The organism is Ralstonia soli (assembly GCF_023955655.1).
Taxonomy (GTDB): domain Bacteria; phylum Pseudomonadota; class Gammaproteobacteria; order Burkholderiales; family Burkholderiaceae; genus Ralstonia; species Ralstonia soli.
The window spans coordinates 288,037-514,842 of sequence record NZ_JAMXHT010000001.1; the positions used below are offsets into that span (position 1 = coordinate 288,037).

The following is a 226,806-nucleotide window of genomic DNA, read 5'->3' on the forward strand; positions in this document are numbered from 1 at the left end:
CGCCGCACAGCGGCACGCCCTACCCCGGCGACCGGTACGAGGGCTGCTACATCAACTACCCCGACGTCGACATGCTCGCCTACCCGTTCTGGCCGCAGCTCTATTACGGCAATGGCGACCTGTACGCGTTCTTGCAGCGCGTGAAGCGTCGGTATGATCCGAACAACATCTTCCACCACGCGATGTCCGTGCGTGCTTGATGGAGCCTCCCATGACCAATCGCCTTCGTCGGACTCTCATGCAGTGGACCGGTAGCCTGCCCTTGCTGGGCGCTCTTCCCAATATCGCCATGGCCCAGGCGGGTGACCACCCTGCCGCTTCGGGCTCGCAACCCGCCAGCGCCGCGCGGCCACCGCGCTTTGCTTACGTGGGCACCTACACGTTCAACGCGCCAGGCGGCACTGCCGGCGGTCCGGCCGCGCGCGGCATCTACGTGCTCGCCCCGCGCGGCGATGCGTGGGCGCAGGTACAGGTGGTGGAGAGCGCCAACCCGTCGTTTTTGGCCGTGCACCCGAATCAGCGCTTTCTGTACGCCATCAACGAGCTCGAGGTCTACGAAGGCCGCCCGAACGGCAGCGCAGAGGCCTACGCCGTCGACCCGCACGACGGCAAGCTCACGCTGCTGAATCGGCAACCGCTGTCGCTGTCGGGCACCAACCCGGCGCACGTGGTGGTGTCGCCGGATGGGCGGTACCTGTGCGTGTCGATCTACAGCGGCGGCGCATACAACCTCCTGCCGATCGGCGACGACGGCAAGCTTGGCCCCGTGTCCGGCATCTTCAAGGACACCGGCTCCGGCCCCAAGCCCGAGCAGGAGGCGGCCCACGCGCACATGATGCTGTTCGACACCACCGGCGGCCACGTGATCGGCGCCGATCTGGGTACCGATCGCCTCAACGTGTTCGCCATTGAGAACGGCAAGCTCGCCCCGCGTGATCGCGCGCAGCTCAAGCCCGGCAGCGGCCCGCGCCATTTGGCGCTGCATCCGCAGGGCAAGCTGCTCTACGTCATCAATGAGCTCGACGGCTCCGTCGCCTGCCACGGGTATGACGCTGCCACCGGCCACGTGTCGGACGAGCGCCAGCGCATCTCCACCACCCCCGCCGACTACACCGGCCAGAAGAGCGGCGCCGAGCTGTTGATGCATCCGTCCGGGCGTTTCCTGTACGCGAGCAACCGCAGGCTCAAGTCGGACCACCCGCTGGCCGACAGCGTGGCCGCCTTCAGCATCGATGCCTCGGGCAAGCTGGCACCGCTTCAGTATTGGAGCGAAGGTGTGCATTTCCCGCGCGCGATGACGATGGCGCCCGACGGCAGCCAGCTCTATGTGCTTAACCAGAAGGGCGACACGATCCTGCGGCTGCGCATCGATGGGCAGAGCGGCAAGTTGGATCAGCCCGTGGTAGTGGCGAAGATGCCGACGCCGGTGTGTTTGGTGTGGGCTGCATAAGCCGATAAAAAGCCCCTGGGCGGTGTGAGGCTGTCTAATTGCAACTCAATTGCAGCAACCCGCGCCCCGTGGGACAATCCGCGCATGAGCACACACGCCACGCGCGACGATCTCGCCACTCAGCAACCCGATGCGCCCGATGCGGCGGCCCGCACGCGCCTGCGCGGCCTCGGCAGCCGCGTGACCGAGCCGCGGGTGCGCGTGCTCGCCGCGCTGATGCAAGGCGCCGAGCCACTCTCGCATCAGGCCGTGTGCGACGCGCTGCCGGAGGACGCCGGCATCGACCGCGTGACGGTCTACCGCGTGCTCGACTGGCTGGTGGCCGGCGGGGTCGTCCACAAGACGGCCGGCGCCGATCGCGTCTTCCGCTTCAGCCTGGCCGAACACGATGCCGCACGCGAGGCGGCGCACCGCTCACACAGCCACTTCCATTGCACGCACTGCGGGCGCGATTTCTGCCTGGAGGCCGCTGAACCGCCCGCCATGCCCAAGGCCGCCCTGCCCGCCGGTTTCGCGGCCGATCACGCTGAACTCACCATCAAGGGCTGCTGCGCCGATTGCGGCGCCGGCTCGCAACAAGGAAACGCACCATGTCCAAAATGATCCCGGTCACCATCCTGACGGGCTTTCTCGGCGCGGGGAAGACCACGCTCCTCAAGCGCATCCTGACCGAGCAGCACGGCATGAAGATCGCCGTGATCGAAAACGAGTTCGGCGAAGAGAACATCGACAACGACATCCTTGTGCAGGACGGCAACGAGCAGATCGTGCAGATGAGCAACGGCTGTATCTGCTGCACCATCCGCGGCGACCTGGTGAAGGGCTTGTCCGACCTGCTCACGCGCCGCGACAACGGCCAGATCCAGTTCGACCGCGTGGTCATCGAGACCACCGGCGTCGCCAACCCCGGCCCGGTCGCACAGACCTTCTTCATGGACGACGAGATCGCCAGCCGATACCTGCTGGACGCCGTCATCACGCTGGTCGACGCCAAGCACGGCAACATGCAGCTCGACAAGCAGGAAGAGGCGCAGCGCCAGGTGGGTTTTGCCGACGCCATATTCATCACCAAGAGTGATCTGGTGTCGGCCGAGGAGGTGGACGCGCTGCGCCACCGCCTGCTGCACATGAACCCGCGCGCCCCGATCCGCACCGCCAACTTTGGCGAAACGCCGATCGACACCATCTTCGACCTGCGCGGCTTCAACCTGAACGCCAAGCTGGAGATCGACCCCGATTTCCTGCGCGAAGATGGCCATGACCACAATCACGATCACGACCATGCGTGCTCAGCCGATTGCGATCATGACCATGACCACGATCATGGTCACGGCCATCACCACCATCATCATGGCCATGCGCACCACACGGATCGCATCGCTTCGTTCGTCTTCCGCAGCGATCGGCCGTTCAACTACACCAAGCTGGAAGAATTCCTCTCGGGCGTGCTGAACATCTACGGCGAGAAGCTGCTGCGCTACAAGGGCGTGCTCTATATGGAAGGCGTCGACCGCAAGGTGGTGTTCCAGGGCGTGCACCAGCTCATGGGCAGCGACGTGGGTGGCAAATGGGACGGCGAGACCCCTTCCAACCGCATGGTGTTCATCGGCGTGGACCTGCCGCGCGAAACGATTCTGAAAGGATTGGAGAACTGCCTGGCCTGATTCGGTCGGTGTACTCCTCCATTCGGGTGGCTCTGCGGCAGGCTTTCAGGCAGAATCCGGGCCGGATTTTCTGTCCGTGTTTCTCCGATAGTTCAGGTAATATCGTTCAGCTACAATAGGTCGATTTAGAAGCACGTCGTCCGAAGCACGTCCGATAGGAGGAGCAGGCGATGGTGACTAAGACCAAGGATGGACGCGGCGCCTACGGTGGTGCTGGACGGTCCGAAACGGAGTCGGCAGCAGCCCAGGCTGCGCCAGCCACCCGGAAAAGAGCGGCAGGGGGCGCCGCTGCGGGAGAGGCAAGAGGAGGCGCGCGGGGCGGCAAGTCCGCCGCCAGCCAGAACGAGTCCGGCGCATCCCCGCGCAAGGACGACGCGACAGCCAAAACGGCGCGCGATTTACCAGGATCATCTGCAGCAACCATGAGCAGCAAGAAACTACTCACCGAAGCCGAAATCCTGAAGATGGGCGACAAGGATTACATGAACGAGGCGCAGCTCGCCTTCTTCAAAGACCGGCTTGTAAAAATGCGGGACGACATTCTCAAGAATGCGGACCAGACCGTCAGCGACCTGCGCGAGACCGTGATCGTGCCGGACCCGGCCGACCGCGCCACCATCGAGGAAGAGCATGCGCTGGAGCTGCGCACGCGCGACCGTGAGCGCAAGCTGCTCAAGAAGGTGGAGCAGTCCATCGCCCGCATTGACGCCGGTGACTACGGCTACTGCGACGAAACCGGCGAGCCGATCGGCATTCCGCGCTTGCTTGCACGCCCCACCGCCAATCTGTCGCTGGAGGCGCAGGAGCGCCGCGAGAAGCGTCAGAAGTTGATGGGTGACTGACGCGCCCGGCTCATCTGCCCGCGCATCTGTTTGAATCTGCAGCCCGGTCACGCACCGGGCTGTTTGCTTTGTTTGGCTACAAATCAGGGTCTCCGACCATGTCCCGTCCGCTTCCCGTTACCGTGCTGTCCGGCTTTCTGGGCGCCGGCAAGACCACGCTGCTCAATCACGTGCTCGCCAACCGCGAGGGCAAGCGCGTGGCCGTGATCGTCAACGACTTGTCGGACGTGAACATCGACGCGCAGCTCGTCGGCGACGGCACGGCCACCAGTGCACAGCTTTCGCGCACGGACGAGCGCATGGTCGAACTGTCCAACGGCTGCATCTGCTGCACGCTGCGCGAAGACCTGCTCGACGAGATCGCCCGCCTCGCCCGCGAAGACCGCTTCGACTACCTGCTGATCGAATCGACAGGCGTGGCCGAGCCGCTGCCGATTGCCGAGACCTTCACGTTTGAAGATGCGCACGGCGACGTGCTGTCCGACCTCGCGCGCCTGGACACGATGGTCACGGTGGTCGACGCCCAGCACTTCCTGGCTGACTACGATGCGGCGGATTTCCTCTCCGACCGCGGTCAGGCCCGGGACGAAGACGACGACCGCACCGTGGTCGATCTGCTGATTGAACAGGTCGAGTTCTGCGACGTGATCGTGCTCAACAAGATTGACCTGGTAAGCGAGGCCGAGCGTGCGCGCCTGGCGGGCATCCTGCATTCGCTGAACCCGCGTGCGCGCATCGTGCCGGCGTCGTTCGGCAAGGTGCCGCTGGACGAGATTCTGAACACGCACCGCTTCGACTTCGATGCGGCATCTGCGGCGCCTGCCTGGCTGGCCGAATTGCGCGGCGAACACGTGCCCGAGACGGAAGCGCTCGGCATCCGCAGCTTCGTCTACCGCCGCCGCGTGCCGTTCCACCCGCAGCGCCTGTGGGATCTGATGCATACCGAATGGCTGCGCGAGCACGGCCGCGTGCTGCGATCCAAGGGCTATTTCTGGCTGGCGTCGCGCATGGACACGGCCGGCAGCTGGGGCCAGGCCGGCGGCGTGATGCGCCACGGCGGTGCCGGCGCGTGGTGGGCTGCAGTCGATGAGGCCGAATGGCCGGACGAGGAAGAGGCGCGCGCAGACATTGTCGACAAGATGCAAGACAACGGCGCGCCTGCACCCTGGGGCGACCGTCGCCAGGAACTCGTCTTCATCGGCACTGATCTGGACGAGGCGGCGCTCGTCGCCCAACTCGACGCCTGCCTGCTGACGGATGCCGAGATGGCCGCCGGTCCCGAGGCGTGGGCGGCGCTGCCCGATCCGTTCCCGGCCTGGGCCTTCGACGATCACGACGAAGACTGGGACGACGAACACGATCACGGCGACGACTGCGACTGCGGCCACCATCACTGACCACACCCGGCGCGCACCCCCCGCTTAATCGACGTTGACACCGGTGTCATCCGGTCCGGACAATCGGCCAACGTTTGTTTTCGCCACGAACCCACGGGGAGTCGTCATGCCGGTCCTGCGTCTGCTGCGCGCTGCCAGCCTGGTTGCCGCGCTGTCTTCTGTCACGGCGCTCACGGCGCTGACACCGGGCGCGGTGCATGCCCAGCCTGCGTCGACACTGGTGGTCGGCCTCTCGGGCGACATTACCTCGCTCGATCCGCATTTCCATAACGTCACGCCCAACGCGAACGTCGCCGAGCATATGTTCGAGACGCTGATCGCCAAGGACGAGAAGATGCGCCTCAAGCCCGGCCTCGCCACATCATGGAAGGCCGTGAGCGACACGGTGTGGGAGGTCAAGCTGCGCCCCGGCGTGCATTTCCATGATGGCAGCGAGTTCACCTCGGCGGATGTCGTCTACTCGCTGGCGCGCCCGGCCACCATCAAGAACAGCCCGTCGCCATACACGATCTACACGCGCGGCTTCAAGGAGGTGACGGCGCTCGACAAGCAGACCGTGCGCATCACGACCAACGGCCCGTACCCGTTGGTGCCGAACGATCTGTCGACCATCTACATGGTGTCGAAAAAGGCCGTCGAAAAAGCCGGCGCGGACGACTTCAACAACGGCCGCGCGATGATCGGCACGGGGCCGTACAAATTTGTCTCGTTCACCCGCGGCGATCGCCTGGAACTGACGCGCTTTGACGGCTACTGGGGCAAGCGGCCGCAATGGCAGCACGTGACGCTGCGCATCCTGACGGCCGACGCCCCGCGCGTGGCCGCGCTGCTGGCCGGCGACGTGCAGGTGATCGAGAACGTGCCGAGCACGGACATCAAGAAACTGTCGGCCGATCCGGCGGTGTCGGTGTTCAAGATGCCGGTGTTCCGCATGATGTACCTGCACATGGATTCGAACCGCGATGTCTCGCCGTTCGTGACTGACAAGGCCGGCAAGCCGCTGCCGAAGAACCCGCTCAAGGATGCGCGCGTGCGCGAGGCGATCTCGCTGGCGATCTCGCGCCAAGCCATCGTCGATCGCGTGATGGAGGGCACGGCCGAGCCTACCGGCCAACTCGTCAACAGCGCGCTGTTCGGCCACGTGCCGGGCCTCAAGGCGCCTGTCGCCGACCCCGCCGCCGCCAAGAAGCTGCTTGCCCAGGCGGGCTATCCCGACGGTTTCGCCATCACGCTGCACGCCACCAACAACCGCTATGCGAATGATGATCGCGTCGCGCAAGTGATTGCTTCGATGCTTTCGCGCGTGGGCATTGCGACGAAGGTCGAGACCATGCCGTCGGCGACGTTCTTCACGCGGGCGAACAAGCTGGACTTTTCGTTCTTGCAGGCGGGCTGGGGTGCGGATACCGGTGAGGCCAGTTCCAGCCTGAAGGCGCTGCTGGCGACCTACGACCCGGCGCGCGGCTGGGGCGCGTCAAACCGGGGGCGCTATTCCAACCCGGCGCTGGACGCCAAGCTGGCCGAGGCCCTGCAGACCATCGACGATGCCAAGCGCGAGCGGTTGCTGCAAGAGGCCACGGAAATCGGCATGCGCGATTTCGGCGTGATCCCGCTCTACTTCAACATCAACGTGTGGGCGACGCGCAAGGGTTACACGATGGTGCCGCGTCTGGACGAGCGCACCTACGCGTTCGATGTGACGCACTGAAAAGGCACTGAAACAGTGAGAAGCGATTTCCGATACACAAAAAGTGCGCGCTGTAACGGAAATCAGGCTTGAAATCCTGGGGGCTGGCGTCAAGTATGAAACTCTTTGGCCGGCCCGCTGGGGGCCGCGCCAAGCCGGACCCCTAGGAACAAGCGCATGGAACAGTATCACGGCACCACCATCGTCAGCGTGCGGCGCGGCAACCAAGTCGCACTTGGCGGCGACGGCCAGGTCACGCTGGGCAACATCGTGATGAAAGGCACCGCCCGCAAGGTGCGCGCCATCTACGACGGCAAGGTGCTTGTCGGCTTTGCCGGCGCCACCGCCGACGCCTTTTCCCTGCTCGACCGTTTCGAGGCCAAGCTGCAGAAGCACCAGGGCAACCTGCTGCGCTCCGCCGTGGACCTCGCCAAGGACTGGCGCACCGACCGCGCCCTGCGCCATCTCGAAGCGATGCTGATCGTCGCCGACCGCGAAGCCACCCTCATCATCACCGGCAACGGCGATGTGCTTGACCCGGAAGGCGGCATCGCTGCCATCGGTTCGGGCGGTTCGTACGCCCAATCGGCCGCCAAGGCACTGATGGAGAACACCGACCTCGGCCCCCGCGAGGTGGTGGAGAAATCGCTGAAGATTGCCGGCGAGCTCTGCATCTACACCAACACCAATTTCGTGATCGAGACGCTCGAATAAACGCGCCGTCTCTCGCAAACTCGCCTCGACAGGATTCCCATGTCCGAAACCATGACGCCGTCGGAGATCGTCTCCGAACTCGACAAGCACATCATCGGCCAGCAGAAGGCCAAGAAGGCCGTGGCCGTGGCGCTGCGCAACCGCTGGCGCCGCCAGCAGGTGGGCGACCCGCTGCGCCAGGAAATCACCCCCAAGAACATTCTCATGATCGGCCCGACCGGCGTGGGCAAGACCGAGATCGCCCGCCGCCTGGCCAAGCTGGCCGATGCGCCGTTCATCAAGATCGAGGCGACCAAGTTCACGGAAGTCGGCTACGTCGGCCGCGACGTCGACACCATCGTGCGCGACCTGGCCGAGATGGCCGTCAAGCAGACGCGCGAGTCCGAGATGAAGAAGGTGCGCGCCAAAGCGGAAGACGCTGCCGAGGATCGCATCCTCGACGTGCTGATCCCGCCGCCGCGCGACATCGGCTTTGCGCAGCCCGAAGAGAAGGATTCGACCGCGCGCCAGGCTTTCCGCAAGAAGCTGCGCGAAGGCCAGCTCGACGACAAGGAAATCGAACTGGAAGTGTCGGCCGGCACGCCGAGCATGGACATCATGGGCCCGCCCGGCATGGAAGACATGACCGAGCAGATTCGTTCGATGTTCGCGGGCCTGGGCCAGGGCAAGAAGAACCGCCGCAAGATGAAGGTGGCCGAGGCGTTCAAGCTGCTGATCGACGAAGAGGCCGCCAAGCTCGTGAACGAAGACGAGCTCAAGCAGAAGGCGGTGGCCAACGTCGAGCAGAACGGCATCGTGTTCCTGGACGAAATCGACAAGATCGCCAGCCGCAGCGAGTACGGCGGCGGCGAGGTGTCGCGCCAGGGCGTGCAGCGCGACCTGCTGCCGCTGGTGGAGGGCACGACCGTCAACACCAAGTACGGGATGATCAAGACCGATCACATCCTGTTCATTGCGTCGGGTGCGTTCCATCTGTCCAAGCCGAGCGACCTGATTCCGGAGTTGCAGGGCCGCTTCCCGATTCGGGTGGAGCTGGATTCGCTGTCGGTGGACGACTTCCGCGCGATTCTCACGCAAACGGACGCAAGCCTCACCAAGCAGTACCAGGCGCTGATGAAGACGGAGGGCGTGGACCTCGTGTTTGCCGACGATGGCATCCGGCGCCTGGCCGAGATTGCGTGCGCGGTGAACGAGAAGGTCGAGAACATCGGCGCGCGCCGTCTGTACACGGTGATGGAGCGCCTGCTGGAGGATCTGTCGTTCCACGCGCACAAATCGTCGGGCGAGACGGTGACGGTGGATGCCGCGTACGTGGACGAACGCCTGAACGAGCTGTCGGGCAACGAAGACCTGTCGCGCTACGTGCTGTAGACATGACCGTGTAAGCAACACATTCCACACGCCCTGCGGGCCGCATCGGAGACGATGCGGCCCGTTTCGTTTATGTGCTGCCAAGCCAGCACCGGCAAGGGTTTATGCCGAATCAGGTGCGCTCGGGTCCGTTATCTGCTGAGGAGGTGGTGCCGCAACGACAACGCGCGCCGTGCACTTTTTTGCGTGCGCGATCCCAACTAAGACAAGGAGAGAAGCGTATGAAACCGATTCAACGCCTGGCCCTATGCTGCGTACTCGCCTGCGCCCCGTTGGGCATCGCCCACGCGCAGCTCACGCCCGCGCCAACCGGGCCTACCTCAGCGTCCGCGCCCAGCGATGCCAAGCGCGCGGCGTACGACAGTGCCGTCAAGCAGGCCGATGCCAACTACAAGGTCGCCAAGGACAAGTGCGACGCCATGAAGGGCAACGACCGCGACGTCTGTCGCGCGCAAGCCAAGGCCGACCACAACCTCGCCAAGGCCAACGCCAAGGCGGAGCGTGATGGCACCGAAGCTGCCCGCGACAGCGCTGCCAAGGAAAAGGCCGAAGGCGAGTATGACGTCGCGAAGACCAAGTGCGATGCGCTCAAGGGCAATGACAAGGACACCTGTGTGAAGGACGCCAAGGCCGCCTACACGCGTGCCAAGGGTGGTGAGGAAGTCAGCCATGCCAAGGCAACCGGCAGCGCCAAGGATGTCAGCGAAGCGCGTCGCGATGCCGTCAAGGACACCAACGACGCCAACTTCAAGGCCGCCAAGGAGCGCTGCGACGCCATGTCGGGCGACGCCAAGACGAAGTGCCAGAACGACGTGGCCGCCAAGTACAAAAAGTAAGCCGCACCGAAGTTTTTACACGGGCGGCCTGCGGGTCGCCCATGCTTTGTCTCACTGCAACGGAGGACGTATGAACTGGGATCAGATCGAAGGCAAATGGGATCAGGCCAAGGGCAAGGTCAAGGAGAAGTGGGGGCAACTCACCGACGATGACCTGACCATGATCCGCGGCAAGCGCGACCAGCTTGCCGGCAAGATCCAGGAGCGCTACGGCTACACGAAGGAGCGCGCCGAAGACGAACTCAAGGCGTGGGAACGCGATACACGCTGGTGATGCCCCGGAGATAAGGCATCGCGCGCGGCCGGTACCGCCTACTTGGCGACCGGCCGCTTGCCCAGCTTGCGCTGCAGCGTGCGCCGATGCATGTTGAGCGCACGCGCGGTGGCAGAGATGTTGCCACCATGCTCGGCGAGCACACGCTGGATGTGTTCCCACTCCAGCCGCGCTACCGACAGCGGCGCCGGGTTTTCCATCGTCTGCTCCGCCACGGCTTCGGACACGCCCACCTGCAGCGCCAGCAGGATCGAATCAACATTGGCCGGCTTGGCCAGGTATTCATCGGCCCCCAGCTTCACTGCCTGCACGGCCGTGGCGATGCTCGCATAGCCGGTCAGGATCAGCATGCGCGCGTCGGGCAGCGCCTGGCGCAGCGGGGCGATCCAGTGCAGGCCGGAATCCGTGCCGCCATGGGGCATCAGGCCCTTGTCGCTGGCGGCCAGGTGCAGATCGACTGTCACGTAAGAGAAACGCGTCTGGCGTGCCAGGGCCAGGGCTTCACCGCCGGTGTGGGCGATCTGCGGCGCAAAACCGCGGCGCGTGAGCGCGCGCGCCAGCGTCTGCGCAAAGACGTCGTCGTCGTCGAGGATCAGGAAGGGGGCGGGCTGCTGCATGGCGTTTCTCCGGGCCGTACGCGCGATTGGGGACGCGCGTCAGGCGGTCCTGTTATGTGAAGAGGGTGGGCGCGCCGATGATGGGCGCCGCCGCGTGTTCCTTCGGACCGCCAACCGGCAGCCGGAGTTCGGCAATGGCGCCTTGCGGCGGGTTGGGGCGCAGCACCACGGTGCCGCCCAGACGGCGCGCCGTGGTGGAGGCCAGATACAGGCCGATACCGTGCCCGCCATGCCGGCTCGGCACCGGCGTGCGGCCCAGCGAGGTGCGCAAGTCTTCGGGCAGACCCAAGCCAGTATCGACGATGGACAGCACGATCTGCGGGGGCATATCGCGCAGCACGTCGGGACTGGCGTCAATCTTGGCCGTCAGCAGCAGCGGGACGAGGTCGCGCCCCGCGTGCTGCTGGCTGCGCGCCGCGTTGTCGAGCAGGATGGTGAGGATCTGGCCGACGTTCACCGCGTCCAGCGCCACCGCCTGCGCCGTCGGCGACATTTCGGTGTGCAGGCGGATGTCGGGATGGCGCAGTTGCCACGTCTGCGTGAATTCCGGCAGCCACTGGCCGAGCGGCTCGGGTGCGCCGTCGTTCGGTTTGCGCTGCAGGCGCGCCAGCGCGGCGCGGCACAGTTCGAGCTGTTGTTCGATGGCGCGCAGGTCTTCGCGGTACGGGCCGAGGGGCGAGTTCGGTTGCTTTGCATCGTGCTGCAGCTCGCCGGCGATGACGGCCACGGTGGACAGCGGCGTGCCCATTTCGTGCGCCACGCTGGCGCCCTGCGACATCAACGCTTCGATACGTTGCTCGCGCATGAGCCGCTCGCGCGCTTCGGTCAGCTGCGATTCGCTCTCGCGCAGCGCGGCGGACAGGCGCGCCGTAAAGCCCGCGATCATCGCGCTGCTGGCCACGAAATCGATCCACATGCCGGCCAGGTGGTAGGCCACCGCGTCGGCGGGGTTCGCCAGTTTCAGCGGGATGTAGTTGCCGAGCATCATGCTGTACGCGGCCAGCGCATACAGCGTGAGGCCCACCACATGGGCGATCGGCAGCATGGCGGCGGCAATCGCCAGCGCCGGCAGGTAGAACGAGACGAACGGGTTGGTCGCGCCGCCCGTGAAGTACAGCAGCGCCGACAGGGCGCTCAAGTCCACCAGCAGTTGCACCGTGATCTCGATGTGCTGCACGGGCCGATTGCGCCGCACGCGCCATCCGGTGAGCAGGTTGAACAGCGCATGCAGGCCCATCACGCTCAGGAGCGGCACCACCGGCAACTGCACGCCAAACACGAGCGGCGCCAGCAGCATGAGGATCAGCTGCGTGGCCAGCAGGCTCCATCGCAGCCAGAAGAGGCGGCGTAGACTGGACGCATCCAGCAGCGGGGCGGCAAGGGACAGGGTGGAAAGCATGGCGGCAAGTGTAAACGTGCGCACCCCGCGGTTCTGCGCGCGGCGATGCGTCAATCAGCCGCACAATTGTGCACGCAACCGATCTCCCCACAGGTGCTGTGCTTTAATGCGCAGCACGTTTGTCCCCGACAGGAGCCTTTGATGATGACGTCCCGATCGATCCGTTCTTCCGCCCACATGGCTGTGCTGATTGCCGGCCTGACTACGGGCCTGCTCGCCAGCGCAGCCGCGTTCGCGCAGGTCACGGTGCAGGACGCCTGGGTGCGCGGCACGGTGCCGGGCCAGACGTCCAGCGGCGCATTCATGACGCTGCAATCGGCCGACGGCGCCAAGGTGGTGGGCGTGTCCACGCCGGTGGCGGGCACGGCCGAGATCCACGAGATGAAGATGGAAGGCAACGTGATGCGCATGCGCGCCGTGCCCGCGCTCGATCTGCCCAAGGGCCAGGCCGTGCAACTGAAGCCGGGTGGCTACCACGTGATGCTGATGGACGTGAAGCAGCCGCTGGTGAAGGACGCCACGGTGCCTCTCACGCTCAAGGTGGAACTCGCCGACAAACGCGTCGTCGAGCAGAAGGTCGAAGCCCGCGTGCGCGACCTGACCGCCGGCAACATGCCCGCCATGCACCACGACCACGGCGGCGAACACAAACATTGATGGCTGGCGACGGGTGTCGTCGGCCACGTAAGGGCGGCAATCCTATGGCAAACAAGACGCTCGGCACCCGCCAGAAACTGACGTTCCGTATCGAGCCTTCGACGAGGGCCGGCACGGCGCGTCCGCGTAACTTCCTCGTGCCGCTCGCCCGTGGCCGCAAGGCCGGCGCCCACACCGAGGGCGGCCACGCTGAACGCCAGCGCGGCCGGGCCGACGTCCGCCGCGCACTGCGCACGCTGGACGACGACAGCAAGGACAAAGATTAATCAGTCGGATTCAGAAGCTGCCCGCGCGTGCGCAATCGCCTCGCGCAGGCAACGCTGACACCGGCAGCCCTGACCCGGGCGCCGCGCGCTGGCAGGCAGCGCGTCTTCGGCCATGCACCAGCACGTTGCGTCGGGTTGCGTGCCATCGCCGATGGCGCCGCAGCGCAACGCCGCCCCGCAGATCGCGCACACCGTGTTGGCCGCCGGCGCGGTCATGGGTGGCCGCTCCCGTCGTCGTCTTGACCCAGCTTGTGCATCGCCTCGCGCAGAAACCCCATCTGGTGCGAGAACCGCGTGCACGCATCGCACGCCAGCAGATGCACGCGCAGGCGCAGGCGTTCTCCCGTGGACAACTCGCGGTCCATCTTCGACACCAGCATGCGGTGCGCTTCCTTGCAGGTGGGCAGTCCCCAACGGTTCGGCATGGTCTTTCTCGGTGGTGCGGCAAATATGCGACTCAGGCGGCGTTCGGCTGATGGCCGAACCAGTGCAGATCGAGGCACTCGCGCAGGCGCATGCGGGCACGGTAGAGCAGTGCCCAGGCATTGGTCGCGGTGATCTCCAATTCCTGACAGATTTCGTCCGTCTCCAGCTCCAGCCACTCGCGCATCATGAACACGCGGCCCACGCGCGCTGGCAGACGGTCGACGCACATCTGCAGCACGTCGAAGAACTCGCGCCGCGACAGCGCCGCATCGGGATTGCCCCAGTCGGAAGGCGGGCTGACGTAATGGCCATCGGCGGCGAACAGGCTGTCGAAGACGGCCTCGTCGGAACGCTGGTCGGCGTCATCGGATTCACCGCCTGCGAGTAGCGAAACGCGCACTTCGCGCCGCCCCGAGCGGATCGCGTCGACGATCTTGTGTTTGAGGATGCCGATCACGTATGTCTTGAGCGAGGCGTTGCCCGCGAAGCGCTCCGGGTGTTCGAGAACGGCCAGGATGGCGTCGGCGACGGTGTCTTCGGCCAGCGCCGTATCGCGCAGTTGCAGCTGGGCGAAGCGCAAGAGATGCGGGCGCAGGGCGTCGAGTTGCTCGGGTGCGATGGCCATGGTTCCCCAGGGTGTTCTTTACTTGCAACGGTTTGGCGGGCATGCAAGCTGCGGCCAAGACCGGGCCGGCTTTTCTTGTAAAATCGCGCCTGCCGAAAAACGGCTGCCTCATTTTTGTGCAGTACGCGACCTTCGGTGTTCCATCATACCTGCCTCAATTCGTCTAATTCGCTCAACTCCCCGGACGTCACCGTCATGACCGCTTCTGCTGCCGCCCCCGACCCTGCTGGCCTCGATCCTGAACTCGCGCACATTGCGCCGCCGGTGAAGGCCGAGATTCTGGCCCAGGCACTGCCGTATATCCGCAAGTTCCACGGCAAGACCATCGTCATCAAGTACGGCGGCAACGCCATGACGGAAGAGAAGCTCAAGCACGGCTTCGCGCGCGACGTGATCCTGCTCAAGCTGGTCGGCATGAACCCGGTGGTGGTGCACGGTGGCGGCCCGCAGATCGACGAAGCGCTGAAGAAGGTCGGCAAGCAAGGCACCTTCATCCAGGGCATGCGCGTGACCGACGAAGAGACCATGGAAGTGGTCGAGTGGGTGCTCGGCGGTGAAGTCCAGCAGGACATCGTCATGCTGATCAACCAGTACGGCGGCCAGGCGGTCGGCCTGACCGGCAAGGATGGTGGTCTGATCCGCGCCAAGAAGCTGAAGATGCCGGACCGTGAGAACCCCGGCCAGTTCATCGACATCGGCTTCGTGGGCGACATCGAAACCATCAACCCGGCCGTGGTGAAGGCGCTGCAGGACGACGCGTTCATCCCCGTCATCTCGCCGATCGGCTTCTCTGACGAAGGTCAGGCCTACAACATCAACGCGGATGTGGTGGCCGGCAAGATGGCCGAGATCCTGAAGGCCGAGAAGCTGGTCATGATGACCAACATCCCGGGCGTGATGGACAAGCAGGGCAACCTGCTGACCGACCTGTCGGCGCGCGAGATCGACGAGCTGTTTGCCGACGGCACGATCTCGGGCGGCATGCTGCCGAAGATCTCGTCGGCGCTGGATGCGGCCAAGAGCGGCGTGAATTCGGTGCACATCGTCGATGGCCGTATCGAGCACTCGCTGCTGCTGGAAATCCTGACCGAACAGGCGTTCGGCACAATGATCCGCTCGCATTGATGCGACATACCCGAGCGGCCCGGGTGCGCCATGCTGCGCGCACCTGGCCGCGCGAGGTGGCGGCGCCCACGCCGCCTAAGCAACAGCCGGTCTGGCTGTTCGACCTCGACAACACCCTCCACCACGCCTCGCACGCGATCTTTCCGCAGATCAACCGGCTGATGACGGCCTACATGGCGCGCGTGCTCGGCACAGATGAGGCCACGGCGAGCCAAGTGCGCGTTGATTACTGGCGACGCTATGGCGCAACGCTGCTTGGTCTCGTGCGCCATCACGGTGTGGACCCGGCTGACTTCCTCGCGCACGCACATACCTTTGATGACCTGCGCGCCATGGTGCGTGCGGAACGCGGCCTCGCCCAACTGCTGCGGGCACTGCCCGGGCGCAAGATCCTGCTGACCAACGCCCCTGTCGCCTATGCGCGCGAAGTGTTGCGGCTCATCGGCCTGAAGCGCGCGTTCATGCGCGAGATCGCTGTCGAGCACATGTGGGTGCACCGGCGTCTGCGCCCGAAGCCCGATCCGCTGATGCTGCGCCGGCTGCTGGCGCGCGAGCGGATTGCGCCATCACGGGCCATCCTGGTGGAAGATACGCTGTCGCACCTCAAGCGCTATCGGCGGCTGGGGATCAACACCGTGTGGGTGACTGGCTATCTTCGGCGTGTCGCACCCGGGGTGCCGCCCACTTCCGCCGCCGATGCATTGCATCCAATGCAATCCGCTGCGCTCGGCGCGCGTGCAAATTCGCCACATCAACCGGCCGCCGCACCGATTTTGTTCGCCAACCGGCCCGGCTATGTGAGCGTGAAAGTAAAATCAGTGCTTCAACTAAAACGACGGCTTGTTCGACGCGGCTAGGCAGGGGTAACTCCGCGTTCAGGACGGGAGAGGGGCCAGGAAGTCATGAGCAACGCGCAAACGGAGTTTCCGACCGCCGGGCCGGTCGCAGACATCGCGATAGAAGCACCGCCTGTACGCAAGCGCCCCCGCCCGGGCGAGCGCCGCGTGCAGATCCTGCAAACGCTTGCGGGCATGCTCGAGCATCCGCGTGGAGAAAAGATCACGACGGCGGGGCTGGCTGCCCGGCTGGATGTATCGGAAGCGGCGCTCTATCGACATTTCGCCAGCAAGGCGCAGATGTATGAAGGGTTGATCGAGTTCATCGAGCAGACCGTCTTCGGCCTCATCAACCAGATCACGCTGCGTGAAGAACACGGCCTGCGTCAGGCGCACGCCATTGCCCATATGCTGCTGTCGTTTGCCGACAAGAACCCGGGCATGACGCGTGTGCTGTTGGGCGAAGCGCTGGTCGGCGAAGACGAGCGCCTGCCCGAGCGCATGGCGCAGTGCCTCGATCGTATCGAGGCATCGTTCAAGCAGAGCCTGCGCGTGGCGGTGACGCAGGGCGCCTGGCCGGCCGACAGCGACATCGCTTCGCGGGCCAACCTGATCGTATGTGCGGTGCTGGGGCGCTGGCACCGGTATGCCAAGAGCGGTTTTCGCAAGTCGCCGGTGGAAGGCGCGGATGCGCAGCTGCGGGTATTGCTGGCCTGAGCCCGCATCGCGCAAAGACACGCCCCGCAGTGCGGGGCTTTTTTGTGGGCGCCGACGCCTCTAGCCGACCGCGCGCACGGCGTTGGCCAGCGTATGGAAGCGTGCGGCGATGTGTTCCGTTTCCACATGCCCGTAGCCCAGCAGCAGCCCCGGCTCGCGGCGGGTCTCGTCCTGGTAATAGCGTGACAGCGGGCGTGTGACGACGTCATTGGCGAGCGCCCGATTGGCCACGGCCACGTCATCGGTGCCGGCGGGCAGGCCGAGCACGAGATGCAGGCCCGATGCGCCGTCATGCACGGGCAGTGCCTCGCCGAATTCGTTCGCGATGGAGGCCAGCAGCGCCTCGCGCCGCTGCGCATACACGCCGCGCATGCGCCGGATGTGCGAGACGAAATGGCCCTCCGCAATGAAGTCCGCCAGCACCGCCTGCGTGAGGATCTGCCCGCCGCGGAACATCTCTGAGAGCCCTGTCGCAAAGGCATCGGCCAGCGCGGGTGGCACGACCAGGTAGCCGATCCGCAGGCTCGGGAACAGCACCTTTGAGAATGTGCCCATGTAGAGCACACGTCCGCCCTCATCCAGGCCCTGCAGCGAGGGGAGCGGGCGGCTGCCGTAACGGAATTCGCTGTCGTAGTCGTCTTCGACGATCCACGCATCGGTGGCCTGCGCGGTGGCCAGCAGCGCGCGGCGACGCGCCAGGCTCATCACCGAACCGAGCGGATATTGGTGCGATGGCGACACCACCATCAGCTTGGGTGGCGCGGCCGGCTGGCCGCGGCGCTGGCGCCCGCGCGTGGGGGCGGACATGGGCACTTCAAAGCGCATGCCTTCGTCGTCCACCGGCAGGGGGACGGTGCGCACGCCCGCAGCGGTGAGTACGCTGCGCACGCCCCAGTAGCCGGGGTCCTCAATCCATGCGCTGTCGCCGGCATCGCACAGTAGCTGCGCGATGAGTTGCAAAGACGGATGGATGCCCGCCGTGATGATGATCTGCTCCGGTTCGCAGCGCACGCCGCGCGCAGTGCGCAGGTAGTCGGCCAGCGCGGTGCGCAGCGGCAGGTAGCCGGCACCCACGGGATACGTCAGCAGCGCGGGCGAGGGCTTGCGCAGCAGCCGGTTGTGCAGCCGCGACCAGATGCGCGCAGGAAACATCCGCACCTCGGGCACGCCGGGCATGAAGGCGCCCCACTGGCGCGAACTGGCCCCCGCATCGCGCACCAGCGCCCGGCCGCGCGTAGAGAGCATCGGCGCGGAAGGCGTGGCCGCTTCGGTGATCGGTGCAGCCACGGGGAGGCTAGGCGGTGGCGTTGCGTCGAGACGGTCCGGCGCGGTGTCGGCGACAAACGTGCCGCTGCCCACGCCCGCCGAGACGTAGCCCTCCACGCCCAGTTGCTCATACACGTGGATCACCGTGTTGCGCGCGATGCCCAGTTCCGACGCCAGCTGGCGCGACGAGGGCAGCCGTGTGCCGGGCTGCAGCTCGTCGCGCAGGATGCCTTCCTGCAGCACACGGTACAGGCGGCGGTGGTCGGGCTCGCCGGCGGCGTCGGCGCGGTCGAGGCGGTCAAAGCGACGCTGCAGATAGTCGACCAGCATGCTGGCGCGGTGGGTGGGGGAATGGTCGGCCATGGCAGGCGGCGGAGCCTAAGTGGCTCCATCAGAAAAATACGATTGGGTCTTATTGTACAGAGCCATTGGCGCCACACTGGCTCGCATCGCATCTTTCTTGACCCAACGCTCCCACGCCATGAACGCCCGAGATTCGCAACAAGCGCCGCAACAGAACGCCAACGCCCAATGGAACGCCCGCCGCCTGGCCGCTACGCCGCGCGGTGTTGGCGTGATGACCGACCGCTACGCCGAGCGCGCCGAGAACGCCGAGTTCTGGGACGTGGAGGGGCGCCGCTACATCGACTTTGCCGCCGGTATTGCCGTGGTCAACACGGGGCACCGCCACCCGCGCCTGGTGCAGGCCGTGCGCGAGCAGCTCGACCGCTTTACGCACACGGCCTTCCAGATCGTGCCGTATGCGTCGGTTGTTGAACTGGCCGAGCGCCTGAATGCGGCCACGCCCGGCACGCACGCCAAGAAGACCACGTTCTTCACCACCGGCGCGGAAGCCGTGGAAAACGCCATCAAGATCGCCCGTGCGCACACCGGCCGCCCGGGTGTGATTGCGCTCACAGGCGCCTTCCACGGTCGCACGTTCATGGGCATGTCGCTCACCGGCAAGGTGGTGCCGTACAAGACGGGCTTCGGTCCGTTCCCAGGCAGCATTTACCACGTGCCGGCACCGGTGGCGCTGCATGGTGTGAGCACGCAGGATGCGCTGGATGCGATTGGCCGCCTGTTCAAGGCTGACATCGACCCGAAGCAGGTGGCGGCCATCATCTTTGAACCCGTGCAGGGCGAGGGCGGTTTTTACCAGATGCCCGCCGATTTCGTGCGCGCCGTGCGTGCGCTGTGCGATGAGCACGGCATCGTGATGATCGCCGACGAAGTGCAGACCGGCTTTGCCCGCACCGGCAAGCTGTTCGCCATGGAGCACACGGGCGTGCTGCCCGACCTGATGACGATGGCCAAGGGCCTGGCCGGCGGCCTGCCGCTGTCGGCTGTCACGGGCCGCGCCGAGATCATGGATGCCCCCGCCCCCGGCGGCCTGGGCGGTACTTACGCCGGCAACCCGCTGGCCGTGGCTGCCGCGCTCGCGGTGCTCGACATCATCGCCGACGAGAAGCTGTGCGAGCGCTCCGCTGCGCTGGGCGCGCGGCTTGTCGATGCACTCAACGCTGCCAAGGCCAAGCAACCGCGCATCGCCGAAGTGCGCGGCGTGGGCGCGATGGTTGCTGTGGAATTCAATACGCCGGATGGCAAGCCCGACGCCGAGTTCACCAAGCTCGTGCAGCAACGTGCGCTCGACGCCGGCCTGCTCCTGCTGTCGTGCGGCGTGTACGGCAACGTGATCCGCTTCCTGTTCCCGCTCACGATTGAAGACGCGGTGTTCGAAGAGGGCCTTGCCATCCTGCAACGCGCACTGGAGGCCTGACACCATGACCCGCACCGATTCGTCGAGCGCACCTATTGCGTTGAAAGACGCCGGCCTATGGCGCACACAGGCGTTCGTCGCCGGCGCGTGGGCCGATGCGGATGACGGCGCCACACGCGATGTGACCGACCCCGCCACCGGCCGCACCATCGGCACCGTGCCCGGCATGGGCGCCGCTGAAACCCGCCGCGCCATCGACGCCGCGCAGGTCGCGCAGCGCGCCTGGCGCAAGGTCAGCGCGCGCGACCGCGCCAAAATTCTGCGCAAGCTGGCCGACCTGATGATGGAGCATCAGCAGGACCTCGCCGCCATCCTCACCGCCGAGCAGGGCAAGCCGCTGCCCGAAGCTGCGGGCGAGATCGCCTATGCCGCCTCGTTCATCGAATGGTTTGCCGAAGAGGCGCGCCGCATTTATGGCGACACGATCCCCTCGCCGCAGGGCGATCGCCGCATCGTCGTCACCAAGGAACCGATTGGTGTGACGGCGGCCATCACGCCGTGGAATTTCCCCATTGCGATGATGACGCGCAAGGTCGGGCCAGCGCTGGCCGCCGGCTGCTCAATGGTCGTCAAGCCTGCGCTGGAGACGCCCTACTCGGCGCTCGCGTTTGCCGAACTGGCGGCGCGCGCTGGCGTGCCGGCGGGGCTGCTCTCTGTCGTTACCGGTGATTCGCAGCCGATCGGCGGCGAGCTGACCTCCAACCCGATCGTGCGCAAGCTCAGCTTCACGGGGTCCACTGCGGTCGGTCGCCTGCTGATGCGTCAGTGCGCGGACGACATCAAGAAGCTCTCGCTCGAGCTGGGCGGCAACGCGCCCTTCATTGTGTTTGACGATGCGGATGTCGATGCGGCCGTGGAAGGTGCGATGGTGGCCAAGTACCGCAACGCTGGCCAGACGTGCGTGTGCGCCAACCGCTTCTACGTGCAGCGCGGCATCTACGACACGTTTGCCGCCAAGCTGTCGGACGCCGTGCGTGCGCTGCGCGTGGGCAATGGCACCGAAGCCGGTGTGCAGCAGGGTCCGTTGATCCACATGCGCGCGATGGACAAGGTGCAGCAGCATCTGGATGATGCCGTGCGCCAAGGCGCGCGCGTGCTGGTGGGCGGCAAGCCGCATGCGCTGTCCGCGCAGGGCGGCGCATTCTTCGAGCCGACCGTGGTGGTGGATGCCAAGCCCGGCATGCTCGTCGCGCATGAGGAAACCTTCGGCCCGCTGGCCGCGCTCATCCCGTTCGATACGGAAGAGCAAGCCGTGGCGGCCGCCAACGACACCGAGTTCGGCCTGGCCGCGTACTTCTACACGCGTGACCTGGGCCGTGCGTGGCGCGTGTCGGAAGCGCTGGAGTCGGGCATGGTCGGCGTCAATACCGGGCTGATCTCGACGGCCGAGGCGCCGTTCGGCGGCGTCAAGCAGTCGGGCCTGGGCCGCGAGGGCTCGAAGTACGGCATCGATGAGTACCTGGAGATCAAGTACATCAACATGGCCGGGCTCGGTTAAAGATCGGTACGCCAGACATCGGACGACAGGCCGGACACTAGAATCCGGCCATCTTCGTATTGGCCGTGGCTCACGCCGCCACGGTCCCCAAGCAGAAACAAGGAAGAGACATGACAGGATCAAAGACGGGCCTCAGTTCGGGCCTGAAGCCGCGCCACGTGACCATGCTGTCGATCGCGGGCGTGATCGGCGCGGGGTTGTTCGTCGGCTCCGGCCATGCGATTGCCAAGGCTGGCCCGGCCGCCATCATTGCGTATGGCATTGCGGGTTTGCTGGTCGTGCTGGTGATGCGCATGCTGGGCGAGATGGCCGTGGCGCACCCGGATACCGGTTCGTTTTCCACCTACGCCGACCGTGCCATCGGGCACTGGGCCGGCTTCACCATCGGTTGGCTGTACTGGTGGTTCTGGGTGCTGGTGATTCCGATTGAGGCTACCGCCGCGGCGTTGATTCTCAACACGTGGTTTCCGGACGTCGCCACGTGGGTCTGGGCGTTGGGCGTCACGTTCGTGCTCACGCTCACCAACCTGTTCTCGGTCAAGAACTACGGCGAGTTCGAATTCTGGTTCGCGCTCATCAAGGTGGTGGCCATCGTCATCTTCCTGGCGGTGGGCGGTGCGGCGGTACTTGGGTGGCTGCCGGGTTCGGGCGTGTCGGGCGCGGCGCGGCTGGTGGGCGACGGCGGCTTTATGCCCAACGGTTTCGGCGCCGTGCTGGCGGCGCTGCTCACCACCATGTTCACCTTCCTGGGCACCGAGATCGTCACCATCGCAGCGGCAGAATCGGCGGACCCGTCCAAGCAGATCGTGCGTGCCACGCGCTCCGTCATCTGGCGCATCTGCCTGTTCTATCTGGGCTCGATCTTTGTGGTGACGGCGCTGGTGTCGTGGAACGATCCGCTGCTCGCCGCGCACGGCTCGTACCAGCGCACGCTGGAGCTGATCGGCGTGCCGCACGCCAAGGCCATCGTCGACGTGATCGTGCTGGTGTCGGTGGCGAGCTGCCTGAACTCCGCGCTGTACACCGCGTCGCGCATGCTGTTCTCGCTGTCGGTGCGCGGCGATGCGCCCGCCGCCCTGCGCCGCACGGACGCCAACGGCACGCCGCGCGCGGCCGTGCTGGCATCCACGGCGTTCGGCTTTCTCACCGTCATTGCCAACTACGTCATGCCGGAGCAGGTGTTTGCGTTTCTGCTCGCCACGTCGGGGGCGATCGCGCTGTTGGTGTACCTGGCGATTGCCATCTCGCAATTGCGCATGCGCGCATCGCTGGATGCGTCGGGGGTAAGCACACCGCTGCGCATGTGGCTGTTCCCGTGGCTGACGTGGGCGGTCATCCTGTTCATCTGCGGTGTGCTGCTGGCGATGTTGATCCTGCCGGGCCTGCGCACCGAGGTGATTGCCACGGCGATTCTCGCCGGGCTGGTGCTGGCCGCCGCGTGGCTGAATGCACGCAAGCGTGCGGTGTTGGGCGCTCAACTGGCACGGGCGTGAGCGAGGGGAAACCGCAGGCGGCATGTTGGCCCGCATGTTGGCCCATGTCGTCGCCGCCTGATCTATAATCTCCCACTTCTAGCGCGCCGATTTGACGACTGGCTTGCGGGCGCGCGGGACTCTGGCATGTGGTGCCGGGCTCTCATTACAAATGCGGCTAAAGAGGTTCGGTCAGAACGTGGAGTCCGGAAGCATCACCGCCCCACGTGTGCCACCCAGAACCCGATTGGTTGCGTGAACAGCGTTGCCGGTCGGGTTTTTTCTTTGGCGCCATGACAGACATTCAGGCTGATCCAGCCGTCGCCGCCGACGCTGCGGCCTCGGTCAGTACCGATATCCGGCCTTCTTCCCGGGCACAGAAAGACAAGCCAGCCAACGCCCTCGGCCTGGTGGTGCCCGAGCGCATGCACTTTGCCGAGCCGCTGCCACTGCGCAACGGCTCCCAGATCGCCGGCTACGACCTGATGGTCGAGACCTACGGCACGCTCAATGCGGATCGCTCCAACGCCGTGCTCATCTGCCACGCGCTCAATGCTTCGCACCACGTGGCCGGCGTGCATGCCGAGGGCGAAGTCGGCTGGTGGGACAACATGGTGGGCCCCGGCAAACCAGTCGACACCAACCGCTTCTTCGTCATCGGGGTGAACAATCTCGGCTCGTGTTTCGGCTCGACCGGCCCGATGAGCCCGCACCCGGAGACGGGCGTCCCGTACGGCGCGCGCTTTCCCGTGGTGACGGTGGAAGATTGGGTCAACGCCCAGGCGCGGGTGGCCGACCGGTTTGGCATCCAGCAATTCGCGGCGGTGATGGGCGGCAGCCTCGGCGGCATGCAGGCGCTGGCGTGGAGCCTGATGTACCCCGATCGACTGCGGCACTGCGTGGTGGTGGCCTCCACGCCCAAGCTGTCGGCGCAGAACATCGCCTTTAACGAGGTGGCGCGCAGCGCGATCCTCTCCGACCCCGACTTCCACGGTGGCGACTACTACGCGCACAACGTCAAGCCCAAGCGCGGCTTGCGCGTGGCGCGCATGATCGGTCACATCACGTATCTGTCGGATGAGGACATGGCCGCCAAGTTCGGCCGCGAGCTCAAGGCCGAAGACATCCGCTTCTCGTTCGACGTCGAGTTCCAGGTGGAGAGCTACCTGCGCTATCAGGGTGACAAGTTTGCGGAGTACTTCGACGCGAACACCTATCTGCTCATCACACGCGCACTCGATTACTTCGACCCCGCATTGGCGTACGGCGGCGATTTGACCAAGGCAGTTGCACACACCAAGGCCAGCTACCTCGTCGTCAGCTTCATGACCGACTGGCGCTTCGCCCCGGCGCGCAGCCGCGAGCTGGTCAAGGCGCTGCTCGACAACAAGCGGCCTGTCACCTACGGCGAGATCGACGCGCCGCACGGCCACGACGCCTTCCTGCTGGAAGACCCGCGCTACCACGCGCTGGTACGCGCCTATTACGAACGCATCGCCCAGGAGATCGGCGTATGACGACACAAACGCTGAACGCCATCGCCGCACCCGCCTCTGCGTCGGCGGTGCCCAATATCCTGGCGGACCGGGCGGACTTTCGCGCCATCGCGCGCTGGATCGAACCGCGCTCCACGGTGCTCGACCTCGGCTGCGGCGATGGCAGCCTGCTGCGCGTGCTGCAGGATGAACTCGACGTGCTGGCCTATGGCATCGAGATCGACGATGCAGGTGTGCTGGCCTCCACGCAAAAGGGCGTGCACGTCATCCAGCAGAACATGGAAGGCGGGTTGGCGCTGTTCGAAGACAAGAGCTTCGATACCGTCATCCTCTCGCAGACCTTGCAGACCATCCACAACACCGCGCAAGTGCTGCGCGAGATGCTGCGCGTGGGCCGCGAGTGCATCGTGTCGTTCCCGAACTTTGGTTATTGGCCGCACCGGTTGTCGATCTTCCGCGGGCGCATGCCGGTGTCCAAATCGCTGCCGTACGAGTGGTACAACACGCCTAACGTGCGCGTACTGACCATCCGCGACTTTGAAGCGCTGGCACCCAAAGTGGGGTTGGTGATCCTCGACCGCGTGGTGCTGCATGATGGCAGCGTGGTGCGCTGGGGCGCCAACTGGCGCGGCAGTGTGGCGGTGTACCGGGTGCGCGCGGGCTGATTGCCTCGGCATGCATGCGCCCTGCTTGTGTGCTGGCTTGGGCGCCCCGACGTGCATCAGGCCGGCGCGCTACACTGGGCCATCTTCCGGTGAGGAGCGCGCGATGAGCACACAGATCAGGCGCACAGGCCCGCGCATGCTGCAGGCAATGTTGGCGGTTGCGATAAGCGCGGCAATCTCGCTTGCGCTCGCCGCGCCGTCACCGAAGGACGCGCAGGGCGATGCCGCCGCCCTCACCCAGATCGCCATCGCGCACTACGAGCACAACGACTTCGGCCACGCCTTCGACGAATTTGCCGAAGCCGCACAACGCGGCAACCGCCTCGCGCAATTCAACTACGCGATGATGCTGATGCGCGGCGAGGGCACCGTCGCCCGGCCCGAGGAGGCCGTCAAATGGCTGCGCCGCGCCGCCGACAACCAGATGACGCACGCGCAGTTCGCCTACGGCGAATTGTTCGAACGCGGTGAGCTGGTACCGCGCTCGCTGGAAGAGGCCAACAAGTGGTACGAGCGCGCCGCCACCGGCGGCCACGTCGAGGCGCAGCGCGCTCTGGCCACCAACTACTTCACCGGCCGTGGCCTGCCGCGCGACTACAAGCGCGCCTTCACCTGGTACAAGAAGGCCGCCGAGGGCGGTGACGGGCCATCGCAGTACATCGTCGGCAGCTACTACGAGCGCGGCGAGCCTGGCGTCGTGCCGCAGGATATCGAGCAGGCGAAGAACTGGTACGGACGCGCCGCCGCCCAGGGCGATGTGGGCGCACTGGCCAAGCTGCGCGAGCTGGTGGAGAAGACCTACCGCGCCAAGCACGGCGATCCGCCGACGGCGGCGCGCCCGTCCATGTAGCCGCGTACGCATGAAAAAAACCGCCGGGCATGGTTTCCATGCACCGGCGGTTTTGTTTTTCGCGATCAACCGCTCGTCAACAGCAGCGGCCCACCCGGCCTTTGTAGCGCGCGTCCTGGCGTTCGCGGAAGAACGCTTCGTACGTCATGACCGGCTGATCCGGGTGGGTCTCCTGCATGTGGCGCACGTAGGTGTCGTAATCCGGCACGCCGACCATCAGTCGCAGGGTCTGGCCCAGGTAGCGGCCGAAGGTTTCGAGCTCTTCGCGCATGATGGTGCTCAGGCGCCCAGCGCTTCGTACGGCGTCTCGTTGACGGTCGGGCGGTTGGATGCGCGCGCCTTGATCACCGTCTTCACGCCGTACCAGGCGATGCTCACCACCACCAGCACGAACAGGCCGCACAGGAAGGCGTCGATGCGGTCGTTTAGCACGACCTGCTGCATCTGCGCCATCGACTTGGCGGGGGCCAGCAGCTTGCCGGCAGCGATCGCGTCGGCGTACTTGTTGGCGTGGGCCAGGAAGCCGATCTTCGGGTCCGGATCGAACAGCTTTTGCCAGCCGGCCGTGAGCGTGCAGATCAGCAGCCACGCGGTCGGCAGCAGCGTCACCCACACATAGCGCTCACGCTTCATCTTGACCAGCACGCAGGTGCCGAGCGTCAGCGCAATTGCGGCGAGCATCTGGTTGGAGATGCCGAACAGCGGCCACAGCGTGTTGATGCCGCCCAGCGGATCCACCACACCCTGATACAGGAAGTAGCCCCACAGCGCCACCGTTGCGGCCGTGGCGATCAGGTTGGCGACCAGCGAATCCGTGCGCTTGAGCGCCGGCACGAAGGTGCCCAGCAAGTCCTGCAGCATGAAGCGGCCGGCACGCGTGCCCGCGTCCACCGCGGTGAGGATGAACAGCGCCTCGAACAGGATCGCGAAGTGGTACCAGAAGGCCATCATGGCCTGGCCGCCCACCACCTGGTGCAGGATGTGCGCCATGCCGACAGCCAGCGTCGGCGCGCCGCCTGCACGGGCGAGGATGGTGTTCTCGCCGACGTCCTTGGCAGTCTGGATCAGCACGTCCGGCGTGATGACGAAGCCCCAGGTGGACAGCGTCTGCGCCACTGCGTCAGGCGTTGCGCCCACCAGTGCCGCCGGGCTGTTCATCGCAAAGTACACGCCTGGGTTGATGACCGAGGCGGCCACCAGCGCCATGATGGCGACGAACGATTCCATCAGCATCGCGCCGTAGCCAATGAAGCGCGCTTGCGTTTCGTTCTCCAGCAGCTTGGGCGTGGTGCCCGACGAGATGAGCGAGTGGAAGCCTGACACCGCCCCGCACGCAATCGTGATGAACAGGAACGGGAACAGGTTGCCCGACCACACCGGGCCACCGCCCGCAGCAAACTGCGTGAGTTGCGGCATCTGCATCTGCGGCGCCACGATCAGGATGCCGATGGCCAGCGCCAGGATCGTGCCGATCTTCAGGAAGGTCGACAGGTAGTCGCGCGGGGCCAGCAGCAGCCACACCGGCAGCACCGAGGCGACAAAGCCGTAGCCGATCAGCATCCACGTGAGGGCCTTGCCGTCGAAGGTGAACAGCGGTGCCAAGGCAGCGCTTTCATGCACGGCTTGGCCCCCGATGATGGCCAGCATCAGCAGCACGAAGCCGATGATGGAGATCTCGCCAATGCGGCCCGGGCGGATGTAGCGCACGTAGATGCCCATGAACAGCGCGATGGGGATCGTCGCGGCCACCGTGAAGGTGCCCCACGGCGAGCCGACCAGCGCCTTCACGACGATCAGCGCCAGCACCGCCAGGATGATGATCATGATGAGGAAGGCGCCAAACAGCGCGATCACGCCGGGCACCGTGCCCATCTCGCTCTTCACCAGGTCGCCCAGCGAGCGGCCGTCGCGGCGCGTGGAGATGAACAGCACGATGAAGTCCTGCACCGCGCCGGCAAACACCACGCCGGCCAGGATCCACAGCATGCCCGGCAGATAGCCCATCTGTGCGGCCAGTACGGGGCCCACCAGCGGGCCGGCACCGGCAATGGCCGCGAAGTGGTGGCCGAACAGCACGTGCTTGTTGGTCGGGACGTAGTCGAGCCCGTCGTTATGACGCCAGGCGGGCGTCTTGCGGGTGCCGTCCAGGCCGAGCACCTTGTCGGCAATGAAGCGGCTGTAGTAGCGGTAGGCGATCAGGTAGATGCATACGGCGGCCACCACCACCCAGAGCGCGCTGACTGCCTCGCCGCGCGCAAGCGCAACGGTGGCAAAGGCAAACGCGCCCAGAATGGCGACAACCAGCCAGATCAGGTGTTGCCTGACGAAGCTCATGTCGGTCTCCTCGAACCTTGGTCGATGTTGCTGGAAATCCATGCGGGATGTGGGTTCATCCCTGCGGTTTAGCCCCTGCCCCGTTGCAGGGTTGCGCGCCGTCCATTGGCAGGGCGGCGAGGGCGTGTAGTATTTTCCAGCCCGAGCGCCCGCCACAAGCGGAGGACTACGCAGCACGTATCAGTAGTACTACGCAGGCGATGTCATTTCCAATCGAATTTGCACCGGCGGCTTGCGATGTTGCAACGCAAGCCGCGGTGCCCCGCCATGAAGCTCCGCCAGAAGATCCTGCTGCTTGCTGTTGCGCCGCTGACCATCGCCATGCTGGCGATCATGCTGACCGTGCGGCATCAGTCGATTGCGCTGGCGCGGCACGAGCGGCAACTGGTCGAATCGGCCTACCTGCAGGCCAAGGAAACCGAGCTGCGCTCGTACGTGAAGCTCGCGCAGAGCGCCATCGCCCCCCTACTCGCGGCGGGGCGCAACGATGACGCCACGCGCGACGAGGCCATGCGCACCCTCGCCCGCCTCGACTTCGGCACCGACGGCTATTTCTTCCTCTATGACATGCGCGGGCGCAACCTCATGCACCCGCGCCAGCCCGAACTCGTCGGGCGCGACCTGTGGGACCTGACCGACGCCGGCGGCCAGCCCACCATCCAGAAACTCGTGGCAGCCGCACAGGCCGGCGGCGGCTTCGTGCGCTACATGTGGGACAAGCCCTCGACGCACCAGAGCGTGCCCAAGCTCGGCTATGTCGAACCGATTCCGCGATGGGGTTGGATGGTCGGCACGGGCTTGTACCTGGACGACATCGAACAGACCCTGCGCGAGATCGACCGGCGCGCGCAGACCAACATCGACCAGACGCTGGCCTGGGTGGTGGGCATTGCCGCGATCAGCATCCTGCTGGTGGCCGGCAGCGGCCTGGCCCTGAACGTGAGCGACCACCGCCAGGCCGACGCCAAGCTGCGGCAGCTCGCGCAGCAGGTGGTGAAGTCTCAGGAAGACGAGCGGGCGCGCGTGTCGCGCGAGCTGCACGACGGCATCAGCCAGGTGCTCGTGTCGACCAAGCTGCTGCTGGAAACGGCGCACGGTCATCTCGAAACGGCACCGGCCCAGGCGTCGTCGATCGAACGGGCGGCCAGCATGCTGCGGCGCGCGCTCGATCGCCTGAACGGCGCGCTGGGCGAGGTGCGGCGCGTGTCGCACAACCTGCGCCCGGCGCTGCTCGATGATCTGGGTCTGGCGGCCGCGTTGGAGCTGCTCGTGCGCGAAACGCGCGAGGCGCATGAAGATCGCCAGCCCGGTTTTGCGATTGCGCTCGAACTTGTTGGCCCGCCCGTGCAGTTGCCGGACGAGTGCAACACCGCGCTGTTCCGCATCGCGCAGGAAGCCATCTCCAACATCGAGCGCCACGCCACACAGGCCACGCGCATCGGCGTGCTGCTGGAGAACGATCTCGATGCCGTGCGCCTGTCTATCCGCGACGACGGCCCCGGCTTCGATGTGGAATCCGTGCAGGTGGACCCGCAACACGGCATCGGCCTGCGCAACATGCGCGAACGCATGGCCGCACTGGGCGGCACCTGTACCATCGCATCCGGCCCGCACGGCACCGAAGTGTGCGCCGTGCTGCCGCATCTCGTGATCGCTCAACTGGCTTCCGCCCCAGCCTCCTTGCCCGTATGAACATGCAGACACCCGCGCCCGTCAAACTGCTCCTCGTCGACGATCACCCGCTGGTGCGCGATGGTGTGCGCGTGCGGCTGGAGGCCGTGCCGCATTTCGAAGTCGTGGGCGAAGCCGGCGACGCCGATGCCGCCCTGCAGGCCGCGCGCACGTTGTCGCCCGATCTCGCGTTGATGGACATCGGCATGCGCGGCATGAACGGCATCGCGCTCACCGAAAAGTTTGCCGCGGAGTTTCCCGAGATTGCCGTGCTGGTGCTGTCGATGCACGACAACCTGGAATACGTGCGGCAGGTGATCCGCGCTGGTGCGCGTGGCTACGTGCTGAAAGACGCGCCGGCCAGCGAGCTGGTCGAGGCCATCGACGCCGTGCTGGCCGGGCGGCCGTTCTACAGCGCCCAACTGGCGATGCGCATGGCCGAGCAGGCCGTCATGCCCACGCCCATGGAAGCGCTCACGCCGCGCGAACGCGACATCCTCGACGGCATCGCCAAGGGCTATGCCAACAAGCGCATCGCCGATGAGCTGGGCTTGTCCGTGCGCACGGTCGAATCGCATCGCCTGAACCTCAAGCGCAAGCTCGGCATCGAGGGCCAGGCGGAACTGGTGAAGTTTGCGGTGGAGCTGGGGAAAGGACGTTAGGCGCCCGCCATGCCTTCCACGTAGTCGCGCACCATGGCTTCGAACGAGGTGTCGCGGCCGAAGCCCATCGCATCGGCGCGAGCGGTGTCGAAGCGCGCCGGCCAGCTTTGCACGATGGCCTTGATGCGCGCGTCCGGCTCCCAGCGGATGCGTTCGACCGGCGCGTCGCCGGCCACCTTGCGCAGCGCCTCGACCATCTCGCCCACCCGCACGGTGATGCCCGGCAGGTTCAGCGAACGGCGGTTGCCCCACGCCGACGCCGGCAGCGTGTACGCATGCAGCAGCGAGGCCACCACCTGGCGCGGTGAGGCGAGCCACAGCTCGGTCTCGGCCTCCACCGGGCAGATCGCCTCCTCACCCGCCAGCGGCTCGCGGATGATGCCGGATGCAAAGCTCGACGCCGCGCCATTCGGCTTGCCCGGGCGCACGGATACGGTCGGGATGCGCACCGCGCGGCCGTCGATGTAGCCCTTGCGCGCGTACTCGCCCACCAGGAATTCGCCCATCAGCTTCTGCACGCCGTAGGACGCCTGCGGCGTGGCCGCCGTGTCGTCGGTGACGACGGCCGGCAGTTGGCCGCCGAACACCGCCACCGAGCTGGCGAACAGTACACGCGGCGCGCGGCCCGTCTTGGCCTGCTGCGCGCGCAGCGCGTCGAGCAGCGCGCGCGTGCCGTCCAGGTTCACGCGCATGCCGAGGTCGAAATCAGCCTCGGCCGTGCCGCTCACCACGGCGGCCAGGTGGAACACGCCGCCCACGTTTTCGTCGATCACCTGGGCGATCAGTGCGGGGTCCGATGCATCGCCCGTCACATAACGCACGCGCGGGTCGGCAATCTGGCCGGCCACCTGATCGAGCACGATGAAGGTGTCGACCGGCTGCACGGTGCCATCCGGGCCGGGCAGGCCGGGTTGCTGGAGCAATGCCGCCAGCACGCGCTGGCCGAGGAAACCGGCGCCGCCGGTGATGACGATGTTCATGGTGTCTCCTGGTTTCGGATGCCCGCCCGGCATGCGCGCCTGACGAGATTTGATGAATACCCTCGGGTAAACGTGGATGAAGCGCTCCGTTTCAACTTGTATGATGACACGACGAATTTACGGTTGCCAAGCCACACACGCACCATGTTTGAACGACTCGACGCCGCGCCCTCCCTGTCCGACCGCGTGGCCCAGACCCTGATGGACAAGATCGATGCCGGCGAGCTGCGCCGCGGCGAACGCATGCCGTCCGAAACCGTGCTTGGGCAGGAATTCGGCGTCAGCCGCACGGTGATCCGCGAGGCCATCTCGCGCCTGCGCCACGAAGGCGTGGTCGAGGCGCGCCAGGGCAGCGGCGTGTACGTCACGCAGCAGGCTGGGCTCAAGCCGCTGCGCATCGACGCGGCGCAGGCCGGGTCGATCGACGCCGTGCTGCACATCATCGAGCTGCGCCGCGCGCTGGAAGCCGAAGGCGCCGCGCTGGCCGCCCAGCGCCGAACCGACGCGCAGATGATCGAGATCAACACGGCGCTCGACAGCATCGACGCCGCCGTGGCGGCCGGTGGTGACGGTGTGACCGAAGACCTGCGCTTTCACCACGCCATCGCAGCGGCCAGCGGCAACCCGTTCCTGGTGCAGGCGCTCGGCTTCTTCAGCCAATACCTGGAAGAGGCGATTGGCGTGACGCGCAGCAACGAAGCGCGCCGCGAAGACTTCGCCCGCCAGGTGCGCGACGAGCACCGCGCGATGGTCGAGGCCATTCGCGCCCGTGACGCGCTTGCCGCGCGCAATGCTGCGCAGACCCACATGTTCAATGCCGCACGTCGCCTGGCCGAAGGCCGCAGCGAGGTGACGAAATAAGCGGCGCAAAACTGATTTCAGGAGTTTCCACATGACGCAATCCACGGCTGGCCGAACGGTCGGCGTGATCGGCCTGGGCGCAATGGGCCTGGGCATCGCCAAGACCCTGCGCCACAACGGCTATACCGTCTACGCCTGCGATGCGCGCCCCGGCGCGGCGGCGGAGTTCGCCAAGGAAGGCGGCGTGGCCTGCGCCTCGCCCGCCGAGGTGGCTACCCACGCTGATGTGGTGGTCTCGGTGGTCGTCAATGCCGCGCAGACCGAGTCGGTGCTGTTTGGCGAGAACGGCGCGGCGGCTGCCATGAAGCCGGGCAGCGCGTTCGTGATGTGTTCCACGGTGGACCCGAACTGGTCGATCGCGCTGGAAGCGCGCCTGGCGCAAGGCGGCATCCTGTACGTGGACGGCCCGATCTCGGGCGGTGCGGCCAAGGCCGCTTCGGGCCAGATGACGATGATGACTTCGGCCACGCCGGCAGCCTACGCCGCTGCAGGCGATGTGCTCGACGCGATGGCCGGCAAGGTCTACCGCCTGGGTGACAAGGCCGGTGCGGGCAGCAAGGTCAAGATCATCAACCAGTTGCTGGCTGGCGTGCACATCGCCGCTGCGGCTGAAGCGATGGCGCTGGGCCTGCGCGAAGGCGTGGCGGCGGATGCGCTGTACGAAGTCATCACGAACAGCGCGGGCAACAGCTGGATGTTCGAGAACCGCATGGCCCACGTGCTGGCCGGCGATTACACGCCGCTTTCTGCCGTCGACATCTTCGTCAAGGACTTGGGCCTCGTGCTCGATACAGCGCGCGCGACCAAGTTCCCGCTGCCGCTGGCGGCCACCGCGCACCAGATGTTCATGCAGGCGTCCACCGCCGGGTATGCGAGGGAAGACGACGCCGCCGTCATCAAGATCTTCCCGGGCATCACGCTGCCGGAGAAAAAGGCATGAACGCCGCCATCAAGCTCGGCTGCATTGCCGACGACTTTACCGGCGCCACAGACCTTGCCAACAACCTCGTGCGCGCGGGCATGCGCGTGGTGCAGACGATCGGCGTGCCGCAGGGGCCGCTCGACGTGGAGGCCGATGCGGTGGTCGTCGCGCTCAAGTCGCGCACGATTCCGGTGGCCGACGCCGTGGCGCAATCGCTGCACGCGCTGGAGTGGCTGAAGGCGCAGGGCGCGCAGCAGATCTACTTCAAGTACTGCTCCACCTTCGACAGCACGCCGCAAGGCAACATCGGCCCCGTGACGGATGCGCTGATGGACGCGCTGGGCACCGACTTCACCATCGCCACGCCGGCGTTTCCGGACAACAAGCGCACGGTATTCAAGGGCTACCTGTTTGCGGGCGACGTGCTGCTCAACGAGAGCGGCATGCAGAACCACCCGCTCACGCCCATGACCGACCCCAACCTCGTGCGCGTGCTGCAAGCGCAGACGCGCCGCAAGGTGGGGCTGATCGACTACGCCACTGTCGCGCAGGGTGCGGCCGCGATCCGCGTGCGCATTGACGCGCTCAAGGCCGAGGGTGTGGGCATGGCCATCGTCGATGCGGTGTCCAACGAAGATTTGCTGCGCTTGGGGCCGGCGCTGGCCGACCTGCCGCTCGTCACCGCCGGTTCCGGCGTGGCGATTGCGCTGCCGGCCAACTTTGGCTTGCAGCCGACCAGCACGGCCGCTGCCCTGCCCGCCCCGGCGGGTTTGCAGGCGGTGGTGTCGGGCAGTTGCTCTGTGGCGACGAACCGGCAGGTGATGCACTTCATTGAAACGGGCCGCCCGGCGCTGGCCATCGACCCGCTGCGCATTGCCGCTGGCGTTGACGTGCGCGCCGAAGCGCTGGCCTGGGCCAAGGACAAACTTGCGCAAGGTCCGGTGCTGATCTATTCGACCGCCGAACCGGCTGCCGTCAAGGCGATTCAAGGCCAGCTCGGCGTGGACAGGGCGGGCGAGATGGTGGAGCACACCATCGCCGGCATCGCACGCGGGCTGGTCGAGCTGGGCGTGCGCCAGCTCGTGGTGGCCGGCGGCGAGACCTCTGGCGCGTGCGTGCAGGCGCTGGAGATCGAACAGATGCGCATCGGCGGCCAGATCGACCCCGGCGTGCCGTGGTGCCATGCCGCATCGCCTGCCGCGAAGGATGGCGATGGGCTGCACATCACGCTCAAGTCGGGCAACTTCGGTACGGTCGATTTCTTCGAGAAGGCATTCGCGCAACTGAAGGACGCGGCAGCATGAGCGCGGCTGACATCGCCAACGAGAACGCCCTGCGCGAAGAGATCGCGCGCGTGGGCCAGAGCCTCTATGCGCGTGGCTACACCGTCGGCACGGCCGGCAACATCAGCGCACGGCTGCCGGATGGCTGGTTGATCACGCCCACCGACGCATGCCTCGGCACGCTGGACCCGGCGCGCATCGCCAAGGTCAGCACGGCGGGCGAATGGGTCAGCGGCGACAAGCCCTCGAAGACGCTCGCCCTGCATCGCGGCATCTACGATCGCAACGCCGACGCGCACGCCGTGGTGCATACGCATTCGACGCATCTGGTGGCACTCACGCTGGCCGGCGTCTGGCGCGAAGCCGACGTGCTGCCGCCCATCACGCCGTACTACGTGATGAAGGTCGGCCATGTGCCGCTCATCACGTATCAACGACCGGGGCATCCGGATGTGGCGGCGCAGATTGCCGCGTTGGCCACTGACGTGCGCGCCGTGCTGCTTGACCGACTGGGCCCCGTGGTGTGGCACAGCTCGGCCTCGAACGCGGCTTATGCGCTGGAAGAACTGGAAGAAACCGCCAAGCTTTGGCTGATGACGGAGCCGAAGCCCGCACCGCTGTCCGATACGCAGATCGACGAGCTGCGACAGACGTTCGGGGCCCGCTGGTAGCGCCTGCTGCACGGCCCATATAAAACCTAGATTGGAGACCACATGAATACCTCCACCGCCACCACGGCGGCGTTGCACACGCACGCCGTTTCAAAGGAAGACAGCGTCTACGCGCGCGTGTCACGCCGCATCGTTCCACTCATCATGCTGTGCTACGTGGTTGCGTATCTCGACCGCGTGAACGTCGGCTTTGCCAAGCTGCAGATGTCGCAGGCGTTGAATTTTTCCGAGACGGTGTACGGCCTGGGTGCCGGCATCTTTTTCATTGGCTACTTCCTCTTCGAGGTGCCGAGCAACCTGCTGATGAACAAGATCGGCGCGCGCATCTGGATCGCGCGGATCATGATCACCTGGGGCCTGATCTCGGCGGCCTTTGCGTGGGTGCAGACGCCGACGCAGTTCTACGTGATGCGCTTCCTGCTCGGCCTGGCCGAAGCCGGCTTCTATCCGGGCATCATCCTGTACCTCACGTACTGGTATCCGTCGCACCGCCGCGCGCGCATCGTGGCGATGTTCATGGCGGCCATTCCCATCTCGGGCATCTTCGGCAACCCGCTCTCGGGCTGGATCATGAGCGCGTTTCACGATAGCGGCAGCTGGCAAGGCTGGCAGTGGATGTTCGTGATCGAAGCGATTCCCGCCGTGCTGGTCGGCCTGCTGGTGCTGTGGAAATTCGATGACAGCATCCGCAAGGCGAAGTGGTTGAACGAGGAGGAGAAGCAGATCCTCGAAGCCAACATTGCCGCAGACAACAAGGGCAAGACCGAGCACACAGGCATTGGCAAGGTGTTCTCCGACCCGCGCGTGTGGATGATGAGCCTGATCTACTTCGCCTTCGTGATGGGCCAGTACGGGCTGACGTTCTGGATGCCGACGTTGGTGAAGAATGCCGGCGTGAAGGACACGTTGATGGTGGGCGTACTTTCTGCGATTCCGTACGTCTGCGCGGCGATCACCATGGTGCTGATCGGCCGCAGCGCCGATGCACGCCGCGAGCGCCGCTGGCATCTGGTCGTGCCGGCGATGATGGGCGCGGTGGGGTTTGCGGTGGTGGCAACGGCGGGCAACAACGTGGCGTTGTCGATCGTGTTCCTGTCACTCGCGGCTTCCGGTGTGCTGACCTGCGCGCCGCTGTTCTGGTCGCTGCCGACGGCCTTCCTGCAAGGTACGGCCGCTGCTGCCGGCATTGCCGCCATCAACTCGGTGGGCAACTTGGCCGGCTTCGTCAGCCCCTATATGATCGGTGCGCTCAAGGACATGACCGGCAGCACCGCCGCCGGGATGTACGCGCTGGCCGGCGTGCTGGTGCTCGGCTGCATCGCCGTGTTGCGTACGCCAGCCAAGTTGGTCAATAAATAAGCAATCGTATTTCGAGGTCTGTTATGCCGCGCTTTGCCGCCAACCTGTCCATGATGTATCAGGAGCACGCGTTCCTCGACCGCTTTGCCGCTGCGGCAAAGGACGGCTTCGAGGGCGTGGAGTTCCTCTTCCCCTACGATTTCGACAAGGCCGAGATTCGCGCCCGCCTTGACGGTGCGGGCCTCAAGCAGGCGCTGTTCAACGCCCCGCCCGGCGACTGGGCGGGCGGCGAGCGCGGCATTGCATCGCTGCCGGGCCGTGAAGAGGAATTCAAGCGCGGCATTGCCACTGCGCTGGAGTACGCACAGGTGCTCGGCAATACACGCCTGCACGTGATGGCCGGCCTGCTGCCCGCCGGCGCAGACCGCGCACGCCATCAGGCCACCTACGTGAGCAACGTCGCATACGCCGCACGTGAAGCCGCCGGCGCGGGCATCACCATCGTGCTCGAGCCGATCAACACGCGCGACATGCCGGGCTTCTTCCTCACGCACCAGGCGCAGGCGCACGCGGTGTGCAAGGAGATCGGCGCGCCCAACCTGAAGGTGCAGTTCGACCTGTACCACGCGCAGATCATGGAGGGCGATCTGTCGGTCAAGCTCAAGCAGTACGTGGGCGAGGGCGGTGTCGGTCATGTGCAGATTGCCGGCGTGCCCGATCGCCACGAGCCGGACGAGGGCGAGCTGAACTACCCGCACCTGTTTGCGCTGATGGATACGCTGGGCTACGACGGCTGGGTCGGCTGCGAGTACCGTCCGCGTGCCGGCACGAGCGAAGGGCTGGGGTGGCTCAAGCGTTGGCGCGAGAGCCAGCGCTGATTCGGCATCGGGCCAACGTGAAACGGCCGGAGCTGCGTGGGCAGCCCGGCCGTTTTTCCCTGGTCGATGCGTGACCCGTTCAACCGGGGTGGCACTGTGCTTGCGCGCGCAGCGCGTCACGGGTCGCCACGCAGGATTGGGCCACACCGACGATAGCGGGGCCGCCGCGCACGACCAGACGCGGTCGCAAGGGCGTGCCGATGCCACCAAGGCCTATCTGGTGGGCGCCGGTATTGCGGCGGATCGGTTGACGGCCCTGGCGTTTGGCGCGACCAAGCCGCTGGCGCCGAACGACTCCGAAACCCACCGCGCACAGACTCGGCGGGTGCAGATCATCAAGCGTTAAGCCAACGTGGCGTGCTGGTTCGCCCCACGCGCTGCACGGCCCAGGTGCGGCGTCTCATACGCCAGATGTCGCGCATTACCGCCGATGACTGCAGTGCCGAGCGTGGCGGCCAGCGTGACTGGTTCGCTGGCGTCGTGCTGGGGCATGAGCCGATAGCCCGCACCGCGTACGGTCTGGATCAGCCCAGCGCACGGGGTGCCTTCCAGCGCCACACGCAGCTTGCGGATATGGACGTCGACAGTGCGTTCGCCCACGAACACGTTGTTGCCCCAGACGCGGTCGAGCAATTGGGTGCGCGAATGCACGCGCTGCGGATGCATCGCCAGGAAATGCAGCAGACGGAACTCAAGCGGGCTGAGCGCGATCGGCTGCGAACCGTGCGCGGTTTGGACTTCCACGCCCAGCGTCAGCGGGTCCAGGCGCAGGCCGTGGGCGCGGACCACGTCGTCGGTTGGCGGTGTCTGTTGGCGGCGCAGCACGGCGCGGATGCGCGCGAGCAGCTCGCCCGTATCGCACGGGCTGACCACGTAGTCGTCTGCACCGGCATCGAGCGCGGCGATTTTGGAAAGCGCATCGGCCTGGTGTGACATCACGATCACGGGCAGCTTGCTCGTGCGCACGTCGGCACGCAGCGCCATCAGCCATGCTTGTTGTTGCGCCTGCCAGCCTGCGCCCAGCACCAGGTCGGGCAACACGGTTTGCATCAAGTCCTGCGCCTGTGCCAATCCGGTCGCACGCAGTACGTGGTGGCCGCCGTCATGCAGCAACAGCGATAGCTGTTCGCGCTGTGACTGGTCCTGATCGACCAGCAAAATCTGATGACCCATTCCAACCTCCCGTTTGATCTACCCACTCCGTTAGCAAGCCAGCGTGCTTGCATGGGTCGCCCGTTGATGGGTTCTAGGTTGCATGCAGGCGCCGCGGCCGTGGCGAACGCGTGCGTCATCTCAGCAATCGATTGCGGCGCTTTCGTTTTTATTGATGGCACTGTGGCTGCGCGCGCAGTGCGTCGCGGGTTGCCGCGCAGGATTGGGCCAGACCATCCTTGTTCGGATTGGCTCGCCAGCGGGCGCGGACTCCCTCCATTTCCTTGGGAAGCGCATCACGCAGTCGCTGGGCGGCTGCGGACTGGCCCGCGCGTTCAATGTTCGCAGCCATGGTTTCCGTGCAAACGCGGTGAGCCTGTTCCGCTTCAATACATTCCTTGGGCAGATCATTGTCCTTACCCACCGCAGGGACGGTGACATCACGGTTGGCGACGTCTTCTTTCTTGGTGCAGGCACCCAGCAGCGCCACCAGGGCAAGCGACAGGCATACAGATCGCAAGCGGTTGGAATCCATTGTTTCTCCTTGGGTGTTTGTCTGATGTTGAATCAATGCAGGCTCGCCGCGTACGTGCGAAGGTTCCGAGCCGCGGGTGGGGCGTCGCTCGCTCCTGGGTGCGGAGCCGTCAGCCATTCGGTGCGTACCTTACGTGCAGCGCGCTCATGTGATGGGCTTGCCTCGTCCCGCTGCTGATATCGGCGATACAGCGATAGCACGCGCGGGACGTAATCCTGCGTCTCAGCGTACGGCGGAATGCGCATCCCATGGCGTTCGACGGCGCCTTCCCCGGCGTTGTAGGCCGCCAGTGCCAACGATATATCGCCATAGCGGCCGAGCAGATAGCGCAGGTGTGCCGCTCCGGCCTGTACGTTCCGGCGCGGATCGCGCAGATCACCGTTGCCGTAGCGGCTGGCGGTGGTCGGCATCAGTTGCATCAACCCGATCGCCCCTTTAGGGGAGAGAGCCTGAGGGTTGAATCCGGACTCGGCGTGAATGACAGCGAGCAGCAGGGCGGGGTCAAGGCGATTGTCTTCGGCCGCTTGTTCGACGACCGGTAGCACCGGTGCCATGTCGGACAAGGAGCGTGGTCGATCGCCAAGGCCGGGTGTCGCTCCGCGGCGGAACGCCACCAGCGAGCCAGGAAGGCCGATGAACGGTACCGCGGGAGCCTCGCCTGCAGCGTCGTGTGGCTGCGCCACCGCGAGCTCGGACGTGCCGCTGGCCGCGCCGGCTGCCATGCTGGCGTCGTTGATGGGACGCGTGTTCGGACGCTTGTAGAGGGCGCCTGACGACGGCTGCAGATTGGCTCGTCCGAGCCCTTGCGATGTGCCGGCTGTCGACGCGCCGCCGCTGAGCCATAGCACACCGCCTGCACGGACCGTTTCCACGCCGGCCTGCACGCCGGATGTGCCGCATGCGAGGCAGATCCCCAGGACCGCCAGACCGGTAAAGCGCGGTGGCACGGCGAACGCCTTGATCATTGGCGCGCGACCTCCACGCGCCGGTTCTGTGCGCGGCCGGCCGGCGTGGTGTTGGGAGCCACCGGGCGGCTAGCGCCAAAGCCCTGTGCAGTCAGACGATCGCCCGGGATACCCGCATTGATCAGGTACTGGCGCACGCTGGCAGCGCGACGTTGCGAGAGATCCTGGTTGTGCGCGTCGCCGCCGGAGTTGTCGGTATGACCTTCAATCGTGAGCTTCCAGTCGGGGTGTGCCTTGGCGGCCTTGACCACATTGTCCAGAGCGGGGTGGCTGTCGGTGCGCAGGGTATCGGCATCGAGATCGAAGTTCACGCCGTAAAGCGTGATGTGCTTGTCCTGTTCCAGCGCTTTGCCCACCGGGTCTGAATCCAGGCCCGGGCAGGTGCCCTGATAGGCGGCCGTTTTCCAGCCCACGCTGGACACGGCATTCCTGAACACTGTCGTTTGTGCCGTAGCGGTGGCGGGAAACTCGAGCACTGCCGCACGATCGCCTTCGGGGTTGAAGCTCACCACGCCGCGCCATGATTGCTTGCCGCCGTCACGAAGGTAGCGCAGATAGCCGTTCGGTTCCACGCCGCCTTCAAAGGTGCCGCTGATGTTACGCACCTTCAGCTTGCCGTGGCTGACGTCACCGTCGCCATAGCAGCCGCGCACCGTGGCGCCGTCCTGCTTCATCGCCACGAACCCGCTCACGTCGAAACCGTTACCGAACTGGTAAACACCCGTCACATCGCGAGCCTTGGGTTCCGCCTGAGCGGGTTCAGCCAGCGCCGCAAACTGCTGCAGGCTGACGGTGCCGCCGGCTCCGCCCGAGATCACCAGGCGGATCCAGTGTGCGCCGGCGGGTTTGTCGAGCTTGACCGTATTGGAGACGTTCTTGTCCCCGCTGATCGGCGGCAAGTCGGCGTCATACACGGTCTGCCATGGGCCGCTCTGGCCTTGCTCGGAAAACTGCACCTGTGCGTGGCGGGCTGACGAGGCTTCACCCAGCCGGTCGAAGCGCAGTTGCTGGATCGTGGCCGGTGCGGCCAGAGCGATGACGGCCTCGTAACTATCGCCGTTGGATACGACGCCGACAGAGTCCGGGATTTCGTTCAGCATGGGAACCCAGGCTGAGCTGTCACGCGGCTTGTTGATGACGAAGGCGCCCTGAGACAGCCCAGCGACGTTCACCAGTTGATGCTCCGAGGCTGGTGCTGAAGCGGGCTGCGTGGATGCGGGGACTGATGCGGAAGTAGGGGCTGAGGCCTCTGCAACAGGCGCCGGCGCGCTGGCCTCAGCCGCAGGTTGCTGGGGCGTCTTGCGCTTGCAGCCAGTTACGCTCGCTGTGACGAGCACCACGGCGGTCAGTGCGATGACGGTGCGGGAAAAAGTCGGGCGGGAGGTGGACAACGACAGACTCCTTGATTGATGCACGCAGCACATCCAGGTTCGATGTCCTGCGGTATTTCTGGGGGGCTACGGCTGTGGTGCGCGCGTGTTGCGCACCAGCACGTCAATTTGGTCCAGCGTGCGGCTGATGGCCTCTTCCAGTGGGGCCAGCTTCTCGGGCGGTGTTTCCTCGAGCAGCGCACGATTGTATGCGGCGATCTGATCCTGCAACACCGCCTCGGTCACACGTAGCCGCTTGCGAACAGGGGTGGCTCCATCCTTGGGAATGCCGTCGCCGCCGGCATCCTCTGCTGCGTCCGGCAGAATCGAGACGTTGTCGCGTATAGGAAGACGGCCATCCTCCGCGCTCGCTTTTTCCTGCAGCGGACGCAAGGGCTCCGTGCCCGCCGATCTGGCTGTTTGTTGATCCGGGCGCGCATTGACCGGCGCAGTGGCGCGAGTCGCCTTGCTCGGGCCGCTTCCGGCAGTATCTGATGTACGGGCAAGCGGTGGCACAGTCTTGGCCTGTCGCCCAGTGATCATCTCGACGCCCTCACTGTGTCGCACGTCCACGGCAGCGTGCGCAGCCGCCTGCGCGATCGCGCCAGCAGCGGCAAGGAGAATCACCCGCAACATCTTCAGCCTCCTTGGTACGGCGTCTGCATCCGCACGATCGCCTCGGATTCGAGCGGAATTCGCCACGTACCTTCAACGGCCGACAGCGCGTAGCACGCGTTGGGCGCCAGCGGAATCTCGGTGCCGGGCGCGCCGGTGCTATAGATGTCGTTGATCTTGTTCATCAGCGAGAAGATGGTGCGGTTGGCAAACGGCACATACATCTCATAGCAGTACGTCACGCGAATCTTGAGCAGGTTGGCATCCTGGATGGTCAGCCCCGAGCTCGCTCCAACCGAGGTGTTGCGAAACATCAGCGTGTCATTGGGAATCTGCTGCACGTTGGCGCCGGCATATTCACCGGTGCGGCCGAAATCCTGCATTGCCGCGCTGGTCGGGTTGATGACGTCGATCTGGTACGACCCGGGCTTCATGAGGTCGAGGTTGCTCGCCAGCAGAGCCTGCTGCTGGCCGACCAGGCTGGATGTGCGCGCATACAGCGGCGCCAGCCCGCGTGCCAGGCCGGATTTCATGGCGTTGCTCTTGCCGTTGTTGAGCGCACCGGCACGCGCGGCCTGCAGCGCGGCGTAGTCGAGCGTGGACTTCGCCTGATACAGCAGGCCGAACTGCAGGATGCCCAGGCACAGCAGCAGCAGGATCGGTAGCACGATGATGAATTCCACCATGCTGGCGCCAGCTGTGTGACGCTTGCAGACCAGTGCGCGATGAGCGATCGCAGGCATCATTGCCCCCCTTCGAATCGGAGCTGTTGTCCCGGCTGCAGGCCAAGGCCAACAGCCCGGCCCGCACGCAGCTCCACCACAGCGGCGGCGCGCCAGTGCAGGCGGAAGCGGTTGGGCCGGACCGTGTCGTGCACGGACAGCACCGTGCCGTTGCTGGACAGGAATACGACGTCGATCGGCATGCGCATCCCAACAGTGTGCACGGCGTTGCACGGCGCAATCCACAGCGCCTGCTGCGCGCTTAGCCCATCGCGCCCGAGCAGGCCGCGCATGCGCTCCAGCGGGCGGTCTGCCAGCTCGGCGTCGGCACACAGCGGCTCGCGCTCGCGCAGCAGGATTCCGCGCTTCACAGCAGGCCCTCCTGCATGAACTTCATGACGATCGGGAAACCCAGCACGATGAACGTCACCGGAAAGATGAACACCACCAGCGGGAAGATCAGCTTGACCGGCGCTTCCATGGCCTGCTTTTCGGCGCGCTGGAAACGTTCGGTGCGGCGCTGCTCGGACTGAAAACGCAGCGTCGCTGCCAGGCCGGAGCCCATGCGCTCGGCCTGGATCACGGCGCCGACGAAGTTGGTGATTTCCTTCATGCGCAGACGGTCGTCCATTCGGCGCAGGGCTTCGGATCGGTTCAGGCCCGCTTTCAAGTCGCGCAGCACGTGCTCGAACTCGCGACGCAATGTGCCGTCGGGCCCCTTTTCCACCGCATGCGTCATGGCGCCGTTGATGTTCAGACCCGCTTCCACGCTGAGTGTGAGGAAGTCCAGGAAGACCGGCAACTGCTTGATGACCTGCACCATGGTGCGACGACGCACATCACGCAGCCACAGGCGCGGGTAGAAAAAGCCGCCAAGCATCGCCAGCAGCAGCGTGGGCAACGAGAACATGTCCAGGCCGAGCATCATCAGGAACAGCAGCACCCCGAACAGCAGGGCCGACACGATGCTGAGCGCGATGAACTGTCGCGCCGACATCAGGAACGACATGCCGGTCAGCCGCAACTGTTCCTGCGAACGAGAAAGAACAGGCTTCGGAACCGCCCACAGGAAGTGATGTTCGACAAACTGCACCGCCGGCCACAGCGTGCGCAGCGATTTGGGCAATGGGTCGAGGTAGTCCCGGTTCTCGTTGGGCACGGCACGCGTCAGGCGCGTCGTGGAATAGATCAACAGACCCACCATCAGCACCGTGGCCAGACAGATCACGAAGATCACTAACACCTGCATGTTCTCACCCGTTCCTTCTTACACGTCGATGTGGGTAATCTTCTTGATCGCCTGGTAGCCTATGAATTCCATCACGCCGATGACCAGCAGCACTCCCCAGCCGATGGCTGAGTCGAATAGCGGGGCCATGGCTTTGGGTTCCATGTGACGCAGCACGAAGATCAGGAAGATCGGCAGCCCCGTCATCACCCAGCCTTGCATCTTGCCCTGCGCGGTGAGCGAGCGGATCTTGCCTTCCATCTGCTGCTTTTCGCGCAGCGTTCGGGCTACCGATTCCAACGTTTCCGCCAGGTTGCCGCCCACTTCGCGCGAGATGGAGATGGCCGCCGTCACCATCAGGAAATCCGAGACCGGGATGCGGCGCTCCATGTTGCGCAGCGCCACCGGCAGATCCACGCCCAGGCGGATCTCGCGCAGGAGCAGGTCGAACTCCTGCGAGATTGGCGGGCGCGATTCCTGCGCGACGCTTTCCAGCGCGATCGGGAAGCTCGCGCCGGCGCGCAGCGCGCCCGACATCATCAACAGCGCATCGGGCAACTGGCTTTCGATGTCGTGCAGACGCTTGGTGCGCATGCGGCCCACCCATAGGCGCGGCAACATGAAGGCCAGCGGCACCGACACGGCGGTAAACAGCACGTTCTGCGAGATCAGGTAGACCACCAGCGGCAGCACGAACACCGCCAGTGCGCTCAAGCCCGCAACCTGCTGCGTATTGATGAAGATGAAGAGGTCGGCCAGGTTGGACTCCACCTCGGTGGCCACCCGCTGCGTACGCTTCATGAACCACGTCTTGCCGTGGAACAGCGCGCCCCACGCCAGGAAGATCATGACGGCAAACACCAGCACCAACACAACGATGATTTCCATCGCCCGCTCCTACGGCTGCTCGCCAAAGATGCTGGTATCCACCGGAATGCCGCGGCGGATCAGGTCTTGGTAGAAGTCGGGGATGTAACTGGTCGATACGAACCGGCCCTTCACGCGGCCGTCGCTGCCATAGCCCTCTTCCTTGAACACGAACACATCCTGCAACTGCACCACACCGGTTTCCATGCCGCTGACTTCGGTGATGTACGTCACACGGCGCGAGCCGCATGAGAAGCGCGTCTGCTGCACGATGATGTCCACTGCCGAGCACACCTGTTCGCGGATGGCCTGCACCGGCAGGTCCAGGCCCGCCATCAGCGTCATCACCTCCAGACGGGACAAGCAATCACGCGGCGAGTTGGCGTGCGCCGTCGTGAGCGAGCCGTCGTGGCCGGTGTTCATGGCCTGCAGCATGTCGAGTGCTTCGCCGCCGCGGCACTCGCCCACCACGATGCGGTCGGGGCGCATCCGCAAGCAGTTCTTCACCAGATCGCGGATGGTCACGGCGCCCTTGCCTTCCATGTTGGGTGGCCGCGCTTCCAGCGAGACGAGGTTGGGCTGCGCGAGCTGCAGTTCCGCCGCGTCTTCCACCGTGACGATGCGTTCGTCTTCGGGAATGAAGTTCGACAGCACGTTGAGCAGTGTCGTCTTGCCCGAACCCGTACCACCCGAGATCACGATGTTGGCGCGGCGTTCCACGGCCACGCGCAGGAACTCCACCATCTGCGGCGACAGCGAGCCGAATTGCACTAGGTCGCTGCCCTGCAGCTTGCGCTTGGAGAACTTCCGGATCGTAATGTTGGGGCCCTTGAGTGCCAGCGGCGGGATCACCGCGTTGACCCGCGAGCCGTCCTTCAGACGCGCGTCGACCATCGGCGACGATTCGTCGATGCGTCGTCCTAGCGGCGCAACGATGCGCTCGATGGCGCCCAGCACTGCGCGGTCGTCGGTAAAGATCACCGACGACTGCGCAAGGCGGCCGCTGCGCTCGATGAAGATCTCGTCATGCCGGTTCACCATGATTTCGGTGACGGCTTCGTCTTCCAGCAACTCTTCGAGCGGCCCCAAACCGATCACTTCGTCGAAGACGCTCTTCTTGAGCACGTCGCGCGGAATCGTCGGCGTGTTGTAGCGGGCGTCTGCCGCGAGGATTTCGTCGAGCAGGCCGCCCACGATCTTGCGCAGCTCGTCTTCTTCCATGCGTGCCACGTTGACGCGGCGCAAGTCCATGGCGTTGATGAGCGCCTGGTGCGCGGCCTTGCGCAGCTCGATGCCGTGCGGGCTGTTGATCGGGGAGAGCACCTCCTCGCGGGTGGCCTTGTGCGTGTCGCGCGCGGGCGGGGACGACACGGCGGGCGCAGGGGCTGGCGTCGGTGCCGGGGGGCGGGCTGCAACGGGCGCCGCATGGCTCACTGGCTGCGCTACTGGAACTGGCGTGGCTTGGGCTGGCGGCACCTGGCGTACCGGGGCCGGTGCAGCCGCGCTCGGTGCATGCGCCATGGCGTTGACGTACGCCTGCGCACTGCCGGCAACGGAGGCATGACTTGTGCTGCCGTTGTTCAGGCCATTCAGGCCGTTCGCACCGTGTACACCATTGACGTCAGGCACACCGTTGCCCGGCGGGACGATGTCGGCCCGCTGGCCCTGCTCCTGCATGACCGACAGCAGATAACTGCCGATCTCGATCTTGTCGGAAGGCGTCAGCGGACCATAGGACGTGACCGGGTTGCCGTTGATCAGCGTGGACGCGATGCCACCTTCGTCCTCCAGGTAGTAGCGCCCTTCACGGTTGAGGATCTTGGCGTGCAGCTTGCCGATCAAGAACCCCTTGAGCACGATGTCGCAGCTCGGGTCCTTGCCGATGGTGCAGGCTTGGCCGATCTGGCGGACTTCGCTGCTGCCGTCCCGTCCGGTGATGGTGAGTCTCAGCATGACAAGTCCTTCAGCCGCCCTGATAGGCGTCGCTCTTTACGCTGTTGGGCGACGGCTGCAGCAGACGCTCGTGGTTTTCGCGGCGGTCAACTTCCTTCTCGCGGCGGCTGTCGATCTCGGGCAACGGGCTCGGATCGCCGTTTTCGTAGCGGTAGTTGCGATTGATGCTTTCCGCTCGGTCCATCAGGTTGTTGGTGGGCGGCGTATTCGGGTCATAGATCATCGGCGTGACGAAGATGACCAGATCGCTCTTGTTGTTACGGAAGTTGGTCGACTTGAACAGCTGCCCCAGCACCGGGATCTCGCCCAGCAGCGGCACCTTGTCGATGGCGTTGCTGGCCTGCGAAGACACCAGCCCCGAAATGGCGATGGTCTCGCCGGGGCGCAGCGTCAGTTCCGACGAGGTGCGGCGCGTCAGGAATGCCGGGTAGCCGCCAAACGACACCGACGGATCGATCTGGCTGATCTCAGTGCCCAGGGACGTGGTGATGACGTTGTCGCCGTCCACCGCCGGTTTGACCTCGAGCTTGATGCCGTACTGCTTGTAGATGACCGTCTGCGAGCCGAACGCGCCGGCGATCGGGATTGGCACTTCACCACCGGCCAGGAAGTCGGCCTTGCCGCCGCTGCGCGTGTTCAGCTCGGGGGCCGCCAGCACGTAGGCCTCGCCCTTGCTCACAGCGAGGTTGATCTTGGAGAAGATTGACGTGGCGATCCCCACGAAGAATCCGCTGCCGGCACCATTGACTGTTCCGGGTGTGCTGTCGAAGGGGCTGCCGATCAGGGGCGGCAGCGTGCCGTAGCGGCCCGTCCGAGCCAAGCTGTTGGCGAAGGAGGCCTGCGGGCCATTGATTTGCTGGTCCCAGGCGATGCCGATGTTCTCCAGCCCCGTCTTGGTGATTTCCATGATCTGCACCTTGAAGTGCACGGCCTTCTTGAGGGGGCCGCCGTCTTCTGAGCGGATCAGATTGGTGACCATCTGGTAGCGGTCCGTGACCTGCTTGAGGTCTGCAGCCCGATCCGGATGAATGAACCCGTTGAGCACGATCGTGTTGCCGCGCTGCGTGACTTCCAGCTTGCGCACGAAAGGCGAGAGCGTGCTGCGCAGTTGTTCTGCCGTATCGCTCAAATCCTGATCCGTCACACGCAGGCGTACGTTCATCGCGATGCCCGCTTCATTCCAGATCACCATGTTCGTGACGCCCGCTTTCTCCGCCAGCAGGATCAACTTCTTGTCGGCCACGGTACTGCTGACCAGTGCGCCATCGCCCACGGCTACACGCTTGATGGTGCCGGGCACGTCGATGATGCGGACCTCCCCCTTGAAGAGGACGAGTTCATAGACTGATTTGCCTGTGACCGAAATGGACGCGGGCTTGGTGCCGGGAATGCCGCGCACCACCCCCGTTGGATCGGGGGCGCCGTGGTCTGCCGTGGTGGCCGACCCAGCCGCGGGCGCCAGCGCGATGCCGGATGCCAGCACAAGAACCCTACCCTGTTTGGCCGCTCGGGCGGCGGCTCTTTGATCAGTGGACATGCAATCGCTCTGCAATCGAAGAATCGGTTGAGGAAGAGAGCGCCGTGAGTCGCTGGCCTGAAAACGAACGCCTTGGCCCCGCTTCACTGCGATCTGTGAGGGGCTCAGTTACCTTGCTGTTGGACCGTGCCGGCCCCAACCAGCGCGCTCGTCAATCGGTCCATGCTGGCTTGCTGCGCGGCTGCGAGCTTTTGCGAGGCGGCCAGCGCAGCATCTGTGCGGATGTTGGCCGCAGCATTGCCGTTTGCCATCGGGAGTTCCGGCGCATTCGGCAGCGAGGAAATCAGCTTGCCGTGGGTATTGCCCACGATGTACTGAACGACATCGCTATCGACATCATCCGAAAACAGCGATCGCTCTTGAACCGCAATCTGAGGCGTCGCTCGCTTGTCCGCAGCATTGCGTAGCACCGCACGCAGATTGCCGACCTTCTGGGCCAGCGAGATGCGCGCTGCCTGCTCGGGCGTCACGCTCAGCGTGAGGCTGTCGTAGGTGGCTTGATCCTCAGGCTGCCCGGCTTGTACGTTTGCGCGCCGGCGCTCATAGGCTTCGCCGAGGTCTCGTGCGCGAACGTCCTGGCCAGTAGCGATCACAGTCAAGTCGGACAGGAGCAGGCGCGCTGCCTTGCCTGCCGATTTGGTGTCATCTGCGCCAGCCGCGTTACCACTTGCCGCAGTGATGAGGTACAGGTCGATGTGGTTGCCCGGCTTGAGCATCTTGTCGGCCGAGTTCACGGCGTCGATTTCGATGGTTAGCGCCCGCTTGCCGACTTCGAGCATGTCGGAGAAGTCGCGCGCATGCAGCGCTTCCAGATCGGCGCGTCGCACTGGGCGACCGCGGCTAACAGAGCGCACCAGCTTCAGGTTGGTCACGGCATCGAAGTCGCTCGCGCGGATCACATCTTCGAACACAAGGTCGGCCGGCACGTCGCGCGCGGCGAAGTTGTTGTTGTCGACCACTGTGCCCACCGCAGCATCGCGCACCGGCACCAATACCGACACGTGCTTCTGCCGGCTCAGCTCCGCTGCAAGCTTGGCCTTCATGGCCGCTTCGCGGCTATCAAGAAAGCGATATACCCAGTACGTCAGCAGTGCGGCCGCTGCCACGGCGACGACAAGCATGACCCACGGGTTGCTTGCCAGCGAGCGGACTTTGATCTTCTTCAGCATGAATGGTCGACGTCAAATAAGGAGAGAAACAGGGCGCGCAAGCCGTTGGCTCGGTGCTTACGGCACTGCAATGGCGTAGCTGTACGACTGGTAAAACGACTTGAACGCAGCGATGAGCTGGTTAATAGGCGAGTTGTCGCCCCCGGTTATCAACAGCAGGATGACGACCACCAGGATCACGACGTATTCGGCGTAGGCCTGGCCTCGCATCGACGCGCGTGCTGCCGTGGTGATGCGGGTGGCGTGCTGGCGCCGCCGCCCCAGTCGGTTGGAAGCCTTCACAGCTGCCTCGACAGGTTCAGTACGGCTTGCGTGGAGGCGCCGTTGGGCACAAACGCCGCATCGAGCTTGTAGCCTTCCTTTTGCAGTGCCATGCCATAGCCACGGCCGCTGGCACTGCCGCCCTTGCCCAGTGCCTTGGTGTTGGTGAGAACGCGCCATCCAGCAGCCTGCAAGTTGGCAACATAGACGTCGCGGGCGCGCGCCGCGCTGCCGCTCAACTGGACAACCACTGTCCGCCCCACGGCCATCGGGTCGCGGCTGACCACATCGGAGAGGACCTTGCCGCCGAGCGGTAACGGCAACGCAGCCGAGCCGACGTCGGCGGGTGCATCGGCATGCCGCAGGCGCATTGCGCTGTACACGCCGGATGCCATCCCGCGAGGGTCGGGCTGTGTGGGCATCTGCAGGACGTAGCTGCACTCGCCGTCGGTGGCCGTGATGATCCAGCCCTTTTTGTTGCGCAGACCGCGCGAGGGGATGCCGGCATCGTCCCAGTAGGCTTTGTAGCGACGGACCACTTCGGTGGGCGTGCCACGGTAGCTGACGGTCATCACGGCCAGCGGCATGCCGTCGACCACAGTGTCCTGGCTGACCCAAGCACCGGCGTCGGGTCGTGCCGGCATACGGGCGCATTGGGTCGCTGCGCTGCTTGCTGCGTGCGCGGTGTTGGCGGCGCTCAGGCCGGCGACGGCGGTCAGCAATGCAGTCCGGGCCGCATGGGCGAGTAGCGTGTTTGTCATGCTATTGCCCCAGCCGGTCTGCGGGCACCACGTCGGGTGCGATCTTGCCGAGGTCGAGACCCAGGATATCGGGCGCGAACCAGGCCAGCACATCCAACGCGACACCGCCCATGAGTCCGGCCTTTTTGACCGGGGTGGCATTGCTGACCTGTGCCAGCGTGCCGCTGGAGCCGTCAGGCGTCCAGCCGTTGGTCAGCAGGACATGCTTATCGCTGGCGGTGAACCCGTTCCAGCCTGGCCATAGTTGCCGCAGGGTGTCGCTGGAATTTGCGACGCTCAGGCTCACCAGCGCAGTCTGCTGGTTGTTCGTCGGCAGGTCGAACCCGACGCCGACTGAGCCGCCGGCATCGAGTGCGGCGACCGCCGTGTCGAGCGGGGTGCCGGTGTTGCTGCGGCTCGTGCTAAGCGTGATGTCGTTGTAGCTCGCCAGCAGGTTTGCGCCGGCAATGTCGTGCCACATGGGCACGCCACCCGCTGGCAGCGCGGCACGGGTGCCGTCGTCTGCGTGCAGCCGGGGATCGTCGTGGCCGAGCACGCGTTGCACCATTTCGCTGCGGATCGCTTCAGGCTGTTTGGTGCGGGACGTGCCGTATTGGTTCCAGGCGGCATCGTCCAGGTACACCGTGCGCTCCCACGCGGCGTAGCGCCCGGCCATGAGTGTCTTGCTGCGGACGTCGCTCAGGCGACCCACCATCGCCATGGTCAGGAATAGCAGCACCAGTACACCACCGGCGACTGCGGCCAGCTCGACGATCGCTTGGCCGCGCTGGCGGCGTAACACTGCCGCGGCCCTGTTGCAGAGAATCAGTGGATCCATCACGGGGCTCCTGCGGCTTGTGCCACGGCGGCCGCCTCGAGGTCAGTGGCGGACGTATCGACCAACGACGGCTGCCAGTACGGGTTGAACAGGCTCGGGTATTCGAAGCGGTTGTCGCCACGGCGCCAAGCCGCCGCATTTAGCAGGCCGCCGGGGCCGCCGGTGCTGCGCGGGCGGATGAAGTAGGCACTGGCGCTCGACAGCGCGCGCAACTCGCTGGAGGGGGCCGCTTCGTCCAGTTGGGTCCGCCCGACGCCAACCTGCATGGTCTTGGTGGTGCGGGTAGTGTCGACGTTGCGTTTGACCTGCAGCGTGATGGTGGGCGCGCGGTTGAAATTTTCGGTACCCGTGCCGGGCGCGGCCTTGTTTGGATCGCTCAAGTCATAGTAGGGCTGCAGGCCGGCGCGGCTGGAGTTGTCGAGCGATGAGCCAGGGCCTGTCTCGTACTGCATGAATGTTGCGACAGTGGCAGCGCTGACAATCGCGTCGCCGATATGCCCGGTGTTGTTGTAACCGCTCCGGCCGGAATAGCTGCCGCCGGGTCCGTTTGCTGCACCACCGCGCCCCAGCGACTCGATAATCGGAAAGGTGAACCCAACAGGTCCGACAGGGGTGGCCCAGATGCAAGTCAGATCGCCAATTGCTGCCGTACCGTCGAGGGCTTCCCAGCCGCCTAGATCGGGCCGCAATTGCGTCGCACCCGAGTGTGGCTCGCCTACGGCCATGAAGCTGAAAACTGCACCAACGCAGCCTTTCTCAGCCGTACTGGCCACGGTTGGCGTGCGAATTTTTCCGCGCTCGGGCACGAAATTGTCGAGCGTGTCCTTGTCCGTGACCACGTCGGCAAAACGATCCGAACCGCCGCCGCCGCTCGCCTGTTGCTTCGGATCGGTGCGTGTGACGTAGTTTTTCCAGGCGAGTAGCTTGGGCGCCCCGAGGGTCGCCATGTAGCCTTCGTCGGCGGTGGTGTTGGGCTCGTTGGCCTGTGCGACCTCCTTCGCTACCAGCGGATAGGAGAGCATGGTCGTCAGGTGATAGGCCTGCTGTGCTTCGGAGAGCGACCAGTTCAGGATGTCCAGACCTTTCACCACCGTGGGCGCGAGTGAATCGATGGTCGACTTGAGCGGCGAGATGATGGGGCGGGCGGTCTGCTTGGGCAGATTCCACTCGACCTCACCCAGGTCGGCAAAGATGTCGATCAACGTGTCAGTCACGTGATCCGACTGCGCGGTTTCACTGACTTCGTCGATCCACGATTTCAGGCTGAGCACCTGAGCCACCGCTGCCTGGTTGGCCACCATGGCACGGTTGGTATAGGCGGCGAAGTTGTAGTCGCGTGCCTGCAGCACGGCCACGCTGTAAGCGGTTGCGTCTGCGGTGTTCTGGAGTTTTGTCTTCGCGCTGCTCAGCTGCGAAGCATTGAATGCCGTGAAAAGAGCGAGTGCCCCCACGACGAGAAAGATGAGGGCAAAGGCCAGCGCCTGCCCCCGCTGCCGGGCAAGCGCGGCCTTGCCGCGAAGGCAAGGCGTGCGCATGGTGTCGGCACAGGTGGGCTTAGTTGCCCGTGTCGTTGCCGACGTTGAAGTTGTTCAGGCCCTTGCCTTGGTTGGCCTTGTTGGTGGCTTGGCCGGAGTCCTGCCCTGCGCGGTTGATGTTGTTCTGGGACTCGCTGGTCTTGCCCGACATTTCCGATGCCAGGGCAGCGGTCTGGTGGCGGATCGTCTGGCCAAACATGGCGTACACGCCAATGGCCGACACGGCGATCAGGGCAACGATGATGATGTATTCCGTCATGCCTTGGCCCTTCTGGCGGGCGCGGCTGCGCAGCTTTGCGAATGTCATAACAACTCCTTCCGTTGGAATGGGCGAATAAGGTCGCGCCTATAGAAAGGCCGTGCGGCCCGAATAAGCTGGCCATGCAAACGGCCCAGGTGGTCAGCGGCGAGAATGGTAGCAGCGGAACTAATCAGTCAGAAGGGAAATAGTTTTGACGTTTTAATGATTATTGAAATGACGTCGGCGCGGTTGTAATTTAATATCCGGCGCATTACCCTCCGCACGGAACGTGCGTTATATCGCACAACCTTACATAAATGTCACGGAAAGGTTGGCGGCGGAGGCATGCTGCGCAACGACAGAAGGGGGGCGCAATTTGCTGCCTAGCGGGGAGGCGAGGCAGTGGGCGGCGGCTGGCGGGTTGCAGGTTATGTGTTGTACTTCATAAGAAGCAGAAGATGAGCCGATTCGATATCAAAAGCGCCGCCGAAATACTGGGTGCTTTAGCACATGAAAACAGACTGCGAATATTTCTTCTGTTGGCCGACGCAGGGCCGGATGGAATTTCTGCTGGAGTTATTTCTGCGTCTTCCGATTTAACGCCTTCCTCCGTGACATTTCATTTGAAGGAGTTATCGAGAACAGGTTTGGTAAAAAGCCGGCAGCAAGGGCGATTTGTTATTTATTCCGCTACTTGCGAATATATTGCGCCGGTGCTGGAATTTCTACACAGCAAATGCACACCCCTGAGCGCTGACACCTGAGATCTCGCCCGCAATCTGCGATGCTGCCTAGGCTGGCGGGCAGTGCATCGCGCAGCATCCCCCTCCCAAAGTGGGGCGCACCTTTCTTCCCTTGTTGAATCCCTGGATTTGGTACCCCCCAGCTGGAGGGGTCTGTAAGGCATTTGTTAGCTTCTGCCGAGGCAGATATCAAAGTCAGGAATCTGGCGGCTTTTATGGAGAACGTTTGCTTAAGAACTTGGTGAACTTTTTATTTTCTCCACAACCTCGTTCTTTCCGTCGCTCTTGTTATGTTTTGTTACGCGACGAACCCACCCTAAAACGACTATCGGCGGCCCGTCTGAAAACTGAAATGCCCGCTTGAGATTTTGGCGGAAGGCGCTTCCAGCCATGCTTTCCAGACGGTTCCAAGCCCAGGCAATGTGCTTCTCATGCCGCTTCCGTTGGGGGCGGCCGCGGACTTCACTGGCGGGTCGGGGTGCCTTGGGATTGCTATGTTGCGGTGCCAGAGTTCCGGCACGCGTTATGTTCTTGTGGACACAACGGAGCCGGCTGTTGCCGTACCGCTGTTGCGGATGACGCAAAAAGAGGTCTATTCGTCTGCCAGACCGGCATGTTCATTGGAACTAGTCTTTAAGTTCTAATTTCTGTTGCGTGATGGGCCAGGGATAAAAACCCGCGACCAGCGCGGGTTTTTCCATGGCGACGAGGCCGGTATCAACCTTCCAAGCGTCCCTCCAGGCGTGCCTTCGCATCCGGCAACGCCTGCGGCAGGCCATGCGCCAGCTTCGTGAACAGCTCGTCGTGCAGCGCCAGCTCCTGCTTCCAGGCGTCCGCGTCGAGCGAAATCACCTTGGCGAACTGCTCGGCCGTGAAGTTCAGGCCGTCCCAGCGCAGTTCTTCGTAGCGCGGCGACACGCCAAACACGTGCTCATCGCCCTGCGCCTGGCCTTCGATACGGTCGATCATCCACTTCAGCACGCGCATGTTCTCGCCGAAGCCCGGCCACACGAACTTGCCGTTTTCGTCCTTGCGGAACCAGTTCACGCAGAAGATCTTCGGCAGCGTGGCGCCGCTCGTTGCCAGCTGCTCGCCGAGCTTGAGCCAGTGCGCGAAGTAATCCGCCATGTTGTAGCCGCAGAACGGCAGCATCGCGAAGGGGTCGCGGCGCACCACGCCTTGCTGGCCGGCGGCCGCGGCGGTGGTCTCCGAGCCCATCGTGGCAGCCATGTACACGCCTTCGGTCCAGTTGCGGGCTTCGGTGACGAGCGGCACGGTGGTCGAACGGCGGCCACCGAAGATGAACGCATCAATCGACACGCCGGCCGGGTTGTCCCACTCCGGGTCAATCGACGGGCACTGCGCAGCCGGTGCCGTGAAACGGGCGTTCGGATGCGCGGCCTTGCGGCCCGTTTCCTTGGCCGATTCCGGCGTCCAGTCCTGGCCCTGCCAGTCCATCAGATGGGCGGGCGGCGTGTCGGTCATGCCTTCCCACCACACGTCGCCGTCGTCCGTCAGCGCCACGTTGGTGAAGATGACGTTTTCCTTGAGCGTGGCCATCGCGTTGAAGTTGGTCTTCTCGCTCGTGCCCGGGGCCACGCCGAAGTAGCCGGCTTCCGGGTTGATGGCGTACAGGCGGGTCTGGCCGTCGGCGTCCTTGCGGGGTTTGATCCAGGCGATGTCGTCGCCGATGGTCGTCACCTTCCAGCCGTTGAAGCCGGTCGGCGGAATCAGCATCGCAAAGTTGGTCTTGCCACACGCCGACGGGAAGGCCGCCGCCACGTGGTAGGTCTTTCCTTCCGGCGAGGTCACGCCCAGGATCAGCATGTGCTCGGCCAGCCAGCCCTGGTCGCGGCCCATGGTGGAGGCGATGCGCAGCGCGAAGCACTTCTTGCCTAGCAGCGCGTTGCCGCCGTAGCCCGAACCAAACGACCAGATCTCGCGCGATTCCGGAAAGTGCACGATGTACTTGGTCGGGTTGCACGGCCACGGCACGTCTTTCTCGCCGGCGGCCAGCGGTTTGCCGACGGTGTGCACGCACGGCACGAAGTCGCCGTCGGTGCCGAGCACGTCGTACACCGCGCGCCCCATGCGGGTCATGATGCGCATGTTGACGGCCACGTACGGGCTGTCCGACAGCTCCACGCCGATGTGCGCGATCGGCGAGCCCAGCGGGCCCATCGAGAACGGCACCACATATAGCGTGCGGCCGCGCATGCTGCCGTCAAACAGGCCATTCAGCGTCTGGCGCATCTCGGCCGGGGCGACCCAGTTGTTGGTGGGACCGGCGTCTTCCTTTTTCTGCGAGCAGATGAACGTGCGGTCTTCCACGCGCGCCACGTCCGACGGGTCCGACAGCGCCAGGAACGAGTTCTTGCGCTTGGCCGGGTTGAGCTGCTTCATCGTGCCGGCGGCCACCATCTCGGCGCACAGGCGGTCGTACTCCTCTTGCGAACCATCGCACCAGACGATGCGATCCGGCTTGGTGAGCGCGGCCACCTCGCCCACCCACGCGATCAGGCGCGGGTGTTTCACGTAATCGGGCACGTTCAATGCGGGTACGCCCTGCATCACGGGTTGATTCATGACCAAAACTCCAATGGAAGTGAAAAAGAAATCGGCGGCAGATCAGTACGGCGGCGGCGCGCTGCGGCGGGGTGGAAAGCGATCGACGGCGCATCAAAAGCAGGCCGGATCAGCGATTTCCAGAGGGAGGGGCAACGCAGGCGGAGGGACAGTGGCCGTGCTGATTTCACATTCGGTTACAAAGCGGTGCGCTGACGGAACGTGGGTTTTTCCGGGCAGCGGGTGCCGCGTGCGCTAAAGTGGCGGGACCGAGGTCAACAGACCCTAGAACAAGGACTCGTCACCAGCGAGGCGGCGCAAATTGCGTGCCCGCGGCGGGCAACTCCAAACGTCGCCGCGGATTGTCGTGCGACGAGGGATGGGAAGAATACCACCGCGAGGGATCGCTGTTTTTTGCTGCGCACCATTGTTCGAAGTGAGATGTCGATGAAGATTGCCGTACTGGACGACTACCAAGACGCCGTTCGCAAGCTGGAGTGCTTCAGCCTGCTGCAAGACCACGAAGTCAAAGTGTTCAACAACACCGTCAAAGGCGTGGGTCAATTGGCCGCACGTGTGGCGGACGTGGAAGCCATCGTGCTGATCCGGGAGCGCACGCGTGTGACGCGTCAGCTGCTCGACCGGCTGCCCAAGCTCAAGATCATCAGCCAGACCGGCCGTGTATCGCGCGATGCCGGCGGCCACATCGATCTGGATGCCTGTACCGACAAGGGCGTGGTCGTGCTGGAGGGCAAGGGCTCGCCGGTGGCGCCGGCCGAGCTGACCTGGGCGCTGGTGATGGCCGCGCAGCGCCGCATTCCGCAATACGTCGCGAGCCTCAAGCACGGCGCGTGGCAGCAATCGGGGCTCAAGTCGACCACGATGCCGCCCAACTTCGGCATCGGCCGCGTGCTGAAGGGCCAGACGCTCGGCATCTTCGGCTACGGCAAGATCGGCCAGCTGGTGGCCGGCTACGGCCGCGCATTCGGCATGAACGTGCTGGTGTGGGGCCGCGAGGGTTCGCAAGAGCGCGCGCGTGCTGACGGCTACGCCGTAGCGGAATCGAAGGAGGCGTTGTTTGAGCAGTCCGACGTGCTGTCCGTCCACCTGCGCCTGAACGACGAGACGCGCGGCATCGTGACGGTGGCCGACCTCACGCGCATGAAGCCGACCGCCCTCTTCGTCAACACCAGCCGCGCCGAGCTGGTGGAAGAAAACGGCCTGGTGACGTCGCTCAATCGCGGCCGCCCCGGCATGGCCGCCATCGATGTGTTTGAAACGGAGCCCATCCTGCAGGGCCACACCCTGCTGCGCATGGAAAACTGCATCTGCACACCGCACATCGGCTATGTCGAGCGCGACAGCTACGAGATGTACTTCCGCGCGGCATTCCAGAACATCCTCGATGTCTTGCAGGGCAACGTCGACAGCGTGGTCAACCCGACGGCACTGGCGCCGGCGCTGATCCGCGCCTGACGCGCGCCGGTGGCTTCCATGCAATCAGGCCGCGGCGCGTAGCGGCGGCTGATTGGCGCCCGCGCCATCAAAGCGGAAGCTGTCCATCGCCAGAGAACCATAGGTGACCGTGTCGACCACGTGCTGCGCCTGCACGCCGCCAGGCGTGGCCTGGCTTGGCTGACCCATCGCGGCGCCCAGTGCTACATACAGCGGCATCAGGTGCTCGTCGGTCGGGTGGGCGTGCGCGGCGTTCGGGGCTTGCGCGCGGTAGTCGCAGAACTGGGTGAAGTCGCCGCTGCGGATGCCTGACGTCATCGCTTCCAGCATCCATTCGCGGAACGCATCCACCCACGGCTCGACCGGCACGCCGTGCTGCGCCATACCGGGGCCGCGCATCAGCGCACGCAGGTTGTGTGTGAAGCTGCCTGAGCCGATGACCAGCACGCCTTCGTTGCGCAGCGTCGCGAGCGTGCGCCCCATCGCCATCTGGCATGCGGGCGAGAGGCCCGGCATGAGCGAGACCTGCACCACAGGGATGTTTGCCTCGGGAAACATCAGCATGAGCGGCACCCACGCACCGTGATCCAGCGGCTGGCGCGGGTCGAGCACCGTGGAGGCCTGTTCTTCGAGACCCGGGACGACGTTGCCGTCGATCAGCGTGCGGATGCGCTCGGCCAAATCCGGCGCGCCAGGCGGTGCGTATTCCAGCGCGTAGAGCTGCGGCGGGAAGCCGCCGAAGTCATGCCAGGCCTCCTGCTGGGCGCGCGCGGTGACGGCCGGGCGGCGCGTCATCCAGTGCGGCGAAACCACGACGATGGCGCGCGGCTTGAGCGCGGCCATCTCCTGCCCAAGCGCCGACAGCATCTTGCCGACAGGGCCCGGATCGGCCGCCAGCATGGGCGAGCCATGAGACACATAGAGCACGGGGAGCATGTCAAATTTCCTGAAGAATATGCATACCATTCTGCGCGTCTGCCGTCTTTGCAGCGAGCACGGATTTGCAGGCAGGAATCAGAAAATTTGAACAAGTGCGCTCATATGCTCAGCAACGCCTGCGCTGCGGTCGGGTGCAACCCGACGGTGGTGCGCAGATGCTTGAGCCGCACGCCCATGCGCACCGCCACGGCCAACGCCTGGATGATCTCGGGCGCCGCGTTGTCGACGATGTGCGCGCCGAGCACGCGCCCACTGCGCGCGTTGCACACCAGCTTGATCAAGGATTCCATGCCCGTGCCGGCAAAGCGCTGTTCCAGCGAGACGAAGCGGCGGACCACCACGTCGATGCAGTCGGCGGGGGCGCGTTTGTCGTCGCCTGTTTCGAGTCGGGGGCGCTTGCCCAAATCGGGTCGGCGTGAGCGCGCGTCGGCCTCGGTCAGGCCCACGCTGGCGATGGCCGGGTCGCAAAACACCGCCATCGGTACGGCGCTCATGTCGGGCAGCTTGATGCCTTTGCCGAACAGGCGTTCGGCCACGTAATGGCCCTGCGCGGCGGCGACGGGCGTCAGTTGCCGCGGGCTCGCACCACACATGTCGCCCACCGCATGCACGCCCCGGGCGCGCGTGCGGAAATGGCGGTCGATGGCAACGTGCCCGCGCGCGTCCAGTTTCACGCCGGCCGCGTGCAGCCCCAGGCCTACGGTGTTCGGTGCGCGGCCGATTGCGCTCAACACGTGCTGGGCGCGCAGCACACGGGGGATGTCGTTGCCCGGCGTGCTCGCATAGACGGTCACGCCGCCGCCGTTCACGGCATCGTGTTCCACGCGCGCGATGTCGGCGTTCAGGATCACGTCGACGCCGCAACTGGCCAGCGCCTGTGTCGCGGCTTCCGATAACGCGGCATCGAATTCGGGCAGCACACACGCATCGCGCGTCAGCAAGGTCACCCGCACGCCAAAGCGCGCCAGCGTCGACGCCATCTCCACGGCGATCACCCCACCGCCCACGATGATGAGCGACGCGGGCAGCGTGTCCCAGCCGAACACGTCGTCAGAGGTGCAGGCCAGTTCGGCGCCCGGCACGGGAAGCGGTACGGGGTGGGCGCCGGCGGCCAGCACGATCTGGCGCGCGCGCAAGGTGGTCTTGCCGGCGTCGGTCTGCACCCGGACGATGCCCCGGCCGCGCAGCGAAGCTGTGCCGCAGAGCCACTGCACGCCGGCATTGGCCAGTTGCGTGAAATGCGTATCGTGCAGCCGCGTCACTTCTGCGCGGGTGCGCGCGATGGCGTCGGCCCAGGCATCGGCGGCGTACGCTGTGCGCAGGCAGCGCGTCACGGTGTGCGACCAGGCTGCGCCGTAGCCGAGCAGCGTCTTCGGGGCGCAGCCGCGGTTGACGCAGGTGCCGCCCACCTGCGCACGGTCGATCAGCAGCGTGCGCGCGCCCAGTTGCGCGGCTCGGCCCGCAGCCGCGAGTCCGGCCGAGCCTGCGCCGATCACAATCAGGTCAAACGCATGTGCGGGGTTTGCGGGCATGGGGTGTCCGTCGAAGCAAGATCGGCCGGACGACCGGGATGGCGCGCCGGCGGGCGAGCCATGTGCGGCCAGCGGCGCGCCCGCCGCCTGCCATGGGGCGGTGGCTACGCAGCCAACGCCGTGGCGAACCCGCGTGGAAGTTCGCGCAGGAAGGTTTCGCCGTCATGACGGCCGAGCGCGTAGGCGTCGCGCATGGCGTCCGGGCGGGTGTAGTCCCAGCTCGAGATCGGCACCTTGCGCGAGGGCTGCACATAGAAGCGGCGCTGTACGCCGCCCGACACCGGCACGTCCACACGGAAATACGTCGGTCGCGGGTACAGGCGCGTGACCAGCACCAGCGCGTCGCCGGGCGCGGCATCCAGCGCGTACACCGGCACGTTGTCGACCATGCCGCCGTCGAGCACCGGCCGCCCCGCGCGCCGCAGCACCGGCGTGAACGGCGGTGTGGACGCCGATTGCAACAGCAGATCGGCCAGGTCTTCGGGCGTGGCGCAATCCTGCGCACGCACGATCTCCGGTGTGAAACCCAGGCGCTTGCCCAGCGTCGGGTGCAGCGTCTTGCGGACGTGCTTTTCGATGTTGTAGGCAATCAGCCCGGCCGCCACCGCCGTGCGCGCGCCCATCCAGCGCGGGATATGCGCTACGCCGATGCGGATCTCGGGCGCCTGCGCCAGCCGCCCGAAGCGGCCCTCACCGAACACCGTGAGCAGCGCCGTGCGGTACATGCCGTAGTGCGGAAACACGCGCTCGCCGCGCAACAGGTTGCCCCAGTGGGCGTTGCGGGTGTTGTGGCGCAGGGCTTCGCCGTAGTAGTCCATCAGCTCGGCGGAATTCCAGGCATGCAGCATGCACGCCGTCGATGCGCCCGCCGAGATGCCGGCAATCACGCGCGGCGCCAGGCCAAGCTCGGGCTGCACGACGTCCCACCAGCCGGCTTGCCACCAGCACCGGTTGCCGCCGCCGGCAAACACGACCTGCTCGAACACGGGTGTGCTCATGCGGATGCCCCGGTTGCCGCCACCGCCGGCGCAAGCCGCAGCGCGGGCGAATACTTCAGGGTGTCGATGCACGCCTCGAACAGGCGCTCGCGGTTGGCGGCGAGGCTGGAGGCATCCGGGTAGAACAGGTAGTCGCCCATGATGCCGTTGAACGTGGCATGGAAGTGCGACACGGCCAGCGGGACGTCAAGGTCCGCCGGCAACTGCCCGCGCCGCGTCGCCTGCTCGATGATGCCGGTCAGGCGCGCCATGCCTTCCTCGAACGATTCCTGCTGGCGCTTGAGGATCGGGCTCGTGTCTTCCACGAACTCGCACTTGTTGAACATGATCTCGAAGATCTTGCGCCAGTGCGCGTCTTCCACTAGTTGGCGCAGCAGGAAGTTGCCCACCGTGCGCAGTTCGCCCACCGGGTCGTCGGCTTCCACGCCCAGCGGCGTACACATGGTCTCCATCGGCAGCTTCACGCGCTCGCACATGGCGGAAAACACGTCGGTCTTGTTGCGGAAGTGCCAGTAGATCGCGCCGCGCGTCACGCCCGCAGCCTGGGCGATATCCGAGAGGGATGTGCGCGCCACGCCGCGCGCATAGAACACGTCTTCCGCCGCATCGAGGATGCGGTTGCGTGTTTCGAGGGCTTCTTCCTTGGTTCGTCTAACCATGATGTTCCAGAGGAACGCCGGCGGCGGACCCTTGCCCACCGGCGTTCTTTCGATTGGCTTTTGTGCGACGCACAAATCCAGGCAACGCACCATTGCGCTTCACACAACGCGGCGACAGGTTCGCTGGCTGACAATGCTTGTCGCAGCGCGGTATACGCTGCATCTTCGCGTAATTGCCGCCATGGCAATGAATTCCGGAAAAGTGTCAACGGAACCCATATTCCTCTGCGGCGCGACTTACATACATACGCGAACGTATCTATAATAGCGCGCACTCCGTCGCTTGCCCATCGTCGTATGCGCCACATTGTGGCTGGGCAGCGCTTAGGATCCGACGCCGTGTCGTCGGCCCTCCCGAGGTTCGGAGATCGATTGCCGATCGCTCCCGCTTCTTTGCATTCTGGCCCCAGTTGTTGCGAGTTCGTCGCACAGGCCATATCGCATGCCGTCAGATACGGCTAGCATCGGACGTTTTCGTTTTTGTGTTTTTTGGTTTCGCTGACGGTTTGCCGGCGCCGCACTCGTTTGCGCTGCTTGGTATCTGGTATCCGCCGGCATCCGCTTATCGCCACATGGGGTCATCTATGACGAACACCCGCCGTTATCACCAACTCGCTGCCGCCGCATTCGTGGTGGTGGCACTTGCAGCCTGCGGCAACAAGCAGGCACAAGGGCCGGGCGGCGCCGGCATGCCTCCGACCGAAGTCGGCGTTGTGACCGTGCAGCCGCACGCCGTTGGCCTGACCAGCGAACTGCCGGGCCGCCTCGAAGCCACGCGTGTGGCGCAGGTGCGTGCGCGGGTCGCGGGCATCGTGCTCAAGCGCACCTACGCGGAAGGCAGCGACGTCAAGGCCGGCCAGCAGCTCTTCCAGATCGATCCGGCGCAGTACAAGGCATCGCTCGACAGCGCGAAGGCGCAACTGGCGCGCTCGGAAGCCACGCAGGCCCAGGCGCAGATCAAGGCCGACCGCTACAAGCCACTGGTGGCGACCAATGCCATCAGCAAGCAGGACTTTGACGACGCGACCGCCGCCGCCAAGCAAGCCAGCGCCGATGTAGCCGCTGCGCGCGCCGCCGTGGAGACCGCCAAGCTCAACCTGGGCTATGCCAGCGTGACCTCGCCGATCTCGGGCCGTGCCGGCCTGGCGCAGATCACCGAAGGCGCGCTGGTCGGCCAGGGTGAGGCCACGCTGCTGACCACCGTGCAGCAGATCGACCCGATCTACCTGACCTTCACGCAGTCGAGCACCGAAGTGATGCGCCTGCAGGAAGCGCTCAAGGCCGGCAAGCTGGCCAAGGCCGGTGGCGATGCCGCCAAGGTGACGCTCGTCACTGAAGACGGCCGTGCCTACGCACAAACCGGCAAGCTGTACTTCTCGGACCTGACGGTGGACCCGGCCACGGGCACGATCACGCTGCGCGCGATTGTCCCGAACCCCGAGCGCACCCTGCTGCCGGGCATGTATGTGCGAGCCCGCCTGGAGCAGGCCGTGGACGAGCAAGCCATCACGGTGCCGCAACAGGCCGTGACGCGCAGCCCGGACGGCGCTTCGGTCATGGTGGTCGACGAGAAGGGCCAGGCCGCCGTCCGCCCAGTCAAGGCCGATCGTTCGGTCGGCACCGAGTGGATCGTATCGAGCGGCCTGAAGGCTGGCGACAAGGTCATCGTCGACGGCTTGCAGAAGGTCCACCCCGGCGGACCGGTCAAGGCCGTGCCGTGGCAGCCGGGTGCGGCGTCGGGCCAAGACAAGGCAGCACAAGGTGGTGCCGGCGCAGCGCCGGCGGCCAGCGCCCCTGCAGCAAGCACTCCCGCTGCCAGCGCACCGGCAGCCAAGCAGTAAACAAGGAGCCATCGCATGGCAAAGTTTTTTATCGATCGCCCAGTCTTTGCCTGGGTGCTCGCGCTGTTCATCATCATCGGCGGGGCGATTTCGATCACCCAGTTGCCGATCTCGCAGTACCCGACCATTGCGCCGCCGGCTGTCATCATCACGGCCACGTATCCGGGTGCGAGCGCGAAGACGCTGGACGAATCCGTCACCAGCATCATCGAGCAGGAAATGAACGGCGCGGACGGCCTGCTCTACATGGAGTCGGTCAGCCAGGGCGGTAACGGCCAGGCGCAGATCACCGTGACGTTCAAGGCCGGCACCGACCCGGCGCTGGCGCAGGTGGACGTGCAGAACCGCCTCAAGCGCGTGGAAGCACGCCTGCCGTCGGCCGTGACGCAGCAGGGCGTGCAGGTCGACAAGGCCCGCTCGAACTTCCTGCTGTTCGCCACGCTCAGCTCCACCGACGGCAAGATGGATCCGGTGGCGCTGGGTGACTACATCTCGCGCAACGTCCTCAACGAAATCAAGCGCATACCCGGTGTCGGCCAGGCCATCCTGTTCGGTACGGAACGCGCGATGCGCATCTGGATCGACCCGGCCAAGCTCGTCGGCTACAAGCTGACCCCGAGCGACGTCTACAACGCGATCCGCGCACAGAACTCGCTGGTTTCGGCCGGTACGATCGGCGATCTGCCCTCGACCTCCGACCAGCCGATCGCGGCGACTGTCGTGGTGGAAGGCCAGCTCACGACCACCGAGCAGTTCGGCAACATCGTGCTGGTGTCCAAGCCGGACGGTTCGCAGGTGCGCGTGAAGGACGTGGCGCGCCTGGAACTGGGTGGCCAGACCTACTCGACGTCGGCCCGCATCAATGGCCAGCCGATCTCCGCCATTGGTGTGCAGCTCTCGCCCACCGGTAACGCGCTGGGTACCGCCAAGGCCGTGAAGGCCAAGCTCGAAGAGCTCTCGAAGTACTTCCCGGCGGGCGTGGAATACAAGGTGCCGTACGACACCTCCAAGTTCGTCCAGATCTCGATCGAGGAAGTGGTCAAGACGCTGTTCGAGGCCATGGTGCTGGTGTTCCTGGTGATGCTGCTGTTCCTGCAGAACATCCGCTACACGCTGGTGCCGTCGATCGTGGTGCCGATCTCGCTGCTGGGCGCGTTCGCCACCATGAATGTGCTGGGCTTCTCGATCAACGTGCTGACCATGTTCGGGTTGGTGCTGGCGATCGGTATCCTGGTTGACGATGCCATCGTGGTGGTGGAAAACGTCGAGCGGATCATGGCCGAAGAGGGGCTGCCCCCGCGTGAAGCGACCCGCAAGGCCATGGGCCAGATCACGGGCGCCATCATCGGTATCACGCTGGTGCTGATGGCGGTGTTCATCCCGATGGCGTTCTTCGCGGGCTCGGTGGGCGCGATCTATCGCCAGTTCTCGCTGTCGATGGTGTCGTCGATCTTCTTCTCGGCCCTCATGGCGCTGACGCTCACGCCTGCACTGTGCGCGACGCTGCTCAAGCCGATCGAGAAGGGTTCGCACCACGAGAAGAAGGGCTTCTTCGGCTGGTTCAACCGCATGTTCTCGAGCACCACGAACCGCTACCAGAGCTTCGTGGAGCGCATCCTGAAGAAGACCTTCCGCTACATGGTCATCTACGGTGCGCTGATTGCCGCGGTGGTGTTCCTGTTCCTGCGCCTGCCGTCTTCGTTCCTGCCGACCGAAGACCAGGGCTACATCATCACCAACATCCAGTTGCCGCCGGCCGCATCGGCCAACCGCACGCTGGAGGTGATCAAGCAGGTCGAGAACTACTACAAGCACGAGAAGGCCGTCGAAAACATGGTCGCCGTGCAGGGCTTCAGCTTCTCGGGTAACGGCCCGAACGCCGGCCTGGTGTTCACCACGCTCAAGGACTGGAAGGAGCGCGGCAAGGATCAGTCTGCCGATGCCGTGGTCGGTCGTGCCTTTGGCGCGTTGTTCGGCGGCATCCGCGATGCGATCGTGTTCCCGCTGAGCCCGCCGCCGATCCCGGAGCTGGGCAACGCGACCGGCTTCACCTTCCGCCTGCAAGACCGTGGCGGCCTGGGGCATGACGCCCTGATGGCGGCGCGCAATCAACTGCTGGGGATGGCCGCGAAGAGCAAGGTCATCACGGGCATGCGCCCGGAAGGCCTGGAAGACTCGCCGCAGTACCAGGTCGATATCGACCGCGAGAAGGCCAACGCGCTGGGCGTGTCGTTCTCCGACATCAACGCCGTGCTGTCGACGGCGCTGGGTTCGGCGTACGCGAACGACTTCCCGAACTACGGCCGTCAGCAACGCGTGATCGTGCAAGCGGACAAGATCAACCGCATGCAGCCCGAAGACATCATGAACCTGTACGTGCGCAACGGGCAGGGCAACATGGTGCCGATGTCGACGTTCGCGAAGGGCCACTGGATCGTCGGCCCGGTGCAGCTGGTGCGCTACAACGGCTATCCGGCCATCCGCCTGTCGGGCAGTGCTGCCCCGGGTGCCAGCTCGGGCGATGCCATGGCCGAGATGGAACGTCTGGCGAGCAAGCTGCCAGCCGGTATCGGCTACGAGTGGACGGGCCAGTCGCTGCAGGAAAAGTCCTCCGGCTCGCAGGCGCCGGCGCTGTATGCGCTGTCGCTGCTGGCGGTGTTCCTGGTGCTGGCGGCGCTGTACGAAAGCTGGTCGATCCCGGCGGCGGTGATTCTGGTGGTGCCGCTGGGTGTGCTCGGCGCACTGCTGGGCGTGACGCTGCGCGGCATGCCGGACGACGTGTACTTCAAGGTCGGCCTGATTGCGGTGGTGGGTTTGTCCGCCAAGAACGCAATTCTGATCATTGAATTCGCGAAGGACTTGCAGGCACAAGGCAAGGGCCTGATCGAAGCGACGCTAGAAGCCGTGCACCTGCGGTTCCGCCCGATCATCATGACGTCGTTCGCCTTCATCCTGGGCGTGCTGCCGCTGGCGATCGCCTCGGGGGCAAGCTCCGCCAGCCAGCGCGCCATCGGTACCGGCGTGATGGGCGGGATGATCACCGCGACGGTGCTGGCCGTGGTGCTGGTGCCGGTGTTCTTCGTGGTGGTCCGCCGCCTCTTCAAGGGCAGCGAGCGTCAACGCCGCCTGGATGCCGCGCACCGTCCGCTGGACGAGGAAATCTGAACATGCAGAAAATGATGACCTTCTCTTTGTCGACACGCGCGCCCGCGCTGTTGCCGGCGCTCCTGCTGGCCGCCGGCGTGCTGTCCGGCTGCTCGCTGGCGCCGACCTATGAGCGCCCGGAGGCTCCGGTCACGAGCACCTACCCGCAGGCGCCGGCCGGCTATGCCGTGCCGGCCGACAGCGCCAAGCCCGGCGAGAACGCCCCGCGTGCGGTCGACCTCGGCTGGCGCGAGTTCTTCCCCGATGCACGCCTGCAGAAGCTGATCGGCCTGGCGCTCGAGAACAACCGCGACCTGCGCGTGGCCATGCTCAACGTCGAGGCCGCCCGTGCGCAGTACCGCCTGCAGATCGCCGACCTGCTGCCGCCGGTCAACGCATCTGCGGTGTACACGCGCAGCCTGACGCCGCAGTCGATCTCGCAGACCGGGCAGGATATCCACACCAAGCAGTACCAGCTTGGCGTGGGCATCAGCAACTACCAGGTCAACCTGTTCAGCGTGGGCGATGTCACGCAATCGGCGCGCGCCAGCTACCTGGCAACCGACGAAGGCCGGCGTGCCGCGCAGATCAGCCTGATCTCGCAGGTGGCCAAGGCGTACCTGAACGAGCAGGCGTATGCCGAGCAGCTCGCGCTGGCCCAGCAGACGCTGAAGGGCCGCGAGGACTACTACAAGCTCGCCAAGCAGCGCTTTGACGTGGGTGCCTCGTCGGCGCTGGACCTGCGCCAGACTGAGACGCTGGTCGAGTCGGTCCGCGTGTCGGTGGCGCAGCTCACGCGCCAGTACGCCCAGGCGACCAACGCCCTGGTGCTGCTGGTGGGCGCACCGCTGCCGGCCGACCTGCCGGCACCGACCACGGTGTCGTCGGAGAAGATCGTGGCGGACATCCCGCCCGGTTTGCCGTCGGAGCTGCTGGAGCAACGCCCCGACATCCGCCAGGCCGAGCAGCAACTGATCGCTCGCAACGCCAACATTGGCGTGGCGCGTGCGGCGTTCTTCCCGAGCATCGGGCTGACGTCCACTGCCGGCACCGCCAGCCCGGCGCTGCATGATCTGTTCAAGAGCGGGACGATGCTGTGGTCGTTCGTGCCGAACCTGACGCTGCCGATCTTCAACTGGGGCACCAACGTCTTCAACCTGGACCTGACCAAGACCAACCAGAAGATCGCGGTCGCCAACTACGAGAAGACGATCCAGACGGCCTTCCGCGAAGTGTCCGACGCCCTCGTGGCGCGCGGTACGCTGGAAGAACAGGTGGCCGCGCAGAAGCGCTTCCGCGATGCCACGGCCGATCGGCTGACGCTGTCGGATCAGCGCTACCGCAACGGCGTGTCGAGCTTCCTCGACGTGCTCGATGCGCAGCGCGACCTGTTCAGCGCCGACCAGGCCCTGGTGCAAACGCGCTTGGCCCGCCTGACCAACGCCATCGATCTGTACACGGCGCTGGGCGGCGGCCTGCAGGAGCACAGCACCACCGTGGCGGCACAACAGGCGCAGCCGACGGCCGCGCCCGGCGTTGCACCCGCTGCGCCTGACATGACGCCGCAGCCATCGAAGTAAGGTGCGCGGTTGTTGGCTCGAAAGCCCGCCCGTTCAGGCGGGCTTTTTTTCGTCCGTAGCACGGTGGCTGGCGCCCTCCAGAAAGCGCAGCAGGGCCGCCTCCTCGCGCCGCAGGCCTTTGCGGGCACGGGCGGGCGGCAGCGCGTTCAGCTCGCCCGCCAGGAAGGCGTCCACCACGGCCGGATGCACGTAACACTTGCGGCAGACGGCCGGCGTATTCCCCAGGCGCTGCGCAACGGCGGCGATCACCTCTACCACCTGTCGGCGGGCGTCGGTGGCGTTCTCCGGCGTGCGTTCGCGCAGCAGGGCGAGCGCCAGCACGCTGCCTGCCCACGTGCGGTAATCCTTGGCTGTGAAATCCGCCCCGCTCAGGGTCTGCAAGTAGGCATTCACATCGGCTGAATCGACAGCATGGCGCTCACCCGTCTCGTCGATGTACTGGAACAGCTCTTGCCCCGGCAGATCGACGCAGCGCCGGATGATGCGGGCCAGGCGCGGGTCCGATACCGACACATCGTGCTCGACGCCGCTCTTGCCCCGAAAGTGAAAACGCACCGTGTTGCCGCGCACTTCCACGTGGCGGTTGCGCAGCGTCGTGAGCCCGTACGAGCGGTTCTCGCGCGCATAGGCCGCGTTGCCCACACGCACGAGCGTGACGTCGAGCAGGTAGACCACCGTGGCCAGCATCTTCTCGCGCGTCAGCCCAGGTGCCGCCAGATGCGCGGTGATCGCCTCGCGCACGCGCGGCAGCGACTCCCCGAATGCCAGCAGCCGGCCGTACTTGTCGGCATCGCGAAAGGCGCGCCAGTCGGCGTGATAGCGGTATTGCTTGCGCCCACGCGCATCGCGCCCGGTGGCCTGCAGATGACCGCCTGCATGCGGGCAGATCCAGACGTCGGTATAAGCCGGCGGGATCGCCAGCTTGTTGATGCGTGCCACCACGGCCGGATCGCGGATGCGCTCCCCGCGCGTATCAAAATAGACGAAGTGTCCGCGCAACCGGCGGCGGGTGTAGCCGGGGCGCGTGTCGTCCACGTAGCGCAGCCGCTCGGGCAGTGCATCAGCGGAAGTGGAGGAGCACGTGGCAGCAGAGGCCGGTGCAGGAGCTGGGGCGCGGTCCACGGCAGAAGTCTCGAGATATGCCCGCCGCTAGCAAGCCGCGTTCCTCATGACCCTTGGCTGTCATGGCGTAGTATCGAGGCCACGCGATTGCGAAAAAATGCGGCAGAAAATGGCCTTCCCGCCACAATCGGTGGCGTCCTTGCATCGGTAAACAGATTCAACTACACTGCACGCCCTCTGGGCGGTATATAATCCGCTGTTTCGCCGTCCACCCGAATACTGAGTAAGGGATACGATGACCACTGTCCGTCTGAAAGAAAACGAACCGGTTGAAGTCGCGCTGCGCCGCTTCCGCCGTGAAATCGAGCGTACCGGCCTGATCAAGGAACTGCGCGCCCGCACCGCTTACGAAAAGCCGACGACCGAGCGCAAGCGCAAGAAGGCTGCAGCTGTGTCGCGCACGCGTAAACGCCTGCGTTCGCAAATGCTGCCGAAGAAGCTCTACTAAGATCGCGCGGTTGTTTCGGTAGCACCAATCGGGTGCTGCCGCTGGCGGTGTGAAGTCAACCGACCTCCATTCCGCCGAGCTTGGTCCGTCGCGCCTTGTGCGCATCCCGGAAGCCCTTTCCGGATTCGGCCAATGCTCCACTCCTCGATACAGAAGCTCGCAAGATGCGGTTGATGGCCTGAGGCCGTTCTCCGCGTGCTTCGGCGCGCCTGCGTGCGCCCTCTCTGTTGCAAACGACCTCCGCCAGCGGTGAATGACCGGCTGGCTGTTGGCGTTTGCCTTGTCGATTGGGCTTGGGAGACCATTGGCGGTCATCCCCTGAACCCGCCTCCCGAGTCGATGATGCCGGCTGATTCCAACGATTACTGGTTCCCCGCCAAGCGTTACGGCTGGGGGTGGGGCCTGCCCTCGCGCTGGCAGGGTTGGGTGGTCCTGGCCATCTATGCGTTGTTATTGGCAGCGGGCGTCGTCGGGCTGCATCCAGGCCGGTCACAGTCGAGCTTTGCGCTCTACGTGCTGGGCATCACGGCGCTGCTGGTCCTGATTTGCTGGTGGAAGGGCGAGCCGCCGCGCTGGCGCTGGGGCGGAGACTGAACGCGCGCCTCGTCTTGTGCGCTTGCGCAGCGCCAGGCGCGCGATGCCGCTACTTTCCGATACAGAACCGGCTGAAGATGACGCCTAACAAGTCGTCACTCGAAAACGCCCCCGTGATGCTGTTCAGCGCCTCCTGCGCGAGCCGCAGCTCTTCGGCAAACAGGTCGAGCGACTGCGCCTGCTGATCGGCATGATCCGCCGCCGTGGCGAGATGCTCGCGCGCCGTGCGCAGCGCTGCAAGGTGACGTTCGCGCGCCAGGTACAGGCCCTCTCCGCCGCCCTGCCAGCCGGCAATCTCCAGCAATGCCGCGCGCAGCAGTTCGATGCCGATACCGTTGCGCGCCGAGAGCCACACCTCCGGTGGTTCGGCATCCACGCGGCCCGGCACGGCTGCGCCGGAAAGGTCGATCTTGTTGATGACGCGCAGCGTCGGCACGCCAGTCGGTACGTGCGCGGCGATGCGCACGTCGATGGCGGCGTCTTCGGCGGACAGGCCGTTGGCGCGATAGTCCGCCGCGTCCAGCAAGTGCAGCACGACGTCCGCGCGCGCGATAGCGGCCCAGGTGCGTTCGATGCCGATGCGCTCGACTTCGTCTTCCGTGTCGCGCAGGCCGGCCGTGTCGACGATGTTCAGCGGGATACCTTCGATCTGGATGGTTTGCTGCACCTTGTCGCGCGTGGTGCCCGCGATGGGCGTGACGATGGCCAGTTCCGCACCGGCCAGTGCATTGAGCAGCGACGACTTGCCGACGTTTGGCTGCCCGGCCAGCACCACATGCAGGCCCTCACGTAGCAGCGCACCTTGGCGCGCCTGTGCCAGTACACCGTCCAGCGCGGCGCGGATGCCGGCAAGCTGGCCGCGCGCGTCAGAGGCTTCGAGGAAGTCGATTTCCTCTTCAGGAAAATCCAGCGTTGCTTCCACCAGCATGCGCAGATGGATCACGCGTTCGACCAGCGCATGTACCGCGTGCGAGAACGCACCATCAAGCGAGCGCGCCGCCGAGCGCGCAGCCGCCTCGGTGCTGGCTTCGATCAGGTCGGCGACAGCCTCGGCCTGTGCCAGGTCCATCTTGTCGTTGAGGAAGGCGCGGCGCGTGAACTCGCCGGGCTCCGCCACGCGTAAGCCGATGTCGCGGCCGGCCGCCAGGCAGCGCTGCAGCAGCAGCTGCATCACGACGGGGCCACCGTGGCCCTGCAACTCCAGCACGTCTTCACCCGTGTACGAATGCGGCGCCGGAAACCACAGCGCGATGCCGCGATCGATGGCGTTTCCGTCAGCGTCGAGGAAGGGCAGATAGGTCGCTTGGCGAGGTGTCAGCACTCGCCCGCACACGGCCTGCATGACCGCGCGCACGTCGGGCCCGGACACGCGCACCACGCCGATGCCGCCTCGCCCGGGGGCTGTGGCAATTGCCGCAATGGGGATGGTGCGGATGGACGGGCGCGATGCGTCGGAAGCGTTTGGCAAGGTCGTGGGGTGGTCAGCTGCGGTCATGGGCGGTATTGTGCGGCAGCCGCGCCGTTGCGCGCCAGTTTCCAATCAGGGAGCATCAATTGATCGATCACACGGGCGTTGTCGTCAGCGACTTCGAAGCCGGCAAGCGGTTCTACGAGCAGGCGCTGGGTGCCATTGGCCTCGTCAAGGTGCTGGAGTTTCCCGCGGCTGTCACGGGCCACACCGACGTGGCCGGCTTCGGGCCACCGGGCAAGGCGGAGTTCTGGATTTCGGCCGCAATGGCCGGGCAGACGCCGAACAAGCCGCCGCTGCACGTGGCGTTTCGCGTCGAGTCGCGTGCCGAGGTGCAGGCGTTCTACGCGGCGGCGATGGCCGCAGGCGGCACCGACAACGGCGCACCCGGCTTGCGCGCACACTATCACCCGAATTACTACGGCGCCTTTGTGCGCGATCCGGATGGCCACAACATCGAGGCGGTCTGTCACGCGCCCGCCTGAAGGGCCTGCGTTACGCATGAAAAAAGGGCACCCTCGGGTGCCCTTTTTGCTGAAGCGCGTTCGCCTTACTTGGCGGCCACGGCCTTCTTGTTGGTGCCCAGCATGCGGTTGATGGACCACTGCTGCGCGATCGACAGCACGTTGTTGACCACCCAGTAAAGCACCAGGCCGGCCGGAAAGAAGAAGAACATCACCGAGAACGCGATCGGCATGAACATCATCACCTTGGCCTGCACCGGGTCCGGCGGGGTCGGGTTCAGCTTGGTCTGCACGAACATCGACACGGCCATCAGCACCGGCAGGATGTAGAACGGGTCCGGTGCCGACAGATCGTGCACCCAGCCGATCCACGGCGCGCCGCGCATTTCCACCGACGACAGCAGCGCCCAGTACAGCGCCATGAACACCGGAATCTGGATCACGATCGGCAGGCAGCCGCCGAGCGGATTGACCTTCTCGGTGCGGTACAGCGTCATCATCTCCTGGTTCATCTTCTGCGGATCGCCCTTGTGGCGCTCGCGGATGGCCGTCATGCGCGGCTGCAGGTCCTTCATCTTGGCCATCGAACGGTAGCTCGTGGCCGACAGCGGGAAGAACACCAGCTTGATCAGCACCGTGAGTGCCACGATCGACCAGCCCCAGTTGCCCAGCAGCGCGTGGATCTTCTCCAGCAGCCAGAACAGAGGCTTGGCGACGATGGTCAGCCAGCCATAGTCCTTCACCAGGTCCAGGCCCGGGGTGATGGCCTCGAGCATGCGCGCTTGCTGCGGGCCTGCGAACAGGCGTGCCGTGGTCGACACGCTCGCGCCCGGCGCGATGGTGCCCAGCGGCTCCTGGATACCGATGCGGTAGAAGTTGGTGTCCACGCGGTTGACGTAGTACTCGCGCTTGACGTTGGCCGCCGGAATCCACGCCGAGGCGAAGTAGTGCTGCACCATCGCCACCCAGCCGCTGTCGGTCGGCGCCGGCACCTGTGCCTTGCCCTTGTCGATGTCCGCGAAGGTGATCTTGTGGAACTTGTCGCCGTCGGTATACACGGCCGGGCCGGTGAACGTGCTGTAGAAGCGCGATTGCTCGATCGCGCCGCCATCACGGGCCAGTTCCAGGTACAGCGTCGGGTTGATCGGCGCGGTACCGTCGTTGGTCACGTCGAAACGCGTGTCGATCACGTAGCTGCCGCGCTTGAAGACGTAGGTCTTGGCGAGCTTCGCGCCGCCCTTGTCGGCGGTCAGCGTGATGGAGACGTCGTTGCCCGTGCCCAGGTCACGCGGGCCGGCCGATGCCGCAAACGCCGTCGTGTGGTTCGGGAAATCGCCGCCGATGATGCCCGAGCGTGCCAGGTAGGTGCGCTCCATGCTGCGGTCGAACAGCACCATCGGGTTGCCGTCGTGGTCCTTCTGGTCGAGCAATTCCAGCTTGGTGACGATGGCGCCGTCGGTGTCGATGGTGGCGCGCATCACATCGGTCGAGATGACGATCTTTTCCGAAGCCGGTGCCTGCGCATTGGTCGAGGGAACGCCCGTGGCCGGGGCGGCTTGCGACCCCGGTGCTGCGGCTGCGGCGCTCTTCGGCACATCGCCTGCGGGCGTGCTGCCCGGTGCGCTGCTGGCGGTGGTGGCCGTCTGCGGCGTCGGGAAGAACATCGACTGGTGGCCATTCGCGCGTTGCCAGTTGTCGAACAGCAGGACAACCGCCAGCGAGAAGATCACCCAGAGAATGGTGCGTTTGATATCCATGTCGGATTACGGTCTGGGAAGGTGAATCGACGGCCGCGCAGCCTGTGCGTCAGCTGCGGTCGCGTCGGTCGATGTGGGATCGGTGGAGCGGGGCGCAGCGTCGCCAGCGGCGGGCGGCACAGGATCATACCCGCCTTGTGCGAACGGATGGCAGCGGCATAGACGTTTTGCCGCAAGATAACTGCCGACACCGGGCCCGTGGGTGAGCACGGCGTCGCGTGCGTAGTCGGAGCAGGTCGGCAGGAAACGGCATTGCGCACCCACGAAGGGGCTGAACGCCACTTTGTAGAAGCGCAGCAGGAGCAGCAGCACGCGTGTCATGGTGCGCTCCCCGCAGCAGGTGCAGGGGATGCCGCAACCGGCGGTGTAGGCAGTGACCGCGTGGCAACTTCAAACAGGTGAGACAGCTCTTCGTGGCAGATGCGCTTGAAGGCCGCCACGGTAGGCACGTCCTGGCGCGGAAACTTGGCGTGCAGACGAATCAGCACGTCGCGGCCGCCCAGGGCGGGCTGCCGGAGGCGGAACAGCTCGCGGCACTGACGCTTGATGAGATTGCGTTCGACAGCGCGCTTGGCAAATTTCTTGCCGATCACAACGCCCAGGCGCGCCTGGGGGTGTCCGTTGGCGCGCACATACAGCACGAAGTGACGACTACGCCGGACTGGCCGCAAAGCAAAAACGGATGAGAACTCATCCGTTTTTGTCAGCCTTGCGGCTTTGGGGTAGGCGTGCGGGCCCATTGCCTGCCGTAGTGCGAGACTGCGGCGAAAGCCATGGGCAACGGCCGCGAGCCGCCACCCTGGCGTGGCAAGTCTTAGATGGCCAGGCGCTTACGGCCCTTGGCGCGGCGTGCGTTCAGCACGGCACGGCCACCACGGGTCTTCATGCGGACACGGAAACCGTGGGTGCGCTTGCGACGGGTAACGGAAGGTTGATAGGTACGCTTCATGATGCACTCTCTTGTTAATGGGTGGTGCGGGGATGCCGCACGCGCCGGGCCTAGGGTTGTCCCATGGGGTCGCCCCCGCGGCCTGGTGTCGATTCAGTAGGAGAAATCGCCCACGCAGACCGCCGTGCGCTGTGTTGTTCAGGTCTAGGGTGTCACCGGAACATCGGGCACCGAAGACATCGGGCCTAAGCCGGATCAGGCGCGACGAGTTGGACCCCGTCCCGCGTCTGACACGAACAAGCGTGCGCTCCCCTGCCGCGCATCGCAGAACCCGGCATTTAAACGGGATTTGTCGCATCTGTCAAGTCCGCTCGACTGGGGATAACGTGCGTCCGACGCGTGTAATCCACTCGGCGATGAGTTGTCCCCAGTGCCTTGTGCGGCTTGGTGTGCTTTGCGCAAAGCCTGATGGTTATTGGGTTTGTGGCAACCCGGCAAAATCAGTTGTCCACCGGTACTCACAGCAGGTCCACAGGTTATCCACAGACTTATCCTTTGTGGATAACTTTCGGTCGAGGGTACAATCCCGTTCCAATAACGAAAGCCACCCGGTTTCTGGCCCGCGCCAGGGACCCGGCGGCCGGCCCACCCGGGGACGTCGCTTGCGACGCGTGTGGCGCCGGTCAACCACCTAACGATAACGATGCAGGATTTCTGGCATGCGGCATCGGCTCAGCTTGAGGGTGAGCTGACGCCGCAACAATTCAAGACGTGGATCAAGCCGCTGACGCCGCTGTCGTTTGACGAGCAGGCGTGCACGCTGCGGATTGCCGCGCCCAACCGTTTCAAGCTCGACTGGGTCAAGAGCCAGTTCTCGGGCCGCATCCAGTCGCTCGCGTGCGACTACTGGGAGATGCAGGTCGACGTGCAGTTCGTGCTCGACCCGACCGCCGGCCAGCGCCAGGCCGCCCTGCAGCCCGCGCTCGCGCCCGTGCCGATGCAGCCAACGGCGCCGCAATCGATGCAGCCGAGGCAGGCGATGCCGTCTGCCGCGAGCGTCACGCATGACAGCGCCGTCACGCGCCCCGCGCCCGCGATGTACCGCGAAACCGCGCTCGCCGCGGCCAGCCATGGGGCTGCCGACATCGACGTGCCGGTCATGGACGCCGCCGAGGTCAGCGCGCAGTCGTACCGCATGCCGCCGCAGGCGCCCGCCGTGGTGGCGACACTGACTGCGCCGCCGCAGGCACCCGTGGACGACTCCGTGCACGAGCGCTCGCGCCTGAACCAGATCCTCACGTTCGACAACTTCGTCACCGGTAAGGCCAACCAGCTGGCGCGCGCCGCGGCCATCCAGGTCGCCAACAACCCGGGCAAGTCGTACAACCCGCTGTACCTGTACGGCGGCGTGGGCCTCGGCAAGACGCACCTGATCCACGCCATCGGCAACTTCATGCTGATGGAGAACCCACGCGCCCGCATTCGCTACATCCACGCAGAGCAGTACGTTTCCGACGTAGTGAAGGCTTACCAGCGCAAGGCGTTCGACGACTTCAAGCGCTACTACCACTCGCTCGATCTGCTGCTGATCGATGACATCCAGTTCTTCTCGGGCAAAAACCGCACGCAGGAAGAATTCTTCTACGCGTTCGAGGCACTGATCGCCAACCGCGCGCAGGTGATCATCACCAGCGATACGTATCCGAAGGAGATCACCGGCATTGATGACCGCCTGATCTCGCGCTTCGATTCCGGCCTGACGGTGGCCATCGAGCCGCCCGAGCTGGAAATGCGCGTCGCGATTCTGATGAAGAAGGCGCAGGCCGAGAATGTGTCCGTGCCGGAAGAGGTCGCCTTCTTCGTGGCCAAGCACCTGCGCTCGAACGTGCGTGAGCTGGAGGGCGCGCTGCGCAAAATCCTGGCGTACTCGAACTTCCATGGCAAAGAGATCACGATCGAGGTCACGCGCGAGGCGCTGAAGGACCTGCTGACCGTGCAGAACCGCCAGATCTCGGTGGAGAACATCCAGAAGACCTGCGCGGATTTCTACAACATCAAGGTCGCGGACATGTACTCCAAGAAGCGGCCGGCCAACATCGCGCGCCCGCGCCAGATCGCCATGTATCTGGCCAAGGAACTGACGCAGAAGAGCCTGCCAGAGATTGGCGAGCTCTTCGGTGGACGCGACCACACGACCGTGCTGCACGCGGTGCGCAAGATCGCCGACGAGCGCAGCAAGGACGCTCAGCTCAACCACGAGCTGCACGTGCTGGAGCAGACGCTCAAGGGGTGACCGCAGAGCGCATGGCAACGCCATTCGCCCTGAATCCACACTCCACGGACGCCCGCTCGAATGCGGGCGTCTTTTCATGCACAATAGCTATATTTGCCGCGCGCGCGACGCTATCCAGCGCCCCCTTCTTTGCGGTATAATTTGTGATTAACCCCTTGATTTACAACGACTTTGGGGTCAATCGCAAATGCTCCTGCAGGCACAGGCCCACATAGGCCATGCTGGGGCGCGCGCGGTGTCACCTCAAACTGCAAGGATCGCCTTCATGCAATTGGTCAAAACCTCGCGAGACAACCTGCTGCGTCCGCTGCAAATCGTGAGCGGCATCGTGGAACGCCGTCACACGCTGCCCATCCTGGCCAATCTGCTGATCACCAAGAAGGGTGAACGGGTTTCCTTCCTGTCCACCGACATCGAAATCCAGATCACCACGCACGCCGATTGCGGCGCCGGCGCCGGCGACATCGCCACCACCGTGGCCGCCCGCAAGCTGGTCGACATCCTGCGCGCGATGCCCGACGGCGAAGTCGCCCTCACGCTCAACGACAAGCGCATGACGGTGCAATCCGGCAAGAGCCGCTTTGCGCTGCAGACGCTGGCCGCCGAAGAGTTCCCGACCGTCGCTGAGGCAACCGATTTCGGTGCCCGCATCACCGTGCCGCAGAAGACGCTCAAGCACCTGCTGGCGATGGTGCATTTCGCGATGGCCCAGCAGGACATCCGCTACTACCTCAACGGCATGCTGCTGGTGGTGGATGGCAAGCAAGTCATGGCCGTCGCTACCGACGGCCACCGCCTGGCTTACTGCGGCGTGGAAACGGGTGAGCAACCGGCAGGCGCCGGCGGCCGCCACGAAGTCATCATCCCGCGCAAGACGATTCTCGAACTGCAACGCCTGCTGGAAGACGTGGATGATCCCGTCTCGGTGCAACTGGCCTCGAACCAGGTCAAGTTCACCTTCGGCAATATCGAGCTGATCTCCAAGCTGGTCGAAGGCAAGTTCCCGGATTTCCAGCGCGTCATCCCGAAGGGTTACCGCAACAGCTTCACGATCGACCGCACGTTCCTGCAAAGCGCACTGCAACGTACGGCCATCCTGACCACCGACAAGTTCAAGGGCGTGCGCTGCATGCTCGACACCAACGTCCTCAAGATCAGCTCCACCAACGCTGACCAGGAAGAAGCGCAGGAAGAACTCGAAATCGACTACCAGGGCGACGCGCTGGATATCGGCTTCAACGTCACCTACCTGCTGGACGTGCTGGCCAACCTCAAGGCCGAAAAGGTGCAGGTGAGCCTGGGCGACTCCAACTCGAGCGCGCTTATCACCCTGCCCGACGACGACACCTTCAAGTACGTCGTCATGCCGATGCGCATTTGACGAGGCTTTTCCCAAAGCCGCTCGAACAAACCATCGAGAGCAAGACGAGGGGCTGGATCGGAACGATCCGCCCCTTCGCCGTTTTTAAGCAACCCCGCTGTGTGCACTGAAGCGACCATTTCCGTGCCCATGGCAGCGAGCAGAACGACATGACCGAAGAGCAGAAACCGCAATCCACCCCCGCCGAGGCCAACAGCTACGACGCCGCCTCGATCCAGATCCTGGAAGGCCTGGAGGCGGTACGCAAGCGGCCGGGCATGTACATCGGCGACACGTCGGATGGCACCGGCCTGCACCACCTCGTGTTCGAGGTGCTCGACAACTCCATCGACGAAGCGCTGGCCGGGCATTGCACCGAGATCCAGGTCACCATCCACACGGACAACTCCATCTCCGTGATCGATAACGGCCGCGGCATCCCGACCGGCATCAAGTTTGACGACAAGCACGAGCCCAAGCGCAGTGCGACCGAAATCGCCATGACCGAGCTGCACGCCGGTGGCAAGTTCAACCAGAACAGCTACAAGGTGTCGGGCGGCCTGCACGGCGTGGGTGTGTCGTGCGTGAACGGCTTGTCGAAGTGGATGAAGGTGACTGTCCGCCAGGGCGGCAAGGTGCACCACATCGAGTTTGCGCAGGGCATTCCACAAAACCGCCTGATCGAAACGGTGCAAGCACCGGACGGCACCATGGTGGAGGTCTCGCCGCTGCACGTGACGGGCACGACCGACAAGCGCGGCACCGAGGTGCACTTCCTGGCCGACGAAACGATCTTCACCAACGTCGAGTACCACTACGAGATCCTCTCCAAGCGCATCCGCGAGCTCTCGTTCCTGAACAACGGCGTGCACATCAAGCTGACCGACCAGCGCACCGGCAAGGAAGAAGACTTCGCCTTCTCGGGCGGCGTGAAGGGCTTTGTTGAGTACATCAACAAGAACAAGACCGTGCTGCACCCGACCATCTTCTTTGCCGCGGGCGAAAAAGACGGCGTGGCCGTGGAAGTGTCGATGCAGTGGAACGACGCCTACAACGAGCAGGTGCTCTGCTTCACCAACAACATCCCGCAGCGCGACGGCGGCACCCACCTCACGGGCCTGCGCGCTGCGATGACACGCGTCATCAACAAGTACATCACCGACAACGAGATCGCCAAAAAAGCCAAGGTCGACACCTCGGGTGACGACATGCGCGAAGGCCTGACCTGCGTGCTGTCGGTGAAGGTGCCGGAGCCAAAGTTCAGCTCGCAGACCAAGGACAAGCTCGTGTCTTCGGAAGTGCGCCTGCCGGTGGAAGAAGTGGTGGCCAAGGCGCTGACCGACTTCCTGCTGGAAACGCCGGTCGATGCCAAGATCATCTGCGGCAAGATCGTCGAAGCTGCCCGCGCGCGTGAAGCCGCCCGCAAGGCCCGCGAGATGACGCGCCGCAAGGGCGTGCTCGACGGCATGGGCCTGCCCGGCAAGCTGGCCGACTGCCAGGAGAAAGACCCGGCGCTGTCTGAACTCTTCATCGTCGAGGGTGACTCCGCAGGCGGCTCTGCCAAGCAGGGGCGCGACCGTAAGTTCCAGGCGATCTTGCCGCTCAAGGGCAAGATCCTGAACGTGGAGCGCGCGCGCTTTGACAAGATGCTCTCCAGCCAGGAAGTGCTCACGCTCATCACCGCCATGGGCACCGGCATTGGCAAGGACGACTACAACCTCGACAAGCTGCGCTACCACCGCATCATCATCATGACCGATGCGGACGTGGACGGCTCGCACATCCGCACGCTGCTGCTCACGTTCTTCTACCGCCAGATGCCCGAGATCATCGAGCGCGGCCACGTGTACATCGCCCAGCCGCCGCTCTACAAGATCAAGCACGGCAAGGAAGAGCGCTACATCAAAGACGACGTCGAGATGGCCGCCTACCTCGTGCGCCAGGCGCTGGACACCGCCGCGCTGGTGCGTGCCGACGGCACCGAGATTGCCGGCGACGCCCTGGCCGAACTCGCCCGCCAGTACCAGCTCAGCCGCGGCGTGATCGAGCGCCTGTCGCGCGTGATTGACGCCGACGCCCTGCGCGCCATTGCCGAAGGCGTGGCCCTGGACCTCAGCAACGAAGCCGCCGCAGAAGCCAGCGCCCGCGCCCTCAAGGCCCGCCTGCTGGAAATGCAAGGCAACGCCAGCAACGCCAACGGCGGCGCCACGGCAGACGCCTTCATGCAATACGACGAGAAGAGCGAGAAGTACCGCGTGATGGTCGTCCGCCGCCAGCACGGCAACCAGCGCCTCAGCCACATCGACGCCGACTTCGTGGCCGGCGCCGACTACGCAGCGCTATCCAGCACCGCCGCGACCTTCCAAGGCCTGATTGGCGAAGGTGCCAAGGTGCGCCGCGGCACCGGCGACAAGATGCGCGAGCAGCCCGTGGCCGACTTCCACGCCGCCATGACGTGGCTGCTGGCCGAAGCCGAGCGCGGCGTGAGCCGCCAGCGCTACAAGGGCCTGGGCGAAATGAACCCCGAGCAGTTGTGGGAAACCACCATGGACGTCACCCAGCGCCGCCTGCTGCGCGTGCAGATTGAAGACGCCATTGCGGCGGACCAGATCTTTACGACGCTGATGGGCGATGACGTGGAACCGCGCCGGAACTTCATTGAGAGCAATGCGTTGGTGGCGCGGAATATTGATGTTTGATTAACACCATCAGCCCCAGACAAAACGCCGGAAGATTAACCTTCCGGCGTTTTTTATTTTGTGACGGCCCTCGCAAACCATTTGCGGTTCTCGTCTTGCCATGTGGCCTCGATGATTTTCTACTAGCCCCTCCGAGGGGCTAATTGCACTCCTAGATTCCTGGCGTCACAATCATCAACAGTCTTCTTCAACAACGGCTTCACGCCCTCTGTCGACGCCTTGTGGGTTCCTGATACTCAAGCATCGCTTGATGTAGGCGGTTTTCGCTAGGGGTCACGCACCAAGGCGCTGGCGGTTGCTCTTAATGCTTTCGGGGAAAGCGTCGAAATGACCAAGCCAACAGACCGAAGTGACCTAGTCGTACTTCGAGATCTTGTCCGCGAATTTGTTCGAGAACGAGATTGGGAGAAGTTCCATACACCGAAGAATCTCGCAACCGCACTCAGCGTTGAGGCGAGCGAGCTACTCGAGCCTTTTCAGTGGCTGGTGTCGGGGGACCGCGCCGAGCTTGGGGACGCTCGGATGACCGCTGTTCGTCACGAGATGGCGGATGTCTTGGTGTATCTGCTCAGTCTTGCCGACAAGCTCGATGTCGATCTCTTCCAAGCCGTTCAGGAAAAGATGGATATCAATCGAGCAAAGTATCCGGCGGAGAAGGTGCGGGGTGACGCGAGAAAGTACTCAGAATACGAAGAAGATGAGACTGTACGCAGACCACTGTAAATCGTTTATCGAGGACTGCGAGCGCAATCAAATCGCTGAGAAGCTTCGCCAGAATTTCAAAGACGTTCGTGGCGCAGAACCAGGGCAGGGTGAGCTGCAATCCTGGCGGAATTCGCTTCGAACCTTGGCGATGATTTTCTCTCGCGCTGGTTTGACTAATCAGGGCGTCATGCTGGAGTTCCAGCTACCCATGACGTCCAAACGGGTCGATTGTTTGCTGTGCGGGTACGGAGCCGATGGTGTCCCGACTGCCGTTGCTATCGAGCTGAAACAGTGGACCGAGACTGAGGAGTCTGCTGGCGATCATGAGGTCACCACATTCCTCGCTGGTTGCAAGCGAGATGTATTGCACCCATCCGTTCAAGTTGCCCGATACGCGATGTTCCTTCGTGACAACCACGAAGCTTGCTATGCGGACTCCAACCCGGTCAGGGTGGCCGCATGCGCCTATCTTCATAACTACATTTCGAGCGAGCACGACGCTGTTCTCGCCGATAAGTTTGCTGAAGCGCGCGCCGAGGCACCGGTGTTCACGGCAGACGATGTGGACGCGTTTGTAGTGTTTGTTCGAAACCTCGTTGGCCACGGTGATGGCCTGGAAGTTCTTCGCCGTGTTGAGGAGAACCGGTTTCGAGCCAGCAAGAAGCTCATGGAGCACGTGGCATCCGCTATTCAGGACCGACCTGAGTACACGCTGCTAGATGAGCAACTTGTCGCTTTCGACACGGTTATGGCTGCAGCTCGGCGCGGCGTGCATGACCGTCGCAAACATGTTGTCATCGTTAAGGGTGGCCCTGGCACAGGCAAGTCGGTGCTCGCAATCAATCTCGTTGGACGTTTGCTAGCCGAGCACTACTCCACGCACTACGTTACGGGCTCCAAGGCTTTCACCGAAACGCTACGCAAGGTTATTGGCCCGCGTGGCCAGGAGCTGTTCACGTATACGAACGGCTACGTAGCCGTTGAGCAAGACTCCGTTTCCGTGCTTGTCACCGACGAAGCTCACCGCATTCGAGATGTGAGCAGTAATCGATTCACCCCTGCCGACAAAAAGTCCGGCTTGAAGCAGGTGGAGGAATTAATTCGGGCCGCCCGAGTGTGCGTGTTTCTGATTGACGATCATCAGGTTGTCCGTCCGGGAGAGATTGGCTCCGCCGCCTATATCAAGGAGTACGCACAGCACTATGAATGTGTTGTCCATGAGGTCGAGCTAGAGGCTCAGTTTCGCTGCAACGGATCAGACTCCTTCATTAACTGGACCAATACTCTGCTCGACATCGAGCCAGGTGAGGCGTTCCATTGGACGCGTGAACATGGCTTCGACTTCCGCGTGGTGCCTTCTCCGGACGAATTGGAAGCGCTTATCAAAGCGAAGGTCTCCGACGGCCACACCGCGCGCTTGGTCGCCGGCTTCTGTTGGCCGTGGTCAGCGCCGAATCAAGACGGGACGCTTGTAGACGATGTCACCCTCGGGTCGTTTCAACGGCCGTGGAATGCGAAGCCTGACGCCGGCAGGCTTGCTAAAGGGATTCCAAAGTCCACTCTTTGGGCGCATCACCCGACAGGCATCAATCAGGTGGGCTGCGTCTATACCGCGCAAGGCTTTGAGTTCGACTATGTCGGCGTCATTTTTGGCGAGGACTTGCGATTTGATGCTGCCAGCAACACCTGGGTGGGTGATAGGACGAAGTCGTTCGACGCAACGGTAAAGAAATCAAAGGGTGATTTCACGCGGCTGGTAAAAAACACATACCGTGTACTGCTGTCGCGCGGCATGAAGGGGTGCTACGTCCATTTCGCTGATGCGGCCACTGCTGGCTATTTTCGGAGGTATCTGGCCACCCAAAAATAGAGCGAGGCCCATACAAAAAATGCGGAAGCGGCAATGAAAGAGATAGTCGCGGAAGTTGCCGTGCTGGAGCGAAGTGGTCAGAGAGGAGCATGTCGCTCGCAATGAGATGCTGGCCCGTATCGCCGGCTTGCGAACGAGCTAATAGTTGCTGTGGTGATTCCCGAAAGGGGCTATTGAAATTGTCGGAATTAACGGTATCGGCCGAAAGACCGAAGTTCCACGGGCGCTTAGTTTGAGGTGGTCAATTGTTACTAGGGAGGGCGAGTGACCAAAAAAAAGATTTTTGTGATCATGCCGTTCGTTTCGGCGAACACACGAGATGAGGCATCTCTCACCAGTTTTTTTAATGATTACATAAAGTACCCCATTGAAACGGCTAGAGGACTGAGTAGCGAGTATTCGGTTTCGAGGTCCGGAAATTCGCTTCTGATACTCGATAATATTATTGAGGATATTGCGGCGGCCGATATCGTAATCTGTGATCTATCGGGGGAGATGGCAAATCCAAACGTGATGTTTGAACTGGGGCTGCGCCTTTCAACTTCGCCGAAGCCCACAATCCTGATTCGCGAAGAATCGGAGAAGAACAAGAAAATATTTGACGTTAGTGGTCTTTATACCTATGGCTACAGTCTTACGGGGACGCGCAACCTCGAACGGTTCCTTCTAGACAAACTCGCCGAGTATGAGACGAACCACGAAGCCTACGAGTCTCCTGTGTTGAAAATTCTGGATCACCGTGCGGCTTTTTGGATGATGTTGCCGGTGAGGAAAGCCTCGGCCTTTCTGGGAGGGATTGCCAGCGCGGCCGAAGCCTCTTTGCGTGCCTTTGCTAGAGCCGTCGCTTTACATGTGCACAAAAAAGGCGGTCACTTGGAGGTTGATGACTCCATGTTGATTTATAAGGCTATCTTGAGTCTTCCCGATAAAATTGTGCTTGAGGATTTTGACTATAAGATATCTTCTATTCCCTCTCTAGATTCTTATTTGTCTTCGGTTTATTTGCTCGGTTTGGTTGAGGACGATGTTGAGAGGAAGTTTCGGGAATACGCTATGGCGTACTCTCTGAGTTTTAGCAAGGGGAATTCTTCTCTATTCGCAGAAACGAAGTTCGGCGAGTTTCTTGGGTATGCGTTTGAAACTCTTATTCTCATGAATCTCTCCAGGGTAATAATTCGAGTCTTGGGGGAGAGGCAAGGTGGTACTGAAAGAGCTGCACTTGTTTCTAAGTTTTTTGATGTGGCCAAAGATAGTCAATTGATTGGGGGGTGATGTGGCGGACTATGTTCGGAAAACGATTCTGTCTCAAGGGTATGCGCATATTAAAGATATATCGCTTACTCCCGAGCAAAAGACGGATTACGAAATTGCATTGCGTGGCTATCAAGAGAGCCGAGCTAAATTAATGATGTCGTCTTCGATCGTTCCTGAGGTGAAGACAAAGGACGGCTCATTGAAAGTTTACGCGACCGTATATGGTGCCTTGAGTGATGCTATAGGTGATATATCGGGCGGCTTTATGATTGCACTAAATAATCTCTATGACTCGTCGAAGATGCTTGCTGATGCGAGTATTGTGGAAGGGTTGTTCCTTTCAAAGGCGCCAAGACGTAGTTTGATGCGTTCTGAGTCTAGAACGGGAGTCATTAAGACGACAAAAGACTTGTTCAGTATGGTCGCCAACGCGTCGCACGTGATTTCTGAGGAGGGGGAGAAGAAAATTAACGCCGTACTTTCTAAAATTGAAAGAAAGGCTAAGTTTTTAAATGATCAACTTACGGATCAGCGCGACAGAGTGTTGGTATGGGAAAACTTCCTTGCTGAATTTGGAAAGTTGCCGAAAACTCCTGCGCGATTGGATGCGATGGCTGATAAATCTATGTTGCAGGCGTACCAATTCAGGATTGACTATTTAAAAAAAGAAATCAAAGGGTTCGCTGGGTCAGCCTGAGTTAGTGTCTCTTTTTTTCTAGGCGATAATTAATATGCCCTCGTCTGCCAATGCTCCCAAACTACTGTCCACTGAATCGCCACTTGCACCTTTGCTGAGCACATTAGAGGACGAGGGCCAGAAGACTTCCAAGCCGTCGCGTCTCCATCAATGGAGTCAGGTGATCGCCTTGTCTAATTTGACTGTGTGCGCGCTGTCACTTGCGGTGTACGTTCAGTGGAAGATCACATCGCTTGTGTGGGTTGTTGGAGGCACTCTAGTGCTTGGGGTGATAGCCGCTGCAATCTTTGTGTTAGTTGGTGTGAAGGCTACTTTGGTGGAAATAAGAAGCTTCGAAAACGCATTCCTGTCCTCAGTGTCCTCACGTCTTGCTGAACGCCGCACTCTAGTTTTCAGTATCGGCACCGGATTCGGTTACCAAGATATTCTTTTTGCACGGGACTATCTGAAGTCCGTGGCGGCGCAACTCCGTTCACGGATCAGTCTTATTGTTGGCGCGATAGATAAAGTCGGCGTACTGCCTTTAGCTGCATCGGCGGCTATTACGCTTCTGAAGCTTAATGAGGGGGGAGCTGTCACCGCTGTATGGGGCGCTGGTACAGTCGTTCTGGCCTATTTTTATATGCTTTCTGTTCACATGCTCGACGCTGCATATACGGTTGAACGCTATATTGTTATTTTGGATCACGCTGCTGCGCACGCTGCGGAGCGCATTAAGTAGCTAGCGCTCCGAACTCGGGGCCGATAAAGGCCGCCTCAAGGGCGGCCTCGTTCAAACCATCAGCAACCAAGTAACCTATTGCGCCGTCTCCTCCACCTTCTTCCTCGGCCCCCGACTAAACCGCACAGACAACGCCGCCCGAGCCGTATCCAACGCCTCGCCCTTACCAGCCACCTTCAGGAAGGCATACCCCTCCAGCGAAGCCGTCATCAAGTCACTACCCAGAGCCATTTGCGAGTCCTGCATTTTTTCGTAGAGCTTTCCAACGCGGAGCAGGCGAGGACGCAGTGCATCAAAGGCGGCGAGGTCGCGTTTGACTTCTGCAAGGTTGTAGTTCACCGCAAGTACGCCCGGGTTGTTGCTCAGCACTTCCACCGCCTTGCGGCAGAACGCTTCGGACTTGTCGCCCATCTTCGTGATCGTGCTGCGTTGTTCGATCGACAGATCAATCAGGCCCGCGAACTTTTCTTCCAAGGTCTTGAGCGCAGCATCCACCGCAGTCAGGTCGGCCGCGCTGAGTTGAAGCGAAATCAGGTTCTGTGACATTGCAATCCTTATCTAGGGGTTGGCAAGATCGCGCCGGCTGGCGCGACCGGACGAGATTGGTTTGCCACGACCCTCATAGCAAGGCTGGACACCACTTTTGACAGAAGCAGGGTCCGCTACGTTTGGCGCGGATCGCTTGCAACGCTCGGATGTTCGAGGTCGGAAAGCGACGCGGAAACAGCCGATCACCCGAGTCAAAGTCCCGAACCCGATCTTTCGGTTTCGGAGTTCAAGTCGTCGAGGGCGGGATGCGGACCTCAAGCCGACGCATTCAAGTGTTTGAGGTCGAAAGTCTGGACCTCAGACCGACGATTTCGACTGTCTGATGACCGAGCTTGAGTTTCGACTTGGCGATGTCGGATGTTCGATGCCGGAGGGCGGCCCTCAACCTACCGACGTGTCGGTCGTCCGAGACCGGAATGCAGGTCGCACAGCGCGGACTCCGGCTGTCAAAGAGCGCAGTGCCGCGGACGAAGTCTCGAAATCGAGTGTTTGAGGTCCGTGCGTGAATCTCAAACCACGACACATCGGTCACTGCTACTCAACTGAGGGCGTATCCGGAGCAACTACAGAGAATCTTCTCCACCGAGCGCCGCTTCCTTGGCCGCAATCCGCCCTCGGAGCTCGTCGTTTCGCTGCCGGCCGTTCACACCGAAGTGAATGAGCCGATGGCACGTGGGGCAGATGGCTCCAACGTACTTCGGGTGGTCCAAACCTCCGTCGGAGACGCGGTTGATGTGGTGAGGTTCGAGATATGGCGAGCCGTCGCTTTTGCGATTGAATGGTGCCGGTTTTTCGCAGAGCTCACAGTGTCCTTGCGCGCGCGCCAGCACGTAGCGTTTCACTTGCGCACTACGCTGGTACGCAATACGGACAGTCTCTTTCGGGTCTGGGATGGGGGCGCCCGGCTGACAAGCCGCAATCGCAGCTTCCCTAAGTTTCGAAAAATCGGCTTGCCCGGCTTCGTCTGTCGTCGCAGAGTCATCGCTCGCGTCCGGCATATCGTCGAGTTCGCGTCGCAGCGTGCTCGACACAGGGATCAGCCGGAACACGATTACGTTGCGCTCCGATCCATTGCGATCTAGGCCTCGCTTTATAGTGTGCGAGTCACATGAGTATTCCCCTTTGTACTCGCAGGGCTTGCCCTTGCCTTTCATTTCAAAGACATGCAGCGCACGCCCGTCTTTTGCGTGTGATGCGACGGCGAGGTTGCCCTTGGTCATCTTCATGTCACCAAGCTGGCCTTCGCCGACATAGCTCAGATAACCAAGCTCATCAAAGGCGTCGTGGTAGCCGTGCTGCGCACCGTTGCCGAAGAATAGGAAGATCGCCGGTGATTGCCGAGATGGCGCAATGCCGCTTTGGGCGCTTCCCCCAAATTTCCCGGTGATCTCTTCTCGGCGGCTGTAGGACCTCCCAACGACGAAGCTGGGAATCTCGGTTGGTAGCGGATCGGCAGCCGGAGCGGCGCCTTCATCAACATCGGGCAGCATGCAATCCCCCCGGATTTGCTGTAAATTTTCGTGCCCATTTTATGCGACCTTGCTAGGCTGCTCGGCCCAGTGCAATCAAGGCAACTCGCATATCCGGTGCCAACAAATGCCCCGGTTTTTGACGCGTCATTTCGTATAATCCCCACCGCTGCCGCACCAACGGCAGCCGGGTCTGGCGACCTGTTCTGGTTGCTCTGGAGAGACAACGCTTCGCGCGTTGGCTCTGCACACCCACGCACGCACTATGGCGGGCCGGGTGGGGAGACCTCCGGGTCTGCCGGCGCTCCAGAGAGCCGGTTCGCCAGCCCCGCCGTCAGGCCCGCCACCCCGTCTGGCGACAGGTTGGTGGGCCTCCAACACTCTCTGGAGGCTTCATGCCAATCGCTTCATACCCATCCCCACCCAAGCAGCAACCCCACCCACGTGGACCAGGGGAGGCCCAATGACCCCCACCCAACGCCGCCTCTACCTAACCGGCGCCCTGGCCGCGCGCGACTATCTCCGGCGCACGCAAGCCGACCTGCGCATCCACCGCGAACTCCGCCCCGACACCCTGCGCTGGGCGCTGGCCCACACCGGCATCCACGCGCCGGAATATCGGGCAGGGTTCCTGGATGGCATCGGCGCCTTCGTATCGATGGTCCTGGAGGGCTGTCAGATCAACCCTGAAACGTGGGAAGTGCTCACCGCCGTAGAGCGGGCTGGCGAAAGCCAATAACCAGATGGACGCTTCCCCGAGACGGGCGGGGATGCCAGCATTTCAAGAACACCGGCGTCCTGAGTGATTTACTGCCTGCCGCTATCGCGCGACCCTCGTTAGCTCTTCCAGCACAACGTCCCGAAACTGGTCGAAGATGATCCAGTTTTTGTAATCGGGGTCCCAATGCCCTCGTCCCCTGCAAATCGGTTCAACGATACTGCGGACAGCCTCGTTATACCGATGAGACACCGCCATATTGTTGATGGGTAAATTTCGTGCGTAGACAGGCACCCCTAGAATCAAAAACATCCACCGCCCATTTCCTTGCAACATATCGACCTCCGTGTGAATGACGGGGTCAGGCTAGGAACGGCTGGGCGCAAAAAATACTCTCCAACCATGAACGAAACAGTGGTGCAGGGAAATTCTGGTTTTGAAATCAACGAGTTAGGCGAGGGTGCGTTTGCTGGACAGATCGCCGCACTAAAAGCCTTTCTAGACTTCCACCAGCAGTTCGATCGCGAGACCAAAGCGCTCGCGGTAGCCCGTGCTCTCGCGCAAGCATCGTTGGAGCGGCTCGAAAAGGGGCGGCCAGTTACCAAGTACAACTCGGCAAATATCGCTGACATGGTGGGGCAAAAGGTTGGGCCGGATGGCGCAACGGGGTGGTTGTCCAAAGTCTGGAAGGCGCTGGAGCAATCTCTTGAAGAGCGGCGAACGGGTATTCAAGACGTAGCACGGCAAGCGGGCGCCACCATCTACGCGTGGCCCAAAAAGGCTCAGGGGGCGGGAGGGGCGGGCAACAGCTCGGAATACAGCATTGAGTTCCTATCGCTCCCCGCAAGCGAGGCCCCGGTCGTAGCTCCTCTTGCGGGGGAGATCACCTACGTTCAAGAGCTAACGTTGAAGCCGGCGTTCTGGGCTCGTCCGCTGTTCAAGAAAGGATTTCCGCTGAAAGGGTGGCGGCGCACAAGCTTCATCGCGTTTGGCGTTGTTGTTCTCCTTGCCGTTGGCGGCACCCTCCTGCTGACTTGGATCGCCCTGAACAACCCGAAGCTGTCGTCCTCGACAAAAGACGTCGCTGTCTGGGTGCTGTTCGCAATGATGATGTCTTGGATCGGCTATTCGATCTTGAAACCGTTCTCCGACTTGGCAGACCTTCGCCTCATCATGGCGCCGGATGTGATGGTCGGCTTCAGCGAGCTCAATGTTCAACTGGAGCTCGCCCGAGAGAGACCAGCCGATGAGGAGCCGTTTCGTGTGCTGCGGCTGGTGCGCTACTCGGCCAAGTGCGCCGTCTGTGGAGAGACCGTGCATTTGGCCGACGGGAAAAGGGAGTTCCCTGGCAGGCTGGTAGGCCGGTGTTCTGAGCAGCCACGGGAGCACGTCTACTCTTTTGACCGGCACACCAGAATCGGCAAGCCCCTCCGCTAGCCATTGCGCAGAGGCTCCCTCGCCCCATGCGCCGGGCGCTATCGCACCGCAGCCGATCCGGTCATCATCTACGCCATTGCCGCTGTTGGGTGCAGGGCGCCAGCAGTTGCCGCCCGCGCGGACGCGGCAATACCGCAAGAACAACAATCAAGATTGGGGACACAACCATGCAAGTACGACTCCGTGATCACGCATTGCCATGGCGCCTCTGTGCCGTGCCGGCCGTGGTGGCCAGCCTGGTGCTGGCCGGCTGCGCGGCAGATGTCGGCAGCCGCCCTGGGCAGGTGCCGGAGATTCGGCCCGGCGTGCTGGCCGGCTATCTGCCCGCCAACGCGCGGCCCGATAGCCTGAAGCTGGTGCCGCCGCCGCCCGCGCCCGATTCCGCCGCGCAGGCGGCCGATGCCGAGATGGCGCGCAAGCAGATGGCGCTGCGTGGCACGGCCCGCTGGCAACTGGCGGCGGCCGATGCGGAGCTGCGCTTCCCGCAGGCGGCGGGGGTGTTCAGTTGTGCGCTGGGCGCGCCCATCTCCGAGCAAGCCACGCCGCGCCTGGTGCTGCTGCTGCGCCGCAGTCTGGTCGATGCGGGGCTCTCCACCTACGGCGCCAAGGATCACTACCAGCGCGCGCGCCCGTTCGTGGTCAACGGCCAGCCCATCTGCACGCCGGAAGACGCCGACAAGCTGCGCAAGGATGGCTCGTATCCGTCCGGGCACAACGCGGCAGGGTGGGCGTGGGCGTTGATCCTGGCGGAGCTGGCGCCGGACCGTGCCGATGCGCTGTTCGCGCGCGGGCTCGCCTTCGGGCAAAGCCGCCTGGTGTGCAACGTGCACTGGCAAAGCGATGCCCTGGCCGGCCGCACGATGGGCGCGGCTGCGGTGGCGCGGCTGCATGCCGATCCGGTCTTCCTGGCGGACATGGCCGCCGCGCGGCAGGAGATTGCTGCCGTGCGCGCACGCGGGTTGCCGCCCTCGCACGATTGCGCTGCAGAGGCGGCCGCGCTGGCGCCGTGAGGCATGGGTGTGGGGCGCCCCCCACACCCAGCACGTCCGCCCGCATCACCACAGCAACACGGCCCCCGTCGCCAGACGCGCGAGGCGCCTACCGCCCGGGTCGCTCCGAGGGTGTTCCACATCGGTGCAGCTACGCACCAACTCCAAGCCACCGACGCCACCATCGGCCCGCACGTGCCTTACGCCAGGGCATAGCCCAGGCAATCAACGCCCCGCCAACCCGCACAAGCACCACGCCATGCTGCATGGCACAAAACTCGCATAAGCCGTGGGCGACCGGTCAGACCACGACCGTGTCTTTCTCCCATTTCGGCCCATGCACAGCATTCCATCCTCCGTTGCGCAAGCACTCCAGCAAGGCATCCTCAGCGGCGCTTACCCCGCCGGCAGCCGTCTGCCGCCGCAGCGTGAGCTGGCAGAAAGTCTGGGTGTGAGCCGCGCGTCGTTGCGCGAGGCGCTCACGGTGCTGGAGACGCTGGGCCTGGTCGACATCCTGCCCAGCCGGGGCGTGGTGGTGCGCGGGCAGATGGGCGCCGAGCGGGCGGGTGCCGAGCGCATGCATCGCCCGTTTGCCACGCCGGCGCTGGGCACGCTGTCGCCGCGTCAGTTGATCGAGCTGCGCCTGGTGCTGGAGCCTGGCTGGACGGCGCTGGCCGCCGCGCGCATGCAGGCCGCCGGCCTGCGCCACCTGCAGTGGTTGCAGCAGCAGTTGGCCCATGCGTTGGCGCGCAATGATTTGCTGAGCGCGGCCGAGGCGGATTTGCACTTCCACATGCTGCTGGCGCAGTTGTCGGGCAACCCGGGCCTGATGGCGATGGCGGGGCAGCTGGAGCATGCCATCGGCCACAGCCTGCGCCTGCCCTTTGCCCGCAATGGCGCCGACGACCACCCCGCGCACGAGCACGACGCCATCGTGCAGGCCGTTGCCGCGGGCGATGCCGCCGCCAGTGCCGATGCCATGCGCGCGCATCTGCTGTCGGCCGCGCGCCGCAGCGGGATCGATCTGAGCGCGCCGCAGTCCTCACTGCATCCGGCGTCCGAGCCCGCCCACCAACCACCGGTTTCCTTTCGTCTCGTCCCTATTTCTGAAGGAGTTCTTGAATGACCCGCACCGCTGCTTTTCTTACCTCGCGTCGCACGTTTATCCATGCCGTCATGGCGGCCAGCGCCGTCGTCGCGTTGCTGCCGGGCCGCCCGGCGCATGCCGACGTGCTGGCCAACATCCAGAAGGCGGGCGTGATCCGCGTGGCGATCCCGAATGACTTTCCGCCGTTCGGCTCGCTCGGGCCGGACCTGAAGCTGCAGGGCTATGACATTGACATGGCCCACCTCGTCGCCAAGGAGCTGGGCGTCAAGGCCGAGCTGGTGCCCGTCACGAGCACCAACCGCATCCCGTTCCTGACCACGGGCAAGGTGGACATCGTCATCTCCAGCCTCGGTAAGAACGCCGAGCGCGCCAAGGTGATCGACTTCACGCAGGCGTATGCGCCGTTCCCCAAGAGCGTGTACGGCCCGAAGGAAGCATCGATCAAGAAACCGGCTGACCTGGCCGGTAAAACGATTGGCGTGACGCGCGGCTCCACGGAAGACCTCGCGCTCACGGCGGTGGCGCCGGCCTCGGCCACCATCAAGCGCTACGAAGACAACAACGCCACCGCGCAGAGCTACCTGATCGGCCAGGTGCAGTTGGTGACGGTGGGCAACATCGTGGCCAACGCGGTGAACGAGCGCACGAAGCTGCGCCAGCTCGACTTGAAGTTCCCGGTGGAAGACACGCCCTGCTACGTGGGCGTGGCCAAGGGCGAACCGGCACTGCTCGACAAGGTGAACGCCGTCATCACCAAGCTCAAGACGGATGGCCGCCTGAACGACTTGTCGCAGCGCTGGATCAAGATGCCGCTGCCCGCCCAACTGTAAGCACGTCAGCACGCCAGGCCTGCACGGGCCCCCGCATGGGATGCGGCGGGGCCGTGCCGTGGCCGGGCACCTGGGATTTCGTTATGGCTTATCAATTCGACTTTGGCGCTGTCTTCAACTACAGCGGCCAGCTGGCGCAGGGTGTGGGCTTTACGCTCGCGCTCACGGCGGCGGGCGCGGTGGCGGGCGGTGCAATCGGCGTGGCCGGGGGCGTGTGCCGCGCCTGGCGCATCGCGCCCTTCAACGGGCTGTTCAAGGTGTATGTGGAGGCCATCCGCAACACGCCGTTCCTCGTGCAGCTGATGTTCGTGTTCTTCGGCTTGCCGTCGCTGGGTTTGCAGATCAACGAGTGGCAGGCCTCCGTGCTGACAGTCGTGGTCAACCTGGGCGCGTACATCACCGAGATCGTGCGCGCGGGCATTCAAGAAACGCCACGCGGCCAGTTGGAAGCGGCCAACGCACTGGCCATGAGCCGCTGGGCGATCTTCCGGCACGTGGTGCTGCGGCCCGCGCTGCAGAAGGTGTGGCCGGCGCTCAGCAGCCAGATCGTGATCGTGATGCTGGGCACGTCGGTCGTCTCGCAGATTGCCGCGCAGGATCTGACGTTTGCCGCCAACTTCATCCAGTCGCGCAACTTCCGCGCGTTTGAAACCTACCTGATCGTCACCGCGCTGTATTTCGTGCTGGCGCTGCTGCTGCGTCAGTTGCTGGCGTGGGTGGGCCAGCGCTTTGTCGTGGTGCGACGCGCAGCGGCCGCACCCGCAGCGGCGGCAGCACGCACCGTTACCACCACGCCCGAGGGGACCACCGCATGATTGCCGATATCCCTCTGCTGCCCATCCTGCTCAAGCTGAGCGAAGGGCTGCTTGCCACGCTGCTGCTGTCGCTCATGGCCTTCGTGCTGGGCGGCACGGCGGGCCTGGTGGTGCTGTTTGCACGTGTGGGGCGCAACGCAGCCCTGCAGCGCGCGAGCAAGGTCTACATCCAGATCTTCCAGAACACGCCGCTGCTCATGCAGATGTTCCTGGTGTTCTTTGGGGCATCCATGGCGGGGTTCGAGATGTCGCCGTGGACGGCCGCTGCCATCGGCCTGACGCTGTACACCAGTGCCTATCTGGCCGAGGTGTGGCGCGGCTGCGTGGAGGCCATCCCCCGTGGGCAGTGGGAGGCGTCTTCCAGCCTGGCGATGGGCTACTTCCAGCAGATGCGCCACGTGGTGCTGCCGCAGGCGGTGCGCCTGTCGATTGCGCCCACCGTGGGGTTTTCCGTGCAGATCGTCAAGGGCACGGCGGTGGCCTCCATCATCGGGTTTGAAGATCTGTCCAAGCTGGGCTCGGTGCTGGCCAATGCCACCTTCCAGCCGTTCCTCATCTATGGGCTGGTGGCGCTGGCGTATTTCGCGCTGTGCTGGCCGCTCTCGCTCTGTGCCTCTCATCTGGAAAAGAAGCTCTATGCCGCTCGTTGATCTGTGCGCCGTACACAAGCATTACGGCAACAACCATGTGCTCAAGGGCGTGGACCTGCGCGTCGAAAGCGGCCAGGTGGTCGCCATCATCGGGCGCAGCGGCTCGGGCAAGAGCACGCTGCTGCGGTCCATCAACGGGCTGGAGTCCATTGACGACGGCCAGATCGTCGTGGACAACGCGGTGCTCCAGGGCTCGCAGGCCACGCCCGCGCAGTTGCGCGCGCTGCGCTTGAACGTGGGCATGGTGTTCCAACAGTTCAACCTGTTTCCGCACCTCACGGCGGGCGAGAACGTGGCGCTGTCGCCCGTGGTGGTCAAGGGCATGAAGAAGGCCGACGCCAATGACCTCGCGCGCCAGATGATGGCCAAGGTGGGCCTGGCCGATAAGTTCGACGCGTACCCCGATCAGCTCAGCGGCGGCCAGCAGCAGCGCGTGGCCATTGCCCGGGCGCTCGCCATGCAGCCCAAGGTGCTGCTGTGCGACGAGATCACCTCCGCGCTGGACCCAGAGCTCGTCAACGAGGTGCTGGCCGTGGTCAAGCAACTCGCGGCCGAGGGCATGACGCTGATCATGGTCACGCACGAGATGCGCTTCGCGCGTGATGTGGGCGATCAGCTTGTGTTCATGCACCAGGGCTTGATCCATGAAAGCGGTCCCGCCAAGGACGTGTTCGCCAACCCCAAGACGGCAGAGCTGGCGGCGTTCATCGGCGCGGTGCAGTAAGGAGGGCTGCAGTAGGGGCGCTGCAGTGGGGCGCTGGCGGGGCCGTGGGCGTCTTGCGATAATCCGCGCAACTCACCTCTTGCGCGTTTCGCGTCGCTCCCATGGTCGTCCGCCCCCATCTGCACTGGTTTCGCATGCTGTTTGCGTGGCGCGGCTCGGTGCTGCCGCAGCTGCTGCGGCGCTTGTTCCTGATCCTGTGCATCTCGTTGGTGGCGTTGGCGGTGCACCTGCACTGGTTGCCGATCACCGTCAGCCTGAGCACGACGCCGTTCTCGCTCATCGGCATTGCGCTGGCGGTGTTCCTGGGCTTTCGGAACAACGCGAGCTACGACCGCTACTGGGAGGCGCGCAAGCTCTGGGGCCAGCTGCTCAACGATGCGCGCTCGCTCACGCGTCAGGCACTCACGTTGCCGCGCGGCGATGGCCCGGGTGGTGTGGCCGATGCCGACGTGCGCGAGTTTGCGCAGGTGCTGGGCGCACTGCCGCATGCCTTGCGCCACCAGTTGCGCCGCACGGATCCGCGTGAAGACCTGGCCGCCCGGCTACCCGCCCCGCTGTTCGAGCGCGTGATGGCCGCACGCTACCGGCCCGCCGCCATCGTGCTGTGGCTGGGCGAATGGGTGCAGCGCAAGCTGCAACGTGACGGGCAGGCCGGCGCGGTCGATGCCTATGCCGCGCTGGCGTTTGACCGCAACCTCAACGAGCTGTCGAACGTGATCGGCGGGTGCGAACGCATTGCCTCCACGCCGCTGCCGTTTACGTATTCGGTGATGATCCAGCGCACGGTGTACTTCTTCTGCGCCGCACTGCCGTTCGGGCTGGTGGAGAGCATCGGCAACTTCACGCCGGTGTTCTCGGTATTCGTGGCGTACACCTTCATGGCGCACGAGGCCATCGCCTCGCAGCTCGAAGACCCGTTCGGCACGGAAGACAACGACCTCGCGCTCAACGCGCTGTCGGTCATGATTGAAGATGCCGTGCGCGACATGATGGGCGAGCCGAGCCTGCCGGTGCAGATCAAGCCCCGGCGGGGGTTCATCTTCGATTGATGGTGGATGGGCCCCCGGGGAGGCCCAGACATGGCAGACGGAGCACAACGCGGTGTGCAAAGCTGGTTGACGGGGGCGGTGGTGCAGGTGCCCCACCGTGCTGATTGGCGGAAGACGTAGGCAGACCTATGACGAGACACAACCCGACGAGACCCAACCGTATCAACCCGATCAAATCTATCGGCCCCGGCATCCTGCACATAGCGGTTCACAACGCGGGGGTGGTCGTGCTCTGGCCGTTTCTGCCGCGCTACTTTGAAACGCTGGGGTTGGTGCGCAGCGGGCAGTTCGTCGATCCGGCGGCCAGCCAGCGCGCGATGTACCTCGTGTATTTCCTGGCAACGGGTGTCTGGGCGCCGCAGGAGCCTGAGTTGGTGCTGGCCAAGTTGATGTGCGGCCTTCCGATCGACACGCCCGTCGTGGATGCTGACGACAACCCCCCGACCGAGCAGGAGCGGGCGCTGTCCAACAGCCTGCTGCATGCCGTGATGCAGTCTTCCGTGTACCTGAAAGACACGTCCGTCGACGCGCTGCGCAAGACGCTCCTGATGCGCGATGGAAGTCTGAGGCTTGACGACGTTGCTCCGGGCGCTGGGTGGGAGCTGTTTGTGCAAAGGACGGTGTCGACTGACCCTCTGATCGATACGCTGCCGTGGTCCCCTGGCGGACCCATGCAGTTCAGTTGGATGCCGCAGCCGCTGCTCGTGAGGTGGGAGACGGGCTCTCGGGGTTAGGCCGTTAGCGCCAACGGCAAGTGCCAGCTTGTCGAGGCCGACTGACCGGCAGGTTCGGTCGCGTGCTGGTTTTCCGCGCTTGTTGCCACCAACTGGCGTAGCTCGACCCCGAACAGGCTCGCGCAGGTCTCGTTCAACACGCGCGCGGTGCGCAGGCCGGCCCGCTTGGCGAGCGCGGCCATCGTTTCGGCCGTGCATTCGGTGTCGGCATCCTGCATGGCCAGTTGGTAGAGCGCCCATGCGGCGCGTTGCTCGCGCACCAGCGCATGCAGGGCTTCCCCTTCCGCAAACAGCCGGGCACGCGCCTGCCGTGCGCAGACCTGCCAGTGCTCGCTCAGCAGCGCCACGTTCCAGGCTTGTGCGGGGTGTTCAAACACGAGACGCGCCAACGCGCGTGACCACGGCTTGTCGTGCTGGATGGCAGCCATGCGCGGGCAACCCGCATCCGGTACGGCCTCAAGCGTGATGCTGCAGGGTTGCCACACGGTGCCCGGCAGCTCGCATCCGAAATGCGCGAAGGCGGGCACGACGAACGGGTCGCCCGGGCGCACCTGGCGCCGGCCGGTGGCATCGCGCAGGCAGGCGACACCCACTTCGGCCTGCACGCGCACCGCAAACGGAAAGCGCAGGCGCGAGAGTCGGACGTGGGCACGGCTGATGAGTGGCATGGAAGGAACGACAGGAAACAGGCAATGCGACAGGCAAACCAACGGCCCGCCACTGTCGCAGGATTCTAGGCCTGCGCGCAACCCTGGCAATGTCGTTCCGGTGACACTCGGGCGAGCGTGTTCCAGCCCGTTACAGCTCCGAGAGACCGAAGAGGCGCAATCCCGGCAGATCGGTCACGCGGATGGTCTGGTAAGACAGCGTGATCAGCCCGGCCTCGGCCAGCCGCCGCAGCGCCTGGTTCACGCGCTGGCGTGACAACCCCGTCAGCAGCCCGATCTCTTCCTGCGAGAGTTCCAGCACCGCGCTCGTGCGCGGGTACAGCGCGGGGTGAAAGAGCTGCGCAATCGCTTGCGCCACGCGCGCATCGGCACTCAGCAGCCGGTCGTTCTGCACGGTGGCAATGAACTGCCCCATGCGCTCGTTGAGCTGGCGGACGACGAAGCTCGCAAAGGGCAGGCTCTGCGCGAGCAGCGTGTTGAACACGGGCTCGGGCACCAGCAGCACGTGCGAGGTGCGGATGGCGATGACGTCGTAGCGGCGGTCTTCGCGCTTGATGACGCTGCCCTCGCCGCACCAGCCGCCTTCGGGCACGCCCGAGAACGTGCAGCCGCGCCCGTCGGCGGTGTACACGGCCAGCTTGATGAGGCCGCTGTCCACGCCGATCCAGTAGCGCGAGGGCTCGCCGCGCCGGGCGATGAAGGCGCCGGGTTCGAACTGCTGGAGCAGGGTCTCGCGCGCGGCCAGCGCCTGGTGCTCGGGCGCCAGCGCGGTAAACCATGCGTGGTGCGGCAACTGCGTGGCGGGCGACAGGGCGTCGGGTGCGGTCATGGCAAAGGCGGGTAGGTGAGGGCGCGTGGGGCTCCGCCTTCGCTTTGTAAGAATCGTGTCAGCCTTTGTCTGGCTTGGGTTTCCGGGTGGTTTGTCATCCGGATGACAGAGTGCGGGAGCTGCCCGATGATAGCGTTGGCCCATCTAAAAGCAACTGCGGCAGCCGTGGCCCCAGCGCCAGTCGTGCCCGCCGCACCGGAGACCCAGCCATGCCCACCGATTTCGATACCGGCCTCGCCCGCAACGCGGCCAACTTCGTTCCCCTCACCCCGATCGAGTTTCTCGCCCGCGCGGCGGATGTGTACGGCGATCGCCTGGCCATCGTGCACGGCCCGGTGCGGCAGAACTGGCGCGATACCTACACGCGCGCCCGGCGCATGGCCAGTGCGCTGGCGCAGGCAGGCGTGGGGCGGGGCGATACGGTGGCCGCGCTGTTGCCGAACACGCCTGCGATGGTGGAGGCGCACTTCGGCGTGCCGATGGCGGGGGCGGTGCTCAACGCGCTCAACATTCGCCTGGATGCCGCCAACCTGGTCTTCATGCTGCGCCATGGCGAGGCGCGCGTGCTGCTGGCCGACACCGAGTTTGCTGACCTGGCACGGCAGATGGCGCTGGAGATTCCGGGCCTGAAGGTGATCGCCGTGCACGACGCACTGGGCCCGCAGGCCGAGCCGTTTGGCGAGACCGATTACGAGTCGTTCCTCGCCTCGGGCGATCCGCACTACGCGTGGCAACTGCCGGCGGATGAGTGGGATGCCATTGCGCTCAACTACACGTCGGGCACCACGGGCGACCCGAAGGGCGTGGTCTACCACCATCGCGGCGCGGCCATCAACGCGGTGTCGAACATCCTGGAGTGGGATCTGCCCAAGCACCCGGTCTACCTGTGGACGTTGCCGATGTTCCACTGCAACGGCTGGTGCTTCCCATGGACGATCGCGGCGCGCGCGGGGGTCAATGTCTGCCTGCGCAAGTTCGAGCCCAAGGTGGTGTTCGACCTGATGCGCGATGAGGGCGTGACGCACTACTGCGCCGCGCCCATCGTGCACACCGCGCTGGTCAACGCGCCGCCGTCGTGGCGCGAGGGGCTGCGCGGGCCCGTGCGCGGCATGGTGGCCGGTGCGCCACCGCCTGCCGCCGTGCTGGCGCAGATGGAGGCGATGGGCTTTGAACTCACGCACGTCTACGGCCTGACCGAGGTGTACGGCCCCGCCGCCGTCTGCGCGGAACAAGACGAATGGCGCACGCTGCCCGAGCACGACCGCGCCACCATGAAGGCGCGCCAGGGCGTGCGCTATCACCTGCAGTCGCAGGTGGCGGTGCTCGACCCGGACACCCTGCAGCCCGTGCCCGCCGATGGCGAGACCATTGGCGAGATCATGTTCCGCGGCAACATCTGCATGAAGGGCTACCTGAAGAACGAGAAGGCCACGCGCGAGGCCTTTGCGGGCGGCTGGTTCCACACCGGCGACCTGGGCGTCTGCATGCCCGACGGCTACATCAAGATCAAGGACCGCAGTAAAGACATCATCATCTCGGGCGGCGAGAACATCTCCAGCGTGGAGGTGGAAGACGCGCTGTATCGCCACCCCGCCGTGCTGGCCGCCGCCGTGGTCGCGCAGCCCGATGCCAAGTGGGGCGAAACGCCGTGCGCGTTCGTGGAGTTGAAGGACGGCGCTACCGCCACGGCGGAAGAGCTGATCGCGCACTGCAAGACGCTGCTCGCCAACTTCAAGGTGCCCAAGGCGGTGTTCTTCGGGCCGCTGCCCAAGACGTCGACGGGCAAGATCCAGAAGTACGAGCTGCGCCGCAAGGTGAAGTCGACGTCGGCGATTGATGTGTGAGGCAGAACAACGCCCCTCGTTGTTGCGAGGGGCGTTGTATTGCGGCAAGCCACGTATGCCTTATGCGGCGGCCGCGTAGGGCGCCTTGGCCGGCACGGGGTTGCGCAGGCTCACGTTCAGCAGGTTCCAGCCGTTGATGGTGACGATCACGAAGCTGAGTTCGGCAATCTCTTCATCGCTGAAGTGCTCGCGCAGCTTGGCAAATTCTTCGTCGCTGGTGTCGCTGTGCGGGATGTTGGTGACCAGCTCCGCCCAGCGCAGCGCGGCGCGTTCGCGCTCGGTAAAGAACGGCGCTTCGCGCCAGCCGGCCACGGCGTTCAGGTGGCGCGGGTCTTCGCCCATCTTCATGAGGTCGCTCCAGTGCATGTCGATGCAGAAGGCGCAGCCGTTGATTTGCGACACGCGCAGCAGGACGAGGTCGACCAGCCGGGCGCCGAGCAGGTCGCGGCGCAGGCCGTTCGACAGGTTCAGCAGGTGGTTGAAGGCCTTCGGGGCGAGTTGGAAATAAGCGATGCGGGGTGCTTGCGACATGTGAGGCTCCTGGGTTTGGGTTGGATACCTGGAGCCGCCGCTGCCTTGTCACGCATGCCTTGCGTCGCTCCATACCCTTAAGACGCCGCACGCGGCCGGGTTGTGACAGCCCGGCCGATCTTTCTTCGGTTTTTTTATGCGCCGGTGCCGATGTGCGCCAGCTTGTCGGGGTTGCGCACCACGTAGATGGCCACGATGCGCCCGTTCTCGATGACGAACGACTGGGCCGATTCCAGCTTGCCGTCCACATAGCGCAGCAGGCCCGGCTCGCCATTGACGCGGGCGTGCTGGTAGCGGACGTCGCCCATGTGCTGGACCAGCTCGCAGTAGATCTTGGTGATCTGGTTGGCATCCTGGATGACGCGCGTGAACGAGGGCACCTTGCCGCCGCCGTCGCCCACCAGGTGCGCGTCGTCGGCCAGCAGCGCGCGGATGGCGTCGCGCTGGCCGGTGCGCGAGGCTTCGGCAAAGCGCTCCAGCAAGTCGCGGTGCGCGTCGGGCGCAACGTCAAAGCGCGGGCGCTCCTGCTGCACGCGGTCGGATGCGCGGTGCACCATCTGCCGGCAGGCGGCTTCACTCTTGCCCAGCAGCGCGGCGATCTCTGCGTAGTCCTGGTCGAACACCTGGCGCATCAGGAAGGCCGCGCGCTCGTCGGGCGACAGACGCTCGAGCACCCACAGCAGCGCCATCGATAGATCGCCGGCCAGCTCCACGGCGGTCTCGGGCGTGGGGGTGCTCGATTCCGGCTCGACCAGCGGTTCGGGCAGCCACCAGCCGACGTAAGCTTCGCGCTCGGCCTTGGCGACGCGCAGCCGGTCGATCGACAGGCGCGTGACGACGGTGACGAGCCAGGCCTCGGCCGATTGCAGCGTGCTCTGATCGGCCTGGTGCCAGCGCATCCAGGCGTCCTGCAGCACGTCTTCGGCATCGGCCCGGCTGCCGAGCATGCGATAGGCAATCGCAAAGAGGCGCGGGCGTGCGGCGGTGAAGGCGGTGTCCTGGTGGTCGGTGCGGATCGGGGTGGGCTCGGTCATGGCGTGGGCAACGCAAACGCGTCTAGGGAAGATCTTCCCTAGACGGATGGGCGCGGCGGTTTGTGACAGGGCGCCGCGATTATGCGGCGTGCGTCACACGACGCGCATTGGTTTCGTTCTGGGCGGCGCTCAACCATGGTGCCAGGGCCTGTTGCAACTCGGCCAGGTCGATCGGCTTGCCGAGCCGGAGCGCGCCGGCAATGGGCTCGCCAATCTCTGCGTCCGACCCATAGCCCGACATGAGCAGCACCTGCATGTCCGGCTGCGTGCGCAGCAGGGTGCGGGCGAGGTCAGCGCCCGACTGGCCCGGCAACGTGAGATCGCTCAGCAGCACCTGGAAATGGTGCGCGCCGGCCAGGGCGAGGGCGTCTTCGGCGCTGGCGGCGGCCACGCAGTGCAGCCCGAAGGTGGTGAGGATCTCGTGCATGGCCTCGCGCGAGGCGGTGTCGTCTTCCACCAGCAGCAGGGCCGGCGGACGCTGCAGCGTGTTGGCGGGCACGGCGGGGCCGGGCGCGGCGGGTTGCGCATGTGCCGCATGGGCTGCAGTGTCGTTGTCGAGCATGCTGCGAATTGCGCGTGCGAGGTCGTCGCGGCGGTACGGTTTGCCCAGCAGGGTCACGCCTGGCGGCAGGCGGCCGTTGTGCATCACCTCGTCGCGCGTGTAGCCCGAGACCAGCAGCACCGGCAGCGGCGGTACGCGCTGCGCGGCGCGCATCGACAGCTCCCCGCCCTTGATGGGGCCGGGCATGATCACGTCGGTAAAGAGCAGGTCGATCGGCGTGCCGTTGTTCATCAGTTCCAGGGCGGCTTCACCGTTGGCGGCCGTGAGCACGCGGTAGCCGAGCTGGGTGAGCATGTCGACAGCGGTCAGGCGCACGTCGGTGTCGTCTTCCACCACCAGGATGGTCTCGCGCCCGCCCATGGGGGTGACGATGGGCGTGTGCATGTCGGCGGTATCGGCGGTGTCGGCGGGGGCGGCTTCCAGGCAGCGCGGGAAGTACAACTGCACCGTGGTGCCCAGGCCGACCGCGCTCCGGATGGTGACGTGCCCGCCGCTCTGCTTGACGAAGCCGAACACCATGCTCAGCCCCAGGCCCGTGCCATGACCGTCGGGCTTGGTGGTAAAGAACGGCTCGAAGGCGTGTTCGACCACCTCGGGCGGCATGCCCACGCCGGTGTCGGTGACGGAGAAGACGAGGTAGTCGCCCGGGGCGAGTTCTTCGCGGCCCTGTGCCTGTGCACTGTCGAGCGTGACGTTGCTGGCCGTGATGCTGAGCACCCCGCCGCCGCGCATGGCATCGCGCGCGTTGATGGCGAGGTTCAGCAGGGCGTTTTCGAGCTGGTTGCGGTCGGCCAGTACGTTCCACAGGTCGCTGGCGAGGTGGGTTTCCACCTTCACGGCTTCACCCAGCGCCCGGTGCAGCATTTCGCTCATGCCCTGGATGAGCTGCGCCGGGCTGATCACCGCGGGCGAGAGCTGCTGGCGCCGCGCAAAGGCCAGCAGCTGTGCAGCGAGCGTGGCGCCGCGCTGCACGGCGCGGGTGGCCGCCGCAATGCGATGCTGCACGCGCGTGCTGCCAGGCGCTTCCACCGAGAGCATCTGCAGGTTGCCGGCAATCACCTGCAGCACATTGTTGAAGTCGTGCGCCACGCCGCCGGTGAGGTTGCCGATGGCTTCCATTTTCTGCGCCTGGCGCAACTGGGCTTCCACCTCGGCGCGGGCGGACAGGGCATCGGCCACGCGCTGCTCCAGCGTTTCGGTCAGTTGACGCAGGGCCTGTTCGGCCACCTGGCGTTCGCGCTCGGTGGTCACCCGCTCGGTGGTTTCCACTACGATGGCCAGCACGCCGGCCGGGGCGCCGTGGTCGTCGGGCAGGGGGCTGTAGTACAGGTCCATCCACACGTCTTCGGGGCGGCCGTTGCGCAGCAGCACGAGTTCCTTGTCGCGGTACGACAGCGTGCCCCCGGCCAGGCAGACGTCCATGACGTGGCGGTTGAAGTCGGCCACCTCGGGCCAGCCGAGTTCGACCGGGCAGCCGAGCAGGTACGGGTGGCGCCCGCCCGCGAACTCGGCGTAGGCGTCGTTGTAGATCATGTGGCCCTGGCGGCCCCACATCATGACCAGCGGCACAGGCGAGGCCAGCACCATCTGCACGGCGGCCTGCAAGCTGTGCGGCCAGTTGTGGATTGGCCCCAGCCCTGTCGCCGCCCAGTCAAATGCGAGCACGCGCTGCGCCATCTCACCGTTCCAGCCAAGGCAGTCATGGTGGTACGCGAGAAACGGCATAAGGTCTCCTGATGGCCGGGCGGTGCTGCGCACCCGCGTGGTGGTCATTCTAGAAAATCGCACGCCGTGCCGGTACCGGTCTGACACGGCCCAAATCCACGCTGTGCACGCAGAAAACGTGCCCAAGGCGCGGGCACGCTTTGCGCTGGCCGATTACCATGAACGCCCGCGCGGCTTGCAGCGCGCCTCGCCTGACCTACTCACACTGTCCCAGGAGTTTCCATGAAGTTGATCGGCATGCTCGATTCTCCGTACGTGCGCCGCACGGCCATTTCGCTGAAGTTGCTCGGGCTGCCGTTCGTGCATGCGTCGGTGTCGGTCTTCCGGCATTTCGACCGGTTTCGCGAGATCAACCCGGTGGTCAAGGCGCCCACGCTGGTGTGCGACGACGGCACGGTGCTGATGGATTCGACGCTCATCATCGACTACGCCGAAGCGCTGGCCGGGCGCAGCCTGATGCCCGCCGCGATCGCCCAGCGCCAGCACGCGCTGCGGGTGATCGGCCTGGCGCTGGCCGCGTGCGAGAAGGCCGTGCAGATCGTCTATGAACACAACCTGCGTCCGACCGAGAAGGTGCACGGGCCGTGGGTGGAGCGTGTGCACAGCCAGCTGCTGGCGGCGGTGGAGGCGCTGGAGGCGGAATGGAAAGACGCGCCGCTGCCGGTGGAGGCGGGCGAGCTCACGCAGGCGGGCGTGTCGGTCGCCGTGGCCTGGGGCTTCATCCAGCTGATGGTGCCGGACCGCGTGCCGGCGGCGGATTACCCGCGGCTGGTGGCGTATTCGGTGGCGGCGGAGCAGCTTGGCGTGTTTCGCGACACGCCGATCGACGCGACGTGATTACGCCGCGTGCGGCTCGATGTTGGCCTGGCGGTACAGGCCGCCGACCAGATCGGATTCGGTGAGGATGCCGACCAGCGTGTGCTCGGCGTCCACCACCGGGATGTGGTGGTGGCCGGCGCTGGCAAACAGCGGCACGAGTTCTGACATGGGCGCATCCGCCCGGATGGTCCGCACGTGCGTCTTCATGTGGTGGGCCACGCGCGGCGGAGTCGGTGTGCCGATGCTGAACCAGTGGCGCAGCGTCTGGCGCAGGTCACGCGGCGTGAGGCCCAGGAGGTCGGCCCGGGTGACGATGCCGATCACATGCTGCCGTTCATTGACTACCGGCAGCGCTTTGAAGCTGTGCTGCCGCAGCAGTTGCAGCGCACGCGGGATCGACGTGTTGGGCGTAACGGCAACCACCGGGCTCGACATGATGTCGGCGCAGGTGAGCGCCTGAAAGGTGCGCGTGTATGCCTGCAGCTGCATCTCGCGCAGCACGGCCTCGATGTCTTCGGGGTCGATGTCGAGCAGCTCGCTCTGGCGGCGCAGCGCGGCGACGATGTCGGCGCGGGTGAAGCCGCCGGTGGTAGGCGCGCGTTCAGCGGCGGGCAGGCGTTGCGCGTGCGGATAGCGATGGCCCGTGGCCGCGTGATAGACCAGCGCGCCCATCAGCAGCAAGGCCGACTGGATCAGGATCGGCTCCAACACGAAGCGATACCCCAGCGCATGCACGGCCGGCCCGCCGATCACGGCGGTCAGCGCCACGGCGCCTGAGGGCGGATGCACGCAGCGCAGCGCAAACATGCCGACAATGGCAATCGACACCGCCAGCGCAGAGGCCATCACGGGGTCTTTCACCAGCCATGCACACGTCACGCCCACGGTAGCCGCCACCAGGTTGCCGCCGATGATCGACCACGGCTGTGCCAGCGGGCTGGCCGGCACCGCAAACAGCAGCACGGCCGACGCGCCCATGGGGGCGACCAGCAGCGGGATCAGCGTGGCGGCGCCCGGTACCAGTTTCATCATCGTGCCGGTAAAGAGAATGCCGACGAGGGCGCCGACGGCGGAGCGCACGCGCTCGCTCCAGCGCACCGTCACGGGTGCAGGGATGAAGCTGTGAAGCCAGCGGCGCAGGGCAGGATGCAGTGAGGGCTCGGACATGGTCGACGGACGGCGATCGCCCGTGAGCAGGCCCTAGGCTTCACCAGAAGTCACAAAAATGCAGCCGGCGATTCTATCACGCTGTGATATAACCGGCGGGCTGTACTTCACGCTCGCCGGGTCATTTCAGTGGCAACAGAATGTCCGTGATGGCCTCGTGCTCGGGCACGTCCGGGTAGAAGCGCACGCGCTGGAACAGCAGCGGCACATCGCGCAATGCCTCGCCGCTGGCGGGCAGCCAGTCGGCATAGAGCCACGCGACGCTCTGGCCGAGCGTGTCGTCCGAACCCTTGTGGCGCAGCACGGCGTAGCGGCCGCCCGCCAGTGTCCTGGCCGTCACCCCGGCCGCATTGGGCGCGATGGGCTCGCGCGTGGCAGCGCAGAGGTCCATGCGAAAGGCCTCTGGCGCCACATCGTCGGGGTTGTCGTAGACGACGTTGTAGGTGGCGGAAACGCTCGGGTGCAGCCGGTGCTCGCGGCGCCAGGCGATGAAGGTTCGGATGGTGTCGCCCAGCCGGGCCGGGTCTCCTCGGTGCTCGATTGCAGCAACGGGTACGGCGTCGCGCTCGACGATGTCGACGGATTGGGATTGCGGTTGTGCGGGCATGTGTTGGCTCCGGAGGGCGCGCAGCGCCCGATGATCGGGGGCCTAGGGCGTCCACTCCGGCGCCGCGCGAAACGCTGATGGCGACTGTCCCGCCTGCCTGCGAAACGCTCGCGCAAACGCCTCCGGGCTCTCGTACCCGCATGCCAGCGCAATGTCGGTGATGCGCGCATTGTCGCGATACGCCAACTGATGCGCCGCACGCTTCAGGCGCAGCAACTGCACGTAGCGCCCGACGGTCATGCCAAACAGCAGCGTGAACTGGCGGTGGAAGTGGTACTTCGAGAACGCCGCCACCTCCGCCAACTGTTCCGCGTCCAGCGCGTCTTCCAGATGCGCGTCGATGTGCGCGAGCACGGCGCGCATGCGGGCGAGGTAGTGGTCAGTGGAGGCGGTCGTCAATTGGAATGGGTTCCTGAGTGACGCTACGGTACGGGGGCAATGGCATGCGCGCCTGACCGCGATTGCGCGATTGTGATGTTGTAACACCCCACTTCAAAGGGGGCGTGGAGTCCGCACCCGCTTTGATAGCATCCCTGAGCCCCACCGGGGCACCGTCTGCGGGGCACGGATCCATGTCGACCGCCTGCGCTGACGTATCCGAGTCCATCTCTCATCAGAAGAATCAGGGTATGCAAAACAACAACAGCAAGCTGGGGGGCGGAGCGTTCATCCGCCGCATCGTCATGGCAACGGCACTGGTTGGCGCGGCCCTGTTGACGGGGTGTGCAAGCGTCTACGTCGACACCGCGACCAAGGAAGTTCCGGTGTCGGAGATGAAGAAGGTGGCCGATCCGAAGCCGGTGCAACTGGTGTTCGAGTTCCAGACCAAGGGCGCACCCAACCCGCGCGCCACCACGCTTTTGAAGGACACCGTTGCGAAGGAAGTCGTCGATACCGGCCTGTTCTCCAAGGTCGCAACCGACCCGGCGCCGAATATCGGCATGCTCAACGTCACACTGAACAACGTGCCGCTCACGGATAACGCCGCGGGCAAGGGCTTCGTGACCGGCCTGACCTTCGGGTTGGCCGGCAGCGCCGTCACCGACGGCTACATCTGCACGGTGAGCTATCTGCCGGCAGGCCAGACCACCCCGATCGTCAAGACCGCCCGCCACGCCATCCACACCACGCTGGGTAACGCCAACCCGCCGGCCGGCGTACAGAAGGCTGCGTCGATGCTGGATGCCGTCCAGCAGATGACGCGCGGCGTGGTGAGCAATGCGCTGAAGGATCTGTCCTATGACACCGCGTTCAACTGATTCAGGCATGGCGCGGGTGCTGGGGCGGGCGTTGCTGGCGGCCGCGTCGCTGCTGGCCGGCTGTGCGGAAATGCCGATGAGTCCGCCCAAGCCGACCATCGCAAACGCGGCGAAGCTGCGCGGTGGCGACCCAACCATCGGCCCGGTCGCGCTGGGCCAGTTCACGCTCGATGCTGCACAGCCGGCGAGCCTGGACAAGGGGGTCAGCATCCGGAGCAACATGGTGCGCTCGCCGGTGGAAGGCTCGTTCGCCCAATACCTGCGCGAGACGTTGCGTGTGGAGCTGCAGTCCGCCGGTCTTTTGGATGCGCATTCCGATGCGGTGATCACCGGCACGCTGCTGGACAGCACGGTCGACGCTCCGGTGGGTAAGGGCAAAGCAGCATTGGCGGCGCGGTTTGTGGTGACGCGGGCCGGCACGGTGCGCTATGACCGCGCCCTGCGCACCGAGGCGTCGTGGGACTCCCCGTTTATCGGGGTCTCCGCGATCCCGCAGGCGGCGGGACAGTACGAAGCCCTGTACCGCAAGCTGGTGGGTACTTTGCTGGACGATGCCGCGTTCCGAACGGCGGTTGCCAAGCAATAGCAAAGCTCTCGTAGTAAGAGGGGCCGCTCTTCGGGGCGGCTTTTTTTTCGGGATAAAAAAACCGCCCCGAAGGGCGGTTTCGTTTTTGCAGCAACGCGGGCTCAGGCAAACGCCTTGGCCGGCTCGCCCTTCAGGCCAGCCGCTTCACGCAGCAGCAGGGCCTTGTCGGTGGCTTCCCAGCTGAACTCCGGCTCTTCGCGGCCGAAGTGGCCGTACGCGGCGGTCTTTTCGTAGACCGGGCGCAGGAGGTCCAGCATCTGCACGATGCCCTTCGGACGCAGGTCGAAGTGCTCGTGCACGAGCTTGGCGATTTGGTCGTCCGGGATCACGCCCGTGCCTTCCGTGTACACGGTGATGTTGATCGGGCGAGCCACGCCGATCGCGTAGCTGACCTGCACCTGGCACTGACGCGCCAGACCGGCGGCCACCACGTTCTTGGCCACGTAGCGTGCGGCGTACGCTGCCGAGCGGTCGACCTTCGACGGGTCCTTGCCCGAGAACGCACCGCCGCCGTGCGGAGCCGCGCCGCCGTACGTGTCGACGATGATCTTGCGGCCGGTCAGGCCGCAGTCGCCCTGCGGGCCGCCGATGACGAAGCGGCCGGTCGGGTTCACCAGGTATTTGGTGTCCGCCAGCATGTGCGAGGGCAGCACCGGCTTGATGATGTCTTCGATCACGGCCTCGCGGATGGCCTCTTGCGACATCTCCGGCGCGTGCTGCGTCGACAGCACCACGGTGTCCACGCTGTGCGGCTTGCCGTCCACATAACGCACCGTCACCTGGGACTTGGCGTCCGGGCGCAGCCAGGGCAGGCGGCCGTCGCGGCGCAGTTGCGACTGGCGCTCGACCAGGCGGTGCGCGTAGTAGATCGGGAAGGGCATCAGCTCGGGCGTTTCATCGCACGCGTAGCCGAACATCAGGCCCTGGTCGCCGGCGCCCTGGTTGAGGTAGTCGTCCGATGCGCGGTCGACGCCCTGGGCAATATCCGGCGATTGCTTGTCGTAAGCGACGAGCACTGCACAGCCCTTGTAGTCGATGCCGTAGTCGGTGTTGTCGTAGCCGATGCGCTTGATGGTCTCGCGCGCAACCTGGATGTAATCCACATTGGCCGTCGTGGTGATTTCACCCGCGAGCACCACCAGGCCGGTGTTGCACAGCGTTTCTGCCGCGACGCGCGCATATTTGTCCTGGGCGAGGATAGCGTCCAGGATGGCGTCGGAAATCTGGTCGGCGACCTTGTCGGGATGGCCCTCGGAGACGGATTCCGAGGTGAAGAGGAAGTCGTTTGACACGGCTGTAAGCTCCAGAATGGCGAACTTGCTATTACGCGCCATCCGTTTGAGCCACGGCCGGCGACGCTTTAGCGGTATTTAGTAACCTTGCCCAGGTTTGTGACCCGACAAGGATTCGCCCCGCAAGTTGTCAGTTAACTCGGCGAATCGCGCTATTATACGCGGCACTTTTTGGGCCTGCAGCACGGCCTGCCAAGACCCTGCTCCTCTGTCGACTGCGACCAACACACTGCTGCGACCGCACGCATGACCTTCCTGTTCTGGCTGTTTTCACGCTTGCCTTTGTCAGCGCTGCAGGCGCTGGGCGGCTGGCTGGGGGCGCTGGCGGCCAAGGTGCCCGGCCGCTACCACGATCGGCTCATCGCCAACTTCCGCCACGCTTATCCCGATGCCACGCCCGCCATGCTCAAGGAGGCGGGCCGCTCCGCCGGCCGCATGGTCTTCGAGATGCCGTATTTCTGGGTGCGCAAGAACGGCGCGACGGTCGCGCCAGACCTGTTCGACGTCTGCCGCGCGACCATCGAGCGTGCGCTCGCAGGCGGGCGCGGCCTGATCTTCCTGACGCCGCATCTGGGCTGTTTCGAGGTCCTGCCGCAGGCCTATGCGCGTGAGCACCCCGTCACCTCGCTGTTCAAGCCACCGCGCAAGGAAAGCTTGCGCGGCTGGATCGAGACCATGCGTGCGGGACCGAACATGTCCATGGCGCCGGCCGATCCGCGTGGCGTGCGCATGCTGGTGCGCGCACTCAAGCGGGGTGAGGCCGTCGGCATCCTGCCCGATCAGACGCCCACTGCGGGGGAAGGCGTGTGGGCGCCGTTCTTCGGCAAGCCCGCCTATACGATGACGCTGGTGCACCGCCTGCATCGGCTCACGGGTGCGCCCGTCGTCGCGTTGTTTGCCGAGCGCCTGCCGCATGGGTCGGGCTATCGCCTGCACGTGCACGAGATCGGCGATTTGCCCGAAGACGCAACGCAAGCCGCCACGCGCATCAATGCCGCGATTGAGCAATTGATTGCCGTGGCACCGACGCAATATCTCTGGGGCTATAACCGCTACAAGCACCCGAAGGGCGCGGACGCACCGCCCGCCGCCTGACACTGCTGCCTTTATGGAACGTTTCTCTGCCAAACTCGGACTCGGCTTTTTGTGGCTGCTGTCTTTCTTGCCCTACGGTTTCGTCGCCCGCTTCGGTGAAGGCCTGGGCGGGCTGCTGTACCGCATTCCCAATGGTCGCCGCCGTGTGGTGCTGGCCAACCTCAAAGCGTGCTTTCCCGAGAAGTCCGACGCCGAGCGCGAAGCCATGGCGCACGAGGTCTTCCGCAAGGTTTTCCGCAGCTTTGCCGAGCGCTCGTTTGCGTGGTTTGCCTCGGAAAAGCGCCTGATGCGCGTGGTCAAGATCGACGATCAGGCTAACCTGCCGGCGCTGTATGGCCAGCCGCACATCCTCGTCACACTGCACCTGTCGGGCGTGGAAATCGGCGCGCTGGCGTTGACCGACTACCTGCGCACGCACACCGGCAACGCGGGCTGCTCGCTGTACACGCACATGGCCAATCCGACCCTGGACGCGGCCGTGAAGACGCTGCGCAGCCGCTTTGGCGCGACCATGCTGGAGCGCAGCGAGAACATCCGCCAGATCATGCGCACCATCAAGCGCGGCGAGGCGCTGCAGCTGATCTCCGACATGGATTTCGGCGAGCGCGACTCCGAATTCGTGCCGTTCTTTGGTGTGCCGGCGCTTACGCTCAACGCCATCCCACGCATGGCGTCGATGACCGGCGCCAAGGTCATCCCGATGTACACCGAGATCCTGCCGAATTACGAAGGCTACGCGCTGCGCATCCTGCCCGCGTGGGAGAACTACCCCACCGGCGACCTGACCGCCGACACGCGCCGCATGAACGCCTTCTTTGAAGACGCTGTCCGCCCGCGCATCACCGAGTACTACTGGGTGCACAAGCGTTTCAAGCACCGGCCCGAGGGCATGCCCGGCATCTACTGACGCCCGGGGGGCGAGCGCGGCCGGCTCGCTTTAGAATGGGCGTTTTCCGAACGCTCATTGCCGCATCTGCGCGGCTTGCCATGAAACTGCACTTCACCAAGATGCATGGCGCGGGCAACGACTTTGTCGTGCTCGACGGCATCCAGACCCCGATCGACTTCACGCCCGCACAATGGGCTGCGATTGCCGACCGCCACTTTGGCGTGGGGGCAGACCAGTTGTTGCTGGTCGAACGCTCGACGCGGCCCGACGTTGATTTCCGCTACCGCATCTTCAACCATGACGGCGGCGAGGTGGAGCACTGCGGCAACGGCGCGCGCTGCTTCGTCAAGTTCGTCACCGACCGGGGTTTGACGGACAAGCGCACCGTGCGCGTGGAAGTCATGAACGGCATCGCCACGCTGACGATGCAGGACGATGGCCAGGTGACCGTCGACATGGGCGCGCCCGTGTTCGAGCCCGGGCGCCTGCCGTTCCTGCCCGAAGGCCTGTCCACCCGCACCGAAGGCGATGACACGCAGCACGCGCTGCAGATCAACGGCCGCACCGCGTGGCTGTCGACCGTGTCGATGGGCAATCCGCACGCTGTGCAGATCGTGGACGACACCGAGGCCTTCCCCGTGCTGGAAGACGGCCCGCTGATCGAATCGCACGCGGTGTTTCCGCGCCGCGTGAATGCGGGCTTCATGCAGATCGTCGATCGTCATTCCGTGCGGCTGCGCGTGTACGAGCGCGGCGCGGGCGAGACGCTGGCCTGCGGCACCGGCGCATGCGCGGCCGTGGTGGCGGGCATCCGTCGTGGCCTGCTCGACTCGCCGGTCAAGGTGGCCACGCATGGCGGCGACCTCACAATCGCTTGGGCTGGCGTTGGCCAGCCGGTGATGATGACGGGCCCCGCCACGACGGTCTTTGAGGGCACGCTGGATCTGGATGCGCTGAAACTGACTGCTGCCGCGCATTAATCACCGCGCGGCTCGCTGCCGCATGCGTCAGAACAACAAGGAGATACCGTGGGATCGAACGGCAAGAACCTGATCGACGACTATCGTTTCGACGGCAGCAACAAGTTCAAGATTGCCAAGGCGGATGCGTCGGCCAGGCCGTTCTCCACCGGCAGCAAGGCCGACGACAACGCGCGGCTGGCAGACATGTCAGCCAAGCTCGACGCGCTGCAGGACATCCTCTACGCCGAGCACCGCCGCAAAGTGCTGGTGATCCTGCAAGGCATGGACACCTCGGGCAAGGACGGCACCGTGCGCGGCGTCTTCCGCGCCATGGACCCCCTGGGGTTGCGCGTGGTCGGCTTCAAGGCGCCGACGCCGCAGGAACTGGCGCACGACTATCTCTGGCGCGTCCACGCCCAGACGCCTGCCCGCGGCGAAATCGTCGTCTTCAACCGCAGCCACTACGAGGATGTGCTGATCACGCGTGTGCATGGCGATATCGACGCGGCCGAATGCAAGCGCCGGTACGGGCACATCAACGCGTTCGAGCAGATGCTGTGCGACACCGGCACGACCATCGTCAAATGCTTCCTGCACATCTCGAAAGAAGAGCAGCGCAAGCGGCTGCAGGAGCGCATCGACGATCCGCACAAGCACTGGAAGTTCGACCCGGCTGACGTTGCCGAGCGCGAGTTCTGGGACGGCTACATGGAGGCCTATGAGGCGGCCATCAACGCCACCGCGACGCCCGAGGCTCCCTGGTATGTGGTTCCTGCGGATTCCAAGACGCATCGGAACGTGATGGTCGCGGAAATCTTGTTGAAGGTGTTTGAGGGGATGAAGCCTCAGTATCCGGAGGGGAATCCGGCGTTTGAGGCTTTGAAGATTGAATAGTGAGTTTGGGTTTGTTGTTGGTGGTCCATCCCCCGGCAGGGGATGAAACAAGGACCAAACCAAAAACAAGAAACCCCGGCGAATACATCAACCGGGGCTTTTTTAACGCGCGCTACAGCGATCAGATCGCGGTAACACCGTATTTATCGCGGTACGCCGCAGCCTTCTCCCGATAGCCCGCCAGCGCCGGATCCCCAGCGTTATCCAGATACCCCAGCAAGTCATCCAGATTGGCGATCGACACCACCGGCATGCCGTACTGCGCCGTCACATCCTGCACGGCAGAGCGCTCCCCAATGTCGACGGCGTTACCGCTGCGCTCCATCCGATCCATCAGGATCAGCACCGCAGCCGGCGTGGCACCCGCTGCACGAATCAGCTCAACCGACTCGCGCACCGAGGTGCCCGCAGAGATCACGTCGTCCACGATCACCACGCGCCCCTGCAGCTTGGCGCCGACCAGGCTGCCGCCTTCGCCGTGGTCCTTGGCTTCCTTGCGGTTGTACGCAAAGCCGACATTGCGGCCAAGCCCCGCCAGCGCCACTGCCGTGGCACTCGCCAGCGTGATGCCCTTGTACGCCGGCCCAAACAGCATGTCGAACTCCACGCCCGAGTCCAGCAGGGTTTTCGCATAGAATTGCGCGACTTGGCCCAGCAGCGCGCCGTCTGCGAACTTGCCGGCGTTGAAGAAATAGGGCGACGTCCGCCCCGCCTTGGTCACGAATTCCCCGAACGACAGCACGCCGGCTTCCACCGCAAAGCGGATGAAGGATTGGCGCAACTCGCTGTTTTGGCTCATCTTTTTTCTCTGGTCTGCAAAAAAGTCCCGCCATGTTACGCATCATTTCCGCCAACCTCAACGGCGTTCGCTCTGCCTCCAGCAAAGGCTTTTTCGATTGGATGGGCAAGCAGGACGCCGATTTCGTCTGCGTGCAGGAACTGAAATGCGCGCAAGACGACATGACGCCCGAATTCCTGGCGCCGCACGGTTACCACGGCGTGTTCCAGCACGCGGTGAAGAAGGGCTACAGCGGCGCGGGCATCTACACGCGCCACAAGCCGGACGAGGTCATCATCGGCTTCGATAACGGCGAGTTCGACGCCGAAGGCCGCTACGTCGAGGCCCGCTACGGCAAGCTGTCGATCATCTCGGTCTATGTGCCGTCGGGCTCCAGCGGCGAAGAGCGCCAGCAGGCCAAGTTCCGCTTCATGGACCTGTTCATGGATCACCTGAAGGATCTGCGCCACGAAAAGGGCCGCGAGGTCGTGCTGTGCGGCGACGTCAACATCGTCCACAAGGAAATCGACATCAAGAACTGGAAGGGCAACCAGAAGAACTCCGGCTGCCTGCCCGAAGAGCGCGCGTGGCTGACCAAGCTGTTCGACGAGGTCGGCTATGTGGATGTGTTCCGCACGCTGGACCCGCGCCCCGAGCAGTACACATGGTGGAGCAACCGCGGCCAGGCCTACGCCAAGAACGTCGGGTGGCGGATCGATTACCAGATCGCCACGCCGGGCATTGCCGCCACCGCGCGCCGGACGTCGGTGTTCAAGGACATCAAGTTCAGCGACCACGCGCCGCTCACCGTCGATTACGACGCGCCTGTGCACTGGTAAGCGGCACAGGCGTCACATCGGCGTCACGTTGTTGCGCTGCCGCAGAAATTTCTTCGTCAGCCGCTACAATGCAGAACTCACGTGCCGGCGAGTGCCGGCGTTTTTTTCTGCTCCCAGTTTTTTAGCGAGATCGCCATGGCATTCAAGGTTTTCGTCGACGGTCAGGAAGGCACCACCGGCCTTCGCTTGCTCGACTATCTGTCGCAACGCGACGATATCGAGCTGCTGCGCATCGCCGAAGACAAGCGCAAGGATTCGGCCGAGCGCGCCAAATTCCTGAATGCTGCCGATGTCGCATTTCTGTGCCTGCCGGACGTTGCCTCGCGCGAGGCAGTCTCGCTGGTCAACAACCCGAACACCTGCATCATCGACGCCAGCACCGCGTTCCGCACGTCGGACGACTGGGTCTACGGCCTGCCCGAACTGGCCAGGGGCCAGCGCGAGCGCCTGCGCAATACCAAGCGCATCGCCGTGCCGGGCTGCCACGCCAGCGCCTTCGTGCTGCTGATGCGCCCGCTGGTGGACGCGGGCATTGTGCCGGCCGACTACCCGGTCACCGCGTTCTCGCTCACCGGCTACAGCGGTGGCGGCAAGCAGATGATCGCCGACTACCTGGCCGCCAATAACCCGAAGCTCGACAGCCCGCGCCCGTACGCGCTGGCACTGGCGCACAAGCACCTGCCGGAGATGCGCGTGCAGAGCAAGCTGTCGCTCCCGCCGATCTTCACGCCGGTGGTTGGCAACTTCCTCAAGGGCCTGGCCGTGACGATCGGCCTGCACCCGCAGCACCTGGCACGCAAGGCGAGCCCGGCGGACATCGCCAGGGTCTACGCCGATTACTACCAGGGCGAGCAGTTCATCCGCGTGGCCCCGGCCGACAACGTCGCCACGCTCGACAACGGCTTCTTCGACGTGCAGGGCGCCAACGACACCAACCGTGCCGACCTGTTCGTGTTCGGCTCGGACGAGCGCATGGTCGTCACCGCTCGCCTGGACAACCTGGGCAAGGGCGCGGCCGGCGCCGCCGTGCAATGCATGAACGTGCACCTGGGCGTGGATGAGGCCACCAGCCTGCAAGTGGAAGCGCAGGTTCCCGCAGCCGGTGCCGAGCACGCCGTGCGCGAAGCCGCCCCGGGTTTCGCAAGCTGATCACCACGTTTGCTGATACGAAAAACGCGCCTTGGGGCGCGTTTTTCTTTAGTGGCACGACTCACTTGCCTGGCGTGCCCGCCGGGATGTTGAACAGCATCCCGCCGCCATTGCCGCCCGCCATCACACTCGGCGTCACGCCGTTCCATTTCTCGATGGCGGCACGTTCGAGCTTCAGGCGTTCCCATGCCAGCAAGCGGTCATCCAGCGACGAGGCCAGCGCACGGTTCGCAGCCGCTTCGCCTTCGGCAATCGCCACCTTCTTCTTGGCCTCGGCCTGGGCGGAGCGCACTTCGTTCTCGGTACGGATGGCGTCCTGAATGGCCTTGGTCTTGGCGCTCACCGCATCCAGCAGCGCGCGCGGCGGGCGCAGCGAGCCGACGATACCGAACTGCTTGATCGACACGCCCAGCGGCGCGAGCCGCGCGTCCAGCTCCTTGGTCAGCCGGGCGACGAACTCTTCCTTCTTGCCGCCGTTCACGTCGTCGAAGTTGTATTCCGAGCCGAGGGCGACGATCACGTTGCGCGCGGTGTCGCGCAGGTAGCCGTGCGTGAAGGTCTCGATGCGATCGGCACGGAAGTTGGTGTAGAACGCCGGCACCTTGTCGCGGTCGAGCTGGTACGAGACGGCCACGTCCACGTTCACGGGCACGGCGTCTTTGGTGTTGAAGGTCAGCTCTTCGTTGAGCGCGTGGCCTTCGTTCACGTCTTGCGTCCAGATCACGCGCTGCACGTAGGTCGGGTATTGGATGATCGCCGTCTGCACGGGGTTGTAGAACACGAACCCGGTGACGACGTTTTCCTGCGTGATGCCGCGATCGACCAGCCGGTTGATCTTGATGCCCGTGTAGCCGGGCGGAATGATCTGCCAGTTCAGCAGGAAGGTGCGCGCGATCACCAGCGCCGCCAGGGCGCCGAAGACGACCGCGAGCAGTTTGACCGGCAGCTTGCTTGCCGAGACTTGAGGCATGAGGGTTCCCCTTGCTTGTTGGTTTGCTTCTGAGGTGTTGGCTGGCGGGGCAGACGCTGCTTGACGCAGAGGCCTGCTGGCTGGCGCAGGAATCGTCAGCGATTCCCGTCAGGGATGGCCGCGCCCAGTGGGCGGGTGCTGGCAAGTGAGCTTGCCAATGGTGATGAGGTGGTGAGCGTCAATACGACCGAGGTGGCGCATTGCAAGACTCGGATGTTGCGATGCACAAATTATAGGTCGGCGCCGGATTTTTTCTGCCCCCCGGAAGCACTAGAGCGGTGCTTCGAATGCACGGGCGGAGGTGAGCCGGTTCAGGCGTCGCCCGGATGGATGCGCGCCGGGTTCCAGCCGAGGGCGTTGTAGACGTGATAGCGCGCAATGCCGATCCACTCGTGCAGCGCGAAATCGGTCAGCGCAAAGTTGTACGCCACCGGCAGCGGAGAGGCCGCGGCCTGCAGATCATCGGCGCGTACCGGAATCGGCGTCATGCCGAAGTGCGTGAAGTACAGCAGGCTGCGCCGCAGGTGGATGGCCGATGACACCAGCACCGTGCGATCGGGCCCGAACTGCGCAAGCACCGTGCGCGAGAACTGCGCGTTCTGCCACGTGTTCATGCTCCTGGGCTCGATGAGCACGTCGGCCTTGTCGACGCCGAGCGCGACAAGTTCGCGGCTGTAGACCGTGGCTTCAGGGGCGCCGTGGTGGCGCGCATCGCCGCCGCTGACCAGGATCTTGCAATCGCCGTCGGCCTTGCGGCACGCCTGATACAGCTGCGTGGTTTCCACCAGGCGCGGATACGAGAACAGCCCCGGTTCGACCGTGTCACCCACACGGAATGTGCCCGCGCCCAGCAGCACGATGGCGTTGCGTGTGCCCCAGGCGATGTGCGGCTCGTTTTCGAACGGCTTTTCGAGTGAGTCGAGCAGCCACGCTGGCACCACGCCACAGCCGACGACCATCACCAGCACGCCCGAGACCGCCGCCAACCCGCGCGCCGCGCGACGTCGGCCGCGTGCCGCGCACACCGCTGCCACGATCACCAGCACACACAGGACGGCCAGGCTCACAGGTTCCTCCAGTTGATGCGCCACGCGCGGGGCACGGGGTGTCATCGTAAAGAGGAATGACCGCGCGCGCGACCCGTCTTGTTACGGGGTTGTTGCGCCGCGCCGAGGATAGGCAGACCGCGCCGGCACGCTCAGGCTGATCTAGCGGCGCACCATCGGCTGCATCGGTGCCTCGTCGCCGTTATCGACCGGTGCGGCTCCCAGGTACTGCATGTTCGACCGATACTCCGGCAGCTTCGCCATCGGCATGTGCATGGCATCGGCAAACAGCGGCAGCGTTTCCGGCAGATGGCGCGACAGCACCACCATGCGCGTGCGCCCCGACGGATGCGTTGACAGGAACTGCTTCTGCTGCGCCCCGCCGATCGAGCCCATCTTCTGCCACAGCGTGAGCGCCGCGCGCGGGTCGTAGCCGGCGCGCGAGGCGATGTCCATGCCGACGAGGTCGGCTTCCGTCTCTTCCGCCCGCGAGAAGGCCAGCAGGTGCATCTTGGCGCCTTCGCCCAGGTCCGTATCGCCCCGGTTGCCGAAGCCGAACAGTTGCGAGATGACGTTGGCGCCCAGGTTGGTGACTTCGCGCTGGCCGGCGCGCGCGCGGGCGTGTTCGCGCAGCGCGTGGGCGATCTCGTGGCCGAGCGCCATGGCGAGTTCGTCGTCCGTCAGCTTGAACTGCTCGACCAGCCCGGAAAACACGGCGATCTTGCCGCCGGGCATGCAGAAGGCATTCACCTGCGATGAGCCGATCAGGTTGACTTGCCACTGCCAGCGCGCCGCGTCGGTGTTCCAGCGCGACGCCTGCGGCACGAGGTGTGCAACGATGGCGCGGATGCGGATCAGGTCGGGCACGTTATCGGGTGCGAGCGCGCCTTCATGCGCGGCGTTGTCGACGATGCCCTGGTACTCCGCCTGCGCGCGCTTCTCGATTTCTTCGGCCGGAATGATGAGCCGGATGTTGGGCGACGTGGTGGTCGGGGCTTCGAGCTTCACGCCGTCGCGGGGCACCGGCAGCGGGCCGTCCATGGCGGTGGCCCACGTGGCAAGCACGAGGCCGGTGGCGGCGAGCAGGAGGCGTGTTACACGTGGCATATGGGTGAGTGGCCGGGTCCGTGCGACATAATATCGGCCAACGCACCGTGTCACGCTAAGCGTCACTAACAAAGGCCCTCCTGGCGTCGTTGCACCTCCCGAACGTGCTTAAATTCGGTACTTCTTGTGCTGTCCGCGTCGGTGCGCGAAGCCAGGAGGGCTTTGTTAGCGCCGCTCAGCAGTGGCAACCCGCATCCGCACCAGCACCCGCCTTTGCCTCAGGCCTGCCGAATGACCTTCCACGATTACCTCGACGTTTTCCGCAACCGCCGCATCGGCGCGATGCTGCTGCTGGGCTTTGCCTCCGGCCTGCCGCTGGCGCTCACCTCCGGCACGCTGCAGGCATGGATGACGGTGGAGGGGCTGGATATCCGCACCATCGGGCTGTTCTCGCTGGTGGGGCAGGCGTACATCTTCAAGTTCCTGTGGGCGCCGTTGATGGACCGTTTCACGCCCCCGATCGGCGGCCGTCGGCGCGGCTGGCTGGTGCTCACGCAGGCAGGGTTGGTGGCATCAATTGCCGCCATGGCCTTCACGCCGCCGCACGCCGCGCTGTGGGCGCTGGCCGGGCTGGCGGTGCTAGTGGCGTTTCTGTCGGCGTCGCAGGACATCGTCTTCGATGCCTACAGCACGGATGTGCTGCATACCAGCGAGCGCGGCGTCGGCGCAGCGGTCAAGGTGCTCGGTTACCGGCTGGCGATGCTGGTGTCGGGCGGTCTGGCGCTGTATCTGGCCGATCGCGTGATGGGCTGGAGCAACATGTATCTGCTGATGGCAGGGCTGATGGCGCTGGGCATCTTTACGACGCTGTGGTCGCCGGAGCCCGAGGTGGTGGCGCGTCCGCCGCGCAGCCTGCAGGAAGCGGTGGTCGGCCCACTGAAGGATTTCTTCTCGCGCCGCGGCGCCTGGGCGCTCCTCGCGCTGATCGTGCTCTACAAGCTCGGCGATGCGTTTGCGGGCAGCCTGTCGACCACGTTCCTGATCCGCGGCGTCGGCTTCTCGGCCGGCGAGGTGGGCATCGTCAACAAGACGCTGGGGCTGGCGGCCACCATCGTCGGCGCGCTGTACGGCGGCACGCTGATGGTGCGGCTGGGGCTGGTGCGCGCGCTGCTGCTCTTCGGCGTGCTGCAGGCGGTGTCGAACCTGGGCTACTGGGTGCTGGCCGTCACGCCGCAGCACCTGTGGACGATGGCTGTGGCCATCGGCATCGAGAACATCTGCGGTGGCATGGGCACGGCGGCGTTCGTGGCGCTCTTGATGGCGCTGTGCAACCGGTCGTTCTCGGCGACGCAGTATGCGCTGCTGTCTGCGCTGGCTTCCATCGGCCGCGTGTATGTCGGGCCGACCTCCGGCTACCTGGTGGAAGCCTACGGCTGGCCCGCGTTCTACCTGATGACGGTGGCGTTTGCCTTCCCCGGCCTGGCGCTGCTGTGGTGGATGCGCGGCACGATCGGCCGCTACGAGGCCGAGCAGACCGAGCGCGCGCTGGAGGCCAAGGCGGCACAGTCCAACAACGCCGCGTCAGCCTGACGGATCACCCCAAGCGGTTCGAGCGGTCGGCATCACGAAAGCCGACCAGCGGCAGCGCCGCATCGATGCCCTTGCCCAGCGCGATGGCCTTGAACAGCTCGCCCATCTCCGCTTCCGAGAGCAGCTTCTGCACCGCGTTGGCCGCCGGCAGGAACTGCATCGGATCGGCTGGATCGAGCGTCATCAAAAGCTCGCCCACGCCCGCGCTCAACAGGAAGCGCGCCTGGCTCGTGTAGCCGAGCAGCGCCAGCCCCGCCTCCTCGCCCGCCTGGGCAATCCCCGAAAAATCAACGTGCGCGGTGATGTCCTGCAGGCCAGGCAGCCAGAACGGATCGTCGTGCGCGTGCTGGCGGTAGTGGCACATCAGTGTGCCGTTGGCGCGGTGCGCGTGGTAGTACTCGGCAGCGGGGAATCCGTAGTCGATCAGCAGCAGCAGGCCATGCTCCAGCGCCGCGCCCGTACTGCGGATGAAGCCCTCGGCGGCTTCGTGCGATTCGGTGACGAAGTCTTCCGTGCCAGGCAGGGCCGCCAGCTTGGCGGGCACCTCGGCTGGATCGACCAGGCGGTCTTCCCATGCAAGGCCGTTTTCGGCATCGAGCTTCACACCGCGCTGGTGCCACACGCCGCCACGCCGGGCCCACAGCGATACAGGCATCGCATCGAGCACTTCGTTGCCGACCATCACGCCGGTGAACGGCGCGGGCAGCGTGTCGTGCCACTGCGCGAGGGCCGCCAGCTCGGGGCCGAGTGCGGCCAGGCGTTCCTGCTGGCGCTGGCGCAGCTCGCCAGACAGCTCGACGATGCCGTAGCTGTCGGGCCGCACGCCAAGCGCATCGAGTTCAGTGAGGATGTCGGCGGCTAGCTTGCCGGTGCCGGCGCCAAATTCCAGCACGTGGCGCTGGCCTTCGGGCAGCGCCTGCAGCACCTGCGCGATCTGGTGCGCCACGGTGCGGCCGAAGAATGCCGTCAGCTCGGGGGCGGTGATGAAGTCGCCGCCATCTTCCACGCGGCGGCCGAACTTGGCCGCACCGCCGCTGTAGTAGCCCAGGCCCGGCGCGTACAGCGCCAGTTCCATATAGCGGTCGAACGGGAGCCAGCCGCCGGCGGCCGCAATGGCGTCGGCGATCAGGGCGAACAGGTGCGCGGATTGCGCCTGCGCCGCCTCGTTGGGAAGCGGTAAACTCACGGTTTTGCTCATCGCCGGATTGTAAACAATGGCGCAGACGCCGACTCAATCGAATGCCGCATCGACCCCGTCAGCCCGCATTGCGCTGGTGACGGGCGCAGGCCGCCGCGTAGGCCGCGTGATCGCCCTGGCCCTGGCGCGCCGCGGCTGGGATGTGGCCGTGCATTGCCACCGCTCGCGCACCGAGGCCGATGCCGTGGCCGCGGAGATCACTGCCATGGGACAGCGCGCCGCCGTGCTGCAGGCCGACCTGTCGGACGAAGCCGCCGCTGGCGGCCTGATCGGCGACTGCATCGCTGCACTGGGTACGCCCACCTGCCTGGTCAACAACGCGTCGCTGTTCCAGTACGACGTGGCGACCAGCTTCAGCTATGCGTCGCTCGATACGCACATGCGCACCAACGTGGCGGCGCCGCTGCTGCTCTCGCGCGAGCTGCATCGCGCATTGACCGCCGATGATGCGCAACATCGCGGCGTGGTCATCAATCTGCTGGACCAGAAGCTCGACAATCTGAACCCGGATTTCCTGTCGTACACGCTGTCGAAGGCGGCGCTGTCGACGGCCACGATGCAACTGGCGCAGGCGCTTGCCCCCGCGCTGCGCGTGGTGGGCGTGGCACCCGGCATCACCATGGTGTCGGGCGACCAGTCGCAAGGCGGGTTTGCGCGCGCGCACCAGATGACGCCGCTGGGCCAGTCGTCCACGCCGGAAGACATTGCCGAGGCGGTGTGCTATCTCGCCACGGCGCGCGCCGTGACCGGCACCACGCTGTTCGTCGATGGAGGCCAGCACCTGATGCCGCTGGCCCGCGACGTGATGTTCCTCGCTGAATAATTTTTCCCCCGGACGCCCTCATGCTTTCCCTGCTATCCCACCCGCGCCTGTCGAACTGCCGTCGCATGTTTTTGCGCAACTACGAAGTGCAGATCAACATCGGCGTGCACGACTTCGAGAAGAAGGGCGAGCAGCGCGTCCTGATCAATATCGAGCTGTACGTGCCGCTGGAGTACTCGTCGCCCACGGAAGACAAGCTGCACGAGGTGGTGGACTACGACTTCATGCGCGATACCGTGGCGCGGCGTATGGCGCAGGGGCATATCCATCTGCAGGAAACGCTGTGTGATGACGTGCTGACGGCGATGCTCAAGCACCCGCATGTGCTGGCGGCGCGGGTGTCGACGGAGAAGCCGGATGTGTATCCGGATTGTGAGTCGGTGGGGGTTGAGGTGTTTCGGATTAAGGACTGATGCTGGTGGTCCATCCCTGTTTCATCCCCTGCCGGGGCTGACTCACTTTCTTTGTCTTGCCAAAGAAAATAAGCAAAGAAAGGCGCGCCCGAGATGGCGACCCATCCCTTGAATTTCCGTAACCGGGCGGAGACGGGGAAAACTCGCTTCGCTCAGACAGTTCCCCGTCTTTTTTCCTCCCGCTTACACAAATTCAAGGCGCCATCTAGGGCAGGAACGTCAACGGCCAAACCGTCTGAGCGCATGCGTTGGCCGCCAGGTGGGCTCTGATAGGTCTTCAGGTGCTAAGCCGCACTGGCATATTCCCTGCGCTGGGCGTGCAATGCGCCCGCGACGCTGCCCAGCAGGTCGAGCGCCAAGTGCGCCGTGATCCCGCCCTTGTCGTGGCGCGGGTTGTATTCCACCAGTTCGAAGGCCGCGAATCGTGCATCGCGGGCGCAGGCTGCGAGGGCCTGTGTCATGCCGTGGGCGGTGAGGCCATCGGTTTCCGGCGTGCCCACGCCCGGGGCCACGGCGGGGTCGAAGGCATCCAGATCCAGCGTCACGCCAAAGGCCGCGGTGCCCGATGTCACCAGGCGGATGGCGTCGGCCATCACGGCGCGCAGGCCGCTGCGGGCAACCTCTGCGGCGTCGATCACGCGCACGCCCAGCAGATCGAGCAACGCGCGTTCGGCGGGCTCGTAGCTGCGCGCGCCGATTACCACCACGTGCTGCGGCTGCAGCTTGGGCGCGGCGTCGCGAACCTGCGTGAGGGCCGGGGCGCCGTGGCCGAGCAGCGCTGCGAGCGGCATGCCGTGGATGGCGCCGGAGTCGCTCGTCTGCGGTGTGTGGCTGTCGAGGTGAGCGTCGATCCAGATCAGGCCCAGCGGCCCCGCCGGGCGCAGTGCATTTGCCACGCCCGACCAAGTACCGATGGCGCATGAGTGATCCCCGCCGATGACAACGGGCACATGCCCCGCATGCAGGCTGTGCGCCGTCGCATCGGCCAGCGCGCGCGAGAACCCGGCCACGCCGGGCAGCGCCGCCAGCCGGGCAGACCGGCTATGGCCCGCCGACACCGCCAACTCGATGTCGTGCGCCAGCGCGCCGCGTGTGTCCGGCGTCTGCAACCGCGCCAGCGCGCCGGCTTGCAGCAGCGCACGCGGGCCGTCCTTGCAGCCGTCGTCTTGCGCGCCGCAGCCGATGGCCGCGCCGATCAGGTCAATGGTGTTCATGTCACTCCCCTTGCCAGTTCCTGCTCAAGCCGCCTGGCGGCGCGGCCAGCCGGCCAGTGTCTGGCGGATGGCCTCCAGCGCCAGTGCGAGTTCGGCCTCGCCAATCACCAGCGGTGGTGTCAGACGGACCACGTTGCCGTAGGTGTCCTTGGTCAGCACGCCGCGTTCGGCCACCGCGAAGGCGAAGTCGTGCGCGTCGATGTCGGCGTCCAGCTGCAGGCCGATCATCAGGCCGCGTCCGCGCACCTGCCGCACGCCGTGGCCGATGAGCGCCTTCAGTTCGTCGATGAACGCGGTGCCCACGCGCGCCGCACGCTGCGGCAGTTGCTCTTCGATCAGCAAGGCGAGTGCCGCGCGCCCAATGTGCGCCGCGAGCGGATTGCCGCCAAACGTGGAGCCGTGGTCACCCGGCTGGAACACGCCCATGACGGCTTCGCGCCCGGCAATGGCCGACACCGGCACCATGCCGCCGCCCAGTGCCTTGCCGAGCACCACCAAGTCCGCTTCCACGCCTTCGTGCCAGCTCGCCAGCACATCGCCGGTGCGGCCCAGGCCGGTTTGCACCTCATCGCAGACGAGCAGCACGTTGTGCTGCGTGGCGAGTTCGCGCGCGAGTTTCAGGTAGCCCGGTGGCGGCACGACGATGCCGCCTTCGCCCTGCACGGGTTCCATCAGGATGGCGCCCGTGTTGGGCCCGATGGCCGCGCGCAGCGCTTCGGCGTCGCCAAATGGGATACGGCGGAAGCCCGCCGCAAATGGGCCGAACCCGTAGCGGTATTGGTCGTGCGAAGAGAACCCGACAATGGTCGTCGTGCGGCCGTGGAAGTTGTTCTCGAAGACGATGATCTCGGCCACGTCGGGCGCCAGGCCCTTCACGTCGCGCGCCCACTTGCGGGCGGCCTTGATGGCGGTTTCGACCGCCTCGGCGCCGGTGTTCATCGGCAGCGCGCGGTCCATGCGGGTGATGCGGCAGACGTCGGCCAGGAAAGGGCCGAGTTCGGTGTTGTGGAAGGCGCGCGAGGTCAGCGTCAGGCGGCCCGCCTGTTCCATCAGCGCGGCAACGAGTTTCGGGTGGGCGTGCCCGAAGCTGACGGCCGAGTACGCCGACATCATGTCGAGATAGCGCCGCCCGTCGGTATCGAACAGCCACACACCTTCGCCGCGTTCCAGCATGACCGGCAGTGGCGCATAGTTGCGCGCGCCATAGCGCTCTTCCAGGATGTAGCTCGGATGTTGCGTTGCGGTCGTCATGATGGCCTCCGTGCAAGGTACATCGTTCACTTGCGGCGGATTGTGCGATCTGCAAGACTTGAAATCAAATCGAATGTTTTTCGTTTTTCGATCCAAAAAATTGATGGATTAAGGCGTCAATTTTTCGGCCGGTATCTACGTTATGTCGCACTCTCCGCTGCGCTATCTGCATAGTTTTCTCACGGTCGCGAATGAGGGCAGCTTTGTCCGTGCGGCCGACCACCTAGCGGTGTCGCAGCCGGCGCTGTCTTACCAGATGCGGCAGCTGGAGCAGTGGCTGGGCGTGCCGCTGTTCGAGCGCTCGGGGCGCAAGCTTGTGCTCACGCGCGCGGGCACCTCGGTACGGGCATGGTGCCGCGATGCGTTTGCCGGCCTCGATGAGTTGCGCGCCGCGCTGCACAGCGGCGAGGTGGAGCGCGTGTCGCTCAAGCTGGCGAGTGGTTCCAGCTTCGGGCGCTATGTGCTGATGCCGGCGCTGCTGAGGCCGTCGCCCGAATCCGATGCGCCGCTGCTCGACGACGTGCGCCTCGAACTTGCCTTCGGCAGCGACGACGAGGTTTTCAGCCACGTCGAATCGGGCCGTGCAGATCTCGGCTTCGTCTACACACCGCGCACCTCGCGGCTGTTCGAGCACCACGCCGTCTACACGGAAGAATTCGTGCTGGCCTGCAGCGCCCGCGCGCTCCGCGAGCACGGCGCGCCCCGCACGCTGGCCGACTGCGCGGCGCTGCCGTTTGTCACCTATGACGAATCGGATGCGGTGTACGGCCTGTGGTTCAAGGCGCTGTATCGGCGCCTGCCCGAGACGACCGTCAGCGCGCATCACGTGTCGGATCTGGAAGAGGTGAGCACGCTGGTGGAGGCGGGCATGGGCTGGTCGGTGCTGCCGCTGCACGCCATTCAGGATGCGGTGGAGCGCAGTCGCCTGCAGGTGGTACGCCCCATCGTGACGCGGCGCTGCCTGAACACCGTGTTTGCGGTGCGCCGCACGTCGAGCTTTCCGAGCGAGGCGCAGGATCGCCTGCTCGTGCGCCTGGCGCAACTCGATGCGGCCGCCGCGAAAGCCTAGGCATCCACAACGCCAATCCAGCACCGGACAGGAAGCGAAGATTGCGCCTGCACGACGCGCAGGTGTTCGTTGGCGTTATCTTGAAATTAATTAATTCGACAATTAATATTTTCGGCATGGCAACCCGCAAACCTTCCCCCCGGGGCCCCGGTCGGCCCCGTCGTCAACAGGGTTCAACGCAGGACGACCTGCGCGACCGCCTGCTCGATATTGCCGTCGCGTTGTTTGCGCGGGATGGCGTCGGCCCGACCACGCTCGCCGCCATCGCCCGCGAAGCCGGCGTGACGGCGCCGATGGTGCATTACCACTTCAAGACGCGCGACCAGTTGCTTGATGCGGTGGTGGAAGGGCGCATCCGCCCGCTGATCGATCAGGTGACAGGCCCGGCATTGGCGATCATTGCCAGCGATGCGCATCTGCCTGATCTGGCGCAAACCGTGGCCGGCGTGGCGCAGCGTATGGTGGCGGTGGCAACGGCCACGCCGTGGTTTCCGACGCTGTGGATCCGTGAGATCGCCAGCGAGGGTGGCCAGTTGCGCGAGCGCGTGTTCGCGCGCATTGCGCTGGAGCGCGCCACGTTGCTGGTCGATCGCATCGCCCGCGCACAGGCCGCCGGGGCCGTGAACCCGGCCCTGCAGCCGCCGCTGGTGATGGTGTCGGTGATCGGCCTGGCGATGCTGCCGCTGGCCACGCGCGCGTTGTGGGGGCGGCTGCCGCTGGCAGAGCAGGTGAGCGACGAGGCCATCGGTCAGCATGTGGCCGCGTTGCTGCTGCACGGCATCGGCCCCAGTGCGGCGCCTGCGGATGATCGCCCCAAGAAAGCCAAGCCCAAGAGCAAGGGGCGCAAGTAGACGAACGCGATCCATGCATCGCACCCATCGAATCCGGCGGAGGTCGGTATGCGGCAAGCGTTGTGCATCGGGGTAGGGTGGTTGGCGGCAGCCATGACATTGGCCGGTTGCGCCAAGCAAGACACGCACACTCACCAGGGCTACGTGGAAGGCGAGTTTGTCTACGTGGCATCGCCCGTGGGCGGCCGGCTGGAGCACCTGAGCGTGCAGCGCGGGCAGACCGTCAACGCAGGTGTGCCGTTGTTCGTGCTGGAGTCGGTGGACGAAACGGCCGCCCGCCAACAGGCCGCCGCGCAATTGCAGGCGGCCGAAGCCCAGCTCGCCGATCTGAATGTCGGCAAGCGCGTGCCCGAAGTGGATGCGGTGCGTGCGCAACTGGCGCAGGCGGTGGCGGCAGACAGGCTCTCGACGACGCAACTGGCGCGCGATGAGGCGCAATTCCGCGCCGGTGGCATCGCGCAGTCGCAGCTCGATGCCAGCCGTTCGACCGCGCAGAGCAACGCACAGCGCGTGCGCGAACTGACCAATCAACTACGCATTGCACAGTTGCCGGCGCGCAATGACCAGATCCGCGCGCAATCCGCGCAGGTGGAGGCCGCACGCGCGGCGGTGGCGCAGGCGCAATGGCGCCTCGATCAGAAGGCGCAGAAGGCCACGCAGGGCGGGCTCGTGTTCGACACGCTCTATCGCGAGGGCGAGTGGGTCGGCGCCGGTAGCCCTGTCGTGCGCATGCTGCCGCCGGCCAACGTGAAGGTGCGCTTCTTCGTGCCGCAGGCCGTGGTGGGTGCGCTCAAGCCGGGGCAAGCTGCGCGCATCCATTGCGATGGCTGTGCCGCCGACATCAACGCCACCGTCACCTACGTCGCTAACGAGGCGGAATACACCCCGCCCGTGATCTACAGCAACACCACGCGCGACAAGCTCGTCTTCATGGTGGAGGCGCGGCCCGCCACCGCCGATGGCCCGAAGCTGCGGCCCGGCCAGCCCGTTGAGGTGACGCTGCCATGAGCACAGCCGGCAACGCTGACGGGCGCAGCGCGGGCGTGGGGGATTACGCCATCGATGTGCACGGCCTGAACAAGCACTTTGGTGACAAGCACGTCGTCAAAGACCTCTCCATGCGGGTCGCGCGCGGCGAGATCTTCGGCTTCCTCGGCCCCAACGGCAGCGGCAAGACCACGTCGATCCGCATGATGTGCGGGCTGCTCACGCCGGACAGCGGCAGCGGCACGTGTCTGGGCTACGACATCCTCAAGCAGTCGGCGCAGATCAAACGGCGCGTCGGCTACATGACGCAGCGGTTTTCGTATTGGGATGATCTGTCCATCCGCGAGAACCTCGACTTCGTCGCACGCCTGTACGAGATGCCCAACCGGCGCGAGGTGGTCGATCACGCGCTGGAGCATCTCGGGCTGGCCTCGCGCGCCACGCAGTTGGCCGGGGCGCTCTCGGGCGGGTGGAAGCAGCGTCTGGCACTGGCGGCCTGCATGCTGCACAAGCCCGAGCTGCTGCTGCTTGACGAGCCCACCGCCGGCGTCGACCCGAAAGCGCGCCGCGATTTCTGGGAAGAACTGCACCGGCTGGCAGCGGAGGGCATCTCGGTGCTGGTCAGCACGCACTACATGGATGAGGCCGAGCGTTGTCACAAGCTTGCCTACATCGCGTACGGCGAGTTGCTCGCGCAAGGCACGGCTGACGACGTGATCGCCAGTCAGCACCTGTCGACGTGGTCCGTGTCGGGCGGCAATTTGGTCGAGCTCGGCCGCAAGCTCGAAGGCCAGCCGGGCGTGGACCAGACCGTGGCCTTCGGCTCCGTGCTGCACGTGACCGGTGCGGATGCCCAGGCGCTGGAAACCACGCTGCGCAACCTGACGGGCGAATCCGGCATGCGCGCCGAGCCCATCAACACCGGCCTCGAAGACGTGTTCATCCACATGATGAAGCGCTCGTCCGACAACTACGGAGCGCAGACATGAAGCTGAACGGCGAGCGGTTTTCCTTCGTGCGCTGGTGGAGCGTGGTGCTCAAGGAGTTTCTGCAGCTGCGGCGCGACCGCGTGACGTTCGCCATGATGATTGGCATTCCCGTCATGCAGTTGTTCCTGTTTGGCTTTGCCATCAATACCGACCCGAAGCACCTGCTGACCGGCGTGATTGCGGCGGACCAGAGCGAGTTCACCCGCAGCTTTCTGGCCGCCATGCGCAACGCCGAATACTTTGACGTGACCACGACGCTGCCCGACGAAACTGCCGGGCGTGAGGCATTGGCGAAAGGACAACTTCAGTTTGTCGTGTCGATCCCGCCGGATTTCACACGCAAGCTGGTGCGCGGAGAGAGGCCATCGCTGCTGGTGGAGGCCGACGCCACCGACCCGGCCGCGACCGGTCTGGCGCTGGCGTCCGTTTCGCAACTCGTGCAGAGCGTTGTCAGTAAAGACATGAAGGGCGTGCTGTCGCCAATCGCTGGCGTCCCAAGCGGCAGCACACCGCCGTTCGACGTGCGCTTGCACAAGCTCTACAACCCGGAAGGCATCACGCAGTACAACATCATCCCCGGCCTGATCGGCACCATCCTGACCATGACCATGGTGATGATGACGGGCCTGGCCATGACTCGCGAACGCGAGCGCGGCACGATGGAAAACCTGCTCGCCACGCCGGTGCGCCCGCTGGAGGTGATGACCGGCAAGATCGTGCCGTACATCTTCATCGGGTTGGTGCAACTGACGATCATTCTGGCTGCGGCGTACTTCGTCTTTCATGTGCCGTTTGTCGGCAGCGTATGGATGGTGTACGTGGCGGCGCTGTTGTTCATCGTGGCGAGCCTGACGGTGGGGATCACGCTGTCGTCACTCGCGCAGAATCAGCTGCAGGCAACGCAGCTCACGTTCTTCTACTTTCTGCCGAGCATTCTGCTGTCGGGGTTCATGTTTCCGTTTGTGGGGATGCCCAAGTGGGCGCAGGTGATCGGCAATGTGCTGCCGATGACGTATTTTCACCGGCTCACGCGCGGCATTCTGCTCAAGGGGAACGGGTGGGTGGAGCTGTGGCCGAGTATTTGGCCGTTGATGGTGTTTACGGTGGTGGTGCTGGGAATTGCGTTGCGGTTTTATCGCAAGACGTTGGATTGAGGTGGGGGCCATGCGTACGCTTTTGAGGTTTCGTGGTGATGGCGTTGTTGGTGCATCCCCGGTTTCGTCCCCTGTCGGGGCCGACTTACTTTCTTTGTCTTGCCAAAGAAAGGTAAGCAAAGAAAGGCGCGCCCGAGATGGCGACTTCCCCTTGAATTTATGTCGCAGAGAGGGGAAGGGGAAAACTCGCTTCGCTCAGACAGTTCCCCTTCCCTTTTCCTCTCTGCAACAGAAATTCAAGGCGCCATCTAGGGCAGGGTACGGCCAAACCATCTGGGGGCGTGTGTTGGCGCTTGGGGGTGCGCTGGTTGGTGGCGCGTGGGGTGTTGGTGTTGTCTCGGTGACCGCGGTGGCGGTGAGCGGTTGTGCCGTGGGGCCTGACTTCAAGACGCCTGCCGCGCCTACGGCGCCGAGCTATTCCGCACAGCCCGTACCGCGCGAGACAGCATCGGCGCCAACGCTCGGTGGCCAAGCGCAGCATCTGACGGATGCCAATGTGCCGGTTGATTGGTGGCACTTGTTCCAATCGCCCGCGCTTGACGCGCTGGTGGATGAAGCGCTGCGCGCAAGCCCGTCGGTTGTGCAGGCGGAAGCGCGCTTGCGCCAGGCGCAGGCTGAAGCGGAAGCGCAGTTTGGTTATGCGTTGCCCTCGGTGGATGGGTCGGTTTCCGCCGTGCGCCAGCAGATCAACCCGGAGGCGTTTGGTTTCAACACGCCCAAACCGGGGCCGTTCACGCTGTATTCGGCGTCGCTGTCGGTGTCGTATGCGCTGGATTTGTTTGGCGGCGTGCGCCGGGCGCTGGAGGCATCGCGCGCGCAGGTCGATATGCAACGCTACGAGGTGGAGGCAGCGCGCCTATCGCTGGCCGGCAATGTGGTGACGACTGTAGTGCGCATTGCGGCGCTGGACGCGCAGATCGCGACCGCGCAGCGGTTGGTGACAGAGCAGCGCCAGCAGTTGGAGATCGTCGAACGCCGATTGAGCGTGGGCGGCGTCGCGCAGGTCGATGCGTTCTCGCAGCGCACGCTCGTCGCGCAGACCGATGCCACGTTGCCGCCGCTCATGCAGCAGGCTGCGCAGCAGCGGCATCGTCTGTCGGTGCTGCTGGGCCGCGAACCCGGCGCCGGGCTGCCCGAGTTGCCGGCGCTCGACGCGCTGCACCTGCCTGATCCGCTGCCGGTATCGCTGCCGTCCACGCTTGCGCAGCGCCGCCCCGACATCCGCGCCGCCGAGGCCATGTGGCACGAAGCCAGCGCCAACGTGGGCGTGGCCACCGCCAATCTGTTCCCGCGCATCACGCTGTCCGCAGGGCTGGGTTCGGAAACCACGGGCTTCCGCAACCTGCTTGGCGCGGGATCGAGCATCTGGAACCTGGGCGCCGGGCTCACGCAGCCGCTCTTCCACGGCGGCACCCTGCGCGCGAAAAAGCGCGAAGCCGAAGCCGCCTACGACGCAGCCGGCGCCGCCTACAGGCAAGCCGTATTGCAAGGCCTGCAGGAAGTCGCCGACGCCTTGCACGCCGTCAACAACGACGCACAAGCACTGCAGGCAAAAGCCTTGGCAACCGACCAGGCCCAGCAGACCCTGCGCGCCGCCGAAGCCCGCCACGCCGCCGGCGGCATCAGCACGCTAGCGTTGCTGGATGCGCAGCGCCAGGTCGACCAGGCAACGCTGCAACAGGTACAGAGCCGAGCCGATCGCTTGCTGGATTCCGCCGCCCTGATGCAAGCCCTGGGCGGCGGCTGGCAGTAGTAAACCAAATCGCCAACACCAGCACCCAGACGGTGTGGCTGTTGACGTTCTTGCCCTAAATGGCGCCTTGAATTTCTGTTGCAGGGAGGAAAAAGGAAGGGGAACTGTCTGAGCGAAGCGAGTTTTCCCCTTCCCCTCCCTGCGACATCAATTCAAGGAATCTTTCGCCATCTCGGGCGCGCCTTTCTTTGCTTACTTTCTTTGGCAAGACAAAGAAAGTGAGTCAGCCCCGGCAGGGGATGAAACAAGGGATGGACCCAAACCGCAAAACAACTAAACAACCGCCGGCCGCAGCAACCGCTGCTGATACGCCTGCAAATGCGCATAAGCCACCCGCAGCAGCGATACATCCACGCCAATCGCCCGCCCCCGCCGCAGCATGTCCCCCACGATGTGATCCGCCTCCACGCGCGCGCCGCTCTCCAGGTCGCGCAGCATGGATGCCGTCAGCGGCGACCCGGCCTGCGTCAGCACATGCAAGCCGCGCTCGCGCGCTGCCTGCCGGATCGGATACCCCGAAGCCGCCGCCACTTGCTCGCACGCCGCAAACATCGCCTCATTCAGCGCCCGGCCCTCGTCGGTGGCAACGATCTCGCCCACGGTTGCCCGCATCAGGCACGTCATCGCGGCCAGCGATGTGAGGAAGGTAAACTTCTCCCACATGTCCTGCATGACGGTCTCCGCCAGCACGGAGTCAAACTGCGCCGTGGCAAACACATCGCGGATGGCCTCGGTGCGCGCACGCGGCGCATGCGGCGTGCGCTCGCCGAAGGTGATCGAATGCGCAGCCGGGCCTTGTCCATTGCTCAGGTGCAGCACGGCGCCATCCGGCGCGCTGGTCGCACTGATGTGGCAGAGGCCACCCAGCACGCGTGACTCGCCAAACGCCGCATCAAGCCGCTCCAGATGCGCCAGCCCGTTGAGCACCGGCAGCACCACCGTGCGCTCGCCCACCACGGGGCGGATTGCGGCGATGGCATCGTCCAGGTCATAGGCCTTGCAGCTCAGCAGCACCAGGTCGGCTTGGCCCCAGGCCGCAGCCTGGTCTGCGGTGATGGTCTGCACGGGCAGTTGCGCATCGCCGCGCGGACTGCGGATCACGAGTCCGTGTTCGCGCAAGAGGGCCGCCCGTGCGGGGCGCACCAGAAAGGTCACGTCTGCGCCGGCCTGGGCGAGCCGCCCGCCGAAATAGCCACCGGTGCCGCCGGCGCCGAGCACCAGAATCCGCATTGCTGTCGTCATAGGGTTGTATCCATCGAGCAGAAGGGTAGGCAAACGATTCTAGGCCTGTTCTCCGGACCCTGCAGGCGGCGCCCCGGGCGCGCTAAAATGCTGATTTTCCTCACGATTTGACGCCCGTTTGGCCATTATTCAGCGCTGGCGGGGTCGACAAGCCATGACGTTTTCCAACAATTTCCACCGCCTCGAAACCCGTCTGCAGTCGCAGGTCGGCCGCGCCATCGGCGACTTCAAGATGATCGAAGACGGCGACACCATCCTCGTGTGCCTGTCCGGCGGCAAGGATTCGTACACGATGCTGTCGGTGCTGATGGCGCTGCAGAAGCGCGCGCCGGTCAACTTCAAGCTGATCGCCATGAACCTCGATCAGAAGCAGCCGGGCTTTCCGGAAGACGTGCTGCCCACGTACCTGAAGAAGCTGGGCGTGGAATATGTGATCGTCGAGGCGGACACGTATTCGATCGTCAAGGAGAAGGTGCCCGAGGGCAAGACCACGTGTTCGCTGTGCTCGCGCCTGCGCCGTGGCGTGATCTATCGCACCGCCAAGGAACTGGGCGCCAACAAGATCGCGCTGGGCCACCACCGCGACGACATCGTCAACACGTTCTTCCTGAACATGTTCTTCGGCGGCAAGATGAAGGCGATGCCGCCCAAGCTGGCCACCGACAACGGCGACCACATCGTCATCCGCCCGCTGGCGTATTGCGCGGAGAAGGACATCGCCTCGTACGCCCGTGCGATGGAATTCCCGATCATTCCGTGCAACCTGTGCGGCTCGCAGGAGAACCTGCAGCGCAAGAAGGTCAAGGAGATGCTGCTGGAGTGGGAGCGCCAGACCCCGGGCCGCATCGACAACATCTTCGCGTCGCTGCAGAACGTGGTGCCCTCGCACCTGGCGGATACCGATCTGTTCGACTTCAACGGCCTGACCACCGGCCTGGCGAAGATCGGCGAAGACGCGCTCTTCGGCCAGACGGCCTACGACCAGGCGCCGCTGGTGTTTGCCGGCTCGCACGACGACCGCATCGAGTTCGTGCGCTTTGAGCGCAAGCCGGAGGACAAGCCGGCTGACGTGCAGGCCGCCAGCTAAGTCGTCGGGGCCGGGCTCGGCTCGTCCTCGCGCATCAGGTCGCGCGCATCGTTGATCCATCCTTGCAGGCGCTCGCGCGCGTGCTGCTTCTGGCGCGGCGTGGTCAGGTTGGCGATGGTCACGAGCATGGTGGTGTCGGCCTCGCGGCGCAGGCGCTGCTGCACGCCGCGCTCGCCGGGGGCGCGCTGCCATTGGTCGGCATAGGCGGTGAGCCACTGCACGACGGTGGCTTCATCAGGCCGCTCCTGCTGTACCCGGGCAATCAGTGCGAGCCAGACGCGCTGCCGGGCGATACGCTCTTCGTACCGCGCGGGCGTGCTGTCCACCATCGGGGTGATGGCCGCGCGGATGACCGCTTCCTGCTCCGCCGAGAAATTGCCGTACATGAGCCGGGCATCTTCCATCACCTTTTTGAGGCGGGCGCGCAGGCGGTCGTCAGGCGTGTCGCCCAGATAACGGTGGCGGAACCTGGCGTTGCTCTCGTCCAGCTTCTGTTGCACGTGCACGAGTTGCGCAGGCGTGGTGCTCAGCAGCAGGCGGGCGATGTCGGGCTTGGCCCGGTCGAAGGCGGCGCGCCCGAATTGCTGGAAGGCGTCCTGATAGGCGCGGATCTGCGGGGCGGTGACGGGCTCCTGGAGCTCGTCCCGTGCGCGCTCCAGCACCGTCACCATGCGCGGCAACTGATCTTGCTGGTGCCAGGCAAACAAGCGGCCAATGGCCTCGCGCGTGGGGCCGGTCTGAGTGTCCTGCAGGTCGAACTGCCCGTCGACCCACCAATAAGTGAGCCGCGCGCCCTGTTGGTAGCCCAATTTCACGGCGCTGCAGGCGTGCAGGCAGCCCAACAAGATGACCGCCGCCAGCATGACCGGCCAGCGGCTTAACCAGCCCGGTAATGGCGGAATTGCAACAATTCGACCGTTTGACCGGTTCAGGGGGAGGGTGGGCCCCATGTTAAAATTTTTCGTCTGTGTCTTATGCGCCGCAAATGCGCCCCGCAGAAGGGTTTGCAGGCGGTCCGGCCATCCCGGGGGGAGGTGGCGGGCGACGGGTTTCGGGCCGCCATTCGCGCGTTCGGGGTCCCATCGCAGGCTATCGCTTCGCGTCACTCTAGGAACCTCCTTGTGAATATCGTCATCCTTGCTGCCGGCATGGGCAAACGCATGCGCTCCGCCCTGCCGAAAGTGCTGCACCCGCTGGCGGGCATTCCGTTGCTGGCACACGTGATTGAAACCGCCCGCTCCATGTCGCCGACGCGGCTGGTGGTGGTGGTGGGCCACGGCGGCGAGCGCGTGCGCGAGATGGTCGGCGCGCCCGACATCGCCTTCGCCACGCAAGACAAGCAGCTCGGCACCGGTCACGCTGTCATGCAAGCTCTGGACCAGCTCGACGAGAGCGTGCCCACCCTCGTGCTCTACGGCGATGTGCCGCTCACCCGCGCCGAAACGCTGGGTGCGCTGGTCGGCGCCGCCGGCAACGACCACCTGGGCGTGCTGACCGTGCACCTGAACGACCCGACCGGCTACGGCCGCATCGTGCGCGACGCCGCCGGCCGCATTACCCGCATCGTCGAGCAGAAAGACGCCAACGAAACACAGCTTGCCATTCACGAGGTCAATACCGGCATCCTGGTTTGCCCGACGGCCAAGCTCAAGAGCTGGCTGGCCACGCTGTCCAACGACAACGCGCAGGGCGAGTACTACCTGACCGACGTGATCGAGCGCGCCGCCACCGAGGGTGTGCCCATCACCTCCGCGCACCCGCTGGCTGAGTGGGAAACGCTGGGCGTGAACAGCAAGGTGCAGCTGGCGGAGCTGGAACGCATCCACCAGCGCAACCTCGCGCAGCAACTGCTGGAAGACGGCGTCACTCTGATCGACCCGGCGCGCATCGACGTGCGTGGCAAGCTCACGTGCGGGCGCGACGTGGTGATCGACGTCAACTGCATCTTCGAAGGCAACGTCACGCTGGGCGACGGCGTGCGCATCGGCGCCAATGCGGTGATCCGCGATGCGGCCATCGACGCCGGGGCCGAGATCCTGCCGTTCTGCCATATCGAACAGGCCAAGGTGGGTGCCGATTCGCGCATTGGCCCGTACGCGCGTCTGCGCCCGGGCACCGAGCTGGCCGAAGACGTGCACATTGGCAACTTCGTCGAGGTGAAGAACAGCCAGGTCGCGGCGCACAGCAAGGCCAACCACCTCGCCTATGTGGGCGATGCGACGGTGGGCTCACGCGTGAACATCGGCGCGGGCACCATCACGTGCAACTACGATGGCGCGAACAAGTTCCGCACCATCATCGAGGACGACGCCTTCATCGGCTCGGACACGCAGCTGGTGGCGCCCGTGCGCGTGGGCAAGGGCGCCACGCTGGGCGCCGGTACTACGCTGACCAAGGATGCGCCCGAGGGCACGCTGACGGTGTCGCGTGCGCGCCAGACCACGATTCCAAACTGGCAGCGCCCCGTCAAACAGAAGAAGGCAAGCTGACAGGTTTTCTCCTGCGCCGAACAGCGGATGCCGCGTCGGCGCCTGAGCATCGATACTGAATGACCGAGTGCAGCGCACTTTGACTGTGGCGCTGCACCCCAACTGGAGAACACAACATGTGCGGTATCGTTGGCGCGGTTTCCACGCGCAATATCGTTCCCGTCCTGATCGAAGGCCTGCGCCGCCTGGAGTACCGCGGCTATGACTCCTGCGGCGTAGCCGTGCAGCGCGACGGCCAACTCGAGCGCGCACGCACCGTGTCGCGCGTGGCCGACCTGGATACCCAGGCACAGACGAGCCACCTGGACGGTGCCATCGGAATCGCCCACACGCGCTGGGCCACGCATGGCAAGCCGGACACGGTCAATGCCCACCCGCACTTCTCGGGCGACACCATCGCCCTGGTGCACAACGGCATCATCGAAAACTACGAAGCGCTGCGCGACGAGCTCAAGGCCGCCGGCTACGGCTTTGAATCGCAGACCGACACCGAAGTCGTCGCCCACCTGGTCCACCAGGCCTACACGTACCCGAGCAGCAAGACGCGCGGCGACCTGTTCGCCTCGGTGCGTGCCACGGTCAAGCGCCTGCACGGCGCGTATGCGATTGCCGTGTTTGCGCGTGACAACCCCGATGTGGTGGTCGGTGCGCGCGCCGGCTCGCCGCTGGTGGTGGCGATTGGCGAGAACGAATCGTTCCTCGCGTCCGACGCGCTGGCCGTGGCCGGCACCGCCAGTCGCATGGCCTACCTGGAAGAAGGCGACGTGGTCGAGCTCACCCGCGAGGGCTTCACCGTGGCCGACGTGCACGACAACATCGTCGAGCGTGAAGTGAAGGAAGTCGGCACGTACGCCGCCGCCGTGGAACTCGGCCCGTTCCGCCACTTCATGCAGAAGGAAATCTTCGAGCAGCCGCGCGCCCTGGGCGACACGCTGGAAGGCGTGCAGGGCTTCGGCCCCGACCTGTTCGGCCCGGAAGCCGCGCAGGTGCTGCCCAAGGTCGACAGCGTGCTGATCCTGGCGTGCGGCACGAGCTACTACTCAGGCTGCACGGCCAAGTACTGGCTCGAGTCGATCGCCAAGATCCCGACGCAGGTGGAAGTCGCCAGCGAATACCGCTACCGCGAGACCGTGCCCAACCCGAACGCGCTGGTCGTCGTGATCTCGCAATCGGGCGAAACCGCCGACACGCTGGCCGCGCTGCGTCACGCCCGCGCACTGGGCCACACGCACACGCTGGCCATCTGCAACGTGGCGACCAGCGCCATGGTGCGCGAGACGCAGCTCAAGTTCCTCACGCGCGCCGGCACCGAGATTGGCGTGGCCTCCACCAAGGCGTTCACCACGCAGCTGGCTGCGCTGTACATGCTGGCACTGACGTTCGCCAAGCTGCGCGGCCACCTGAACACCGAGCAGGAAGAAGACGCACTGCGCCACCTGCGCCATCTGCCCTCGGCCCTCAACGCCGTGCTGGCGCTGGAGCCGCAGATCATCGCGTGGTCGGAAGAATTTGCCCGCCGCGAGAACGCGCTGTTCCTGGGCCGTGGTCTGCACTACCCGATCGCCCTGGAAGGCGCGCTCAAGCTCAAGGAAATCTCGTACATCCACGCCGAGGCGTACCCCGCCGGTGAACTCAAGCACGGCCCACTGGCACTGGTGACCGAGCAGATGCCCGTGGTGACGGTCGCCCCGAACGACGCGCTGCTCGAAAAGCTCAAGTCCAACATCCAGGAAGTGCGCGCGCGCGGCGGCAAGCTGTATGTGTTTGCCGATGCGGATACGCAGATCCACTCCAGCGACGGCATCCAGGTGATCCGCATGCCCGAGCACTACGGCCAGCTCTCGCCGATCCTGCACGTGGTGCCGCTGCAGCTGCTGGCGTATCACACGGCGCTGGCGCGTGGCACGGATGTGGACAAGCCGCGTAACCTCGCAAAATCGGTCACGGTGGAGTAAGCGGAGTCGCAGTTTTTACCGCGTCTTGAGCTTACTAAAGTTGTGGATTTTTTGACGGCGTAACCCCAAGTGCAGCTTGGCTCCGACTGAAGAGGACAAAAAAATCCGAGTTATGGATTTTTTGGACAAATCGGAACGGAGTCGGCTGGCAGGTTTGACGGGCGGTTGCTTCGCGACGATATTTGCAGTTCACGGGGGTGAGCCATGTCGACGAGCAATCCAAAGAAAACTGTTCCTGCTGATCTACGGGAGTTGGTGTCACGTCCGCCCATCTACCGCTTGCTAGGGGTGGCAGAGAAGCTGCATGGGAAGCATCTCAACGCCGCTTGGAAGGGGCTTGCTGGAGTCCCCGGTGCCGATGAGCCTGGCATTCCAGTGGTCGTGAAGCATTTGCCGAATGCCGGTCAGATTTATATTGAACTGGCATGCGGACTCGCTTCACAGGTTCTCAGTCTTCCCGTTCCTCGACCGGCGCTGGTCTTTGCGGATCTTGATGATCTTCCATCGCATCCGGTGGGGCTCACACGAAACCCCGTCCTGCTTTTCGGTAGCTTGTTCCAGGCAGAGGACCCGTTCACCGCTCAACTAGCTCATCAAGGCGGGCAGGCTGCGGAGTATATTTGGGACCAAGTCTGCGGGGAAAAGGCCGGGCCGGCCGGCTCCGCATGGGACGAATTGGTAGCGAATCCTGATCGACACGTTCAGAATCTTCTGTTCGACGGGACGAAATGGTGGCTTTTCGACCACAATCTCGCCCTGCAGCCTATCTCGAAGCTGTATGCCTCTATCGAGGATAGCAATGCACGTACACAACTCGTCGAGCACACGGCGAGAGTCAATCAGTTGCTAGAGCAGGTGGTCAAGCGTCGCCCGGTAGATCACGGAGTAGAACTAGAGGCGCGGCAGCTCTCCAAGCATGCGCAGAGACTCAAGATCCTCGCGATTGAGATGCGGAAGTGGCGTGTACTACAAGGGCAGGTGTCGGACATTGTACGGATGGCAGCGTTGATTGTGGATTTGATTGCGTTGCGTCTCGAACCGTTGGCATTGCATATAGAAGCGCGGCTGAGAAAACCAAATGCGGAGGCGCTTTGGAACACTTCGATGAACTGAACGCATGGGGAGCGCCGCCTTTCGCTGCGCATGCTGTGCCGATACTCTGGCAACCAAACGAGTCAACTGGTGAGCGATTTGTTGCGGTGGTGGCCCTTCGATACGAGGCTCCTGTCACGGGGGACGCATCAACCCATATCGCGTTTCGACAGCAGCAACTAAAAGCGATGCTCGGCGCCAAGAGAGCGGCATCGGCGTACGGAATTCTTGAACACGTTGCACGGTTCGTTCATCAGCAACTGCTAGATGGGTTGCGCCTCACGGAGCTATCGGCCCCGTTCGATGGCTTTATCGTGGGGAAAGAAGCCCGTGTGCGTGGATACTCGAAAACACAGGTGATCGACACTGCGGTGCGGATGCTCTCAGCATTTGGGACGAGAGACACATATGTCGATGAGCTCGAAACGGTCCAGCGGAACACTGTCCCGACGAGTCGGTTTCTTCGGTCGGTGCGGTCTGTATTCTCGCGCGAGGAGAGTGAGAGGCGCGCCCGGTTCAACCGGAAAGTTGAATGGCCAGGCGCGCCCGAAATTACGCTTGACTACGCACACAATCAACACCTCGTCCAAGTGACAAGCCTGCCTCAATCTGCACCCCACTTGTTGGCCTTGCAAAAAGAGGCCGAGAGCAAGATGTTCGAGTTAGATATTGCGGCGACGCTGTTACGCAATTCTGCTCCGGCGCAGCCATCCATCTTGGTCAACACCGCGGCACTTGCCGACTCTCTGTCTAGGGAGGCCGAGGCGGTTGCGCGGGAACTCCTTGAGCGACTTCGGTTCATGAGCGCACAGAAGAAAATGTCTCTCATTGAAGCGAGAGACCCTACCGAGGGCGCACGCATACTGGATGAGCTAGATGATCGTGCGCGCATCGACGCCAGATCTACAGTCCTGTTCTCCATCTAGCCGGGTTTTCTCAAATCTACCCCACGTACCACGCTGCGCGCCTCTTGCAAGTCGTGTTGATGTAGTTGCTTCGACTAACGTGAGAAGGTTGCCGAACAACAAGCGTGGTCAATTGAACGTCCACGGACAAACACAACGTGCACAAGCAATGGTAGCCGCCGAAGTATTGGCAAGATTTCGAGAGGATGTGCCATCTCTTGTTTCGACAAGAGCACAAGGCCACCCAGAGCTACCTGTATGGGCGTCAGGGCCAAGCGCAGTACGGCGTCGATGTTGCATTGCGTAATGGGTTCTGAATGGGGGCTGATGCATGAAAAGCGTTCGGGGTGTCGTGACAATTGGGCTAGCGCTATGCGCGTTTGGCTGTGAAGAACGTGTCCCCCCGGAAAACACCCCGGCTTTCGACGAACTACACGGTATCGTTAATGATGGAAAGAGGGTCAACGAGATCACACTGATTAACGACAGAGATGGGAGTCACCCCAAACTGCGATTTCCTCCGGAGGTACCAGTCTCGGTCTATACGCCAGATACTCACAATCCAAATCCAAAAACAATAAAAAAGGGTTTTGCGTATCAGGCCAGCGTAACCCTGGAGCTGGACCCCCAGAGGAAACTTGTTTCGATAAGAAGAACGCCCGAGCACTTGGTTTATGACACAGTTGAGATTCGCTTCCGTTCAGGCTTGCTGAATTCAGCATGGGCCGAAGCTACGCTATCGGACCTTCTGCGCCGGTCCTCCAAAGTTGTTGATAAGGTTGAATGGGGGCTCAAGGAGTATATGCCGATAGCTGGTGACACCCTGCACAGCTTCGATTACATACCTCTGGACGATAGTTTCAGGTCAATTGACGGCCGGATATTATGGATTCATTGTTCTGTTGGCGGAACAATGACTTTAGGCAATCAGAAACCAGCAGACTGCGGCAGTAATTTTCATTACAAAAATGGGCTGAGTGTAGTGTACGTTTTTAACGCCTCTCTTATGCCGCATTGGCAGGAAATCTACAGGGAAGTTATCAGGTTCTCAGATCAGGTTCTGGAGCAGTAGACACCGTTGCGACTGACCGTTATGGGTCGATAGCTGCCCCCACAGACTAAGCGCTCGCGGACTCCTCCGCACACCGCAGGACATTGCATGGCGCATCGAGGCACAATATCCCTGTGCGCATCGTGCTGCACGAGTCCTTTCGTCAGGGGGATCGGATAGCGCGGAGCCTGATGTCTCTGGGAAGAGATGCCTTTCTTTTCGAAAGTTTGACCGCGTTGCAAATGCTCGTGAGGCATGGGGGCTGAGCCCAGCGCGCTTGCCGAGGCTGGCTGGGTTCCTGAGCCCTAACAGGCGTGGATGTATGCGGTAGTTTTGTACCCAAGAGATGCGCTACCGTTCAACAAACACACGTCATCTGCCAAGAAAAAAGCCGCTGTCTACAGCGGCTTTTTTTTGTGCCCGCCGAATGTCGCACTCACCCGAACCGGACGCAATAAATCGGCGGCAGATGCGCAGAGACCAACTGCCATTTTTCGCCGCCGTCATCGGAGGCCCAAAGCGCGCCGGTGGTCGACCCCATCGCCAGGCGCGTGCCGGAGTGGTCGACGGCCAGGCCATGCCGATACACGAGGTCATAGGCCGGGGCGGGCGGCAATCCGTTCGACAACGCTTCGAACGTGCGTCCGCCGTCGCGGGTGCGCGTGACGACGAGCCGGCCATCCACCGGGATGCGGCATTGGTCTTTCACGGCGGGCACGAACCACGCGGTGTCGGGCGCGTGGGGATGCACGGCCACCGCAAAGCCGAAGCTCGATGGCTGCGCTTCAATGCGCTGCCAGTGCGCCCCGCCGTCGATCGAGCGATAGATCGCACAGTGATGCTGCGTCCACAGCACGTCGGGATTGGCGGCACATTGGACAACGCGGTGCGGGTCTTGCACGTTGGTATCGCCGCGCCGCTCGGGCGGCATGTAGTCGGCCTCCATGCCGTCGGCCGTGACGCGCCAGGTCGTGCCGCCATCGGTGGTCTGCCAGACGCCGCCGCACGACACGCCGATCGTGACGTGCCGGCTGTCGCGCGGGTCGACCATGATCGAATGGATGCCCGGTGCGTCATAGCCGCCGCCAAACCATTCACGGCGCTCCGGGCGGTCCCATAGCGCGCGGTTCAGCGCCCATGTGTCGCCACCATCGTCCGAGCGGAAGAGCCCGCCGGGGATCGTGCCGGCCCACAGCACGCCGGGCTCGTCCGGGCCGCCGGTTTCAAGCGACCAGATCTGCTGCAGCGTCCACGCGGGCGAGGGTGGGGTGGGCGCCGCGGCATCCGCGCGGTCACCGGCGTGGGGTGCGTCGGCGGGCTGCGGCGGGTAGGTGGGGACGGCGCACTCTTCCCAGTCGGCCATGCCCGCGCGCCGGCGGTGCAGCTTCACGCCGAAATGACCAAGGTTGAGCGCGGCATAGAGGGATCCGTCGCGCGGGTCGGGCAGCACCATGCTCACCGGTTCGCCAACGAACTCCGGCTTGCCGAGCGTCCATCGGCCCGTGGCGTCAGGCTGCAGGGTGAACAACCCCTTGCGCGTGGCGACAAGCAATCGATCGTTCATGTCGAGTCTCTCCTTGCGAGGGGGAGGGCGTGCGCGGTTCGCCCGCGAGCCGCTCGTCAGCCGCCGGTCAGCGCCTGTATGACGTACACGCGGCTGGCCTTGTCGAGCGGGTCGGACAGCCGTTCCCGGTCGCGCACCGGCTGGCCATCGATGAACACGGCGAGGTGCTTTCGCAGCGCGTTCTGATCGTCGAGGATGTAGCCGCGCAGCCGAGGCTGGTCGGCAAACACCGCTTCGAGCGCTTCACCCAGCGTGCGCGCATCGACCTCGCGCTCCGGCGTTGCGATGTGCCGCTGGATGGAGGCAGCGAAAAAGAGATACGCCATGAAAACGTCGTCGCGCGCGGGCGGCCGTGCCGGGTGGTTCTGTAGTGTAGGCAGGTTCTGCGCGGCGTGAGCGGATTCGCAGGCGCGGGCGCGGATGGCGAAACCGAAGACGTGACGCATCCGTCGCGCCGATCATGTGCAACGCGTCCCGCCGATTCGGCGGTATCAATCAAGCATCGGACTTCTCGTCCTCACCTTGCTTTTCTGCGTACGAGCGCCCCACGAAGATGGCGGCGCTGATTGCGATGCCTGGCGTAACGAACCCCTCTGGCATCGCGGCGCTGTGCCAGTCCGTCGATTTGCCGCGATTCGACACGTAGCGATACAGCCCGTCCCATCTCCCATCGCGCCGGCGGGTGACCCGGACTTCGACATAGCCGTTCTTCGCGGTCACAGTCACGTCCATGCTGGTCTCGATGTTGTCTGGTCGACGTCAAGCCAAGCGCGCGCGGGCCCGGCTTGTATCGTGGCGTCCGTGGCGCCATGCGTGTGTTTCAACGAAGGCGCGTCCAGCGCCATCAAGGCGTGCCCACAGACCATGACCGGCGCCTGGCGACCTGCCCGGATCAACCCGGACGCGGCCTGTTCGATCCGTTCCCGGTGGCGCAGGTAGACCTCTTCAACGCTGACGCCCTGATATCCACGGGCGCAGAGTGCGAGTGCTTCGGACGTGACGATGCAGCTGACGACTCGGTTGTTGACGACCGCCTGAATGATGAGGTCTCCCACCGATCTGAATGTTCTGCCCGTGAACGAGATCTGCATGATGGGTGAGCCCGTTGTGAACGGCACCTCGTCCCGTGCAGCGGTTTCCTGGACGCTTGCCATACGGGTCTCTCCAGACGCACCGCCATCGCTGGACGCCGTGGTCGGGTGGGAAAGAAGAAAACGCAGCCGGCAGTGGACGATATCTGCGGGCTGCGGGCAAGTTGAATGCGCCATGTCTTTCAGCACATGCGCATTCAACGCACGGCACAGGTCGCCCGCCGCCGGTTTGCGCGGACATGCGCAGCGGCCTTGAGGAACAGGTACCCCTGCAGCGTCACGTGCGCGTAACAGTGATTGGGGCCCCGACGCTCCAGCGTGACGAGGTGGTGTTCGATCAGCGCCGCCATATCCACGCGATTGAATTCGCGTGATTCGGCGCCGTCCTCGTGATTGACGAGGAGCAGGACAGCAAACTCATGAGGGCTCAGCACAGCGGTCTCCATCGCATTGGTCTTGTCTTGAGCGGGCTCGATGCATCGTGGATGGCCTGCGCTATTGCATGTGCTGCCCGCCGTTGATGGCGATGTTGGCGCCCGTTACAAAGGCGGCCTCGCGCGAGCAGAGGTACTGGACCAGCGCGGCAACTTCCTCCGGCTGCCCCAGCCGCCCCACCGGAATCTGCGGAATGATCTTCGACTCCAGGATCTCCTTGGGCACGGCGGTGACCATCTTGGTGGCGATGAAGCCCGGCGACACCGTGTTGACGGTCACGCCTCGCCCGGCCACCTCGAGCGCCAGCGCTTTGGTAAAGCCATGCATGCCTGCCTTGGCGGCGGCGTAGTTGACCTGCCCGAAGCCGCCCTTGGAGCCGATGATGGACGCGATATTCACGATGCGGCCCCAGCCCCGTTCCACCATGTCGCTGCACACCTGCTTGGTCATGTTGAAGACCGAATCGAGGTCGGTGCGAAGCACGGCGTCCCAACTGGCCTGGTCCAGCTTCTTGAAGCTGCTGTCGCGGGTGATGCCTGCGTTGTTGACCAGGATGTCGACGGGGCCCGTTTCCGTCCGGATGCGCCCGACGCAGTCCTGGCACGACGCGTAATCGGCAACATCGACGGCGTAGGCGGCAAAGTTCCGGCCGCCTGCCTCCATGCGCGCCAGCCACTCCATGGCGCCGTTGTTCCCCGGGGAATGCGTGACTACCACCGCATAGCCGGCATCAAACAGCCGGACGGCGATGGCTTCACCGATTCCCCCCATCCCCCCAGTGATCAGAGCGATCTGCTTGTTCATGATCGAGCGTCTCTCTGTTTGCGTTATCGGTTGCCCGCCACTTGGGCATTGGCTTTCTGCGCGGCGTTTGACGCGGCGGTGGCGGCTTCCACTGCGCGGCTTCCTGCAAATTCGATTGCCTGCCGGGTCGCCTGCTGCATGGATTCATAGAACGCTGCGGTCGACGTCACGGCCGATTGCCAGGCGTTCAGTGCGTTCTCGGAGCCGGCCGGGGCGTTTTGCGAAAGATTCTCGATCGCCTGCTGCATGTTGCGCAGGCCCGTTTCGTACTGAAGTTCGGCCGCTTTCTGAAGATCAGCGCGCGCGGCAGCGGTGATTTCGTTCGCCTGCTGCAGGTAGCGCCGTGCCCGTTGCGCGGCAGGTTCCATCGTGCTTGCCTGCAGCGCGAACCACGCCTGCGGGCTGTCGACCGTGAGCGCCTTCTGCATGTTCTCCTGATAGTCGGCAATGCTCTCTTTCATGGCCTGCACACCAAGCTCGGAGAGCTGCAGGCACATGTCGAGGGTCTTGGCCGTCAAGCCAAAGGCGACGTCCAGGTTGGCTGCCTGTACGGCGGTCGGCTTGAGGGTGGTTGAAGTCATCTTTGTCTCCGGTCATTGGCTCCGAGCATCGGTCGTGCAGCGTCTGCCACCGTTGCGTCGGAAAGGGGGCTTGCGTTGGGGGGGGCGAAATCAGGCGGGGGCGTACCCCGCAGCGGGGCTTCGCTCGACCGTTGCCGTCATGGGCAACAGCGATTGATTCAGTGCCGCGGCAACGAGGTACAACTGCGATGCGCAAACGTCGTCGACATCGATCGCCAGACATTCTTCGCCACGCTCGGGATCAATGTGTGCAGAGACGGCCCTGACCCGGTCGGTGTACGGCGCCATGCCTTGCCAGACGGCAATGACATAAAGCGCACCGCCTCCGGATCGAACCGTGAGCCGCTGAGTTGTATTCATGTCGGCAAGGTGAAGCGAGAGAGTTTTTTTGAGGGGCGCAGCGAAACCAGCCTAAGTCACCTTTGCGCAAAACGATATGACCGTCGCCTGTGCTGAATCGCTGCCTTGCGGACAGCGTTGATGGGCCTGCCTGTAGCTTGCTGCGCTGCAAAAACCGGCCGGCTGATTGGTGAAATCCCTCCTCAACCGGCAGGTGGAGGGGGTTCACCCGGGGCGTCACAAATGTGCCGTAACCATGGTGTGGGAGGGCACGTGGGCCGGTTAATCCAGAGTTGGAGCGACTGTTCGGAAGTGTAGAATTTCGGACACAACACAATCCCGAAAGGCCTTTCGTGCCGTCGACCTTCCTGTATTCGAACAGTGCGCCCGACATGACTGCGCTTGAAGGTCAGTTGTTGACGGCCGACCGCGCCGGCTACGTCGTCGACCTGCGCAATGCGTTCCGGGAAAGCATGCCGTCATCGATGCGCGCGCTTGAGCGGCCACAGTTGCGTGCGCTGATGCAGCGCACCGCGCCTGGGGATACGGTGGTGACAATGCAGTTGTCGTGTCTCGGGCGCGGCGTCCAGGACATCCTTTCGACCATCATGAAATTCCGCAAGATCGGCGTTGCGCTGTACTGCGTGCAGTTGGGCCGGGCGGATCTGGCGCGGAACACGCCGCCGGCCGCCGTGGTCCTGTTGCAGGCGCTGGCAGCGCTCGACGAGGCGACCCGCAGCGAGCGCATGCGCGCCAGTGCGGCCAAGGCCAAGGCGACCGGCCGGCAGCTCGGGCGCCGGCCGACGCTGACCCAGGTGCAGCAGCAAGCCATCGTGCAAACGCTGGCAGATGGTACGTCGGTCAGCGAAACGGCCCGGCGCTTCGGCACTTCCCGGCAGACGGTATTGCGCGTACGGTCAGCCCATGCCGGCCGGCACGGTGCCTCCGAACATCTGAGCGAGCCTTCCACACTTGCCGACGGGCGTGGCAAGGCCTAACCCAACCCTTCTTCTTTGCACGCGATTCCATGGCAACGTCCACCAGTACAGGCCTGTCGAGCAAGCTCCAATTTCCGGTGATTGGCCTCGGCGCATCGGCAGGCGGCACGGAGGCGCTGCTCACGTTCTTCCAGGAGATGCCCGCCGACAACGGCATGGCGTTCGTCATCGTGCTGCACCTCGCGCCCGAGCACACGAGTCACCTTGCCGGCATCCTGCAGAACGTGACGGCGATGCCCGTGCAGCAAGTCACGACCACGACGACGCTTGAAAAGAACCACGTCTATGTGATCGCGCCATCGTCGGATCTGCAAATGGTCGATGGCTACCTGCGCGTGAGAAAGGCGGCCAAACGCAACGGCCCGCAAGTCGGTATCGACCTGTTCTTCCGCACGCTGGCCGACTCGCAGGGCGAGAACGCCATCAGCATCGTGTTTTCCGGCGTGGGCAGCGACGGCTCCATCGGGCTGGCACACGTCAAGGAAATGGGCGGCGTCACGCTGGCGCAAAGCCCCGAAGACGCCAAGTTCGACGGCATGCCCAACAGTGCCATCGCAACGGGCAAGGTCGACATCGTGTTGCCGGCGGCAGAGATGCCGCAGCGCTTACTTGAGTTGCGTGACAACGCGCGGGTGATCCGGCTGCCGACACTGAATGAGCCCGAGCATGAAGGCCCCGCCTCGGACATCGCGCCGCATCGGCAGAACGGTGAGCGGGCCCTGCAGGAAGTCATGCTCATGCTGCGCGCACGCACGTCCCATGACTTTCGGCGGTACAAGCGGGCCACGGTTCTGAGGCGGCTTGAACGACGGTTGCAGGTCAACGGCATTCCCGATCTGGTGGCGTATCGCGAGTTCCTGCAGTTGCATCCCGAAGAAACCCGCCTGCTGCTCGACGACATGCTGATCAGCGTCACGCATTTCTTCCGCGACAAGGAAGCCTTCGAGGCGCTGGAGCGCGAAGTGATGCCCGAGCTGTTCGCCAACCGCGGGGAGGACGGAGACCGCGTGCGGGTTTGGGCCGCCGGTGTGGCCACGGGTGAAGAGGCCTATTCGCTGGCCATGCTGCTGGACCAGGCGTCTGCGGCAAGCGCCACCCAGACGCCGTTTCAGCTGTTTGCCACCGACATCGACGAAAAGGCGATCGCCGTGGCCCGCGCCGGCGTATACCCGGAAACGATCGTCACGGATGTCACCGCAGAGCGGTTGCGGCAATTCTTTTCGCGCGACCAATCGCAGTTTCGCGTCAAGAAGAAGCTACGCGAGCGGGTGCTGTTTGCCCTGCATAACATTCTGAGCGATCCGCCGTTCTCCAAGCTCGATCTGGTCTGCTGCCGCAATCTGATGATCTATCTGGATCGCGACGCGCAGGCCGAAGCCCTGCGTACGTTCCACTTCTCGCTGCGTCCGGGCGGCTACCTGTTCCTCGGCAGTTCGGAATCGGCGGACATCGCATCCAAGTACTTCAGCGTCGTCGACAAGAAGCACCGCATCTATCGCGCCACGATAACGGCCCGCGTTGGCGGTGCGGCCATTCATGCCGCTGACGTACAAGGCCCGCGCCCCATTGCGACGACGGTCGAGCCGGTCGGCAAGCGCAAGTTCTCGTATGGGGATCTCCACCAGCGGCTGCTCGAGCAATTTGCGCCGCCCAGCGTGCTCGTCAATCGTGATTCAGAGATCGTCCACCTGTCGGACCGTGCGGGCCGGTTCCTGCACTACGCCGGCGGTGAGCCTTCGCACAACGTGATCTCGGTGGTGCATCCGGACCTGCGGCTTGAGCTGCGCACCGCGATTTTCCAAGCCTTGCAAGGCAACGGCAGCGTGGAGTCGCGGCGCGTTCGGCTGATGCGCGATGGCCGTCCGTACTACGTCAAAATGACGGCCCGTCCGGTGCACGACCCCGACGCCGCCGAACAATTCATTCTGGTGCTCTTCGATGAAGTGGAAGACACCATGGACGCCGAGAGCAGCGCCAAGCGGGTCGGCAACAAGGATCCGGTGACGGCACAGCTCGAGCGCGAACTGCAGCGCACGCGCGATCAGCTGCAGGCCACCATCGAGCAATCGGAGACGTCCACCGAAGAGCTGACCGCCTCCAACGAAGAGTTGCAGGCCATCAACGAAGAGCTGCGCTCGGCCACGGAAGAGCTTGAAACGAGCAAGGAAGAGCTCCAGTCCATCAACGAAGAGCTGGTCACCGTCAATGCGGAGCTCAAGTCCAAGGTGGATGAGACGGCGAAGATCAACGACGACCTGCACAACCTGATCACGGCCAACGACATCGGTACCATCTTTGTGGACCGGGCCATGCGCATCAAGCGATTCACGCCGCGCGCAGCCGATGTGTTCAGCATCATCCCGTCGGACGTTGGCCGCTCCCTGTTCGATATCACCCATCGGCTGGAATACGACGGGCTCGCGGCCGACACGGCAGAAGCCTTCAGTTCACTTCGGCAGATCGAGCGTGAAGTGAGAAGTACCCATGGGCATTGGTACATCGCGCGCTTCATTCCGTATCGCACCACCGAAGATCGCATCGACGGCGCCGTGCTGACGTTCATCGACATCACGGCCCGCCGCGAAGCCGAAGAGCGGCTGCACGAGGGCGAGCGGCGCCTGCGCATCATGGCCGAGAGCACCAAGGACTACGCCATCGTCACGCTGGACGACGATGGCGTGATCATGAGCTGGAACCTGGGTGCTGCACGTATGTTTGGTTTTGAAGAGAGCGAAGCCGTTGGCCAGCCCTTTGAATCGCTGTACCCGCGTGACGAGCGCGAGCAGGGTGTGCCGCAGGACGATCTACGGCGCGCCCGGGAGGAAGGGCGCATCGATGAAGACCGCTGGCACATGCGCAAGGACGGCTCGCGGCTGTACTGCAGCGGCGTGCTGATGCGGCTGGACAACGATGGCCTGCGCGGCTTTGCCCGCATCGCACGCGAAGTCAACGTCGACGAGGCCGAGCGCAAGCGCGACGAATTCCTCGCTGCGGTGTCGCACAAGCTCAAGAGCCCGCTCAACCTGATCTACGCCAATGCCGAGCTGCTGGCGCGCTCGCCGGAGGCGCATCGCAGCCTTCAGGTGTCACGCGCGGCCGATACGATCCGGCGCAGCGCCATCAGCCAGGCCAGGATCATCGACGACCTGCTCGACGTGTCGCGCCTGCGCACCGGCGAGTTGACCACCAATTTCGTGGCGGTGGATTGGCGCGAGGTGGTCGAACGCATCAGCAGTGCCTTGGACGAGGACGCGCGCAGCAAGGGCATCGAACTGGTGCGTCGTCTGCCCGACAACCCGGTCATCATCCAGGCCGATCTGGCCCGCATGGAGCAGGTCGTGTGGAATTTGCTGGGCAATGCGATGAACTCGCGGGGTGCAACGCGCATTGGCATTTGCCTGACCGAAGACGGAAACGTCGCCACCCTGCAGATCGAAGACAACGGCAGCGGCATTGATCCGGCACTGCTGCCGCACGTATTCGACATGGTCGAGCGCGGGCGGCTGTCGATCGGGCGCGACGAGGGGCTTGGCATCGGGCTGTATCTGGTCAAGGAACTGGTGGGCCTGCACGGCGGTACGATCCGGGTCGAGTCGTCGGGCGTGGCTTCGGGCGCGCGTTTCATCGTGGTGCTGCCGCTGCGTCGTGATACCGGCGAGCTCGCCGAAGTGGGGCTGGCCGAGGCATCGCCGCTGCAGGGGCTCAATCTTCTGCTGGTGGATGAAGATGCGTTTGCCAACGATGCGTTTCAGGCGCTGCTGGCGGCTGAAGGCGCAAACGTGACGTGTGAAACCAGCGGCGCAAAGGCCATTGAGGCGGTGGAGAAACAAGCGGTTGACGTCGTGCTCTCGGGTTTGAATCTGCTGGGCAACGAGCGCACCGACTTTCTTGCCGCACTGCGCGCCAAGTCGGGCTATGAGCACCTGCCGGTCATCATGCTCAGCGGGGCCGTGCATCGTGGCGACAAGCAGCGCGCCATGCAGAGCGGCTATTCCGCGTATCTGACCAAGCCGGTGGTGCTGGATGAATTGCTGAGTGCGATTGCGAGCGTGCGCGCAGACAAGACCGCTCCCGGAGGTCAATGAGGTCCAGCCCAGAAACTGGGCCATCGGGAGCCGCCGCTGCAAAGCGCCGGCTCCCGTTTTGTTTCCGGCCTCTACACCGGGCGTTTAAAGCAGGGCGATCGTGCAGGGGCCCCTGTATGCTGCCGGGATCCTGTTCCCCGGAGACCTCTGCGTGCTCTACTTCCTGAACAAAGTGCTGTTGCTCGTCGTCTATGGCGTCGCCTTGGGCAGCTATGCCACACCGCTGCCGCTGTCGGCGGACGTCGTCCATTGGGTGCGCATCGTCGCCGTGGTCTTGCTGGCCGCGCATCTGCTGGAGGTGGTGTTCTGCTTTCGCAAGGTCGCGCTGCACAAGGGGCCGCTGCTCGACAGCGTGCTGCTGACGCTGCTGTTCGGCTTCCTGCATTGGAAGCCGATGGCCGATGCAGCAAACCGCCCCCGCTGATTGCCGGTGCAAGGGCTAAAGGGAAAAGCGCACACCTAGGGAAAAGCGCCCACCTAGCCGCAACCGCCGCGCACGCCTACTCTAGTTCCAATCGTCCTTCGCGGACTCCCTTGCTGCAATGCGGCATCGATCATGGACAGAGCAGAGCGAACGGCGTTCGTGTTTGCCGGCGGCGGCAGCCTGGGCGCCATCGAGGCCGGCATGCTGCGCGAGCTGGTGGCCCGCGGCGTGGTGCCGGACATGGTGGTCGGCGCATCGGCCGGTGCCATCAACGCTGCGTTTTTCGCCTGCAATCCGCATGCGGCCGGCACCGCCCAGCTGGAAGCGCTGTGGCGGGGCGTGCGCCGCGCCGACGTGATGCCGTGGTCGTGGCGTGCCATGTTCGGCATGCTGGGCGGCCGCCGTGAACACCTGGTGGAAGCCTCCGGCCTGCAGCGCCTGCTGGCACGGCATTTCGCGCAGACCCCGCTGGAGGCCGCCACGCTGCCGCTGCACGTGGTGGCCACCGACATGCGAACCGGGGCCGAGGTGGTGTTGTCTTCCGGGGCCATCGTGCCGGCCGTGCTGGCCAGCGCCGCCATCCCTGGCGTGTTTCCACCCGTGCGCATTGGAGACCGCCTGCTCATCGACGGCGGCGTCGCCAACAACACGCCCATCTCCGCCGCCATCCGGCTCGGTGCCACGCGCGTGGTGGTGTTGCCCGCTGGCTTTGCCTGCGCTGACCGGCGCGCCCCGCGCAGTGCCATCGAACACGCGCTGAATGCGTTGTCGCTGCTGGTGGCGCGTCAACTCGTGCAAGACCTGGAGCGCTGGGCCGGCCAGGTGCCCATCGCCGTGGTGCCGCCGCTGTGCCCGCTCGATATCTCGCCCTACGACTACACCCGCTGCGGTGAGTTGATCGACCGCGCGGCCGCCGCCACCGCTGCGTGGCTGGCCACGGGCGGTCTGGCGGGCACCGGCATTCCGGGTGCGTTGCGCGAGCACGATCACGACGATCATCATCCGAACTGCAGCGCCGACCTGCACGCCATGCCGCCGACCGGCGTGACGATCGTCGAGGCACCGGACCGTGCGAGTGGTGCAGGTGGTGCGGGTGGTGCGGGTGGTGCGGGTGGCGCTTCGTCCCGCATGTAGCCGTTCAGGTGCGGGCGGCTCTGCGCGTGCTCACTCCTTGTGCACCGGAAACAGCGTCGACAGCACCTGTCGCGCCGTGCCCCGCAGTACGCCGCTGGCATCCGGGTCGCCATACGCCAGCGCGGTGGCAAAGTTGCGCGCCTGCTGCAGCGTGACGTGTGGCGGCAGCGGTGGCACGTCGGGGTCGGTCTTCACTTCCAGCACGACGGGGCGGTCCGCTGCGAGTGCTTCGTCCCAGGCGCCGACGATCCGATCGGGGTTGTCGACGTAGAGGCCCCGCAGGCCGATCAGCTCCGCAAACCGGTGATACGGCACGTCGGGGATGTCCTGCGAGGCCGGAAACTTCGGGTCGCCTTCCATCACGCGCTGCTCCCAGGTGACTTCGTTCAGGTCCTGGTTGTTGAGCACCATGCAGATCCACTTGGGCGACTTCCATTGCTTCCAGTACTTCGCCACGGTGATGAGCTCGGCCATGTTGTTCATCTGCATGGCGCCGTCGCCCACGAGTGCGATGACGGGCCGTTCGGGGTGTGCAAACTTGGCGGCAATCGCATACGGTACCGCTGCGCCCATCGAGGCCAGCCCGCCCGAGAGCGAGCCCATCATGCCGGGCTTGAACTTCAGATCGCGGGCATACCAGTTGGCACAGGTGCCCGAGTCGCAGGTGACGATCACGTTGTCGGGCAGCCTGGGGGACAGCTCCCAGAACACGCGCTGCGGGTTGATGGGGTAGGCCGGCTGCAGCGCGCGCTGTTCCAGCGTTTTCCACCAGCTCTCATTCCAGCGCGCAACACGTTCGGGCCAGTACCGGTCGGTCTTGCGCTGGAGCAGCGGCAGCAGCGCGCGCAGCGTCTGCGCGCTGTCACCGACGAGGTTCACTTCCATCGGGTACCGCAGCCCAAGCATGCCGGGGTCCAGGTCGATCTGCACACCGCGCGCCTCGCCCTCCTTGGGCAGGAACTCCGCATAGGGAAAGCCGGAGCCGATCATCAGCAGCGTGTCGCAGTGGTTCATCAGCTCCCAGCTCGGCTCGGTGCCCAGCAGGCCGATGGCGCCCGTCACGTAGGGCAGCGCATCGGGCAGCACGGCCTTGCCGAGTAGCGCCTTCGCCACGCCCGCGCCCAGCACGTCCGCCACCGCCGCCACTTCGGTGCCAGCCCCGAGTGCGCCTGCGCCGACCAGCATGGCGACCCTGCGGCCGCTGTTGAGGACCGCGGCGGCCCGTTCCAGATCCGCAGGCTGCGGCACCACGCTCGGCGCGCTATAACCTACGCCGGAGTGCACCGTGCCGTGCGCATGCGGCGGCGGCTTGTAGGGCATCTCCTGCAGATCGTTCGGCAACACCAGCGCCGTCACCCGGCGCTGCCCGATGGCGATACGCACGGCGCGGTCTAACAGATGCCGCACCTGGGCGGGCACGCTGGCCTGGTGTACGAACGCGCCGGCCACATCGCGGAACATCGCCACCAGATCGACTTCCTGCTGGTAGTGCCCGCCGACGGCCGTGCGCGCCTGCTGCCCCACGATGGCCAGCACCGGCATGTGGTCCAGCCGCGCGTCGTACAGCCCGGTGACGAGGTGTGCGGCGCCGGGGCCCGAGGTCGCCATGCACACGCCCAGCTCGCCCGTGAACTTGGCGTGCGCAGAGGCCATGAAGGCGGCCATCTCTTCATGCCGCACCTGCACGAATTCGATCTTGCCGCCGGCGCGCTGCAACGCGCCGAACATGCCGTTGATCCCATCCCCGGGATAGCCAAAGATGCGCCGCACCCCCCATTCATGGAGGCGCGCGACGAGGAAGTCGCAGACGGTGGCTTGCATGATGGGTCCTGTGCTCAGGTGGACGCGTTCTCCGACAGCAGCGCTTCCTTGCGCGCCGTCATCGGCGCTTGCAGCGAGGTGAGGTCGACGTGCTGGTGTATCAGCTTCGGAAACAGCTCGGTCTCCTCTTCCTCCACGTGGTGCGAGACGTACTCGGCCAGAACGGTGAACCTGGCGGCGAACAGGTCGTCGCCCGCGTGCATGCCGGACAACTGGCGGATCAGGTCTTTCGCGCTCGCGTGCTCGACCACCGCCTCGTCGAGCAGGTCCTTGAAGGCTTCACCGCCGTTGTCGCGCACGAACGGATAGAACAGTTCCTCTTCGAGCTGGGTGTGGACAGTCAACTTTTCACACGCTTCGCGCACGATCTGCTCACACGCGCCGGTGTCCTTTTCCTGCTGGAACGCCTTGAAGAGTTTCTTCACCTCGCGGTGATCGTCCAGCAGCATCGACAGCACGGCGCGTTGCGCCACGGGAATCTCGGCTTTGTTCATGGGGCTCTCCGGGTGAGGTCGTGTTGGAATACGCCGTACCGTCGAGCAAGCGCCATGCCGTGCGCGTGTTGCCCCGGGGCGAGATGCCTCAGGCAGGTTTCATGCTGATGCGGGTGATTGCGTGCGAGCGTCTTCGCGCAGATGCGCGGTGCGTCGCACACCATCCTCAACGCAACTGAATCGATGGGAGATAACTGCCATGCAAACCACGACAACCGGCACCGGCCTTGGCACCGCTGCTGACGTAGGAACCACCGGCGGCGTACGCATGCGCATCATCGGGCGTGCCGATGTGGCGTCATCCGGCCCGGGTCCGGAACTGATGGCCGCCGATACGCTGGAGGGCGATCGCGTCGTCAACCTCAACGGAGAAGACCTCGGCAAGATCACCGACATCATGCTCGACGTGCAGCGCGGCCGCATCGCGTATGCGGTCATGTCGGTGGGCGGCTTCCTTGGCATTGGCGACAAGCTCTTCGCCGTGCCGTGGAGCGCCATGTCGCTCGACATCGACCGCAAGTGCTTCGTGCTCGATGCCGACAAGGACCGCCTGGAGTCGGCTCCCGGCTTCGACAAGGACCACTGGCCCGCGATGGCCGATTCGACCTGGGCCACATCCATCCACGAGTACTACGGTTCGCGCCCGTACTGGGAAGAGTACTGATATAGCGCCAGGAGCAGGGCAGGCACGTTGTTCGCGTGCGTGTCGTCAACCATGCTCGAAACAGGAGGCGCCATGGAAAAGGGCAAGAAAGAGAAGAATCCGCACGCGCAGAAGCGCGAAGAGCTGGTCGAGAAGGCAGTAGAAGACACCTTTCCGGCCAGTGACCCGCCCGCCACGGGCGGCATCACGCGTGTGGTCGACAAAGACAAGGACGAGGACAAGGGCAAGGACGCCCACCCCGATAAACGCAATCGCACCAGCAACCGTCCGTAGCACCCGCGCCCGCATCGCCCATCGGCATGCGGGCGTTTTTGTTTGCATTCCCTGCTAGCGGTGCGCGAGGATGTTCACCACGTTGCCGAACGGATCCCGCACGTAGAAGCGGCGCACGCCCCATGGCTCGTCGGTCATCGCATAGACGATCTCCACACCCAGCGCCTGTGCCCGCGCGTGCACGGCATCGACGTCATCCACTTCCACTGACAGCCCCGGTACGGGCGTGCCCGCACCGCCCTCGCTCGCAATGCTGACCTGCGGCGCCATTGTGGCGTGTGTGTTGGCAAAGGTGACGATCCAGCCGTGGTCCATCACGGCTTCCAGGCCGAGCAGCTCGGCATAGAACGCGCGGGCGCGCGCCGGGTCGGCGGCATACAGGTTCGGAACAATGCGACGGACGGCCATGCGGAGCCTCTTGTGCAAAAAGGGGTGGCGCCATTGTAGGCAGGGCTGTGACGGTGTGTTCGCATGCGCGCGCGGCACACATCACGTAAAGTGGCGGGCACTCGAACCACAGAGACACGCACGCCATGGAATTCCTGCAATCGCTGCTGGCCCCGCGCCTGCAAAACGTTGAAACCTCCGCCATCCGCGAACTCTTCAAGGTGCTCGGCAAGCCGGGCCTGATCTCGTTTGCCGGCGGCTTTCCGGATTCCGCCCTGTTCGACGTGGAAGGCCTGAAGGCTGCCGCCGACAGCGCACTCGCCAACGACGCCGCCCGCGCCCTGCAATATGGCGCCACCGAGGGCTTCGAGCCGCTGCGCGAGGCCATCGTCGACCTGATGAAAGTGCGCGGCGCCACCATCGCCAACACCGACATCCTCGTCACCACCGGCTCGCAGCAAGGGCTCGATCTGCTGGGCAAGGTGCTGATCGGCGAAGGCGACACGGTGCTGACCGAGGCGCCTACATTCCTCGCAGCCATTCAGGCGTTCAAGCTGTACGGCGCCAAGGTGGCCGGCGTGCCGACCGATGAAGATGGCCTGGACGTCGATGCGCTGGAGAAGACGCTCGCCACCGCGCGGCCCAAGTTCCTCTACGTCATCCCGAACTTCGGCAACCCAAGCGGCGCGCTGATGAGCCTGGAGCGCCGCAAGCGCCTGCTGGACGTGGCCGTGCGCCACAACCTGCTGCTGGTGGAAGACGACCCCTACGGCGAGCTGTATTTCGACGCGCCCCCGCCGCCGTCGCTGTATGCGCTCTCGCAACAGACCGATGGCGCACAGGGCCGCGTGATCTACCTGGGCAGCCTGTCGAAGGTGGTGGCGCCCGGCCTGCGTGTGGGCTGGATGATTGCCTCGCAGCCGGTGCTGGGCAACGCGGTCATGGTCAAGCAGTTTGCCGATGCGCACACCTCCACGTTTGCACAGGCCACGGCTGCAGCCTACCTGCGCAGCCATCGCCTGGAAACGGTGCTGCCGCGCACGCGCGCTGCCTACGCCGAACGCGCCCACGCCATGGCGGACGGCCTGCGTGCGCTGCTGCCCGAGAGCGAGCTGACCTTCAACCGCCCGCGCGGCGGCATGTTCCTGTGGGGCGCGCTGCCGGGCCGCAATGCGGGTGACGTGGCCAAGGTGGCCATCGAGCGTGGCGTGGCCTTCGTGCCCGGTGCAGCGTTCTACCCCGTCGACCCGGACCGCTCCACGCTGCGTCTGTCGTACGCCACGTCGTCGCTCGCGCAGGTGGAAGAGGGCGTGCGCAAGCTGGCCGGCGCCATCGGCGAGTGCAAGCGCGGCTGATGGCCGGCGCAGGTGGCGGTGGCGGCGCAGGCGGCGGTGGCCAAGACACCCGCTGACGCGCAGCAAGACCCGGCGCTGCTGCGCCGCCTGCTGCGCGCCAAAGACCGCATGGACGCCGCCTCGCACGAGGCGTGGCCCGTCAAGCGGCTGGCCGAGGTGAGCGGCGTGTCGGAGGCGCACTTCGCACGCTCGTTCAAGCAGGCCTTCGGCATTCCGCCGCACCGCTACCTGCTCACACGCCGCATCGAGCAGGCCGCCACCCTGCTGCGCGATACCGACCTGCCCATCACCGACATCGCCTTCGCCACCGGGTGGGAGAGCCTGGGCACCTTCGGCCGCATCTTCCGCGACATCACCGGGCAGAGCCCCAGCGCCCTGCGCCGCACGGCCCAGGCCGGCGCCGCGCAGCAACAACTCGACCGCGTGCCCGCCTGTGTCTTGAAGGCGGCACAGCGGCCCGACCTCATCACAGCAGTTTCGGAGAAGCGCCGGCAGTTGGCGGAGGGTACAAATCCGTCGCCTACCCACAACAAGGAGCGGTGATGAGCCAAGGAATCAATGTCGTCGGGCTGTATGTGGACGATCAGGATGCGGCGCTGGCGTTCTATGTCGACAAGCTGGGTTTTCGCGTGCATACCGATGTGCGCAACGGCCCGTACCGGTGGTTGACGGTGCAGCATCCGGAGCAGCCGTCGTTTCAGCTTGGCCTGTTCCAGCCCGGCCCCCCCCATCCACGATGAAGCCACCGCGCAGACGCTGCGCGCCATGGTCGCCAAGGGCGCGATGCCGCCGCTGGTGCTGACCGTCGCCGACTGCCGGGCCACTTACGCGCAACTGCGCGAGCGCGGCGTGGAGTTCACGCAAGAACCCATCGACCGCTTCGGCAGCGTCGACGCCGGTTTCCGTGATCCCGCCGGCAACGGCTGGAAGATGATCCAGGCCGCGCGAGGTACACAGTGAGTGCGCGCACCGGCATTCGCCAGTTTCACCGGTGGGTATCGATGATCTTCACGCTCACCGTCATCGCCAACTTTGTCGCGATGGCGCGGGGTACGCCGCCGGCATGGATCACCTATGCGCCGCTGTTGCCGCTGGCGCTGTTGCTGATCACGGGGCTGTCTCTGTTTGCGTTGCCGTATGTGGAGCGGCGTACCGCGCGACGCGCTTCTGCTGCTTCCAACCCAACCTCAAGCGCGAGCGTTTGAGCACCGAAGGCCGAGTTTTGAACTCCGGGCGTCGAGCTTTTTTGTCGGCACGCCGAGCTCGGAACTCGGAGCGTCGAGCTTTTTGCTCGGCACACCGAGCTCAGGACTCGGGGCGTCGAGCTTTTTTCTCGGCACGCCGAGCTCAGGACTCGGAGCGTCGAGCTTTTTGCTCGGCACGTCGAGCTCAGGACTCGGGGCACCGAGCTTTTTTCTCGGCACGCCGAGCTCGGAACTCGGGGCACCGAGCTTTTTTCTCGGCTCGTCGAGCTCAGGACTCGGGGCACCGAGCTTTTTTCTCCACACGCCGAGTTCAGGACCCGAAAAACGAGGCTGATCCCTTTGGCTATCCATGCGCGCCTGACGTGGCCGGCTGCTCCGTAGCCGGCGCAGGCTCATGGCGGAGGCCACTGCGCCACAGCACCACCGCCACCACATGACACCCCGCCGCCGCCCAGCCCAGCAGGCCCGGGCCGCCATGGGCCAGTGCCAGCGCGCCCACGCTGGAACCCAGCGCAATTCCCACATACACCGCAGACGCATGCAGCGACAGCGTGATCGGCGACACGTCCGGCGCCAGGCAGATCAGCCGCGTGGCCTGCGCCGGGCCGAAGCCCCAGCCCGCCATGCCCCACAGCACGACCGCGCCGATGGCGATGGCGCCTGCCGTGGCACCGTGCAGCACCTGCGCTGACAGCGAGAGCACCGAGAACGCCAGCACGATGCCTGCGCTGCTCACGGCCAGCACGCGCGCCACGCCTGCGCGGTCGGTCATGTGGCCGCCCAGGCCGGTGCCCACCGCGGCAAAGCTGCCGACCAGGAACAGCACGATGCCCACGTGCTGCGGCGCAAAGCCCAGGCCCTGCACAAAGAACGGCGCGACATACGTGTAGAACGTGAAGCCGCCCGCCGCCCACAGCGCCGACACCGCCAGCGCACCGAGCATGCCGGGCCGGCGCGCCACGCTCAGGCGTTGCGCCAGCGTGGTCACGCTGTGCGGCAGCGCGCGCGGCAGGCCGAAGGCGAGGCCCGCCGTGGCCAGCGCAGACAGCACGCCGCACGCCACGAAGGTCGCGCGCCAGTCGCCCTGCGCGGCGATCCACGCGCCCAGCGGCACGCCAAGCGCCACCGCCACCGTGCCGCCGCCCGTGATGATGGCGAGCGCCGTGCCGCTGCGTGCTGCCGGCACCAGCGAGGTCGCCACCGCATTGGCCGTCGGCAGGAACACCCCGGCCGCCAGCGCCAGCAGCACCCGCGCCGCCATCAGCTGGCCGAAGCTGTGCGCCCCCGCGGCCAGCAAGTTGCCCGCCGCAAAGATGGCCAGCGCGCCGATCAGCACGCGGCGCCGATCGACGTTGCCCAGCAGCGTCGCCATCACGGGCGAGCCCACGGCGTACGTCACCGCAAACACGGTGACGAGCTGCCCGGCCGCAGGCACGCTCACCCCCAGGTCTGCGGCGAGCACCGGCAGCAGGCCGGCGATCATGAAACCTTCGGTGCCGATGGCGAACGCGCCCAGGCACAACCACCACAGCGATGCCGGCATGGTCGGCTCCTGTCAGAAGAGCAAAGCGAAAAGAGGCGGAGCGCGATGGCCCCGCAGGCGTCAGCGCGTGGTGGACTCGGCGGTCTGGCCGAATAGCACGGCGCGCTCGTCGTCGGAGATGTCTTCACGGCGGCGTGAATAGGCGCGCTCCACGCCGGCATACGCGCGCTGCGTGGCGGGCCGTGCGCCGACGGCTTCGAACCAGCGCTGCAGATGCGGGAAGTCGTTCAGATCCTGGCCGTGGCCGGCGTGCGGCACGATCCACGGGTAGGCCGCGATGTCGGCGATCGTGTAGTCATTGCCGGCAATGTACGGGCGATCGGCCAGGCGCCGGTCGAGCACGCCGTAGAGGCGGTTGGTCTCTTTGGTGTAGCGGTCGATGGCGTAGGGCACGCGCTCGGGGGCGTACACGTTGAAGTGGCCGATCTGCCCGGCCATCGGGCCCAGGCCGCTCACTTGCCAGAAGAGCCACTTGAGCACTTCCATGCGGCCATGCAGGTCGGTGGGGATCAGTCGGCCGGTTTTCTCGGCCAGGTAGAGCAGCATGGCGCCCGATTCGAACAGCACTACGGGCTCGGTCCCTTCGGCCGGGGCATGGTCGACCAGGGCCGGGATCTTGTTGTTGGGCGAGATGGCCAGGAAGGCGGGCTTGAACTGGTCTCCCCGGCTGATATCGACGGGGATGACACGGTGCGGCAAGCCGCTTTCGGCAAAGAACAGCGCCATCTTCAGGCCGTTGGGCGTGGCGCAGGTGTAGAGGTCGATCATGGCGGGGCCCTCGTGTTCTGTCATGTTGGTTGACAGATTAGGCGTGCGAGTGGCCTTTTGTAATCGCCAAAAATGGGAAATTTCAGGTAGCCACTCAGTGCCCGTGCGCCCGTGCAGGCTCGGGGGTTTCGCACGAGCGTGCATACCACTCCCACGCGGCGGTGCCGCACAGCACGCCCGTCGCCAAGGCGGAGACGGCCAGCGCGGGCAGGTCGCCCATCAGCAGCCACAGGCCAGCCAGCACGACCAGCCCGACCGTGTGCGCGGGGCGCACCCGCCCGAAGATCGCCCACTTGAACAGCAGGTTGCCGAGCAGGTACAGCCCAGCGCTGCCCAGCACCGCCAGCGATGCGCCCGCATGGGCGTGGCCCACCGGATGCGCCAGCACGAATTCATCGGCCACCGCCCCGACGATGATGCCGGCCACCAGCAGCACGTGGATATAGGTGTAGGCCAGCCGTGCCAGGCGCCCCGGGTCGGATGAGTGCGACATGGTGTGCGCGCCGCGCTCGGCAATCGTGTCGAAGTACAGCCACCACATCGCCAGGCTGCCGATGAACGACATCGCCATCGCGGCAATGTTGGCGCCGTTCCATTCGAGCCCGGCAAACGTCGAGCCCGTCACCAGCACCGATTCGCCCAGCGCGATGATGATGAACAACGAGCAGCGCTCGGCCATGTGGCCGCCTTCCACGTTCCAGTCGTTGGTGGTCGAGCGGCCCAGGCCCGGCGTGTAGAAGCCTATCGAGGGCCCGAGCCATTCGATGGCCAGCGCGATGATCCAGCACGTCCAGCGCACCGGCACGTCGGACAACCCACCCACCAGCCACAGCACCGCCGAGATGCCGAGCCACACGCCGATGCGCTGGAAGTTGCGCCGCATGCTGACGGATTCACCGCGCACGGCCCACAGGAAGAACACCGTGCGCCCGAACTGCATGAACACGTAGGCCAGCGCAAACGCCAGCCCGCGCGAGCCGAACGCCTGCGGAAGCGACGCCGAGAGCAGCAGCCCCGCCGTCATCAGCACCAGCATCAGCATGCGGATGGCGAGCTTCTCGGGGTCGAGCCAGTTGGTGACCCACGAGGTGAAGATCCACACCCACCACACCGCCAGCATCAGCAACAGCGCCTGCGCGCCGCCTTCCAGCGTGAAATTGCCGATGAGCAGGTGCGAGAGCTGCGTCACCGCAAACACGAACACCAGATCGAAGAACAGCTCGATGTTGGTGACGCGGTGGTGGCCGTGCTCGCCGGTGGGGGCGGGGCGGAGGTAGCTGCGGGGCATCGTGGCGAACCTGGTGCTTGCCCGGTCAGGCCGACTGCATGCCCAGCGTGAGCGTGCCCGCGCCCACCATCACCGCGCCGCCGGTGTAGCCGAAGCGGCGCTGCGCGGTCACGCTGGTCAGGCGCTTGGCGAGCAGCTTGGCGGCCAGCGCGTACATCGACGCGTTGGCGGCAGCCAGGATCACGAAGGTCGGCAGCAGGATCACGCTTTGCGACAGGAAGGTCTGGTCGGCCGACATGAACTGCGGCACGAAGGCGACGAAGAAGACGATGCTCTTGGGGTTCAGCGCGGTGACCGTCCAGGCCGACAGGAAGCGGCGGCCGGCGGACTTCTGCTGCACGGGGATGCTGGCCTCGGGGGCGTCATCCCGCAGGCGGCGGGCGGAAAGGATGGACTTGATGCCCAGATAGACGAGGTACGAACCGCCGATGAGCTTGAGCGCCGTGAAGGCCGTGGCCGATGCGGCGAGCAGGGCGCCCGCACCGGCGAGCGAGACGGCCATGGCGGTGGTGTCACCTGCCGCCACGCCTGCCACCGTGCTCCACGCCGAGCGGCCACGGTTGGCCAGCGAATCACCGATCACCAGCAGGATGGTCGGGCCCGGAATGAGCAGGATGATGATGCTGGCGCCGATGAAGGCCAGCCAGGTTTGGAGGGTCATGGTGGGCTCTGTCTTTGTTGGGAATGGGCTGACAGTTATCCATGATTTTTGGGGGGCGTCAAACGGGGCCGGTTTTTTTCTCTTTGGGTTTGGGGGGTGGTGGTGCATCCCTTGTTTCATCCCCTGCCGGGGCTGACTCACTTTCTTTGGTCTTGCCCAAAGAAAGTAAGCAAAGAAAGGCGCGCCCGAGATGGCGACTTCCCCTTGGATTTGTGTCGCGGGGAGGGGAAGGAGCCAAACTCGCTGCGCTCAGACAAGGCTCCTTCCTTTTTCCTCCCCGCAACAAAAATCCAAGGCGCCATCAAGGGCAGGAAAGTCAAAGGCCAAACCATCGATGCTCGGGCCTAAGCGATAAGGCAACCATCGCGGTGGGTTGGCCTTTGTTTTAGTCTTTTGACGTTGAGCCCTTGATGGCGCCTTGAATTTCTGTTGCAAGGAGGAAAAAGAGGGGAGGCTTGTCTGAGCGCAGCGAGTTTGCCTCCCCTCCCTCCTTGCGACATCAATTCAAGGAGTCTTTCGCCATCTCGGGCGCGCCTTTCTTTTGCTTACTTTTCTTTGGCAAGACAAAGAAAAGTGAGTCGGTCCCGGCAGGGAACGAAAGGGGGATGGACCACCAAGGTCAAAAACAAACCCCAACTACATATTCCGCCGATACTGCCCCCCCACCTCAAACAACGCATGCGTAATCTGCCCCAGAGAGCAAACCCGCACCGCCTCCATCAACACCGCAAACACGTTCTCATCCTCAATCACCGCCCGCTGCAATCGCTGCAGCATCGCCGGCGCCTCACCAGCATGCCGCGCATGAAACGCTTCCAGCCGCGCGAGCTGACTCTGCTTCTCCTCCTCGCTTGAGCGCGCCAGCTCAATATGCGGCGACACCACGTTCTCCGCCTCCGGATTGCGGAACGTATTCACCCCGATGATCGGCAGCGAGCCATCGTGCTTGCGCTGCTCATACAGCATCGACTCCTCCTGGATCTTGCCGCGCTGGTAGCCGGTCTCCATTGCCCCCAGCACGCCACCGCGCTCGGCAATGCGCTCGAACTCCTGCAGCACGGCTTCTTCCACCAGGTCCGTTAACTCGTCGATGATGAAGCTGCCCTGGTTCGGGTTCTCACACTTGGCCAGCCCCCACTCGCGGTTGATGATGAGTTGAATGGCCAGCGCGCGCCGCACCGATTCCGCCGTGGGCGTGGTGATGGCCTCGTCGTACGCATTCGTGTGCAGGCTGTTGCAGTTGTCGTAAATGGCGATCAGCGCCTGCAGCGTCGTGCGGATGTCGTTGAAGGCAATCTCCTGCGCATGCAGGGAACGGCCCGACGTCTGTACGTGGTACTTCAGCTTCTGGCTGCGTTCGTTCGCGCCGTACTTGTCGCGCATCGTCACCGCCCAGATGCGGCGGGCGACGCGGCCCAGCACGTTGTATTCCGGGTCCATGCCGTTGGAGAAGAAGAACGACAGGTTGGGCGCGAAGTCATCGATGTGCATGCCGCGCGCGAGGTAGGCCTCCACATACGTAAAGCCGTTGGCGAGCGTGAAGGCGAGTTGCGAGATCGGGTTCGCGCCGGCCTCTGCAATGTGGTAGCCCGAGATCGACACCGAGTAGAAATTGCGCACCTGGTGGTGCACGAAATACGCCTGAATGTCGCCCATCACCTTGAGCGAAAACTCGGTCGAGAAGATGCACGTGTTCTGCCCCTGGTCTTCCTTGAGGATGTCGGCCTGCACCGTGCCGCGCACGTTCTGCAGCACCCACGCGCGGATCTTCGCTTCTTCATCCTGCGTCGGCTCGCGCTGGTTGTCGGTGCGAAACCGGGCGAGGTTCTGGTCGATGGCGGTGTTCATGAACATCGCCAGGATGGTCGGCGCAGGGCCGTTGATCGTCATGGAGACGGACGTGTTCGGGCTCGTCAGGTCAAACCCGTCGTACAGCACCTCCATGTCGTCGAGCGTGGCGATGGACACACCCGCGTTGCCGACCTTGCCGTAGATGTCGGGGCGCACGGCCGGGTCTTCGCCGTACAGCGTGACGGAGTCGAATGCGGTGGACAGCCGCTTGGCCTCCATGCCCTCGCTGACGAGCTTGAAGCGGCGGTTGGTGCGGAAGGCATCGCCCTCGCCGGCAAACATGCGCGTCGGGTCTTCGTTCTCACGTTTGAAGGCGAACACGCCGGCGGTGTACGGAAAGCTGCCGGGCACGTTCTCGCGCATCAGCCAGCGCAGCACTTCGCCGTCGTCTTCGTACGGCGGCAGCACGACCTTGCGGATGACGGTGCCCGAGAGCGTGGTGTGCGTGAGTGCGGTGCGGATTTCCTTGTCGCGGATCTTCACGACGTACTCTTCGCCGGAATACGCGCGGCGCAGGTCGGGCCACATGGCAAGCAGCTTGCGTTCGGTGGCACCGAGTTGTGCGTCGCGCTCGGCGGCCTGCTTGTCGAGCGCTGAGAGCGTCTGCACGCTCGCGCCCGCCCGCTCCAGCATGTGCCGGCTGGCCTGCAACTGCTGACGCTCGCGCGCGAGGCAGCTCTGCATCTGCACGCGGCGGTGATAGCCACGTACGGTATCGGCCAGTTCCGCCAGATAGCGCACGCGCGCAGGCGGCACGATGGCGTCATGGCTGGTCGAGCAATGACCGGCGGGGCGCGGCAATGTGCGATCGTTCAGCACCATGCCGCGTTCGGCCAGTTGGTCAGCCAGTGCGTGGTACAGCGCCGTCACGCCGTCGTCGTTGAAGTGCGAGGCCTGCGTGCCGAACACCGGCATGTCTTCGGACTTGGCGTGCCATTGCTCGCGGTTGCGCTGCACCTGCTTGGCGACATCGCGCCACGCATCCTGCGCGCCCTTGCGGTCGAACTTGTTGATCGCCACCAGATCGGCAAAGTCGAGCATGTCGATCTTCTCCAACTGGCTGGCGGCGCCAAACTCGGGCGTCATCACGTACATCGACAGATCGACGTGCGGCACGATGGCCGCATCGCCCTGGCCGATGCCGGAGGTCTCCACGATGATGAGGTCGAAGCCTGCCGCACGGCAGGCGGCAATCGCATCGGGCAGCGCTTCGGAAATCTCGCTGCTCGCCTCGCGCGTGGCGAGCGAGCGCACGAAAATGTTCGGATGGTTGATCGCGTTCATGCGGATGCGATCGCCCAGCAGCGCCCCGCCCGACTTGCGCCGCGACGGGTCGATCGAGATGACGGCGATGCGCAGCCGATCCTGCTGGTCAAGCCGGAAGCGGCGGATCAGCTCATCGGTGAGCGACGACTTGCCCGCGCCGCCCGTGCCCGTGATGCCGAGCACCGGCGTGTGCAACGTGGCCGCAGCTGCGTGCACGGCCTGGCGCAACGCCGGGTCGATGCGGCGCGATTCCAGCGCGGTAATCAGTTGCGCAAGCGCCCGGCGATCACCATTGACCACCGGCTCCAGCGTGGTCGGCGCAAAGGTGGAGAGGTCGATATCGCAGCGCCGCACCATGTCGGCAATCATGCCGGCCAGGCCCATGCGCTGGCCGTCTTCAGGGCTGTAGATGCGCGCCACGCCGTAGTCCTGCAGTTCGCGGATCTCCGCCGGCACGATCACGCCGCCCCCGCCGCCAAACACCTGGATGTGCTCGCCGCCTCGGGCGCGCAGCGCGTCGATCATGTACTTGAAGTATTCGACGTGGCCGCCCTGGTAGCTCGACACGGCAATCCCCTGCACGTCTTCCTGCAGGGCGGCGCCCACCACCTCGTCCACCGAGCGGTTGTGCCCGAGGTGGATCACCTCGCAGCCCATCGATTGCAGGATGCGCCGCATGATGTTGATCGACGCGTCATGCCCGTCGAACAGCGAGGCGGCCGTCACGAAGCGGACCTTGTTGCGCACTGCCGTGGGTTCGCTCGCAGGCGTGGGCTCGGCCGCGCGGGCAGCGGAAAGATCGGTCATGTCTCCACCTTGTTGAAGTGGGTGCCAGTGGGTGCCGGCAGGGAATGACGTGTGCGCCGCAAAGGGGCGGTGTGCCAGCCAAGGGCGAAGAGACAGTATTTTCGCGGCTTACGTAAACGTCAACCCGCCCTACTGGGATCCGTCTTCATGTCAGCCAATTCTTACTTTTAGGACCGATCTGACGGAAACGTCCGCCAACTTCGTCGACCATTTCCTCCACACAAATCACAGGAAATCACGTTGGCCCCGCGCAAGGGCCGTGGGAGCCCTTGCGGCTCCGGCGTGTCGACGACACATGGCTATTTCACCTTCCTTGATCACCAGGTTCCGCAGTGCCGCCATCGGCGTGGCATTGCTGGCCGGCGCATCGCCCGCGCTGGCCGATATCTTCGAGCCCGGCGATGAAATCTCCGTCCAGGCGAGTGTGTACAACATGCACTACAGCCGGGACGACCACTACATCAAGTACTCCCCGCTGCTGGGCGTCGAATGGCGCCGCAACAACGGCTGGCTGGTGGGCGCCGCCGCGTTCAGGAACTCCTTCGGCCAGCCCTCGCAGCTGGTGTACGGCGGGTACCTGTGGAACCTGGGCACGACCCACTTCTACGGCAAGCTGACCGGCGGCATCCTGCACGGCTACAAGGGCGAGTACCAGAACAAGGTACCGCTCAACTACAAGGGCTTCTCGCCGGGCATCCTGCCCGCGCTGGGCTACAAGGCCGGCCCGTTCCGGACGGAGGTCCAGCTTTTCTGGACAAGCGGGTTCATGGTGACGATGGGTTACTCGTTCAAATAAGCCCGCCGCCAGCCCGTCTCGCTTTGCGCAAATACCAAAGGGCGTGCGCCGCCGCGAGGCCCGGTCTCGGTGCAAGACCTAGCTTGTACACATTGGATACAACTCGGTAGAGTCGGCGCAGGGTCGGAAACGGGTCCGGCCACAGGGGGATATTCCGAATGCCAAGCCGCGCAACGATGCGCTGGTGTCTGACTGCCATGCTGGCGTGGTCCAGCCACGCACTGGCGTGGGACTACACGCCCGGCGCCATCCCCGGCCTGATCAGCGTGCTTGGCTTTCTCACGGTGCAAACGCAGGCGCTCGACCGTGCCATCCAGCGCTTTCCCGACCAGCGGGAAGAACTCATCCGCGCGCGCACGCAATTCGACACCACGTTTCCGCAGGCGCTGGCCCGCACCCGCCGCCTGATCGCCGGGATTCCGCTGGCCGACGACGAACGCCAGTTGCTGATCGGGCGCGTACTCGATGTCCACCAGCCCAGCGTGAACAACGCCACCCAGACCGCCCAGACCGCCCACGCCCTGGCCGAACGCGTGGCCGCGCGCGCGCAAGGCAGCCAGGACCGCGCGACATTGCAGACGCTGCTGGCCGTCGTCTACGACGAGCGGCCCGCCGACGAGTTGACCAGCCGCTTCACCCAGCCCGTGACGTTGTCTGACTGGCCGAACGCACGCGGCGCCAGCGTGAGCCTGAAGCTGCCGTTTTCGTGGGAACGCGTCCCGCCCACGGCGCCGCGCAAACCGGACCCGGCCCGCGTGGCGATCGGCGCGTGGGCCAACCAGGGGGGCTCGGGGCTCTCGCGCATCGAACTGATCGTGCGCCCCACCGAGGGCGACCCCGAAACCGTGCCCGACACCCGCGAGCCCCGCTGGATGCGCGATGCGGTCCGGCAGGCCGTGGCACTGCCCTGCAAGCTGATCGGCTGGGGCACGGAAACGTTCGCGGGCCGCCCCGGCGTGTGGGCCAGCTACATCGCCGAATCGCCAGGCCCGCATGTGCCGCGCGCCGCGGGCAACACACTGGTCGGCCGCGTCTTCATCGTGCCGACCGACGGTGCGTTGTTGATGCTGCACATGCAGTCCGCCGCCGCTTCGCCCGAGCAAGCCAGCGCGGTCCGGGTGCGGTACGAGCCGCTATGGAATGCAGTGGCGGCCTCCTTCAGTGTGTCTGGCGCCAAGCCCTAGGCTGCCAACGCACCATCACGGCGCATTCGCCGCGCCGAACGCACCAAATTCAACCGGTTACGCACCGATTTCGGGATGCGCCATGCTTACCGGCCGTCGGGCGCGGCGCGCGCACGGCCATGGTGCGCCACGACACCGTTTTGCACATCGTTGGAACAGGAATTGCATTGGTCGGCGGCTTTTGCGTCATTTACGGGCAATCTGCACCGCAATGGCGCCAGTCATCAACCCGCACGACAACCACAATGAACACCATCAAAACCGGGGGCGACGCGCTCTTCATCCTGCTGGGCGCGATCATGGTGCTCGCCATGCACGCCGGCTTCGCGTTCCTTGAGCTGGGCACCGTCCGCAAGAAGAACCAGGTCAATGCACTGGTCAAGATCCTGGTCGACTTTGCCGTGTCGACCATTGCGTACTTCTTCATCGGCTATTCCGTGGCCTATGGCGTCAACTTCTTCACAGGCGCCGACGTGCTCGCACAGCAGAACGGCTACGAGCTGGTGAAGTTCTTCTTCCTGCTGACGTTCGCCGCGGCCATCCCGGCCATCATCTCGGGCGGCATTGCCGAGCGCTCGCGCTTCGAGCCGCAACTGGCGGCGACCTTCGTGCTGGTGGGCTTCGTCTACCCGTTCTTCGAGGGCATTGCGTGGAACGAACGCTTCGGCATCCAGCACTGGCTGCAGGCCGTGACGGGCGCGGAGTTCCACGACTTTGCCGGCTCGGTGGTCGTGCACGCGGTGGGGGGCTGGATCGCGTTGCCGGCCGTGCTGCTGCTGGGGGCGCGCCACGGCCGCTACAAGGACGACGGCCGCATCGCCGCGCATCCGCCGTCGAACATCCCGTTCCTGGCGGCCGGTGCGTGGGTACTGGCGGTGGGCTGGTTCGGCTTTAACGTGATGAGCGCACAGACGCTGGACAAGATGAGCGGCCTGGTCGCCATCAACTCGCTGATGGCCATGGTGGGCGGCACGCTCACCGCCTGGTGGATGGGCAAGAACGACCCGGGCTTCTCGTACAACGGCCCGCTGGCCGGCCTGGTGGCCGTGTGCGCCGGCTCCGACGTGATGCACCCGCTGGGCGCACTGGCCGTCGGCGGCATTGCCGGTGTGCTGTTCGTGTGGATGTTCACGCGCGTGCAGAACGTCTGGCGCATCGACGATGTGCTCGGCGTGTGGCCGCTGCACGGGCTGTGCGGCGCATGGGGTGGCATTGCGGCCGGCATCTTCGGGCTGAAGGCGCTGGGCGGCCTGGGCGGCGTATCGTTCTGGGCGCAGGTGGCGGGCACGGCGGGCGGCATCGTGATTGCCCTGATTGGCGGCACGGTGGTGTACGGCACGTTGCGCAAACTGGTGGGCCTGCGGCTGGACCGCGAAGCCGAATTCATGGGCGCCGATCTGGCCATCCACCGCGTCTCCTCCACGCCGGAATCGGAAACGCACTGGTAAGCCTGTCGATCCAACATCGAGTGCGGCGCTTGCTAGAGTGAAAGGCGTCCTTTCGCCCACTGCAGGAGTGCCGCATGCCCGATATCGATGTCGATCCCAACCACCCCATCACCGTCGAAGCCAACCCGCGCCGCGTGACGGTGACCTTCAACGGCTTCACCATCGCCGACTCGCGCATGGCGCGCACGCTGCGTGAGGCGTCGTACCCACCGGTGCAGTACATCCCGCGCGACGACGTGCAGATGAACCACCTGGAGCGCACGCAGCATCACACCCATTGCCCGTACAAGGGCGATGCGTCGTACTACACCATCGTCGCCGATGGCGAGCGCGCCGAGAACGCCGTCTGGACCTACGAGCAGCCCAAACCCGCCGCGCGCGAAGTGGGCAGCTACCTCGCCTTCTATCCGGACAAGGTGATCATCCGGGAGGAATGAGCGCTGACATGCCCATGTCACGCCGGTGGCGCACGATGCGCACGTTCCTCTTCTCACGGATGCGCTTTCCGTGAAAGTTCAAAACCCGGCGCAGGCAGCACCTGTGGCCGGGATTTTTTTGCCTTCCGTTTTTGCTCCAGCTCGGTGCTATCCTCAGCCGATCATGCTGGACTTCCGCACCTACGGCCTTGCCGCTCCTCCGCACGCGCACGACTTCATGCAGGTCGTGATGCCCGCACGCGGCATCCTGGAGATGGACGTGGACGGCCACGGCGGCCGCGTCGACACGCACCACGCCGCGCTCATCCCCGCGGGCGCCACGCATGCATTCGAAGCCACGGGCGCCAACCGCTTCATCGTGTTCGACATCCCAGGCCAAAGCGTTGACGCTCCGAGCCTGGGCGGCCTGGCGGATCGCGTGTTCTTTCCGCTCACGCCCGGCCTGCGTGCGCTCGCCACGTGGCTGCAAGACGCGCCCATCGTCGATGCCGTGCTCACGAATGCGTGGTCGTCATTGGCGCTGGCGACGCTGGCCGCGCATCCGGCCAATCAATCCACGCAGTTGCGCGCACGCCGCGATGCGCGTGCCGAGCGCGCGTGGCACGCCATCGAGCACCGCTATGCCGAACCGCTCACCGTCGAGGCCCTCGCCGCTGACGTGGGTGTGAGCGCCCGGCGCCTCGCCACGCTCTTCCGTGCCACGTACGGCACCACGCTGCATGCACGCCTGGCCGAGGTGCGGCTGCGCCATGCGCTGACGCTGCTTGAAACCACCACGCTGCCCATCGCCGAGATTGCCGCGCGCACCGGCTACTACGACCAGAGCGCCCTCACGCGACACCTCAAGGCCGCGCACGGCATCACACCTGCCGCCGTACGGCGCTAGGCACCACCCCGTTTCCGGTTTTGCCAAAGCGCGGCCGTCTTCGCCAAGACGGATGCCACGCGCACGCGCACAGTGACGGTTCGATTGATCTTCCCGACCAGGTTTCACATGGCTGTTGGCGACACCTCCTCTGCAACGCACCTTGCGCACACACCGCGCGATCACCTCACGGGCGTCGGCTATGGCGTTGCGGCGGGGGCACTGTGGGGCGTCATCTTTCTCGCACCGAAGATGCTGCCGCAGTTCTCGCCGCTGGCGCTGTCAGCCGCGCGGTATGTGCTGTACGGCGTGCTGTCGCTGGTGCTGGCGCTGCCCGTGTGGCGCACGCTATGGCGCAAGACCACCCGGCGCGATTGGGCGGCGCTGCTGTTGCTCTCGCTGCCGGGGAACATCCTGTACTACCTGTGCGTGGCGGGCGGTGTGCAGCGCGCGGGCGTGGCACCGGTGTCGCTCATCGTCGGGCTGCTGCCGGTGACGGTCACGCTGGCCGGTGCAGCCGAGCGCGGCAGCCTGCCCCTGCGGCGGCTGGCATTACCGCTGTTGATGGCGGTCGGCGGCGTGGTGTGCATCTACCTGGATGCGCCGGACATGCATGCGGATGCGGGCGGCAGAACCTATTTCATCGGACTGCTGATGGCGGCGGGCGCGTTGGCGTGCTGGACGGTATATGCGGTGTGCAATGCGCGGTACCTGCGCGCACATCCGCAGTTCACCAGTCGGGAGTGGTCGTTGTTGACGGGCGTCGCCACGGGGGCGCTGTCATTGGCACTGGCCGTGCCGGCGTTTTCTGTGCCCGGCATGGCGACGGCTTCTGCGCAGCCCGCATCGGCCTGGGCGATGTTCTGGCTGGTGAATGCGGGCGTGGCGCTGGGGGCATCCGTGCTGGGCAATAGCCTGTGGAATGCGGCCAGCCGGAAATTGCCGTTGACGCTATCCGGGCAGTTGATCGTGTTCGAGACGGTGTTTGCGTTGGTTTATGGATTTGTTTATGAGGCACGCTGGCCACATGGGTTGGAGGTGGTGGCTGCGGTTTTGCTGATGGGTGGGGTGGCGCTGGCTGCGCGGCGGCATGGGTAGGGTTTTGTTTTGGGTTTTGTTTTTGGCCTTGGTGGTCCATCCCCCTTTCGTTCCCTGCCGGGACCGACTCACTTTTCTTTGTCTTGCCAAAGAAAAGTAAGCAAAAGAAAGGCGCGCCCGAGATGGCGAAAGACTCCTTGAATTGATGTCGCAAGGAGGGAGGGGAGGCAAACTCGCTGCGCTCAGACAAGCCTCCCCTCTTTTTCCTCCTTGCAACAGAAATTCAAGGCGCCATCAAGGGCTCAACGTCAAAAGACAAAAACAAAGGCCAACCCGTCGCGGGGTTGGCCTTGTCGTTTGGGGCTGGCGCACCGATGGTTTCGCCTTTGACTTTCCTGCCCTAGATGGCGCCTTGAATTTCCGTAAGCGGGCGGAAAAAAGACGGGGAACTGTTTGAGCGAAGCGAGTTTTCCCCGTCTCCGCCCGGTTACGGAAATTCAAGGGGTGGGTCGCCATCTCGGGCGCGCATTTCTTTGCTTACTTTCTTTGGGCAAGACCAAAGAAAGTGAGTCAGCCCCGGCAGGGGATGAAACAAGGGATGCACCACCAACAAAAAAACACCAGGTCATCAACGCTGCATCACCGCCAACCCCAACAATATCCCCACCGGTGGCAAAACACACCAAAACGACAACAAAGCAAACGCCAACGCCCCCAACACCGCACCCGTGGCAAAGCCAATCAACGGCGGCACCATCTTCCGCAACCGCGTGCGAGCGGCATCCTTCTGCATGCCGCCAGGCGACAACACCTCCACCACATCGATCACGATCTGCGTGGTATTGCCCGTCATGATGGTCGTCGGCGCCTGATCCCCCAGCACGAGACGCCCCTTGGCGTTCTGCACCCCCATCGCCGCCACGCCGATCAGCCCGACAACAATGGTGGCTGGCGCATCGGCAGATTGCAGCGGCAGCGCCAGCAAGCCCGCCACCATGAACGCCAGCAGCAGCGCAGCCTGAGCCAGCAGCAGCGGCCGCAGTGGCGCTACACCGCGCCGCGTGAGCGCCGACACCGCCAGCTTGGTCGCGGCCACCGCCACCACGAACACCGGCAGCGCCAGCAGCTTGGCCAGCACGCCTTCACCGGAGCCCGCGAGCTCCAGACCGATCATCACGAAGTTGCCCGTGACATGCGCGGTGAACAGCCCGAACAGCGCCGCGAAGCCGACCACATCCACATAGCCCGCCACGAACGCCAGCAAGCTGCCCTGCACAATCAGGAAGCGTGCGGATGATGACGCGGCCACCGGAGCCGCTGCCGTTTCAGAAGGCAAAGCACGAACACCCGAAGGCGCCCCAGAAACCGCGGAAATCTGTCGTGGGGACGTTGGCCGTGCGCGCCTTCTGGTGCGAATGGCCATGGACCGTGCACGCGCCCGCACAGTGATGGACCTGCTGCTGCAGCGGTGCCGCCGGCCGCCAGTGCCCCGGCACGCGCGAGACGGGCGACCATTCCGGCAACACCGGAATCGGCGGCGGGCCGAACTCGTCGAATTCCGCGGCGCCGTAGACGATGCGCCCGCCCACCACCGTCAGCACCGATTCGATGGTCTTGATGTCCGCCTCGTCCACGGTAAAGAAATCCGCCGAGAGCACTGCCAGGTCGGCGAGTTGCCCTGCCTTGATCTGCCCCTTGTTGCCCTGGTCGGCCGAGAACCAGGCGCTGCCGTGCGTGTACAGCTCCAGCGCCACTTCGCGCGGCAGCCCTTCCGGATAGAGCGCCATGCCGCCGACCGTGCGGCCGCTCGCCAGCCAGTACAGCGACGTCCACGGGTTATAGCTCGATACGCGCGTGGCATCGGTGCCGGCGCCCACGGGCACGCCTTCGGCCAGCATGCGCTTGATGGGCGGTGTCTGTTCTGCGGCAGCGGCGCCGTAGCGGTCGACAAAGTATTCGCCCTGGAAGGCCATGCGATCCTGAATGGCGATGCCGCCGCCCAGCGCGCGCACGCGTTCAATGTTCGCGGGCGAGATCGTCTCCGCATGGTCGAAGAACCACGGCAGGCCGTTGAATGGGATGTCGCGGTTCACGCGCTCGAACACGTCGAGCATGCGCGAGATGGATTCGTCGTACGTGGCGTGCAGGCGGAATGGCCAGCGTTGCGCAACGAGGTGGCGCACCACGGTCTCCAACTCCTGCTCCATCGTCTCGGGCAGGTCAGGGCGTGGTTGCAGGAAGTCTTCAAAGTCTGCAGCGGAGAAGACCAGCATTTCGCCCGCGCCGTTGTGGCGGAAGAAGTCGTCGCCTTGGCGGTATTGCACGCTGCCGGTCCAGTTCTTGAAGTCGGCCAGTTCCTCTTTCGGCTTTTGCGTGAAGAGGTTGTAAGCGATGCGGATGGTGAGCTGGTTCTGCGCCGACAGCTCGCGGATGACTTCGTAGTCTTCCGGGTAGTTCTGGAAGCCGCCGCCCGCATCGATGGCGCTGGTCACACCGAGGCGGTTCAGCTCGCGCATGAACTGGCGCGTGGAGTTGACCTGGTATTCCGGTGGCAGCTTCGGCCCCTTTGCCAGCGTGGAATACAGGATCATCGCGTTGGGCTTGGCGATCAGCATGCCGGTGGGCTCGCCGCTGGCGTCGCGCTGGATCTCGCCGCCGGGCGGGTTCGGCGTGTCCTTGGTGTAGCCGACCTGGCGCAGCGCCGCGCGGTTGAGCAGCGCGCGATCGTACAGGTGCAGCACGAACACCGGTGTGTCGGGCGCGGCCTGGTTCAGCTCTTCGAGCGTGGGCATGCGGCGTTCGGCAAACTGGAACTCCGTCCAACCGCCCACCACGCGTACCCATTGCGGCGACGGCGTGCGCGCAGCCTGCTCCTTGAGCATGCGCATCGCATCGGCCAACGAGGGCACGCCTTCCCAACGCAGTTCCAGGTTGTAGTTCAGTCCACCTCGGATCAGGTGCAGGTGCGAATCGTTCAGGCCGGGGATGACGGTGCGCCCGCGCAGGTCGATCACCTGGGTGGAGGCACCGCGCTGTGCCATCACGGTGGCGTCGTCGCCCACGGCAACGAAGTGGCCGTCGCGCACGGCAACGGCGCTGGCAGAGGGGCGTTCGCGGTCGACCGTGTGGAAGCGGCCGTTGTGCAGGATGAGGTCGGCGGTCATTGCGTCAGTATCTGGGAGAGATGGAGAAACGTCCGGGGCCGGCAATCAGGATGGTGGTGAAGATGATCAGCAGCATCCACCCGAACTGCCCTTGGGCCAGCGACCAGTCAGGATGCACCACGAGCATGGCCACCAGCAACGTGGCGACGATGGGCAGGCAGGCCAGGCGGGTCAGCACGCCCAGCGCAATCAACAGCGGGCAGAGCGTCTCCGACAGGATCGCCAGCAGCAGCGTTGGCGTGGCACCCAGGTGGAACGGGTCTTCAATGCGCGTGAGCTCCTGGCTGTAGTGCAGCACCTTGGGCAGGCCGTGCACGGCAATCAGCAGCGCGCTGCCGGTCACGCGCAGGAACAGCAGGCCAGCATGAAGGGCAACATTGGGGGCGGTGTCGGCGGGCGTCTGGGCTTCGGCGGGTTTGGCCGATTCCAGCGAGAGGCGCGTCATGGCATCAACTCGGGTTGCGCGGCGTGGGTTCGCGTGTTGCCGCAAGCTCGGCAGGGGGCGCGTCGGGTGGTGCTACGGGCGGCGCGCCCGTGATCTTCGGTATGCACTCGTGACGGAACCATGCCATGGTGATCGGCTCACCGGCCAACAGGCGCTGCGCGGCCGGCACGATCTGCTCGCCGATCAGCATGCCGAGCAGCCCCACCAGCGCAATTGCGGGCGGCGCGGGTGAGCGTACGTGGAGCAACGCATAGATGACGCCGACCAGCATGCCGACGCCAATGGAGATGAGATAGGGCTTCATGAGATCTCCTGTCTTGCGGAGGCGGAATCCGGAGCACGCGTGGGCACGCGCTCCGGCTTGCCCGGATTAGGACGACAGGAACGCGAGCAGGTCAGCGTTGACCTTGTCCGCCTCGGTCACGCACATGCCGTGCGAGCCACCCGGATAGACCTTGAGCGTGCCGTTCTTCACCAACTCCACGCCCAGCCTGGCCGAATTGTCGATCGGCACGATCTGGTCGTCGTCGCCATGCAGGAACAGCACCGGCACGTCGATCTTCTTCAGGTCTTCGGTGTAGTCAACCTCCGAGAACTCCTTGATGCAGGCGTACTGACCGTGGATGCCGCCGGTCATGCCCTGTGCCCAGAAGGCGTCGATGGTGCCCTGCGAGACCTTCGCGCCGGGCCGGTTGAAGCCGAAGAACGGCGTGGCGAGATCGAGGTAGAACTGCGAGCGGTTGTCTGCCACACCTTTGCGGATGCCATCGAACACGTCCATCGGCAAGCCATTCGGGTTGGATGCCGTCTTGAGCATGATGGGCGGCACCGCACCGATCAGCACGGCGCGTGCGACGCGCTTGGTGCCGTGGCGGCCGATGTAGTGCGCGACTTCGCCGCCGCCGGTGGAGTGGCCGACCAGCGTGGCGCCCTGGATGTCGAGCGCATCGAGCAGCGCTGCCAGATCGTCGGCGTAGGTGTCCATGTCGTTGCCTCGGGACGGCTGGTCGGAGCGGCCGTGGCCGCGCCGGTCATGTGCGATGACACGGAAGCCCTTCTGCACGAGGAACAGCATCTGCGCGTCCCACGCATCGGCGTTGAGCGGCCAGCCGTGCGAGAAGACCACGGGCTTGCCGCTGCCCCAGTCCTTGTAAAAGAGGCGCGTACCGTCTTGGGTCGTAATCGTTTGCATGGGAGGAAGTGTGTGAGAGGCGGACGATGGCCCGGATGATCCGGGGGTGGTTGGCCGGGCGCCGCATGCGGCAGTCGTGCTGCATTCGGCGCCCGTGCGAACAACGTCAGTGCTTGTGCGGCAGCGCGATCAGCGGGCAGCCACGGCCGCCAGCGCCTCGTGCGGTGTGGCGGTGCGCTGCGGCGCCTTGTGCACCATCGTGTAAGCGTAGTCCACGCCCATGCCGTATGCGCCGGAATGTTCCTTGACCAGCTTCATGACAGCGTCATACGTGTCGCGGTGGGCCCAGTCGCGCTGCCATTCCAGCAGCACCTGCTGCCACGTCACCGGCACCACGCCGGCCTGCACCATGCGCTGCATGGCGTAGTCGTGCGCGTCCTTGCTCGTGCCGCCCGAGGCGTCGGCCACCATGTAGATCTCGTAATCGGCATCGTGCATGGCAGAAAGTGCAAAGGTGCAGTTGCACACCTCCGTCCACAGGCCCGAGACGACCACCTTCTTGCGGTTGTTCTTGGCCAGGGCGTCGCGCACCTTCTGGTCGTCCCACGAGTTCATCGAGGTGCGTTCGAGCAGCGGCTGATCGGGAAACACGTCGAGCAGTTCCGGGTAGGTGTAGCCCGAAAAACTTTCCGACTCGACGGTGGTGATGGTCGTCGGGATGTTGAAGATCTTCGCGGCCTTGGCCAGGCCGACGGTGTTGTTCTTCAGGACCTGGCGGTCGATCGACTGCACGCCGAAGGCCATTTGCGGCTGGTGGTCGATGAAGATGAGTTGGCAGTTTTGCGGGGTGAGGACTTCCAGCTTGGGGTTCGTCATGGCCGTATCCAATGGGGCGTGGAGCAACAAGAGGGGTGCCGCTGTGCCGGTGCCTGCCCGGAGGCGGGCGGCGAGGGCAGCAAAAACAACGGCCCAACCATCATAGAAACTTGTGCTCCGCGCACAACAGCAGAAACAGCGAGTGCAGTTTTTGCGATTGGCGAACAATCGCCGCCGGTTGGCGAAATATCGATCTGCTATGCCCGTACCTGCGCCATCAGCGGACCCAGCCCTGCTTGAGCAGCGGCACGTCCCACGCCAGTTCGCCCGCGTGGTGGCTGACCAGGCAATCGATGAGCGCACACACCTTCACAGCCTGGCGCTGTGTGGCCGGGTAGACAGCCGAGAAGTGCAGCGGTGCCAGGTCGTAGTCGGCCAGCACGGGCACCAGGCGTCCGGCGAGCAGATCGTCGCTGACGACGAGTGTCGGCAGGCAGGCAATGCCGGCGCTGGTGAGCGCGTAGTCGCGCAGCAGGTGCACCGAGTTGGAGCGAACCTGCTCCGGCAAGTCGAGTTCAGCGCTGACCTCGCCGTTGCGTGAGAAGACCCAGCGCTTGCGGGTGGGGTAGCCGGAGTAGAGCGCCAGCGAATGCTGCAGCAGATCGGCCGGTTGCTGCGGCAGGCCGTATTCCTCGACGTAGGCGGGGGTAGCGCAGAAGATGCGCCGCAGCAAAAACAGGCGCCGCTCGATCAGCGAATCGTTGATGGGCGGAAAGATCTGGAACGCCACGTCGAACCCCTCGGCAATCGGGTCGACCACGCTGTCGTCCACCACCACGTCGAGCTGGATGTCGGGATACTGGGCACCGAACTTGGCCAGCGGCGCGGCAAAGTGGCTGAGCGCGTAGCCGGGCAGCATGCGGATGCGCAGCTTGCCGGCGGGCGTGGCGCGCAGGCCGCGCATCTGGTCGGTCAGGTCCGTCAGCATGCAGACGGCTTCGGCGCATTGCTTGTAGTACGTCTCACCCACTTCCGAGAGCCGCACGTGCCGCGTGCTGCGGTGAAAGAGCGGCGCTTCGATAAAGCGCTCCAGTTGCTGCACGCGGTTCGTGACCACCGAGTTGGTCACCCCCAGTTGGCGCGCGGCCTCGGCAAAACTGCGCGTTTCGGCCACGCGCACAAAGGCTTCGATGCTGAGAAAGCGGTCCATGTATTGCCGGCTGCCGTTGTGGAGGAGGCGCTGGCCCACGCGGCGGGTGCCGGTGGGCAAGCGACGCCATTATGAACGCAGGCCACGCCGGCCGGGCATCAGGCCGAGGCGCGCGACGTGCTGGCAGTGGCCGGGCCTGCAGGCCTGGCAACCTGCATCTGAACGCTTGCCACCCGGTGCAACTCGGTTTCGTAATGACGCACCGCCAGCAGAAAGCAGCCGGCGGCTGCCAGGCCGAATGCCGGCATGACGGTCAACGCTACGTGCAGGCCCCAGGCATCCGAGATGGCGCCGCCCACGAACGGGCCGACCGCCAGGCCGAAGAGGTTCTGAAACACGGCAAGTACGGCAGCCCCCGTGGCCCGTACACCGGGGTGGATGACATCGAGCACGATGCTCGCCGCGGGCCCGGCCGAGCAGGTCATCAGAAAGCCGCCCAGCGCGATCAGCGGGAGTTGCAGGCGAGCGTCCGTCACGCCCGCGAACGCCACCAGAAACACCGCCAGCGTGACGGTGCACAGCGTGGCGATCACGAACAGCTTGTTGCGGGGGCGGCGCGCGGCCAGCCGGTCGACGATGAAGCCCCATACGAAGTTACCCAGCGCGCTGCACAGCACGATCAGCGCGGCCTGCTTGGCGGCCGCGTGCGGATCCAGGCCGTGGAACCGGTTGAAGAAGCTGGGCAGCCAGGCCCAGACCGTGGACACCACGATCAGTTGAAGCGCGGCGCCCAGGCACGTCCACCAGACCGTGCGCGATTGCGTCAGGATGGCCGCGACATGCCCGAAGAACTGTCGTGCAGACGGCTGTTTGCCTGCCGGGTCAGATGACGATGTCAGTGCGACGGTCTTGTAGTCGGGCACCCACAGATACAGCAGCGCCAGCACGAGCCCAGGCACGCCGACGGCACCAAACGCCGCCCGCCACCCCCAGCGCGCCGCGATGACGCCGCCCAGCATGACGCCGAGCACGGATCCAAGTGCGGCCGCCGCAAAGAAAGCGCCGAGCAGCATGGAACGCAGCCGCTTTGGAAACAGGCTCGCGATCAGCGCCGCACCGACCGAGCCGTATCCGGTTTCGCCCACGCCGATCATGGCGCGCGCGGCAAACATCTGCCCGTAGTTGCGCGTGAACATGCAGGCGATGGTCGACAGGCTCCAGATACCCGCCATCACGCAGATGCTCTTGACCCGGCTGACGCGGTCGGCCAGCAGTGCCACGGGCAGGCTGCCCACCGCCACCACCACCGAGATGATCGACACCAGCGCGCCGAGTTGCTTGTCCGACAGGCTCCACGCGAGCTTCAAGTGCGGAAACAGCGAGACGATCACCTGGCGGTCGATGTAGTCGAACAGCATCAGCGCAAACGTCATCGCAAAGGCGAACCAGGCGCGTGGCCGGCTGACCAGGTAATCGTCGCGGTCGCCGCTGTCGGCGGTGGGGGCATGCAGGTTCACGAGTGTCTCCGTCTTGTGTTCGGGGCGGCCGTCTACGTGGACTGCCGCCTCACGCGCTCACCGCACAGGGCGGCGGCATTTTTCTATGGCGCATTCGGGGGCGGCATTGCGATGGCGGCAGCCGGTGCGTTTTCGCGGTCCTGCAGCTCGCGCCACAGCACCTTGCCGGCACTCGACTTGGGCAACGCATCGGCAAATGCCACCACGCGCGGGCATTTGTACGCCGCCATGTTCTGCCTGGCCCACTGGATGATGTCCTCCGCGCTGGTCTTGCCCTGCGCATCGGCCTTGAGTACGACGACCGCCTTCACGCTTTCGCCGCGATACGGGTCACGCGTGCCGATCACGCAGGCTTCATGCACGTCGGGGTGCTGGTAGAGCAGGTTCTCCACCTCGGCGGGCCAGACCTTGAAGCCCGACGCATTGATCATGCGTTTGAGCCGGTCCGTCATGAAGTAATAGCCGGTTTCGTCCATGCGGCCCAGATCGCCTGTGCGGAAAAAGCGCAGGCCATCGAGTTCGACGAAGGCCGCGCGTGTGGCCTCCGGCTGCCGCCAGTAGCCCTGGAAGACCTGCGGGCCAGCGACGATGATCTCGCCGACCGTGTTGGCCGGCAGCGCTGCGAGCGTTTCGGGGTCGACGATGCGGGCCGCGGTGTTGAACGTCGGGAGGCCCAGGCACTGCTGCCTGGGGGCCCCGGCGGGGTTGTTGTGCGTGGCCGCCATCGTTTCAGACAAGCCATAGCCCTCGAGGTAGTTCAGCCCGAGTCGTGCCTTTAGGCGTTGCGCCACCGCTTCGGGCATGGCCGCGCCGCCGCCGCCGATGTGGCGCAGGCTGGACAGGTCCAGCGTGTCGACATCCGGACTGGCCAGGAAGTCGATCACCATGGTCGGATTACCCATCCAGTGCGTGATGCCAAAGCGCGCGATCAGCTGCGCGGCACGCTGGCGATCCCAGCGCGGCAGCATCACGATGGTGGCGCCACTGTAGATGGGCGCGTGCATGCCGTGCTGCATGCCGCTTACGTGAAACAGCGGCAACACCGACAGCACGACCGACTCGGCGCGGCAGTCCGACCAGATGCTGCTGCCCACCGTGTTGTGCATGACCGAGCGATGCGTGTGGATGCAGCCCTTTGGAAATCCCGTTGTGCCGGATGTGTATGGCAACACCGCCATGTCGTCGGGGCCGGCAGTATGCGGCGCCGGTTCATAGCGCGCGGCCAGGGCATCCGCCCAGTGTGTGACGGTGAGGCCCGCACCTTGCGGTAAGGGATGCGTGACGGTGAGCCAGGCAGGCGGTGCATCTGTGCCGCCGGTCGGCAGCGCGTCGTTGTACTGCGTGACCAGCACATGCGTCAGACCGTCGCCTGACGGGAGGTCCGGACAGACGCACGCGCCAGCAATGTCCGCGCTGCAGATCGCCACGCGCGCACCGCTATCGACGACATAGTGGCGAAACTCTTCCGCCTTGTTCATCGGGTTGACCGGCACCACCACGGCATCTGCCCGCAGGATCGCGTAGCAGGCGGCGATGAACTGCGGGCAGTTCTGCATGTAGAGCAGGACACGGTCGCCTTTCTTCACGCCCGCCGCCTGCTGCAGCCAGCCGGCCAGCGCCGTGGCCTGCGCGTGCAGGGCCTGGAACGTCAGCGCATGGCCGAAGAACGCGATCGCCGTCTTCTGCGCAAAGCGCTGCGCCGAGACTTCCAGGTTGAACCAGAGCGATGTGTCGCGCGGCGCCAGCGTGTTGGGTGGGCCACCGGTATGGGCGTGCTGCATCGTGTCTCCGATGTTCGGCGCGGCGCTCAGGCGGTCTTGCGCAGGAAGCCCTGGGTGCCGCCGTTGCGGTTGGGCGCGAAGCCGTTGGCGGCCAGGGATTCCTCGACCGTGTCATAGAACACGCCGATCTTGGAGATCTCGCGTGCCTGCTGTGCGGAGGCAATCTCGCGGCCGAACTCGCGCGAAATGCGCACCAGCTGTTCGATCTGCTTGACGGTGCTCTGCTTGGCCGTGCGCGACTGGTTCCACAGGCAGTCTTCGGTGCCGCAGCGCACGTGCAGGCCCATGGCAATACCCATCATGTTGACGGGCAGCACGTTGCGCACGTTGCTCTCCACGGTCACCACCGCGCCATCGGGTACGCCGCGCATGAAGTTGGCGAGGCTGTACACGTTCGGCGTATCCATGCCGCCACCGATGGCCACCCAGTTCATGACCAGCGGGCCTTTATAGAAGCCCCGGCGCATCAGGCGCTCCACCGATTCGAAGCTGTTGGTGTTGTAGCACTGGAAGGCGCTTTGGATGCCCTTGGCGGTCAGGCGGCGCACGTGCTCTTCCACCCAGCCCGGTTGGGCCGGCACCGTCATTTCCTTGTAGGCATGGAAGAGGGCCGGGTCTTCGCGCGAGGTGCCCTTGAAGTCCGCATCTTCCGCATGATCGGTCACGTTCATCTGCGAGGTATTGACCGTCACCGTGACCTGGTCCGGCGTGGGCTCGAGCTCGGCCAGCATGTGGCGCGTATCGTCGGACAGCCACTTGGCGGCCTGGCCTTCGTTTTCCGGCGCAAAGGAGATCGAACCGCCCACCTGGATGATCATTTCCGGCACCGCCTTGCGCACGCCTGCGATCAGCTCGTTGAACATGGACAGGCGCTTGCTGCCCTTGCCGTCCAGCTCGCGCACATGCAGGTGCAGCACGGTGGCGCCGGCGTTGTAGCAATCCACCGCCTTCTGGATCTGCTCGGCCATCGTGACGGGGATGTCCTCCGGAAAATCGGAGGGCAACCAGCCCGGCGCGTAGGGCGCGGCCGTGATGATCAGGGGCTGCTGGTTTTCAGGAAAGAGGTGGCCGTCGAGAAAGTTCATGGTGGGTCTCCGGTGCGGGGGCTGCGGCGCGTGCGTTCGTGTGTCGTTCAGAAGGGCTTGTCGCCGCGGATACCGGCGCGTTCCATCTTGCGCGGCGCGGGCCAGTAGTCCTGCACGGCGTAATGCTGCGTGCAGCGGTTGTCCCAGATGGCCACGCTGTTGGGCGTCCAGCTGAAGCGCACCTGGTATTCGGGAATCGTCGACTGGCTGATCAGGTAGTTCATCAGCAGGTTCGCGCCCGGGGCCTTGTCGAGGCCGCAGCGCACGTTTTCCGGCGTGTGGTAGTTCACGAAGTGGGTGGAGAAGCCGCACACGTACAGTGATTTCTCGCCGGTCTCGGGGTGGGTCCGGACCACGGGGTGCTCCACCGTCGGGTACTGCGCGGCCAGCTTGGCACGTTCTTCCGGCGGCATCACCGCGCCGAACGAATGCTCAATGCTGTGCTTGGCACGCAGGCCCTGGATACGCGCCTTGATGTCGTCCGGCAGCCGCGCGTACGCCTCTTCCATGTTGACCCAGATGGTGTCGCCGCCCACCTCGGGGCACTCGATGCAGCGCAGCACTGCGCCCATCGACGGGTTCTCCCGCCACGAGCCATCCGTGTGGAAGCTGTTCTCGTAGTGCTCCTTCTTGTCGCTGCGGTAGATCTGCACGAGGCCGGGGTGGTCCGGGTCGCTGCCGGCGACGGGGTGGTCTTCCAGTTCGCCGAAGCGCCGTGCAAAGGCGACATGTTCGGCGCGCGTGATGTCCTGATCGCGCAGGAACAGCACCTTGTGCTTGAGCAGGAGCGCCTTGAGCTCTGCGAACAGGGTGTCGTCGCGTGACGCCTCCCCCAGATGGACGCCCGAAATCTCGGCGCCGATAGAACAGGTGAGTTGCTTGACGCGCATGATGCGTTCCTCTTGTTCGCCGGCCGCGCACGCTGCTGCGGCGGGCGATGTCTCCATGAATCGTTTCGTCGCCAGACCTCTGACGGGTTGGCTTGTGAGGGATTGTGGGCAGCGGTATCCGCGCGCGCTTGACTCTGCGCGCCAGAATCCAGCAGTTCGCGACAATTGACGCGCCCGGATGGGCGCTCCCAGAATGGCGATAGTGGATGTGGCGACACGCTGGCATCAGCCGGCAATCGCGGTATCCAGGACATGCATACACAAGGTGCAGAGATGGCCACTTTGGTTCGCAGCGCGGCCCTGACCAAATACGCCGAGATTGCTTCGACACTGGGCGTCGACCCCGAGCAGATGGCACGCCATGTCGGCGCCGATCGCTCCTGCCTGTACATGCCCGACCTGCGCGTGCCCGAGCCGTGGATTGCCGACATGTTCGAGGCCACCGCCCGCGCCACGCAGTGCCAGGAGGTGGGACTGCTGGTGGCGGAGCTCTGGCGGCTGTCGGACTTCGGCCCGATCAGCCTGTTGCTGCAGCATCAACCCACGCTGCGCCACGCGTTGGCCGAGATTGAGCGCTACCGCCACCTGCTGAGCGACACGGTGACGATGCACGTGGAAGAGTCGGGCGGGGTGGCTGTCGTGCGCATCCTGCTCATGACGGGCCGGCCCAACCCGGGGCGGCAGGCGATCGAGCTGTCGGTGGGCGTGGCGCTGGCGCTCATGCGCTCCCTGCTGGGCAGCGCATGGAAGCCGCGCGGCGTGCATTTCTCCCATGCCGCGCCAAACAGTCACATGGTCCACAGCCGGGTGTTCGGGCCCAAGATCGAGTTCGACAGCGAATTTGACGGCATCGTGTTGGACCAGCGCGACCTCGATCGCCCCAATCCATTGGCCGACGTGGCACTCGCGCGCTACGCGAAGGAGCTGCTCGCGCTGCAGCCCCGCGCGGGCCAGGAATCCATCGCGGCCAATGCCCGGCGCGCGATTCACGTGCTGATGCCGCAAGGGCACAGCACCATCGAGCTGGTCGCGCCCAAGCTGGGTTTGAGTTCGCGCACGCTGCAGCGGCGTCTGGAGCAGGAGGGCGAAGACTTCTCGTCGCTGGTCAACGAGGTGCGCATGGAACTGGCGCTGCGCTACCTGGGCGATTCGCGCTACCCGGTGTCGCAGGTGGCCATGTTGCTGGGGTTCTCCCAGATCAGCTCGTTTTCGCGTTGGTTCACCGCCCAGTTCGGGCAGCCGCCCTCACGCTGGCGGCACGATGCCCAGGGACGCACGCAGGGCTGAGCATTCGGGCTGACGAGGCGCGCCGCCGAGGCCCGCGGCGAGCGGCAGCGCCCTACAGACCGTATCCGCCGGACACGTTCAGCTGCTGCCCGGTGATGTAGGCCGCATTCTCCGATGCCAGAAACACGGCGGCACGGCCAATGTCGTGCGCCTTGCCCCAGCGCTTGAGGGCCAGCATCTGCATCGTTTCGTCGATCCACTTCTGGTCGAACTGGCCCTGCTCCAGCAGGATCGGGAACATGCCAGCCTCGATCACGCCGACCAGGATCGAATTGGCGCGGATGTTGTAGCGGCCCTCCTCGCGGGCCAGGCCCCGGATCAACGATTCATTGGCCGCCTTCGGGGCGACCGACAGGCCGTCGCGGTCTGGCCAGCGCAAGTGCCCGGCCGAGCCCAGCGTCACGAATGAGCCGCCGCCCGCAGCACGCAGGTGCGGCAGCGCGGCCTGGGTGGCGTTGAAGAAGCCCATGACCTCGACATCGATGGCGCGGCGCCAGTCTTCCTGGCGCATTTCGCTGATGTGGCGCTGGTTGACGAACGGGCCGGCCGCCCAGACGACGGTGTGCACGCGGCCGTGCGTTTCGATGGCGGCGTCCAGCGCGGCCTTGACCTGCGCCACATCGGTCACGTCGACCTGATGCGTGCTCGCGCTGACGCCGGCTTCGCGGATCTGTCCGGCCACGCGCTGCGCAACGTCGGCCTTGGTCCGGTAGCCCACCGCGACCGGCACCCCGGCCCGGGCGAATTCAAGCGCCACGCCTTGGCCAAGGCCACCACTGCCGCCAAAAACGAATGCGGCGCCCTTTGGGAATCCGGTCGTGCTCATCCTGGTGTCTCCTGTTCTCGGCAAACCGACGTTGTCGGTGCGGTCAAGGTATCAACCAGGGATGCCATGCGGAACAATTGGCGTTATATGGGATGAAAAGTATCTTCAAGCGATACGTTCTGGTGGCGTATTGCGGTACGGCGCAGTTACTTGGCCCAGAAGATGCGCGGATCAGTGAGCCGGGCCGTGCACAGCATGCTGTACCAGGCGGTCTCGCCGGCGGGCAGGGTGCGATCGTTGGCCGCCAGCTCCTGCATGCGCTGCGACAGCGATGCGATCAGGCTCCGCAGCTCGTCGATCGATCCGCGCGACAGCTTGACGGTCTCAAGCTGCCAGACCGACTGCGGGTCGTGAAAATCCATCGTTGCAAAATGCCGACGCATGACGTCGTCCACGGCACGGCGCAGCGGGCCGCCCGGAATCCATTGCGGGTGCCGCACCGTCAGCAGGCGGACGCGGTTGCCGGGAAACAGATCGAGCAAGCGCAGTTTTTCCAGCCGCCGCAGATGCAGGATGAGGCCGGGTTCGTCCAGACCGAACTCCTGCTGGACTGCCTGCGGTGTCCAGTCATAGCGCAGCAGCATGAAGATGAACGCGGTGAACGGGGCATCGGCCAACCCCTGCTCCTGCTCGACGCTGATCGCCTGAGCCTTGGACTCGCTGCGCCGCGCCGCCAGCTCGGCAAGATCGATGAGCCGGATGCCGGCCATCGCGCAGAGGGATTCGAGCATCGCGACACTCAGGCCATGCCCGGTCAGATGGCGCTTGATGGTGGTTTCGCTCACGTTGAGCTGCTCGGCAAGATCGCGATAGCGCAGATTGCGGTCCTTGAGCACACGCTTGAGCTCCGCGAGCAGCAGCGCTTGATCGGTGGCGCCATCGTGGTGTTTCGGGGGCATGGTCGGGCGTCCTTCCTGTCGTGCGGTCGGCTCAGTCGCAACGTGGTGCGGGTTTGATGGATGGCGATCTGCCGCCGGGTCGCGCGATTTTCACACGCGTGCCAGCAAAAAACGAAGGCGGGATCACCGGTACCTGCGTGTTTGGTGCGATGCGGAAAAAGCTGCCTGACTGCGGCTCCGCTCGTTTATCCTTTGCAATCTGTTTCATTCCAACACCAAGCGAGGAGCATTTGTCATGGCAATTCAAACGGTCGGCATCGTCGGTGCCGGAACAATGGGCAACGGCATTGCGCAGGCATGCGCGGTGGTCGGGCTGGATGTGGTGATGGTGGACATCAGCGATGCCGCCGTGCAGAAGGGCATCGCCACCGTGGCGGGCAGCCTGGACCGCCTGATCAAGAAGGAGAAGGCGACCGAAGCCGACAAGGCCGCCGCGCTGGCACGCATCCAGGGCTCGACCTCGTATGACGACCTCAAGCGCGCCGACATCGTCATCGAAGCCGCCACCGAGAACTTCGACCTGAAGGTCAAGATCCTCAAGCAGCTCGAAGCGGCCGCCGCGCCGCACGCGATCGTCGCGTCGAACACGTCGTCGATCTCGATCACCAAACTGGCTGCCGTGATGCAGGACGCCAGCCGCTTCATCGGCATGCACTTCTTCAATCCGGTGCCGATGATGGCGCTGGTGGAAGTCATCCGCGGCCTGCAGACGAGCGATGCCACGCACGCTGATGTCGAGGCGCTGGCGCACAAGCTCGGCAAGACGCCCATCACCGTCAAGAACAGCCCGGGCTTCGTGGTCAACCGCATCCTGTGCCCGATGATCAACGAGGCGTTCTGCGTGCTGGGCGAGGGCCTGGCCTCGCCGGAAGAGATCGACGAAGGCATGAAGCTCGGCTGCAACCACCCGATCGGGCCGCTGGCGCTGGCCGACATGATCGGCCTGGACACCATGCTTGCCGTGATGGAAGTGCTGTACACCGAGTTTGCCGACACCAAGTACCGCCCCGCCATGCTGCTGCGCGAGATGGTGGCTGCCGGCTACCTCGGCCGCAAGACCGGTCGCGGCGTGTACGACTACCGCAAGTAAGCCCCGGCGATCGACCTTCGCGCTGTCTGCCAACTGTCCGGTCAGAACCGCGCGAAGTGTCCGCAAGTGTGCATGGAGGCGGTGTGGCGGTGCGTTGATGATGACGCATCGCCACACCGCTTTTTCTTTCCCCGCCCACACCGGACACCGCCATGCCGCGCTACGCCTTCCGCCTGCTCAACGTCTTTGCCGAAACCACCTTTGGCGGCAACCAGCTCGCCGTCTTTGAAGACGGGCGCGGCCTGGACGACGCCACCATGCAGGCCATCGGACGCCAGTTCAACCTGTCCGAGATCACCTTCATCTTCCCGGATGATGCCGATGGCGCCACGGCGCGCTTCCGCATCTTCACGCCCGATTACGAGATGCCGTTTGCCGGCCACCCTTCGCTTGGCACCGCGCAGGTGGTGCGCGAGCTGTACGGCCCCGGCAATGCGCTGACGCTGCGTTGCCCGTCGGGCATCGTGTCGCTGACGGCGCAGGACGATGGATGGTCGCTGGTGCCGCCGCGTTCTGGCGCCCTGAGTACGCGCGAGGCCGATCCCGCCATCGCCGGGATGCTGGGGCTGGATGCCGATGCCTTGGCCGGCCCGCCGCTGTGGGTCGATGCCGGTATCGAGCAGCTCATGGTGCCTGTCAAGACGCGCGCCGATGTGGACCGCGCCCGCCCCGACCCTTCGGCGTTCGACGCGTGGCCGCGCAGCCGCAACGACGGGCGCAACGCCTACGTCTTCACGATGCCGGCGACCGGCAGCAATGATCCGGTGGTGTCGCGCTTCTTCTTCGAATACGGCACCGGCCTGTGGGAAGACCCCGGCACCGGCTCGGCGTGTGCCAACCTGGGCGGCTGGCTGCGTGCCACCGGCCACGCGTTGCCGGCCAGCTACCGCATCGAGCAGGGCGCCGCGGTGGGGCGGCCGTGCCACCTGACGCTGCGCGTGGACGCTGACGGCACGATCCACGTGGGCGGCCGCGTGATCGAAATCGGCCGCGGCACGCTCAGCCTCTGAGCACGCCTCAGGCGGCGTCCAGCTGTTTGCAGTAGAACGTCGTCCCGCAGAACGCGCCATCGGGCATCAGCGCATAGTTGGGCACCACGCCCACGCGCTGCCACCCGGCGCGCGCGTACAGGCGCTCGGCATCGCCGCCAGTGACGGTGTCGAGCACCAGCACCGTCTTGCCCTCGGCGTGCGCCACTTCCTCGACGGCTGCCATCAGCCGCTGCGCCACGCCTTGCCGGCGCGCGCGGCGGTGCACGAGCATCTTGGCGACGTCCGCACGGTGTGGCTGGTTTTCCGGCTGGGACAGGATCAGCTGCACGGTGCCGACAACGGCGCCGGCGTCGTCTTGGGCGATCAGGAGCGCGCGCTCCTCGTGCGCCACGCCTTCGGCCACATCGCGCCAGAACGCCCGGGCCTTGTCGTGCGACAACGGCCACATGAAGCTGACCGAGGCACCGCCTTCCACGCAATCGACCAGCACGTCGGCGAGCGCGTCGACGCAGGCGCATGCTTCATTGGCGCCCACGCGCCGCACGGTCAGGGTGTCGGGCATCCGTGTCTCCGATTGGGCTGCTTTGTTGGTGAAGCCTGCTTGCGGCTGGATGGCGTTATGGCTGCGCCGGGTCGCGCCGCTGCACGCCGGGCGGCAGCCATGAGCCGTCGAGCGCCGCCTCCTTCGGCCAGGTGAGCTGCATGCGCAGCAGGAACGGCCCCGTGGGCGCCGGCAGCCAGTTGCGGCGCTCGCCCTTGGGCGGTGTGCGCTGGATCAGGATGTCGAGCGAGCCGTCGCGGTTCAGGCGCGGGTGGTCTGCCTCGCTCAGCACGTTGCGCAGGCCCGGGCGCTCGACCGTGCGGCGCGGTTGCTGTATAGCGGCAACGGCCCAGCCGGCGTTTTCCGGCGGCAGCTGGTTGCGCTCGAAATGGAGCACGTAGCGGTGCGTGCTGTCGAGCGCCATGCCGTTGGTGTCGGTCGTGGCGGTGGCGATGAACATGTCTTGCGGCAGGTCGGTGCCGCCGCCGCTCCACGCCACGATGGCGCGTTGTGCGTAGTCCAGCCCGTACGCGCCGATCATGCGCGGGATGAACCACCCGTTCTGCGTGATGGGCGGTTGCTTGGCGGCGATCATTAGCGTTTCGCGCGCGGCGGCCACGCCTGCATCCATCACCTTCAGGTTGGGCGCGCTCACGGCCTTGGCGTCGAACGGCTTGCCGGGCACCAGTCCCAGATCGCGCAGCGATTCCAGCATCGTCGAATCGGCCGGATGCGGCGGGTTGTCCTTGAGCAGCTCGGCAAACCGGGTGAAGTAGCTGTTGGCGTCCAGCGCGGTCACGCGGCGGCGTGCGGCATCGAGGCTGACGTCGAAGTCGGTGGCCTTGTCCGTATTCACCCTGGCAGCGGCTTCGGCGTCGCGCGCGGCAGGTTTGCCGAAGGCCTCCAGCGGAGTGATGCGGTAGCGATCCTGCACGCGGCGTGCGGCGGCCTCGTCGCGCTGGCGGGTCACCTGCGTGCGGGCCACCACCCAGACCAGGTGGGTGGGCGCGGCAATCTGTTTGACGCCCGGTGGCAGCGTGCCGTCCCAGCCCGGCGGGGTGATGGCGTAGTGCGCGGCGCGTGCGCCGGTGGTGCGGTTGCCGAGCGATTCGAAGACATCGTTCCACCCGTCATGCAGCGCCACCCAGATATGGCGGCGGCCGACGTCGGGCAGGCTCAGCACGACCGGGCCGTTGCGCAAGTCGACGAAGGCGCTGCTGGCAAGTACGTCCACGCGGGCCCGCACGCCGGTGGGCAGGGCTTCGTCTTCCAGCGTGCGCTGGTGCATGAACGTACCGGCAGGCGCCAGCGCAGAGGTGGTCTGCACCAGAGCGTCCGTCATCATCAGCGGGAAGGCGTACACATAGGCCGAGCGGACGAGCGCTTCGTTCGGCTGCGGCAGGCGTTGTTCAACGGGCGCCGTGGTTTCGGCGTTCTGGGTGGAGCAGCCGGCCAGGGTCAGGGCCATCACGCTCAGCGCTGCCGCTGCCAGCTGGGTAAGCCGGCGCGTGCGCGCAGGGCAGTGCGTCATCGTGTTCTCCTTTGTCGTCGGTGCGCGCAACAGGAAAGCAGACGCCTGTCGGACATCCCCCCAAGGATGCTTGCGCTTACGGTTGCGCGGTGGCCGATCCCGTGGCGCCGCGCATGTCGTGTCGTGAATCTTTCGAATGTAGAAGCGCGGCTGGCGCAAGTCAATTGAAGTGCCGCCGGGCATGCATTGCTCAGCTTACAGCCGCAGGTGGATCGCCAGACGTAACTTGGCCGCATCGTATTCGGCCTTCATGCGCGCGACGATCTCGGCAGCGGGCAGCAGGTCGGCAATCTGGCCGACCCCCTGGCCGGCGCCCCAGATGTCTTTCCAGGCCTTGGCGCGGGAGCTGCCGTCGCCAAAGTTCATCTTTGATTTGTCGGCCACGGGCAGGGCTTCCGGGTCCAGCCCGGCCAGCTCGATGCTCTCGCGGATGTAGTTGCCGTGCACGCCCGTGAAGAGGTTCGTGTAGACGATGTCCGACGCCGCGGCGCGCACGATGGCCTGTTTATAGCTTTCCGCCGCGTGCGCTTCCCGGCTGGCGATGAAGCGCGTGCCGATGTAGGCGAGGTCCGCCCCCATGGCCTGCGCGGCGAGGATGGCATCCCCCGTGGCGATGGCGCCCGACAGCGCGATCGGCCCATCGAAGATGCTGCGCACCTCGCCCACCAGCGCAAACGGCGACAGCGTGCCGGCATGCCCGCCCGCACCTGCTGCCACCAGAATCAGGCCATCGACGCCGGCTTCGAGCGCCTTTTCCGCATGGCGCAGGTTGATCACATCGTGCAGCACGATGCCGCCGTAGCTGTGCACGGCATCGAGGATCTCCTTGACCGGCGCGCGCAGCGAGGTGATGAAGATCGGCACCTTGTGCCTGACGCAGGTGGCCACGTCCTGCTCGAGCCGCGCGTTCGAGTGGTGCACGATCTGATTGACCGCGAGCGGCCCGACCACGTCGTGCGGATGCGCGGCGCGGTGGGCGGCGAGGTCTTCGTTGATCTGGGTGAGCCAGTCGTCCAGCACCTCGGCCGGGCGCGCATTGAGCGCCGGAAACGCGCCGACGATGCCGGCCTTGCATTGCGCCAGCACCAGTTCCGGATAGCTCACGATGAACATGGGCGACCCGATCACGGGCAGCGTCAGGTGTTGCAGCGCGGGCGGCAAGTGCTTGGCGGCGGGCATGGCGTCTCCTGGCAGAGGCGAGCGGATAGCGTCGTTCGATTATAGGAACCATCCCGCACTCTGCCGCGCGCGATTTGCTGGCCGGGGCTCAGGCATGCGCGTGCTGCGCGAGCAACTCGATGAAGGTGCGGTTGAAGGCCGGCAGGTCGTCGGGTTTGCGGCTGCTGACCCAGTTGCGGTCGGTGACGACTTCCTGATCGACCCAGGTGCCGCCGGCGTTGCGGATGTCGTCCTGAAGCGAGGGCCAACTCGTCAACGTGCGCCCGCGCACCAGCCCGGCAGAGACCATCAGCCACGGCCCGTGGCAGATCACGGCGATGGGCTTCTGCGCCTGCTCGAACGCTTTTACAAAGGCCTGCGCGGCGGGCACCATGCGCAGCGCATCGGCGTTGAACACACCGCCGGGCAGCACCAGGCCATGGAAATCGTCGGCCCGGGCGTAGTCCAGAACCAGGTCCACCTTGAACTTGTCGGCCTTGGTGTCGTGATGCAGCCCCGTCACGCTGCCGGCCTTGGGCGCGATGACGGCGGTGGTGGCACCGGCCGCTTCCAGTGCCTGCTTGGGGCTTGCCAGCTCGGCTTGCTCGAAGAGGTCGTGGACCAGGATGGCGATGCGCATGTCGTGTAGCGTGGTCATGACGGGCTCCTGTCAGATGGGTTGAGCGGACATGTCCGCAACGGGCATGCCCGGGGTGCGCTAGCATGCGGAGCATTCCTCACCTGTCACCTCACCGATCACTGGAGACCCGCATGACCACGCCGCTTTCCATCGATGCCGCCACCGCCGCTGCAGATGCCGTGCTGTTTCCGGGTTTTCGCCCGTTCCGCCAGGCGATCAACGGGGTGGAGATCGCCGGGGTGATTGGCGGCAGTGGACCGCCGCTGCTGTTGCTGCACGGCCATCCGCAAAGCCACGTGATCTGGCACAAGGTGGCGCACGAACTGGCACGCGACTACACCGTCGTCGCCACGGACTTGCGCGGCTATGGCGCGTCGTCCAAACCGGAAGGCAGCGCCAGGCATGTCGAATACAGCAAGCGCACCATGGCGCAGGACCAGGTGGAAGTGATGCGCGCGCTCGGCTTCGGCCGCTTCCGCCTCTGCGCGCACGACCGCGGCGCACGCGTGGCGCATCGCCTGTGTGTCGACCACCCCGCGCACGTGGAGCGCGCCATGCTGCTCGACATCGCGCCCACGCTGGCGATGTACGAACACACCGACATGGCGTTCGCATCCGCCTACTGGCACTGGTTCTTCCTGATCCAGCCGACGCCGTTTCCCGAGACGCTCATCAACGCCATGCCCGATTTTTACATCGGCAAATTGATGGGCCTGCGCCACGCGGGGCTCGAACCGTTCGCGCCGGAAGCGATGGCTGTCTACGCCGCCGCCATGCGCGAGCCCGCCTGCGTGCATGCCATGTGCGAGGACTACCGCGCCGCCGCTACCATCGACCTCGAACACGATCGCGCTGACCGCGATGCCGGCAAGCGCGTGCGTGTGCCGCTGCGCGTGCTGTGGGGCGAGCATGGCGTGATCCAGCGGTGCTTCAACCCACTGGAGCTGTGGCAGGCCGTGGCCGAGAACGTGACCGGCGGCACCGTGCCGTGCGGGCATTACGTGCCGGAGGAGGCTCCGGAGGCGTTGCTGAAGGAGATGCGCGCGTTCTTTGGGTAAGGAGGCGGGGCAGCTTCTAGCGCTGCAGCAGCGGCGCAACGACGGGCGTGTGATCGCGCATATTCCTGAGCGCCCGTCATGCTGGTACGTCAGTCGTGGGCGCCGTCCGTGAATGCATCACGGCGATCCACGACGCGAGCGCCATCCGTGTAGATATCGGTGGTCTTTGCACCATCCGTGTATGTGTCAAACCGCGTGGCCTTGGCCCCATCGGTGTACACATCTCGCGGTCCCGAACTGCCGAATGCGACTCCGGCCATCACGGTAGTGCCCGCTGCAGCAAGCAATAGCAGTTTTTTCAGCATATTCGCCTCCCTTCAGGCGGTCGTTCCCTCGGCAATCTATTTGTCGCTTCAATATAGGGCGCGCATGCCTTTCCGCCGCGCAGAAGGCAGACAACTTTGTTATGTTGAAAATGACTGGGCGAAATATGTTGCGCTGCCTATTTGAGGCTTGTCGGCCGTCTTCGCCAGCGCGATTTGCAGCGCGCCCACTGCGGCACGCGGCGAAAGGAGCATGTCATGACCGGAAGCGATGAAGCGGTATTCGAGATCATCCGTGTGTTCAACGCCTCGCGCGAGCGCGTCTGGCGGGCCTGGAGCGACCTCGCCCAACTGGAGCGCTGGTGGGGCCCGAAGGGTTGCACCGTCGAGGCATTGCGCTTCGAGTTCCGGCCGGGCGGCTTCTTCCACTACGCGATGCGCTTTGGCGATGGGCCCGCCATGTGGGGGCGCTTCAACTATCGGGAGATCGTGTTCGGTGAGCGCATTGTCTGGCTCAATTCGTTCGCCAACGAACTCGGCGGCATTGCGCGGGCCCCGTTCAGCGAACAGTGCCCGCTGGAGATCGAGAACCGCGTCACCTTCGTCGAGCGCGATGGCGTGACGACGGTGCAGTTGCGCGCGCAGCCGTTTGGCGAGACGCCCGACGAGCGACAGTACTTCGAAGACCTGCGCCCCTCGCTCAACGAAGGCTACGGCGGGACGCTGGATCAGCTTGGAGCGCACCTGGCGCGCGGCTAAGCGTCCGCCCACTCCCGCAGCAGGTTGTGATACGTCCCCGTCAACGCAACGACGGACGGGTCTGCCTGCCCGAGCAGCGCCATCAGCCGCTGCAGTTCCGTATCCATCTGGAACAGCAGCGTGCGATGCGCGTCACTGCGCACCATGCTCTGCAGCCAGAAGAACGAACACACCCGCGCGCCGCGCGTGACGGGCGTGACGCGGTGCAGGCTGCTGCTCGGGTAGAGCACCATGTCACCGGCCGCGAGCTTGACGCGGTGTTCGCCGAAGGTGTCGTCGATGACGAGTTCGCCGCCATCGTAGTCTTCAGGCGCGGTCAGGAACAGCGTGCAGGAGAGATCGCTGCGGATGCGGAAATCCGTACCGCGCAGGTGGCGCACGGCGTTGTCGACGTGATTGCCGAAGGTCTGGCCGCCCGCGTAACGGTTGAACAGCGGCGGGAACACCTTGAGCGGCAGCGCGGCCGAGAAGAACAGCGTGTTGGCGGCCAGCGCGTCCTGGATGAACGTGCCAACCTCGCGCGCGGCGGGTGAGTCTTCGGGCAACTGCATGTTGTGCTTCACCTGACCCGACTGCGCGCCTGCGGTGACCTTGCCGTCCACCCATTCAGCGGCATCGATGATGGCGCGGCAGTGCGCGACCTGGTCCTTGGTCAGGACAGCGGGAATCTTCAGCAGCATGGTGATGCGGTTTCCAGCGCGCCGGCCAACGCACGCAAGCGCACATCGGGATGGCCAGCAAGAAAGTCATGCGCCTTCGCGAGGAAGGCGGGGGTGGCGGTGTGCGGCACGGCCCGCATCCAGGTGCGGGCTTCGTCCGTGCGGTCAGCGAGCGCAAACAGGCGCGCAGCGTTGAACTGACCGCGGAAGTCGCCGCCCTCGGCCGCGCGCAGGTAGCAGTGCAGGGCGATGGCGATGTCCGTTTCGACTTCCCAGCCGTCTTCATAAAAGCCGCCGAGCACGTTGATCGACTTGGCGTGTCCTTGGCGCGCGGCGGCCTGGAAGAGGGCGAATGCGCGTGCCCGATCTGCCGGGATGCCGCGCCCGAGTTGCAGGCTGGTGGCGTAGTTGTACTGCCCCCAGTCGAGGCCGGCATCCGCAGCGCGGGCGTACCAGTGCGTGGCCGTCTTGTCGCAGGCGGGCGCGCCCCAGCCGTGCTCGTAGCAGCGGCCGAGCATGTTGGCCGCCATCGCGTGGCCGGACAGCGCGGCGGTCTTGAACCAGAACAGTGCTTCGGCCGCGTTGCGATCGACGCCGCGGCCATCAAGCAGCCATTGGCCGAAGATGGCTTGCGCTTCGGTGTGTCCACGCCGGGCCGCGGCGGCGAGCCAGCGTGCGGCGCGATCGGCGGGGCCGGTCAGCACCGCGTGAATCGCATCGACCACCGCAGCGTCGGCTGTGGCGGTTGCAGCGTGCGAACGCATCAGTAACGGATGGCCAGCGTGAGGATGGCCGTGCGCCCCGGTGCCAGCGATGCGTAGTGCGATGCATATGCCTGGTTGAAGTACACCTTGTCGAACAGGTTCTGCACGTTCAGCTGCAGGCTGGTGTGCTTGTCGATGCGGTATGCGGCCATCGCATCAAAGCGCCAGTACGCCGGCACCCACTTCGGGTTGGCAGGGTTGGCGCTGCCCCACACCTTTGACACGTAATACGCGCCGCCGCCCAGCGTGAGTTTCGGCATCGGCTGATACGTCGTCCACAGGCTGAAGCTGTTCTTGGGCGTGTTGGGGAATTCGGTGCCGTTGGTGGCGCCAAAGGCCGCGCCTGCGCCACCGGCGTTGCGCAGCTCGCTCTTGAGGAACGTGTAGCCGCCGAACACCTGCCACGTGCTGGTGAGCGCGCCCGACCAGCCGAGCTCGAAGCCGTCCACGCGCTTGTTGCCGGCCATGGCGGCGGTTCCGTCCTGCAGCACGATGCGTGCGTTGGTGGTTTCGATGCGGAACACGGCGGCGGTGAGTGCCAGCTTGCTGTCGAGCACGTTCCACTTGGTGCCGAGTTCATAGGCACGATTCTTCTCAGGGGCGAGCACGTCGCCGCGATTGCCGGCGCGGTCCGGCGTGAGCGCGCTGGTATCGGCGCCCTGGCCTGCCACCGAGCCTGACGGGGTCGACGACGTGCCATACGCCAGATAGATGCTACCGTTCTGCGCGGGCTTGAAGACGAGGCCCAGTTGGTAGTTCAGCAGGTTGTCGTCGCGCGAGAAGCTGGAGCGCACACCTTGCGCGTTGGCCGACGTGGTGGCCGATGCGGAATAGCGGTCGTAGCGCAGGCCGCCGTTGACCTGCCAGCGTGGCGACAGCTCGATGGTGTCGAACACGTAGGCCGACTGCGTGCGCACCGTTGTCTGCGCCGGGTTGTTGTTGAGCGTGATGCTGCCAGTCCACGGGTCATTCGGGTTCGGGTTGAACAGGCTCGTGCAGTTGTAGCCGCCTGCCGCACCAATGCCGTTCGGGCAGCGGTTGCTGCCGGTGGCGACGGTGTAGGCGTCGTTGCTGCTGCGCTCGCGCGAGAACTCCAGCCCCGCCGCATAGCTGTGCTTGAGGCCGCCGGTTTCGAACTTGCCCGTCGCTTCGGTTTGGTTGGCGACGGTGTTGGCAATCGAATACCGCGAGTTGGTGCGGCGCCAGACCATGCCGTAGTAGATGTTGCCCTGGCTGTCGTCAGGCTGGGTCCAGATGTAATCCTGGCTGGTGCGCGCCACGCGCGTGGTGTTGCGCAGCTTGAGCGCGCTCGACACGTCATGCTCCAGCGTCAACGTGCCCATGTCGACGCGGTCGCGGCGGAAATCGCGCGCCAGGCCGTAGTACACGTTGCGGTCGACATTCACGGGCGCGCCGTCGCCGGGGCCGAACAGTTGGGGGCGGCCATCGGTGCGGCGGTTGAAGGTGCCGTTGTTGTAGGGGATGCCGGTGTCGGGCGTGTCGTTCGACTGCAGGTGGTAGTACGACAGCGTGGCGCGCGTGGGCGTGCCCAGCCCGAAGGCGATGGACGGTGCGATGCCCCAGCGGCTGAAGCTCGTCACGTCGCGGCCGGCCACGCCGGCGTCGTGGTACATCGCGTTCAGGCGGAAGGCCGCGTGCTCGCCGATCTGGTAATTGCCATCGGCCGTGGCGCGCTTGTACGCCGCGTTGCCCACCGACAGCGTGCCCTCGGTGAAGTGCTCCAGCTTGGGTGTCTTGCTGACGATGTTGATTGCCCCGCCCGCCGAGCCGCGCCCTTCATACGCGCCCGACGGCCCCTTGATGACTTCCACCGATTCCACGTTGAACATCTCGCGCGATTGCGCGCCGATGTCGCGCAGCCCGTCGAGGAAGGTGCTGGCCTGCGCGTCGTAGCCACGGATGAACGGGCGATCGCCTACGGGGTTGCCGCCTTCACCGGCACCAAACGCAATGCCGGGCACCGTGCGCAGCGCTTCGGTGAGGGTGACGGAGCCCGTGTCCTGCAGCACCTCGGCCGGGATCACCGTGACCGACTTGGGCGTGTCGAGCAGCGGCGCGGTGAACTTGCCACCCGAGGCCTCATCGGGCTTGTAGCTGCTGCTGCCGGTCACGGTCTGCTCGGGCAGAGTGGCCGTCACGGCGTCTTTCCTGGTGTCTGCGATGGCTGGCGCGGAGGCTACGGCAAAGCTCATCGCCCCGGTCAGGTATCCCACCACCGAATGTTCGGCTCGCTTGCGTTCGGTCTGTGCTGCTTGCATGGCTGAAGGCTGCTCCCCTGAAAAGGTTGGTTACAATTTTGATGTAAATGAGAATTGTTATCGTTTACGGGTGGGGAAGTCAATGCATGGGCGGTCGCTTTCCTTACGGAAGACGGCAACTGTCCGACAAATCAGTGGGTGATGCGTGCTGGGCGAGGGGTGTCCGGGGCGGCAGAACGCCGCCTCCGTGGGGGTGCGCGCCGAGGGACGCGTCAGTCGCGGTTGTGGATCAGCTCGTGTTCGACCGTGGCCGCACCCGCCTTGACCAGTGCGGCGATGGTGGCATCGAGCAATGCGATCATCGACTGGCTCGGAAAGAAGCGCGCCTGCAGGCGCGACATCAGGCTGGTCTGCGTGAACCACGCGAACAGCGCGCCGTGCGACAGCGCTTGCTGCTCCAGCAGCTTGAACTTCACCAGCACGCGGATGGCGTGCAGCGCGTTGCGTTCCGGATCGGCACGCAGATACGCGAGGCGCCCGAGCGATACGTCAATGGCGGCGTTGACGCTGGCGAACGGGCGGCCATGCCCTGGAATCACCACGCGCGCATCGAGCTGCCCAATGCGCTCGAGAATGGCCTGCTGCTCGGCAAAGCCGCTCTCACCTTCGAGCTCGGGAAAGATCACGCCAAAGCCGCGCTCCCACAATGCATCGGCGGACATCAGCACGCGCGTGTCGGGGCTGTAGAGGATGACCGCGTGCGGATCATGCCCCGGCGCACCAATGACCTGCCAGTCGAAGCTGCCCAGGCGTACGGTCATGCCGTCGGCCAGGCTGGCATCGGCGTCGCTGCCGGGCAGCGTGAAGCGCGCGCATTCCTGGCCGGTGGGGCCGTAGCTGAGGGCGTCCGTGTCCCAGCGGCGCACGTCGTCGACTTGAGCGGCGGGCACGCGGGTGTGGCAGCCGTACAGTGCCTGTAGCGCCGCGTTGCCGCCGCAGTGATCGGAGTGCAGGTGCGTGTTCAGCAGACGGCGCAGCGGCTTGCCTTGCAGCGCGTGCTGCACCAGCGCGACGGTCTGCGGGGCGTGCGTGAGATAGCCGGAATCGACCAGCGCACAGCCACCGTGCGCGTCGTCATCGAAGAAGAGGATGTTGTTGGACGACAGCCAGCCGCGCTCGAACACGCGCATCGAATCCGGCAAGGTGATGATGTCGTGTTCGGCCACGGCGTGGTGAGGTCAGGCGCTGCGCGTGTCGTTGAGCCACGCGCACGCGCGCTCGGGCAAGGTCTGCCACACGGCCAGGCGTGCAGCGTCACTCATGGTCGACCACGCGGCAATCTCGTCGATCGTGCGCATGCAGCCGATACACAGGCCGCGCGCATCGTTCATCTTGCACACGCTGATGCAGGGCGACGTGACCGGCTGCGCGCGTTCGGCCTGCGCGCGGCTGTTGCGCAGCTTGCCGAGCGAAAGCTTGAGTTGGGCGCGTGTGCAGGTGTCCATCGGCGCTTGGTCAATCGCGCTGGGCGATGTCGGCCACGGGTGCGCCGGTCATCGCTTCCAGCTCTGCGGGCGTGAGGTTGAACACCGCGTGCGGATGGCCAGCGGCGGCCCACACGCTGTCGTACTGGAAGAGGTCTTGATCGAGCAACATGACCGGTTTGACCGCATGGCCGACCGGGCACACGCCGCCGATGGCGTAGCCGGTCTTCTCGCGCACGAACTTGGCATCGGCCTTGGCCAGGGCGCCCACGTGCGCGGAAACCTTTGCCTCGTCGACACGATTGGTGCCGCTGGCGATCACCAGCACCGGCACGTCGTCTTCTGCGCGGCGGAAGATGATCGACTTGGCGATCTCCGCCACCGAGCAGCCCAGGCCAGCGGCCGCTTCGGCAGACGTCTTGCCAGTGGCCGGCAGCATCACGATGGCTTTCTCATAGCCGAGCGTGCGCAGGTGGTCGGCCACGCGCTGGGCAGATTCGGGCAGGGGGGCGTTGGTGTCGGTCACGGTCATCGTCGTTGTTCTTGGTGAGGGGTCAGATGCAGGCCTGGGCGATCTGGTCCTGCAGCTTGAGCAGCAGGGCGCGGCCTGCGCGCGAGGCGGTCGGACGGCCAATGGCTTGCGAGATGAAGTCACCCGCCAGCACCACCTTGTCCAGATCGATGCCGGTGCGGATGCCCAAGCCATGCAGCAGGTACAGCACGTCTTCGGTGGCGACATTGCCGGTCGCGCCCTTGGCGTACGGGCAGCCGCCCAGCCCCGCCACCGACGCGTGGAAGATGTTGATGCCCACTTCCAGGCTGGCGAGGATGTTTGCCAGCGCCTGCCCATACGTATCGTGGAAATGGCCCGAGAGACGGTCGATCGGGAACGTGGCCGCAGCGGCTTCCATCACGGTCTTCACGCGCCCGGCGGTGCCCACGCCGATGGTGTCGGCAATGTCGATCTCGTCGCAGCCGAGGTCTGCCATGCGTTTGATCACGTCGACCACGGCAGACACCGGCACCTCGCCCTGATACGGGCAGCCCAGCGCGCACGAGATCGACCCGCGCACGCGAATGCCCGCATCCTTCGCAGCCTTGGCCACCGGCACAAAGCGCTCGATCGATTCGGCAATCGAGCAGTTGATGTTCTTCTGCGCGAAGGCCTCGCTGGCTGCGCTGAAGATCACGATCTCATCCGCACCTGCGGCGGCTGCGCCCTCGAAGCCCTTCATGTTGGGCGTGAGCACCGAATACAGCGTGCCCGGCCGGCGCTGGATGCGCGCCATCACCTCGGCGCCGTCGGCCATCGCCGGCACCCACTTGGGCGACACGAACGACGCGGCTTCCACGTTGACGAAGCCAGCGTCCGACAAGCGGTTCACCAGCTCGACCTTGGTGTCGGTCGAGACCGGCGCCTTCTCGTTCTGCAGACCGTCGCGCGGGCCGACTTCGACCACCTTCACAAAATGCGGGAATGCCATCTCAGTAACCTCGTTGCAGATCGACGATGCCGACAATCGGCTCGCCAGCTTCCAGCGCGCGGATCTTGCGCGCGATCTGGGCAATGCTTACTTCGCGCAGCGTCAGCGCCGAAATGTGCGGCGTGATGTGGATGCGCGGTTCGGTCCAGAAAGGGTGATCGGCGGGCAGCGGCTCCTTGCGGAACACGTCGAGCGCCGCGCCGGCAATGTGCCCGCTGCGCACGGCGGCCAGCAAGTCGTCTTCCACCAGATGCTTGCCGCGCGCGACGTTGATGACGAATGCGCCCGGTGCGAGCTGCGCGAGCAGCTTGGCGTCGATTACGTTTTCAGTGTCTGTGGTGAGCGGCAGCACGTTCACCAGCACACGCGTGCCGGAGAGGAAGCCGGGCAGCGCATCGGCCCCCGCGCGGCAGTCGATGCCATCGATGCTCTTGGCCGAACGGCTCCAGCCACGTACCGGAAAGCCGAAACCCGCCAGCGTGTGCGCGATGTGCGTGCCGAGCACGCCCAGGCCCAGCACGCCGACGACAAAGTCCTCGCGCTTGAACGGCTTGAGGAAGCGCCACATCTTGGCTTGCTGCTGGCGTTCGTATTCGTCCAACCGGCGGAAGAAGCGCAGCACGGCATGCGTGACGTACTCGCCCATCTGTGCGGCCATGCCGGCGTCGTCCAGGCGCACGATCGGCAGGCCGTCAGGAATGGCATCCGGCGATTGGGCGCGCAGGCCCAGGATGGCATCCACGCCCGCACCGAGGTTGAACACCGCGCGCAAATCCTGGCGCCCCCGCAGCATGTCGGCAGGCGGCTGCCAGACCACGGCGTAATCAGCATCCTGCGCCGCACCTTGTTCCCACACCGACAGCCGCGCCTCAGGCAGCGCCTGCGCAAAACCATCGAGCCAGGGTTGGGGCTTGCCGTCGGGCGTGTAGATCTGGATGTGCATGTGGGGCAACTTCAGGTTCTTGGTTGACGTATACGTCAAGCAGTGTAGCAGGGGCCACCAAAGCGCGCGGTGTCCAGCTTTACCGTCACTCCGCCGGCTTGAACGCCAACAACTGCACGCCTTCCGTCACCTGATCGCCCACGCCGTACAGCACGGATTCGACCACACCGTCGGCAGGGGCCGTGAGCGTGTGTTCCATCTTCATGGCTTCCATGACGACCAGCGGCGCGCCCTTGGTGACGGTCTGGCCCGGCGTGGCGAGCACGGCGATGACCTTGCCGGGCATCGGTGCGGTGAGCTTGCCGCCTTCGTCGTCGGCCTCACCGGCGTGGGCGAGCGGGTCGTGGCGCTCGAGCGTCCAGTGTGCGCCGCCGGTGAAAACGTGGAAGGCATCGCCATCGGCATGCACCTGCCCGGTGGCCTTGTGCGAGCCGAGGGCGACGGTGAAGGTCTCGCCGTGGCGTTGCGTGGTGAAGGGTGCGTCGGCGCCGTTGGTTTTCAAACGTGTGCCGTCACGGCCATAGACGAGCGTGGCGTCGATGGATTGATCGCCGTGCGTGAAATTTAGCGTGCGTTCAGCCGCGCCATTGAGGCGCCAGCCGCTGCCGCGTGCCCATGGGGAGTGTGGATCGCGCGTGTCGGTGCGCAGGCTGCGTGCCTCGCGTGCCAGCAGCGCGGCCACGGCCAGGGCGATGGCGTCTTGCGGTACTTGCGGCGCAGCGGGGAACAGTGTGTCGTGGTTGCGCGCGATCAGTCCCGTATCCAGATCGGCCGTCGCAAACGGCTTCGATGCCACCAGGCGACGCAGGAACGCCACGTTGGACGACAGCCCAACCAGATGGAAACTGCCCAGCGCCTGCAGCATGCGAGCGAGCGCTTCTTCACGGTCGCGGCCCCAGACGATCAGCTTGGCGATCATCGGGTCGTAGTAGGGGCTGATGGCGTCGCCTTCGCGCACGCCGGCGTCGATGCGAATGGCTGCCGGTTCGCCACTGGCTTGCGCGCCCACGGTGAACTCCACCGCCGCTGGCGTGCGCAGCACCTTCAGCGTGCCGATGGAGGGCAGGAAATCGCGGTCGGGGTTCTCGGCGTAGATGCGTGCTTCGAGCGCATGGCCGTGGATGTGCAGCTCATCTTGCGAGCGCGGCAGCGGCTCGCCGGAGGCCACGCGCAATTGCCATTCGACGAGGTCTTCGCCTGTGATCATTTCGGTGACAGGATGCTCGACCTGCAGGCGCGTGTTCATCTCCATGAAGTAGAACGTGCCGTCTTCATCGACGATGAACTCGACCGTGCCGGCGCCCACGTAACCGACGGCGCGTGCGGCGGCCACCGCGGCCTCGCCCATGGCGCGGCGGCGGTCCAGCGTCATGCCGGGGGCCGGGGCTTCTTCCAGCACCTTCTGGTGGCGGCGCTGCACGGAGCAGTCGCGCTCGAACAGGTAGACGGCATCGCCAAAGCTGTCGGCGAAGACCTGGATTTCGATATGGCGCGGGCGTGTGAGGTACTTCTCGATCAGCACGCGGTCGTCGCCAAAGCTGCTCGAGGCTTCACGCTTGACGGAGGCGAGCGCGGCTTCGAACGCATCGCCCGATTCCACCACGCGCATGCCCTTGCCGCCGCCGCCGGCGCTGGCCTTGATGAGCACGGGGTAGCCGATGCGGTCGGCCTGCGTGCGCAGGAAGGCGGCGTCCTGATTGTCGCCGTGGTAGCCGGGGACGAGCGGCACGCCGGCCTTCTCCATCAGTGCTTTCGCGGCGCTCTTGCTGCCCATGGCTTCGATGGCGGAGGCCGGTGGGCCGACGAAGATGATGCCGGCTTCTGCGCAGGCCTTGGCGAAGGTTTCGTTTTCTGACAGGAAGCCGTAGCCGGGGTGGACGGCTTGGGCGCCCGTGGCGAGTGCGGCTTCGAGGATGCGGTCGGCGCGCAGGTAGCTGTCGCGGGCGGCGGGCTCGCCGATGTGGATGGCTTCGTCGCAGGCGGCGACGTGGCGGGCGTTGGCGTCGGCATCCGAGTAGACCGCGACGGTGCGGATGCCCAGCTTGCGGCAGGTGGCGGCGACTCGGCAGGCGATTTCGCCTCGGTTGGCGATGAGGAGCTTAGTGATCATGGTGTTGGTACGTCTCCTGGTTTTGTTTTTGCACTTGTGGTGCATCCCTGGTTTCATCCCCTGCCGGGGCTGAGTCACTTTCTTTGTCTTGCCAAAGAAAGTAACCAAAGAAAGGCGCGCCCGAGATGGCGACCCCTTCCTTGAATTTGTGTAACCGTGCGGAGAGGGAGGCAAACTCGCTTCGCTCAGACAAGCCTCCCTCTTTTTTCCGCCCGCTTACACAAATTCAAGGCGCCATCTAGGGCAGGAACGTCAACGGCCAAACCGTTGGTGTGCGTGTCCCGTCAGGCTCTTGTTTGTTGCTGTGTGCTGCTTCGCTTCGCTCGCTGTCTCCAACTGGTTTTGCTCGCTTCGCTTCGCGTCTTGCCGCGTACCTACTACTGCGTGTGTGCTTCGATGGTTTGGCGGTTGGAGCCCTTGATGGCGCCTTGAATTTCTGTTGCAAGGAGGAAAAAGGAAGGGGAACTGTCTGAGCGAAGCGAGTTTTCCCCTTCCCCTCCTTGCGACATAAATTCAAGGGGAAGTCGCCATCTCGGGCGCGCCTTTCTTTTGCTTACTTTTCTTTGGCAAGACAAAGAAAAGTGAGTCAGCCCCGGCAGGGGATGAAACAAGGGATGGACCACAAGCAAAAAAACCATCCCTACTCAAACGCATCAATCGGCAGGCGTAATGTCGATATGGCAATGCGAAGAATGCGAGTGCCCAGCATCAGCACTTTGATGCAGATGATCCTGCACCTCCACCCGCATCCCCAACCGCGCAAGCAGCTTGCGATCCGCATCCGCTTCCGGGTTATCCGTCGTCAGCAGCTTCTCGCCATAGAAGATCGAATTCGCCCCCGCCATAAAGCACATCGCCTGCAGCGCATCGTCCATCGCCTCGCGGCCAGCAGACAAACGCACCATCGCCTTGGGCATCGTGATCCGCGCCACGGCAATCGTCCGCACAAAATCAAACGGGTCCAGTTCCTCATTCCCCGCCAGCGGCGTGCCTTCCACCTTCACCAGGTTGTTGATCGGCACCGAATCCGGATACGGCTCCATGTTCGCCAGCTCGGCAATCAGCCCCGCACGCTCGTGCACCGATTCCCCCAGCCCGACGATGCCGCCGCAGCACACATTGATGCCGGCATCACGCACGTGCTCGAGCGTGTCGAGACGATCCTGATACGTGCGCGTGGTGATGATCTCGCCGTAGAACTCGGGTGCGGTGTCGAGGTTGTGGTTGTAGTAGTCCAGCCCCGCATCCTTCAACTGCGCAGCCTGCTCCTGCTTGAGCATGCCCAGCGTCACGCACGTCTCCAGCCCCATCGCCTTCACGCCGCGCACCATGTCGGCCACGGCATCGAGTTGATGCGGCTTCGGGTTGCGCCACGCGGCGCCCATGCAGAAGCGGCTCGCGCCGTTTTGCTTGGCGCGCGATGCGGCTTCCAGCACTTCGTCGATCGGCATCAGCTTTTCAGCCTCAACACCGGTGTCGTAGCGCGCCGATTGCGGGCAGTACGAGCAATCTTCCGGGCAGCCGCCGGTCTTGATGGACAGCAGCGTCGAGAGCTGCACCGCATTCGCATCAAAGTTGGCGCGGTGCACCTGCTGTGCCTGGAACAGCAGGTCATTGAACGGCAGTGCGAACAGCGCTTCGATGGCTTCGCGGCTCCAGCGCGCATCGGGCGCCTGACCTGGCGTGACAGGCGCTTTGGCGGCGTTCGGAACGAAGTTGAGCGGAGTGGATTGCATGAGGACTTCCTTCAATCGAATCTTGATGCGTGGTTTTGTAGTGATGCGGGTCAGGCCGGCAGCAGCCAGTTCGGGCGGCGCTTGCCCAGAAAACTTTGCACGCCTTCGCGGCCTTCATCGGAGGCGCGAATGGCGGCGATGCGATCGGCAGTATCCGCCAGCAATGCGTCGTTGATGGGCGCGCCGGACACTTCGCGCACGAGGCGCTTGCTCTCGCGCACGGCGTTCGGGCTGTTGGCAACGAGTGCGGCGGTGATGTCGCTCACCTTCGCGTCGAGCGTGTCGGCGTTCACGAGTTCATGCACGAGGCCCAGGCGATGCGCCTCGGCGGCGGAGAAGCGCTCAGCAGTGATGAAGTAGCGGCGCGACGCTTGCTCCCCCAACGCGCGAATCACATACGGGCTGATGGTCGCCGGAATCAACCCGAGCTTGGCTTCCGACAGGCAGAAGTTGGCCGTCTCCACCGCCACCACGATGTCACATGCGGCGACCAGGCCGACGCCGCCGGCATACGTGTCGCCCTGCACGCGCGCGATCACGGGCTTCGGGCACGTGTAGATGGTGCGCAGCATCTCGGCCAGCCGCAGGGCATCGGCGCGGTTCTCGTCATCCGAGTAGCCGGCCATTTTCTTCATCCAGTTCAGGTCGGCACCTGCGCAGAATGCGGGGCCGTTGCCCGACAGGACGATGGCGCGCACGCTGGGTTCATCGGCCAGTGCGCGAAACGCGCCAGTCAACTCGGCGATGACCGTCTCGTTGAACGCGTTGCGCACGTCAGGCCGGTTGAGCGTGAGCGTGGCGACGGCGCCGTGTTGCGAGAAGGCGAGGGTCTCGAAGGAGGCGTTCATTCGGGGTCCTTGTTGGTGTCGGCCTTGGGGTCGTCTGCGCCAGAGGCTTCGGCGCCACTGCCTGTGGCCGTTTGCACAGGGCTGACTGGACCTGCGGGCAGGCCGAGTTCGCGCAGGAAGGCGTCGACCTGCGGCAGCCAGATGGCCAGGCCCGCATGGCTGGCAAACATGCCGTGCGAGTCGTTTTTGAACTTGCCGAAATCCACCAGCCGCGCCTTGCCACCGGCGCGGCTGTAGGCGGCAAACATGTCTTCCGGCATCGGCCTGGGCCAGTAGCTGTCGTTGTCGCCGTAGAACCAGAGCGACGGGTAACGCGCTTGCCGCCCGTATGTTTCGAACGCGCGTACGAGGTTGCCTTCCCAGTCGACGCAGGTGTCGTTGCGCAGGCCGCCGGCAAAGTTCACCAGGCCCCGCACGCCCGGGTAGGCCATGGTGCCGAAGGCCAGCGTGGTCAGGCCGCCGTGCGACTGGCCCATGACGACGATGCGGTCGCGGTCCACGTACGGCTGCTGCGTCATGTAATCGAGCGTGGCCACCACGTCCTCGGCCTGGACGATGCCGTTGGCTTCAACGTTGCAGCCGCTGCCGATATAGGCGCCGCCGGATCGGGAGAAACCCTGCCGCATCGGGATGACCACCACGTAGCCGCGCGCGACCAGCGCCGCGGCCTGCTCGCTGTACCGTGCGCGCGCCTGGAACGATGCCTTGCCGCGCGCCTTGCCGTGGTTGAGCACGATGAGCGGGAACGGGCCGTCGCCGGCCGGCTTGTAGATCGTGGTTTCCAGCTTGATGGTGAAGATGCCCGCAGACTTGGGCACGTCTACCACCGTCTCGCTCATGCCGGATGGCCCGGCTGCGGCTGCTGGCTCACTTGCATGCGCGGCAGCGAGCAGCAGTGCGCAGCCAGCGGCTGCCCATGCACTGCGCCACGTTCGCGCGGACTTCCTGTTCACTGCAAATTCCATTTTTTTCGTTGGGCGGCCCGCTTACATGCGGAACACGCCGAAGTTCATGTCGCCGATCGGTGCGTTCAGGCTGGCCGACAGGCCCAGGCCCAACACGGTGCGCGTGTCGGCCGGGTCGATCACACCATCGTCCCACAGACGCGCGCTGGCGTAGTACGGATGCCCCTGGCGTTCGTATTGATCGCGGATCGGTGCCTTGAAAGCGGCTTCTTCATCCGCGCTCCACTGGCCGCCCTTGGCCTCGATGCCGTCGCGGCGCACGGTAGCGAGCACGCTGGCGGCCTGCTCGCCGCCCATCACCGAGATACGCGCGTTCGGCCACATCCACAAAAAGCGCGGCGAATACGCCCGCCCGCACATGCCGTAGTTGCCCGCCCCAAACGAGCCGCCGATGATGACCGTGAACTTGGGCACCTGTGCCGTCGCCACCGCCGTCACCATCTTGGCGCCGTTCTTGGCGATGCCCTCGTTCTCGTACTTGCGCCCGACCATGAAGCCGGTGATGTTCTGCAGGAAGACCAGCGGAATCTTGCGCTGGCAGCACAGCTCGATGAAGTGCGCGCCCTTGAGCGCAGCCTCGGAGAACAGGATGCCGTTGTTGGCGATGATGCCCACCGGGTAACCCCAGATGCGCGCAAAGCCGCAGACGAGCGTGGTGCCGTAGCGCGCCTTGAATTCGTCAAAGGCGGAATCATCGACGATGCGGGCGATGACTTCGCGCACGTCGAACGGCTTGCGCGTGTCGGTGGGGATCACGCCATACAGCTCTTCTGCCGGATAGCGCGGCTCAACCGGCGCATGAATCTGTACCTGGTCCGGCTTGCGGCGGTTCAGGTGCGCGACGATGCTGCGGGCCTGGGCCAGCGCGTGCGAATCGTTATTGGCAAAGTAGTCCGCCACGCCCGACAGCCGCGTGTGCACATCGGCACCGCCCAGGTCTTCGGCGCTCACCACTTCACCGGTGGCAGCCTTCACCAGCGGCGGGCCCGCCAAAAAGATCGTGCCCTGTTCCTTGACGATGATCGACTCATCGCTCATGGCCGGCACATACGCGCCGCCCGCCGTGCACGAGCCCATCACCACCGCGATCTGCGGAATGCCCTTCGACGACAGGTTCGCCTGGTTGTAGAAGATGCGGCCGAAGTGATCGCGGTCGGGGAAGACGTCGTCCTGGTTCGGCAGGTTGGCGCCGCCCGAGTCGACCAGGTACACGCAGGGCAGGTGGTTCTGTTCGGCAATCTCCTGCGCGCGCAGGTGCTTCTTCACCGTCATCGGGTAATACGTGCCGCCCTTGACCGTGGCGTCGTTGCAGACGATCACGCATTCCTGCCCCGAGATGCGGCCGATGCCGGTGATGATGCCGGCGCCCGGTGCTGCGTCGTCGTACATGCCATACGCCGCCAGTTGCGAGAACTCCAGGAACGGCGTGCCAGGGTCGAGCAGTTGCTGCACGCGATCGCGCGGCAGGAGCTTGCCGCGCGCGAGGTGCTTGGCGCGGGCGTCGTCACCGCCGCCCTGGGCGATGCGGGCCACCTTGTCGCGCAAATCGGCGACGAGGGTGCGCATGGCATCGGCGTTGGCCTTGAAGTCTTCGGCACGGGGGTTCAGCTTGGTGTCTAGCGTCGGCATGGCAGCGATGCGGAAAATGCAGCGAGGTTCAATCGGAGAAGGTGCCGTCGACGTACAGCCAACGGCCCTCAGGGGATTCAGCGCCGCTGGCGTCCAGGCGGACGAAGCGGCTGGTTTCATGCAGGCGATGCGCGCGGCCGCCCACCTTGTAGCGCGCGACGAATTCCACTGTCGCATGCGTGGCGTCTTGCGGTACGTGGCGTTTCACGTCCAGGCCCAACCAGCGCGTGGCGGCGGCGTCTGCCTCGGTCGTTTCCAGATCGGCGGGGCAGGTGGACGGATGCCACGTGCTGCGCAGATATGCGGTGTTGCCCAGCACATAGGCGCTGTAGCGCGAGCGCATGAGCAACTCGGCCGTGGCCGGCACCGCCTCGCCCGCGTGGAAGGGGCCGCAGCAGCGCACATAGTCGCCACCGCCGCAGGGGCAGGCGTCATTCGGGCCGATGGGCTTGGCTTGGGGCGCGGACATCAGGCCAGCAGATCCGGCAGTTCGCGCATGTCGGTAAACGTGCGCGTGGCGCCGGCGGCAATCAGCGGGCCCGGCGCGTTGCGGCCGGCGTAGGCCAGCACCGTCATGCCGGCGGCGTGGCCGGCGGTGACGCCCGTGGGGCTGTCTTCGATCACCAGACAACGCGACGGCGAGACCCCCAGGCTGCTGGCAGCCAGCAGATACACATCGGGCGCGGGCTTGCTGCGTTCGACCTCGGTGGCCGAGAAGATGCGCACGTCCGTCGGCCGGAAGTGCTCGATCAACCCGGTGCGATTGAGTTGCAGCTCCACCTTCGTGCGATCGGCGCCCGAGGCCACGGCCATCGGCAGGCCCAGCCTGGAGAGCACATCAATGGCGTGCGCGATATGCGGCACGGCCTCCACTTCGGCTTCGAGCAGCACATTGCGGCGCGCATGGAAGGTGGACAACCAATTGGGCGGCAGCGGCGCGCCCCGCATCTCGGCAATCGCGTCCAGCTCTTCTCGAATGGCTTTGCCAAGGAAGCGCTTGATCGAATCTTCCTGGCTGATGTTGATGCCGAGCTCGGTCAGCATCTCCCAGATCAACCGGTTGACAAGGGGTTCGCTGTCGACCAGCACGCCGTCGCAATCGAAGAGGATGGCGTCAAAGCGCGGGTGGCGCGGTTCGGTCGAGGCGGGTTGAGAGACTGCAGTCATGCTTGTGTCGTTGGTGGGTTGTTACCGGCGGTCCATGTGTCGGCTGCCTTCAGATACGTCCATCGCGCAGCAACGCTTCGATCTGATCAAAGCGGTCGAAGCCCCAGAACGGTTCGCCGTCGACGATCACATACGGCGAGCCGAACACGCCGCGCGACATGGCCAGGTCGATCTCGGCCTTGAGCTGGTCCTTGATCTGCTGGCTGCTCGCGCCGGCATTGAGCGCAGCGCCGTCGATGCCCATGGTGTCGGCGATCTTCATCACCTCGGTCGGCTCGCCGATGTTGACGTCATCGACAAACAGACCGCGATATACCGCGCGTGCGAAGTCGATGGCGCGGTCGCCGCCGTGGTGGTCGTGCACCCACAGCGTGGCGCGCGCGGCGTATTGCGTGGGCAGCGGGAAGTGCGTCGGCCGGCGGTATTCGATGCCGTTGAAGCGCGCGGTGCGCTCGAAGTCGCGCCACGCATAGTCGCCCTTGAGCGGGAGCTGCGGTAGGGGAGCGCTGCCGGTGGTCTTGAACACGACGCCCAGCAGAATCGGGTGCCAGGCCGTGGCCCGGTTGTACTGCTTGGCGAGCTCCTCCACGCGCGTGCTGGCGAAATAGCCGTACGGCGATGAGAAGTCGAAGTAGAAATCGATGGCCCCGTTCATGATGTGCTCCCCTGTTGTCGTGCTGCGGCTTTCCAACAAGCGCCTACGCCAGCGCGCGGGCGATCAGGATCTTCTGGATATCGCTGGTGCCTTCGTAGATCTGGCACACGCGCACGTCGCGGTAGATGCGTTCCACCGGGAAGTCGCTCACGTAGCCGTAGCCGCCGAAGACCTGGATGGCGTCGGAGCACACGCGCTCGGCCATTTCGCTGGCATTGAGCTTGGCCATGGCCGCTTCCTTCAGGCACGGCAGGCCCGCGTCTTTCAGGCTGGCGGCGTGCCACACCATCTGCCGCGCCACGTCGATGCGCGTGGCCATCTCCGCCAGGCGGAACTGCACCGCCTGGTGCGCAAACAGCGGCTGGCCGAAGCTCTCGCGCTCCTTGGCATACGCCAGTGCGGCTTCGAAGGCGGCGCGCGCCATGCCCACGCTTTGCGAGGCAATGCCGATGCGCCCGCCTTCCAGCCCCGACAGCGCCATCTTGTAGCCCGCGCCTTCTTCGCCAAGCAGGCAATCGGCGGGGATGCGACAGTCTTCGAACACGATCTGCGCCGTGTCGGAAGAGTGCTGGCCGAGCTTGTCTTCCAGCCGCGCAACGATGTAGCCCGGCGTCTTGGTCGGCACCAGGAACGCGCTGATGCCGCGCTTGCCCGCTGCCTTGTCGGTCACGGCCATGACGATCGCCACGTCGGCATGCTTGCCGCTGGTGATGAACTGCTTCACGCCGTTGAGGACCCAGTGGTCGCCATCCCGCGTGGCGGTGGTGCGCAGGGCCGAGGCATCGGAGCCGACGTGCGGCTCGGTCAGGCAGAACGCGCCGAGCATCTCGCCGCGCGCCAGCGGCACGAGCCACTGCTGCTTCTGCGCGTCATTCGCAAACGCCATCAGCATGCTGCACACGGGGCAGTTGTTTACGCTGATGACGGTGGAGGTGCCGCCATCGCCAGCGGCAATCTCTTCGAGGATGAGGGCGAGCGACAGGTAGTCGAGTCCCGCACCACCCAGCTCTTCCGGCACGGCCACGCCATACGCACCCAGTTCGCCGAGCTGACGGTGCACGTCTTTCGGGAACGTGCCATCGCGGTCCCATGCAGCGGCGTGCGGCGTGATCGCCTCGCGCACGAAGGTGCGGATGGCGTCGCGGATCATTTCCTGTTCTTGTGTCAGTAGCATCGTTCCGCCCTCACCATGCGATGACGGTGCCGTCATAGTTGCGGAACCCACCGTTGTCGGCGCGCGTGGCGCCGGCAATCACGCGGCGGATGCCGGCCACGCTTTCCTGCACCGTGATGGCCGCGTCGGCGCCGCCCATGTCGGTCTGCACCCAGCCGGGGTGGAAGGTCAGGCACGTGGCGTTCTTCGCGTCGAGCGACAGCCCGCGCAGCGCGGCATTCGCCGCAGCCTTGCTGGCGCGATAGAGCCAGCCGCCGTTGCCCGTCATCTCGCCGATGCTGCCCATGCGGCTGGAGAGGATGGCCAGTACGCCACCCGTTTCATCCGCGCCATTGCGACCAGCTTCCACCATCGGCAGCACGGCTGGCAGCACGCCCATCGGGGCCCACACATTGGTATGCATCACGGCATCAAAGTCGGCCTGGCTGACGGGCACAGCGCCCTGCGTGCGCGGGCCGTAGATGCCCGCCACGTAGATCGCCACGTCCAGCGCCTCGCCGTCGAGCTTCCACGCGAGTCCGGCGACGGCGTTGGTGTCGGTCAGATCCAGCACGTGGGTCTCGGCGCCCAGCGTTTGCAGCGCCTGTGCGGCCTCTTGTGAGCGCACGGTAGCGATCACGCGCCAGCCGTCTGCACGGTACTGCTTGGCGGTTTCCAGGCCGATGCCGCGCGACGCGCCCAGGATGAGGGCGGTGCGCGTGCGGCGGGAGGTTGCGTTCGTCATCGCGCTGCCTTTTCCATTTCGTTCAGTACAGTTCGATGCCCACGGCGGTGGCTTCACCGCCGCCGATGCACAGGCTTGCCACGCCGCGCTTGCCGCCGCGGTGTTGCAGCGCGCCCAGCAGCGTGGCGATCACGCGTGCACCCGAAGCACCGATGGGGTGGCCGAGCGCACACGCGCCGCCGTTCACGTTCACCTTCTCGTGCGGGATGTGCAGGTCGTGCATGGCCGCCATCGGCACCACGGCAAACGCTTCGTTGATCTCGAACAGGTCGACGTTGTTGCTGTTCCAGTCGAGCTTCTTGAACAGCTTGTCGATGGCCGTGACCGGTGCGGTGGTGAACCAGCCCGGCGCCTGCGCGTGCGTGGTGTGGCCGAGCATCACTGCCAGCGGCGTGATGCCGAGCTGCTTCGCCGTGGACTCGCGCATCATCACCAGCGCGGCGGCGCCATCGTTGATCGACGAGGACGATGCGGCAGTCACCGTGCCGTCCTTCTTGAACGCGGGCTTGAGCGAGGGGATCTTGTCGACCTTGATGCGGCGCGGGCCTTCATCGGTGTCGATGACGGTGTCGCCGGTCTTGCTCGATACGGTCACGGGCGTGATCTCCCAGCGGAACGCACCGGATTCGGTGGCCTCTTGCGCGCGGCGCACTGACGTCATCGCGAAGTGGTCTTGTGCCTCGCGCGTGAAGCCGTACTTCTCGGCGCAGTCTTCGCCGAATGTACCCATGGCGCGGCCCTTGTCATACGCGTCTTCCAGGCCGTCGAGCATCATGTGGTCGTAGATCATGCCGTGGCCGATGCGGTAGCCGCCGCGGCCTTTCGGGATCAGGTACGGGGCGTTGGTCATGCTTTCCATGCCGCCTGCCACAACCACATCCAGCGACCCTGCGAGCAGGGCGTCGTAGGCATTCATCGCGGCGCGCATGCCCGAGCCGCACATCTTGTTGACCGTGGTGCAGCCGACCGACAGTGGCAGGCCGGCACCCAATGCGGCCTGGCGGGCCGGTGCCTGGCCTTGGCCTGCGGGCAGCACGCAGCCCATGATGACTTCTTCAATCTGTTCCGGCTTCAGGCCAGCGCGTTCGACTGCCGCGCGGATGGCTGCGGCGCCGAGTTGGGGAGCGGTCAGGCTGGCAAGTTCGCCCTGGAAGGCGCCCATTGGCGTGCGGGCGGCGGAGGCGATGATGATGCGGTCGGACATTGCGGTCTCCTGGTGTGCTTCGACATGGTTCTGCACTTGTGGTGCAGGTTGATGTGTCTCTTGCTTTGGGGTTTGTGTTTTGTGGTGCATCCCCCGTTTCACCCCCTGCCGGGGGCACTCACTTTCTTTGTCTTGCCAAAGAAAGTCAGCAAAGAAAGGCGCGCCCAAGATGGCGACACCCTCCTTGAATTTGTGTAACCGGGCGGAGACGGGGAAAACTCGCTGCGCTCAGACAGTTCCCCGTCTTTTTTCCGCCCGCTTACACAAATTCAAGGCGCCATCTAGGGCAGGGTACGGCCACACCATCTGTGGGCTGCCCCGTGGCGCTGTGTTTCTTGCTTCTATCGAAGCCCAAAGCGTCAACCTCGGGCCTCCAAGAGCCGGCGCTGACTCTCAAAGACTCAACATTGGGACTCAAGAGAGCCAGCGCCGAGTCTCAAAGCATCAGCGTCGGGCCTCCAAGAGCCGATGCTGACTCTCAAAGAGCCGGTGCTGACACCTAAAGACCCAACACCGGGACTCAGGAGAGCCAGCGCCGAGTCTCGAAACGTCAGCGTCGGGCCTCCAAGCGCCGATGCTGACTCTCAAAGCGCCGGCGCTGACTCCCAAAGCGCCGCCACCGGGATTCACAGAGCCGGTGCCGAGGGCTCCGCGACGGTGTGGCCGTACCTTGCCCTAGATGGCGCCTTGAATTTGTGTAAGCGGGCGGAAACAAGACGGGAAACTGTTTGAGCGAAGCGAGTTTTTCCCTTCCCCTCCCTGCGACATAAATTCAAGGAGTCTTTCGCCATCTCGGGCGCGCCTTTCTTTGCTGACTTTCTTTGGCAAGACAAAGAAAGTGAGTCAGCCCCGGCAGGGGATGAAACCAGGGATGGACCACCAACAAAAACCCCCACCCCCTAACAACAAAAATCAAAACCCAACCGGCGTCGGCACACTCCCTTCCTTGCCATAGTTCTTCCAAGCCTCCGCCAACTGCGCATGCAGCTCCCCATTGGAGCTCGCCGCCATCCCCAGATTGCGCAACATCCCATCCTTCACGCCATAAATCCACCCGTGAACCGTCAGCGGCTGCCCGCGATCCCAGGCGTCCTGCACGATCGTCGTCAGGCACACGTTGTTCACCTGGTGGATCACATTCAGTTCACACAGCCGATCATGCTGATCCTGCTCGCGCACCACCGTGCCGAGATACGTCTCATGCTGTTCCGCCACATCCCGCACATGACGAATCCAGTTATCCGCCAGGCCGAAGCGCTGCTTGGTCAGTGCAGCCTTCACGCCAGAACACCCGTAGTGGCCCACCACGGTGATATGCCGGATCTTCAGCACCTCCACCGCAAACTGCAGCACCGACAGGCAGTTCAGATCCGAATGCACCACCACGTTGGCGATGTTGCGATGGACGAACACCTCGCCCGGCGGGAGGCCGATGATCTGGTTGGCAGGCACGCGCGAGTCCGAGCAGCCGATCCACAGGTACTCGGGGTTTTGCTGGTTGGCGAGCGCGGAGAAGAACGTCGGGTCTTCGGCGTTGACGCGCTCGACCCACTTCCGGTTGTTTTCAAAGAGCGCTTTGATGCGATTCGGCATGGTTTCCCGACGTGTTGAGAGAGTTAGGCGGCGGCGCGTTGCAGCGTTGTTGTTGCTTGTTCGGCTGCAACCTCTTGTGCGCCGGCGCCGTATCGGTTGACGAAGCGTTCGCTTGCGTCATACGCGTAGAAATCGTGCGTTTGTCCGGAGAGCAGGCGTTCCTTGTAGGACTGCCACATGGCCGGGTCGAAAAAATCTGCGTGGTGCTTGAGGAAGGCCGCCCGCACGCGCGGGTCGCCCAGCAGGAACGTGCCGTACGTCTCCGGAAAGATGTCGTGCGGGCCGACGCTGTACCAGACCTCGCCCGACATTTCCTCTTCTTCGTTGCGCGGCTGCGGCACTTTGCGCACGTTGCAGTCGGTGAGGTATTCGATCTCGTCGTAGTCATAGAAGACCACGCGGCCGTGGCGCGTCACCCCAAAGTTCTTGTACAGCATGTCGCCGGGGAAGATGTTCGCGGCGATCAGTTCCTTGATGGCGTTGCCGTATTCGACGATGCCGTGTTCGACCTGCGCATCGGTGCCTTCCTGCAGCCAGATGTTCAGCGGTGTCATGCGGCGCTCGATGTAGACGTGGCGGATGACGATTTCTTCTCCGCCGTCTTCGCCGCGCTGGTATTCGACCATCGACGGTGCGTGCTTCTCCAGCTCCTTGATGAGTTCTTCATCAAAGCGCGAGAGCGGGAAGGCCACGTCGGAATACTCCAGCGTATCGGCCATGCGGCCCACGCGGTCGTGCCGCTTGACGAGCTGGTACTTGCTCTTGATCAGCTCGCGCGTGGTTTCCTTGGGCGGCGGAAAGTAATCCTTGATGACCTTGAAGACGTACGGGTACGACGGCAGCGTGAACACCAGCATCACCAGGCCCTTGATCCCGGGCGCGATGATGAACTTGTCCGACGAGTGCTGCAGGTGGTGGAGGAAATCCCGGTAGAACAGGTTCTTGCCCTGCTTCTGCAGGCCGAGCGAGGTGTAGATCTCGGCGCGCGGCTTGCGCGGCATCAGGTCACGCAGGAAGGTCACGTACGCGGACGGAATCTCCATGTCCACCATGAAGTATGAGTGCGTGAACGAGAACAGGATCATCAACTGCTCGGGGCGCAGCAGCACGGTGTCCAGGCGCAGGGAGCCGTCGGCGTTGCGCATGATGGGCACGGCCAGCGGGTACGTCCTGTCGCCGTTGATCACGCGCCCGATGATGTACGCCGCCGTATTGCGGAAGAACAGCGACGACAGCACGTGGATCTGGAAATTCGGCGCAATGCGATAGTCGCCGAAGTGCTCGCCCACCGCGCGCACGAGGTAGCCGATATCGCGCCGCAGGTCTTCAAACGGGGCTTCGAGCTGGAAGTTGTGCACGATGCGTTCGAAGCAATCGCCCAGGCCGTCGCGTGAGCCGGGGTAGTAGGCGCGGTAGGTCGGCTTGGTGGGCGACTCCTCGTTCTCGATGTATTCCGTCGAGATGGCCGGCCGCACGAAGATGAAATCGTTGCTGAAATACGAGCGGTGCAGGATGCGCGTGCACACCGAGTTGAAGAAGGTCTCGGCCAGCTCCGGCTGATGATGGTTGGTCAAGAGGCCGATGTAGTGCAGCTTGATCTGGCGCCAGATTTCGTCGTCGATGTTCTCGGCGTCGTATTCGTCTTCCAGGATGACCGAGGCTTCGCGCACGCGCTCGTCGTAGTAGGCGATCCGGTCGCGCTGCAACTGCTGCATGCCGGCCCAGTCTCCACGCTCGAAGGCCGCCTTGGCCAGCACGCAGACCTCGCGGAACAAGCGGTAGTGCTTGTCGAAACCGTCGAGCATCGTGCGGGCGACGTCAAAGGCGATCTGCGAGGAGAGGAGCTTGGGGAAGTGGGACATGGCGTATGCGCGGGGGAGGGCGGGAAAGCGACAAGACCAGCAAACCAGGAAGACCTCGATTGTATGGCCTTGGCTGCCGTGTTCGCGTCCTGAAACCGTTCCGCCTCCTTATCCGTTTGGCTGAGGGCGCCGCGCCGCCAGCCTTGCCATCCGCGCCTTACATCGTTTCTGCGTACAGCTCCCGCCCGATCAGCATGCGGCGGATTTCCGACGTGCCGGCGCCGATCTCGTACAGCTTGGCGTCGCGCCACAGGCGGCCGACCGGGAATTCGTTGATGTAGCCGTTGCCGCCCAGGATCTGGATCGCTTCGCCGGCCATCCAGGTGGCTTTTTCGGCGGTGTAGAGGATCACGCCGGCGCAGTCCTTACGCACCTGGCGCACGTGGTCGCGACCCAGCGAATCGAGGTTCTTGCCAACGGTGTACAGGTACGCGCGGCAAGCCTGCAGCGTGGTGTACATGTCGGCCATCTTGCCCTGGATGAGCTGGAATTCGCCAATGCTCTGGCCGAACTGCTTGCGGTCGTGGATGTACGGCGTGACCACGTCCATGCACGCCTGCATGATGCCGATCGGGCCGCCGGAGAGCACGGCGCGCTCGTAGTCCAGCCCGCTCATCAGCACCTTGGTGCCGCCGTTTTCCTGGCCGAGGATGTTTTCCACCGGCACTTCCACGTTGTCGAACACCAGCTCGCCGGTGTGCGAGCCGCGCATGCCGAGCTTGTCCAGCTTCTGCGCCACCGAAAAGCCCCTCATGCCCTTCTCGACGAGGAACGCCGTCATGCCGCGCGCGCCCAGCTCGGGCTCGGTCTTGGCGTAGACGACCAGCACGTCGCAGTCGGGGCCGTTGGTGATCCACATCTTGGTGCCGTTGAGCACGTAGCGGTCGCCTTTCAGCTCCGCGCGCAGCTTCATGCTGACGACGTCCGACCCGGCATTCGGCTCGCTCATCGCCAGCGCCCCGACCCATTCGCCAGACACCAGCTTGGGCAAGTACTTGGCCTTCTGGGCCGGCGTGCCGTTGCGGTGGATCTGGTTCACGCACAGGTTCGAGTGCGCGCCATACGACAGGCCGACCGACGCCGACGCACGGCTGATCTCTTCCATGGCGATCATGTGCGCCAGGTAGCCCATGTTGGCGCCGCCGTACTCCTCGGCCACCGTGATGCCGAGCACACCCAGCTCGCCCATCTTGCGCCACGCGTCCATCGGAAACTGGTCGGTGCGGTCGATTTCACCCGCACGCGGTGCCAGCTCGCCCTGCGCCCAGTCGCGCACGGCCGAACGCAGCATCTCGATGTCTTCACCCAAATCGAATTTCAGGCCGGGCAGGTCAATCATGGTGGTCTCCTTGGGCGCGACCTTGCGAAAGGGGCCGCTGGTGTCTCTGGGTGAGGCCTGGCACCGTGAGGTGCGCGCCGCTTGTGGCAGACGCACCGGTGCCGGCAGGGTGTCGCGTATTGTATTGACGTTTACGTAAACGTCAATATGCGTCAACACCGTAAGGTTGCGGAATCACGCGGCCTTGCGTCGCTTGGGCGGCTTGGCGGCGCTCGCATGGGCATGGTCGAGCAGGCGGCGGCACTGGCGTTCGTGCTGGTCGATCTCCGCCAACTGGGCGTTCAGGTCATCCAGCTGCTGCGTGAGCACGGCGCGATGCTGCGCCAGCGAGGCCAGGAAGCGCTCCAGCTGCGGCACCGTATCGCGCGGCGATTCGTACAGGTCCAGGATCTCCTTGATCTCGCCCAGCGACAGGCCAAGCCGCTTGCCGCGCAGCGTCAGCTTCAGACGCGTGCGTTCGCGCGCGGAATACACGCGGCGGCGCCCGCCCGGGCCTTGGCGATCCGGCGCCAGCAGGCCCTGGTCTTCGTAGAAGCGGATGGCGCGCGGGGTGATGTCGAATTCGCGTGCGAGGTCCGTGATGGTGAAGCTGGCGTCGGCAAGCTCGCCGGCATCGCCGGATTCAAGATCGGCGGCAAGCTCGGCTGCGGCAGACGGAGTGGATGCGGACATACGGCGCGTAAGGTGGGATAGAGCGGTGTGATGGAGGGTGCACGCCGGGCAGCGGCATTAAGTTTTCGCTTAAGATGGGAGACCCGACGTCGAATTGACGTTAACGTTAGCGTCAAAGGCGCGAGACCGCAATCCACGAAGACCGCCTCTCCAAGGCGGCTTGAGACTACTCCCATGAACGCACTCGAACTCCAACTCGACTATCCGTTTGGCGACACGCTGCCTGAAGGCGGCACGCGCTTTGAGGTTGCCCCCGACATCTACTGGCTGCGCATGCCGCTGCCGTTCGCGCTGGACCACATCAACCTCTGGCTGCTGCGCGATCACCAGGACGGGCAGGACGGTTGGACCATCATCGACTGCGGCATCAACCACGAAGCCATTCGCGGGCATTGGGAAACGATTTTCGCGAACCACCTCGACGGCCTGCCGGTGCTGCGCGTGCTGGTCACGCACTGCCATCCGGACCATGTCGGCCTGTCGAGCTGGCTGTGCGAGGGCGGCGACGCCAAGCGCTGGAACGTGCGCCTGTGGATGAGCCTGGGCGACTACGCCTTTGCTCGCATGCTGGTGGGCGGCACCGGCGCCTCGAACGCCGGCGGCGAATTCGCCGCGCGCCATTTCGAGCGCCACGGCCTGGTGGACGCCGACTCCATCGACCGCATCCGCAACCGCAAGGACTACTACAGCACGCTGGTACCGAGCGTACCAGGCCAGTACCGCCGCCTGATGGACGGCGACGTCGTCCACATCGGCCAGCACAACTGGCGCGTCATCACCGGCTTCGGGCACGCGCCCGAGCACGTCGCGCTCTACAGCGAAGACGCCAACGTGCTGATCTCCGGCGACATGGTCCTGCCGCGCATCTCCACCAACGTGAGCGTGTTCGACCTGGAGCCCGAGGCCGATCCACTCACGCTGTATCTCGATTCGCTCGGCAAGTACGAATCGCTGCCCGAAGACGTGCTGATCCTGCCGTCGCACGGCAGGCCGTTCCGTGGCCTGCATACGCGCATCCGGCAGCTGCGTGACCATCATGCCGATCGCCTGGCCGAAACGCGGGCCGCGTGCAAGACGGCCCCGCAGTCCGCTCGCGACATCGTCAACGTCATCTTCAAGCGCCAGTTCGACGTGCACCAGATGACGTTTGCCATGGGCGAGGCGCTTGCCCACCTCCATGCGCTGTGGCACCGTGGTGAACTGGTGCGCGAAACCGGTACCGACGGTATCGTCCGCTTTCGCGCCGCCGCATAACCTCGCTCTTCACGGACTCCGCCATGGCTGACCAGCACGACGTTCTCGACGACAGCGCCGTCGCGTTGCCGTTTCCCGCCAACACCCCACCGGCGCCGTATTACGCCGTGATCTTCTCCTCCACCCGCACCGAAGGCGACAACGGCTACGGCGCCATGGCCGATCGCATGGTGGAATTGGCGCGCGACATGCCGGGCTTTCTCGGTATCGAATCCGTGCGCGATGAGCTGGCGGGCGCGCAGGGGCGGCCGGGCATTACCGTGTCGTACTGGTCGTCGTTGGAGTCCATTCGCGAGTGGAAGAACCAGAGCGACCACATGGCCGCGCAGAAGCTTGGGCGCGAACAGTGGTATGCGTCGTATCACCTGCGCATTGCCAAGGTGGAGTATGACTACGGCTTCGTGCGATAGCGCACCATCCACTCCAGCAAAAAACCCGCCGATCGGCGGGTTTTGTTTTGGGCGGCGACTTGATCGACCTAGCGCAGTGTCTTGGCAAACTGGCCAAGGTAGCGCACACCCTCGATCGCGCGGCTGCCGTACCACGACACCATCTCGCCATCCACGAGGTAGACCGGCTTGCCGATCTGCTTCTCCAGCGCGTCGACGTGCTCTTCGGTAAAACTGTAGGGCTCGGTGGAAAGCAGCACGCAGTCGATGCTGCGCACCACTTCATCGCTCCAGCGGAACGTGGGGTAGCGCGTGTCCGGGCGGTTGGGGCGGGCGCAATCGCCGCTCTTTTCGGTACCGCATTGCACGGGCGCCGGGTCCTCCGGCCACGTGTGGCAATTGACGAGCTTGAGCATGCGCGAGATGTACGTGTCGCGCGATACCGTCATCCACGGGTCTTGCCAGATGGCGTACAGCACGCGGTGTGGCAGGAAGTGGCGGCCGCGCAGGTCGTCCAGTTCCTGCGTGAGTGCATCCGACAGCGTTTGCGCCTGCGTCTCGCGACGGAAAATGCCGCCCAGCAGCTGGTACAGCGTGAGGTTGTCTTCAGGCGCGCACGGATGCGTGACGATGATGTTGGGGATGAACTCGCGCAGCTTGTCGACGGTGGCGCGCGTGTTCTCGTCGATGTTGACGATGACGTGCGTGGGCGCCAGCTCGCGCAGCTTGTCGAGCTTGACGGTCTTGGTGCCGCCCACCTTGGGCACGTTGCGCACCGCTTCGCGCGGGTGAATGCAGAAGCCGGTGCGAGCGACGAGCTGATCGCCGAGGTCGAGCGAGAACAGCAGGTCGGTAATGGAAGGCACCAGGCTGGCGATGCGCGGCGGGGCGTCTACCGCGGCGTGCGCCTGGCCGAGCGCGTCGGTGTAAGTCATCACGAAATCTCAGGTTTGCGGGGTTTGCGCGGCGCGCGCGCAAACGCCATGTCGTAGAGCCAGCGTGGCAGCACGTGCAGCAGCTTGGCCACGATGCCCATCTGCCATGGCAGCACCGTGAACCGCACGCCGCGATGGATGGCGTTTGCGGCCTTCTGCGCGAAGCGGTCTGCTGGCATCAGGAAGGGCATCGGATATGGATTGTGCTCGGTCATCGGCGTGCGGATGTAGCCGGGGGCGATGGTCACCACACGCAGGCCGGGCCGATTCTTGCGAGGACTGAACTCCACGCGCAGGCTTTCCATCAGCTTGATCACCGCCGATTTGGAGGCGCTGTACGCCGCCGCGCCGGGCAGCCCGCGCACCCCTGCCACGCTGGCAATGCCAACCAGCGTGCCGCCGGGCTGGCCGGGCATAGCGCGCGCCAGCATCGGCCCGACGAACGGCTGGAAGGTGTGGAGCACGCCCATCCAGTTGGTGTCCATGACGGCGGCAAAGGCTTTCAGGTCGCCGGGTTCGCGCAGGTCGGTGCCGACCGAGATGCCGGCATTGGCGATCACCACGTCGGGAAGTC

General features: G+C 64.9%; 218 protein-coding genes and 2 pseudogenes (2 of these 220 cut by a window edge). 105 read left to right on the top strand and 115 right to left on the bottom strand.

Annotated elements, in window-relative coordinates; all coding sequences use genetic code 11:
- The 11 genes from NG900_RS01255 to NG900_RS01305 all read left to right on the top strand — a co-directional run.
- Positions 1-200, top strand: partial view of an FAD-binding oxidoreductase gene (locus tag NG900_RS01255; protein ID WP_252675896.1) — the 3' portion only. The gene continues 1,327 nt to the left of window position 1, outside the view; 200 of the gene's 1,527 nt are visible here — the last part of the coding sequence; the start codon falls outside the window, past its left edge; the stop codon is at positions 198-200.
- An 11-nt stretch (positions 201-211) separates the two neighbouring features.
- On the top strand, positions 212-1,450 hold the full coding sequence (locus tag NG900_RS01260; protein ID WP_252675898.1) for a lactonase family protein: 1,239 nt from the start codon (positions 212-214) through the stop codon (positions 1,448-1,450).
- 84 nt (positions 1,451-1,534) lie between these two features.
- On the top strand, positions 1,535-2,053 hold the full coding sequence (locus NG900_RS01265; protein ID WP_252675900.1) for a Fur family transcriptional regulator: 519 nt from the start codon (positions 1,535-1,537) through the stop codon (positions 2,051-2,053).
- Positions 2,041-3,114, top strand: a complete 1,074-nt coding sequence (locus NG900_RS01270; RefSeq protein ID WP_252675902.1) for a CobW family GTP-binding protein — start codon at positions 2,041-2,043, stop codon at positions 3,112-3,114. The genes NG900_RS01265 and NG900_RS01270 overlap by 13 nt, the downstream gene beginning before the upstream one ends.
- 422 nt (positions 3,115-3,536) lie before the next feature.
- On the top strand, positions 3,537-3,956 hold the full coding sequence (dksA, locus tag NG900_RS01275; protein ID WP_252676887.1) for an RNA polymerase-binding protein DksA: 420 nt from the start codon (positions 3,537-3,539) through the stop codon (positions 3,954-3,956).
- 98 nt (positions 3,957-4,054) lie between these two features.
- Positions 4,055-5,353, top strand: coding sequence for a zinc metallochaperone GTPase ZigA (gene zigA / locus NG900_RS01280; RefSeq protein ID WP_252675903.1), 1,299 nt, complete (start codon positions 4,055-4,057; stop codon positions 5,351-5,353).
- Positions 5,354-5,459: 106 nt separating this feature from the next.
- Complete coding sequence (locus NG900_RS01285; protein WP_252675904.1) at positions 5,460-7,061, top strand: ABC transporter substrate-binding protein; 1,602 nt, start codon at positions 5,460-5,462, stop codon at positions 7,059-7,061.
- Positions 7,062-7,217: 156 nt separating this feature from the next.
- Positions 7,218-7,754 carry an ATP-dependent protease subunit HslV gene (hslV, locus tag NG900_RS01290; RefSeq protein WP_199029004.1) on the top strand — a complete coding sequence of 179 codons (537 nt, stop codon included), beginning with the start codon at positions 7,218-7,220 and terminating at the stop codon, positions 7,752-7,754.
- Between the two features lie 39 nt (positions 7,755-7,793).
- A complete protein-coding gene (gene hslU / locus NG900_RS01295; RefSeq protein WP_252675905.1) occupies positions 7,794-9,125 on the top strand; it encodes an ATP-dependent protease ATPase subunit HslU in 1,332 nt (443 codons plus the stop codon).
- Between the two features lie 221 nt (positions 9,126-9,346).
- Positions 9,347-9,961, top strand: a complete 615-nt coding sequence (locus NG900_RS01300) for a hypothetical protein (RefSeq protein WP_252675906.1) — start codon at positions 9,347-9,349, stop codon at positions 9,959-9,961.
- A gap of 70 nt (positions 9,962-10,031) precedes the next feature.
- Positions 10,032-10,235, top strand: a complete 204-nt coding sequence (locus NG900_RS01305; protein WP_252675907.1) for a CsbD family protein — start codon at positions 10,032-10,034, stop codon at positions 10,233-10,235.
- Between the two features lie 38 nt (positions 10,236-10,273).
- Here NG900_RS01305 and NG900_RS01310 read toward each other — a convergent pair whose 3' ends face one another.
- Both NG900_RS01310 and NG900_RS01315 read right to left on the bottom strand, forming a co-directional pair.
- Positions 10,274-10,852: a response regulator transcription factor gene (locus NG900_RS01310; protein WP_024977037.1), complete on the bottom strand. Its 579-nt coding sequence runs from the start codon at positions 10,850-10,852 to the stop codon at positions 10,274-10,276.
- A gap of 52 nt (positions 10,853-10,904) precedes the next feature.
- Positions 10,905-12,251 (bottom strand): ATP-binding protein, encoded by a 1,347-nt coding sequence (locus NG900_RS01315; protein ID WP_252675909.1) that lies wholly within the window; start codon positions 12,249-12,251, stop codon positions 10,905-10,907.
- A 144-nt stretch (positions 12,252-12,395) separates the two neighbouring features.
- Between NG900_RS01315 and NG900_RS01320 the strand changes: the two genes are divergently transcribed.
- Together NG900_RS01320 and NG900_RS01325 are read left to right on the top strand one after the other, a co-directional pair.
- On the top strand, positions 12,396-12,908 hold the full coding sequence (locus NG900_RS01320) for a copper chaperone PCu(A)C (protein ID WP_420804112.1): 513 nt from the start codon (positions 12,396-12,398) through the stop codon (positions 12,906-12,908).
- A gap of 44 nt (positions 12,909-12,952) precedes the next feature.
- Positions 12,953-13,174 carry a hypothetical protein gene (locus NG900_RS01325; RefSeq protein ID WP_252675913.1) on the top strand — a complete coding sequence of 74 codons (222 nt, stop codon included), beginning with the start codon at positions 12,953-12,955 and terminating at the stop codon, positions 13,172-13,174.
- On the opposite strand, the gene NG900_RS01330 is transcribed toward NG900_RS01325, so the two are convergent.
- From NG900_RS01330 to NG900_RS01340, 3 genes are read right to left on the bottom strand one after another with little or no spacing between them, the layout of a single operon-like run.
- A complete protein-coding gene (locus NG900_RS01330) occupies positions 13,175-13,390 on the bottom strand; it encodes a cysteine-rich CWC family protein (protein WP_252675915.1) in 216 nt (71 codons plus the stop codon).
- Positions 13,387-13,599: a zf-HC2 domain-containing protein gene (locus NG900_RS01335; RefSeq protein ID WP_252675917.1), complete on the bottom strand. Its 213-nt coding sequence runs from the start codon at positions 13,597-13,599 to the stop codon at positions 13,387-13,389. The genes NG900_RS01330 and NG900_RS01335 overlap by 4 nt, the downstream gene beginning before the upstream one ends.
- Positions 13,600-13,631: 32 nt before the next feature.
- The gene (locus tag NG900_RS01340) at positions 13,632-14,225 is read right to left on the bottom strand and encodes a sigma-70 family RNA polymerase sigma factor (RefSeq protein WP_252675919.1); all 594 of its coding nucleotides are present in this window, start codon (positions 14,223-14,225) and stop codon (positions 13,632-13,634) included.
- 195 nt (positions 14,226-14,420) lie between these two features.
- Between NG900_RS01340 and argB the strand changes: the two genes are divergently transcribed.
- From argB to slmA, 3 genes are read left to right on the top strand one after another with little or no spacing between them, the layout of a single operon-like run.
- Entirely contained in the window at positions 14,421-15,350 is a 930-nt protein-coding gene (gene argB, locus NG900_RS01345) for an acetylglutamate kinase (protein ID WP_252675922.1), read from the top strand.
- Entirely contained in the window at positions 15,350-16,207 is an 858-nt protein-coding gene (locus NG900_RS01350) for a pyrimidine 5'-nucleotidase (RefSeq protein WP_252675924.1), read from the top strand. Before argB ends, NG900_RS01350 begins: the two co-directional genes overlap by 1 nt.
- 45 nt (positions 16,208-16,252) lie before the next feature.
- Entirely contained in the window at positions 16,253-16,903 is a 651-nt protein-coding gene (gene slmA / locus NG900_RS01355; protein ID WP_252675926.1) for a nucleoid occlusion factor SlmA, read from the top strand.
- Positions 16,904-16,963: 60 nt separating this feature from the next.
- On the opposite strand, the gene pdxR is transcribed toward slmA, so the two are convergent.
- On the bottom strand, positions 16,964-18,499 hold the full coding sequence (gene pdxR / locus NG900_RS01360; RefSeq protein ID WP_252676889.1) for a MocR-like pyridoxine biosynthesis transcription factor PdxR: 1,536 nt from the start codon (positions 18,497-18,499) through the stop codon (positions 16,964-16,966).
- A 151-nt stretch (positions 18,500-18,650) separates the two neighbouring features.
- Between pdxR and gabT the strand changes: the two genes are divergently transcribed.
- From gabT to NG900_RS01390, 6 genes are all read left to right on the top strand, one after another.
- Positions 18,651-19,949 (top strand): 4-aminobutyrate--2-oxoglutarate transaminase, encoded by a 1,299-nt coding sequence (gabT, locus tag NG900_RS01365; RefSeq protein ID WP_252675929.1) that lies wholly within the window; start codon positions 18,651-18,653, stop codon positions 19,947-19,949.
- A gap of 4 nt (positions 19,950-19,953) precedes the next feature.
- The gene (locus NG900_RS01370; RefSeq protein ID WP_252675932.1) at positions 19,954-21,447 is read left to right on the top strand and encodes an NAD-dependent succinate-semialdehyde dehydrogenase; all 1,494 of its coding nucleotides are present in this window, start codon (positions 19,954-19,956) and stop codon (positions 21,445-21,447) included.
- A gap of 110 nt (positions 21,448-21,557) precedes the next feature.
- Positions 21,558-22,940, top strand: a complete 1,383-nt coding sequence (gene gabP, locus NG900_RS01375) for a GABA permease (protein ID WP_252675934.1) — start codon at positions 21,558-21,560, stop codon at positions 22,938-22,940.
- Positions 22,941-23,212: 272 nt separating this feature from the next.
- Positions 23,213-24,436 (top strand): homoserine O-succinyltransferase MetX, encoded by a 1,224-nt coding sequence (metX, locus tag NG900_RS01380; protein WP_252675936.1) that lies wholly within the window; start codon positions 23,213-23,215, stop codon positions 24,434-24,436.
- Positions 24,433-25,080 (top strand): methionine biosynthesis protein MetW, encoded by a 648-nt coding sequence (gene metW / locus NG900_RS01385; protein ID WP_252675939.1) that lies wholly within the window; start codon positions 24,433-24,435, stop codon positions 25,078-25,080. The genes metX and metW overlap by 4 nt, the downstream gene beginning before the upstream one ends.
- A 103-nt stretch (positions 25,081-25,183) precedes the next feature.
- Positions 25,184-25,930, top strand: coding sequence for a tetratricopeptide repeat protein (locus tag NG900_RS01390; protein ID WP_252675941.1), 747 nt, complete (start codon positions 25,184-25,186; stop codon positions 25,928-25,930).
- Positions 25,931-26,006: 76 nt separating this feature from the next.
- Here the strand turns inward: NG900_RS01390 and NG900_RS01395 are convergent, their stop codons facing one another.
- Positions 26,007-26,201 carry a YbdD/YjiX family protein gene (locus tag NG900_RS01395; RefSeq protein ID WP_252675943.1) on the bottom strand — a complete coding sequence of 65 codons (195 nt, stop codon included), beginning with the start codon at positions 26,199-26,201 and terminating at the stop codon, positions 26,007-26,009.
- An 8-nt stretch (positions 26,202-26,209) separates the two neighbouring features.
- Positions 26,210-28,264, bottom strand: coding sequence for a carbon starvation CstA family protein (locus tag NG900_RS01400; RefSeq protein ID WP_252675945.1), 2,055 nt, complete (start codon positions 28,262-28,264; stop codon positions 26,210-26,212).
- 267 nt (positions 28,265-28,531) lie between these two features.
- On the opposite strand from NG900_RS01400, the gene NG900_RS01405 reads away from it, so the two are divergent.
- Both NG900_RS01405 and NG900_RS01410 read left to right on the top strand, forming a co-directional pair.
- Entirely contained in the window at positions 28,532-29,956 is a 1,425-nt protein-coding gene (locus tag NG900_RS01405; RefSeq protein WP_252675947.1) for a cache domain-containing protein, read from the top strand.
- Positions 29,953-30,597 (top strand): response regulator, encoded by a 645-nt coding sequence (locus NG900_RS01410; protein ID WP_252675949.1) that lies wholly within the window; start codon positions 29,953-29,955, stop codon positions 30,595-30,597. Before NG900_RS01405 ends, NG900_RS01410 begins: the two co-directional genes overlap by 4 nt.
- On the opposite strand, the gene denD is transcribed toward NG900_RS01410, so the two are convergent.
- A complete protein-coding gene (denD, locus tag NG900_RS01415) occupies positions 30,594-31,577 on the bottom strand; it encodes a D-erythronate dehydrogenase (RefSeq protein WP_252675951.1) in 984 nt (327 codons plus the stop codon). The genes NG900_RS01410 and denD overlap by 4 nt on opposite strands.
- 144 nt (positions 31,578-31,721) lie before the next feature.
- On the opposite strand from denD, the gene NG900_RS01420 reads away from it, so the two are divergent.
- The 7 genes and pseudogenes from NG900_RS01420 to NG900_RS01450 all read left to right on the top strand — a co-directional run bounded on the left by NG900_RS01420 (position 31,722) and on the right by NG900_RS01450 (position 37,837).
- Positions 31,722-32,438 (top strand): FadR/GntR family transcriptional regulator, encoded by a 717-nt coding sequence (locus NG900_RS01420; protein ID WP_252675953.1) that lies wholly within the window; start codon positions 31,722-31,724, stop codon positions 32,436-32,438.
- Between the two features lie 16 nt (positions 32,439-32,454).
- Positions 32,455-33,378, top strand: a pseudogene (ltnD, locus tag NG900_RS01425) (L-threonate dehydrogenase); the annotation flags it as partial.
- Positions 33,375-34,664 (top strand): 3-oxo-tetronate kinase, encoded by a 1,290-nt coding sequence (gene otnK / locus NG900_RS01430; protein ID WP_252675957.1) that lies wholly within the window; start codon positions 33,375-33,377, stop codon positions 34,662-34,664. The pseudogene ltnD and the gene otnK, both read left to right, overlap by 4 nt.
- Positions 34,661-35,314, top strand: coding sequence for a 3-oxo-tetronate 4-phosphate decarboxylase (gene otnC / locus NG900_RS01435; protein ID WP_252675959.1), 654 nt, complete (start codon positions 34,661-34,663; stop codon positions 35,312-35,314). Before otnK ends, otnC begins: the two co-directional genes overlap by 4 nt.
- 42 nt (positions 35,315-35,356) lie before the next feature.
- Positions 35,357-36,673, top strand: coding sequence for an MFS transporter (locus tag NG900_RS01440; protein WP_252675961.1), 1,317 nt, complete (start codon positions 35,357-35,359; stop codon positions 36,671-36,673).
- A 23-nt stretch (positions 36,674-36,696) separates the two neighbouring features.
- Positions 36,697-37,491 (top strand): 2-oxo-tetronate isomerase, encoded by a 795-nt coding sequence (gene otnI / locus NG900_RS01445; protein WP_252675963.1) that lies wholly within the window; start codon positions 36,697-36,699, stop codon positions 37,489-37,491.
- Between the two features lie 70 nt (positions 37,492-37,561).
- Positions 37,562-37,837: an OmpA family protein gene (locus NG900_RS01450; RefSeq protein ID WP_252675965.1), complete on the top strand. Its 276-nt coding sequence runs from the start codon at positions 37,562-37,564 to the stop codon at positions 37,835-37,837.
- Here NG900_RS01450 and NG900_RS01455 read toward each other — a convergent pair.
- From NG900_RS01455 to NG900_RS01535, 17 genes are all read right to left on the bottom strand, one after another.
- A complete protein-coding gene (locus tag NG900_RS01455; protein ID WP_252675967.1) occupies positions 37,834-38,664 on the bottom strand; it encodes a winged helix-turn-helix domain-containing protein in 831 nt (276 codons plus the stop codon). The genes NG900_RS01450 and NG900_RS01455 overlap by 4 nt on opposite strands.
- A gap of 148 nt (positions 38,665-38,812) precedes the next feature.
- Entirely contained in the window at positions 38,813-39,178 is a 366-nt protein-coding gene (locus tag NG900_RS01460; RefSeq protein WP_252675969.1) for a hypothetical protein, read from the bottom strand.
- Between the two features lie 32 nt (positions 39,179-39,210).
- Positions 39,211-40,143: a lytic transglycosylase domain-containing protein gene (locus NG900_RS01465; RefSeq protein ID WP_252675971.1), complete on the bottom strand. Its 933-nt coding sequence runs from the start codon at positions 40,141-40,143 to the stop codon at positions 39,211-39,213.
- Positions 40,140-41,315 (bottom strand): OmpA family protein, encoded by a 1,176-nt coding sequence (locus NG900_RS26675; RefSeq protein WP_315862357.1) that lies wholly within the window; start codon positions 41,313-41,315, stop codon positions 40,140-40,142. The genes NG900_RS01465 and NG900_RS26675 overlap by 4 nt, the downstream gene beginning before the upstream one ends.
- Positions 41,316-41,600: 285 nt before the next feature.
- The gene (locus tag NG900_RS01475; RefSeq protein ID WP_252675973.1) at positions 41,601-42,149 is read right to left on the bottom strand and encodes a hypothetical protein; all 549 of its coding nucleotides are present in this window, start codon (positions 42,147-42,149) and stop codon (positions 41,601-41,603) included.
- A 2-nt stretch (positions 42,150-42,151) separates the two neighbouring features.
- Complete coding sequence (locus tag NG900_RS01480; RefSeq protein ID WP_252675974.1) at positions 42,152-42,814, bottom strand: TadE/TadG family type IV pilus assembly protein; 663 nt, start codon at positions 42,812-42,814, stop codon at positions 42,152-42,154.
- Between the two features lie 56 nt (positions 42,815-42,870).
- Positions 42,871-43,221: a DUF192 domain-containing protein gene (locus tag NG900_RS01485; protein ID WP_252675976.1), complete on the bottom strand. Its 351-nt coding sequence runs from the start codon at positions 43,219-43,221 to the stop codon at positions 42,871-42,873.
- The gene (locus tag NG900_RS01490) at positions 43,218-44,099 is read right to left on the bottom strand and encodes a type II secretion system F family protein (protein WP_252675977.1); all 882 of its coding nucleotides are present in this window, start codon (positions 44,097-44,099) and stop codon (positions 43,218-43,220) included. The genes NG900_RS01485 and NG900_RS01490 overlap by 4 nt, the downstream gene beginning before the upstream one ends.
- A gap of 18 nt (positions 44,100-44,117) precedes the next feature.
- On the bottom strand, positions 44,118-44,966 hold the full coding sequence (locus NG900_RS01495) for a type II secretion system F family protein (protein WP_252675978.1): 849 nt from the start codon (positions 44,964-44,966) through the stop codon (positions 44,118-44,120).
- A gap of 9 nt (positions 44,967-44,975) precedes the next feature.
- The gene (locus NG900_RS01500; RefSeq protein WP_252675979.1) at positions 44,976-46,898 is read right to left on the bottom strand and encodes a TadA family conjugal transfer-associated ATPase; all 1,923 of its coding nucleotides are present in this window, start codon (positions 46,896-46,898) and stop codon (positions 44,976-44,978) included.
- Positions 46,899-46,908: 10 nt separating this feature from the next.
- The gene (locus NG900_RS01505; RefSeq protein ID WP_252675981.1) at positions 46,909-48,435 is read right to left on the bottom strand and encodes a type II and III secretion system protein family protein; all 1,527 of its coding nucleotides are present in this window, start codon (positions 48,433-48,435) and stop codon (positions 46,909-46,911) included.
- Positions 48,436-48,539: 104 nt separating this feature from the next.
- The gene (gene cpaB / locus NG900_RS01510; RefSeq protein ID WP_252675982.1) at positions 48,540-49,604 is read right to left on the bottom strand and encodes a Flp pilus assembly protein CpaB; all 1,065 of its coding nucleotides are present in this window, start codon (positions 49,602-49,604) and stop codon (positions 48,540-48,542) included.
- Positions 49,605-49,661: 57 nt separating this feature from the next.
- Complete coding sequence (locus NG900_RS01515) at positions 49,662-49,886, bottom strand: hypothetical protein (protein WP_252675984.1); 225 nt, start codon at positions 49,884-49,886, stop codon at positions 49,662-49,664.
- A complete protein-coding gene (locus tag NG900_RS01520; protein ID WP_252675985.1) occupies positions 49,883-50,626 on the bottom strand; it encodes a hypothetical protein in 744 nt (247 codons plus the stop codon). Before NG900_RS01520 ends, NG900_RS01515 begins: the two co-directional genes overlap by 4 nt.
- Before the next feature lies 1 nt (position 50,627).
- The gene (locus tag NG900_RS01525) at positions 50,628-51,443 is read right to left on the bottom strand and encodes a hypothetical protein (RefSeq protein WP_252675987.1); all 816 of its coding nucleotides are present in this window, start codon (positions 51,441-51,443) and stop codon (positions 50,628-50,630) included.
- Positions 51,443-52,978 carry a TadE/TadG family type IV pilus assembly protein gene (locus NG900_RS01530; protein WP_252675990.1) on the bottom strand — a complete coding sequence of 512 codons (1,536 nt, stop codon included), beginning with the start codon at positions 52,976-52,978 and terminating at the stop codon, positions 51,443-51,445. Before NG900_RS01530 ends, NG900_RS01525 begins: the two co-directional genes overlap by 1 nt.
- 19 nt (positions 52,979-52,997) lie before the next feature.
- Complete coding sequence (locus NG900_RS01535; RefSeq protein WP_252675991.1) at positions 52,998-53,285, bottom strand: Flp family type IVb pilin; 288 nt, start codon at positions 53,283-53,285, stop codon at positions 52,998-53,000.
- 392 nt (positions 53,286-53,677) lie between these two features.
- On the opposite strand from NG900_RS01535, the gene NG900_RS01540 reads away from it, so the two are divergent.
- Positions 53,678-53,983: an ArsR/SmtB family transcription factor gene (locus tag NG900_RS01540; RefSeq protein WP_252675992.1), complete on the top strand. Its 306-nt coding sequence runs from the start codon at positions 53,678-53,680 to the stop codon at positions 53,981-53,983.
- Between the two features lie 696 nt (positions 53,984-54,679).
- Here the strand turns inward: NG900_RS01540 and NG900_RS01545 are convergent.
- Positions 54,680-56,548, bottom strand: coding sequence for a phosphoenolpyruvate carboxykinase (GTP) (locus NG900_RS01545; RefSeq protein ID WP_252675994.1), 1,869 nt, complete (start codon positions 56,546-56,548; stop codon positions 54,680-54,682).
- Positions 56,549-56,974: 426 nt separating this feature from the next.
- Here NG900_RS01545 and NG900_RS01550 point away from each other — a divergent pair, with 426 nt between their 5' ends.
- The gene (locus NG900_RS01550) at positions 56,975-58,003 is read left to right on the top strand and encodes a D-2-hydroxyacid dehydrogenase family protein (RefSeq protein ID WP_252675996.1); all 1,029 of its coding nucleotides are present in this window, start codon (positions 56,975-56,977) and stop codon (positions 58,001-58,003) included.
- A 24-nt stretch (positions 58,004-58,027) separates the two neighbouring features.
- On the opposite strand, the gene NG900_RS01555 is transcribed toward NG900_RS01550, so the two are convergent.
- The 4 genes from NG900_RS01555 to NG900_RS01570 all read right to left on the bottom strand — a co-directional run bounded on the left by NG900_RS01555 (position 58,028) and on the right by NG900_RS01570 (position 62,110).
- A complete protein-coding gene (locus NG900_RS01555; protein ID WP_252675998.1) occupies positions 58,028-58,918 on the bottom strand; it encodes a DODA-type extradiol aromatic ring-opening family dioxygenase in 891 nt (296 codons plus the stop codon).
- Between the two features lie 101 nt (positions 58,919-59,019).
- On the bottom strand, positions 59,020-60,453 hold the full coding sequence (locus NG900_RS01560; RefSeq protein ID WP_252676000.1) for a dihydrolipoyl dehydrogenase family protein: 1,434 nt from the start codon (positions 60,451-60,453) through the stop codon (positions 59,020-59,022).
- 104 nt (positions 60,454-60,557) lie between these two features.
- Positions 60,558-61,451 carry a patatin-like phospholipase family protein gene (locus tag NG900_RS01565; RefSeq protein WP_252676003.1) on the bottom strand — a complete coding sequence of 298 codons (894 nt, stop codon included), beginning with the start codon at positions 61,449-61,451 and terminating at the stop codon, positions 60,558-60,560.
- Complete coding sequence (locus NG900_RS01570) at positions 61,448-62,110, bottom strand: TetR family transcriptional regulator (RefSeq protein ID WP_252676006.1); 663 nt, start codon at positions 62,108-62,110, stop codon at positions 61,448-61,450. The genes NG900_RS01565 and NG900_RS01570 overlap by 4 nt, the downstream gene beginning before the upstream one ends.
- Positions 62,111-62,694: 584 nt before the next feature.
- Between NG900_RS01570 and NG900_RS01575 the strand changes: the two genes are divergently transcribed.
- From NG900_RS01575 to NG900_RS01585, 3 genes are read left to right on the top strand one after another with little or no spacing between them, the layout of a single operon-like run.
- Complete coding sequence (locus NG900_RS01575; protein ID WP_252676009.1) at positions 62,695-63,951, top strand: efflux RND transporter periplasmic adaptor subunit; 1,257 nt, start codon at positions 62,695-62,697, stop codon at positions 63,949-63,951.
- Between the two features lie 15 nt (positions 63,952-63,966).
- Positions 63,967-67,116 (top strand): efflux RND transporter permease subunit, encoded by a 3,150-nt coding sequence (locus NG900_RS01580; RefSeq protein ID WP_252676011.1) that lies wholly within the window; start codon positions 63,967-63,969, stop codon positions 67,114-67,116.
- 2 nt (positions 67,117-67,118) lie between these two features.
- Entirely contained in the window at positions 67,119-68,675 is a 1,557-nt protein-coding gene (locus tag NG900_RS01585; RefSeq protein ID WP_252676012.1) for an efflux transporter outer membrane subunit, read from the top strand.
- A gap of 33 nt (positions 68,676-68,708) precedes the next feature.
- Here the strand turns inward: NG900_RS01585 and NG900_RS01590 are convergent, their stop codons facing one another.
- On the bottom strand, positions 68,709-69,797 hold the full coding sequence (locus tag NG900_RS01590; protein ID WP_252676015.1) for a DNA topoisomerase IB: 1,089 nt from the start codon (positions 69,795-69,797) through the stop codon (positions 68,709-68,711).
- Between the two features lie 235 nt (positions 69,798-70,032).
- Between NG900_RS01590 and rpsU the strand changes: the two genes are divergently transcribed.
- Together rpsU and NG900_RS01600 are read left to right on the top strand one after the other, a co-directional pair.
- Positions 70,033-70,245: a 30S ribosomal protein S21 gene (gene rpsU / locus NG900_RS01595; protein WP_021196898.1), complete on the top strand. Its 213-nt coding sequence runs from the start codon at positions 70,033-70,035 to the stop codon at positions 70,243-70,245.
- Between the two features lie 342 nt (positions 70,246-70,587).
- The gene (locus NG900_RS01600; RefSeq protein ID WP_252676893.1) at positions 70,588-70,839 is read left to right on the top strand and encodes a hypothetical protein; all 252 of its coding nucleotides are present in this window, start codon (positions 70,588-70,590) and stop codon (positions 70,837-70,839) included.
- 49 nt (positions 70,840-70,888) lie between these two features.
- Here NG900_RS01600 and mnmE read toward each other — a convergent pair whose 3' ends face one another.
- On the bottom strand, positions 70,889-72,334 hold the full coding sequence (gene mnmE, locus NG900_RS01605) for a tRNA uridine-5-carboxymethylaminomethyl(34) synthesis GTPase MnmE (protein ID WP_252676016.1): 1,446 nt from the start codon (positions 72,332-72,334) through the stop codon (positions 70,889-70,891).
- 59 nt (positions 72,335-72,393) lie between these two features.
- On the opposite strand from mnmE, the gene NG900_RS01610 reads away from it, so the two are divergent.
- Complete coding sequence (locus tag NG900_RS01610) at positions 72,394-72,792, top strand: VOC family protein (RefSeq protein ID WP_252676018.1); 399 nt, start codon at positions 72,394-72,396, stop codon at positions 72,790-72,792.
- 65 nt (positions 72,793-72,857) lie between these two features.
- Here NG900_RS01610 and yidC read toward each other — a convergent pair whose 3' ends face one another.
- From yidC to rpmH, 4 genes are all read right to left on the bottom strand, one after another.
- Complete coding sequence (gene yidC / locus NG900_RS01615; protein ID WP_252676021.1) at positions 72,858-74,528, bottom strand: membrane protein insertase YidC; 1,671 nt, start codon at positions 74,526-74,528, stop codon at positions 72,858-72,860.
- Between the two features lie 6 nt (positions 74,529-74,534).
- The gene (gene yidD / locus NG900_RS01620; RefSeq protein ID WP_252676023.1) at positions 74,535-74,849 is read right to left on the bottom strand and encodes a membrane protein insertion efficiency factor YidD; all 315 of its coding nucleotides are present in this window, start codon (positions 74,847-74,849) and stop codon (positions 74,535-74,537) included.
- Entirely contained in the window at positions 74,846-75,268 is a 423-nt protein-coding gene (gene rnpA / locus NG900_RS01625; RefSeq protein ID WP_252676025.1) for a ribonuclease P protein component, read from the bottom strand. The genes yidD and rnpA overlap by 4 nt, the downstream gene beginning before the upstream one ends.
- Positions 75,269-75,342: 74 nt before the next feature.
- On the bottom strand, positions 75,343-75,477 hold the full coding sequence (gene rpmH / locus NG900_RS01630) for a 50S ribosomal protein L34 (protein ID WP_003262958.1): 135 nt from the start codon (positions 75,475-75,477) through the stop codon (positions 75,343-75,345).
- Between the two features lie 643 nt (positions 75,478-76,120).
- Here rpmH and dnaA point away from each other — a divergent pair.
- The 8 genes from dnaA to NG900_RS01670 all read left to right on the top strand — a co-directional run bounded on the left by dnaA (position 76,121) and on the right by NG900_RS01670 (position 87,016).
- A complete protein-coding gene (gene dnaA / locus NG900_RS01635) occupies positions 76,121-77,710 on the top strand; it encodes a chromosomal replication initiator protein DnaA (RefSeq protein ID WP_252676027.1) in 1,590 nt (529 codons plus the stop codon).
- A 265-nt stretch (positions 77,711-77,975) separates the two neighbouring features.
- Complete coding sequence (gene dnaN / locus NG900_RS01640; RefSeq protein WP_104657444.1) at positions 77,976-79,091, top strand: DNA polymerase III subunit beta; 1,116 nt, start codon at positions 77,976-77,978, stop codon at positions 79,089-79,091.
- A gap of 149 nt (positions 79,092-79,240) precedes the next feature.
- On the top strand, positions 79,241-81,769 hold the full coding sequence (gene gyrB / locus NG900_RS01645) for a DNA topoisomerase (ATP-hydrolyzing) subunit B (protein WP_252676029.1): 2,529 nt from the start codon (positions 79,241-79,243) through the stop codon (positions 81,767-81,769).
- 327 nt (positions 81,770-82,096) lie between these two features.
- Positions 82,097-82,492: a nucleotide pyrophosphohydrolase gene (locus NG900_RS01650; RefSeq protein ID WP_252676031.1), complete on the top strand. Its 396-nt coding sequence runs from the start codon at positions 82,097-82,099 to the stop codon at positions 82,490-82,492.
- On the top strand, positions 82,467-84,344 hold the full coding sequence (locus NG900_RS01655; RefSeq protein WP_252676033.1) for a DUF2075 domain-containing protein: 1,878 nt from the start codon (positions 82,467-82,469) through the stop codon (positions 84,342-84,344). The genes NG900_RS01650 and NG900_RS01655 overlap by 26 nt, the downstream gene beginning before the upstream one ends.
- Before the next feature lie 264 nt (positions 84,345-84,608).
- Complete coding sequence (locus NG900_RS01660) at positions 84,609-85,616, top strand: hypothetical protein (RefSeq protein WP_252676035.1); 1,008 nt, start codon at positions 84,609-84,611, stop codon at positions 85,614-85,616.
- A gap of 1 nt (position 85,617) precedes the next feature.
- Positions 85,618-86,295 (top strand): hypothetical protein, encoded by a 678-nt coding sequence (locus NG900_RS01665; protein WP_252676036.1) that lies wholly within the window; start codon positions 85,618-85,620, stop codon positions 86,293-86,295.
- Between the two features lie 34 nt (positions 86,296-86,329).
- Positions 86,330-87,016: a hypothetical protein gene (locus NG900_RS01670; protein ID WP_252676038.1), complete on the top strand. Its 687-nt coding sequence runs from the start codon at positions 86,330-86,332 to the stop codon at positions 87,014-87,016.
- Between the two features lie 75 nt (positions 87,017-87,091).
- On the opposite strand, the gene NG900_RS01675 is transcribed toward NG900_RS01670, so the two are convergent.
- On the bottom strand, positions 87,092-87,562 hold the full coding sequence (locus tag NG900_RS01675) for a hypothetical protein (RefSeq protein WP_252676040.1): 471 nt from the start codon (positions 87,560-87,562) through the stop codon (positions 87,092-87,094).
- A gap of 566 nt (positions 87,563-88,128) precedes the next feature.
- Positions 88,129-89,055 (bottom strand): HNH endonuclease, encoded by a 927-nt coding sequence (locus tag NG900_RS01680; protein WP_252676042.1) that lies wholly within the window; start codon positions 89,053-89,055, stop codon positions 88,129-88,131.
- A gap of 442 nt (positions 89,056-89,497) precedes the next feature.
- Here NG900_RS01680 and NG900_RS01685 point away from each other — a divergent pair, with 442 nt between their 5' ends.
- The 10 genes from NG900_RS01685 to NG900_RS01730 all read left to right on the top strand — a co-directional run bounded on the left by NG900_RS01685 (position 89,498) and on the right by NG900_RS01730 (position 98,088).
- The gene (locus tag NG900_RS01685; RefSeq protein WP_252676044.1) at positions 89,498-89,773 is read left to right on the top strand and encodes a hypothetical protein; all 276 of its coding nucleotides are present in this window, start codon (positions 89,498-89,500) and stop codon (positions 89,771-89,773) included.
- A 381-nt stretch (positions 89,774-90,154) separates the two neighbouring features.
- Entirely contained in the window at positions 90,155-91,189 is a 1,035-nt protein-coding gene (locus NG900_RS01690; RefSeq protein ID WP_252676046.1) for a hypothetical protein, read from the top strand.
- A gap of 167 nt (positions 91,190-91,356) precedes the next feature.
- On the top strand, positions 91,357-92,199 hold the full coding sequence (locus tag NG900_RS01695) for an acid phosphatase (protein ID WP_252676048.1): 843 nt from the start codon (positions 91,357-91,359) through the stop codon (positions 92,197-92,199).
- Positions 92,200-92,515: 316 nt separating this feature from the next.
- On the top strand, positions 92,516-93,304 hold the full coding sequence (locus NG900_RS01700) for a FadR/GntR family transcriptional regulator (protein WP_252676050.1): 789 nt from the start codon (positions 92,516-92,518) through the stop codon (positions 93,302-93,304).
- Entirely contained in the window at positions 93,301-94,116 is an 816-nt protein-coding gene (locus tag NG900_RS01705) for a transporter substrate-binding domain-containing protein (RefSeq protein WP_252676052.1), read from the top strand. The genes NG900_RS01700 and NG900_RS01705 overlap by 4 nt, the downstream gene beginning before the upstream one ends.
- A gap of 83 nt (positions 94,117-94,199) precedes the next feature.
- Positions 94,200-94,931 (top strand): amino acid ABC transporter permease, encoded by a 732-nt coding sequence (locus NG900_RS01710; RefSeq protein WP_252676054.1) that lies wholly within the window; start codon positions 94,200-94,202, stop codon positions 94,929-94,931.
- Positions 94,928-95,581 (top strand): amino acid ABC transporter permease, encoded by a 654-nt coding sequence (locus tag NG900_RS01715; protein WP_252676056.1) that lies wholly within the window; start codon positions 94,928-94,930, stop codon positions 95,579-95,581. Before NG900_RS01710 ends, NG900_RS01715 begins: the two co-directional genes overlap by 4 nt.
- Positions 95,568-96,305, top strand: a complete 738-nt coding sequence (locus NG900_RS01720; protein WP_252676058.1) for an amino acid ABC transporter ATP-binding protein — start codon at positions 95,568-95,570, stop codon at positions 96,303-96,305. Before NG900_RS01715 ends, NG900_RS01720 begins: the two co-directional genes overlap by 14 nt.
- Before the next feature lie 101 nt (positions 96,306-96,406).
- Complete coding sequence (locus NG900_RS01725; protein WP_252676060.1) at positions 96,407-97,354, top strand: bestrophin family protein; 948 nt, start codon at positions 96,407-96,409, stop codon at positions 97,352-97,354.
- A gap of 128 nt (positions 97,355-97,482) precedes the next feature.
- Entirely contained in the window at positions 97,483-98,088 is a 606-nt protein-coding gene (locus tag NG900_RS01730) for a contractile injection system tape measure protein (RefSeq protein ID WP_252676062.1), read from the top strand.
- Here the strand turns inward: NG900_RS01730 and NG900_RS01735 are convergent.
- Positions 98,085-98,756: an AraC family transcriptional regulator gene (locus NG900_RS01735; RefSeq protein WP_252676064.1), complete on the bottom strand. Its 672-nt coding sequence runs from the start codon at positions 98,754-98,756 to the stop codon at positions 98,085-98,087. The genes NG900_RS01730 and NG900_RS01735 overlap by 4 nt on opposite strands.
- Before the next feature lie 130 nt (positions 98,757-98,886).
- Complete coding sequence (locus tag NG900_RS01740) at positions 98,887-99,585, bottom strand: Crp/Fnr family transcriptional regulator (RefSeq protein WP_252676066.1); 699 nt, start codon at positions 99,583-99,585, stop codon at positions 98,887-98,889.
- A gap of 209 nt (positions 99,586-99,794) precedes the next feature.
- Here NG900_RS01740 and NG900_RS01745 point away from each other — a divergent pair, with 209 nt between their 5' ends.
- Positions 99,795-101,429, top strand: a complete 1,635-nt coding sequence (locus NG900_RS01745; protein ID WP_252676068.1) for an acyl-CoA synthetase — start codon at positions 99,795-99,797, stop codon at positions 101,427-101,429.
- A 60-nt stretch (positions 101,430-101,489) separates the two neighbouring features.
- Here the strand turns inward: NG900_RS01745 and NG900_RS01750 are convergent, their stop codons facing one another.
- From NG900_RS01750 to NG900_RS01760, 3 genes are all read right to left on the bottom strand, one after another.
- Complete coding sequence (locus tag NG900_RS01750; protein WP_252676071.1) at positions 101,490-101,960, bottom strand: carboxymuconolactone decarboxylase family protein; 471 nt, start codon at positions 101,958-101,960, stop codon at positions 101,490-101,492.
- Between the two features lie 134 nt (positions 101,961-102,094).
- Positions 102,095-102,994 carry an RNA polymerase sigma-70 factor gene (locus tag NG900_RS01755; RefSeq protein WP_252676073.1) on the bottom strand — a complete coding sequence of 300 codons (900 nt, stop codon included), beginning with the start codon at positions 102,992-102,994 and terminating at the stop codon, positions 102,095-102,097.
- Between the two features lie 79 nt (positions 102,995-103,073).
- Positions 103,074-105,281, bottom strand: coding sequence for a response regulator (locus NG900_RS01760; protein WP_252676075.1), 2,208 nt, complete (start codon positions 105,279-105,281; stop codon positions 103,074-103,076).
- Between the two features lie 222 nt (positions 105,282-105,503).
- On the opposite strand from NG900_RS01760, the gene NG900_RS01765 reads away from it, so the two are divergent.
- On the top strand, positions 105,504-106,118 hold the full coding sequence (locus NG900_RS01765) for a glutathione S-transferase (RefSeq protein WP_252676077.1): 615 nt from the start codon (positions 105,504-105,506) through the stop codon (positions 106,116-106,118).
- On the opposite strand, the gene NG900_RS01770 is transcribed toward NG900_RS01765, so the two are convergent.
- The 3 genes from NG900_RS01770 to NG900_RS26715 all read right to left on the bottom strand — a co-directional run bounded on the left by NG900_RS01770 (position 106,119) and on the right by NG900_RS26715 (position 108,273).
- On the bottom strand, positions 106,119-107,267 hold the full coding sequence (locus tag NG900_RS01770; RefSeq protein WP_252676078.1) for an HPP family protein: 1,149 nt from the start codon (positions 107,265-107,267) through the stop codon (positions 106,119-106,121).
- Between the two features lie 121 nt (positions 107,268-107,388).
- The gene (locus NG900_RS26710) at positions 107,389-107,874 is read right to left on the bottom strand and encodes an AraC family transcriptional regulator (RefSeq protein WP_252676080.1); all 486 of its coding nucleotides are present in this window, start codon (positions 107,872-107,874) and stop codon (positions 107,389-107,391) included.
- A 42-nt stretch (positions 107,875-107,916) separates the two neighbouring features.
- The gene (locus tag NG900_RS26715) at positions 107,917-108,273 is read right to left on the bottom strand and encodes a helix-turn-helix domain-containing protein (RefSeq protein WP_252676082.1); all 357 of its coding nucleotides are present in this window, start codon (positions 108,271-108,273) and stop codon (positions 107,917-107,919) included.
- Positions 108,274-108,503: 230 nt separating this feature from the next.
- On the opposite strand from NG900_RS26715, the gene NG900_RS01785 reads away from it, so the two are divergent.
- Both NG900_RS01785 and NG900_RS01790 read left to right on the top strand, forming a co-directional pair.
- Positions 108,504-109,133: a hypothetical protein gene (locus NG900_RS01785; RefSeq protein ID WP_252676084.1), complete on the top strand. Its 630-nt coding sequence runs from the start codon at positions 108,504-108,506 to the stop codon at positions 109,131-109,133.
- 7 nt (positions 109,134-109,140) lie between these two features.
- Positions 109,141-109,719: a hypothetical protein gene (locus NG900_RS01790; RefSeq protein WP_252676087.1), complete on the top strand. Its 579-nt coding sequence runs from the start codon at positions 109,141-109,143 to the stop codon at positions 109,717-109,719.
- Between the two features lie 101 nt (positions 109,720-109,820).
- Here NG900_RS01790 and metK read toward each other — a convergent pair whose 3' ends face one another.
- On the bottom strand, positions 109,821-111,011 hold the full coding sequence (metK, locus tag NG900_RS01795) for a methionine adenosyltransferase (protein ID WP_252676089.1): 1,191 nt from the start codon (positions 111,009-111,011) through the stop codon (positions 109,821-109,823).
- Positions 111,012-111,257: 246 nt separating this feature from the next.
- On the opposite strand from metK, the gene NG900_RS01800 reads away from it, so the two are divergent.
- The 4 genes from NG900_RS01800 (at position 111,258) to NG900_RS01815 (ending at position 114,851) form a co-directional block, all read left to right on the top strand.
- The gene (locus NG900_RS01800) at positions 111,258-112,106 is read left to right on the top strand and encodes a lysophospholipid acyltransferase family protein (protein ID WP_252676091.1); all 849 of its coding nucleotides are present in this window, start codon (positions 111,258-111,260) and stop codon (positions 112,104-112,106) included.
- Between the two features lie 13 nt (positions 112,107-112,119).
- On the top strand, positions 112,120-113,013 hold the full coding sequence (locus tag NG900_RS01805; protein ID WP_252676093.1) for a lipid A biosynthesis lauroyl acyltransferase: 894 nt from the start codon (positions 112,120-112,122) through the stop codon (positions 113,011-113,013).
- An 80-nt stretch (positions 113,014-113,093) separates the two neighbouring features.
- Positions 113,094-113,975 (top strand): diaminopimelate epimerase, encoded by an 882-nt coding sequence (dapF, locus tag NG900_RS01810; RefSeq protein WP_252676095.1) that lies wholly within the window; start codon positions 113,094-113,096, stop codon positions 113,973-113,975.
- A gap of 48 nt (positions 113,976-114,023) precedes the next feature.
- Complete coding sequence (locus NG900_RS01815) at positions 114,024-114,851, top strand: polyphosphate kinase 2 family protein (RefSeq protein ID WP_252676097.1); 828 nt, start codon at positions 114,024-114,026, stop codon at positions 114,849-114,851.
- A 121-nt stretch (positions 114,852-114,972) separates the two neighbouring features.
- On the opposite strand, the gene pyrE is transcribed toward NG900_RS01815, so the two are convergent.
- Positions 114,973-115,650: an orotate phosphoribosyltransferase gene (gene pyrE / locus NG900_RS01820; protein ID WP_252676099.1), complete on the bottom strand. Its 678-nt coding sequence runs from the start codon at positions 115,648-115,650 to the stop codon at positions 114,973-114,975.
- A gap of 32 nt (positions 115,651-115,682) precedes the next feature.
- On the opposite strand from pyrE, the gene NG900_RS01825 reads away from it, so the two are divergent.
- Positions 115,683-116,468, top strand: coding sequence for an exodeoxyribonuclease III (locus NG900_RS01825; RefSeq protein WP_252676101.1), 786 nt, complete (start codon positions 115,683-115,685; stop codon positions 116,466-116,468).
- Between the two features lie 135 nt (positions 116,469-116,603).
- Positions 116,604-117,617, top strand: a complete 1,014-nt coding sequence (gene argC / locus NG900_RS01830) for an N-acetyl-gamma-glutamyl-phosphate reductase (RefSeq protein ID WP_252676103.1) — start codon at positions 116,604-116,606, stop codon at positions 117,615-117,617.
- 61 nt (positions 117,618-117,678) lie between these two features.
- Here the strand turns inward: argC and NG900_RS01835 are convergent, their stop codons facing one another.
- The 3 genes from NG900_RS01835 to NG900_RS01845 form a co-directional block, all read right to left on the bottom strand.
- The gene (locus NG900_RS01835; RefSeq protein WP_252676105.1) at positions 117,679-118,587 is read right to left on the bottom strand and encodes a prohibitin family protein; all 909 of its coding nucleotides are present in this window, start codon (positions 118,585-118,587) and stop codon (positions 117,679-117,681) included.
- 311 nt (positions 118,588-118,898) lie between these two features.
- On the bottom strand, positions 118,899-119,654 hold the full coding sequence (locus NG900_RS01840) for a YdcF family protein (protein ID WP_252676107.1): 756 nt from the start codon (positions 119,652-119,654) through the stop codon (positions 118,899-118,901).
- Positions 119,655-119,795: 141 nt separating this feature from the next.
- The gene (locus NG900_RS01845) at positions 119,796-120,740 is read right to left on the bottom strand and encodes a M48 family metallopeptidase (RefSeq protein ID WP_252676109.1); all 945 of its coding nucleotides are present in this window, start codon (positions 120,738-120,740) and stop codon (positions 119,796-119,798) included.
- A 231-nt stretch (positions 120,741-120,971) separates the two neighbouring features.
- Here NG900_RS01845 and NG900_RS01850 point away from each other — a divergent pair, with 231 nt between their 5' ends.
- On the top strand, positions 120,972-122,270 hold the full coding sequence (locus NG900_RS01850) for a muropeptide transporter (RefSeq protein WP_252676110.1): 1,299 nt from the start codon (positions 120,972-120,974) through the stop codon (positions 122,268-122,270).
- A gap of 4 nt (positions 122,271-122,274) precedes the next feature.
- On the opposite strand, the gene NG900_RS01855 is transcribed toward NG900_RS01850, so the two are convergent.
- Positions 122,275-123,468 carry a class I SAM-dependent methyltransferase gene (locus tag NG900_RS01855; RefSeq protein ID WP_252676111.1) on the bottom strand — a complete coding sequence of 398 codons (1,194 nt, stop codon included), beginning with the start codon at positions 123,466-123,468 and terminating at the stop codon, positions 122,275-122,277.
- A gap of 16 nt (positions 123,469-123,484) precedes the next feature.
- On the opposite strand from NG900_RS01855, the gene NG900_RS01860 reads away from it, so the two are divergent.
- Positions 123,485-124,291 carry an SDR family oxidoreductase gene (locus tag NG900_RS01860; protein ID WP_252676112.1) on the top strand — a complete coding sequence of 269 codons (807 nt, stop codon included), beginning with the start codon at positions 123,485-123,487 and terminating at the stop codon, positions 124,289-124,291.
- 20 nt (positions 124,292-124,311) lie between these two features.
- The gene (locus NG900_RS01865; protein ID WP_252676113.1) at positions 124,312-124,704 is read left to right on the top strand and encodes a dihydroneopterin aldolase; all 393 of its coding nucleotides are present in this window, start codon (positions 124,312-124,314) and stop codon (positions 124,702-124,704) included.
- Positions 124,705-124,988: 284 nt separating this feature from the next.
- On the opposite strand, the gene NG900_RS01870 is transcribed toward NG900_RS01865, so the two are convergent.
- Together NG900_RS01870 and rocD are read right to left on the bottom strand one after the other, a co-directional pair.
- Complete coding sequence (locus NG900_RS01870) at positions 124,989-125,918, bottom strand: arginase (protein WP_252676114.1); 930 nt, start codon at positions 125,916-125,918, stop codon at positions 124,989-124,991.
- Between the two features lie 24 nt (positions 125,919-125,942).
- Complete coding sequence (gene rocD / locus NG900_RS01875) at positions 125,943-127,169, bottom strand: ornithine--oxo-acid transaminase (RefSeq protein WP_252676115.1); 1,227 nt, start codon at positions 127,167-127,169, stop codon at positions 125,943-125,945.
- 142 nt (positions 127,170-127,311) lie between these two features.
- On the opposite strand from rocD, the gene NG900_RS01880 reads away from it, so the two are divergent.
- The 6 genes from NG900_RS01880 (at position 127,312) to NG900_RS01905 (ending at position 133,972) form a co-directional block, all read left to right on the top strand.
- Positions 127,312-128,238 (top strand): LysR family transcriptional regulator, encoded by a 927-nt coding sequence (locus tag NG900_RS01880; protein WP_252676116.1) that lies wholly within the window; start codon positions 127,312-127,314, stop codon positions 128,236-128,238.
- Positions 128,239-128,354: 116 nt separating this feature from the next.
- Positions 128,355-129,089, top strand: coding sequence for a TetR/AcrR family transcriptional regulator (locus tag NG900_RS01885; protein WP_252676118.1), 735 nt, complete (start codon positions 128,355-128,357; stop codon positions 129,087-129,089).
- 48 nt (positions 129,090-129,137) lie between these two features.
- Entirely contained in the window at positions 129,138-130,097 is a 960-nt protein-coding gene (locus NG900_RS01890; RefSeq protein ID WP_252676120.1) for an HlyD family secretion protein, read from the top strand.
- Positions 130,094-131,065: an ABC transporter ATP-binding protein gene (locus NG900_RS01895; protein ID WP_252676122.1), complete on the top strand. Its 972-nt coding sequence runs from the start codon at positions 130,094-130,096 to the stop codon at positions 131,063-131,065. The genes NG900_RS01890 and NG900_RS01895 overlap by 4 nt, the downstream gene beginning before the upstream one ends.
- The gene (locus NG900_RS01900; RefSeq protein WP_252676124.1) at positions 131,062-132,219 is read left to right on the top strand and encodes an ABC transporter permease; all 1,158 of its coding nucleotides are present in this window, start codon (positions 131,062-131,064) and stop codon (positions 132,217-132,219) included. The genes NG900_RS01895 and NG900_RS01900 overlap by 4 nt, the downstream gene beginning before the upstream one ends.
- Positions 132,220-132,229: 10 nt before the next feature.
- Positions 132,230-133,972, top strand: coding sequence for an efflux transporter outer membrane subunit (locus NG900_RS01905; RefSeq protein ID WP_252676126.1), 1,743 nt, complete (start codon positions 132,230-132,232; stop codon positions 133,970-133,972).
- A gap of 273 nt (positions 133,973-134,245) precedes the next feature.
- On the opposite strand, the gene panE is transcribed toward NG900_RS01905, so the two are convergent.
- Positions 134,246-135,202 (bottom strand): 2-dehydropantoate 2-reductase, encoded by a 957-nt coding sequence (gene panE / locus NG900_RS01910; RefSeq protein ID WP_252676895.1) that lies wholly within the window; start codon positions 135,200-135,202, stop codon positions 134,246-134,248.
- A 166-nt stretch (positions 135,203-135,368) separates the two neighbouring features.
- Here panE and ttcA point away from each other — a divergent pair, with 166 nt between their 5' ends.
- Positions 135,369-136,301: a tRNA 2-thiocytidine(32) synthetase TtcA gene (gene ttcA / locus NG900_RS01915; RefSeq protein ID WP_252676128.1), complete on the top strand. Its 933-nt coding sequence runs from the start codon at positions 135,369-135,371 to the stop codon at positions 136,299-136,301.
- Here ttcA and NG900_RS01920 read toward each other — a convergent pair.
- Positions 136,298-137,116 carry a DUF6279 family lipoprotein gene (locus NG900_RS01920; protein ID WP_252676130.1) on the bottom strand — a complete coding sequence of 273 codons (819 nt, stop codon included), beginning with the start codon at positions 137,114-137,116 and terminating at the stop codon, positions 136,298-136,300. The two genes, ttcA and NG900_RS01920, sit on opposite strands and share 4 nt — an antisense overlap.
- Before the next feature lie 306 nt (positions 137,117-137,422).
- Between NG900_RS01920 and glmU the strand changes: the two genes are divergently transcribed.
- From glmU to NG900_RS01945, 5 genes are all read left to right on the top strand, one after another.
- The gene (gene glmU / locus NG900_RS01925) at positions 137,423-138,790 is read left to right on the top strand and encodes a bifunctional UDP-N-acetylglucosamine diphosphorylase/glucosamine-1-phosphate N-acetyltransferase GlmU (protein ID WP_252676133.1); all 1,368 of its coding nucleotides are present in this window, start codon (positions 137,423-137,425) and stop codon (positions 138,788-138,790) included.
- A gap of 116 nt (positions 138,791-138,906) precedes the next feature.
- The gene (glmS, locus tag NG900_RS01930; RefSeq protein WP_252676135.1) at positions 138,907-140,745 is read left to right on the top strand and encodes a glutamine--fructose-6-phosphate transaminase (isomerizing); all 1,839 of its coding nucleotides are present in this window, start codon (positions 138,907-138,909) and stop codon (positions 140,743-140,745) included.
- Positions 140,746-140,949: 204 nt separating this feature from the next.
- Positions 140,950-141,858, top strand: coding sequence for a hypothetical protein (locus NG900_RS01935; protein WP_252676137.1), 909 nt, complete (start codon positions 140,950-140,952; stop codon positions 141,856-141,858).
- Entirely contained in the window at positions 141,837-142,763 is a 927-nt protein-coding gene (locus NG900_RS01940; protein ID WP_252676139.1) for a hypothetical protein, read from the top strand. The genes NG900_RS01935 and NG900_RS01940 overlap by 22 nt, the downstream gene beginning before the upstream one ends.
- Positions 142,764-143,073: 310 nt before the next feature.
- Complete coding sequence (locus NG900_RS01945; RefSeq protein WP_252676141.1) at positions 143,074-143,814, top strand: hypothetical protein; 741 nt, start codon at positions 143,074-143,076, stop codon at positions 143,812-143,814.
- Positions 143,815-144,229: 415 nt separating this feature from the next.
- Here the strand turns inward: NG900_RS01945 and NG900_RS01950 are convergent, their stop codons facing one another.
- From NG900_RS01950 to phaP, 7 genes are all read right to left on the bottom strand, one after another.
- The gene (locus NG900_RS01950) at positions 144,230-145,357 is read right to left on the bottom strand and encodes a WD40/YVTN/BNR-like repeat-containing protein (protein WP_252676143.1); all 1,128 of its coding nucleotides are present in this window, start codon (positions 145,355-145,357) and stop codon (positions 144,230-144,232) included.
- A gap of 56 nt (positions 145,358-145,413) precedes the next feature.
- Positions 145,414-145,683 (bottom strand): MoaD/ThiS family protein, encoded by a 270-nt coding sequence (locus NG900_RS01955; RefSeq protein ID WP_252676897.1) that lies wholly within the window; start codon positions 145,681-145,683, stop codon positions 145,414-145,416.
- Positions 145,684-145,852: 169 nt separating this feature from the next.
- Positions 145,853-146,089 (bottom strand): hypothetical protein, encoded by a 237-nt coding sequence (locus NG900_RS01960; protein ID WP_252676145.1) that lies wholly within the window; start codon positions 146,087-146,089, stop codon positions 145,853-145,855.
- The gene (locus NG900_RS01965) at positions 146,080-146,511 is read right to left on the bottom strand and encodes a DUF1488 family protein (RefSeq protein ID WP_252676146.1); all 432 of its coding nucleotides are present in this window, start codon (positions 146,509-146,511) and stop codon (positions 146,080-146,082) included. Before NG900_RS01965 ends, NG900_RS01960 begins: the two co-directional genes overlap by 10 nt.
- Positions 146,512-146,645: 134 nt before the next feature.
- The gene (locus NG900_RS01970; protein ID WP_252676148.1) at positions 146,646-146,882 is read right to left on the bottom strand and encodes a hypothetical protein; all 237 of its coding nucleotides are present in this window, start codon (positions 146,880-146,882) and stop codon (positions 146,646-146,648) included.
- Between the two features lie 61 nt (positions 146,883-146,943).
- Positions 146,944-147,687 (bottom strand): acetoacetyl-CoA reductase, encoded by a 744-nt coding sequence (phbB, locus tag NG900_RS01975; RefSeq protein ID WP_252676150.1) that lies wholly within the window; start codon positions 147,685-147,687, stop codon positions 146,944-146,946.
- A gap of 23 nt (positions 147,688-147,710) precedes the next feature.
- Positions 147,711-148,268, bottom strand: coding sequence for a TIGR01841 family phasin (gene phaP / locus NG900_RS01980; RefSeq protein ID WP_252676152.1), 558 nt, complete (start codon positions 148,266-148,268; stop codon positions 147,711-147,713).
- Between the two features lie 632 nt (positions 148,269-148,900).
- Here phaP and NG900_RS01985 point away from each other — a divergent pair.
- The 4 genes from NG900_RS01985 (at position 148,901) to NG900_RS02000 (ending at position 155,248) form a co-directional block, all read left to right on the top strand.
- Positions 148,901-149,605 (top strand): recombinase family protein, encoded by a 705-nt coding sequence (locus tag NG900_RS01985; RefSeq protein ID WP_252676154.1) that lies wholly within the window; start codon positions 148,901-148,903, stop codon positions 149,603-149,605.
- Positions 149,606-149,634: 29 nt separating this feature from the next.
- Positions 149,635-153,690, top strand: a complete 4,056-nt coding sequence (locus tag NG900_RS01990; protein WP_252676156.1) for a CheR family methyltransferase — start codon at positions 149,635-149,637, stop codon at positions 153,688-153,690.
- Positions 153,691-153,790: 100 nt separating this feature from the next.
- A complete protein-coding gene (locus tag NG900_RS01995) occupies positions 153,791-154,114 on the top strand; it encodes a hypothetical protein (RefSeq protein WP_252676158.1) in 324 nt (107 codons plus the stop codon).
- 132 nt (positions 154,115-154,246) lie between these two features.
- The gene (locus NG900_RS02000; protein ID WP_252676160.1) at positions 154,247-155,248 is read left to right on the top strand and encodes a patatin-like phospholipase family protein; all 1,002 of its coding nucleotides are present in this window, start codon (positions 154,247-154,249) and stop codon (positions 155,246-155,248) included.
- Between the two features lie 30 nt (positions 155,249-155,278).
- On the opposite strand, the gene NG900_RS02005 is transcribed toward NG900_RS02000, so the two are convergent.
- Both NG900_RS02005 and NG900_RS02010 read right to left on the bottom strand, forming a co-directional pair.
- Entirely contained in the window at positions 155,279-157,069 is a 1,791-nt protein-coding gene (locus NG900_RS02005; protein ID WP_252676162.1) for a thiamine pyrophosphate-requiring protein, read from the bottom strand.
- A 14-nt stretch (positions 157,070-157,083) separates the two neighbouring features.
- A complete protein-coding gene (locus NG900_RS02010) occupies positions 157,084-157,563 on the bottom strand; it encodes a hemerythrin domain-containing protein (RefSeq protein ID WP_252676164.1) in 480 nt (159 codons plus the stop codon).
- Positions 157,564-157,762: 199 nt separating this feature from the next.
- Here NG900_RS02010 and NG900_RS02015 point away from each other — a divergent pair, with 199 nt between their 5' ends.
- Together NG900_RS02015 and NG900_RS02020 are read left to right on the top strand one after the other, a co-directional pair.
- Positions 157,763-158,227, top strand: coding sequence for a PRC-barrel domain-containing protein (locus NG900_RS02015; protein ID WP_252676166.1), 465 nt, complete (start codon positions 157,763-157,765; stop codon positions 158,225-158,227).
- A gap of 72 nt (positions 158,228-158,299) precedes the next feature.
- Complete coding sequence (locus NG900_RS02020; RefSeq protein WP_252676168.1) at positions 158,300-158,500, top strand: hypothetical protein; 201 nt, start codon at positions 158,300-158,302, stop codon at positions 158,498-158,500.
- 54 nt (positions 158,501-158,554) lie between these two features.
- Here NG900_RS02020 and NG900_RS02025 read toward each other — a convergent pair whose 3' ends face one another.
- Positions 158,555-158,908 carry a glyoxalase superfamily protein gene (locus tag NG900_RS02025; protein WP_252676170.1) on the bottom strand — a complete coding sequence of 118 codons (354 nt, stop codon included), beginning with the start codon at positions 158,906-158,908 and terminating at the stop codon, positions 158,555-158,557.
- Between the two features lie 125 nt (positions 158,909-159,033).
- Between NG900_RS02025 and NG900_RS02030 the strand changes: the two genes are divergently transcribed.
- From NG900_RS02030 to NG900_RS02045, 4 genes and pseudogenes are all read left to right on the top strand, one after another.
- Entirely contained in the window at positions 159,034-160,242 is a 1,209-nt protein-coding gene (locus NG900_RS02030) for an aminotransferase-like domain-containing protein (RefSeq protein WP_252676172.1), read from the top strand.
- Between the two features lie 36 nt (positions 160,243-160,278).
- Positions 160,279-160,785, top strand: coding sequence for a helix-turn-helix transcriptional regulator (locus tag NG900_RS02035; RefSeq protein ID WP_252676174.1), 507 nt, complete (start codon positions 160,279-160,281; stop codon positions 160,783-160,785).
- Positions 160,785-161,202, top strand: a pseudogene (locus NG900_RS02040) (VOC family protein). Before NG900_RS02035 ends, NG900_RS02040 begins: the two are co-directional and overlap by 1 nt.
- Entirely contained in the window at positions 161,199-161,447 is a 249-nt protein-coding gene (locus tag NG900_RS02045; RefSeq protein ID WP_252676176.1) for a hypothetical protein, read from the top strand. Before NG900_RS02040 ends, NG900_RS02045 begins: the two are co-directional and overlap by 4 nt.
- A gap of 343 nt (positions 161,448-161,790) precedes the next feature.
- Here the strand turns inward: NG900_RS02045 and NG900_RS02050 are convergent, their stop codons facing one another.
- The 5 genes from NG900_RS02050 to icmF form a co-directional block, all read right to left on the bottom strand.
- Positions 161,791-162,990 (bottom strand): MFS transporter, encoded by a 1,200-nt coding sequence (locus NG900_RS02050; RefSeq protein ID WP_252676178.1) that lies wholly within the window; start codon positions 162,988-162,990, stop codon positions 161,791-161,793.
- Positions 162,991-163,050: 60 nt separating this feature from the next.
- Positions 163,051-163,758 (bottom strand): glutathione binding-like protein, encoded by a 708-nt coding sequence (locus NG900_RS02055; protein WP_252676899.1) that lies wholly within the window; start codon positions 163,756-163,758, stop codon positions 163,051-163,053.
- Positions 163,759-163,852: 94 nt separating this feature from the next.
- Positions 163,853-165,046, bottom strand: a complete 1,194-nt coding sequence (locus NG900_RS02060; RefSeq protein WP_252676186.1) for a low temperature requirement protein A — start codon at positions 165,044-165,046, stop codon at positions 163,853-163,855.
- Positions 165,047-165,071: 25 nt separating this feature from the next.
- Positions 165,072-165,707: a LysE family translocator gene (locus NG900_RS02065; RefSeq protein ID WP_252676188.1), complete on the bottom strand. Its 636-nt coding sequence runs from the start codon at positions 165,705-165,707 to the stop codon at positions 165,072-165,074.
- Positions 165,708-166,343: 636 nt separating this feature from the next.
- Positions 166,344-169,631 (bottom strand): fused isobutyryl-CoA mutase/GTPase IcmF, encoded by a 3,288-nt coding sequence (gene icmF / locus NG900_RS02070; protein WP_252676190.1) that lies wholly within the window; start codon positions 169,629-169,631, stop codon positions 166,344-166,346.
- Positions 169,632-169,944: 313 nt separating this feature from the next.
- Between icmF and NG900_RS02075 the strand changes: the two genes are divergently transcribed.
- The 6 genes from NG900_RS02075 (at position 169,945) to NG900_RS02100 (ending at position 175,459) form a co-directional block, all read left to right on the top strand.
- Entirely contained in the window at positions 169,945-170,427 is a 483-nt protein-coding gene (locus NG900_RS02075; RefSeq protein ID WP_252676192.1) for a sn-glycerol-3-phosphate transporter, read from the top strand.
- A 158-nt stretch (positions 170,428-170,585) separates the two neighbouring features.
- Positions 170,586-171,611, top strand: a complete 1,026-nt coding sequence (locus NG900_RS02080) for a hypothetical protein (protein ID WP_252676194.1) — start codon at positions 170,586-170,588, stop codon at positions 171,609-171,611.
- 245 nt (positions 171,612-171,856) lie between these two features.
- Entirely contained in the window at positions 171,857-173,059 is a 1,203-nt protein-coding gene (locus NG900_RS02085; RefSeq protein ID WP_252676196.1) for an ammonium transporter, read from the top strand.
- Between the two features lie 74 nt (positions 173,060-173,133).
- Positions 173,134-173,496, top strand: coding sequence for a DUF427 domain-containing protein (locus NG900_RS02090; RefSeq protein WP_252676198.1), 363 nt, complete (start codon positions 173,134-173,136; stop codon positions 173,494-173,496).
- A gap of 163 nt (positions 173,497-173,659) precedes the next feature.
- Positions 173,660-174,382 carry a helix-turn-helix transcriptional regulator gene (locus tag NG900_RS02095; protein WP_252676200.1) on the top strand — a complete coding sequence of 241 codons (723 nt, stop codon included), beginning with the start codon at positions 173,660-173,662 and terminating at the stop codon, positions 174,380-174,382.
- A gap of 108 nt (positions 174,383-174,490) precedes the next feature.
- Positions 174,491-175,459, top strand: coding sequence for a DMT family transporter (locus NG900_RS02100; RefSeq protein WP_252676202.1), 969 nt, complete (start codon positions 174,491-174,493; stop codon positions 175,457-175,459).
- Positions 175,460-176,027: 568 nt separating this feature from the next.
- Here the strand turns inward: NG900_RS02100 and NG900_RS02105 are convergent.
- The 11 genes from NG900_RS02105 to NG900_RS02155 all read right to left on the bottom strand — a co-directional run bounded on the left by NG900_RS02105 (position 176,028) and on the right by NG900_RS02155 (position 187,379).
- Positions 176,028-176,735: a YoaK family protein gene (locus NG900_RS02105; protein WP_252676204.1), complete on the bottom strand. Its 708-nt coding sequence runs from the start codon at positions 176,733-176,735 to the stop codon at positions 176,028-176,030.
- Positions 176,725-178,563, bottom strand: coding sequence for an amidohydrolase (locus NG900_RS02110; protein ID WP_252676207.1), 1,839 nt, complete (start codon positions 178,561-178,563; stop codon positions 176,725-176,727). The genes NG900_RS02105 and NG900_RS02110 overlap by 11 nt, the downstream gene beginning before the upstream one ends.
- Positions 178,564-178,567: 4 nt before the next feature.
- Complete coding sequence (locus NG900_RS02115; protein ID WP_252676209.1) at positions 178,568-179,008, bottom strand: DoxX family protein; 441 nt, start codon at positions 179,006-179,008, stop codon at positions 178,568-178,570.
- A 4-nt stretch (positions 179,009-179,012) separates the two neighbouring features.
- Entirely contained in the window at positions 179,013-179,312 is a 300-nt protein-coding gene (locus NG900_RS02120) for a XapX domain-containing protein (RefSeq protein WP_252676211.1), read from the bottom strand.
- Positions 179,313-179,378: 66 nt separating this feature from the next.
- The gene (locus tag NG900_RS02125; RefSeq protein WP_252676213.1) at positions 179,379-180,200 is read right to left on the bottom strand and encodes an alpha/beta fold hydrolase; all 822 of its coding nucleotides are present in this window, start codon (positions 180,198-180,200) and stop codon (positions 179,379-179,381) included.
- A 129-nt stretch (positions 180,201-180,329) separates the two neighbouring features.
- On the bottom strand, positions 180,330-181,016 hold the full coding sequence (locus NG900_RS02130) for a hydrolase (protein WP_252676215.1): 687 nt from the start codon (positions 181,014-181,016) through the stop codon (positions 180,330-180,332).
- 217 nt (positions 181,017-181,233) lie between these two features.
- A complete protein-coding gene (locus tag NG900_RS02135; RefSeq protein WP_252676217.1) occupies positions 181,234-182,166 on the bottom strand; it encodes a LysR family transcriptional regulator in 933 nt (310 codons plus the stop codon).
- Positions 182,167-182,264: 98 nt separating this feature from the next.
- Complete coding sequence (locus NG900_RS02140) at positions 182,265-183,617, bottom strand: MFS transporter (RefSeq protein WP_252676901.1); 1,353 nt, start codon at positions 183,615-183,617, stop codon at positions 182,265-182,267.
- A gap of 89 nt (positions 183,618-183,706) precedes the next feature.
- Entirely contained in the window at positions 183,707-185,404 is a 1,698-nt protein-coding gene (locus tag NG900_RS02145; protein ID WP_252676219.1) for a long-chain fatty acid--CoA ligase, read from the bottom strand.
- 26 nt (positions 185,405-185,430) lie between these two features.
- On the bottom strand, positions 185,431-186,489 hold the full coding sequence (locus NG900_RS02150) for a beta-keto acid cleavage family enzyme (protein ID WP_252676221.1): 1,059 nt from the start codon (positions 186,487-186,489) through the stop codon (positions 185,431-185,433).
- Positions 186,490-186,536: 47 nt separating this feature from the next.
- Complete coding sequence (locus tag NG900_RS02155; protein WP_252676903.1) at positions 186,537-187,379, bottom strand: TauD/TfdA dioxygenase family protein; 843 nt, start codon at positions 187,377-187,379, stop codon at positions 186,537-186,539.
- A 273-nt stretch (positions 187,380-187,652) separates the two neighbouring features.
- Here NG900_RS02155 and NG900_RS02160 point away from each other — a divergent pair, with 273 nt between their 5' ends.
- Entirely contained in the window at positions 187,653-188,666 is a 1,014-nt protein-coding gene (locus NG900_RS02160) for an AraC family transcriptional regulator (protein ID WP_252676223.1), read from the top strand.
- A gap of 52 nt (positions 188,667-188,718) precedes the next feature.
- On the opposite strand, the gene NG900_RS02165 is transcribed toward NG900_RS02160, so the two are convergent.
- Positions 188,719-189,492: an SDR family NAD(P)-dependent oxidoreductase gene (locus tag NG900_RS02165; RefSeq protein ID WP_252676225.1), complete on the bottom strand. Its 774-nt coding sequence runs from the start codon at positions 189,490-189,492 to the stop codon at positions 188,719-188,721.
- Positions 189,493-189,638: 146 nt separating this feature from the next.
- The gene (locus NG900_RS02170; RefSeq protein WP_252676227.1) at positions 189,639-190,328 is read right to left on the bottom strand and encodes a helix-turn-helix domain-containing protein; all 690 of its coding nucleotides are present in this window, start codon (positions 190,326-190,328) and stop codon (positions 189,639-189,641) included.
- A gap of 298 nt (positions 190,329-190,626) precedes the next feature.
- On the opposite strand from NG900_RS02170, the gene NG900_RS02175 reads away from it, so the two are divergent.
- Together NG900_RS02175 and NG900_RS02180 are read left to right on the top strand one after the other, a co-directional pair.
- Positions 190,627-191,481, top strand: a complete 855-nt coding sequence (locus NG900_RS02175) for a 3-hydroxybutyryl-CoA dehydrogenase (RefSeq protein ID WP_252676229.1) — start codon at positions 190,627-190,629, stop codon at positions 191,479-191,481.
- A gap of 152 nt (positions 191,482-191,633) precedes the next feature.
- Positions 191,634-192,491: a PhzF family phenazine biosynthesis protein gene (locus tag NG900_RS02180; RefSeq protein ID WP_252676232.1), complete on the top strand. Its 858-nt coding sequence runs from the start codon at positions 191,634-191,636 to the stop codon at positions 192,489-192,491.
- Between the two features lie 7 nt (positions 192,492-192,498).
- On the opposite strand, the gene NG900_RS02185 is transcribed toward NG900_RS02180, so the two are convergent.
- The 4 genes from NG900_RS02185 to NG900_RS02200 form a co-directional block, all read right to left on the bottom strand.
- The gene (locus tag NG900_RS02185) at positions 192,499-193,035 is read right to left on the bottom strand and encodes a GNAT family N-acetyltransferase (RefSeq protein WP_252676234.1); all 537 of its coding nucleotides are present in this window, start codon (positions 193,033-193,035) and stop codon (positions 192,499-192,501) included.
- A gap of 55 nt (positions 193,036-193,090) precedes the next feature.
- Positions 193,091-194,545, bottom strand: coding sequence for a DUF1254 domain-containing protein (locus tag NG900_RS02190; RefSeq protein WP_252676236.1), 1,455 nt, complete (start codon positions 194,543-194,545; stop codon positions 193,091-193,093).
- A gap of 195 nt (positions 194,546-194,740) precedes the next feature.
- Positions 194,741-195,724 (bottom strand): NAD(P)H-dependent flavin oxidoreductase, encoded by a 984-nt coding sequence (locus NG900_RS02195; protein WP_252676238.1) that lies wholly within the window; start codon positions 195,722-195,724, stop codon positions 194,741-194,743.
- A gap of 88 nt (positions 195,725-195,812) precedes the next feature.
- The gene (locus tag NG900_RS02200; protein ID WP_252676240.1) at positions 195,813-196,361 is read right to left on the bottom strand and encodes a type 1 glutamine amidotransferase domain-containing protein; all 549 of its coding nucleotides are present in this window, start codon (positions 196,359-196,361) and stop codon (positions 195,813-195,815) included.
- A 113-nt stretch (positions 196,362-196,474) separates the two neighbouring features.
- Between NG900_RS02200 and NG900_RS02205 the strand changes: the two genes are divergently transcribed.
- Positions 196,475-197,401 carry an alpha/beta fold hydrolase gene (locus NG900_RS02205; RefSeq protein ID WP_252676242.1) on the top strand — a complete coding sequence of 309 codons (927 nt, stop codon included), beginning with the start codon at positions 196,475-196,477 and terminating at the stop codon, positions 197,399-197,401.
- A gap of 89 nt (positions 197,402-197,490) precedes the next feature.
- On the opposite strand, the gene NG900_RS02210 is transcribed toward NG900_RS02205, so the two are convergent.
- Entirely contained in the window at positions 197,491-197,706 is a 216-nt protein-coding gene (locus NG900_RS02210; RefSeq protein WP_252676243.1) for a hypothetical protein, read from the bottom strand.
- A gap of 216 nt (positions 197,707-197,922) precedes the next feature.
- Between NG900_RS02210 and NG900_RS02215 the strand changes: the two genes are divergently transcribed.
- Positions 197,923-198,423 (top strand): SRPBCC family protein, encoded by a 501-nt coding sequence (locus NG900_RS02215; RefSeq protein WP_252676244.1) that lies wholly within the window; start codon positions 197,923-197,925, stop codon positions 198,421-198,423.
- Here the strand turns inward: NG900_RS02215 and NG900_RS02220 are convergent.
- From NG900_RS02220 to NG900_RS02330, 23 genes are all read right to left on the bottom strand, one after another.
- Complete coding sequence (locus NG900_RS02220; RefSeq protein WP_252676245.1) at positions 198,420-199,103, bottom strand: Fe2+-dependent dioxygenase; 684 nt, start codon at positions 199,101-199,103, stop codon at positions 198,420-198,422. The two genes, NG900_RS02215 and NG900_RS02220, sit on opposite strands and share 4 nt — an antisense overlap.
- A complete protein-coding gene (locus tag NG900_RS02225) occupies positions 199,094-199,846 on the bottom strand; it encodes a tetratricopeptide repeat protein (RefSeq protein WP_252676246.1) in 753 nt (250 codons plus the stop codon). Before NG900_RS02225 ends, NG900_RS02220 begins: the two co-directional genes overlap by 10 nt.
- Positions 199,846-202,125, bottom strand: a complete 2,280-nt coding sequence (locus NG900_RS02230; RefSeq protein WP_252676247.1) for a TonB-dependent receptor — start codon at positions 202,123-202,125, stop codon at positions 199,846-199,848. Before NG900_RS02230 ends, NG900_RS02225 begins: the two co-directional genes overlap by 1 nt.
- A gap of 212 nt (positions 202,126-202,337) precedes the next feature.
- Complete coding sequence (locus tag NG900_RS02235; RefSeq protein ID WP_252676248.1) at positions 202,338-203,291, bottom strand: MBL fold metallo-hydrolase; 954 nt, start codon at positions 203,289-203,291, stop codon at positions 202,338-202,340.
- Between the two features lie 12 nt (positions 203,292-203,303).
- Entirely contained in the window at positions 203,304-203,570 is a 267-nt protein-coding gene (locus NG900_RS02240; protein WP_252676250.1) for a DUF1289 domain-containing protein, read from the bottom strand.
- 10 nt (positions 203,571-203,580) lie between these two features.
- Positions 203,581-204,081 (bottom strand): YbaK/EbsC family protein, encoded by a 501-nt coding sequence (locus NG900_RS02245; protein ID WP_252676252.1) that lies wholly within the window; start codon positions 204,079-204,081, stop codon positions 203,581-203,583.
- Positions 204,082-204,103: 22 nt separating this feature from the next.
- Positions 204,104-205,033 (bottom strand): hydroxymethylglutaryl-CoA lyase, encoded by a 930-nt coding sequence (locus tag NG900_RS02250; protein ID WP_252676254.1) that lies wholly within the window; start codon positions 205,031-205,033, stop codon positions 204,104-204,106.
- A gap of 1 nt (position 205,034) precedes the next feature.
- Positions 205,035-205,976: a 2-hydroxyacid dehydrogenase gene (locus NG900_RS02255; protein ID WP_252676256.1), complete on the bottom strand. Its 942-nt coding sequence runs from the start codon at positions 205,974-205,976 to the stop codon at positions 205,035-205,037.
- Positions 205,977-206,061: 85 nt separating this feature from the next.
- Positions 206,062-208,086 (bottom strand): acetyl-CoA carboxylase biotin carboxylase subunit, encoded by a 2,025-nt coding sequence (locus NG900_RS02260; RefSeq protein ID WP_252676258.1) that lies wholly within the window; start codon positions 208,084-208,086, stop codon positions 206,062-206,064.
- 653 nt (positions 208,087-208,739) lie between these two features.
- Entirely contained in the window at positions 208,740-209,822 is a 1,083-nt protein-coding gene (bioB, locus tag NG900_RS02265; protein ID WP_252676260.1) for a biotin synthase BioB, read from the bottom strand.
- A gap of 50 nt (positions 209,823-209,872) precedes the next feature.
- A complete protein-coding gene (locus tag NG900_RS02270; protein WP_252676262.1) occupies positions 209,873-210,670 on the bottom strand; it encodes an enoyl-CoA hydratase/isomerase family protein in 798 nt (265 codons plus the stop codon).
- The gene (locus NG900_RS02275) at positions 210,667-211,635 is read right to left on the bottom strand and encodes a dienelactone hydrolase family protein (protein WP_420804106.1); all 969 of its coding nucleotides are present in this window, start codon (positions 211,633-211,635) and stop codon (positions 210,667-210,669) included. The genes NG900_RS02270 and NG900_RS02275 overlap by 4 nt, the downstream gene beginning before the upstream one ends.
- Positions 211,636-211,656: 21 nt before the next feature.
- Entirely contained in the window at positions 211,657-213,264 is a 1,608-nt protein-coding gene (locus NG900_RS02280; protein WP_252676266.1) for a carboxyl transferase domain-containing protein, read from the bottom strand.
- 28 nt (positions 213,265-213,292) lie between these two features.
- Entirely contained in the window at positions 213,293-213,733 is a 441-nt protein-coding gene (locus tag NG900_RS02285; RefSeq protein WP_252676268.1) for a YchJ family protein, read from the bottom strand.
- Positions 213,733-214,431: an HAD family hydrolase gene (locus NG900_RS02290; protein WP_252676270.1), complete on the bottom strand. Its 699-nt coding sequence runs from the start codon at positions 214,429-214,431 to the stop codon at positions 213,733-213,735. Before NG900_RS02290 ends, NG900_RS02285 begins: the two co-directional genes overlap by 1 nt.
- A 49-nt stretch (positions 214,432-214,480) precedes the next feature.
- Positions 214,481-215,086, bottom strand: a complete 606-nt coding sequence (locus NG900_RS02295; protein ID WP_252676272.1) for a 2-hydroxychromene-2-carboxylate isomerase — start codon at positions 215,084-215,086, stop codon at positions 214,481-214,483.
- 43 nt (positions 215,087-215,129) lie between these two features.
- Positions 215,130-216,260, bottom strand: coding sequence for an acyl-CoA dehydrogenase family protein (locus NG900_RS02300; protein ID WP_252676274.1), 1,131 nt, complete (start codon positions 216,258-216,260; stop codon positions 215,130-215,132).
- A 10-nt stretch (positions 216,261-216,270) separates the two neighbouring features.
- Positions 216,271-216,984, bottom strand: a complete 714-nt coding sequence (locus NG900_RS02305) for an SDR family oxidoreductase (protein WP_252676276.1) — start codon at positions 216,982-216,984, stop codon at positions 216,271-216,273.
- Between the two features lie 22 nt (positions 216,985-217,006).
- A complete protein-coding gene (locus NG900_RS02310) occupies positions 217,007-218,188 on the bottom strand; it encodes an acetyl-CoA C-acetyltransferase (RefSeq protein ID WP_252676278.1) in 1,182 nt (393 codons plus the stop codon).
- 912 nt (positions 218,189-219,100) lie between these two features.
- Positions 219,101-219,781, bottom strand: a complete 681-nt coding sequence (can, locus tag NG900_RS02315) for a carbonate dehydratase (protein ID WP_252676280.1) — start codon at positions 219,779-219,781, stop codon at positions 219,101-219,103.
- A gap of 23 nt (positions 219,782-219,804) precedes the next feature.
- Complete coding sequence (gene aceK / locus NG900_RS02320; RefSeq protein ID WP_252676282.1) at positions 219,805-221,643, bottom strand: bifunctional isocitrate dehydrogenase kinase/phosphatase; 1,839 nt, start codon at positions 221,641-221,643, stop codon at positions 219,805-219,807.
- 157 nt (positions 221,644-221,800) lie between these two features.
- Positions 221,801-222,982, bottom strand: coding sequence for an isovaleryl-CoA dehydrogenase (locus tag NG900_RS02325; RefSeq protein ID WP_252676284.1), 1,182 nt, complete (start codon positions 222,980-222,982; stop codon positions 221,801-221,803).
- A gap of 174 nt (positions 222,983-223,156) precedes the next feature.
- Entirely contained in the window at positions 223,157-223,654 is a 498-nt protein-coding gene (locus NG900_RS02330; protein WP_252676286.1) for a MerR family transcriptional regulator, read from the bottom strand.
- Between the two features lie 174 nt (positions 223,655-223,828).
- Here NG900_RS02330 and NG900_RS02335 point away from each other — a divergent pair, with 174 nt between their 5' ends.
- Both NG900_RS02335 and NG900_RS02340 read left to right on the top strand, forming a co-directional pair.
- Positions 223,829-224,908, top strand: coding sequence for an MBL fold metallo-hydrolase (locus tag NG900_RS02335; RefSeq protein ID WP_252676288.1), 1,080 nt, complete (start codon positions 223,829-223,831; stop codon positions 224,906-224,908).
- A 23-nt stretch (positions 224,909-224,931) separates the two neighbouring features.
- Positions 224,932-225,318, top strand: a complete 387-nt coding sequence (locus NG900_RS02340) for an antibiotic biosynthesis monooxygenase family protein (RefSeq protein ID WP_252676290.1) — start codon at positions 224,932-224,934, stop codon at positions 225,316-225,318.
- Between the two features lie 68 nt (positions 225,319-225,386).
- Here the strand turns inward: NG900_RS02340 and NG900_RS02345 are convergent, their stop codons facing one another.
- On the bottom strand, positions 225,387-226,232 hold the full coding sequence (locus tag NG900_RS02345) for a helical backbone metal receptor (RefSeq protein ID WP_252676292.1): 846 nt from the start codon (positions 226,230-226,232) through the stop codon (positions 225,387-225,389).
- On the bottom strand, positions 226,232-226,806 hold the 3' portion of the coding sequence (locus NG900_RS02350) for an SDR family oxidoreductase (protein WP_252676294.1). Its footprint extends 235 nt past the window's final position; only the last 575 of its 810 coding nucleotides appear in the window; the start codon falls outside the window, past its right edge; its stop codon occupies positions 226,232-226,234. Before NG900_RS02350 ends, NG900_RS02345 begins: the two co-directional genes overlap by 1 nt.

Bases quoted from the DNA above. Each gene is read 5' to 3' on its own strand.
- NG900_RS01260 (WP_252675898.1), top strand. From the start codon at position 212: ATGACCAATCGCCTTCGTCGGACTCTCATGCAGTGGACCGGTAGCCTG.
- NG900_RS01265 (WP_252675900.1), top strand. From the start codon at position 1,535: ATGAGCACACACGCCACGCGCGACGATCTCGCCACTCAGCAACCCGAT.
- NG900_RS01270 (WP_252675902.1), top strand. From the start codon at position 2,041: ATGTCCAAAATGATCCCGGTCACCATCCTGACGGGCTTTCTCGGCGCG.
- dksA (WP_252676887.1), top strand. From the start codon at position 3,537: ATGAGCAGCAAGAAACTACTCACCGAAGCCGAAATCCTGAAGATGGGC.
- zigA (WP_252675903.1), top strand. From the start codon at position 4,055: ATGTCCCGTCCGCTTCCCGTTACCGTGCTGTCCGGCTTTCTGGGCGCC.
- NG900_RS01285 (WP_252675904.1), top strand. From the start codon at position 5,460: ATGCCGGTCCTGCGTCTGCTGCGCGCTGCCAGCCTGGTTGCCGCGCTG.
- hslV (WP_199029004.1), top strand. From the start codon at position 7,218: ATGGAACAGTATCACGGCACCACCATCGTCAGCGTGCGGCGCGGCAAC.
- hslU (WP_252675905.1), top strand. From the start codon at position 7,794: ATGTCCGAAACCATGACGCCGTCGGAGATCGTCTCCGAACTCGACAAG.
- NG900_RS01300 (WP_252675906.1), top strand. From the start codon at position 9,347: ATGAAACCGATTCAACGCCTGGCCCTATGCTGCGTACTCGCCTGCGCC.
- NG900_RS01305 (WP_252675907.1), top strand. From the start codon at position 10,032: ATGAACTGGGATCAGATCGAAGGCAAATGGGATCAGGCCAAGGGCAAG.
- NG900_RS01310 (WP_024977037.1), bottom strand. From the start codon at position 10,852: ATGCAGCAGCCCGCCCCCTTCCTGATCCTCGACGACGACGACGTCTTT.
- NG900_RS01315 (WP_252675909.1), bottom strand. From the start codon at position 12,251: ATGCTTTCCACCCTGTCCCTTGCCGCCCCGCTGCTGGATGCGTCCAGT.
- NG900_RS01320 (WP_420804112.1), top strand. From the start codon at position 12,396: ATGACGTCCCGATCGATCCGTTCTTCCGCCCACATGGCTGTGCTGATT.
- NG900_RS01325 (WP_252675913.1), top strand. From the start codon at position 12,953: ATGGCAAACAAGACGCTCGGCACCCGCCAGAAACTGACGTTCCGTATC.
- NG900_RS01330 (WP_252675915.1), bottom strand. From the start codon at position 13,390: ATGACCGCGCCGGCGGCCAACACGGTGTGCGCGATCTGCGGGGCGGCG.
- NG900_RS01335 (WP_252675917.1), bottom strand. From the start codon at position 13,599: ATGCCGAACCGTTGGGGACTGCCCACCTGCAAGGAAGCGCACCGCATG.
- NG900_RS01340 (WP_252675919.1), bottom strand. From the start codon at position 14,225: ATGGCCATCGCACCCGAGCAACTCGACGCCCTGCGCCCGCATCTCTTG.
- argB (WP_252675922.1), top strand. From the start codon at position 14,421: ATGACCGCTTCTGCTGCCGCCCCCGACCCTGCTGGCCTCGATCCTGAA.
- NG900_RS01350 (WP_252675924.1), top strand. From the start codon at position 15,350: ATGCGACATACCCGAGCGGCCCGGGTGCGCCATGCTGCGCGCACCTGG.
- slmA (WP_252675926.1), top strand. From the start codon at position 16,253: ATGAGCAACGCGCAAACGGAGTTTCCGACCGCCGGGCCGGTCGCAGAC.
- pdxR (WP_252676889.1), bottom strand. From the start codon at position 18,499: ATGCTGGTCGACTATCTGCAGCGTCGCTTTGACCGCCTCGACCGCGCC.
- gabT (WP_252675929.1), top strand. From the start codon at position 18,651: ATGAACGCCCGAGATTCGCAACAAGCGCCGCAACAGAACGCCAACGCC.
- NG900_RS01370 (WP_252675932.1), top strand. From the start codon at position 19,954: ATGACCCGCACCGATTCGTCGAGCGCACCTATTGCGTTGAAAGACGCC.
- gabP (WP_252675934.1), top strand. From the start codon at position 21,558: ATGACAGGATCAAAGACGGGCCTCAGTTCGGGCCTGAAGCCGCGCCAC.
- metX (WP_252675936.1), top strand. From the start codon at position 23,213: ATGACAGACATTCAGGCTGATCCAGCCGTCGCCGCCGACGCTGCGGCC.
- metW (WP_252675939.1), top strand. From the start codon at position 24,433: ATGACGACACAAACGCTGAACGCCATCGCCGCACCCGCCTCTGCGTCG.
- NG900_RS01390 (WP_252675941.1), top strand. From the start codon at position 25,184: ATGAGCACACAGATCAGGCGCACAGGCCCGCGCATGCTGCAGGCAATG.
- NG900_RS01395 (WP_252675943.1), bottom strand. From the start codon at position 26,201: ATGCGCGAAGAGCTCGAAACCTTCGGCCGCTACCTGGGCCAGACCCTG.
- NG900_RS01400 (WP_252675945.1), bottom strand. From the start codon at position 28,264: ATGAGCTTCGTCAGGCAACACCTGATCTGGCTGGTTGTCGCCATTCTG.
- NG900_RS01405 (WP_252675947.1), top strand. From the start codon at position 28,532: ATGAAGCTCCGCCAGAAGATCCTGCTGCTTGCTGTTGCGCCGCTGACC.
- NG900_RS01410 (WP_252675949.1), top strand. From the start codon at position 29,953: ATGAACATGCAGACACCCGCGCCCGTCAAACTGCTCCTCGTCGACGAT.
- denD (WP_252675951.1), bottom strand. From the start codon at position 31,577: ATGAACATCGTCATCACCGGCGGCGCCGGTTTCCTCGGCCAGCGCGTG.
- NG900_RS01420 (WP_252675953.1), top strand. From the start codon at position 31,722: ATGTTTGAACGACTCGACGCCGCGCCCTCCCTGTCCGACCGCGTGGCC.
- otnK (WP_252675957.1), top strand. From the start codon at position 33,375: ATGAACGCCGCCATCAAGCTCGGCTGCATTGCCGACGACTTTACCGGC.
- otnC (WP_252675959.1), top strand. From the start codon at position 34,661: ATGAGCGCGGCTGACATCGCCAACGAGAACGCCCTGCGCGAAGAGATC.
- NG900_RS01440 (WP_252675961.1), top strand. From the start codon at position 35,357: ATGAATACCTCCACCGCCACCACGGCGGCGTTGCACACGCACGCCGTT.
- otnI (WP_252675963.1), top strand. From the start codon at position 36,697: ATGCCGCGCTTTGCCGCCAACCTGTCCATGATGTATCAGGAGCACGCG.
- NG900_RS01455 (WP_252675967.1), bottom strand. From the start codon at position 38,664: ATGGGTCATCAGATTTTGCTGGTCGATCAGGACCAGTCACAGCGCGAA.
- NG900_RS01460 (WP_252675969.1), bottom strand. From the start codon at position 39,178: ATGGATTCCAACCGCTTGCGATCTGTATGCCTGTCGCTTGCCCTGGTG.
- NG900_RS01465 (WP_252675971.1), bottom strand. From the start codon at position 40,143: ATGATCAAGGCGTTCGCCGTGCCACCGCGCTTTACCGGTCTGGCGGTC.
- NG900_RS01475 (WP_252675973.1), bottom strand. From the start codon at position 42,149: ATGTTGCGGGTGATTCTCCTTGCCGCTGCTGGCGCGATCGCGCAGGCG.
- NG900_RS01480 (WP_252675974.1), bottom strand. From the start codon at position 42,814: ATGGTGGAATTCATCATCGTGCTACCGATCCTGCTGCTGCTGTGCCTG.
- NG900_RS01490 (WP_252675977.1), bottom strand. From the start codon at position 44,099: ATGCAGGTGTTAGTGATCTTCGTGATCTGTCTGGCCACGGTGCTGATG.
- NG900_RS01495 (WP_252675978.1), bottom strand. From the start codon at position 44,966: ATGGAAATCATCGTTGTGTTGGTGCTGGTGTTTGCCGTCATGATCTTC.
- NG900_RS01500 (WP_252675979.1), bottom strand. From the start codon at position 46,898: ATGCTGAGACTCACCATCACCGGACGGGACGGCAGCAGCGAAGTCCGC.
- NG900_RS01505 (WP_252675981.1), bottom strand. From the start codon at position 48,435: ATGTCCACTGATCAAAGAGCCGCCGCCCGAGCGGCCAAACAGGGTAGG.
- cpaB (WP_252675982.1), bottom strand. From the start codon at position 49,604: ATGCTGAAGAAGATCAAAGTCCGCTCGCTGGCAAGCAACCCGTGGGTC.
- NG900_RS01520 (WP_252675985.1), bottom strand. From the start codon at position 50,626: ATGACAAACACGCTACTCGCCCATGCGGCCCGGACTGCATTGCTGACC.
- NG900_RS01525 (WP_252675987.1), bottom strand. From the start codon at position 51,443: ATGGATCCACTGATTCTCTGCAACAGGGCCGCGGCAGTGTTACGCCGC.
- NG900_RS01530 (WP_252675990.1), bottom strand. From the start codon at position 52,978: ATGCGCACGCCTTGCCTTCGCGGCAAGGCCGCGCTTGCCCGGCAGCGG.
- NG900_RS01535 (WP_252675991.1), bottom strand. From the start codon at position 53,285: ATGACATTCGCAAAGCTGCGCAGCCGCGCCCGCCAGAAGGGCCAAGGC.
- NG900_RS01540 (WP_252675992.1), top strand. From the start codon at position 53,678: ATGAGCCGATTCGATATCAAAAGCGCCGCCGAAATACTGGGTGCTTTA.
- NG900_RS01545 (WP_252675994.1), bottom strand. From the start codon at position 56,548: ATGAATCAACCCGTGATGCAGGGCGTACCCGCATTGAACGTGCCCGAT.
- NG900_RS01550 (WP_252675996.1), top strand. From the start codon at position 56,975: ATGAAGATTGCCGTACTGGACGACTACCAAGACGCCGTTCGCAAGCTG.
- NG900_RS01555 (WP_252675998.1), bottom strand. From the start codon at position 58,918: ATGCTCCCCGTGCTCTATGTGTCTCATGGCTCGCCCATGCTGGCGGCC.
- NG900_RS01560 (WP_252676000.1), bottom strand. From the start codon at position 60,453: ATGCCCGCAAACCCCGCACATGCGTTTGACCTGATTGTGATCGGCGCA.
- NG900_RS01565 (WP_252676003.1), bottom strand. From the start codon at position 61,451: ATGAGCACACCCGTGTTCGAGCAGGTCGTGTTTGCCGGCGGCGGCAAC.
- NG900_RS01570 (WP_252676006.1), bottom strand. From the start codon at position 62,110: ATGGTTAGACGAACCAAGGAAGAAGCCCTCGAAACACGCAACCGCATC.
- NG900_RS01575 (WP_252676009.1), top strand. From the start codon at position 62,695: ATGACGAACACCCGCCGTTATCACCAACTCGCTGCCGCCGCATTCGTG.
- NG900_RS01580 (WP_252676011.1), top strand. From the start codon at position 63,967: ATGGCAAAGTTTTTTATCGATCGCCCAGTCTTTGCCTGGGTGCTCGCG.
- NG900_RS01585 (WP_252676012.1), top strand. From the start codon at position 67,119: ATGCAGAAAATGATGACCTTCTCTTTGTCGACACGCGCGCCCGCGCTG.
- rpsU (WP_021196898.1), top strand. From the start codon at position 70,033: ATGACCACTGTCCGTCTGAAAGAAAACGAACCGGTTGAAGTCGCGCTG.
- NG900_RS01600 (WP_252676893.1), top strand. From the start codon at position 70,588: ATGCCGGCTGATTCCAACGATTACTGGTTCCCCGCCAAGCGTTACGGC.
- mnmE (WP_252676016.1), bottom strand. From the start codon at position 72,334: ATGACCGCAGCTGACCACCCCACGACCTTGCCAAACGCTTCCGACGCA.
- yidC (WP_252676021.1), bottom strand. From the start codon at position 74,528: ATGGATATCAAACGCACCATTCTCTGGGTGATCTTCTCGCTGGCGGTT.
- yidD (WP_252676023.1), bottom strand. From the start codon at position 74,849: ATGACACGCGTGCTGCTGCTCCTGCTGCGCTTCTACAAAGTGGCGTTC.
- rnpA (WP_252676025.1), bottom strand. From the start codon at position 75,268: ATGGGCCCGCACGCCTACCCCAAAGCCGCAAGGCTGACAAAAACGGAT.
- rpmH (WP_003262958.1), bottom strand. From the start codon at position 75,477: ATGAAGCGTACCTATCAACCTTCCGTTACCCGTCGCAAGCGCACCCAC.
- dnaA (WP_252676027.1), top strand. From the start codon at position 76,121: ATGCAGGATTTCTGGCATGCGGCATCGGCTCAGCTTGAGGGTGAGCTG.
- dnaN (WP_104657444.1), top strand. From the start codon at position 77,976: ATGCAATTGGTCAAAACCTCGCGAGACAACCTGCTGCGTCCGCTGCAA.
- gyrB (WP_252676029.1), top strand. From the start codon at position 79,241: ATGACCGAAGAGCAGAAACCGCAATCCACCCCCGCCGAGGCCAACAGC.
- NG900_RS01650 (WP_252676031.1), top strand. From the start codon at position 82,097: ATGACCAAGCCAACAGACCGAAGTGACCTAGTCGTACTTCGAGATCTT.
- NG900_RS01655 (WP_252676033.1), top strand. From the start codon at position 82,467: ATGAGACTGTACGCAGACCACTGTAAATCGTTTATCGAGGACTGCGAG.
- NG900_RS01670 (WP_252676038.1), top strand. From the start codon at position 86,330: ATGCCCTCGTCTGCCAATGCTCCCAAACTACTGTCCACTGAATCGCCA.
- NG900_RS01675 (WP_252676040.1), bottom strand. From the start codon at position 87,562: ATGTCACAGAACCTGATTTCGCTTCAACTCAGCGCGGCCGACCTGACT.
- NG900_RS01680 (WP_252676042.1), bottom strand. From the start codon at position 89,055: ATGCTGCCCGATGTTGATGAAGGCGCCGCTCCGGCTGCCGATCCGCTA.
- NG900_RS01685 (WP_252676044.1), top strand. From the start codon at position 89,498: ATGACCCCCACCCAACGCCGCCTCTACCTAACCGGCGCCCTGGCCGCG.
- NG900_RS01690 (WP_252676046.1), top strand. From the start codon at position 90,155: ATGAACGAAACAGTGGTGCAGGGAAATTCTGGTTTTGAAATCAACGAG.
- NG900_RS01695 (WP_252676048.1), top strand. From the start codon at position 91,357: ATGCAAGTACGACTCCGTGATCACGCATTGCCATGGCGCCTCTGTGCC.
- NG900_RS01700 (WP_252676050.1), top strand. From the start codon at position 92,516: ATGCACAGCATTCCATCCTCCGTTGCGCAAGCACTCCAGCAAGGCATC.
- NG900_RS01705 (WP_252676052.1), top strand. From the start codon at position 93,301: ATGACCCGCACCGCTGCTTTTCTTACCTCGCGTCGCACGTTTATCCAT.
- NG900_RS01710 (WP_252676054.1), top strand. From the start codon at position 94,200: ATGGCTTATCAATTCGACTTTGGCGCTGTCTTCAACTACAGCGGCCAG.
- NG900_RS01715 (WP_252676056.1), top strand. From the start codon at position 94,928: ATGATTGCCGATATCCCTCTGCTGCCCATCCTGCTCAAGCTGAGCGAA.
- NG900_RS01720 (WP_252676058.1), top strand. From the start codon at position 95,568: ATGCCGCTCGTTGATCTGTGCGCCGTACACAAGCATTACGGCAACAAC.
- NG900_RS01725 (WP_252676060.1), top strand. From the start codon at position 96,407: ATGGTCGTCCGCCCCCATCTGCACTGGTTTCGCATGCTGTTTGCGTGG.
- NG900_RS01730 (WP_252676062.1), top strand. From the start codon at position 97,483: ATGACGAGACACAACCCGACGAGACCCAACCGTATCAACCCGATCAAA.
- NG900_RS01735 (WP_252676064.1), bottom strand. From the start codon at position 98,756: ATGCCACTCATCAGCCGTGCCCACGTCCGACTCTCGCGCCTGCGCTTT.
- NG900_RS01740 (WP_252676066.1), bottom strand. From the start codon at position 99,585: ATGACCGCACCCGACGCCCTGTCGCCCGCCACGCAGTTGCCGCACCAC.
- NG900_RS01745 (WP_252676068.1), top strand. From the start codon at position 99,795: ATGCCCACCGATTTCGATACCGGCCTCGCCCGCAACGCGGCCAACTTC.
- NG900_RS01750 (WP_252676071.1), bottom strand. From the start codon at position 101,960: ATGTCGCAAGCACCCCGCATCGCTTATTTCCAACTCGCCCCGAAGGCC.
- NG900_RS01755 (WP_252676073.1), bottom strand. From the start codon at position 102,994: ATGACCGAGCCCACCCCGATCCGCACCGACCACCAGGACACCGCCTTC.
- NG900_RS01760 (WP_252676075.1), bottom strand. From the start codon at position 105,281: ATGCCGTTTCTCGCGTACCACCATGACTGCCTTGGCTGGAACGGTGAG.
- NG900_RS01765 (WP_252676077.1), top strand. From the start codon at position 105,504: ATGAAGTTGATCGGCATGCTCGATTCTCCGTACGTGCGCCGCACGGCC.
- NG900_RS01770 (WP_252676078.1), bottom strand. From the start codon at position 107,267: ATGTCCGAGCCCTCACTGCATCCTGCCCTGCGCCGCTGGCTTCACAGC.
- NG900_RS26710 (WP_252676080.1), bottom strand. From the start codon at position 107,874: ATGCCCGCACAACCGCAATCCCAATCCGTCGACATCGTCGAGCGCGAC.
- NG900_RS01785 (WP_252676084.1), top strand. From the start codon at position 108,504: ATGCAAAACAACAACAGCAAGCTGGGGGGCGGAGCGTTCATCCGCCGC.
- NG900_RS01790 (WP_252676087.1), top strand. From the start codon at position 109,141: ATGGCGCGGGTGCTGGGGCGGGCGTTGCTGGCGGCCGCGTCGCTGCTG.
- NG900_RS01800 (WP_252676091.1), top strand. From the start codon at position 111,258: ATGACCTTCCTGTTCTGGCTGTTTTCACGCTTGCCTTTGTCAGCGCTG.
- NG900_RS01805 (WP_252676093.1), top strand. From the start codon at position 112,120: ATGGAACGTTTCTCTGCCAAACTCGGACTCGGCTTTTTGTGGCTGCTG.
- dapF (WP_252676095.1), top strand. From the start codon at position 113,094: ATGAAACTGCACTTCACCAAGATGCATGGCGCGGGCAACGACTTTGTC.
- pyrE (WP_252676099.1), bottom strand. From the start codon at position 115,650: ATGAGCCAAAACAGCGAGTTGCGCCAATCCTTCATCCGCTTTGCGGTG.
- NG900_RS01825 (WP_252676101.1), top strand. From the start codon at position 115,683: ATGTTACGCATCATTTCCGCCAACCTCAACGGCGTTCGCTCTGCCTCC.
- argC (WP_252676103.1), top strand. From the start codon at position 116,604: ATGGCATTCAAGGTTTTCGTCGACGGTCAGGAAGGCACCACCGGCCTT.
- NG900_RS01835 (WP_252676105.1), bottom strand. From the start codon at position 118,587: ATGCCTCAAGTCTCGGCAAGCAAGCTGCCGGTCAAACTGCTCGCGGTC.
- NG900_RS01845 (WP_252676109.1), bottom strand. From the start codon at position 120,740: ATGCCACGTGTAACACGCCTCCTGCTCGCCGCCACCGGCCTCGTGCTT.
- NG900_RS01850 (WP_252676110.1), top strand. From the start codon at position 120,972: ATGACCTTCCACGATTACCTCGACGTTTTCCGCAACCGCCGCATCGGC.
- NG900_RS01855 (WP_252676111.1), bottom strand. From the start codon at position 123,468: ATGAGCAAAACCGTGAGTTTACCGCTTCCCAACGAGGCGGCGCAGGCG.
- NG900_RS01860 (WP_252676112.1), top strand. From the start codon at position 123,485: ATGGCGCAGACGCCGACTCAATCGAATGCCGCATCGACCCCGTCAGCC.
- NG900_RS01865 (WP_252676113.1), top strand. From the start codon at position 124,312: ATGCTTTCCCTGCTATCCCACCCGCGCCTGTCGAACTGCCGTCGCATG.
- NG900_RS01870 (WP_252676114.1), bottom strand. From the start codon at position 125,918: ATGAACACCATTGACCTGATCGGCGCGGCCATCGGCTGCGGCGCGCAA.
- rocD (WP_252676115.1), bottom strand. From the start codon at position 127,169: ATGACGACCGCAACGCAACATCCGAGCTACATCCTGGAAGAGCGCTAT.
- NG900_RS01880 (WP_252676116.1), top strand. From the start codon at position 127,312: ATGTCGCACTCTCCGCTGCGCTATCTGCATAGTTTTCTCACGGTCGCG.
- NG900_RS01885 (WP_252676118.1), top strand. From the start codon at position 128,355: ATGGCAACCCGCAAACCTTCCCCCCGGGGCCCCGGTCGGCCCCGTCGT.
- NG900_RS01890 (WP_252676120.1), top strand. From the start codon at position 129,138: ATGCGGCAAGCGTTGTGCATCGGGGTAGGGTGGTTGGCGGCAGCCATG.
- NG900_RS01895 (WP_252676122.1), top strand. From the start codon at position 130,094: ATGAGCACAGCCGGCAACGCTGACGGGCGCAGCGCGGGCGTGGGGGAT.
- NG900_RS01900 (WP_252676124.1), top strand. From the start codon at position 131,062: ATGAAGCTGAACGGCGAGCGGTTTTCCTTCGTGCGCTGGTGGAGCGTG.
- NG900_RS01905 (WP_252676126.1), top strand. From the start codon at position 132,230: ATGCGTACGCTTTTGAGGTTTCGTGGTGATGGCGTTGTTGGTGCATCC.
- panE (WP_252676895.1), bottom strand. From the start codon at position 135,202: ATGCGGATTCTGGTGCTCGGCGCCGGCGGCACCGGTGGCTATTTCGGC.
- ttcA (WP_252676128.1), top strand. From the start codon at position 135,369: ATGACGTTTTCCAACAATTTCCACCGCCTCGAAACCCGTCTGCAGTCG.
- glmS (WP_252676135.1), top strand. From the start codon at position 138,907: ATGTGCGGTATCGTTGGCGCGGTTTCCACGCGCAATATCGTTCCCGTC.
- NG900_RS01935 (WP_252676137.1), top strand. From the start codon at position 140,950: ATGTCGACGAGCAATCCAAAGAAAACTGTTCCTGCTGATCTACGGGAG.
- NG900_RS01945 (WP_252676141.1), top strand. From the start codon at position 143,074: ATGAAAAGCGTTCGGGGTGTCGTGACAATTGGGCTAGCGCTATGCGCG.
- NG900_RS01950 (WP_252676143.1), bottom strand. From the start codon at position 145,357: ATGAACGATCGATTGCTTGTCGCCACGCGCAAGGGGTTGTTCACCCTG.
- NG900_RS01955 (WP_252676897.1), bottom strand. From the start codon at position 145,683: ATGGCGTATCTCTTTTTCGCTGCCTCCATCCAGCGGCACATCGCAACG.
- NG900_RS01960 (WP_252676145.1), bottom strand. From the start codon at position 146,089: ATGGACGTGACTGTGACCGCGAAGAACGGCTATGTCGAAGTCCGGGTC.
- NG900_RS01965 (WP_252676146.1), bottom strand. From the start codon at position 146,511: ATGGCAAGCGTCCAGGAAACCGCTGCACGGGACGAGGTGCCGTTCACA.
- phbB (WP_252676150.1), bottom strand. From the start codon at position 147,687: ATGAACAAGCAGATCGCTCTGATCACTGGGGGGATGGGGGGAATCGGT.
- phaP (WP_252676152.1), bottom strand. From the start codon at position 148,268: ATGACTTCAACCACCCTCAAGCCGACCGCCGTACAGGCAGCCAACCTG.
- NG900_RS01990 (WP_252676156.1), top strand. From the start codon at position 149,635: ATGGCAACGTCCACCAGTACAGGCCTGTCGAGCAAGCTCCAATTTCCG.
- NG900_RS02000 (WP_252676160.1), top strand. From the start codon at position 154,247: ATGGACAGAGCAGAGCGAACGGCGTTCGTGTTTGCCGGCGGCGGCAGC.
- NG900_RS02005 (WP_252676162.1), bottom strand. From the start codon at position 157,069: ATGCAAGCCACCGTCTGCGACTTCCTCGTCGCGCGCCTCCATGAATGG.
- NG900_RS02010 (WP_252676164.1), bottom strand. From the start codon at position 157,563: ATGAACAAAGCCGAGATTCCCGTGGCGCAACGCGCCGTGCTGTCGATG.
- NG900_RS02015 (WP_252676166.1), top strand. From the start codon at position 157,763: ATGCAAACCACGACAACCGGCACCGGCCTTGGCACCGCTGCTGACGTA.
- NG900_RS02020 (WP_252676168.1), top strand. From the start codon at position 158,300: ATGGAAAAGGGCAAGAAAGAGAAGAATCCGCACGCGCAGAAGCGCGAA.
- NG900_RS02025 (WP_252676170.1), bottom strand. From the start codon at position 158,908: ATGGCCGTCCGTCGCATTGTTCCGAACCTGTATGCCGCCGACCCGGCG.
- NG900_RS02030 (WP_252676172.1), top strand. From the start codon at position 159,034: ATGGAATTCCTGCAATCGCTGCTGGCCCCGCGCCTGCAAAACGTTGAA.
- NG900_RS02050 (WP_252676178.1), bottom strand. From the start codon at position 162,990: ATGCCGGCATCGCTGTGGTGGTTGTGCCTGGGCGCGTTCGCCATCGGC.
- NG900_RS02055 (WP_252676899.1), bottom strand. From the start codon at position 163,758: ATGATCGACCTCTACACCTGCGCCACGCCCAACGGCCTGAAGATGGCG.
- NG900_RS02060 (WP_252676186.1), bottom strand. From the start codon at position 165,046: ATGCCCCGCAGCTACCTCCGCCCCGCCCCCACCGGCGAGCACGGCCAC.
- NG900_RS02065 (WP_252676188.1), bottom strand. From the start codon at position 165,707: ATGACCCTCCAAACCTGGCTGGCCTTCATCGGCGCCAGCATCATCATC.
- icmF (WP_252676190.1), bottom strand. From the start codon at position 169,631: ATGACCGATCTTTCCGCTGCCCGCGCGGCCGAGCCCACGCCTGCGAGC.
- NG900_RS02080 (WP_252676194.1), top strand. From the start codon at position 170,586: ATGCCAAGCCGCGCAACGATGCGCTGGTGTCTGACTGCCATGCTGGCG.
- NG900_RS02085 (WP_252676196.1), top strand. From the start codon at position 171,857: ATGAACACCATCAAAACCGGGGGCGACGCGCTCTTCATCCTGCTGGGC.
- NG900_RS02090 (WP_252676198.1), top strand. From the start codon at position 173,134: ATGCCCGATATCGATGTCGATCCCAACCACCCCATCACCGTCGAAGCC.
- NG900_RS02095 (WP_252676200.1), top strand. From the start codon at position 173,660: ATGCTGGACTTCCGCACCTACGGCCTTGCCGCTCCTCCGCACGCGCAC.
- NG900_RS02100 (WP_252676202.1), top strand. From the start codon at position 174,491: ATGGCTGTTGGCGACACCTCCTCTGCAACGCACCTTGCGCACACACCG.
- NG900_RS02110 (WP_252676207.1), bottom strand. From the start codon at position 178,563: ATGACCGCCGACCTCATCCTGCACAACGGCCGCTTCCACACGGTCGAC.
- NG900_RS02115 (WP_252676209.1), bottom strand. From the start codon at position 179,008: ATGACGCGCCTCTCGCTGGAATCGGCCAAACCCGCCGAAGCCCAGACG.
- NG900_RS02120 (WP_252676211.1), bottom strand. From the start codon at position 179,312: ATGAAGCCCTATCTCATCTCCATTGGCGTCGGCATGCTGGTCGGCGTC.
- NG900_RS02125 (WP_252676213.1), bottom strand. From the start codon at position 180,200: ATGCAAACGATTACGACCCAAGACGGTACGCGCCTCTTTTACAAGGAC.
- NG900_RS02130 (WP_252676215.1), bottom strand. From the start codon at position 181,016: ATGACGAACCCCAAGCTGGAAGTCCTCACCCCGCAAAACTGCCAACTC.
- NG900_RS02135 (WP_252676217.1), bottom strand. From the start codon at position 182,166: ATGGACCGCTTTCTCAGCATCGAAGCCTTTGTGCGCGTGGCCGAAACG.
- NG900_RS02145 (WP_252676219.1), bottom strand. From the start codon at position 185,404: ATGCAGCACGCCCATACCGGTGGCCCACCCAACACGCTGGCGCCGCGC.
- NG900_RS02150 (WP_252676221.1), bottom strand. From the start codon at position 186,489: ATGAACTTTCTCGACGGCCACCTCTTTCCTGAAAACCAGCAGCCCCTG.
- NG900_RS02155 (WP_252676903.1), bottom strand. From the start codon at position 187,379: ATGCGCGTCAAGCAACTCACCTGTTCTATCGGCGCCGAGATTTCGGGC.
- NG900_RS02160 (WP_252676223.1), top strand. From the start codon at position 187,653: ATGGCCACTTTGGTTCGCAGCGCGGCCCTGACCAAATACGCCGAGATT.
- NG900_RS02165 (WP_252676225.1), bottom strand. From the start codon at position 189,492: ATGAGCACGACCGGATTCCCAAAGGGCGCCGCATTCGTTTTTGGCGGC.
- NG900_RS02175 (WP_252676229.1), top strand. From the start codon at position 190,627: ATGGCAATTCAAACGGTCGGCATCGTCGGTGCCGGAACAATGGGCAAC.
- NG900_RS02180 (WP_252676232.1), top strand. From the start codon at position 191,634: ATGCCGCGCTACGCCTTCCGCCTGCTCAACGTCTTTGCCGAAACCACC.
- NG900_RS02185 (WP_252676234.1), bottom strand. From the start codon at position 193,035: ATGCCCGACACCCTGACCGTGCGGCGCGTGGGCGCCAATGAAGCATGC.
- NG900_RS02190 (WP_252676236.1), bottom strand. From the start codon at position 194,545: ATGACGCACTGCCCTGCGCGCACGCGCCGGCTTACCCAGCTGGCAGCG.
- NG900_RS02195 (WP_252676238.1), bottom strand. From the start codon at position 195,724: ATGCCCGCCGCCAAGCACTTGCCGCCCGCGCTGCAACACCTGACGCTG.
- NG900_RS02200 (WP_252676240.1), bottom strand. From the start codon at position 196,361: ATGACCACGCTACACGACATGCGCATCGCCATCCTGGTCCACGACCTC.
- NG900_RS02205 (WP_252676242.1), top strand. From the start codon at position 196,475: ATGACCACGCCGCTTTCCATCGATGCCGCCACCGCCGCTGCAGATGCC.
- NG900_RS02210 (WP_252676243.1), bottom strand. From the start codon at position 197,706: ATGCTGAAAAAACTGCTATTGCTTGCTGCAGCGGGCACTACCGTGATG.
- NG900_RS02215 (WP_252676244.1), top strand. From the start codon at position 197,923: ATGACCGGAAGCGATGAAGCGGTATTCGAGATCATCCGTGTGTTCAAC.
- NG900_RS02220 (WP_252676245.1), bottom strand. From the start codon at position 199,103: ATGCTGCTGAAGATTCCCGCTGTCCTGACCAAGGACCAGGTCGCGCAC.
- NG900_RS02225 (WP_252676246.1), bottom strand. From the start codon at position 199,846: ATGCGTTCGCACGCTGCAACCGCCACAGCCGACGCTGCGGTGGTCGAT.
- NG900_RS02230 (WP_252676247.1), bottom strand. From the start codon at position 202,125: ATGCAAGCAGCACAGACCGAACGCAAGCGAGCCGAACATTCGGTGGTG.
- NG900_RS02240 (WP_252676250.1), bottom strand. From the start codon at position 203,570: ATGGACACCTGCACACGCGCCCAACTCAAGCTTTCGCTCGGCAAGCTG.
- NG900_RS02245 (WP_252676252.1), bottom strand. From the start codon at position 204,081: ATGACCGTGACCGACACCAACGCCCCCCTGCCCGAATCTGCCCAGCGC.
- NG900_RS02250 (WP_252676254.1), bottom strand. From the start codon at position 205,033: ATGGCATTCCCGCATTTTGTGAAGGTGGTCGAAGTCGGCCCGCGCGAC.
- NG900_RS02255 (WP_252676256.1), bottom strand. From the start codon at position 205,976: ATGCACATCCAGATCTACACGCCCGACGGCAAGCCCCAACCCTGGCTC.
- NG900_RS02260 (WP_252676258.1), bottom strand. From the start codon at position 208,086: ATGATCACTAAGCTCCTCATCGCCAACCGAGGCGAAATCGCCTGCCGA.
- bioB (WP_252676260.1), bottom strand. From the start codon at position 209,822: ATGCAATCCACTCCGCTCAACTTCGTTCCGAACGCCGCCAAAGCGCCT.
- NG900_RS02270 (WP_252676262.1), bottom strand. From the start codon at position 210,670: ATGAACGCCTCCTTCGAGACCCTCGCCTTCTCGCAACACGGCGCCGTC.
- NG900_RS02275 (WP_420804106.1), bottom strand. From the start codon at position 211,635: ATGGAATTTGCAGTGAACAGGAAGTCCGCGCGAACGTGGCGCAGTGCA.
- NG900_RS02280 (WP_252676266.1), bottom strand. From the start codon at position 213,264: ATGCCGACGCTAGACACCAAGCTGAACCCCCGTGCCGAAGACTTCAAG.
- NG900_RS02285 (WP_252676268.1), bottom strand. From the start codon at position 213,733: ATGTCCGCGCCCCAAGCCAAGCCCATCGGCCCGAATGACGCCTGCCCC.
- NG900_RS02290 (WP_252676270.1), bottom strand. From the start codon at position 214,431: ATGACTGCAGTCTCTCAACCCGCCTCGACCGAACCGCGCCACCCGCGC.
- NG900_RS02295 (WP_252676272.1), bottom strand. From the start codon at position 215,086: ATGAACGGGGCCATCGATTTCTACTTCGACTTCTCATCGCCGTACGGC.
- NG900_RS02300 (WP_252676274.1), bottom strand. From the start codon at position 216,260: ATGCTACTGACACAAGAACAGGAAATGATCCGCGACGCCATCCGCACC.
- NG900_RS02305 (WP_252676276.1), bottom strand. From the start codon at position 216,984: ATGACGAACGCAACCTCCCGCCGCACGCGCACCGCCCTCATCCTGGGC.
- NG900_RS02310 (WP_252676278.1), bottom strand. From the start codon at position 218,188: ATGTCCGACCGCATCATCATCGCCTCCGCCGCCCGCACGCCAATGGGC.
- can (WP_252676280.1), bottom strand. From the start codon at position 219,781: ATGCCGAATCGCATCAAAGCGCTCTTTGAAAACAACCGGAAGTGGGTC.
- aceK (WP_252676282.1), bottom strand. From the start codon at position 221,643: ATGTCCCACTTCCCCAAGCTCCTCTCCTCGCAGATCGCCTTTGACGTC.
- NG900_RS02325 (WP_252676284.1), bottom strand. From the start codon at position 222,982: ATGATTGACCTGCCCGGCCTGAAATTCGATTTGGGTGAAGACATCGAG.
- NG900_RS02330 (WP_252676286.1), bottom strand. From the start codon at position 223,654: ATGTCCGCATCCACTCCGTCTGCCGCAGCCGAGCTTGCCGCCGATCTT.
- NG900_RS02335 (WP_252676288.1), top strand. From the start codon at position 223,829: ATGAACGCACTCGAACTCCAACTCGACTATCCGTTTGGCGACACGCTG.
- NG900_RS02340 (WP_252676290.1), top strand. From the start codon at position 224,932: ATGGCTGACCAGCACGACGTTCTCGACGACAGCGCCGTCGCGTTGCCG.
- NG900_RS02345 (WP_252676292.1), bottom strand. From the start codon at position 226,232: ATGACTTACACCGACGCGCTCGGCCAGGCGCACGCCGCGGTAGACGCC.